Raw genomic sequence first — 230,686 nt, 5'->3', positions numbered from 1 at the left:
AATGGGGCTATTTTATACATCGTCAGCCCGGATGCACACCCGATCTCCAATACACGTGTATGTGTTTTATGGAGGTAAGGCATTAACCGCAGGCGGGCATTCTCTGCATACTCCTCCATTTCTTCCTTGCTGAAAGGCAAGCCGGTAAAACTGTTATACCAACCTCCCATAGCGATAGGATCGGCAGACCGCTCTCCCATATATTCCCAGAGGCTCCGGTCCATCGATTCATTTTGTTGTTCAGGCTCAGCATACACATCATCTGTATCAATACAATACAGTATTTCAAGCGAATTGCATTCCCATTGCAGACAATGTGCCTCTTTTATATATTTTTTTCCCGTGATCAGCAGAGAGATACCGGCACCATCAATCTGTCCTTTAAGTTTTTCATGCGGATGATCGGGGTGTAAGGGAAGATACACACCGCCGGCCTGCCAGATAGCCATAACAGCGATCAGCATACGGGGACTTCTATCGAGATGTACGCCTATCATCGTTCCTACCCGACATCCACAATTTGTCAGGAAAGTCGTCTGTTCTACTACCGAATCACAAAAAGCAGCATAACTCCAACGCTCTTCATTGTATACTATCGCAATAGCATCCGGCTGCCGTACAGCCATATCTTTTATATACTCGAATATCCGCTTTGTGGGAACGGTCAGTTCATTACGGCCTGCCAGTGTATGTAACAAGTCCAGTTCCGGATCACTCAGGTACTGTAATTGTCCCAATGGCTTTTCCAAATCGACCATCGCCAGTTCCAGCAAGCGGGCCGTATGACTGAAGAATTGCCGGATGAGAGCTGTTTCGTAGCCATGCTGTTGACATACAAATTCACCGACTAGTTGCTGTCCATCGCGATAATAGTAAAATCCAATATCGGCCGGGTAACCGATAACTTCCGGTTTTCCACTGAAAAAGCCCACATGTGCTGCTTGTATCAGATTTTCTTCCAGATCGTTCGCTTTTAGTTTTTCTCTCAGCAATGATTCGTCTACCGGCAGATATTCCTGTACTTCTTTTAATGCCTGCTGTAGCAGCAGCAACGATTGTCTAAACCCCGTATTCCTGTCCGGGGATAATGATAAATAGAAACACCGGTCACTGGTTTGGCCAGGAAGGGTCGTCATAACGATAAATCTGCTACATTGGCTATAGCGGGCAAAGACCTGCGAAAAAGCCGATAGCAGACAGATATATAAAAGCTGTTCTTTTTCATTGCACAGTTTCCATACCTGGGACGTCACCTGCTCGGGGAACACAGTTTTTTCTGCATAGTGCCCCGTTTCCCCTGTAGATCCGGGGAAATCTGGTTTTTCTGTCCCGGTGCTCAATCGCCGGAACCAATATTCATCACTCAGGCCTTTTTTAATATCCTCGTTCATGAACTATACAGCATTATTGGTACTCAAATCGAAAAATTAAACAACTCGTCCTCTGGCATGTCTCTGGTACTTGCAGCAGGTGTTGTTAGGGTACGGACACATTCATTTATACGTTCTGGTAAGTACTCCAGCAGCTGAATGAGCTGATAACCGATCAGTGCAGCAGCATCTTCCCGGTACAAACTTTTATTGTAGATAAGAAGAAGACAGAGTGCTTCTTCTTTGATCTCAAAATTGAATTCTATGTCGAATAAGGCGCGTACATGATGTTCACGTATCATTTCCGATTGCAGTCCCTCCAGCTGCCAGGGGAGCTCGGTCGACTGATTACGGTAGTTATGATATTCTACATACACATTGATCAGGTCTTTGATAGCATGGTTACCTGCTGCATCAATATCCTCAAGCATCAGCAGGAACGGATACTCCTGCGCCTCAAAGGCCGCAAGTATATTACGGCTGATCTGTGACAGATTTTCTTTCAGGGACAGATCCGCATTTATCGTATTGAGTAAAGGCAATGTATTTACATAGAAACCTATTTGCTCTTCCAGCACACTGAGGTTCCGTCCGGATGCTGAGGTGCCGATCAGCAGTGTTCCGGCACCGGTGTATTGGTATAATATGAGGTTGACTGCGGCTATGGTAAGGTGAAACAATGTGATCCCTTCTTTAATACAACAGTCCTGCAACTGCTTTGTCAGCCCTGCAGATATAGAGAACTCCAGCGTCTCTCCTTCATATCTTCTATGTGACGGTCTTTTGAAATCCGGGGAAAATGTAGTGACAGGTAAAGTGCCACCAAGTGTGCACCGCCAATATTGTTGCTGTGCCTGTAATCGGTCTGAGGTGAGCTGCTGCCTTTGCCAGTAACAATAATCTTTGTATTGTAATGGCAATGCTGAAAGCGGCGTATGATCACCCGCTATCGCCTTATTATATAATCTGGCCAGGTCGATTCCGATAATATTTTTTGACCACCCGTCAGTCAGCAAGTGATGGACAGCATACAGGAAAACAAAAACCTCATCCTCCAGCTGTAACAAGGTTCCTCTGAATAACGGGGGCTGGTGTAGCTGAAATGGTGTGTCGGCTTCGCAGGCGGCTAACGTCAGCATAGTTGCTTCAGGATCTGCTTCAAGACGGAGATCGCGGAAAGATAAAGTATGGTCTGCAGCAGGATAAAATACCTGACGCAGCTGCCCCTCATGTTCGGTAAAGCATACACGTAGGATTTCATGACGGCTGATCAGCTGATCAGTTGCCCATTCAAAGGCGGCACGATCCAAAACACCCGTAAACCGGACAGCTGCTACCATTACATAGGCAGCACCTGTATCACTAAGTTTCTCTGTCAGCAGCAAACGTTGTTGTCCGAAGGATAATGCATAGTCGCTCGCAGGAGGAATAACCGGGATAGATAAGATAGCTCCACTATCTTCGAGGTGCTGGCTTCCTGATACGGCCTGTTGCAGGTATTGCAGATCGGGGTGACGAAACAGACCGGTAACGGGTAGTTCTACTTTTAATTCCTTACGGATCCGGTTTATCAGTTTTAATGCCCTTATGCTATCTCCTCCTTTTTCAAAAAAATTATCTGTCAGGGTATAATTATTTACCTGTAGTACTTCACACCATATCCGGCAAACCAGGTCGGTATCTGCTGTTAGTGGCAGAGCGTTAGCATCAGGTATAGTGGTCTGTATTTCTCTGGGGAGCGGAAGTGTTTTCCGGTTGATCTTTCCATGTGCCGTCAAGGGAAAGACTGGTAATTGCAGCAAATGTGCAGGAACCATATAAACCGGCAGCCGTGCCTTCAGAAATGCATAAAGGGCGGCTTCCGTTACCGTAGCAGTGGCGGTATAATAGCAACAGAGAGAGGGCATCCCGTTGGTATCTTTTATCACGGTGGCGACAGCCCGGGTGACAGCAGGATATTGTTCTGTCACCTGCTCGATCTCAGCCAGTTCTATACGGTAGCCTTTCAGTTTTATCTGATTATCGCGACGACCGATAAAATCAATCGTACCATCCGGTAACCAACGACCGGTATCTCCCGTTCTGTACATCGGCAGACCAGGTTGCCAGGGGTCAGGGGTAAATACTTTCAGGGTCGCGATCTGATCATTCATGTACCCTTTTCCTACACCTGCTCCTGCCACACATATTTCTCCTTTCATATAGATACCGCAACGCTGGTCGTGCCCGTTGACGATGTAGATACTCATATTGGGAATGGGTCTGCCAATCGGTATACTCTCCATCTGCACCGGCCCCGTTATCACATGGTGGGTAATATCATCAGCAGCTTCTGTAGGCCCATAGGCATTAATGACCGGAATATGCGGAAAGTGACCGAACCACCTGTTGACCAGCCGGGGTTTTAATTCTTCGCCTGTGACTACCAGGTATCTTACATCAGATAAAAGGGACGTCTGTACACCTGACAGATTTTCCAGCAACAGTTCCAGGTAACTAGGTACTACTTCCAACAAGGTGATCCCATCATTTGTAACACGCGACAGGAACAGCCCCATTTCCAGTATCGTTTCCTCGGTATAAATAATGGTCCTCCCTCCGTCCAGCAGTGCATTAAAGAGCTGCCACACAGAGATATCGAAAGAAGCGGAAGCATTCTGTGCGATCCTGTCGGCTGTGCCCAGGTTCAACAACTCTTTTTTTGCCAGCAGGTGATTCATCATACCATCATGTGTAACACATGCTCCTTTAGGTGTGCCTGTGGACCCAGAAGTGAATATGATGTACGCAGGATGCCCTGCTGTCAATGATACAGGAATATGGCTGCCATTTGCTCCTTCTTCAATAGCCGACAGTGGCCAAATGTTCACACCAGGCAGCGTCTCCCGACGAGCTGTCAGCCAAACATCATCCGCCAGTAAGAGACTTAACCCGGCAGTGCGTGCGATAGTGACTATCCTATCGGTAGGCAGCTGATCACTGAAGGGTAAATATATTGCCCCTATTTTCCAGATACCCAGTATCAGCGAGAGCGTATGTATGGATCGTGGCAACAGCAAGCCAACGATATCTCCCGGCTTTATCCCCTGCTTATGTTGCAGCCAGGCCGCCACATGATCACTATTGCTATCTAATGCAGTATAAGATATTGACATGCTCCCGCAGGTAGCAGCTGTCCTCTCGGGATATTGCCTTACGGCCTCCTCCCACGCGGTTGTGATCAATGCCTGAGAGGAAGGTAACATGCGGCCGGTATTCAATCCCGAAAACAATGCCTCTTCCTGCGGCAGCAGGTATGTTATAGCTGCTATATTACAAGCTTCACCGACCAGCTGCGTGGATACCAGTAATATCCGTTCCAGAAAATTATAGCCGTTAAAGTACCGGGTATTATAATCCAGGTGAAGTTCCAGCTGATCATGTGTGAATGCGATGCGGAACTCTATCTGATCTCCCATCTCATGATAGTGCTCTTCAAAATAGCTTTTATGACCGTCTATTGCGATCTCCCAGAATGGCTGATAATTATAGTATAAAGTGAGTGACTCCCCTGCCAGCAGACTATTCTGCGCCTTCATCGAGATAAAGCGATGACTACCCAGGCCGGATACCTGTGCGGCCAAGCCTGATATGATCTCTGCTGCTGCCGACTGTCCGTCGAACAGCTGGCCGGGAAAGATGACAGGAAAGATGTGATAGAAGCAACCTAAGGTCTGTTCATATGTCAGTGTACTACCCTCATGATGTACACGTCGCCCGCCAGCAAACGTACGGAGCGTAAAGTCGCCTGTGATATCAAACTGGTAACGGTATACGATGGCCAGCACAAGCATCCAGTAGTAGCTCTCCTTGATATTATGTTGCAGGCAATATGCCGCTACAGCTGCATGATGCGCAGCTGGTACGACAATCAGCTCGGATACAACCTGATCCTGCTGGGTGTTGCCATATTGCCCATCTGCAATATTGATTTCTGCTAATGCCTTTTTCCAGTAGTCAAGTGTAGCCGGTTTATCAAACAGATCCAAATGTACTGGTACATAGTTAAAGAAAGCATAGTCGATAGCTCCGTCCATCGGTATGTTCCGCAGGAGCTGGTAGTACCTGTTGCAGATCTTTTCCACGTATATCTTGCCACAGGAGCCATCTATCAATACATGGTGTATCCTGAACAGGACCACATAGCAATGCTGATTTATCTTTAAAAGGTAGTGATGTACGAGGGGGTGAGTCAGGTCCTGATCGGGAAATTGCATTTTTTGCACCAGGTCCCGGATATCTTCCCTGGCGGGAGATGAGGAGCTGTAGTCTACCAGTGTATATAAGGGTTGTGTATCCTTTACAGCGATCTGGTATACCTGGTCTTCTACAAATAGCAGTTTCGTACGCAATATGGGATTTTCATCCACGAATCCACGTAGGTTTTCCTGCCATAGCACCAGGTCGATTTCATCATCGATGATACCATACAATACCACCTGATGTCCTTTACCTCTGGGATTTTTTAACGCATCCAGATAGAGATCGCGTTGCGTAGTTGTCAGTGGTTCCACTGCGTCTATCGCTACATGATCTCCTAAAGTCGCCATGATAGCCCTCTTTTGGGCATCATCCACATACAGGGAGGTATGACAATCTATGAAATGCTCCATAGGTAGTTGGCTTAGGTTATTATTAAAAAGCAGTCTCCGACAAAAAAATATTCCTCAAAACTGAAAATCTGCGGTGAACATCGTGGAATTCGAATTACCGGCGCTATCTGTATTTGCAGCCGCCGCATCAGGATTTACCTCATTCAGTGATATCTGGCCATTATTTGATAGTAGCTGCCGGAGCAGGCTTAGCAGCCGGTATTGCAGCAGCTGTATGGTAGCCTGCCTGAACAACGATACATTGTAATTGACCGCGACAGTGATAGTACCATTGTATTCTATAAAATCAAAACGCAGATCGCAGTCCGTCTTATCATCAAACATTCTTTCCAGATAAGGGTATACCTGCAGTCCGCAAGGCATTGGACCAAGATCTACTGCCTGATGCATGACCATTACATCATACAGTCCGGTACGGCCCGGGCGCGACAGTTGTAACTGTTCCGTATAGTGGTCGTAGGAACAGGGATGATCCATTATACGGATCATATCTGATTGTATCACATCTGCCAGCTGGCGGAAAGACATATCACCCGCCATGGCGACACGCAGCAGCAATAACTTGAAATAAAGCCCAACCTGATCCTGCAACTGTGGATGATCTCTGTCAGCCACGGGGATTGCTATCATATATGATTCATGGCTACTATACTTATATAACAGTACATGCACACCAGCGAGTAACAACATAAATGGCGTTACGCCTATATTAGTAGCCATTACCTTTACATCCTGTATCAAAGCTGGTTCCAGGTTAAAAACGAGGCTGGCTGCCGGGTGCAGTCTTTCATTATTGCGAGGTAAATCGACTGGCAATGATGTGACAGGCAGCGGCATTGCCAGATAATTCTTCCAAAAAGTATTCCTCGTATGCACATCCTGCTGTTCTTCATGCCATGCTACATAATCCTTGTACTGTATGCGGGTACGCAGTAAAACCGGATCTTCTTCCGGTGACTGATATAGCTGTAGTACATCTTTTAATAATACAACCAGGGACCCTCCATCGGCAATAACGTGATGTAGCGTCACGAGTAATACATAAGAAGCGTGGCCTTTCTTTACCAGGTGCCAGCGTATCAGCGGTAAACTGCTGACATCGAAAACATGTGTAGCTTCCTTCCGTGCTATATCTGCCAGTACTTCGTCTATAGCAGCATTGTTACTGATGTCTGTATACTGTATATCCGTTGCTTCTTCCGTAGATGGTTGTATATAAAAACGATATTCAAATCCTTTTTTTCTTATTACAGACCGTAGTATCTCGTGTCGTTCCGGCAGCAACCGGGCGGCTTTCTTAAAGCGCTCTATATTTAAATGCCCTTCAATACAGATACCTCCAACCGCATTATTGGTATAATTACCCTGATCCAGCTCATTGGTAATAAGGAAGCGCGTTTGTTCGGTGGCGACTGCATAATCTTCCTGTTCAGGTAAGAGTGGGATATCAGCAGCAGCCTGTTGGCGTGCATTCCTTATTCCATTCGCCATTGCCTCCAGTGTCTGCTGTCTGAATACTATACTCAGACTAAGTTGTACATTCCATTCTTTTCTGATACGCTGGATAAGTTGCATAGCTGATAAAGAATGTCCCCCCAGTACAAAAAAGTTGCTGTACATCGATATTTCGGCCGGTACACTTAGCACGGCAGACCAGAGAGCCGCCAGTCGATGCTCCAGTGGTCCCATATCGCTGGCAGCCGTATCAACAGTAACTGTAATATTGCCTGCTAACGCAAGCAACGCCTTACGATCTGTTTTACCATTATTATTCAATGGCCATTCCTGCGGATGAATAAAACATACCGGCATCATATACGCAGGCAAAGCTGCTGCTACAGCACTTTTCAGTCTGGCAGTATCCTGCTCGGCAGTACCTGCAGTGAATGCAATAAGCGACATCCCGGTGTCCTGTGCATTTTTTGCCAGGACGACCGCCTCTGTTACGCCGGCTACCGTCATCAGCACTTTTTCTATCTCTCCCAGTTCAATACGGTATCCTCTTACCTTTACCTGGTTATCTCTGCGCCAGAGAAAGTAATAATGCCCATCCCGGTCCATATAACCAATGTCACCGGTATGGTATAATATGGTGCCTGGTTCATGAGGATCGGTGGTAAAGACAGCCTGTGTCAGCGTTTCATTATTAATATAACCTCTTCCTACTCCTGTACCGGAGACAGCTATTTCGCCCCGGACATAGGGTGCGCATAAATTACCAGCTCTATCTATCACATATACATTGTTATTCGGCATAGGTTTGCCGATAGGTACTTCCGAAGCAATATTAGCGGCAGTAATATGATGCAACGTCACATCGTCAGAAGCCTCTGCGGGACCATATGCATTAATCAACCGGATAGTATCAGGTAATAGTGCTAATGCTCTTAGTGCCAGTCCCGGTCTGATCTCTTCTCCCGTTACTAACAAACTCTCTAATGCGACATCCGTAGTGTCAGATAACCAGCCTTCATCCAGCAACAGCTTCAAATAGGAAGGGACAACTTCCAGTACGCTTATACGATCTTCGGCCAGACGCTGCGCAAAAGAACCCGGTTGGTAGACTAGTTGCTGGTCATAAATATATACGGTCCCGCCTGTCAGCAACGTCGTAAAGAACTGCCAGACAGATATATCGAATGACTGTGAAGCGTTCTGTGCTATCCGGCTGTCCTCATCTATCTGTAAGTATTCTATAAAACCAAACATATGATTGAGCATACCCCGATGAGTGATCATCACTCCTTTGGGAGCGCCCGTAGAGCCGGAGGTGAACAATACATATGCCAGAGCTACCGGATTGTCTGCTGCTGGCTGTAAGAAAGGATGTTGCTGTAATGTATCCTGCACAGCAGTGATGTTCACGGACTTATCTGTCAGGGAGGAGCCCGCGATATCAGGATGACGTAAAAGTTCATCATCTGTTATCAACAGGCAACGGGCTTCTGAACAGTCCAGCATATAGCGTATACGCGCAACAGGTAACGCGGGGTCCACAGGTACATAGGCACCTCCCGCTTTCCATATACCCAATACCCACCACAGGAACTCGGGTGACCTGTTCAGTAATATTGCCACACAAACATCCTCAGTTACGTTCCATTGTGTACGTAAGTAGGAGGCTATCCTTCCGGATATTTCATCTACCTCCGCAAATGTATAGGTGGTACCATTATAGGCAACTGCCACCCGATCCTTCCAGGCCGGCAGATGGCGTTCGAAATAACTGATATAACTACCGGAGAGATCATAATTACGTACGGGCCCTTTACAATACTGAAGCAATTGCGCCTGTTCATCAACGGAAATATAACTGAATGTATAAAGTGGTTTTTCCGGCTGCCTGTGTACAGCTGTAAGTAATGTAAAGAAATGTGACAAGAGCTGCGATACCAGTGGCTCATCAAAGATGTCCGTATTATAGTGCAGCTTTAATACAAGTCCATCTGGTTGCTGATCGAATTCGAAACTAAGATCATACAAGCTGTGTTTAATTATCCGTGGCTGCATGGTAACAGCAGCTCCCTCCCACAGTAAAAGTTGATCAGCCAGCAACTGGGTGTGATTGTATTCCACCATAATGTCGAACAGCGGAGAACGGCTGCTATCTCTGGCTAATCGCAGGTCCTGCAAAATGAGTTCAAAGGGATACTGCTGGTATTCGTATGCTTCCAGACAGGTATGACGGATATCTTTCAGCAATACAAAAAATGAATCATTGGCAGACAGTTGCGTACGCAATGGGAGCATGTTTATAAAAAGCCCTGGCTGATCCTGGAATCCTGCACGTCCATATGCGGGCGTACCTATAACCAGATCTTCCTCCCCGGTGTATTTGTACAATAATAATTTGACCGTAGCCAGCAACAACATGAAGGGGCTTACCTGGTGTGCTTTACAGAATGCCTGTATCTGTGTGTGCTGGTTCACATCGAGCTGCCGGGAGATCATAGCACCATCATAGGTTTTAAATTCCGGCCGCGCCTTTGTACCGGTTATATTCCATCCCGATGCGGCATATGCCAGTTTTTGCTGCCAGTATTCGGCTGCCTGCTGCCCTTCTATATCGGCCAACCATTGCTGCTGCCATGCTACATAATCTTTGTATTGCGGGAAAAAGCATGTCTGCCCTACCTGTTCTCCGCGCATAACAGCATTATAGTGGATGGTGAGCTCATTCAGCAACAGTTTCACCGACCAGGCATCTGTGATTATATGATGGATATTGAGGATTAGGTAATGTATTGTACCGCTTTTACTCAACAGATGCGTACGCATGAGCGCATCTTTTCCGAGATCAAAACCATAATCATTCTCTTGCCTGATCAATGAATCAGCAATATGCCTGATATCCGTTTCATCCGGCAACACCCTGTGTTCAAAAAAGAACGGACTATCAGCTACATCCATGATTTCCTGCACCGGCCCGACATCTGTCACTGCAAACCGGGTACGGAGTATCTCATACCGTGTGATCAGCTGGCGCTGAGCTGTTACCAGCGCTGCCACATTTAGCGTCCCTTTTATACCAAATGCAAGTACATTATTGTAGGCAGTATTATGGTGTTCTCTTTCATGATGAATATACCACAGTCCTTTTTGGGCATGCGATAAAGGCCAGCTACCTGAAGAAGCCGATGTAAGCACCGATACTTTTTCCCGGCGAGGTATTGCGGTTGTGATCTTGGCTGCAATAGCCGCTATGGTAAGATCTCCGAAAAAGTCCTGTACAGGCAAACGCACTTCATATATCGCCTGTATAAACCCGGCCAGCTGCATGATAAGCAAACTATTGATGCCACCGGAGAACAGCAGGTCATCAGCAGTAAGGGTATCATCAGCGAGCATATGGCGTACTTTTTTCAGCAATGTAGTTTGTATGTCCCCCTTATCTTCTTTCGTACCGGATGATAGTAACATATCATCAAAAGCACCTGATAAAAAGCTTTCCCTCAGCCGGAAGTACTGCACTTTTCCACTGGTAGTCTTGGGTACTTTTTTTAATGGTATTACATGCAGTACATTCAGCCCGGCCTGCTCCCATATGGCTTTTTTGATGGCAGCTGCTACGGGGATGAATTCGGACAACGCCCCCCGGAACACGACAAATATCAGCAGTTGTTCCAGCAGGTCCTCCGCTGGCGTCACACCGCATGCGATTACCACCGGTCTATCAAGCTGCGAAGCTCCTTCTGCTATGGCCTCAATATCACTGGGGTAATAGTTACGCCCATTGATAATAATAATATTTTTAGCACGCCCTGTTACCACTAGCCGGCCATTTCGTATAAAGCCCACGTCACCGGTACGTAACCATTCCTGTTCGAGGAAAGCAGATACTGTTGCTGCTTCATTCCGATAGTACCCTTTGGTAACATTCGGTCCTTTCATACAGATATAGCCGATGTGCTCATCCGGCAGTTCCTGGTCTTTATCGTCGATGATGCGTAATTGTAAGTTGTCCAGTACAGCGCCTACTTCTACCAATGTACTGCCAGCAGCATCTGTTGGCTGCAGGAACTGCACTTTATCGCCTGTATTAAGATAATTGCGGTCCATACGGTGATAGGTCATACCCGTACCCGGCTCGCAAAAAGTAGCACCTACAGAAGCTTCTGCCATTCCATAACAGGGAAGCATGGTCCCTCGCTGCAGCCCGAAAGGTGCCAGTTTTTCCAGGAATATATTTGCGACTTCTGCTGATACAGGTTCTCCTCCATTAAAAATGATCCTTATGCAGGACAAGTCCCAGTCATATAAATGCGCATCATCGAAGAGGGAAATAAAATATTTGAGCCCAAAATTATTGGTATAAAGTATGGAAGCCCGGTACCGGCTTACTTTCTGCATCCATTGCAGGGGCCTGCGCCGGAAAGCGTCAGTGGGCACGATATACTGATCAATGCCCGCCATAGTGCTCATCAGGTGAGCCAGTATTAATCCCATATCGTGCGTCAGCGGTACCCAACTGAGCATACGGTCGGCTACCGTGATCTTCATCCGCCGTAGCATGGCTGCAATGTTATGCAGTACATTACAATGGGTCAGGGATATTCCTTTCGGATTACCGGTAGACCCCGAGGAGAATTGTATAAATGCCAGCTGATCCTGTATTCCTTCCGTAGCGATATCGTTCAGTGGCACCGGCGTAACAGCATCAAATGTCTCTGGCTGCAGGCCCGTGAATGCTCTTCCCTGAAAGGCCGCTGTCATCGCCGGCTCCTGTTCTGCGAGATAGTTTTCCAGGTATTCCTGCTGACGAGGACTGCAAATAATATAGGGATTGGCCAGCTGTTTCCATACCTGCCATACTTTATGCTTATAGTCTTCCTGGGTACCTACAGCCAGCGGGACAGGTATGATCCCTTTTATCAGGCAGGCCCAGAAAATACAGATAAACAGTTTGCTGTCCTCTACCTGCATCACGAGCTCATCACCCGGGCACATACCTCCGGAAGTCAATACTTCGCCCATACGGAAACTGATCCGAATGAGAGCGGCATACGACAGATAGTCGGGAGTATCCCCCCCACGGTCGAAATATATACCTGCATCCTCTTTCGCATGGTATTCCATCAGTACAGCAGTCAAGCTACCTCTATTCTCCAATGTATACATACCGTCTTTTATAGGTAGTTAATCGAGCTGAACACCTATTCCCTGCGCTATGGCAGTTTCATAATATAGTTTACCCACAGCAATATCGAAGATCGCCATCCCCATCGGGTTAAACATGCTGACACTATCCGGTGCAAGCGTAGTGAAAGGTCTGTTGAGAACAAATTCAGCAATAGAACAAGTTTCTGACTTCTGCAATCCTTTCTGCTGGTGCATATGCTCAATGTTGGTATTTTCCCTGCATACTTCTTCCCAATTGTCCACAATCATCAGCTGTACATGGTCCCTGAAGTCTGCGTGATAATCACGAAGGGATACGTTCAGATGAATGGATCCCGGAAGAGGAACCGCCTGTATGTAAGGAGAGGATGCTACCGTACAGGTGATCACAATGTCGCATCCGGCAACGATTGGTTCCCAGCTATCTTCGATCTTTGTCAACGGACGTATGGCTGCTGGTATGATATCTGAATCGATCCCTTTCAGGTCATGCAGGTGATAGGCTGCTACCCGGTCGCCCGCTAACCACTGCGCCATTTCCAGGTGCAGCTGGCCTATGGGTCCCATACCGAGGATACCCACACGGAGATCTGTCCGTTGCGGATAGGCGTCGAGGTAATCAGCCAATATAAGCCCGGTAACGCCAGCAGTACGAATACCACTGATCAGCGGGCTATTAATTATACAAACCGGCACCCCGTTATCCGCATTATTGAGAATACTTACAGAATGGGCCCTGGGCAACTGTTGCTCTATATTACCTGGAAAGCTGGCTATCCATTTGATGCCTGCCACATCCATTTTGCCCCCGACATATGCCGGCATGGAGATAATACGGTTTCTTGGATCTTTGTAACGTACATATGATTTTATAGGCTGATGATAATCCTGATTACCCGCAGCAATCGATGCATTACGTATCGTATTGATCACTTCCGGCCACAAAGGTGTAATATCTTTCAGGTGAGAGGTATTGAGATAAAGCATATACAGGTTTAAAGATGAGAAGATCAATTACAGTACGGCAGCCAGCAGCGGGAGCTAGCGCCATGTTGGCATAGCAAAGGTGTTGATAGCGGTGATAAAGCTGACAGATGTATATTTATTCTGCACGCAGGAACTTCACAACTTTCTGGCGTGCGATCCTACCGGCATGATAACTCGTAGTTCCGATGACAATAAAAACAGATAACAGGATGGTTCCGGCAAAATATATCCAGCTGAATCCGATCCTGTAAGTATACTCTCTTAACCACAAGCTGATAAGATAAGCAGCCAGGGGTAAGGCAATAATATTAGCAATCAGGCACAGGCGTAGAAAACGTTTCACATACAAGTAGAATATTTCCGGTGAGGAGCATCCCAGTGCTTTCCGTATTCCCATCTCTTTTTCCATACGAGAGGAGAACATAGCGGATAATCCGAAGATGCCGAGACAAGTAATCAGCAATACAGCGGCTGTACCTTGCATGAGGATAGCGACCAGTTTACGGTCATTTTTATACAACTGATCATATTTATCTTCCAGGAACTCGTACCGGAAGGGAGCACTTCGAAAATGTGTCTTATAGATATCTTCTACTTTTTTGATCGTACCGCCGGCGTTATTACCTACCAGCTTAATGTGCATGTACTTACAACGACCATTTTTGGGAGACAACATCAATACCAGCGGCTCTATCGGATTATGCAGGGAGTTGATATAAAAATCCTTTACGACCCCTACAATAGCAGCATCACGATCACTGGTACCACCTGCTTCCAGCGGCCCTTTTAATCTTTCCTGCAATGGATCTCTCCAGCCCATCTGTTTTACCAGTGTTTCATTCACCAGTACAGCACCGTTGTAATCAGAAGGAAAATCAGGATTAAAGTTCCTACCTGCTGTCAGGGTACATCCCATGGTCGGAATGTAAGATTCATCCACATAATAGCTGGTGATCACTTTATCCTTGGCTTTTCCTTGCATATTTACCCGGAAGATATTTTTGATATCTTTCTCTGCCGGTGCAAAATCATCGCTGCTGACAGCCATGATGCCAGGCTGTTTAAGCAGCGACTGTTTAAATACAGATGCTTTACCAGCCTCGCCTACAGGCACTTCTACCGATAGTATATTTTTATTATTAAGTCCAAGATCTATCGTAGAGATGTAATGAACCTGTCCTCTTATTACAAATATCATCAGGAGCATAATGATCGACACGCCGAACTGAAAAAGCACGACCAGCTGCATGGCAGAGAACTTCACCCTTCCGGCCACCAGCCTTTTCTGCAGCATTTGCTGCGGGCTGTATTTGAGTAGTCCGAACAAGAGATACAATACGGATACGACACCTGCCAGCAATATGACGAGCAAGTACATTACCAGAATGCGTGCATCATACAGGATGCCTGCACCGATACGTTTATCCACAAATGCAGATACTACTGGCAACAGGATCAGCACCAGACCTATTGCGAGTAACAGTACGACCAGGGTGATAGTCATAAACTCTGTAACGAACTGCCCTGCAATATCCCGTGGGGTAGCACCCAGCACCCTTTTCATACCTACCTCTTTGACCCTTCTTATAGAATTGGCGATATTTATATTGATGTAACTGCAACAGCCGATCAGCAGGAAGAAGAATGCTATGCTGAATAACATGTAGATATATCCCATACTACCAGCTGGTGAAAGCTCATCTTCCAGGTCTGTGGTCAGATGGATATCCGGTAGCGGTATCAGGCGAAGGGCCATCGTTGCATTATATTCTTTTACAGCCTCTTCAATATGCGTTTTCGAAAAAACATCCAGTTTTCTGCTAAGCGTGCTTTCATCCGTTTTCTCATTCCGCATGATGTAGGTATATACGTCAATTTCATCCCATGCATCCTGCAGGTTAAACGTATTGTAAGCGATCAGCACATTGAATTGCAGATGGCTGTTACCGGGAATGTTACGTACGACGCCGGTGACAATCAGCGGGAATTTGTCCAGGAAGTTGAGTGTCTTTCCGATTGGATCCGCCTCTCCGAATACTCTACGGGCAAAATCTTCTGTAACGACCACACTACCCGGATTTTCCAATGCAGTGGTATCACCTTTGACCAAGGGGAAAGAGAAGAACCGGAAGAAATTAGGCTCCGCAAGCAATACTTTCTTCTCCATGAGTTTCTTACCCTGGAAATCGAATATACCGCTTTCATATTGCCGGATCCTGGTGAAATCGGTCACGTCTGACAGATCGGAGACGATAGCATGGCCCAGCTGACGGGGACTTACCGCCAATCTGTTGCTATTGCCTTCTATGGTGACTGCTGTAGATACCCGGTATATCCGGTCCTTGTACTGATGAAAATCGTCATATCGTAACTCATACACAGCGAGAATAAATGTTATCAGCGCACAGGTGATACCCGTGAGCAGGCTCAGAAATCCTATGAAATATGTAATCTTATTATGAAGTACATTTCTCCATAACAACTTGATATTATTTGCTATCATACGAGCTCGTAATTATATAGAAGTTCTTTTTCTCCATATAGTCGTTCTGCTACAATACCCTTTGATTCACATTCCCGGATCAGTTTATTCGACTGTACGATGGGATTGGACTCATCGGTGTATTTAATACTACTGATAAATTCCAGCCAGGGTTCCTGTCCCATTGCGTATACATATATCTCTTTCGGATGGAAGATATCTACCAGGTGCATGCCTCTCTCATAATCAGAACCGCTCAGGCGACGGGAAGCGTCTTTGTCCCGTGCCAGGTCTTGCTGTAACAACGGACCATACAGCCAGGACAACGGGGCTCCATCGCACTCCATACCCAGGAATATCACATCTACATCACCCGTCTGTCTATAAATATGATGATATAGTTCAGGCGTAACAATACGGGAGTCTGCTACAAATAGTATAGAAAACTGTCCCGCTTTCACATGGTAACACAACTTAGAACGAATATCCAGGTCACTATGTTCACCGGTAAATGGAATGCCGGTAAGTACGAGGTTATCCTCCAGCTGAATGTTTTCCATTTCTCCCACACTGATCACCTGGTCAAAGCCGGTATGCCGGAACATTAGTTCCAGGCTTGGGTCCTGTAGGGAGCCTCCGCCAGAGCGGGGTACGACCAGTTTGCCGATCTTATGTCTCAGCGGCAATAAAGTCTCAAACAGGATATGGTCCTGGTGATTATGGGTGATCAGCACATAGTCTATTTTTTCGGGCAGGTCATAATCTGAATAGTGGGATATGCTGTGTTCATAACCATAGTAGCTGATCAATGGGTCCAGCAGGATGCTCACTTCATTGGTTTCGATCAGGATGCAGGCATGACCAAAATAACGCATACGGATCTTATCGCCGGTATAGCGATTATAGGGAGTAGGAGGTGTTGATACAAAAAGATCCCGGAACAATGGCTCTTGTGCAGGTGTAATACCAAAGATGTCGGCCAGGTGTTTGTAAGACGCCGGCTTCCGTTTGGCGCTGGCAAGTTCATCGATCTCTTTGGCCCTGAAAGGCATAGGCAGATGCAGTACATGTGGTTCATCCAGCCTGGGAGTGCTCAGGCAGAAAGGCCGTTCATCATTATTGGTGATCCACAACGCAATAGACTGCGCCGATTCATCATAGTATTCACTCTGATATAACAATGGTTCGAACAAGCGGAACGATGGATTATTTTCCAGGTCATACACCAGTTCCACATAACCTTTCAGCGATGCCGGTACTTTATCGTATAATGCTTCCATGCCATAACCGGTGGCTTCCCGCTTCAGCAAGGCATTTAATTCCCGGATAGCAGCCACCAATTTGATCTGTGCAGCCTGGTCCATTTGCGTCGCTTCGCGCAGCCGTTTGATGTCTTCCACCCTATTTTCCTGGTAATCCATAAAAGGGCCACCTTTCATCTTCGCATTACGTGCAGCTGCAGCGTGAATAGCAGGCGCCTGAATGTAACTGTCCATGATCTTCATATGCCGCCCTACTACATTCATAGCAGCAGTGGCAGGAGAGATCAGGTGAGACCACGCATACCACCGCTTGAAAAGTGGTTCTATCACGGTGTTGGGCTTGAGATACACTTCATCCATTGTCATAGGTAAAACTTTTATGATTTATCTGCCGTCACTGGCCGGGCTATTATACTAAGTCTTGATAGTATCATGGATAACAATCCGTTCACTGTAAACTGCTGCTGATACTGCTGTACCCCTTGTTGCAGACGGGCAGTTACCTGCGGACGCATGCGAAGCAGTATGTCATCAATATCAGACAACATTGACTCTGGCAATGTAATACTGAACATGTCCCAGGGAAGATATTCTGGAAAAGGTTTGACATATCCATCCGCCATTACAACCGGGATAGCTCCTTTCACCACAGACTCAAACAAGCGGAAAGACCAGGCCGCAATCCCTCTGGGACAAAGGCTGAACACACTTTGCTGAGGTATAGTCAGGAATTTGTTTTCTGCGCCAGGATGTGCAGATACCCCTTTCCCGATAAATGCATGTGCCTGGTTACGGGCTGCCATTGCTTCCCAGATGGGCTTTCTGGACGGGCTTCTCACGAAGCCTTCGGGCCATCCGGATTTATAATATTCTCCTGCAAAGGAAAAATGGTAAGGACGGTTGCCGGCATCCGGCGTCACAATATCGACGGGTATGAGCGGAAAAATGGCGATATCTCCCAGCAGATCAACCGTGGATTCAAAATGTATGATCACGTCATCAGGCCGTACGAATGCAGGGAAATATTCGTCTGCTGCGGCCTGATATTCCTCCAGGCAAACTCTTTCAAATGGTAGCGAGCGTCGTACAGGGCGCATGCAGAAATCGCTGATACAGCAAAACAACAACCGCTTATGTCGATATTGTGGCAGGATCGTACTCATCACCTCATCGATCTCTTCCTTGCATTGCGGATAAAAGAAGAGATTAAACGGTAATACCAGGAAATCCGCCGTTGCAGGGTCTGCGACCACTGCCGCCTGTTGTAGGCAATGCAGGACTACCGTAAAAGTGGCATAGTCTTCCGGGTAGAACTCCGGATTAAGCAGCGCATAATGTTCCTGAAAAGCAGCGACGTCTTCCGGCAATGGGATAAAGTACAATCCGATATCTTGCCGGGGCTGAGCTGTAAATCGTTCCAGGTGGAATTGCACCTGACTGATGCAGGCTGCTTTCTTATCTGCCAGGTATTGACTGGTCGCTATACTCATACCGCTGCTGAACTTATAAGACGTTCCCATTGTGCGATATCTGCACTATAAGAACCACTGAAACGGCCGGCCTGGTAGTTACTCAGGCATACCATAAAATTCCGTTTGTCATTCTCTTCTTTCGTATTACTCTTGAAGAAACGTTTGGTATCATCGTGCGTAAGATGTGTACCACTACCGAGTTTCTTACATTGCAATCCCAGTTCGAGTTGCAATCTTACCAACAGATCCAGGTCTTCCCATCCCCATCCTTGTAGCCGGGAGTTCATACCATTCACACGAATGAAATGTTCTTTTGATACGAATACTAAACCAGGTCCTGTCCTGGCTTCTGCATCGAATCTTACCAGGTCGGTTTCCACCAGTGCTTTACGCCCGTCTTTAGTGGATATCTCCAGGTAATACAGCAGATGCGCCAGGCCGCCGGTGTCATCAAATTCATCAGGATCACTTTCTGACTCCAGCACTTCATCAATCGTCAGGAAACAATGTTGTTCGCTAATAGCAGCTATCATATCTGTAAAGGAGTCTTTATTGAGCATCATATCTGCATCCCAGAAGAAAAGATAGGGGAAGCGTGCCAGGTGTGCACCTACATTCATGCATAGCGATTTATTGAATTCTTTCAACGGCAGATGGCAAGTCGTTACGTTGCTATAACCTGCGACAATGCTATCCAGCTGTGCTTCATCACCGCCACCATTGACAACGATCACCTCTGCATTGGGATATTTACTAAAAACACTCTGATTAACCTTTAGTGTATGGGAAAGTTCCTGGCGATTATACCAGGGAATAATTACAGAGAAAGTAACATCATGCATTATTCAGGAGTATATAGTTAACAATAACACAGGGTAACGTCTGGTGCTGACGGCGTTAAAACGATATCAGCACCAGGATGGGGCACGGGCTCGACCAGCTGCTGCTCAGCGCAGTAACAGGTATGGCAGGGTCCTACTTACCGGAACGGGTAAACTGTGTTTCCAGCGGCGTTTTAGCATTCATATCCGGAATCAGTTTTTTGTCACGTGGAATCTGTTCTGTATAACGGTATCCTTTCCAGAATGCAGGATCATATTTCATTTTCACCTGCTCTATATATCTGGACCTGGACGGAGGTTTTGAGGAAAAAGATAGCTGGCGGTTATACACCGTCAGTTCAGAGTTTTCATAATACTCATTCAGCTTGTCACCACTGACACGATCATAAAATTCATAGCTGATCTGCACCTGCAGATACTTCATAAATACCTTTTCATTCTCTTCATCAAATACGTAAGTGCCCTTCAGGCTTTCCAGGCGCAGCCCCATTCTACCACCACCAGACATAGACGCGGGGAATTTGTCCAGTTTTTTATCACCATCGTAGTCAATACGAACGATCTTATTATTCGGTGGCTGTATATAGAATACCGCATCCAGTGCGAAATCGTTGACCTCTGGCTTTACGTTTGCATTGACAACATATATCATCTTGCCATCCTGGGAAGTGACCTTTTTGAGTTCATAATCCCAGTAGTCTTTACTGATATAGTCCATGATCCGTTTCTTATCCCGGATGAGATTATAGCTGTGAAAAAGCTCCGTAGGTGGTACGATAGGATTGGGTTTGATCGCACGGGGATCGTCACTTTTACGTAGTTGCCGGTAATCCAGTACTACCCCCCTGGTCTGATTAAAACCCGGGTCGTAGGCCTTAATATCTGCCTCGTTGAGTTTCACATAGGCGCCATCTTCTTTTATAGAAAAACGATAAAAGCAATCCATTTCACAGGGAGCATTATAGAAATTATCTGCCACTTTACTCATTGCGCTGACGATCATTTCCTTGGGAGAACGGTTACCTACCAATACTTCATTCAGTACATATACGGTATCCTCCAGGGTAATGCGATTGAAAGCGGAGAAGTCGATTTTTTTAACTGGCAGCAGGTAATTGCGGAAACCTACTGAAGTGATAACGATTGTATCGCTCATTTGGGATGCGTCCAGGTGCAGTTCAAACAATCCTTCGTTATTGGATACTGCGCCTGCGCTGGAATGTTGTCTGAGGTTAAGGCTGGCGTATGGCACAGGAGTTTTGGCGTGTGCCGCCTGCAGCTGCCCTTTAAAGACAAGCGTGGAAGCGGACTGGCTCCTGGCTACTGTTACTGATAGCAGCAATAACAATGAACAAAAAAGTGCCTTCATAGCTGATAGTGTTTATTTTGGGTTATAGGTCAATTGACTTTCTCATGGGGTCTTACTACCGGTAGTTCCTGCAGGATACCAACATCCATTTTAACCATCCGGTCGGCCAGATAAAAATAGCGGTCGTCATGGGTCACCAGCAGCATTGTCTTTCCGTGGTTTTTAAAAGTAGGTAAAAGATCCTGATAAAAATAGGCCCTGAATTGCGGATCTTGTTCAGCCGCCCATTCATCCAGTACCAGCAGGGGTTTGTTCTCCATCAATGTATGGATCAATGCGAGACGCTTTTGTTGTCCTTTTGACAAATCGGTATATATGAACTCTTCTTTTTCGTCAATTTTCACAATATCGGCTAATCCCATCAAGGCAATGTATTCATTCATCTCCTGGCGTTGCGAAACAAAATCATAACCTGCATAGTTATTACGAAACAGGTAGCTATCACTGAAAACAGTTGCGATACAATCCCGATAGGATTGTATATTATCTTCCGTTACAGGAATGCCATCCATCAGTAGCTGGCCCTCTGCCGGTAAGGTCAGGCCAGTGAGAATGTTGATCAGGGTGCTCTTTCCGCTGCCATTTCCGCCTGTAATAAATACCGTTTCTCCCTTTTTAAAGGTCACACTGACAGGGCCCAGCCGGAAGGTCTTCTCCTGACGCGCATCATAATACTCATAGGTTACGTCTACCAGCTCCAGTTGTTGAAATGTCTCCGGCTTGAATACCTCATTACCGTGACCGATCAGTGTCATTTTATCAGCAGACAACTCTGTCTCAAATTGCTTCAGTCTTTCCAGTGATATAGCCATTCGCGTTACATTGGGAAGTAATCCTAGTAACGAGTTAAGCGGTGTCAGTAAAAAGAGTATCGTGACGATATAATTGGATAAATTTTCAGGCGCGATCACAACAAACAGCGGCAGTGCGAATATGATAAATCCAATGATGATATACCAGCTGTAGGTGCCGAACAGTTCATTATTAAAGTACTGCTCCGATGTCGATATGCTCAATTCCTTTACTGTAGTACGGTTCACACCCAGGAAGCGATGATAGATATTATCATTTTTAACACGGCTCATTTTAATTTTAGTAAAGCCATTCAGCAGGTCGTGTATATTCTGATGATATCCTTCACTCAGGTCCCTGAGCTGGTTCATGCTTTTACTGATGTGTTCATTTCTGAAATAGAATATCAGCGCCAGCGATGTTATTACCCCTAATACCAGCAAACCTCCTGGTACAGAGATGAAAAAAAAGTATATAACGACAATAGTCAGTATAATGGTAGCATTGAATACTTCGATAAAAGATTGTGGGAAAGTGCTAACGGCGTAAGCATCTGAAATGGAAGAATACACTCTTTGATTGCCTATTTTCCTGAACTTGTTAAAGTCAGCAAAGCGAAGACTATTGAAAATAGACATGTTGACATCGTAAGACAGTTCATTGGTGATCCGTATCATATAGCGCTGAAAGATTCTGCTGGCCAAAAAAGACAGCAGGATCAGGGCGACGAATACGATCCAATCGTAGCCATTTGCATAGGGAAGCGGTTTTCGGTTAATTGTATTATTGATCAGTATCAGTAACAGGCTGGACCAGACGGAATTGATACCAGCCAAGAGGGCCAGGAATACGAAAAAGGCCTTTGACCTGCGTTGCAGCCATTTAAAAATGATCATTTGATTGACAATCTTTTGGGTATAAGAATACGTCTAACAACTATTACAGGTATCTAGTTGGCTCGGGGCGGTAGGGTAGATCTGATCAAGGCCGGGCTTCGCCGTTTCAAGTCACAGTCACTTGATCAATTAATCTCAGGAGCATTACTAAATAGTAAAGTATATATAAAACTAAAAAAGTATGTCTTTCTTAACGGTTCGGGAACATTCAATTATATAACGCTAGTGCTGGCAAATTTGCTGTCTTGATAAATACATGTACAGCTCTCTAAATTCCTGTTGGTTAAGGTTTGTACAATATACAATGATTTTTGATTTTTACAAATTCAGGATGCACTTGTCACAGCAGTAATACATCTTCCCGATCTACCTCTACGGAGATCGCCTGGTTAAGGAGAGGCATACGTACTAATAAACGGGTTTTCCCCAGCTTTTTCAGGACCATTCCCTCCACACCGGAGAATACCCCGCCTACCACCCTGATCCGGTCGCCATAGGCCGTCTGAGACTCATATTCGAGCGTATGCTGGTGATTGACCAGCAGGGCTATACTCGCAATCTCCTGCTCATCAACAGGCACAGGTTTCCCATCAATCGAAACAAACCGTATTACACCTGCCAGTTCCAGGAATAATGCCTTGTTGGACAATGCCGTCCGTACAAAAATGTAATTCTTAAAAAGTGGTTCGCAAACTTTTTTTACCCGGTCACTCCATTTCCGGGCTACCGTGATAGTGGGTAAATAATACTGACAATTTAGCGCCTCCATGTTATCCGCTATCTTCCTTTCATACTTTGGGCGGGTGTACAAAACATACCATTTGTGCTCCATAGGTTCGCAGTTTTTGCCTTTTCATAACAATCTGATAGCGAATCCTGTATAAGTCGTACATAGATCAACATTCACATAGGACCAGGATCTTATTAACGTACATATTGGGTGTACTCTTGTGCTCTTAACTGAACTAAATTTATAAACAAAATTTTTATTTTCCTATCCCCGGACCTCCTTTCCGGACATTTTTATAGGAAAACAGGGGTCGCTACAGCACACTCATCCATTATAAACACGGAGGGTGACCAGCAGCAATAAAATGCTTTTGGTCACCCTCGGTTATGATGAGATCGTATCCGATCTTTTATACTATAAACATTGTAACAGCAGGCCCGGGAAGATACCTAACAGTATCACGATCACGGCAGTTATTACCAGTGCGAATTTGAAACCGCTGCTGATAGGTGCGATCTCCGCTTCTCCTTGCTTGAAGTACATAGCGATGATCACGCGGAAGTAGTAATATACACTGATAGCTGCGCATATCACCGCCAGTATTACCAGCCATAACAGTTGCCCTTGTTTGATAGCAGCTGCCAGTACGAAGTATTTGGCAAAGAAACCGGCTGTCAGCGGAATACCTGCCAGGGAAAACAGGAAGATAGTTGTTACTACGGCTATCAGCGGCTCGCGTTTGGCCAGGCCGTTAAATCCTTCCAGGGTGTAGTCCTTCAGTTTCAGCAGCACGGCAAAGATACCGATGGTAGCTATGCTATAGGCAGCGGCATAGAGGATGATACCCTGCAGGGCCAGCTGGTTCAGCGCGATCACGGCCAGCAGCATGAAACCCGCTTGTGCAATACTGGAATAGGCCAGCATACGCTTTACACTTTGCTGGAATACAGCGGTGAAGTTACCAACGATCAGGGTCAGCGCAGTAATTACCGCCAATACCCAGGTCCAGTGAGCAGTGATCGTTTCCCCGGAAAAACCGGTATGGAACAACCGCAGGAAAGCAATGAAACCACCCGCCTTTACCACTGTCGCCATAAAAGAAGTGAATACGGTAGGAGAACCATCGTATACATCCGGTGTCCAGAAATGGAAAGGAGCAGCAGATACTTTAAAGGCGAGGGAGAAAGCCAGTAATATTACACCACACAGGGTAAGCGGGTTAATAGCGCCCGTTCCCAATGCCAGTTCATGAATGTTGAAAGTACCGGCGGCACCATAGATCAGGGTGATACCCATCAGCAGGATGCCGGTAGAGAAAGAACCCATCAGGAAGTACTTCAGGGCAGACTCGTTACTTTTGAGGTTCCTGCGATCACTACCTGCCAGTACATACTGGGGGATGGAAATGATCTCGATCGCGATGAACAGGATCAGTAGCGAGTTAAAGGTGGACGCCAGCGTGATACCTGCCAGTATAAAGAATTGCAGCGCAAAATAATCGGCTACATGTTCTCCTACTTTTTCAAATGCACTGCCTGACAGCACAAAGTATAAAAAGGTAGCGCCCAGGGCTACTGCGTTAAACAGAATGCTGAACCTGCTCACTTCGATCATACCAAAATATACCCGCGAAGGATCGCTTCCCAGCGCAGGCAATTCGGCCAGATTAGCTCCAAACGCTATCAGCACCAGCGCCATGGCAAAATACTTAACGTGCTGCTTATTGCTTACGAACAGCCCCACAAACATCAGCACAACGCCAGATAAAGCAGTAGAAATTAATGCATTCATATTCTTGTGTTACAAAACCTTTAATTGGGTATCCGGTCGCTTTCCGTTTCCTGCCACACTATCGCTGGTACACTACGGTCGGACCGTACATCATTCTGTTTGACTTTAAAACGCCTTATTCACCAGTTCAGTAGTGCCGCTCACCAGCTCCAGCATAGGCTTGGGATATATCCCCAATGCGAAGATGATCACCACCACTATGCCGATAGCCAGCATCTCACCAGGCTGCAGGTCTTTTACGGACTCGGTCAGCGTCTTACGCTCACCGAAGATCACCCGCTGGATCATCGTCAGCATATATACCGCGGAGAGGATAATACCCAGACCGGCCACCGCCATGAACCATACATTGTATTGGAATAAGCCACTGAACATCAGGAACTCGCCGATGAAACCATTCGTCAACGGTAACGCCACATTCGCCAGGGAAATGATCACCAGCGCGATCGCCATACGCGGCGCCGTCTGGGCAATACCTCCCATTTCGTTCATATTCCGCACATTGAGACGCTGCTGGATGATCTCTACAATGATCCACAACCCGATGATGTTAACACCGTGGTTGAACATCTGTACCTGTACACCCTGCAGGCTCTGCTCATTGTTAGCGAATATAGCCGCGGCCATCAGACCGATGTGTGCAATAGAAGAATAAGCGATCAGGCGTTTGATATCCTGCTGTACGATCGCAATGCAGGAAGCATAGATGATACCGATAATAGACAGTACGATCGCTACCTCCGCCCACATATTCGCTCCTTGAGGCAATACCGGCAACAGCCAGCGCATTACACCAAAAAGACCCATCTTCACCATTACACCAGACAGGATCATGGTCACCGCTGTAGGAGACTGCTCGTAAGTATCCGGCTGCCAGGTGTGAAAAGGAAATATCGGCATCTTGATCGCAAAGGCCACAAAGAACAACCAGAATAACCAGGACTGCTCATTGGCAGACAATTGCAGGCTGGTAAAGGTAGTATAGCTGAAAGAACCATCCGGTGTCTGTATGTACAGGTAGATGATACCTACCAGCATCAACAGCGAACCGGCAAAAGTGTATACAAAGAATTTAAAGGTAACAGGGATGCGTTTCTCACCTCCCCACATAGAACAGAGAAAGTAAACAGGAATAAGGGCCAGCTCCCAGAATACATAGAACAACAAAGCGTCATAAGCGGTAAACACCCCTATCAGCCCTGCCTGTGTCAGCAGCATCAACCCGTAGAAGCTACCCGGACGCTCATAGTCCCGGCTGTAAATGGTGACAAACACCAGTACAAAAGAAATAGCTGTCAGCAATACCAGCATCATAGCCATTCCATCCAGCCCTACATTAAACTGGCTTCCCAATTGAGGTATCCATCCCGTAACGACATGCAGGCTCTCCGGAGCGTTCCGGAACTGTACCCATGCTCCAATCGTTACTGCCAGGGATGCCAGGGAAGAAATTATACCCAGCGTTTTAGGCCCCGATCCTTTCAGGCCGAACGAAAGGCAGCCTGCTATCAAAGGAATCAATATTAGTAAAACTGTCAACATAACTTTTATCTATTGTACTCGTACCTTATACCCGATACACTGTGCTTAATATCTTTTAGAACAACAACCCTATTATCAGCAACACGATCATACCCAATACCATGGCAAAAATGTAGAAACCTACCTGACCATTCTGCACTAGTCTTATCTGCTGGCTGCTCCATTGTACGCCGCGACCTACGCCATTCACCAGGCGGTCGATACCCGCACGCTCTATCACATCCTGGAAGAAGTTGGACAACAACATCAGCGGTTTTACAATGATCGCATCGTACAGCTCATCCACATACCATTTGTTCTCCAGTACCTTGGCCAGGCCAGTATTCTCCTTGCCATTGTCCTGGTAGTTGCTGAACTGCTTACGCGCCAGCAGGATGAAGATGATCACCAATGCGGTACTGATACCCATCAGCATCCATTCTGTGCTGTGGGAAAGGTGATGTTCGCTCACAAAAGGAGCAGAAGGGGCAAATACCGGCTCCAGGTAAGCAGCCAGCGCATGTTTCACCCCGAATACTTCCGGCAGACCTACATAACCACCGATCACAGAGAACACCGCCAGGATGATCAGCGGCAGCGTAATAGCCGCCGGGCTTTCATGCAGGTGATGCTCCTGTTCGTGCGTACCCCGGAACTTACCGGAGAAAGTGATGTAGTATAAGCGGAACATATAAAAAGCAGTCATCAGTGCACCAGCCAAAGCCAGTACATACATGATCTTGCTGGCGCCAAAAGCATGCGCCAGGATCTCATCTTTAGAGAAGAAACCAGACAGACCAGGGATACCCGCGATGGCCAGACAGCCTATCAGGAAGGTAAAGTTGGTCACCGGCATATATTTCTTCAATCCTCCCATCTTACGGATATCCTGCTCACCACCCATTGCGTGGATCACAGAACCGGAACCCAGGAACAACAACGCTTTGAAGAAAGCGTGTGTCATCACGTGAAATACCGCTGCGGTATAAGCACCTACTCCCAGCGCGAGGAACATATAACCGAGCTGGCTCACTGTAGAATAAGCCAGTACTTTTTTGATATCATTTTGTTTCAGCGCGATAGAAGCAGCCAGCAACGCCGTCGCCAAGCCAATCACCGCGATAAACGTCTGCACACAAGGTACCAGCGTATACAGGATATTACTGCGGGCAATCATATAGATACCAGCCGTTACCATCGTAGCCGCATGGATCAGGGCAGATACCGGAGTAGGACCCGCCATCGCATCCGGCAGCCAGGTGTACAACGGCAGCTGGGCAGATTTACCCATTGCACCTACAAAGAGCAATGCCGCAATCGCCATAATGGTCGTATTATTCATGCCCAGGCCCGCCGCTTTCTCAAATACTTCGGGGAAGGTGACACTGCCAAACTGTGCAATCATAAAGAAGATACCCAGCAGAAAACCCAGGTCACCGATACGGTTCATCACAAAGGCCTTCTTGGCTGCATTGGTATAGTTGTTATTCTTAAACCAGAAACCGATCAGCAGGTAAGAACAGAGACCTACGCCCTCCCATCCGATGAACATCATCACATAGTTGGCGCCCAGTACCAGTATCAGCATGGAGAAAACGAACAGGTTCAGGTACGCAAAGTAACGCGCAAAACCCTCTCTGCTCTCATCATGCATATAAGAAGTAGAGTAGATGTGGATCAGAGCACCTACACCGGTAATGATCAGCAGGAACAAAGCGCTCAGCTGGTCTACCTGGAAGGCAAAAGGTATCTGTAAAGTACCTACAGATATAAAGTCGAACAGGTGTACGGTCTGCGCCTGGAATCCCGGACGTAATACCTCCAGGAATATCAGCACGCTCACTACAAAGGCAGCCAATACTGCCCCGCTTCCAATAATGCCCGCTAAGGATTTGGATACAGATCTCCTTCCTATTCCATTAATCAGGAATCCTAATAATGGTAAAAATGGTACCAGCCAGACGAGATTAATCATTTATATACTTCGATTTACGACGATCAAATAATAACAGTACAAAGGACACCGGCAGGCATACATCCCGCCTGCATCATTTAATTCTTCAATCTGTTCAGGATATTAATATCTACAGAATGGGTGTTGCGATATACCATCACGATGATGGCCAGGCCTACTGCTACTTCAGCGGCTGCCACTACCATGATAAAGAATACAAAGATCTGTGCGGCAGCAGCGTCAATACGTCCGGCATCCGCCCACATTTTTGAAAAAGCCACCATCAGTAAGTTCACTGCATTCAGCATGAGCTCTATACACATGAAAATGATAATGGCATTCCTGCGCATTAACACGCCCATAACACCAATGCAGAACAGGGCAATGCTGAGGAAGATATAATATTGAACCGGCATAAAAGATTACGTTTCAGATTTGGAATGTATTTGCTCACTATTTCTTACCTATTACCACAGCACCTATCATCGCGCTGAGGAACAGGATACTGCTCACTTCAAAGGGAAGTACGTAGTGATTGAACAGCGTCTTACCCAAGTTCTGGATCAAACCGATATCAGTAGATCCGGACTGCAAACCAGGCATAGTAGCATCGCGCATTGCAGCTACCAGCACCACCAGTAAAGCACCTCCACTGATAGCGCCCGCATATTTCAACCAGTTACGTTTCTGGGGTTCTACTTCTGCATTGAGGTTCATCAGCATGATCACAAACAGGAACAATACCATGATGGCGCCCGCATATACAATAATATGTACCACTGCCAGGAACTGCGCATTCAGCATCACATAGTGAGCCGCTATGGTAAAGAAGGTGAGTATCAGGCACAATACGCTGCTTACAGGGTTCCTGGCCAATATCACACCCAATGCACATATCAGCGATATAGTGGATAACACCAGGAAAATAATTTGTTGTGGACTCATTCCCATCTCTGCTGTATTTGAACTATAATATTTTGATGTAGTAAAATGAATGTACAGGATCATTACGCCTTAGGCGCGGGCAATTGCTGCTCTGGTATCAACAGGTCATCTTTACCATAGATAAAGCCCTTACGCTGATAGTTGGAGGGAGCAAAGGTCTCCGTCAGATAGATCGCATCTTTAGGACAGGCCTCTTCACAGAAACCGCAGAATATACAACGCAGCATGTTGATCTCATACCTCGCCGCATATTTCTCTTCCCGGTACAGGTGCTCTTCTCCAGGTTTCCTTTCCGCCGCTTCCATCGTAATGGCTTCCGCCGGGCAGGATACCGCACACAATCCACAGGCAGTACAACGCTCCCGTCCTTCCTCATCACGGTTCAGGATATGCAATCCGCGGAACACCGGGCTGAATGGACGCGTTTGTTCCGGGTAGTTCACTGTCGCCTTACGCTGGAATATATGCTTGAACGTAATAAACATGCCTTTCAGGATAGCCGGCAGGTATATTCTCTCCCAAAATGTCAGCGGACTGCGGTCTACCGGTTTAGCTCTGTTTGTTAATGCTTGCATAATAAATGCTTTATGATCAAAAACTTCTGATTCTAACTAATATAATGCCTCCGGAGAGGTCTTTATTATCTGCTTATGCTCCTTGTCTCCACAATACCAACGCACCCGTTACCAGCATATTCACGATCGCCAGCGGGATCAGTACATTCCATCCCAGGCGCATCAGCTGATCGTAACGGAACCTCGGGATCGTCCACCGTACCCACATGAACAGGAACAGGAAGAATATGATCTTGAGGAACAGGGCGAAGAAGCCCAGCAGGGTTACAATGTTCTGGTCCAGCCCCAGGCTGTCCATGCCGGGGAAGCTGTAACCACCGAAATACAGGCTGGCCATCAGTGCAGAGCTAATGAACATGTTGATATACTCGGCAAACAGGTAGAAACCCAGTTTCATGGAAGAATACTCCAGGTGGTAACCACCATTCAGCTCATTCTCCGCTTCAGGAAGGTCAAACGGAGTACGGTTACACTCCGCAAAAGCACAGATCAGGAAGATCAGGAAACCCAGTGGCTGATATACCACGTTCCACCATCCATGACGTTGTTGCTCTACAATATCTTTCAGGCTCAGAGAACCGGTCAGCATCAATAACGCGATCAGCGACAATCCGAAGGCCAGCTCATAAGAGATGATCTGGGAAGCCGCACGGATAGCTGCCAGCAGGGAGAACTTGTTGTTGGAAGCCCAGCCACCCAGCATGATACCGTATACACCCAGGCTCACTACGCCGAATATATACAGTACGCCGATGTTGATATCCGCTACCTGCAGGGAAAAGGTATGGCCGCCAATGGTCAGCACATCCCCCCAGGGTATTACGGCACTGGTCATACAAGCTACCAGCATCGCCAGGGAAGGCCCCAGGATGAACAGGAATTTGTTAGAGAGATGCGGGATGATCTCCTCTTTGAAGAACAGTTTACCACCATCTGCCAGCGGCTGCAGCAGACCAATAGGACCGGCCCTGTTAGGTCCGCGACGATCCTGGATCCAGGCCGCCACTTTCCGCTCGCCCCAGGTAGAGTACATGGCTACCACCAGCGATAACGTCAGTACCCCGGAGATCAAGAGTATCTTCTCAATAATAAAAGCCCATTCAATTGCTAATAGCGTCATACGTTTATGTGTCTTTACACTTTACACTAACAAGTTCCAAAATGACCGGCGGGCCGGTACTTATTTCCTGATGTTGAAATCGTCCGAATGCGCAGGACCTTCAATCTTCGACAGGTCGATCTCCGGCCGGTTCACCTCACTCACCGTGTGAATATCCATCAGCAGTTTAGGCTGACGGCCATCCAGTACATCCGGCAGCGGATCTTTCGGTTTCACAGTATCTACATAGTGCCCCTGGGAGATCACACTATGACGGTCTATCTTACGCGGCCCTTCAATGGTCCAGTCTTTGGCTTCTTTCTTATCAAAGCGGCAGGTATTACAGATGAACTCCTCTACCTCCCCGTATTTGTCCTTACGGGCAGTCACCCGGTATACTTCATTACCACGCATCCACAATACGGTCTTACCACAGCACTTGTCGCAGTTACGGTGTGCATCTACCGGCTTTAGGAACCATACCCGGTTTTTGAAACGGAAGGTCTTGTCGGTCAGCGCACCTACCGGACATACGTCGATCACGTTACCGATAAAGTCGTTGTCCAGCGCTTTGTGTATATAAGTGCCGATCTCTGCTGCTTCCCCCCGGCCCAATACGCCATGCTCTCTTTTATTGGTAAGCTGATCGGCGGTAAATACGCAACGGTAGCACAGGATACAGCGTGTCATGTGCAGTTTTATCTGGTCCCCGATATCTACCTGCTCAAAGGTCCTTCTCTTGAACTCATAACGGGTACCATCAGCACCATGTTCATAACCCAGGTCCTGCAGGTGACACTCACCCGCCTGATCGCATACCGGGCAGTCCAGCGGATGGTTCAGCAGCAGGAACTCCACTACCCCCTTACGGGCATCGAGCACCTCCGGAGAGGTGATGTTACCTACTTCCATACCATCCATCACCGTGGTACGGCAGCTGGCTACCAGTTTAGGCATCGGCCGCGGATCAGCATCCGAACCTTTTGACACCTTCACCAGGCAGGTACGGCACTTACCACCGCTGCCCTGCAGTTTAGAGTAATAACACATAGCCGGAGGTACTACATCGCCACCGATCTTACGGGCGGCGTTGAGAATGGTCGTACCAGGCTCCACTTCCACGGTGATATTATCGATCTTGACCTTAAATAGTTTCTTTTCTTCAGCCATTGCTTTTGCTTAAGCCCCCGCTCCGCTCATCTGCAGCAGATACCTGGAGAAGGGATTGTTTATGATCGGCTGTGATGGACACAGCTGCTATACAGTTCCTTGATTGCCGTCCTCCTTACACTGCAGCCGGTGCCGGCTCCGGTTTAGGTAATGGATCGGCATAATGTGCCAGACCATAGTTACGACGCTGACTCTCTTCCGGGTGGTTCACATGCCACTCGAATTCATCCCTGAAGTGGCGGATAGCAGCCGCTACCGGCCAGGCAGCAGCATCACCCAGCGGACAGATGGTGTTACCCTCTATCTTACGCTGGATATCCCACAGCAGGTCTATATCACTCATCTTTCCTTTTCCGTTCTCAATGTTCATCAACACCCGCTTCATCCAGCCGGTACCTTCACGGCAAGGGCTACACTGTCCGCAGCTCTCGTGATGATAGAAACGTGCCAGCGAAAGAGTATGCCTTACTACACACTGGTCCTCATCCAGTACGATGAAACCACCGGAACCCATCATGGTACCGGAAGCAAAACCACCGTCGTTCAGACTCTCATAGGTCATCATACGGGGTTCCCCTTTCGCAGTGGTCAACAGCATGTTGGCCGGCAGGATAGGTACGGAAGAACCACCAGGGATACACGCTTTCAGGCGTTTGCCATTAGGGATACCACCACAGTATTCATCCGAAAAGATGAACTCCTCTACGGAAATGTTCATTTCGATCTCATAAACGCCGGGTTTGTTGATGTTACCACAAGCGGATATCAGTTTGGTACCGGTAGATTTGCCGGTGCCGTATTTCACATATTCGTCTCCTCCTATGTTGATAATGGGTACTACTGCCGCTAACGTCTCTACGTTGTTTACCACTGTAGGACATTCCCACAGCCCTTTGATCGCCGGGAATGGTGGTTTGATACGGGGATTACCACGTTTACCCTCCAGGGATTCTATCAGGGCCGTTTCCTCTCCACAGATATAAGCACCAGCACCACGCTGTACATAGATCTCCAGGTCATAACCGGTACCCAGGATGTTCTGTCCCAGCCAGCCATTCTTTTTCGCTTCTGCGATCGCCTCTTCCAGGATGTCCGGTATCCAGGCATATTCCCCACGGATATAAATGTAAGTACGGTGTGTGCCCAGCGCAAAACTGGAGATCAGCAAACCTTCTATTAACAGGTGAGGGAGGAACTCCATCAGGTAACGGTCTTTGAAAGTGCCCGGCTCTGATTCGTCGGCATTACACACCAGGTAGCGGGGTACGCCTTCCGGTTTAGCCAGGAAGCTCCATTTCATCCCACTGGGGAAGCCAGCGCCACCACGTCCGCGCAGTCCGCTCTTCTTCACTTCTTCTACCACCAGCTCAGGTGTCATGCTCTTCAGCGCTTTCTCCGCCGCTGCATATCCACCATGCTTACGGTATACATCATAGTACCGTATTCCCTCGATATGTGCCTTGTCTAATAGTAGTTTACGTCCCATTACTAAATTATATGGTCTGTGAGTGTACAACTGTCGCCAGCTGTACCAATTCTGCTAATTTCAATTACGCCTTACGTATCCTCCCCTGTGAGAAGCGCTCCCCGATACGGTACAACATCAGGCCTGCACCGGTGCCGCAAAGCAGGGAAGACAACCAGTTATCTGTACCCCATACTACGCTGAGCATAGCGAGCAACAGTATGATATCCAGTGCCAGTATACGGTAGCGATAGTAAAATGCCATGATACGCATGCGTTATCCTTATTTTATTGTGACAGTTAGTTGGCAGTAGCCCTGCATGCTGCAATGATCTCATCCACCTTTTGTGGTGTAAGATGCTCGCGGTAATGTTTGCCCAGCTGCATCATCGGTGCATAGCCGCAGGCGCCCAGGCACTCTACCGTCTTCAGCGTGAAAAGACCATCTGTGGTCGTCTCACCTACCCCGATATTCAACTGCTGTTTGATATAATCAATGATCTGGTCCGAGCCATTCAGCATACAAGGACCGGTCTGGCACACCTCAAACACGTATTTTCCTACGGGCTTCAGGTTGAACATGCTGTAAAAAGTAGCCACCTCGTACACCTCTATAGCGCTGATCTGTAACAACGAAGCCACATAATCCATTACTTCTGCACTCAGCCAGCCGTCAAACTCTTGCTGCGCCAGGTGCAACAGAGGTATCAATGCACTCTTCTGCTTCCCGTCCGGATAGCGTGCAATGATCTCTTTTACTTTATTCAGTTTCTCTTCAGAAAATTGAGCCATACTCTGATATGTGTTAGGTACTAGGTACCTGGTATTGATATTATGCTGTATGAATTGTGCAGCGATCGCCCCTGTTAGGCATCCAGCTCCCCTGCGATCAGGTTCAGACTACTCAGGCAGATGATTGCATCACTGAGCATCGCACCTTTCACCAGTTCAGGATAAGCCTGGTAGTAAATGAAACAAGGACGGCGGAAGTGCAGTCGGTAAGGGCTGCGGCCACCATCGCTGATCAGGTAGAACCCCAGCTCTCCGTTCGCCCCTTCCACTGCATGATACAGTTCACCAGGCAGGATATCGGATTCTCCCATTACAATTTTGAAGTGGTAGATCAATGCCTCCATCTTCGTATATACATCAGATTTATCAGGCAGGTAGTACGCAGGTACATCCGCATGGTAAACATCTGCAGGTTCGTTCTTCAGTTTCTCCAGCACCTGGCGGATGATGCTCAGGCTCTCCCACATTTCCGCGTTACGCACCATGAAACGGTCATAACAGTCGCCGGTAGAACCTACCGGTACAGAAAACTCAAACTCTTCATAAGAGCAATACGGATGTGCCACCCGCACATCGTAGTCCACGCCGGCAGCACGCAGGTTAGGCCCGGTAAAACCATAGCTCATCGCTCTTTCGGCGCTGATGCCACCTACTCCCTGGGTACGCTCCATGAAGATGCGGTTACGCGTCATCAGGGTCTCAAACTCTTTCAATGCTTTGGGATATTCTTCCAGGAAACGGTGCAGTTTCTCAAAAGCAGCAGGGGTGAAGTTGCGCTCAAATCCACCTACACGGCCGATATTGGTCGTCAAGCGGGAACCGCAGATCTCCTCATATATTTCATATACTAGTTCCCGGTACTTCATCAGGTAAAGGAAGCCGGTGAATGCGCCGGTATCCACTCCCATTACCCCGTTACAGATCAGGTGGTCGGTGATACGGGCCAGTTCCATAATGATGATACGCAGGTAATCTACCCGCTTAGGCACTTGTATGCCCAGCAGTTTCTCTACAGTCAGGTGCCATCCCAGGTTATTGATAGGTGCAGAACAGTAGTTCAGACGGTCCGTGAGCGGCGTGATCTGGTAATACGGTCTGCGCTCAGCGATCTTTTCAAAGGCACGGTGTATATACCCTACAGTAGATACAGTACTGACGATACGTTCCCCATCCATCTCCAGGATATTTTGAAACACCCCGTGGGTAGCCGGGTGCGTAGGACCCAGGTTCAGCGTCGTCGTTTGCCTTTCTATAGAGCCTTCCGGCAGTTGTATATTTTGCTGCTCTGACATAAGTCGTTGAATAATGATAGTTAAATTTACCGGCCGAACATCTCGTCGTCCTTGTCCACACGCAACGGATCTTCCAGCGGAAATTCCTTACGCATCGGGAAATAGGTCATTTCATCCACGTTGAGGATACGCTTCAGGTTAGGGTGGCCTACGAAGTCCACACCAAAGAAGTCGTATGTCTCCCGCTCCATCCAGTTGGCAGACTCATACAGGGCGGTGGCCGTAAATACCTGCGGCGCTGCCGTAGCGGTATATACTTTAAAACGCAAACGCACCCGGTCCTGGAAGTTGTACAGATGATATACCACCGCCAGCTCTTCGCCACTGCGATCCGGGTAATGTACCGCTGTCAGGTCCGTCAGAAAGCGAAAACGCAGCTCCTCGTCATCAAAAAGGAACTGCATCACTTTCAGGTTCAATTCTTTTGGCGCGATAAAGGACAGCACCCCAAACGATTCTTCAAAGCCAGAGACCTGGTCTCCAAACTTATCTGCCAATCGTTGTTTAATATGCTCGTTTGTCAAAGACATGTACGATGAAGGATTTTTGTTCTTGAATGCTTGCAGGTGAAGGAACTACTCAATGCCGTAAGAGGTCATCAGCTCCTTGTAACGGTCCGTATGACGGCGACGCAGACTCTCATTATGTACCAGTTGCTGGATGTTCATAAAGCCGTCTATGATCGCTTCCGGACGAGGAGGACAACCCGGTACATACACATCCACCGGGATCACCTGGTCAATACCCTGCAATACAGAGTAAGTATCGAAAATACCTCCACTGGATGCACAGGCACCTACTGCCATCACCCAACGAGGCTCGGCCATCTGCAGGTACACCTGCCGCAATACAGGCCCCATCTTCTTGGCAATAGTCCCCATTACCATCAACAGGTCGCACTGACGCGGCGTAAATGCCATACGTTCGGCACCAAACCTCGCCATGTCATAATTGGAAGCCATCGTAGCCATAAACTCGATCCCACAACAGGAGGTCGCAAAAGGCAAAGGCCAGATAGAGTTCTTACGCGCCAGACCTATCACCCTGTCGAATGAAGTGGCAAAAAAACCCTCTCCGGAATATCCTTCCGGTATCTCCACCGTTTTCACCTTGGTATTATACTGAACCGGACGAGCCATTGGATTTCAGATTTAATAGATTTAGAATTTTAATTGCAGCTGCCTGTAACGCAGCAAAAACCGGGTCAACCCTACCCTACTACACCTTAATCTTCCCATTTAAGCGCTCCCTTCTTATAGATATAGAAGAAACCACCCAAAAAGAACGCAACGAACATGACCATCGCCATGAAACCATCCCATCCCAACTCCCGGAAATTGACCGCATACGGATAGAAGAAGATTACCTCCACATCAAATAAAACGAACAAAATGGCAGTCAGGAAATATTTGATAGCAACAGGTTGGCGAGCGTTCCCTTTCTGTTCAATACCGCTCTCAAAGTTGATCAACTTGTCGTTGGTCTTACGTTTCGGCCCCAAAAAATGGGTACCGATCATCGTAATGGCTACAAACCCCAGTGCAGCGATTAACTGCAATACAATAGGAAAATAACTGAATGGAGTATTAGTTGCTGACAATAATTCAGTGACTGTATACATAAGCTTCCCGATAAAAACGTTCTCCGAATTCGCAAAAATACTGCAACTAAAGCCAAAATACAAATCTGCGAAGGTTTAAAATATTATCTTTTTTCACCAATCACCAATAAAAAAACCCCCTGCCAGGCAGGGGGTTTCCTCAGTTTATCAAATTCGTGTATTTATTTCTTGTTCTGACCCTGGGTAGTCTTACCGGCAGGGGCCTTGGAAGCAGCTTTATTAGAACTGTTCATATTCTCCTGAATCTGCTTCGCAGTAGGATCGTTCGGATTCGCACTCAACACTTTGTCCATCCAGATCTTCATATTTTCTTTATCATCCTTGTTGTAGTAGTAGATCATCAGGTACTGATAAGGATAGACCAGCTGCGCTGGCTTCATCTTAGACTCACCCCCTACTTCAAAGAATTTCTGATATACCGGCTGCGCCAAACCTTGTTTCGCATCAGCATCTTTCGCCATCAGCGCACGGCCTTTCCAATACAGACCCAACGCTTCCTGCTGGGGATATTTCTGGATAAAGGCATCAAAAGTGGCACTGGCAGAATCCTGCAGCTGCGCATAGTACTCCATAGTACCTTTCCAGAAGAAATCCTGGATCTTACCGGCATTCTGCTCATCGCTGAAATCACGGGTCAGACGGCCATACCATTCAGCAGAACGTTTGTAGTCACGCAGTCCTTTGAAAGACTCCGCTACAGTACGGTATCTGTCTGCATCTTTGGATGTATCCGCCGTAGCATATTTCTCCAGGTACAAAGAAGCCAGTGAATCATTCACCGCCGCCTGAACACTATCCTGTACTTTTACCCGACCGTAGATCTCACTCAGCAGTTTGTAATCCAAAGGACCCAGTTTGCTGTCGCCTACGCTCTTTACATACTCGTCCATTACCTGCTTAGCTTGCAGGGAATCACCTTTCTGCAGGTAAGAGTCGCCGATCAGCAGGGTCAGCTTATCTTTATAAACTTCATTTGCCTGCTGGATGATGGTTTTAGCTTTGTTGATAGCACCATCGTAATCTTTCTTCAGGAAAGAGATAGAAGCCAGGTAGTACTCATTCTTCAGTTTGTCGTTCGGGTCAGCTACCTCGATATATTTCTGCAGGTATTGCGCTGCATTCTCCAGAGAGAACTGGTTCTTTTTAGGTGTGATGTAGAACTGGTACAGCTCCAGGTAAGCAGGACCATATTTAGGGTCCATATTGGTCGCTTTGCTCCAGTCAGCTACTGCCTGTTCCAGCAGTTTAGCATTGTAGTTCACCAGACCTTGTTTCATTACCGCTTCTGCATTGTTAGCATCTACTTCCAATGCTTTCTCATAAGTGGAAATGGCTTTACCACCATTTTCACCACCCAGGGAGCGGTAAGCGTCGCCCAGTTCGATATAGTCAGCAGCAGTAGCTGTGTATTGTTCTTTTTTCTTGCGGCCTTCATTGTTAAGCAGTCGCTCCATGATGCTGGCTGCATATCCGCGGTCGCCACCTTTTACCTCAGTATTAGCGTCTGCGATAGCACGAGCTACGTCACCGTTACGGCCACCAGTAGCACCGTTAGATGCTTCAAATTTTTGCTTGGCTGCAGCAGCATTACCACTCAGTAGATCGATACGTCCCATACCTGCCTGCAGCAGCGGAGAGTTTGGAACTGCTTGCAATCCTTTCTGGAAAGCGGCAGCAGCACCGTTTTGATTTTCCAATCCCAGCTCAGCTAACCCCAGATAGTAATATCCTCTGTCATCAGTAGGCTTAGCAGCTATCGCTTTTTCTAAATTCTGCTTGGCTGACTGATATTTACCGTAATAAAGGTCCTTCAATCCATCCTCAACAGATTGGGCCATGACGCCATTCGCGACGCACAGCATTGCAACAATTAAACTTTTCCGTCTGTTCATGAGCAATCTGGTTTTAGTTTTAGTTGTGTTAATGATTATTTGATGTTTGCTTCCCTGAACACCACATTCAGTCTGGCTGGGAAGAGCCTGAATTTACTGATCACTAATTGCCCTTCATAACTGCCTAAGAAAGTGGCAAATCCCGTGCCTAACCCATGGTATGGCTCCTTCAGGCCAAAGTAGAATCCTCTCTTCAAAGGATAAGATCCCAAAGCGATATATGCCTGATAAGGCTTCACAAAATCAGACCCATTATCCGCTCTCACCTTCACTACATTCACCCGGTTGGTGAATGCCATCGTCGTCGAATCATTCGGATCTGATATCCAACTTACCCCAATAACACCTATCGCATCTTTATTCTTTGATACATAGTCTACTACCTCTTCGTTGGTCTTAGCCGCCATCGCATCCTTCGGTAAAGGCTTACCTGCATTGATCGAATCACGGATAAAACGTACGGTACTCGAATGCTGATTATCAAACACCACCTGCCACTTACGCCCTTCTGCCGTACCGTCCATGATCTTCCGCACCTGGTCCATCGTAAGGATAGAATCCGCATTAGCCCTGTTCGTAATTAAGGCTACCGCATCCCACGCTAACAATAAACTCTGTGGAGCAATCTTGATCTCTTTAAAGTAATTCTTCTCCTGCTCGTTGAAGTCGCGCGTTACGATCACCAGCCTGGCACTGTCGTTCAAAAGGTCTTTGAAACATTCAGATTCAGGCTTGTAAGATGCAACAATATGCGTTTTGGGATACAACGATTGGAATACTTTGATCTCTGATTCTATGAGCGGCTTATAGGTCTCGTCGACAGAAATTTTTATGGTCCCATTAGTGGCCGTATCCTCCATCCCCTTAGGCTGATCGCTGTTGCATGATATCAGAAGGGTAGCCGCCAGGGCGATCATTCCCCCTATCTGTTTCTTAAGTGTGCAAAACATAGTTATCCGGTGTGTTATCCCCTGTTAAAAAATAAATGTTTAATACCCCTGTACACACGAAATAAACCATATACTATCAGCACCGCACCAAAGATGTTCATCACGAGTGGAGAAACCTGAAACTCACCAATACCGAGCTTCTCCGCTAAAAAAGCAAAAAGTCCAAAGAGCAAAAAGATAATCCCTCTTATCAATTCCCCTAATGGCCGGTATGCGGCCTGAATACGTCTGTTACTTGAATTGTCCTGATGCATTGGCATGTTAGCAAGTTACAATTATACAAAAAATATATTTCTAATCTAGCAAACCGCCCTGCCTGAAAATGTTAAAATCTTTCCCACAGAACGGCTTAAACTCCCTGTTAACAGGCATCTGGAGACAATTTTAATTTTTGAACAACCTAACATTCAGTAGGTTACCGACTATATATACACCCCAGATGACTTTTACTATGTTAAAGGAGTGTTAAGGATTTCCAGTCTTCTAATAGCATATGTTCTTCTTTGTATAAAAGATGGCATTTGTGCCAACATTCCATAACAGTTTATTCCACATTTCTCACCGCCTATCTACTTACAATTATCGCACCTACCCTCCTTACCTTTCCCTCCCCCTATACCGACTATCTACCCGCTCCCTCCTCCACGTCCAGCCGCCTCATTACACTTTTCCCTCAAAATCTTGTAGGTTTGCGGTGATTTTTAAGACCGTTAGTCCCCTTCCGGAGGGAACACACAGCTGATCCGGAAACCGCTCATTATGAAGATATTAATGGTCTGCCTGGGCAACATTTGCCGCTCACCACTGGCAGAAGGCATCATGAGACACCTCGCACAACAAAACGGGCTGGACTGGGAAATAGACTCCGCCGGCACCGGCGACTGGCATGTAGGCGATCCGCCCGATCACAGAGCTATCAAAGTAGGCCATCGCCATGGGGTGGATATTGCCCACCTGCGGGGCAGACAATTCACAGCCGATGACTTCGACCACTTCGACGCCATCTTCACCATGGACCTCAATAACTACCGCGATGTCATCCGCAAAGCCCGCAACGAAGCCGACCGCAATAAAGTCGCTATGCTGCGCGATAACCAACAGCCGGTACCCGATCCCTGGTTCGACGACGCCCTCTTCGAACCCGTGTACGACATGATCCTGCACTCCTGCGAACAGCAATTGCAACAATTGCTGCAACACAAAGGATAACAGCGCAAACCGGCATAAACCTTCTTATTTCATACTAATCACTGCAATAATAAATGATCAAACCTTCCATTCCCAAAGGTACCCGCGACTTCGGCCCCGCCGTAGTAAGAAAACGCAATTATATCTTCCAGGCCATCCGGGAAACATTCGAATGCTTCGGATTCCAGCCACTGGAAACCCCCACCATGGAAAATCTCTCCACCCTCACCGGCAAATACGGTGAGGAAGGCGATCAACTGATATTTAAGATCCTCAATAACGGCGAGATACTGGAAGAGGCACAGAAGGCCCAGAACAGCAAAGAACTGGCCCACCTCCTCTGTGAAAAAGCATTACGCTACGACCTCACCATCCCATTCGCCCGCTACGTAGTCATGAACCAGCACGAACTGGCCCTGCCGTTCAAACGCTACCAAATGCAACCCGTATGGCGCGCCGACAGACCACAACGGGGCCGCTACCGCGAATTCTACCAGTGCGATGCCGACGTCGTAGGCAGCAACTCCCTACTCAATGAAGTAGAACTCCTGCTTATATACGATAGCGTATTTACCAAACTAGGCATGCAGGGCTACGAACTGAGAGTCAACAATCGCAAGATACTGAGCGGACTGGCAGAAGTCATCGGCCGCCCCGACCTGCTCACCGACATCACCGTAGCCATCGACAAACTCGATAAGATCGGCCTCGATGGCGTACACAAAGAACTGAGCACCCGCGGCCTCTCCGACGAACATATCCAGTCCATCACCCGCTTCCTCGATATCAACGGCAGCAACGACGAAAAACTGCAACAGCTGCAAAGCCTGCTGGCCGCCTCCGAAACCGGCCTCAAAGGCATTGCCGAACTGTCATATGTCCTCAACTCCGGTATGGCCACCTTCCACACCACCCCCATCATCGATGTCACCCTCGCCCGTGGCCTCAACTACTACACCGGCATGATCGTAGAAGTGAAAGCCCCGGCTACCGTAAAAATGGGCAGCATCGGCGGTGGCGGTCGCTATGACGACCTCACCGGCTTGTTCGGCCTACCCGGCATCTCCGGCGTAGGCATCTCCTTCGGCGTAGACCGTATCTACGACGTACTGGAAGATCTCCAGCTATTCCCCGAAGCCACCCAGCAATCCACCAAAATACTGTTCTTCCACCTGAGCGAAGCAGCAGGCAAAGCCGCTTTCCAACTGGTCATGCAGCTCCGCCAGCAAGGCATCGCCGCAGAACTGTTCCACGAAGTCACCAAGCTGGATAAACAGATGAAATATGCCAACAAACGGGGTATCCCCTACGTAGGCATCATCGCCGAAAGCGAACTGCAAGACAATATGGTCAGTATCAAAAACATGCAGACCGGCGAACAACAAAAGATCGCCATGAACGCACTGGACAGCTTTACCTTTGCATAATCCTCCCCTCAAAAGGGCCTAAAATACCGAAAGGCTGACCGCTATGGTCAGCCTTTCCTATATCATTCCTATAACATTCCTGTATCATTCGTATAGTCATCCTATAAGCTACCCCTATCCAATCTTATACAAAACCTATACAATGACTATACCCCGGGTATACCTCCGCTATAGAATGCCTATACCATGACTATAGGTTGCTTATACAACGCTTATACAATAACTATAGGATGCTTATACAACCCCATTGTAATTAACTAATTACCATTGGATTATGTTGCGCTGAAAATAAGACGGCCGGTATACACACGTATACCGGCCGTCGCTTGTATGCAGGAATAACTTATTATTTTCCTCTCTTGGCAAATGCTGCCTTGGCTTGCTCCAGGTACTGGATGAAAGCATTCACATCCTCCCTCGGGTCATATCCGTATCCTTTATTCACCAGCGGCTTACCGTTAGTGTCCACCGGGATGTAATACGGCTGCGAGTTACGGTTGAAGGTAGATGCCTGGAAATCCAGGTTCTGCTGACCGATATTTTTGATCTTGGAACCATCGAACGTAGACACATACTGCTCATTATCCGGCAGTGCCGTCTTATCATCCGTATACAGGGATGCTACCACGAAGTCATTACGTAAGATCTTCATCACACCAGGATCAGATAATACGGACTTTTCAAACTTACGGCAGTTCGTACAGGAGTGACCGGTAAAGTCGATCATCAACGGCTTGTTGGCCGCCTTTGCCGCTTCTACCGCCTCTTTATAGTCGAAGAACACATTCTCTACACCTGGTATTTCAGAGTGCAGGATATCAGTGTACTTTTTAGCGCGTACTACCTGGCCTTTATCACCTGTACTGACTCCTCCATCCAGGGCCGCTTCCAGGTTGGTCAGGGAGCGGTGCAGGTTAAAGTCCTGGGAGCCCTCATGCGGCAGAAATCCGCTAATCCCCTTCAAGGGAGCGCCCCATAGCCCGGGTACCATATATACCGTAAAAGTGAGCGCCACAATAGCAAAACACAAACGGGTCACCGAAATATACGGCACATCGCTGTCGTGGCTGAATTTAAGCTTACCCAGCAGGTAGAAGCCTGTCAATGCGAACAGCACGATCCACAGGGCCAGGAACACATCGCGGTTCAGCAGGTTCCAGTGATACGCCATATCCACATTGGAAAGGAACTTCAATGCCAGTGCCAGCTCCAGGAAACCCAGGGTTACCTTCACCGCATTCAGCCAGCCACCGGATTTACCGATCTTGTTCAGCCAGCTGGGGAACAAGGCAAACAGCGAGAACGGAATAGCCAATGCCAGCGAAAAGCCAAACATGCCCACCAGCGGACCAGAGTTACCTCCCTTAGCCGCTAATACCAGCAAATTACCAATGATAGGACCAGTGCAGGAGAAAGATACGATGGCCAATGTCAGCGCCATAAAGAAAATACCGGTCAGGCTGCTCATCCCCGCCTGAGAATCACTCTTACTGGCCCAGGAGCTGGGCAGACTGATCTCAAAAGCACCCAGGAAAGAAAACCCGAACAATATGAAAATGATAAAAAAGATCATATTGGCAATACCATTACTCGCCAGGTTATTCAGCGCGCTGGCGCCGAATATCTTGGTGATGGCAAAACCAAGTAAAGTGTAGATGATAATGATAGACAAGGAATAGGTAAAAGCATTCCGTATACCCTCCGCCCTTGTCTTACTCCGCTTGGTAAAAAAACCTACCGTAATCGGGATCATGGAGAATACACAAGGGGTGATCAATGCCAGGAAGCCACCGCCGAAACAGGCCAGGAAGATCCAGATCAATGATTTATTGGAAGCATCGTCTTCTGCGACCGGTTCAGTGGTAGCTACTGCGCCGGTAGGCGGTTGGGTAGCTGCCTCATTGGCCACAACAGGCTTCAGGTCAAATTTGTGCTCTTCCGGATTCACTTCCTCTCCTTTCTGAACCATAGAGGTGATGGTGCCCGCAATGCTAGTCACCGATTTGGCAGCCTTCACCGTCACCTGCAACTCGACACTTGTCGTGAAGAACTTCACGTTGATATTGTCAAACAGCGGCTCCTTGCGGGTCTGCAACTGCCCTTCTTCCTTGATACCGGTGATCTGGAGTTGGTTACCGCCAGTGCTGTCCAGGACAACGCGGGTATTCGGTTCATCATCTCCCATGGTAGTGGAGTACAGGGACCATCCCGGTTGAACGGTGCCCTTGAAATGTAATATATAGATGCCTTCTCCTTGCTGAGTGATGCTGTTCTCCCACTTCACCACTTCCTGCGCCCGTAAACCGGTCGCCGCCAGCAGGAACATCATAAAGGCCAGTAAATGCTTCATAAATGTAATGGACTTTAGAGACTATAGACAGGTGAATATAAGAAACGAGTTCCGTGGAGGAACTCGTCTCAATGATGTATATGTACTAATGTAAATGTACGGGATGGTATAGCACTTATTTTCCTCCTACTGCTATCGCAAACTCCACCTCTTTCGGCGGCAGACACTGATGGTCATCGCACACCATATACTCCACCGCCCCTTTTACTTTGGTCGCTGCCTTTCCTTTAACGGTTACTTTCTGAATGAAGCTCACCTGGTTCTCAAAGTATTTGAGCTCAGAGTCAAAGTTCTTGTCGAAAGACTTCTGCAGTTTGCCCTGCTCCTGAGGTTTACCGCTTACTGCCACCAGCGGGTTCTTGGCAAACTTAAAGGTAGTAGGTACCGGCCCCTCCCCTGCTTCCTGGGCATACAGGTGCCAGCCCCCATCAATAGTGGCTGTCATGTGCAGTTCGTAGGTGTTGGCATTGATCTTTTTGGAAGTAAAACTCCATTTCACTGGATTCTCAATCTGCGCGCTGGCTAGTACCGGCAACGCAAAGAAGAGTAGTGCAGTTAACAGTTGTTTCATGTGTTGATTTTTTATTAAATGGTTGGTTGGTAAAATACTAAATGCACTTCCGGCACCATTTATTATATTAATTATTGCTGATCAGGCTTTGGAAGATCAGCTGCCCGTCGCGATTGCCAAGTGCCAGGCTGGTAGCGCGCTCAGGATGCGGCATCATGCCAAATACATTTCTGTTCTTATTGCAGATACCGGCTATATTACGGATAGCGCCATTCGGATTAGCACTATCTACATAGTTACCAAATTCATCGCAGTAGCGGAATAACACCTGGTTGTTGACAAACAGCTCATCCAGGGTAGCCTCATCTGCATGGTAGCGACCCTCACCATGTGCTACCGGGATCATCAACGGACGGCCGGTTACATCCTTGGTAATGGAGGTGCTGGTGTTTTCGCTCTTCAGGTAGATATTCTTACATACAAACTGCTGGTTCTCATTTCTTAACAGCGCTCCCGGTAGCAGGCCCGCTTCGCAGAGGATCTGGAAACCATTACAGATACCGATAACACGGCCACCTTTATTCGCGAATTCGATCACACTCTGCATCATCGGGCTAAAACGTGCAATAGCACCGCAACGCAGGTAATCCCCATAAGAAAAGCCCCCGGGCAGCAAAATGCAATCCTCTGTAGAGAACATGCTCAGGTCTTTATCTTTATGCCAGAGTTCAATCACTTCCTGACCCAGGTCATGACGTAAAGAATCTATCATATCCTGATCACAGTTAGAACCGGGGAAGGTGACAACGCCAAATTTCATTCGTATATATTTTTGAATAATAATAATCTGCTAATCAATACTTTCCGAAGGAATTTTCCGCACGTGTCTGGCGGATACGAAACTACCGGAAAAACTGCAAAATTAGTTAGCCGCCTGCACATTTCCATAGCCGTTCATCCCGTTTTAACAAAATGTTGGTTGTCAACAAAATACAAATACCAATCTCCGTATGATCCCACCTGGATCACCCCGGTACCAACTAACAGGCAGACTAATGGGAAAATACTAGCTAAAGTATTGCATCACAATAACATAGGCCAGCAATATAAAATGGATGACATTGGCCATCGTTTCATTGGTAATGTTCCAGAACACATTGCCGGCAAAAAGCGAAAGCGGCAGTATAGCCAATAACCAGTAATCTGGTGAGAAATGAAAGGTAAAGAAAGGGATCAGCATTCCCACAAACACATACACGATCAATACCGCCCAGGTCTTACGCCCCTGGATCAGCATCTTCTTCAGGCTGCGTTGCAGCAGTAACCAGCCAATTATAAAGAACAGTACGCTGGCAACGATCGCCCCCCAGGCTTTATAATCCCTGATGATCGGCAGCTCCAATCCCACTTTGGGAATATGGGTGATCAGGGTCCATTGATCCGTAAGGAACAGGTAAGTACTGAGCAGGTATATGGGGCAGATCAGGCCCAACAAGGCAATGATCCACTCCGCCAGCCGGAAGGACCGCATGATGAGCAGACTAAGTAATAAGAGCAGACAGAAGATAGTGGCCGGAAAATACAACAAACCGCATACCCCCATAGCAAAACCAATATTAAATACCACGTCCCTGGCGGAAGTACGGGTGTACAGCTCTGTCACGCTGTTGATCACCCACAGCATGATCAGGTTGACCAGCAACGCCGGGGAAAACACGTTCCAGCCATGCCACAGGGAAGTGAATAGCAGGTAACTCATCGCCGGCAAATAGGTCGGCTTGGAGAATAACCGGTGATTGTTGACAATACGGGTGAGTAACAAAGACTGTAACAGCAGCAGTAACACCGCAAGCGCCGTATACAGCACAGGGCTGTTGCCGGTAAAAGACTTCAGCCATTTTATCAGCAGCTCATACAGCAGCCCCTGCGACACCTCATCTACAGGAGGAGATGGGTGTAACAGGTAAAAAGACTTAACCAGTAAAGTATATATTAACAGCAGCAATACCGTTAATGGATTGCCGGAGCGAAAAAATCGTATCACAGTGCAAAGGTGTAATTTTTTTGTAAATAGTCCACCTCCTAGAAGTCGATCTTTCCGAAGCAGATATAATTACGGTAGATACAAGGTATCAATACCGATCTGCCACTGATCTGTTTACCATACCGCGGCATCCAGGTGAACCCTTTATCCAGGTTACGTAAAGTAGGCAGGCGGCTGATCTTACCGTCCGGCGCAATGGCATTGTCCACGATCATATAGTTCCGGCGATCCAGCTCGTTATACAGGAAACGCAGTTCGCTGCCTACATTCACCGTCATGTAAGACAGGTAAAGGTCGGCCCCGTCGTCGTACTGGCTCTTGGGAATGAAATTATTCCATTGCAGGTCGCCCTGCCCATCGAAGGACAGGATAGCAATATTATCGTAATGATACCTGTTGCCCTGGCTGTTATTCCAGCCCCAGGGGTTGTAATACCAGGGGGAGTAAGGAGAATAAGAATACGGGGAATAATAACCGCCATAAGGACCACCACCATACATATAGTTCCAGCGGTTCCAGGGCTGGTAACGGGAAGTCGTATAGAAGGCTTCTGCCGTGAGGATAAAGCCACCATCCTTGGTATTGATGATCTTCCTGACGAAATAGTCGTTGAAGGCCGCCGCCGTAGAAGATTCCCCTTTTGCATTGGCTTTTACCTCGTTGCTGAATACCGCCGTCTTTTCATAGAGCACGCTCTTGTTGCGCAGGTCATATTTCGAGAGATACAGACCTTCTACGTTCCCCCGTTTCTGCTTATAGTAGAAGGCGGTGATCAGGGCACGATCGGTACTGTTGTCCAGTTTAAGTTTCAGTTCGTCCAGCAGGCGGCTCTCCAGTTTGAGCGGGGTGACATCAAAAGTATCGGTCACCACCCTTTTTATGATCAGGCTACCATTGACGATATAGTCGCGGTTGCTAGTACGCTCCAGTTTGGTAAACAGCAGGTCGCCGGTATTACTGAGCGTAAAATTGCTCAGGAAGGTACGTTTCTCCATGGGTAATGACAGCCGGCTGTTGTTCATGAACGTAAAAGTACTGTCGTAGAGGTAAGTATAGAATACGTTGTTATCTTCCCTATCCTGGTTGATCTTGTAGATCATGATCTTGCTCTTATCCTCGGAATACTCCATAGAGTATACTTTGTTTTCCTTGGTATAATTGCCGATGCGGGTAGAGTCGATCATCACCGGTTCTCCTTCGAAGTGTCCGTCACCGTTCATACGGGCGCAGAAGCTGAATACCGCATCTTTATGCTGGAACTGGTATATCATAAATACCTTGTTCGGGTAGGCGATAAAGTCTACGCTGATCATCTTTTTAGGCGGGAAATCCACCTTCACCCGTTCTTTCAGCTGCATGGCATTATCGTACACGGAAATAGCATAATCACCCCGGTTGCTTTTATATACCAGGATATTACCGGATACCCTGCCAATGATCTCAAATTCAGTGCTCTTGTAATCGTCCCGTTCCGGCTCTGAGTACACAATCTTTTGAGCCATCAATGAACTACTCCCGAAAAGCAGGCAGACAATCAGACAAAAACGATATAGGACGTGCATTGGTATGATGTTTATAATATCTCGGATATAATCAAATGTAACAGTGTATCGGTTATTCAGCTACCTGACCACCGGACGGCAGCTAATTTAACCAAACCTACACGAAAAAATGCGTATCGCAAAAGGTTTGGTATCAACAATCTCCTCTCCTTACTGTTTAATTCCAAAGACAGTATTTTATTGTGTACTTTTAAGAAATTATTTTTTACACTCATCTGAACTAGATCATATCTTAATGGAGACAGTGCTCATAACCGGCGGAACCGGGCTGATAGGTACAGAACTGACCAGGCTCCTGTTGGAAAGAGGTTATAAAGTGATCATACTGAGCCGTAACCCATCCCGCAGCAGGGACAACGAACAGGTAACCTATGCCCACTGGGATGTCAACAAGCAGGCTATCGATATCAACGCCTTACAACAGGCCGACTATATAGTACACCTGGCAGGCGCCAATGTAGCCGGCAAACGCTGGACCGCCGCCCGTAAAAAGGAAATACTGGAGAGCCGCACCCGCAGCAGCGAGTTGCTATACCAGTCATTGAAGGATCATCCACATAAAGTTAAAAAATTCATCAGCGCCTCTGCTACCGGCTATTACGGCGAAAGCGAAGAAGATCAACCGGCCTTCCGGGAAAACGATCCACCGGCCAGCGACTACCTGGGTACTACCTGCGTAGCCTGGGAGAACAGTGTGCTGAAAGTAGAAAGCCTGGGTATCCCCATCGTCCTGTTCCGTACAGGCATCGCACTCAGTACCAAGGGAGGAGCCCTGAAAGAGTTCTACAAACCCCTTCGTTTCGGCTTTGCCACCATTATGGGCAGCGGCGAGCAGTGGGTCAGCTGGATACACCTGCACGACCTGGTACGGCTGTATTTCAATGCCATCGTCAACAACCAGCTGCAAGGCGCCTACAATGCCGTCGCCCCCAACCCGGTAAAACACCGGGAGCTGATCATGGCAATGGCCAAAGCCGCCAAAGGCAGCAGCTTCATCACCATCCATGTACCCGCTGCGGGCCTCAAACTGGCATTGGGAGAAATGAGTGTAGAGATATTGAAGAGCGTACGGGTGTCCAGCAACAAGATACAAGACCTGGGATTCGTCTTCTCCCACCCGACGATCACCGCCGCTATGGAACAATTGTATCCGAAGTAAACTCCTACCAAACATACCAACAGGCCGTCCGCTGTCGTTTGACATCGCGGACGGCCTGTTTTTTACCTGCTTTTATAATGCCCCCCGCCTTTACATTGTACGGACCGTTGTGAATGCCGTTATCAAAATGCAGGAAGTGAGGCCCGGTCTCGCCTGTAAAAACGGCGCCGCAGTGAGCTTCCGGACCCGTGCTGAAATGGCCGGCCAGGGTATCTAAGCTACTTCGACGTGTATATCATGCAAAAAGGGCTGTCTCTTTATCCGAGACAGCCCTTTGCTATTATACAGGATATGATCATTTAACGATCCATCTGTTCACGCTGTTGGCGGGTCCTTCCAATACGATCTTATAGAATCCGGAAGGCAGCTCTTTTACGTTGACAGTAGCCTGCTGCTGTTGCAGTGGCACTTCTCCCATCAGGCGGTATTCATCCTTTCCTCCTGTTTTAAACTGATTGGTAGTGGCCACCCATATCTTCACTTTTCCTTTCTTGTCCATCGCTTCCCATCCCAATTTAAGCTGGTCGTTGTCCAGTGTAGCCGTTGGCTTTACGAGCGACAGTTTACCGGTCAGTGGTACACCATCCATTTCACGTGCATGCTCCAACGGTATCTTCACATCCAGGAAACGGGCGATACTGGGAGCGATATCCACAATACCTGGTTGTCCGTTCTTGAAGTAGGTATTCAGTCCTTTGGCGTTGGTAACGATCCAGGTGGTACGTTCGCGATCGCTTTGTCCGCCGTGGCCCCTGCCTGTTTTGCTATCGCGGCCATGATCGGTGGTGATATAGATCTGCCAGTCTTCGCCAAACTGTTTACGTCTGTATTCGAGTGCCTGCCAGATACGGCCCACCTGGTCATCGACCATTTTCACGGCTTCATACATCTTGTCACTGTCACCATGCCGGTGTCCCATATCATCGCTGTATTCCAGGTATACCCAGTTCAGGTCGGGCGCCTGTGTACGGATATATTGTGCAGCTTCGTTTACCACTACTTCATCGATCTGATGAATGTACCAGCTTTGTTTGTCGTGTGGGAACCGGGCGGTATCTTTTTCCAGGCCATCTACATGGTGATCGATTTTCAGGTAGCCGGTTTGCGGCAGGCTATCACCCAGCAATTTGGTCCTGTTGTCCAGCCAGGTAGAGAAAACGGCTGTTTGCTTTTGCGGATAGGCCTGTTTGAAATAGCGGAAGATACTCCAGTAGTTGTAGTTCTGCGCCGCGATGTCATTGTCCCACACGTTATGTTTGTTCACCCAGGTGCTGGTAAGCAGGCTATTGTATCCAACGGCGGAGATGGTGGGTGTCTGGGAGTATCCCCCTTTTTCGCCACCTACATAAGCGCGAGTATAGCCTCCTACTGCTGAGATACTGTCCAGATGAGGAGTAGGTTGCTTCTCGATGACATCGGCAGGGATGCCGTCGACGATGATAAATACGGCCTTACGTGCCCCTCGCTGTGCCTGTACAGATAATCCACACAGCAGCAATACACAGGCGGTCATCCAAGTGATGTTGATCCTTTTCATATCGTTAAATAGCAGTTTTTATCGTTCCAAAAAATCAGGATGGGATAAAGATACGCTCCTAATCCTTTTTCAGCAGCCACATGGTGCCATTGATATTGTCACCTTCCGGATACTGGCGGTTGATCGCGTCCTGGACATTGTTACGGTTGCGGTCGAATTCGCTCTCCGGATACATCCAGCGTTTAGGGATGCGTTTGTTATTAAGCACTCCCCCACCGGAAACGTCCAGTTCAGGCAGTCCTGTACGGCGCTGCTCATAGAAAGATTGCCATCCGGAGTTCATGAAAAAGCTGATATGTTTCTGCGTCAGGATCATCTCCAGTTCTTTTCCGGCCACCAGCTGTATAGCTGGTTGTGCCAGGTAAGCGGTGATATCGGCGGCAGGTACTTTAAAGAACTCCATAGACGACTGGATGCCTTTCTTGTAGTAAGCAGCGGCATCGCCGCTTATCCAGCCTCTTACCACTGCTTCTGCCAGTATGAACTGTAGCTCGGGATAACCGAACGCAATACCTGGTTCATTGACAGGGTCGTTATAATAACGTTTCGCTATTTTGGACGCTTCACCGGAGGATACCTTGATAGAGTTCTCACTGATGGTAGCGCTACCCCTTACCCCTCCATATGCATTGAAATCCGTTGCCGGGAGCGAAGCGTATTTATTGGCCTTATCTGCGAACCGGAACAGACGGGGATCTTTCAGCGTCTGCAGTCGCTGTACGAAAGTCTCTTCCAGGTAGTAAGCGGTTTGCAGATTGTTATTATTGAAATAAGGATAACGGTTGTCTTTCAGGTCATAAAACGTGAGCTGTGCCTGATCTGACAGTCCGGTGAACAGCGGATATTTAGCCGGATCTTCCACGATCTCGCGGAAGCGCTGCCTTATATTCAGTTTGCTGTTATTTTCCTTCATCGACAGAGACATCAATATCCGCAGGCTGAAGCTGTTGATCAGTTGTTTCCAGCGTTGTATTTTCCCACTGTATACTACATCTCCCTGTATGTCTGCACCAGCAGGGTCAAGGGCAGCATTCGCTGCTTTCAGGTCGTCAAGTATCGCGGTAAATATGCTTTCCTGGCTATCGTATACCGGTGACAGCTCGCCTTCGGCTCCCTGTAATGCTGTTTTATAAGGAATATCGCCAAATGTAAGGGTCATACGCATGAAGTACCAGGCGCGGAAGAACTTAGCGACAGCCAGGTAAACCGGCTTACCAATACGCTGTGCTTCCTGTTCCATTTTCACTACCTGACGCAGGTTGCCGTAGTCGCCAAACCCGGAGCGTTGCCAGCCATAATACTGGTTATCATCTACTCCATCCGTGTATGCCAGCTGCCGGGTAGACAGCGGAGCGGAGAGGCTGATCTCGCTGAACGCTCTTGTTTCGATAGCGGTGAGTACTAACTCCGGTGAAGCCACCGTAGGTTTATTTGGATCCTGCTGGAAGTCTTCAAATTTCTTACAGGAGATCATACTGCTTATTAACAGCGGGCTCATGGCCCATAATATCTTTCGCATAATCATTCAGTTGGGTGGATCAGAATTTCAGGTTTACGTTAAAGCCCATGCTACGCATAGAAGGCGTCTGCAGGTTATCGGAACCCGGGTCCGGATCGACGTTAGGCAGTTTGGAGAACAGTAACAGGTTACGGCCTACCAATGCCACGGAGGCAGATCTGAAGAAGGTCTTGCCGATCCACTTGGAAGGCACCTGCCACGTGAGGTTCACCTCTCTCAGCTTCAGGAATGTCTCCGAGTAGTAGTTATAGTTATTGTTTGCACTGTTGCTGGTATTGATCATGTAGTCGATGTAGTTCACCGCTTTTTCATTCTTCGCGAAGGTGCGGGTATCAGCAACTACATTGCCATTACCATCGTATTTGATCTCACCGCCAGTTACTACAACACCGGCACCTACATAGGTCGCTTTACCGGCGTTGGCATCATCGCGGAACGAATTGACGGTACCGGGATGTGTACCACCCCACCACATTTTCTGGTTGGTGCTGCTGTAGATCAATCCGCCAATACGACCATCTACGAGGAAACGTAAAGAGAAGTCTCCGAGGCGGAACGTGTTTTCCACACCATATATCCAGTCCGGATCATCATTGCCGATGAAGCGGGAGAAAGGATCTGTTTTAGGGAAACCGTTGCTTTGGTATACGATATTACCTTGCGGATCTTTTTCATATACACTGGTGAAGATGCGGTCCATCCTTTCATTCACACGGATCTTGTTCAACTGGTCCTTACCGCCGAATATAGCATGCAGATATCTGCGGTAGCTACTGAAGTTGGCAGATACATCCCAGCGGAAATTACCGGTTTTTACAGGTGTTCCGTTTACTACTATTTCAATCCCCTTACGCAGGTACTCATGGCCATTTTCGCGGCGGGAGCCATATCCGCTTGCTTCGGACAAGGGTACGTCCACAATATTGTTGAAGTCTCTGGCACGGAAGTAGGTTACATCAAAGCCTAAACGATTATCAAACAACTTAAGCTCCAGACCTGTTTCCCAGGACTGTGTTGTTTGCGGTTTCAGGTTGGGGTTCATGATCGTACTACCGAAAGTAAGCGACGGGATGTTATTCCATTTTACGCCACGATCGTATGCCGGCAGATAGTTGTAGGTGTAATTATCCAATTCCAGACGACCGGCAGACACTTCAGCCCATGAGCCTCTTAGCTTCAGGTAATTAAGCCAGCGTGGCATTTTCACCAGTTCAGATACGACTAATGAACCTGCTACAGAAGGATAGAAGAAGCTGTTGTTTGCCACGGGTAATGTGGATATTTTATCATTACGGCCTGTAACCGACAGGTAGAAAGCACCATAAAATTCCATGTCTACGAAACCGTAGAAACTGTTGGTACGTCTTTCTTCCAATGCGTTAGTACCTTGCAGCGGGTTAGTAGAATTGCTGAGTGTATACAGGCCGGGGATGCTCAGACCGTCCGTACTGCTGGTCTGGTATTTCTGGTTACGATAGTAGTTGGACATACCACCTTCTGCGTGTATGCTGAAGTTTTTGCTGAAGGTATGTTCGTATTTCAGTATGAGGTCGCTGACAATATCGAAGTATTGATCGCTGCCGGTACTGAAGTTACCTCTTGACTTGTCGCTATAACGGATATAGCTATACGGTTCTTTCGAAGTGGTGGTCAGTCCATAAGTATTGACACCGGTGCGGAATTTGGCACTCAGGTCTTTATTGAATTTATAATCCAGGGAGAGTGATCCGAAGGTATTGTCTTTGTAATAACCGCGGAGGTATTCATACGCCTGGAAGTATGGGTTGTTATACCAGGACAGGTTGTAGTGGCGTTGTTGCAGGCCTTCTTTGCCAGGTAGCCAGTAGTTACGCAGGTCGCGGATATCTACATCGGCACCGGTCCAGAGTACGAGATTGTAGAGGTAGTTGGACGGGCCGTAGCCTGTTTCCGGGTAGTTGTTGGTATACTGTCTGTTGTAGCTGATACGGGCATCTGCGCGGAGGCGATCGGTGAGATCGTAATTGCCGGCGAGGCTGAAAGAGCTGTTGTTAAGATCCGTATTAGGTACTACGCCTTTTTGGTAGATGTGGGAGGCAGAAGCTCTGAAACTACCTTTGTCATTGCTTTTGGTGATGCTCAGGTTGTTGGTAGTGATCATGCCGGTGCGGAAGAAGTTGTGTACGTTGTCTTTCCCTCTGGAAAGCCAAGGTAAGGGCACCAGTTTGCCGGTAGCGGGATCTATGGGGCTATTGTACTGAGGAGTTTCCCAATAGCCGCTGGGGGTAGCAGGATCGCGTTGATCCAGTTTAGGGCCCCATATCCAGCCAGAACCTTCGGTGCCGCCGCCGGAGCCGTCTACGTAGGCGTATTTGCCTTTGTTACCGCTGCCGTACACCGATTGTACTTTAGGTATACGGATATAGGAAGGCTGAAACATGGTGGAGGAGTTGAACTCTACAGACAGTTCTTTTCCTTTTCCACGTTTGGTGGTGATCATGATGGCACCATCTTTACCAATGGAACCGTAGAGTGCGGAGGCGGACTGGCCTTTCAGTACGCTGATGCTTTCTACGTCATCCGGGTTTATTTTCCACATATCTGCCAGTTGATCGGGGATACCATCTATTACGATGAGTGGTTTGGCGCCACGTAGTGATATGCCTGCATTCTGGAACAGATCGGTGGAAGTACGTATGGTAAGACCCGCTACGCGGCCGGTCAATGAGTTAACGAGGTTAGGTTCACGTGCCTGGGTCATGGTGTTCCCTTTCACTTCCTGTACGGCGTAGCCCAGGGATTTCTTTTCTTTCTGAATGCCGAGGGCCGTTACTACTACTTCGCTGAGGCCGGAAACATCCTGTTGTAATACGACATTTATTTCGCCGGCGCCGTTGACTGGCTGGGTCACTGTTTTATACCCGATGAGGGTAAATACCAGTTGGTCGTTGGTTTGGAGACCCTGCAAGGTATAACGACCTTCGGCGTCGGTAGCGGTACCTTTTGTTTTGCCTTTAACAGCAATGGTTACACCCGGAAGTGGAGCGCCATTGCTGCCATCGGTCACTGTTCCTTTAACTGTGAATTGTTGTTGTTGCTGTTGTACGGTATTGAATGATTTAACGGCGTAATAGTTGCCATATATCCATTCGCATGTCAGTCCTATCTGCTGCAACATGGCGGGAACGGCAGTCTGCAGGTCGGCCTGTTCGAGGCGACGCATTTGTTGCTCACTGATGGTTTTACCAGCCAGTACATGGCTGTTATAGTTGAATTTGACCTTGTGAAGCTGTTCCAGCCGGCTAAATACTTCTTCCATCTGGTATGTTGACCGGGGAGCTGTTCTTACGGTCCTTGCCATCATATCCTGCGCTATGGTGGGCGCGCTGACAGCGGCATTGAGACATAATGCTATACCTACTCCCCTGAGGATAAGTAGCTTTTTTTGCATAGAGGATGCTTTTAGAATCAGTAAAACGTTGTTGTGTGTGGCGAGGGTCAATGAGCCGGCCGGATCATCATTTGCCTGCCTGATTTATCTATCCTGATATCAAGTGATTGTTCCAAGATCGGGAGGATACTTTCGAGCTTGTCTGAAGGAATGGTACCGCTGAACGGTAGCTGCTTCAGTGCCGGGTTGCTGAACCGGAACTCTATCCCGAATTGTGTTGTTATCCAGCCGGTTACTTCGGACAGGCTGGCCTGTTGGAAGGTTTGTTGTCCTACTTTCCAGCTGGAGGTAAGTGTGGTGTCGGCGGTCTGTTGTTGCAGTTGCATGGTCTGCGGATCATAGAGGACCATTTGTCCTGGTGTCAATATGATCTCTGCGTTATTGTCCCTGGTGATAGCCGCTACTTTAACTTTTCCACTATTTAAGGTGACAGCAGCTTTATTGTTGGTATATCTTACATTGAACTGAGTGCCCAGTACGCTGACCTGGAGGCTATCGCCGGCATGTACGACGAAGGTCCCTGCATTTTTGGTGGCCGGAGCGATTTCGAAGAAGGCTTCCCCATTGAGCCATACTTCCCGTTTGTTGCCATAGATCGCGACGCTATCATACCGTAATTCGGAGCGGGCATTGAGGGTGATGACGCTGCCATCTGCCAGGGTCAGTTTCCGCAGCTGTCCGTAGTCGGTGCTGATCTTTGTCCACACTGGTTGTGTAGCGGGTTGGCGCCAGAACCAGGCGATACAGATGATGATACCGATGGTAACGGCGGCAGCCATCCAGCGTAGCAGCGGGAGCGTACGGGAGCGTGGCGCCGTGGTGGCGGTAGACAGTATATGCCCAAGGATGCGTTCGGAGGCAGCCGCTTCCAGGCTGGCTGGTGCAGCGGTGTGCATCATAGCATCAATATCCGGCAGGGCGGATGCGTCGCCCTCGGAGAGGTAGGCTATCAGTTGCGCTTCTTCTGCTGGTGAAGTGCGGCCTTCGGCGTGTTTTACAAATAATTGTCTGATATATGACAGTCCCTGATGGGAATCCTCCATGTAATTGTTTTATGATCTTATACAATGCCGGATAAAAAGAGGACGACGCTTAACAGAAATTTTTTTTGAGCGGATCGCCCTTTGATGATCTGTTATAAAATGTTCACTGCTAGCGATATACCGGTAGCTTAAAAATGGAGCTCTCTCAATAGCGGGCTGGTGGTGATGATCAGCAGCGGAATAATGATGTCATGGTGGCCCTGTAGTTTCTGGCGCAGGAAGCTGTTGGCTTTTACGATCTGGTCTTTGACTGTGCTTTTGGACAATTGCAGCCGGGTGGCGATCTCTTCGTGAGAGAGCCCTTCGATACGGCTCATGTAGAAGATCAGCCGGCGTTGTGGAGGCAGCTGCTCCATGATGGCGGATTTGAGGCGTTGCAATTCTCCCAGTGAGATATGTTCTTCGGTGATATTAGAGCTAAGCGGTTGGTGGTAGAAAACGGTTCTTTTTAATGTTTCGTCCCGGGCGGATTTTTTCATCCAGTTGAACACACAGTTTTGCGTGGCCGTGTAGAGGTAGGCTTTAATGGACTGTGCGGGGTCCAGGTGCTGGCGATTGATCCAGACTTTCATAAAGACTTCCTGTACTATTTCTTCGGCCAGCATGTCAGAGCGGCACATTTTGCGTGCATAGCCATACAGCGGGTCCTTGAACGCATAGAAGAGGTCACGGAACGCGGTAGCGTCCCCTTCTCTGATCTTGGATACGTATTGCTGTACGAGTGGATCCATCTTAAGAGCGCAAAGTTGAAAAATTCTTCCGAAGGGGCCCTTGTTTGCCCTATTAAATAATGGTAAAGTATTGGACGATGCCGTTGGTTGATTGATGCTCAATATAAGCAAATAACTATCAGACCGTCAAATTTAGTGTGTTAAGCGGGAGATGACCTGGTGCATGGCTTCGGCTTTGAGGAGGCATTCTTCCCATTCTTTTTCGGGATCGCTGTAGAAGGTGATGGCGGAGCCGGTTTGGTAGGACAGGTATTGGTTGGCGGCGTTGTAGAGGATGCTGCGGATCACGACGTTAAAGTCGAAGCGGCCATCGGGGGTGATATAACCCAATGCGCCGGAGTAGAGGCCGCGGCGGCTTTTTTCGTACTGTTCGATGAGTTGCAGTACCCGGATCTTGGGGGCGCCTGTCATGGAACCCATGGGGAAGGTGGTGGCCAGCAGGTCAGTAACGGCGGTTCCTGGTCTGGGGGTGGCTGCTACGGTGGAAACCATATGATGTACCTGCGCAAAGGAGTGGATGCCGCATAGCTCTGTTACGTGTACGCTGCCTTTTTGGGCGGTATGGGAGAGGTCGTTGCGAACGAGGTCGACTATCATGATATTTTCGGCTCTTTCCTTGCCGCTGTCGTGCAGCTGCCGGGCGGCATCCTTATCAGCCTGTGGGTCTTTATGGCGGCGGGAGGTGCCTTTAATAGGCTGGGAGATCACGTTATCGCCGGTATGTTGCAGGAAGCGTTCGGGACTGGAGCAGATGAGGTAACGGTCGCCGGTACGGTAGTAGGCGGCAAATGGTGCCGGTGATAAGGCATTGAGCTGACGGAACAGGGCCAGGGGGTCGGCGGTATAGTTAGTGATAAAGTTTTCGCGGCAGAAGTTGACCTCATAGCAGTCGCCCAGGTGTATATGGTGTTGTAACTGCTGCACGGCATGGAGGTATTGTGTACGGTTCAGGTGTGCAGCGGGTGCGGGTGCATGGGTGTTGCCGGCAGTTATTGGCGGCGGAGTGGTATGGCATTGCAGGCAGGCGTTGTAGATGGCGGCGGCCGCGCTTGGTTTGGGATCGTGTATACCGATATGTACCTGTCCGGCTTCCAGCAGGATGATGGTAGCGGGCTGGAAGAAGTAGAGGTCGGGGAATCCGATGCTATCGGGGTGGCTGGAGGTGAGGCCTGGTTGTGTTTCGTTTTTGAGATCGTAGGCCAGGTGTCCGAACAGCCAGTCGCCGGTGGTATTGAAATATTGCTGTAATGCGGGGAGTGCTTTTCCTGCGGGCATTTGCAGGGATGACAGGGATTCGGTGGCGAGGATAGCTTCGTAGCGATGATACGGGGACGGGTAATCGTTATTATCCAAAAAACAGCAAATATTGAATTGGTTGGCCCAGTTCAACATTTGCTGTTTAAAAACTTTTTGGTCTAGAACGGGAAAAGTGTGAAATATCCTGATGTTAGCACGCTTTAGAGCTTAGAAATCGTCGTCGTCGTCGTCAAATCTATCGTTGAACATATCCATATCCTTGAACTCATCGTCGAAGCCCAGGTCATCATCGTCATCGCCGGTTTTTTTGCTACCGCCAGCAGGGCGACCACGTTTGCCTTTAGATTTAGGCATGTCGAATTCCTCGAAGTCAGGGTCATAATTTTCGTCATCTTCACCTTTCTCCCACGCGTCATCTGCATCATCCAGATCATCATCATTGTCGTCATCATCGTCGTCATCTTTGCTTTTGGACTTAGAAGCTGACTTATCTGATTTTTTTGAAGCAGCAGACTTACGGGGAGTTTCCTCCTCATCCTCTTCCTCATCGTCCTCTACTTCCTCCTTTTGGGGCTTGCTGGCAGCCTTGGCAGTACCTTTGGACTGCTTGGGAGTAGTTTTTTTGGTCTCTTTTTCGTTATCAGATTTTGATTTCATAATAGGTCTACTTATTTCTTTAGCGTAAAGTTTTAACAGTTTTTTTTATTCGCCAAATTTTTTTTGCGCTATTTTTTTTGTACTTTTTTTGGTCCTATTTTTCGAGAATCTGATCTCTGCCGGGTCCATTGGACACGTATGCCACGGGCACTTCCAGGTATTTCTCCACAGCGCTAACGAACGTTTTCATTTCCAATGGTAATTCATCGTACTGCTTACAATTTGCAGTTGGTTCTGACCAGCCATTGAATTGTTCCCAAACGGGTTTTATGTCTGCTTCGTTGATCTGATAAGGCACGTTTTCTGTCTTCACGCCATTGATTTCGTAGGCGGTGCAGGCGTATAGTTCGTCGAATGCGTCGAGTACGTCGCTTTTGGTCATTACGAGTTTGGTAACGCCGCTGAGCATGGAGGTATAACGGAGGGCGACGAGGTCTATCCAACCGCAGCGGCGGGGTCGTGCGGTTACGGCGCCGAATTCGTTGCCGGCAGCGCGGAGTTTGTCACCGGTTTCGTCATAGAGTTCGGTGGGGAACGGGCCGCTACCTACGCGGGTACAGTAGGCTTTGGTAACCCCGATTACATCCCGGATCCAGCGGGGGGCGATGCCCAGGCCTGTACAGGCACCGGCGGATACAGTGTTGGAGGAAGTTACGAAGGGGTAAGTACCGAAGTCGACATCGAGCATGCTACCCTGTGCGCCTTCTGCCAGTACCTGTTGGCCGGCTTTCAGCTTTTCGTTGAGGAAGTATTCACCGTTTACGATGTTCATGCTTTTGAGGAACTCTACGGCGTCGAAGAATTCGGTTTCCCATTCGGAGATATCTTCATTGAAGTTATATCCATCCAGCAGGTGTTGGTGTTTGAGTTTCAGTTTTTCGTAGCGGGCCTGGAAGTCGGCAGCCAGTACGTCGCCTACGCGGAGGCCGTTACGGCCGGTTTTATCCATATAAGCGGGGCCGATACCTTTGAGGGTAGAGCCGATCTTATCGTTTCCTTTGGACAGTTCGGATGCTTTGTCGAGTGCACGGTGAGAAGGTACGATGATATGGGTACGATCTGCGATGAAGAGGTTCTTTTTGAGATCGATGCCCAGTGCGGCGATCTGTTCGCATTCCTGTTTGAATGCTACGGGATCCAGCACTACGCCGCTTCCGATAAGGTTAATGGTCTTATCATGAAATACACCGGAAGGGATGGTACGCAGTACTACCTTTTTCCCATTTACATACAATGTGTGTCCTGCATTGGGACCGCCCTGGAAACGGGCTATCACATCATATTTACCTGCAAAATAGTCCACGATCTTTCCTTTGCCCTCATCGCCCCATTGCAGGCCTAACAAAACATCTACCATAACTGATGATATTAATTTTAAAAAGAAGTCGCAAAATTAAGGTGAAATAGGAAGAAATGCACAAATTTCTCTAGCAACAATCTTTATCGTCCACAAATGCCCGTAAATGGCTGTTCGGGCCATTTACGGGGGTATTTATTATCTGTGGGGAATATAATGTCTTTTTTACTCTTCTTCCAGGCGATTTACGGATTGGATACCATCCAGTTTTTTGAGTCTTTCCACCAGTTCGTCGAGTTCTTCTTTATCATGTACGTATACTTTGATAAGCCCTTCGAAGAGACCTTCTTTTGATTCGATGGAGAGGGCGGAGATATTGACCCTTAGTTCGCCGGAGATGATATTGGTGATTTTGTGGATCACGCCTACATCGTCCATACCGATGATACGGAGGCCGGTGAGGAAGGATATTTCCCTGTTCTTCACCCATTTGGTCTTTACGACGCGGTGCCCATAGTTAGCCAGCAGTTGTGCGGCATTGGGGCAATTGGTGCGATGTATTTTGAGGCCTTCGCTGGCGGTGATGAAGCCGAATACGTCATCGCCGGGGATGGGGCGGCAGCAGTTAGCCAGCTTATAGGCGATCTTATCGGAGCTTTCGCCAAATATGATCAGCTCGGCATCTTTCTTAGAAGGTATCTGGTGTCTGACATGCTCTTCGGGGATGTGTTCCGGCTGTTGTTGTTTGACGGGTTTGGGTGGTTCCAGTTTATCTCCCAGGACATTGAATTCTTTGAGTTCTTTCAGGTCGATGTTTTTGACTGCGATCTGGTAGTAGAGGTCGAGGGGGGATGGTTGTTTATAGAACTGGACCAGTTCGTTGATATTATATTGGCTATTGGAGATCTTCATGTGATCGAGTTTGCGTTCGAGGGCCGCTTTCCCGTCCATGGCGATCTTTCTTTTTTCTTCTTTGAGGGCGTCTTTGATCTTGGATTTGGCTTTGGCGGTAAGCACAAAGTTGAGCCAGTCTTCAGACGGTCGTTGTTTGTTGGAGGTGATGATCTCTACCTGGTCTCCGCTGCGCAGTTTATGGCTGAGGGGGACTAGTTTGTAGTTTACTTTGGCGCCGATACATTTGTTACCTACGGCGCTGTGGATCGCATAGGCGAAATCCAGTGCGGTAGAGCTTACCGGCAGTATTTTAAGGTCACCTTTAGGGGTGTATACATAGATCTCTTCGGTGAAGAGGTTGCTTTTAAAGTCGGCGAGGAAGTCGAGGGTATTGGAATCCGGGCTGTTGAGTATTTCGCGGATCTGGGAGAACCAGAGGTCGAACTTGGATTCCTGGTTACTATTCTGATTACCCTCTTTATAGCGCCAGTGGGCAGCGAGGCCTTTTTCGGCATAGTCGTTCATCCGTTTGGAGCGGATCTGGACTTCGACCCATTTACCCTGGGGGCCCATTACGGTAACGTGGAGGGCTTCGTAACCATTGGATTTGGGGTTACTGAGCCAGTCGCGGGTACGTTCGGGGCTGGGGTGATAGAAGTCGGTGATGATGGAGTATACTTTCCAGCAATCTGACTTTTCCTTATCTATAGGAGCATCGAGGATGATACGGATGGCGAAGAGGTCGTATACTTCTTCGAAGGCGACGTTTTTGGTTTTGATCTTATTATATATGGAATGGATGGATTTGGGGCGGCCATATATTTCGAAGTTAAACCCTTCTTCCTGCAGTACTTCCTTGATAGGTTTGATGAACTCGTTGATGTAGCGGGTACGTTCGCGTTTGGTCTCTTTGAGTTTCCGGGCGATGTCCTTATAGGTTTGTTGCTCGGTGTACTTCATGGCCAGGTCTTCCATCTCGGATTTGATGTTATACAAGCCGAGGCGGTGTGCGAGCGGGGCGTAGATGAATACGGTCTCTGACGCTATTTTGAGTTGTTTTTCCCGGCTCATGCTGTCGAGGGTACGCATGTTGTGCATACGGTCGGCCAGTTTGATGAGGATGACACGGGGGTCATCGGCCAGGGTAAGCAGTATCTTTTTAAAGTTTTCTGCCTGTGCGGTGCTGGTGCTGGAGTCTATGACGGTGGATATTTTGGTGAGGCCGTCGACGATGTGGGCGATCTCTATCCCGAATTCCCGTTCTACATCTTCCAGGGTGATCTCGGTATCTTCTACGGTATCGTGTAGCAGGGCGCAGATGGCGGAGCGGACACCAAGGCCTATTTCTTCTACACATATTTGTGCTACTGCCAGGGGGTGAAGGATATACGGTTCCCCTGACTTGCGACGCATGTCTTTATGTGCATCTGCTGCCATTTCGAAAGCAGTACGGACCAGTTCGCGGTCTCCTTTTTTCAGACGGGGTTTTAAGGCCCTCAGTAAGGCGCGATAATGGCGGACGATCTCTTTTTTCTCCTGCTCTTCGTCAAGATTATATTTTTGAACAACCACTGTTTCCATTGGGACTAAAGTTACGAATTTGCCGGATTTTAATGTATAAGGGGGAAATGCGCCGTCTTATATCTGCTATAAGATACTGATAATATGTGTATTAGTGAAACAATACTGCGGCCAATCGAAGGGGGAGGTGCGGCTGGCGGGAGAGTGATGGGTATAGGACGGCTATAGGAATGATACAGGAGGACTATGGGAGAGGTGGACGGGAGTGCTGGCATCCTGGTCAGGAAGGTGGGTATTGGGGGGGGCCGGAGCGGCTGGTCATCACCGCTCCGTCAGTGAGTGAATGGAAAGGGAATTTGGGGATGATCAGTGAGGAGTATTGGCGCCAAGGGGGCATTTTTGCAATACTTCCCAGCTGAGGCCATTGTGCCGGAGGAGGTACATATTGTTAACGCGGAAGGCGGCGTTGAAGGGTCTGCTTTCATAGTCGGGCCAGGCATCTGCAAACTGGTCTTCGTCGAGGTCTTTGAAGGCCAGGGTGATATGGGGGGTAAATCGTTTTCTGGCTAACATTTCGCTGAAGCCGAACTCTTTGCGGAGGAAATATATGAGTTGCAGGTGGAGGTTGACGATGGGTGGTGTTTTTTCTACCTGTATATAAATGACTCTTTTATCGGGTTGGGGTTGGAATCCGAATCCGTTGAGGAAAACTTCGAAAGGCTGCTGGGAGGCGGCGAATTCGGTGAGCGCGAGGCTTAATTCTCTTTCGAGGCCGGGGTGGGCGGTGAACGGGACTTGTATGGAGATATGCGGCATTGCTTTCAATGCGGCGACGGGGCCATAGAGCTGGGCGAATTCCTGTTTGAGGCGGATCACTTCTTTGCCGACGGCGGCATTGGGCAGGAGGGCGATGAAATATATTTTGTTGAGTTTTCTTTCGGTGTTTTTATCGGGGCGGGTGTTACGGCGGAAGTTATTTTGTTTGCCATAGTTTTTGCGCTTACGCTGGTCAGGCTGTGAATGGTCTTGCCAGTTGCGTTGCGGGGCATTGCGCCGATCGTTATTATATGAACCATCGTTATGACGATCCTGGCGGTCATGGTATGGCTCTTCCTTTCTGTATCTTTCGCGGGGGTCGTTATAGTAAGGCCTTTCATTCATTTGCTGACGGGGTTGGTTGCTCGGGGAATAAGTCATGGTGAACGTTTTTAATGATCTGATGAGGGCGTTTGCATAGTTGGGGTTGATGGCGTTAGGGGGTTGGGGTGCTATTATCAGGGTACATTGAGCCGGAAGCCTACGTTGTGTAGTGTTTCGAGGTGAATGTTGGGATCAGCGCGTAAGTGTTTTCGTAGTTTGGTAATGAATACGTCCATGCTTCTGCGGGAGAAGAAGTCTTCTTTTCCCCAGATATTGAGGAGTATATCGGATCGTTTGAGAATTTTATTGGCATTTTCTACCAGGTATTTGAGCAGCATTGTTTCTCTTGGGGTGAGTACGCCGATCTTTTGTTGTTGGTCGTCGACTACTTCCAGGAGTTCGTATTTGAATGTGAGTTTGCCGACGGTGTGGGAGGTGACGTTATCGGATCGCCAGGTGACGTTACGGCGGAGGAACACTTTCATGCGCAGGAGTAGTTCTCTCATGCTGAAAGGTTTGGTGATATAATCGTCGCCGCCTATTCTAAATCCTTCGAGGCGGTCTTCTTCCAGTGTCCGGGAGGTAAGGAACAGGATGGGGATGATCATGTTTCTTCGTCTTATTTCCTGGGTGAGTGCGAGTCCATCTTTTTTAGGCATTGCGATATCGAGCAGGCAAATGTCGAATGTCTCCCGTTGGAATTTTCTCCAGGCCATTTCGCCATCGCAGCAGTATACTACTTTATAGCCTTCGTCTTCCAGATTCTTTTTTATAACCCAGGCTAATTGCACGTCGTCATCCACCAGCAGTACACGTACTTTGTGCTGCACCATAGTGTATAGAATTTTAAGTGATTGGAAAAAGGAACTATCGGCCATCTGGTGGCCATTGAGGTTACACAGCTGACTCCCCTATCGTTTGTACCTGCAATTTTGGGAATTAAAATCTTCGATTCGTTAACAAGACGTTAATAAGTAAAAAATGATTAGGTATTTTAGCGTGCGGAGTCCTTATCAGTGGCGGAAACAGACCGAAATGATAAGTAGATAACCGATATGATAAGTAGTATATCCATTCTAAAAAAGGGCCACCCTTTTTACGCGGCCGGATGGCAGGTAAAAAGGGTGGTGTGATGGCGATACTTCGGCCGTTGTTGTTTATTATTTTTCGATCGCGGAAATATGTATGGCGATCGCGTGTTGCGGTTTTATTCGTGGTGTGCTGGGAGGTAAGGTGACCATCACTTTATTTCCCTCTTTTTTCCATTTCAGGCGGGTGTTGTTGCCTAGGAGGGACAACCGGGCATTTTGTGCCGGCAGGAGGCCGTTGAAGCTGATCTGTGCTGGTAGTTGTTCGCCTTCATCCAGGAGATAGATGGCATATACGCTTCCATCTTTCTTACGGGTGAAGCAGACCTTTCCATCTTTATAGGGGGCGATGGAGCGGGTGCCGTATATGGCATCTCCGTTGGTATTCATCCAGCTGCCGATCTCTTTCATGGTGGTATAGGCAGCTTCGTGCCAGGTACCGTCGGGGCCGGGTCCGATATTGAGGAGGTAGTTACCTCCTTTGGCTACGATATCCACGAGGTTGTGGACGAGCTGTGTAACGGATTTGTATTTATCATCCGGGGAGTATGACCAGGAGCCACCCATTGTCATGCAGGTTTCCCAGGGGTAGTCCAGTGGCTTATCGGGTATTTGTTGTTCGGGCGTGCGATAGTTCTCATAAGGGCCATGCACGCTGCGATCTACCACGATGAGGCCCGGCTGATGTTTGCGAGCCATGGCGGTGATAGCTGGCATATTGATATCCTGGTCCTGGGGTGGGAGTTTGCTCCAGCTCAGTGATTCTTTGGTTTGTTGTTTCAGTGGGCGTACCCAGCCACCATCGAGCCAGAGTATTTCTACTTTACCATAGCCGGTCATCAGTTCTTCGATCTGGTTGTAGGTGAACTGTCTGAATTGTTCCCAGCGTTGGGGATATGTTTTGATATCGTAGTTAACATTCCTGTCTTTGGGTGGGAAGTAGGGCCACCAGTAGTATTCGGTATGCCAGTCGGGTTTGGAGAAATAGGCCCCGGTGTGGATACCTTCTTTGCGGAAGGCTTCGAATACGGCTTTGGTGACATCTGCGCGTGGATCTTTACTGAATGGGTTACTGGGAGCGGTGATCTTATAATCTGTTTGTTTGGTATCGAACATGCAATAGCCATCGTGATGTTTGGTGGTGAACACGAGGTACTTCATGCCTGCTTCTTTAGCGGCTTTGGCCCAGCGGGCAGGATCAAAGTTGGTGGGGTTGAAGGTACGGCCCAATGCTTCGTATTTCTGTACGTATTCGTAGTAGGGAATGCCCGCGGGTTTACGCTGTGTCCAGCCCTCATCTTCGGGGCAGAGGCTCCAGGACTCTACTACGCCCCATTGTGAGTAGGGCCCCCAGTGCATGATGAGCCCGAACTTCCAGTCCTGCCATTCTTCCAGCTTTTGTAAAACGGCCGGATCTTTCTCGGGTACATAAGGGATTTCTGCTTCCTGGGCGCAGGCGACACTGATTGTCAGGACGGTGGCAGCCAGCGTGGACCATAGTTTCTTCATGTTCAATGTTTATAAGTGTCAATCAAACTCATTACCTGTAATTGCTGTTGCGCTGCTTGTGTGGACAGTCCGGCGTGCAGGCGGATCGTTACGGGCATACCAGGCAGCAGATCGAAGTAGTTGTCGCTGAAACGGGCATCCGGATCGTCTTTCAGGGAAAGATATACGTGGCGGGCCAGTTTGTCAGTACGTAACGTTATGTATAATTCTTCCTGTTGCCGGGTGATACTAATTGCGATAGCCGGTCTTTCCAGTTGTAATGCTTTTGTACTCGCAAAGTAATGTACATTATCGCTCAGCACCTTATTGTCTTTTACCAGTTTCATATAGCATATTACCCGTGAGGTATCCGCTTTCCCCAGTAATTGGGTAGTGGGGGCGGCGTATACTTTGCTGCTGGTATTGGCGGGGATGTGCACTTGTTGTTTGTGGGTATTGATGATATGTCCCTGTATATCCATGACCGTTATTTCGAGCATGGCGGTCAGCGGTTGCAGTTCGTCTGATACGATCCAGGTATGCAGGGAGTCCTGTTGTTGTACGGCGGAGATCATTACCGGCGCGAAGGCTTTTCGTACGTAATAGTGCAGTGCCTTCCACCGTCCGAAGTAGTCGATACCGGACCAGGAGGGGCCGGGCCAGCAATCGTTGAGTTGCCAGTAGAGGGAACCCATACAATAGGGTTTGGCTTGCCGGTGTGCTTCCATGGCGATCTTCATCCCTTCTGCCTGTAGTACCTGCGACAGGTACAGGAAGGAGGGGAAGTCTTTAGGAGCGCGGTAGTCGCGTAACATATAGGTATTGATCGCCTGGTTGCCGCGGGTGGTGCTCTTTTGGTGGGAGAGCATGGACGGGGAGTAGCTGTCATTTTCGTGTTCGCCGGCAAAATGGCGAACGGTGGCTAGTTGAGGGAAGGATTGAAATCCGTATTCACTCATGAACCGGGGTATATGAGAGCGGAATGCATCGAAGGGCTCCATGCCATGCCAGACGCCCCAGTAGTGATTATCTCCTTTGGTAAAGTCTTCTTTCTTCCCCCAGTTGCTGATGGGGGAGGAATGGAAATAAAAACGGCCGGAGTCCAGAGTGGCGACCTGTTGTGGCAGTAATTCCCTGAACAGCTGTTCGTATCCTTTCAGCATACGCTCCCATTGCTGGTTGGTATATCCGTATCCCTCTTTCCAGCCCCAGTTGTTGATAGCGACACCGACCTCGTTATTGCCACACCACAAAGCGAGGCTGGGGTGGTTGCGGAGGCGGGTGATGTTATATGCTGCTTCTTCTTTTACATTTGCCAGGAATGTTTTACCGGAGGGATATAGGGTGCAGGCGAACATAAAATCCTGCCAGACGAGCATACCTTGTTCATCGGCCAGTTCGTAGAAGCGATCGTTTTCATAGCTGCCGCCCCCCCATACACGTACCATATTGAAGTTGGCAGCTTTCATATCGGCGAACAGCTGCTGGTATTTTTTGTCGCTGACGCGTGGCAGGAAGTTATCCTGGGGGATGTAGTTAGCCCCTTTCGCAAAGAGGGGGCGGCCATTTACTTCCAGGTAAAAACTTTCGCCCAGGCTGTCGGGGCGGTTGATGACCTGTATGGTACGTAATCCTATTTTCACTTCTTTTCGCGCCAGTATGCCTTTGTCATCAGATATGGTGACTTGTATTGTGTAAAGATGAGGGGTACCCCATCCGTTGGGCCACCAACGTTTGGGTTGGTTGATGGTAAACGGCAGTTGCAAAATGCCTTCGCCTTTTGAGAGGAATGTTTTCTGCTGTATGGGCCGGAAGCTATTGTCTTTGCTGGTGATCTCCACTTTGTATTTTCCTGCATCTGCGGTAAATACGGTGATGGCGGCCTGTATCTGTGCCTGTTCATCGGTGATTGACCGTTGTTGCATCCATGCATCGCGGATGGTGACTTTATCCCAGGCCCTCAGTTTTACGGGGCGCCATATGCCGCTGGTGACGAGGCGCGGGCCCCAGTCCCAGCCGTAGTGATAAGGAGCTTTGCGGGCATATACGCTGAGGGGTATATCGCTGGCATCGTTGCCAGCGGGATATATGAGTCCATCTTGCAGGAAGTTGGGCATATCGTGTTTGATCGGGCTGTAGAAGACGATGCGTAATTCATTGCGCCCTGTTCTTATGACCTCTTTCACATCGACGGTACGGCCGACGAACATGTTATTGCTTTTGAGTATATGCTGCCCATTAAGGTAGATGGCAGCGTAGGTATCAAGGCCCTGGAGTTCGAGTTCGAGGGCATCGTGTGCGGTCCAGTCTGCCGGCACATCGAAGGCGGTGCGGTATTGCCAGTCTTCTTTATCTATCCATTGTACGGCTTTCTCGTTCATGCCGACGTGTGGATCAGGAATAAGATGATGCTGCAGCAGGTCGGTGTGGATGGTGCCGGGGACGGAGGCTTTTCTCCAGCGTGTATCATCTGTACGGGAGAATTCCCAGCTATCGAGTATTTTTTCTTCGGATCGCTGCGCGGTGGCGATATGCGTCAGCATGCATAATAACAAGGAAGTGAGCCCAATTTTCCTCCAACATAACACATTGTTCATCTGTCAAAAATATATAGAAAAGGGGATTCTGCTAATATCGTTGAGGGTGTTTACGGATATGTGTGGGGTAAGGCATGTATATTTGCACTATGAAAAGTATCTGGAAACAAATACTCCGTTACCTCTATATAGGCAAGAAGGATCCGTCTGCACCCAAGACGACTTATGTAGCCATGATGCACGGGATGAACAGGATATCTATCCTGTTGTTCCTGATAGCGTTGATCATTATGATCATTAAGCTGATCCGCCGGTAGTTATTATTCAGCTATGCTGACGATGGCTTCTGCTGCGAGGCGGGAGGCTTTTTTCTCTCCCAGTTTATTCCATAGTTCGGCGTAGTCTGTTTTTATGCGCCGGCGGGTGGTTTCATCATTGAGCAGCAGTGATAGTTCTTTCAGCAGGTTTGCTTCTGTGAGGTCATGTTGTATCAATTCTTTCACTACCAGTTTGTCCATGACGAGATTAACGAGGGATATGTATTTTACTTTGATCAGTCTTTTGGCGAAGAAGTAAGATACGCTGCTGCCTTTGTAGCATACTACTTCGGGTACGCCGAAGAGGGCTGTTTCGAGGGTGGCGGTGCCGGATGTAACGAGGGCTGCTGTTGCCTGGCGCAGCAGTGGATATGTTTTGCCTTTGACGGTGGAGACGTTGGGATGGATACCGGTGAGGCTTTGCATGAAGCTATCTTCGAGGCTAGGTGCTTGTGCTACTACGAACTGGTAGTCTGGAAAATGTTTGGCCATTGTAAGCATGATAGGTAGTTTCACGCTTACTTCCTGTTTACGGCTACCGGGCAGGACGGCGATGATCTGTTTATTGGCCAATGGCGGGTCGGCTGGTTTTTCCTGTTCTGTTTTGATGACTTCCACGAGCGGGTGTCCTATGTAGTCTACTTCGAAATTCCATTTATGATAGAATTCCTGTTCGAATGGCAGGATACATAACATTTTGTCGACGCATTCGCGGATCTTTTTGACGCGGCTTTCTTTCCAGGCCCATACCTGTGGGGAGATGTAGTATACGATCTTATATCCCTGGGGGCGGGCCCATTCTGCTATGCGCAGGTTAAAGCCCGGATAGTCTATGAGGACGAGTACATCAGGCTGAAAGGCGGCGATATCCTGTTTGCACCAATCCATATTACGGAGGATGGTGCGGAGGTTGAGTACTACTTCGAGGAAGCCCATAAATGCGAGGTCGCGATAGTGTTTTACGACGTTACCGCCGGCTTGTTGCATCATATCTCCTCCCCAGCAGCGGATATCTGCGGTGGGGTCGAGTTGAATGATCTGTTTGATCAGGTTACTGCCATGAAGGTCTCCGGACGCTTCCCCTGCTATGATATAGTACTTCATCTTGCGGTCAATAATAGCTAATTAATTCTGCAAATTAATGATATATGCTGGTTGTTATAAATAAAAGCGGGCGCAGCTATCCGCATGCGCCCGCTGGTGTATGTTTTTATGCTGTGCGTTTGTTTACAGCAGTTTAAGCAGGAGTATGGTGATGGCATACAGCATGGTGACCAGGAAGATACCTTTGGCGGTGATATCTTTACGGCGTTGTGTGTACAGGTAGAATACGACGCCATTCAATACCAGGCAGATGCTGATGATCTTGGGTATCATTTGTTTGTTGGTTCTGACCGCCATCATGAAGTCGGCCCATACTACGTGGTTTGGTACGAATACCAGCAGGTAGTAGAGGAAGAAGCCTATGATGGGAGTGATAAGGCCCAAAATGATTCCTAATATGAGATTATCTTTCTTTAGCATGAGCAATACAGATAAGCGGCGATTGGATGGCGTGAAGAGAGAATTCGTTTTATTGCTGACCATAGTGATGTATTAAATGGATTATTTCCACTCTTTCTCCAGGTGTTCTTTCATTTTATAGTGGGTGAGATCGAACTGTACGGGAACGAGGGAGGCATAGTTATTCTCCAGTGCCCATACGTCGGTATCTTGACCGTTATCGCGGTTTCTGAACTCTCCTGTGAGCCAGTAGTATTTTTTGCCATGCGGATCTCTTCTTTCGTCGAACTCTTCGACCCATTTGGCGTCTGCCTGCCTGCATATTTTGATGCCTTTAAATTCTTCGGCGGAGGCCATGGGGATGTTGACATTAAACAAGGTGCCGGGAGGGTAGTTATTTTCCAGCATGCGGGAAGTGACTGAAGCGGCTACTTGTTTGGGTATGGAGAAGTCGGCATCGAAGCTATAGTCGAGGAAGCTGAAGCCTACGGAGGGGATGCCTTCTATAGCTGCTTCCATGGCGGCGGACATGGTACCGGAGTAGATGATATTGATGGAATGATTAGCTCCATGATTGATACCACTTACGCAGATATCGGGCAGGCGATGGAGTATTTTATCGCGGGCTAGTTTTACGCAATCTACGGGAGTACCGGAGCATTGCCATGCTTCTATGCCTTCGAATATATCTACCTGATTCAACCTGAGGGGAACGCCGATGGTGATGGCATGTCCTTTTCCTGATTGGGGGCTATCGGGAGCTACTACTACGACTTTGCCCAGGGGGCTTACTGCTTCGATCAATGCACGTATACCCGGCGCCGTTACTCCATCATCGTTTGTTACCAGTATGATCCTTTCTTTATCTGTCACTTGTATTCTTTTTCTTTCTATAACAAATTTAACATCTATCCAATAGAATCCCGTTTAAAAGTATGTTAAGGGCAGCAGATATCGGGCCAAGTATGCTATCTGCTGGGGCTCAGAGGTCTGCACGTTGCATCCTGCGAAAAGCGATCCAGAGGAAGACGGCCAGGTAGATGATGAGGGCGGCCATGTATACTCCATCCTGGTAACGGGGGGTGGGGATGAACTTGTCGATGACCGGGAAGGGTAGCAGTTCGTCGCCGGCTTGCAGGGGGAGTAGTCCACCAGGTTGTCCGACTATTCTTTTAACGATGACCACCAAAATCTGTTCGATGACAAAGCAGTATGCCAGGTAGAGGACGATGGCCAGGCCTGCTCTTTTGATGAGTAATGCGATGAGCAGGGCGATACTGAGTGATACCAGCAGCTGTAGGGTATAGAAAGCCATGTATTGCATGGATTCCAGGCTCAGTGGGTGAGTGCCATAAGCCAGGCCGAAGCCTGCGGCGGTGGCGAGGGCTATGAGGAGTGCTATAGCGGTGAGTATTCCGATCCAGTATACTTTGCCCCATACGAAATCCCGGCGTTCCATGCCATCGATGATATGCTGACGGTGTGTGCGATAGGTAAATTCGTTGGTAATGAGGATGACGAGGAGCAGGCCGAACAGTATATTCACGAAGCTGCTGACGTTGGCGACGGTTTGCCATACCAGCGGGAAGTCGTAGGGGTTCTGCAGGATGAGGCCCTGGGCTTTTTGGAGCATTTGGTCGGTGACGTTATGCACAACGTAGTTGGTGGCGGGTATGATGGCGCAGCTGAGGAATAACAGTATCCAGAAGGTGCGATAATGCTTTACTTTCTGCCATTCTATGCTGAGGAGATTTTTCATTACGACTGGGTATTAGTGAGTTCGAGGAATGCGGTTTCCAGGCTTTTGCGGCGTATCTGGAGGTGGGAGAGCCAGATACCCTGTTCTGCGCAATATTGATTGAGGGCGGCCGCGGAGAGTGTCTGTTTAAAATTGACCTGCAGGACGGCACCATTTATTCTGACGGCGGTGACGGCCGGATGTTGAAGTAAGGTGGTCTGTAGTGCGGACAGATCGGCGGCGGCTATTTCTGCGAAGTCTTCCCTGGCCATGACCTCGTTTACGGCGCCGGACAGCAGTAGTTGTCCTTTGCGGAGGATGGCGACATGTGAGCAGACTTTTTCTACTTCATCGAGGAGGTGGCTGGCCATGATGATGGTCTTGCCGCTTTCAGCGAGGCGTTGTATCAGTTCTCTGACTTCGGCGATCCCTACGGGGTCGAGGCCGTTGGTGGGTTCGTCGAGGATGAGTACCTGGGGATCTCCGAGCAGGGCGGCGGCGATGGCGAGGCGTTGTTTCATCCCGAGGGAGTACGTTTTGAATGCAGACTGCTGGCGGGCGGTGAGGCCAGCCAGTTCGAGTACTCTGGGGATGTCAGTTTCGTTTCTTTGTTTTACGAGCGCGGCGATGCGGAGGTTCTGGTATCCGGAGAGGTAGTGATAGAAGTTGGCTGTTTCCAGCAGGGTACCGATCTGGCGGCGTTGGGTGGCGGAGCCCTGCTGGCCGAACAAGGTGAAAGAGCCCTGGTCTGCTTTCAGTACGTCGGTGATGATACCCAGCAGGGTGGTCTTACCACTGCCGTTGGGCCCCAGTATGCCGAATACGGCACCTGACGGGACTTCAAACGATACGTCTGACAGTGCCTGTACGGGACCGTATCGTTTGGAGATGTTGTGGAGGGATAAAATTGACAATCTTGTAAGTTTTAGTTTATCAGGAATTTAGTTGCGTATGGGTTTGCCATTGGTCAGCACGCTTTGCATCCGTTCCAGGGATTTAGGTTCGGTGCATAAGCTGAGTACGGCTTCTCTTTCGAGATCGAGGAGGTACTGTTCGCTGACGCGGGATGGTTCGCTGAGGTCGCCGCCGCACATGACATAGGCGAGTTTGCCTGCTACTTTAGCATCATGTTCGGAGATATACCTGCCGGTGAGCATGCCGTTGATCCCTGCCAGCAGGGCGCCCAGGGCGCTACGGCCTAATACTTTGATATCTTTTCTTTCCAGCGGGCGGGTATATCCCTCGTTGGCCAGTGCGATGGCGCTGTTTTTGGCTTCGGCGATGAGGCGATGTTGGTTCATGGTGATCTCATCGCGGCCTTTGCGCAGTATGTTCATGCCGAACCCTTCGTGTGCGGAGGTGCTGACTTTGGCGGTGGCGATGGTCATGAAGTAGTCTTTAAGCGGTTCTTCTTCGATGCGGCCCTCTTTAAATTCGTCGCTGGCGCGCAGTGTCAGTTCTTTGCTACCGCCACCACCGGGGATGATGCCGATACCCATTTCTACCAGCCCGATGTAAGTTTCTGCGGCTGCCTGGACTTTATCGGCATGCAAGCTCATTTCGCAGCCACCACCGATGGTGAGGCCATGGGCGGCGAGTACGACGGGGATGTCGGAATAGCGGATGCGCATGGTGGTTTGCTGGAACCAGCGGATGGCTTTGTCCAGGTCTTCGTATTGCTGGCCGGAGGCCAGTGAGAACATCATGTTTACGTCGGCGCCGGCGCTGAAGTTGGCGCCATCATTGCCGATAACGAGGCCACGGAAATCGCGTTCTGCTATATCTATGGCTTTGTTGACCCCTTCAAGTACGGCTGCGCCGATGGTGTTCATCTTTGTTTTCCAGTCTATGCAGGCGGTGCCATCGCCCAGGTCGTATAGGCGGCAGGCGTTATTTTGCCATACGGTATTTGCTGCGCGGTTTTCGAGTATGATGAAAGACGCTGTGCCCGGTATTGTTTTATAAGTGGCCGTGGCCGGATCGTAGTATTGTTTGCTCCCATTTTCGATCTTGTAGAAGGTATTATGTCCTTTTTCCAGCATGGTTTTGACCCAGGGGGCTACTCCCCTACCCGATTCGTCGGCGGCCCGGATACCGGTATCTATCCCGATGAGATCCCAAGTTTCGAAAGGGCCTATTTCCCATCCGAAACCTGCTTTCATGGCATCATCCACCTTGTAGATATCATCTGCGGTAGCAGGGATACGGAAAGATATATACGAAAACAGGTAAGCGTGGAATAAGCGGTAGAACTCACCGGCTTTATCTGTGGCTGCGGACAGCAGGCGGATGCGTTCTTTAAGATCTTCGATGGCTTTGGCAGCGCTGATGGATTCGAAGCGGGCCTTTTGTTTAGGCCCGTATTCCATGGTCTGCAGGTTGAGTGTTAGTATCTCTTTACCGGTATTTCCTTTGACCTTTTTATAAAATCCCTGTCCTGTTTTGTCGCCCAGCCAGTTGTTGGTTACTACCTGTTGCAGGAAGGCAGGGATGTTAAAGATATCTCTGGCTTCGTCTTCGGGACTATTTTCCGAGACGCCTTTGGCCACTCTTACGAGGGTATCGATGCCTACTACGTCGGCGGTGCGGAAGGTGGCTGATTTGGGTCTGCCGATGATGGGTCCTGTGAGCAGGTCGATCTCATCGATAGCCAGTGCCATTTCTTCCATGATGTGGAAGATGGCCATGATAGAAAATACGCCGATCCTATTGGCGATGAAGGCTGGTGTATCTTTACAGAGAACTGTGGTTTTGCCTAGGAACAGGTCGCCGTATTCCATGAGGAAGTTGACTATTTCCGGGTCGGTATATGTTGTGGGAATGATTTCCAGCAGGCGGAGATATCTGGGTGGATTGAAGAAATGGGTGCCGCAGAAATGTTTTTTAAAGTCTTCGCTGCGGCCGTCGGTCATCAGGTGGATGGGGATACCGGAGGTATTGGAAGTGATGAGGGTACCCGGGCGGCGATGTTGTTCTACCTGTTCGAACACTTTGCTTTTGATCTCGAGGTTTTCCACTACCACTTCTATGATCCAGTCGCATCCGGCGATGCGGTGCATATCGTCTGTGAAGTTGCCGGTATGTATCTGCCTGATGGCCTCTTTGCTGAATACGGGGGAAGGGTTGGCTTTCAAGGTCGCTTGCAGGGCGTCGTTGACGATGCGGTTCTTTACGGCGGGGTTGTCTAGTGTGGCACCTTTAGCCTGTTCTGCCGGGGTTAATTCTTTTGGCTGGATATCGAGGAGGAGGACTTGTACACCGATGCCTGCGAAATGGCAGGCGATGCGGGAGCCCATTACTCCGGAACCCAATACGGCCACTTTGTTGATATGTCTCTTCATAGCATAGCCAGTTGATAGGTGTAAATGAAGCTTGAATTTAAGGTTTTTTGGCGGTGATCTGTTATAGATGGATTAAAAGAATGTAAAATATAAAAATATCTACCGGACAAGGTAAGTATGTGGAATTCAAGATGGATTTTGAAATATGTAGTCAACTACGTAGTTTTGAACCTAAATAAAGCAGACGGCACATTATATGGAAGAAAATGTAATTACGAGTTCGGGGGTATTGGCGATATCGACGCGGTTGCAGCGGTTGAGTGATCAGTTGCGGAAGGACGGTCAGCTGATCTACCAGCATTTCGGGGTAGATTTTGAGCCGAAGTGGTTTCCGGTGATTTATACGTTGATGCACCGGTCGCCGTTGAGTGTATTGGAGTTGGCGAATGAGATTGGTTATGCGCATCCGTCGACGATCAGTTTGCTGAAAGAGCTGGAGAAGCAGAAGCTGATCCGGTCGGTGGCTGACAAGACGGATTCGAGGAAGCGGCTGGTGAAGCTGACGCCGAAGGCGCAGGAATTAGTAGAGCGGATGAAGCCGGTATGGGACAAGATCGTTACTGCTTTACAAACGATTACTGACACTAATAATAATCTTATGAAAGCGATTGCGGAGACAGAGCAGGAGCTGGCGAAGAAGAGTTTTTTCAGCCGGGCTACCGAGGTGGATCAATTGCCCACCCATCAGCAGGTATCTATTGTGGATTATTCGGATCGTTACCGGGAGGCCTTTAAGGCGTTGAACCTGGCGTGGATTTCGAAGGCATTTACGGTCGAGCAGACGGATATGGATGTGTTGAGTGATCCGGAGCAGCTGATATTGCAGGATGGCGGAGCGATCTTGCTGGCGGTGTATGCGGATGAGGTGGTAGGTACCTGTGCGCTGAAATATGCGGGGCCGGGGGTGTATGAGATGACGAAGATGACGGTAGATGAGCGTATGCGTGGGCGTAATATCGGGTTGAAGCTGGGGATGGCGATTATTGACAAGGGTAAGCAGCTGAAAGCTAAAAAGATCATTTTGTATTCCAATACGCAGGGCTCTGCGGTGGCGGTGAACCTGTACAAGAAGTTAGGATTCATTACGATACCGCTGGACGGGGGCGTGTATGCGCGCGCGGATATTAAGATGGAGTTGGAGTTGTGACCGGCAGCGGTTTTATTAAAAAAGCAGGGGGGATACGACTGGTCGTATCCCCCCTGCTTTTTATGTTTGTTGTATACGTTATCAGCTTACGCCGCTCCCCGGTGTTACTGCGGTGGCGGGGTTAACAAATATGAGTTTACCATTGTCTTCTGCCATGAGGATCATGCCTTGGCTTTCGATGCCTCTCATTTTGCGCGGGGCGAGGTTGGCGACGAGTGTTACCTGTTGGCCGATGATCTCTTCCGGTTTGAAGTGCATGGCGATACCGGATACGACGGTTCGTTTTTCGGTGCCGATGTCGACCAGTAGTTTAAGCAGTTTATCTGCTTTTTCCACTTTGGTTGCTTCGAGGATGGTACCTACGCGGAGGTCGAGTTTGGCGAAGTCGTCGTATTGTATTTCCGGTTTGGGCGGTGCTGGTTCTGCTGCTGCGGGTGTTGCTAGCGCCGGAGCGGCTGCTTCTGTTGCTTTTTTGAGGCCGGCATGCAGTTTTTCCACCTGTGCTTTTACCTGGTCGTCTTCGATCTTTTTGAAGAGGAGTTCAGGTGGGCGGAGGGAGTATCCTACGCTAAGGAGTTTGAGGCTGCCGGCATTTTCCCAATCCAGTACGCGGTCTACCACTTTGAGCATGTGGCAGATCTTCTGTGCGGTGAAGGGGAAGAACGGGTTGCAGAAGATGGCCAGGTTGGCGGTAAGTTGCAGGCAGAGATGCAGGCAGTTATCTATCTGCTGTTGATTTTCGGCCTGGGACTCTGGTGTTTTGGCCAGTATCCACGGTTGTTTTTCCTGGAGATATTTGTTGCCTTCGCGGGCGACGTTCATCATTTCTGAGAGGGCGTCGCGGAAGCGGAAGTTTTCGAGGGCTTCTTCGATTTTCGTTTTACCGTTCCGGAGGGCATTGAGCAGTTGGTCGTCCTTGTCATCTTTGATATCGATGTGGAAGGGCGGTACTTTGCCCCCGCAGAGTTTGTGCATGAGCACCATGGTACGGTTGACGAAGTTGCCGAATATGGCTACCAGTTCGTTGTTATTACGATCCTGGAAATCTTTCCAGGTGAAGTCGTTGTCTTTTGTTTCGGGGGCGGTGCTACAGAGTACGTACCGAAGGACATCCTGTTGATCGGGGAAGTCTTTTACGTATTCGTGTACCCATACGGCCCAATTGCGGGAGGTGGATACTTTTTCGCCTTCGATATTGAGGAATTCGTTGGCGGGTACGTTTTCCGGCAGTACGAATCCGCCATGGGCCTTTAGCATGGCTGGGAATATCACACAGTGGAATACGATATTGTCTTTACCGATGAAGTGTACGAGTTTGGTATCATCTTTACACCAGTAGTCGGCCCAGTCGGGTGTCAGTTCTTTGGTAGCGGAGATATATCCGATGGGGGCATCGAACCATACGTAGAGTACTTTACCCTCGGCGTCGGGGAGTGGAACTTTAACACCCCATGAGCTGTCGCGGGTCATGGCGCGGCTTTGGAGGCCGTTGTCGATCCAGCTTTTACACTGACCGTACACGTTATTTTTCCATTCTTTATGGCCTTCCAGCAGCCATTCTTTGAGCCAGGGCTCATAGTTCTGGAGGGGCATGTACCAATGTTTGGTTTTGCGTTTGACGGGGGTGGCATCGCTGAGAGCGGAGCGTGGGTTGATCAGTTCGTCGGGGCTGAGGGAGCTACCGCAGCGTTCGCACTGGTCGCCATAGGCGCGATCGTTACCACATTTAGGGCAGGTACCGATGATATAGCGATCGGCGAGGAATACATTTTTCACTTCGTCGTAGTATTGTTCGCTTTCTTTTACATCGAAGCGGCCATCGTCGTACATCTTTTTGAAGAAGGCGGCGGCGGTTTCGTGGTGTATCTGCCTGGAGGTACGGGAGAATATATCAAAGGAGATCCCCATATCGGAGAAGCTCTCGTTGATGATCTTGTAATACTTGTCTACGATGTCCTGGGGGGATACGTTTTCCTGCATGGCTTTGATGGTGATGGGAACGCCATGTTCGTCGGTACCACCGATAAATTTCACATCGGCCTTGCGGGCGCGTAAATACCGCACGTAAATGTCCGCAGGCAGGTAGCAGCCAGCCAGATGGCCTATATGAACGGGTCCATTGGCGTATGGTAATGCTGCCGTAATTAAATATCTATTAAATTTTGCCATGCTATCTTAAAGAATGCTTAAATAAAATTATTTACTAGTACAGGTGTTGGAATGTATAAAACTATTTATCAACTTAGCCCTGTAAACTCCTGGTTATAAATGAACGGTATCTGTTTGTCATACCATTTCTTCACTGCCAGTGGCTTAATAATCAGCAAAGGTAACTAAAGCAACGTATAATGAAAATTCCACCATACCTCAAAAAAGGGGATCTGATAGGCGTGACGTGTTCCAGCAGTAAAATGGAGTTGCAGGCAGCGGAGTATGCTGCTGAGGTGTTGAGTTCCTGGGGGTTCCAGGTGCATCTGGGGATTACGGTAGGGACAAGCTTTCACAATTTTTCCGCGCCGGATGAGTTGCGGCTGGAGGAGTTGCAGGACATGCTGGATGATCCGAGTATCAAAGCGATCGTATTTGGTCGTGGCGGGTATGGTCTGGTTTGCCTGCTGGACAAGCTGGACTTTACGAAGTTCCGGAAGCATCCTAAATGGCTTTGTGGCTACAGTGATGTGACTACTTTACACGCTCATATTCAGCAGCGGTATGGCATTCCTACTTTACACTCGGTGATGTGTAGTGGTATTAAGCCGGAGACTGCGGAGAACAAATATGTGGACAGTCTGCGGCTGGCCTTGAAAGGGAATGCATATAAATACAGTTTTGCGCCACATGAGCTGAACCGGACGGGTGAAGCCAGCGGTATCCTTACCGGAGGCAATTTGTGTTTGTTGGCGAACCTGTCTGGTACGCGTTCGCAGGTGGATACTAAGGGTAAGATATTATTACTGGAGGATATCGGTGAGTACCGGTACAATGTGGACCGGATGATGTATAATCTGAAGCGGGCCGGATGGCTGGATAAGCTGGCGGGGTTGGTGGTAGGAACATTTACGGATGGCCAGGAGACGGTGACACCTTTTGGTCAGACGGAGTATGAGATCATTCATAATATTGTAAAGGACTATAAATATCCTGTGTGTTACGGATTCCCTTCCGGTCACCAGGTAGAGAATTATACGCTGATGCTTGGCGCCCGCCATCATCTGAAGGTAGGTGAGCGTACCGGTGTGTTACAGCTGCACAAATCGTAGTGCGGTGGTTACACGCCGGTACACCGGCTATTGTTACTGTAGTATTTCCTTTATGCGCTGCTGATACTGCGGCGTTGTTGCCAGGTCGTTATGATGGCCATGCTGAATGGTAACGAATGTATCTCCCTTTTTAAAGAATTGTTCCAATTGTTTTCCTGAGGAGTAGGGAACGGTGTGATCGTCTGTGCCATGGAAAATGGTGACGGGCGCCGTTACCTTGGGCAGGTATTGGTAGGTGGGGAACCGGTATTGCAGCAGGAGGCTATATGGGTAGAAGGGAGCGAAGTGTCCGGCTACGTCATCTACGCTATAGTAGGGAGCTTCGAGTACGAGGGATCTACAATCTCTGACGGCGGCCAGCTGGGCGGCGACGCCGGTGCCGAGGGAGCGGCCGTAGAGGATGATCTTACCCGGTTCGAAGCGTTTGCGAGCGATATCATACATGAGCAGGGCATCGGTATATATTCCCTCTTCTGTGAGGGTACCGGTGCTTTTGCCGAAGGTGCGGTAGTCCATCATGAGCACATCGTATCCGGCTTTGGTGAAGTCGGTGGTACGATCGGCGTACCAGTTGATATTGCGGGCATTGCCATGGAAGTAGAGTAATATTCCTTTGGGCTGTGCGGCTTTGAAGAGGACGGCGCTGAGTTGTTCTTTTTTATTGACCGGGATGCGAATTTCTTCGAACGGCTCTTTGAACCGGAAGGTATAGTTGGCCGGCAGGCCTTCCGGGTGGAAGATCAATGTTTCCTGGAAGGCATAGATACCTATTCCTACCAGTATATAAAAGGCGATCATCCAATATAACAGTACACGGAATCTGCGCATTGGAGCAGGATAAAAGGTGAAATTGATTGGTTATTTAGTCTTCCGGATCGGGTACGATATCCAGCTGGTATTCATCGGCGGACAATACGCCCTGCGCTTTTGTGGCGGTGATGACGGCTGGATCTGCGACCAGGTTATGTTCTTCAAAACGATTGTGCAGGAAGTCGCGGCTATGGAACTTGTTGGCAAGACCACCTGGTACATCGATGAGGTATTTGAGTACTTCATTGACGATCATGAGGGCGGTGGTAGCATGTGTGGAGCCGAGGGCGCCGGCGTCGAAGTTGCGGTATTCGTCGGCGAGGGCGATGCTGCAGCGATAAGAAGCAGGAGCTTCGCCGGATGCGGGAGCTATGTTAAAGCCGGCGTACCAGGCGACCCAGTTGTGTACTTCCCCGATGATAAAAGGTTTGTTGTTGACGATGCAGGCATCGTTGACCATGAGGTGAGTGGGGCCGTGCTGGGAGCAGTCGATGACGAAGTCGATGCCTTGCAGCAGTTTTTCCACATTTTCGGGTTTTACCTGGCGGACGATATCAAAATATTTGGTGAATGGATTGGTGGCCCACAGTCTGCTGGCGGCCATTTTGGCTTTATGTTTTCCCCGGTCCTGCATCTGGTATATTTGTTGGCGATGCATGTCTTGTGCGGTGATGACGGCGTAATCGGCTATTACGACTACCCCTACGCCCATGGCGCCCAAGTATTGGAGGATGGGGGCACCGAGGCCACCTGCGCCTATTACGAGTATACGTGAATTCCTTATTTTCTCCTGCATATCCACTCCTATACCGGGAACGGCTATAGGATATTTGAATTGATCCAGTTCTCTTTCTGATAAAGCCATGATTCGATGATTTCCGATGTAACGTAACTATTCCTGTGGGAATTCGAGTGTGAATTTACTACCTTTTCCTACGGTGCTATCTACTTTTATTTTCCCTTTGTGAGCGTCCACGATGGCTTTTACGTATGCGAGGCCGAGGCCGAAACCTTTTACGTTGTGTACATTGCCGGTGTGAGCGCGATAGAATTTTTCAAAGATACGTGAAATGGTATCGCGCGTCATGCCGATGCCGTTGTCGGTGACGGTGATAACGAGGTGTTTGCGTGTATTATAGGTGCCGATAACGACTTCCAGGTTTTCCCGGGAGTATTTGATGGCATTGTCGAGCAAGTTGAATATCAGGTTGGAGAAGTGTACGTCGTCGGCTTTGATGATCGGGTTGATAGCATCGAGCCGTAGTTCTGCTTTTCCACCTTTGGCTGCCAGCTGTAGCTGGAGGTTATCTACGGTATTTTGGATTACCTGGTGAGCGTCGATGACCTGGAGGTTGAGGGTGATCTCATTTTTTTCCAGGAGGGCGGATTGCAGGATGCTTTCCACCTGTTTGTTCATGCGTTTATTTTCTTCTTTGATGATACCGGAGAAGTATCGGATTTTATCGCGGTTGTCCATGACTTTTTCGTTGCCGATGGCATCGATGGCCAGTGATATGGTGGCTAGCGGTGTTTTCAGTTCGTGGGTCATGTTATTGATAAAGTCGGATTTGATCTCAGACAGTTTTTTCTGATTGAGCATGGTCCGGATGGTGAGGGCGAATGCGGTGATGATAATGACGGTAAAGAGGATGCCGCCGATGATCATCCAGCTGAGGGATGCGAGCAGGTTTCTGTTGCTGTTGGACAATACGATAACGAGTGTTTCGGATTGTTCGTTCAAGCTTTCGTAGCTGGAGATGAGCGGGATATATTGTGCGACATATCCGGCGCTGTCGTAGCGGGCCTGTTCGACGATATTGGCGAAGTTGGCGGATTGCATGCGTATTTCGCTACCGAAGGCGATTTTGCCGAAGACGGCAAATCCGAAGGTGGTGTCGAGTTTGCGTTCGCGTAATTTATCGGCGATGAGGCGGCGTACTTCGGATATTTCCCAGCGGCTGCTAACGGGTGGGATGTATGCAGGTTTGAATTCGTATCTATCAAATGTGAGTCCTTTTTCGGTATGTTCCACACGATCCATTTTGAGGCGTAGGGCGGTACCCTGGCGGTTGACCATGGCTTCGCGAACGAGGTCGGTGGCTTCTGTGATATGCTGGTCCATCTGTTCCTTGCGGAGGATGGCGGTACTACGTATCCAGCTGACCTGGATGTAGATAATGCCCAGCAAGGACAATGTGATCAAAACAACGATGACAGGAAATATTTTCTTTAGCGGTATCATGTATAAATGGCAGTAAACTTTAAAGATACTCACAACAATGCTACGGGCGGTCAGTTATTTTGTTAAATCACGACTTTTTTTCACGTCAATGTGACGTGTATATGATGAGCAAAAAACCGCACTGCGAAAAATAAATTTCTCACCTGTATTTTTCATTGCTGCTGCAACTATTGATACAAAATTATAATGCTCAAACTGCTTACCAGCTTGCGTTTCACAAAACAGCATCACTTTAACGTAATTTTAACGGGCACTGTCTGATTTTTTTATGTGATTCTTACGTAAATTTGCCCTACAATCTGGTACTAAATTTGATAGTATTCAGTTACAAATAAGCAAATAAAGTTTCTACATACATCGATATGGATTCGATCCATAAGCGATTTAGATTTTGGTTGATAAAATGGTAAGGAGGCTCTCTAGCCTCCTTTTATTTTTCCCTTACTTTTTCTTTCTCTCTGATTATATGATTGGTGTGGGTTTATTTCACATCAGAAAGGGCAAGCCTGCAGTCCCCCCTTTTCTATGCGTTTTCATTTTATTTTTCAGGAATTGGACGAGGTCCATTTGTCATTGTATGGGATCGGTAAACGTCCAGAAGGTGTGCATGGCCAAAGTAATGGGAACCAGGAAGCTGATAAATCGCAGGCTGGCCAGGCGGGTGTGGTCGCAGTATGAGGAAAACGGCGGCTACTAGTTTGAGTATACTAGTCCGTTATGGTCGCCAAGCAAATGGGTTTATTATGAAAATCGATCCGGGGTGTAGGTATAGGATCGCTATAGGAATGTTATAGGAATGATACGGGAAAGGTGGACCTGTAGTTGCTCAACCGGGGAGGGCGGATGGTGTTATAAACAATTATTAGTCAAATATAAACGTTAAAAAATAACTGTAAATCTTGCATTCAAATCATTAAATTTGGTATAGGCAAAAAATGTACGCTTATGGTTTCTCTCGCTCCTGGAATTTTACTCATTGCCGATCCTTTTCTCAAAGACCCTAATTTTGCCCGTTCTGTGATCCTGTTGTGTGAGCATCAGGACAAGGGTAGTTTTGGTTTTGTATTAAACAAGTCGTTTGATCAGCGGCTGGATGAGCTTATCCCGGAGGTATTGATTGCGAATATTCCTGTGTATCTGGGAGGTCCGGTGCAGATGGATACGATCCATTTTGTGCACCGGGAGCCGGAGTTGATCCAGGGAGGATTTGAGATTATACCGGGGATCTATTGGGGAGGTAATTTTGAGCATGTAGTGGAGCTGATCAATAGTGGTCAGCTGGATATGAGCCGGATCAAGTTTTTCATTGGTTATTCCGGATGGAGTACCGGTCAGCTGGAGCATGAGTTTAATGAGAAGTCGTGGATATTATCGGAGAGTAAGGCGGATATTATCTTTGACGAGCAGGAGCAGCAGATCTGGCCGCAGTCGTTGCGTAATCTGGGGGCGAATTTTGCGATCATGGCTAATTTCCCGATTGATCCATCTTTGAATTAGGGGGGTATTTTTTGCGTATATTTTTCCCCAATCTGTATCTGTCTGCTGGTATTTTTGAGACTTATCCACTGTTGAAAAGTCAAGCGAACTGAACTTCAGGACATTAGTATCTGTGCGTGTAGAAATAAGTAAAAGATATGAGGATTATTCAAACAATTTAGATATCTTGCTCATATTATTGGATACAATAAATCGTATAAAAATATTAACCGAATACAGTAAGAATTAACCCAAGTTTACGAATAGCGCCAGAAGCACCTATGAATTGCCTATGAGACAGATGTTTTGCTTCTTTCGGTACTGCACGAACCACATTTCCGGGTTACAAAGAATGAGATAAGATCCTGCGGGCTGCGTTTTGATATGCGGTTTGATCAGGGTATGCTATATATGACACTAATTTGGCTGCTGCCGTATGACTGATTGGTTATAGCGGGGGTATTGCTTTATCAAGGTGTGTGGATCAGGGTACATTATTAAGAGATCTTCAGAAGGATATTGACAGCATTGGCTTTAAGTGGCTGGTGTTGTTGTGACAGCCTATTTATTTTCATAGGAATAAGGGTCTGCCTGTTCCTGTTAGGGGTGGTCATGTAAGTGGCTATCCTGAGAGGGAGCGGACCTGTTTTTATACGGAACCCCGGCCGGCATTCCTGTTGGCGACAACTGGGTTACTTAGATTGGAATAGTTAGGACAAAACAAAGGCCGGGTAATCGTACCCGGCCTTCTTTTTATTTTGCTAACAGCGGAATTGGGATCTGCTGTATGGAGCTGATTTATTTTTCTGCGGCGGCGCCTTCTACCAGAACGGTAGCTTTGTTACGCAGCACTTCGACGAATCCGCCTTCGATGGTATAAAATTCAAAATGCGTTTTATCCTTCAGCACTTTCATTTTACCCTTACCCAGGGCTGCGATCAACGGAGCGTGTTTATCGAGCACTTCGAAAGAACCGTCAATACCTGGCAGTTGTACGCCGTACACTTCGCCGGTATATATTTTTCTTTCTGGTGTTAATACTTCTAGTAACATAAAAGTGATTGATGAGTAGTGAACGTGATGAATTATTTAACGGACTCGAGGAGTTTTTTACCTTTCTCGATTGCGTCGTCGATGGTACCTACGAGGTTGAAAGAAGCCTCTGGGTATTCGTCCACTTCACCATCCATGATCATATTAAAGCCACGGATTGTTTCTTCTATTGGAACGAGTACACCTTTGAGACCGGTGAACTGTTCTGCCACGTGGAATGGCTGGGAGAGGAAACGTTGTACACGGCGGGCGCGGGAAACGGTGAGTTTGTCTTCATCGCTAAGTTCGTCCATACCGAGGATGGCGATGATATCCTGTAATTCTTTATAGCGTTGCAGGATCATTTTCACGCGTTGTGCGCAGTTATAGTGAGCTTCACCTACGATAGCAGGGGACAGGATACGGGAAGTAGATTCGAGCGGGCTTACTGCGGGATAGATACCAAGGTCGGAGATCTTACGATCGAGTACGGTGGTAGCATCCAAGTGAGAGAAGGTAGTAGCCGGCGCAGGGTCGGTCAAGTCATCCGCAGGTACGTAAACGGCCTGTACGGAGGTGATGGAACCATTTTTTGTGGAGGTGATACGTTCCTGCATCAGCCCCATTTCGGTAGCGAGGGTTGGTTGGTAACCTACTGCGGAAGGCATACGGCCCAGCAGCGCGGATACTTCGGAACCTGCCTGGGTGAAGCGGAAGATGTTATCCACGAAGAAGAGGATGTCGCGGCCACCGGAAGCGGAGCCATCGCCATCGCGGAAGTATTCGGCGATTGTGAGACCGGAGAGGGCTACGCGGGCACGTGCTCCGGGGGGTTCGTTCATCTGACCGAATATGAAGGTAGCCTGAGAGTTTTTGAGGCTATCCATATCAACAGCGGACAGTTCCCAGCCACCATGTTCCATGGATTCCTGGAACTTTTCGCCATATTTAACGATACCAGCTTCGATCATTTCACGCATCAGGTCATTTCCTTCACGAGTACGCTCACCTACCCCTGCGAATACGGAGAGACCTTCGTATCCTTTTGCGATGTTGTTGATCAATTCCTGGATCAATACTGTTTTACCTACACCCGCACCACCAAACAAACCAATTTTACCACCTTTCGCATAGGGTTCGATCAGGTCGATCACTTTGATACCGGTGTACAGTACTTCTGTATCGGTAGCCAGGTCTTCGAACCTGGGGGGTTGACGGTGAATGGGATAACCATTAGCACTGTCGATATCACCCAGACCATCGATCGCTTCACCTACCACATTGAACAAACGCCCCTTAATCTGATCACCGATTGGCATTTTGATGGGTGCACCTTTATCCAGTACAGCCATGCCACGCACGAGGCCGTCGGTAGAGTCCATTGCTACGCAACGAACGCTATCTTCTCCCAGGTGCTGTTGCACTTCCAATACTACTTTCTGGCCATTGTCACGGGTTAATTCCAGCGCGTTGTAGATTTCGGGCAAATTTCCTTCAAAATGCACGTCCACAACGGGACCGATAATTTGTTTAATCTTACCTGCGTTAGGCATATTTTAAAGAGGTTTATAAATACTTAAATGAGCGGATTATTAAATTTGGCGCAAAGGTAATAGTTAATAGGAGAAATCCCAAATTACAATTACTCCTATAAATGCATGGCTATTGCGGCTCCTTTGCCGGTATCAGGCGGAGCTTATGGTTGGGCGTGGGGTAATTTTAACCAGTTGCAGGGCTTAAAATGGGGGGATGACCGGCGCGGGGCGCCACTTACAAAATATTTCTAATATATATCATTATGACCAATCGTCCCCATCTTCGGGAGAGTAGCAATCCCAGTCGATATCTAGCTGGACGCTGATATCTTCCAGGCGGCGTTCGGTTTTGGCGGCGACGAACACATCTACCTGTTCGGGGCTTTTCATGACGGCGATGATTTCTTCGAGGTCATTCTGGAAGAAAGACACCTGCCAGATGGACAGGGTTTGGCCTACGGGCTTCCAGCCATCGTAGACGCGGGCGGCCTCTTCTTCGGTCACGCCTGCTTTGTTGGCGTTGAAGGGGAAGGCGAACAGTCCCTGGAGGTAGGCCATCGCGAGGAGGAATCCGGACAGGGTATTACTTTCCTGATGCCATTCCTGGTCGTCATGGGTAATATATACGGGGGGGTCTTCTTTGTCGAGGTCGGCGGTATTGATACCCCACATGGACACGAACTGGTTTTCGGTATAGATAACGAGGTATCCGCTATCGTGTATTTCCAGTTGTTCGGGCAGGACGAGGTTGTCCTGGGTATGGTTAAGGGCTTCATGTTTGCCTAACTGCAGGTAGTATTCCCTGAGGGTTGTGGGCAAACGAGACTGTAGTCTTTGTTCTTCTTTTGCGATCTCTTCTCCTGTAAATCCGTAGCTATTGTCTGTAATATCATACAGTGCGCGTATAGTACTAAATGACATTGAGTTGGTTTTTAGTCTTGATGATGGACCCTTATTACCGGCCTTAATGACCAGACTGGCAATATTCGATAAAAATAGGAGATATTCCATCCATTGCAAAGGAAGTGTCAAGACAAGTACTGTTAATTTTAACAAATAGTATACATAAAGGGTGATAATCCGGCTTAATCTTTTCTTTATCTAAAGTGTCTAACTAACAGCGAGAGCAAACGTGCGGTATGCGACTAAAAACAACAGCTATGAAAAAGATACTTTTATACGGATCATTTGTGTTACTGGCAGCTTCCATCTCTGCCTGCGCGAGTACCAACCCCGGTTATTACGGGGGTTATCATCAGCCTCAGGCACAAATATCTGTGAACACATTTTACAACGAACTGGATCCTTACGGACGTTGGATGGATTATGGTAATTACGGACGGGTATGGATACCGAACGTAGGCGGTGATTTCCGGCCTTATTATACCAACGGAAACTGGGTGTATAGTGATTATGGCTGGACCTGGAACTCCAATTACAACTGGGGGTGGGCGCCTTTCCACTATGGGCGCTGGGTGATGGATAACGCTTACGGCTGGATGTGGATACCAGGTACGGAATGGGCACCTGCGTGGGTGAACTGGCGTAGTGGTGCTGACTATTATGGTTGGGCGCCGATGGGCCCCGGGGTGAATATTGGTGTCAACATCAATATACCGATGAACCAGTGGGCGTTTATTCCCAGCCGTTATATGGGTGATCCGTACATGAACCGTTATTATGTGCCCTATGGCAGCTATAATAATTTCTTCGGTAGGACGACGGTCATTAACAACACTTATGTGATCAACAACCGGCGGTATTACCGGGGTCCGGATGTGCGGGAGGTAGAGAACATTACCCGTCGTCGTATAGAGCCGGTGCGGGTGGTTAACAATGGCCGTCCGGGGGCAAGTTTGACCCGTGATGAGTATCGTACTTACCGTCCGGAGCTGAATAACGGGCCCGTGAGGTCGAGTGCGGGTAATACCCGTGGTGACGGTACTTCACAGCCGGTAGATAATAACAGGATAGGCCCTCGCCGGAGCTGGGACCGTGGTAATGTGGATAATAGTCGACCGATGCCTACGGCACCTGAAGGCAGCCGGCCGAGGAGGATACTGGAGCAACCTGGTAATGGTACGGTCTCTCCTACTCCGGCACCTAACAACAATAATAACAATGGGGAGTTCAGGCCACGCAGGATCTATGAGGACAGGCCTACAGCGCCGGAGCGTCCGACGCCAGCGCCTACACCATCGGCGCCTGTGCCTAGAAGAGTGTTTGAGCAGCAGCCCTCCCAGCCAAGGCCACAGCCTCAAGCACAGCCACAGCCGCGTATGGAGACGAGGCCGGCACCTGCACCATCTTCTCCTGTCCCTGCCCCTGCGCCTAGCCGGAGAGCGGGTGCTACGAGAGGATAGTTCATCCGATCATCAGATAAAGCCAATGTGGCGGTAACATATTCGTTATGTTACCGCCTTTTTTATGCTTCGGGAGCGACACCATATACGACCTGGTAGATCTCGCGATGCAGCTGGTGGAAGGTATGCGGCGTATGTGGCCAACCTTTCTGCAGCAGGTACATATCGATGGGGGCTCCACCTGGTATATAAGGCGGTTGTTTGTAGGTGAAGGGGAATATTTCGAAACCTGCTCTTTCGTAGAAGGCGATGCGTCGTGTGGCGATGGGCGTGAGTGGCAGTTCTGTTTCGAGTACTATTTTATGGAAGGTCTGTTCGAGCAGGTTAAGTACTTGTGAGCCGATGCCGGTGCCACGCATTTGTTCCTCTACAGCGAAGTATTCGATGAAGTAGCCTTCGCTGAGGGGCCAGTAGAATACGAAACCGGCGAAGGCTTCTGCTGCGGTAAGCAGGCTGAGCTTCAGCTGGCCATTACGGAAGTAGTGCAGGTGCAGGTCCCAGTTGCGGCGTTCTTCCGGCGGGAAGGCTGCCATGAATAGGGTATGCACTGATTCGGGGATGTTATCATCCAGGTGTTCGTGTATGGTCAGCTTGGTCGTCATTAGTTCATCATTCGGTAGTGCAAGGTTACGACAATTTATTGCGACACGCACTGATAGGGGTCAGGATTGCCGGGGGCGGCGGATTTGTCGTATGACCAGCAGAAGTTCATGGCCTGGCTGGTCAGTGCGCGTAGTTTGAGTTGTACTTTCATTCCCCGCCGGCTGCCGGCGGCGTTGACGGACTGGCTGCTTTTTGGGGGGATGTTATTGACGGTATATTCTTCCGTTTTAAAGACCTCTCCGTTGGTACGCAGGTATTGTACATTTACGACTGCATTATCCAGCGAGTATTCTGTGAGGTTTTTTACGATGATCTTCAGGTCTTTGATACCACCGAGGAATCCGGTTTTGTAGTCGCTGGTGGTGACGGAGATGAATTGTTTCCAGTTACGGCGGTAATAGGCTCTGCGTTCTACGAAGGTGCCTTGTACGCGTTGTTGTATGTCGCTACGATCGGCGATCTGCTGGGAGGTGTTATTGGCGAGGGCCAGGCTACGTTTGAGGTCGCGGTTTTCGTTGACCAGCCGTTCATTTTCGGCCAGTATGCGACGCGAGCGTTTTTGTTCGCCGTAGTAGGCGATGATAAATATAACGATCAGGGCGAGGAGTACGCCGGTATAGACAAAGTTTCTACTCATAGGGATGAGCACAGAAAAAATAATGCCGGAAAGATGGTTGGGAGGAGGAGACGTATAAGTTCTCTTGGTGATTTTGCAGGGAAACTTATTTTTGCCCTTCAAAATATTCTCATGGAATTGGAATTGGTTGACAATACAATAAGGGAAAAGCAGTTTTTGGAGGTGCATATAGCGATCAACAGGCATGTCCCTGGATGGATACGGCCTTTGGACAAAGACATCCTGCAGGTGTTTGACCCGGCGACCAACAAATTTTTGCGTGAGGGTGGCAGTTGTGTGCGCTGGTTACTGAAGGATGCTAGCGGCGGGTATATCGGGCGTATTGCGGCTTTTGTGAATCCGATGTACAAGACGAAGGGTGACAAGTGGCCTGTTGGCGGGGTAGGTTTTTTCGATTGTATTGATGATCAGGCGGCGGCGAACCTGTTGTTTGACGCGTCGCGGCGGTGGTTGGAGGAGAGAGGGATGGGAGCGATGGACGGTCCTATTAACCTGGGGGACCGGGAGCGCTGGTGGGGTTTGCTGGTGGAGGGTTTTTCGGAGCCTTTGTACGGTATGAATTTTAATCCGCCATACTACCAGCGGTTGCTGGAGACCTATGGTTTTCAGCCTTTCTTTCATCAGCTATGTTTTAGTATGAAAGTGAGGACTGTGCTGGATCCTCGTTTTGCCCGCCGTCATGCCCGGATTGCGAAGGACCCGGATTATCATGCGGAGCATGTAAAACGTAGCAACCTGGAAAAATATGCCCGGGATTTTACGACTATTTACAACAAGGCATGGGCGGGGCATGGTAGTAATAAGGAGATGGCGCCGGAGCAGGCGATCAAGTTGTTCAACGCTATGAAAGCGGTGATGGATGAGCAGCTGACCTGGTTTGTGTATTACAAGAGCGAGCCTATTGCGTGCTGGCTCAATCTGCCGGATCTGAACCAGTATTTCAAACATATGAACGGTCAATTCGGTTGGTTTGAGCAATTGCGTTTTTTGTGGTTGAAGATGACGCGTACGGGTAAGAAGTTTGTGGGATTGGTATTTGGTGTGGTACCTGAGTTCCAGGCGAAGGGGGTAGATGCTTATATGATCATGGAGGGGGCTAAGCTGATACAGCATGAGTTGTCCTACGAGGACTATGAGATGCAGTGGATCGGGGATTTCAACCCTAAGATGGTCAATATTGCGGAGCGGTTGGGTGCTATGTGCAGCCGGCGGTTGACGACTTACCGGTATCAGTTTGACCGGACGGTTCCTTTCGAGCGGCATCCGATATTGTCTTAAGGATATCTTGTATAGTCCCGGTGGTGCGATTTGTTATTGACCACCGGGGGTCGTTTGCGGCCTATCTGAAAAACCTGTTGTTGCCCCTTTGTTTTCGTGTTATATGTGGCTGTTTTGCGTCAGCAGGCATTAATTAAAAAAATAATATACAATTGATCCATCTTTGGGGATGGTACGTATATATTAAGCGGAGGGCGTGCCCATACACACGTTTTTTTCCGGTTAGATATTTGCTGGTAAACGCAGTAAAATATCGATATTCGTTCAATATATTTTCTAACACCCCTGATCTGTATCCGACCTAACTATACTATATGGCCGACTTTAAATCTGCTCGTCCGCAGGCGGCAGTTCCTATGTTTGCTCCACCCTCCGAATATTTCAGGCAACAAGGCCGGAGGGTATTGATTTGTCTGTTGATGTTCCTGATTGCCTATTTTCTTTTGTTGGTGATTGTTACAGGTCTTGCGGCAGTATTTCTGACAGGAGGCGTGTTGTTGTTACTACACTTTTCGACGGCTGGGGCTACAATCGCGGGGATTGTGGCGATGTTGGTGGGGATGATGGTGTTGTTATTTGTTTGTCTTTTTCTATTCAGCCGGCGGACGCCGGAGAATCTTTGCCGGGTTCCTTTACAGGCGGGGCATCATCCGCGGTTGTTTGCTTTTGTGCGTCAGTTGACGACGGCAGCGAGGGTAAGTTTTCCCCGAGTGATTGCGGTGGTTCCGGAGGTGCATGTGCATATGCGATTTCCGCTGCGGTTGTCACAGTTGTTGTTGCAACGGGGTTGGCAGCTGGAGATCGGGTTGGGATTGGTGAACAGTACGAGTACGTCGGAATTCAGGATGGTGCTGGCGCATGGGTTGACTTATCTTTCTCCTTATCTGACGGGGGCGGGCAGTTATGCGCATCGTCTGAACCGTATCATTTATCATTTACTGTATGAGAATGAAAGCTGGCAGCGGAGTTTTCGCCGTTATGGCCGGCGTTACCGGCTGGCGATGTTTTTTACGCAGCCGATGATCAAGCTGGACCAGGTGGTACAGTTCGTGTTGCGCAGGTTGTACCAGGTGGCGAGCCGTAGTTACCGTATGTTTAGCCGGGAGCTTACTTTCCGGGCGGATATGGCGGCGGTGACGATATCGGGGAGTGGGGCGGCGGTATCTGCGATACGGCGTATGGAGATGAGTAGTTTTTGCCTGGAGCATTGTTTGCATAAGTTGTCAATGCTGGCGGCGGAGCAGCTGAAGTTTGCCAATATTTTCCAGGCGCACGGTTCTCTTTTCCGGTATTATGCTTCCCGTAACCGGTTGCCGGTGGATGATGCCGGGTTGCCGCGTATTACGGATGCTTATTACGAGAATATGGTGCGGAGCCGGATTCGTTTTCTGGATCAATATACCTCGCAGCCATCGCGGGAGGAGCGGGAAGCGCGTTTCCGGGCGTTGGGGATAGTGGGGGATATGACTGCTGACAGCAGCTGGTCGCTTTTTGACGGGGCGGAGGAGTTGCAGGAGCATATGACGCGGTTGTTGTATTACCAGGAGGCGCCGGATATGGCGGTGAGTGCGCGATGGTATAGTCCGCGGGATTTTATCCGGGAGATGAAGGAGCGGCACCGGCAGTATGAGCTACCGCGGGCATTTAACGGTTATTATGATGATCAGCCTTTTCTGCCATTAACGGAGTTCAGCTTTTTACAGATGACACCCGGTGAATTTGCGCAGTATTCTTTTGAGCAGCTATACAATGCGGAGGCGGTGTTCCGTATCCGGCGGCTGCTTGGTGACCGCCAGGATATAGATACTTTGCGGGCGCTGGCTGATGGCAGGGCGGCGGTGTCTTTTGAATTTGACGGACAGATCTATCATACGGGTCAGGCGCCGATACTGCTGGAGCGGCTGACGGCAGAGGTTAGTCAGCTGGAGGAGATGTTGCAGGATCATCAGCTGACGGCTTTCCGATATCATCATACGCAGGCGTTGCAAGCCGGTGAGCTGGCGGTACATTCGCTGATCAGCCAGTACAATACGGTGATCTGGCAGCAGGACCTTGCCAACCAGCTGAATGACTGTATGTCCCAGATCATTCATTACATCGGGCATATTTACAGTTCTTCGGATATTACGATGGAGGAGGCATTACCTTACTTTGAGATGCTGCGGCTGGAGGATGCGCAGTTGCGGATATTGCTGGAGACATTGCCGGCGCAGGATGACCTGTTTGGTGAGGTAAAGCCGTTGCCGGATAAGGTACAACAGTTCATGAAGCAGGACTATACTTACCTGAAAGATAATACGCCGCTGATGGATGAGTTGCGTCAGTTACACGAAGCGGCTTCTGCTGCACAGGAGTATGCGGGTAACCAGGTGATACTGGCGAAAAAAAGCTGTCTGGAATTCGTTTTGGCGCTGCAATAAGCGAGGGGGGTACCGGGAACGGGCGTGCCGGCAAATGCGGTACTGTAGCGGGTTAGCCAGCTTACTGCGACATATAATATTCACGGCATCCTGAAATTGCGTATTTTCGGCCCGAGTATGGAGAATTTTATAGTTTCTGCGCGTAAGTACCGCCCCCAGAATTTCTCGACAGTGGTAGGGCAGGCCCATATTACCACTACTTTAAAGAATGCCATCCGGAACAATCAGCTGGCGCATGCCTTTCTGTTCTGTGGACCGAGGGGGGTGGGTAAAACGACCTGTGCCCGTATATTGGCCAAGACCATTAACTGTGAGCATTTGCAGCCGGATGGGGAGGCTTGTAATCAATGTCATTCCTGTACTTCCTTCAATGAGGGGAGTTCATTCAATATTCACGAGCTGGATGCTGCGTCTAACAACTCGGTAGATGATATCCGCACCCTGGTAGAGCAGGTACGGTTCTCTCCGCAGGCGGGCAAGTACAAGATCTATATCATCGATGAGGTACACATGCTCAGTTCTTCGGCATTCAATGCTTTCCTGAAGACGCTGGAGGAGCCTCCTTCCTATGCTATTTTCATTTTAGCGACTACTGAAAAGCACAAGATATTACCTACGATCCTGAGTCGTTGTCAGATATTTGATTTCAAACGTATCACGATACAGGATACCGTAGATCATCTGCAGGAGATCTGCCAGAAAGAGCATATACAGGCGGAGCCTGATGCGTTGCACCTGGTGGCTCAGAAGACGGATGGTTGTATGCGTGACTCTCTGAGTACGTTGGATAAGATCGTGAGTTTTACGGCGGGACATCTTACGTACCAGAATACCCTGGAGCATCTGAACATACTGGATTATGATTATTTCTTCCGGGTGATGGACAGTGTATTGCAACAGGATGTGGCGGGTGCGTTGTTGTTGTTTGACGAGATATTACAGAAAGGTTTTGAAGGTGATAACTTCCTGAATGGTTGGGCGGAGTTTCTGCGTAACCTGTTGTTGTGTAAGGAAGACCGGGTGCATCACCTGGTGGAGGTATCTGGTAATCTGAAGGACCGGTACAAGCAGTTGTCGGGGAAGGTGAGTCCGGCTTACCTGGTTACGGCGTTGCATTTGCTGAATGAGACGGAGATCAACTACCGTCAGGCGCGTAATAAGCGACTGCATGTGGAGATGGCGTTGATCAAACTTTGTTATCTGCAGCAGGCGGTGACGTTGGTGGCAGATGATCAGAGCGGAGAGGTGGTAAAAAAAAAACTGGTAGCTGACGGTGCTGCTCCTCAGAAATTAAGAACCTCTTTTTCACAGCCGGCGGCGGCCAAGCCGACTACCGGTGCTCCGGCTACTACGGAGACGATCGCTCAGCAGGAAGCCCGGCTGACGATAGAAACGACTACTACGCAGGCTACTACTCCCCCTGCGGCGGCGGCTCCGGCAGTTCCTGCTACACCGGCAGTTACGGCCCCTGCCCCTGCTGCTAACAATCCGGCCCCTCCTCCCCCACCCAAAGCGACTCCTGTTACTCCTGTTGCTGCACCTGCTGTGGTGCCGGCTGCGCCTGTGTCTGCACCAGCGACGGCAATGCCTAGTCCAGTATCGACCCCGGTGGCATCGACTGCTGCTACTGCGGCGGCGAAGACAGCGGCACCTGCTGCGGGTAAGATGACCGGGCTGGCGGCGATGAAAGAAGCGATGGCGGCAAAACAGCAGGTATCGGAAGCGGTACAGCGGGTGGCATTGACGTTGGGGGCATTGCATGTATACTGGGAGGAGTTCATCGATACTTTCCGGCAGGCCAACAAGATGACGGTGGTAAGTAACTTGCAACTGGCGACGTTAAAGCTGCTGGGGGCAGAAGAGATCGGTATTGTAAGCCGTAATATTGTGCAGTTCCGTTTTATGGAAGAGGAGAAGCTGGCCATTTCTGATTTCTTTAAGAAGAAGTTTCACAATCACTCACTCATATTAACCCTGCAGTTGGATGAGAGCCAACAGGTACAGGATATAGGTCCTGCGCCGTTGTCCAGCAGGGAGCAGTTCCAGCAGATGGCGGAGAAATACCCCCTGGTGAAGGAGCTAAAGGACAAGCTGAATATGGAACTAGATTTCTAATCTGACCGAGCTTTTCATGCATCTTGTTGAGGGCGTTTGGAGCTGGCTGTAAGGCTGTCTTTACCTATAGCAGGTTTGGGCCTTGTAGCTTTTATAATGCTTGCGTTTTTCGGCAAAAACATGTAGGTTTGGGCAAAATTTTGAATAAACACTATGGCAGAAGTTATCAGAATGCCCCTTTTAAGTGATACGATGACAGAAGGGGTGATCGCGGAATGGCATAAAAAGGTAGGAGATACCGTTAAGGCAGACGACGTAATTGCTGAAGTGGAGACTGATAAGGCTACGATGGAGGTGATGGGTTATGTGGAAGGGACCTTATTATATATAGGTGTAGAGAAGGGCAAAGCTGCCAAGGTAAATGAGATCATAGCGATTGTAGGCAAGGCCGGCGAAGATTATAAATCCTTATTAGAAGGTCAAGGTGGTGCTGCTGCTCCCAAGGCTGCAGAACCTGCCAAAGCGGAAAGTGCTCCTGCTCCTAAAGCGGAAGCTGCTCCTGCGAAGCCTGCTGATGATGCAGCTGCTGCTGAAGCGCTGAAAAACGCCACTGTGATCCGTATGCCGCTGCTGAGCGACACGATGACGGAGGGTAAGATAGTAGCCTGGAACAAGAAGGTAGGTGATACGGTGAAGAGTGATGATGTGCTGGCAGAGGTAGAGACGGATAAAGCTACCATGGAAGTGATCGGTTATGCGGATGGTGAGCTGTTGTATGTTGGTGTTCCTGAAGGGGAAGCGGCCAAAGTAAATGGTATCATTGCCATAGTGGGTAAAAAAGGTACTAATGTAGACGCTATACTGGCGGCTGAGAAAGGCGGAGGCGCTCCTGCTGCCGCGGCTCCTGCTGCTACGGAGACTGCTGCTGCTCCTGCCACTGCGGCGGCGAGTGCACCGGTTGCCGAAGAAGCTCCTGCTTCCAAAGACGGTGGTCGTGTGAAAGCATCTCCGCTGGCTAAGAAACTGGCTGAGGAAAAAGGTATTGACATCAACCAGGTATCCGGCTCCGGCGACGGTGGCAGGATTGTGAAGCGTGATGTTGACAACTATGTACCTGCTGCTGCTCCGGCGAAAGCTGCTGCTGCCAGCACTAAACCGGCCGCTGCTGCTGCCCCTGCCGGACAAGAAAGTTATACCGACACGCCGCTGTCCCAGATGCGTAAGGTGATTGCCCGCCGCCTGAGCGAGAGCAAGTTCACAGCGCCTCACTTCTACCTAAAAGTAGATGTGAACATGGACAAGGCGATGGATGCCCGCAAAGCCATCAACGAACTGTCTCCTGTAAAAGTTTCCTTCAACGATATTGTGATCAAAGCCTGTGCGTTGGCCTTGCGTCAGCATCCTGATGTGAATGCCAGCTGGATGGGTGACTTTATCCGTCACAACCACCACGTACATATTGGTTCTGCTGTGGCTATCGAAGACGGTCTGATCGTGCCAGTGATCCGTTTTGCTGATCAAAAGAGCCTGAGCCAGATCGCCACTGAAGCAAAAGAGCTGTATGACAAAGCGAAAAACAAGAAACTGCAACCACAGGACTTCAGCGGTAATACCTTTACCGTATCTAACCTGGGTATGATGGGTATCGACGAATTCACCGCTATCATCAATCCTCCGGATTCTGCTATCCTGGCGATAGGTGGTATCAAAGAAACCGTTATTTCAGAGAAAGGCCAGTTCAAAGCAGTAAATATCATGAAGCTGACCCTGAGCTGCGACCATCGCAGTGTAGACGGAGCAGTAGGCGCCCGCTTCCTGGCGACGCTGAAAGCTTACCTGGAGAACCCGGTAACTATGCTCGTATAAACTACTTACGACTATATTAAAAGGCTGACCATTACGGTCAGCCTTTTTTATTTACCCCTGACGAAAGGTGGTTCCGGAGTGTACAGCCAACGTAATCCTGTTTATCAGGGACTGCTGTGGAGATAGGTTATCTATAGAAATGATACAGGAGGACTATGAGAAAGGTGGACCGGAGATATAGAAATGATACAGGAGGACTATGGGAAAGGTGGACCGGAGATATAGGAATGATACAGGAGGACTATGGGAAAGGTGGGGGATATTATAGAAAAGCTATGTTTCAATACATTTTGAAAGTTCGGAAACTTGGTATATCTTTGTATCCGTTAAATGATCTGATATGAAGCTGACCGAAGCAAAAGCACAATTTGTACAAACCTGGGGGTCCCTGGGGGCGCAATGGGGTATTAACCGCACCATGGCACAGATACATGCGTTGTTGCTGATCATGCCGGATCCATTGAGTGCAGAGGATATCATGCAGGAGTTGAACATTTCCCGGGGTAATACGAATATGAATGTGCGGGAGTTGATCAACTGGGGCTTGGTGGAGCGGGTATTGATCCCTGGGGAGCGCCGGGAGTATTTTTCTGCAGAGAAGGATATCTGGAAGGTGGCGACCTGCATTGCCCGTGAGCGGAAGAAGCGGGAGTTAGATCCTATTATGAAGGTACTGAACCAACTGCAGGATGTGGAGGGAGACCAGAAGGATAAACATGTAAAGGCGTTCCGGGATTCTATTCAACAGATCAACAAATTTGCCCAGCATACCGATAATACCATCAGCACTTTTATTAAGTCCGAGGAGAATTGGTTTTATGGTGCATTGCTGAAACTCATCAAATAAGTTTTTTTTGCCTACATGTTTCAATATTTACTGAAACATATGAAACATATCCATTTACAACTATCTCTTTAAACAAGGTAACATGCGAAATAAAAAGATCGTGATTGCCGGTGGCACCGGCTTTATAGGGAAAGGTCTGTGTGCGTATTTTGGTACGGATAATGATGTGGTGGTATTGACCCGTCATCCGGCAGCGGCGGAGGGAAGGGTGCAATATATATATTGGGATGGGCGGACGCTTGGAGGCTGGGAGGGGTATCTGGATGGGGCGGATCTGTTGATCAACCTGACGGGTAAGAGTGTGAATTGCCGGTATACAGCGGCCAACAGGCAGGAGATATTTGATAGCCGGACCCAAGCTACTGCTATTCTTGGTGAGGCAGTGCGGCTTTGCGGGCAGGCACCGCGGGTGTGGATCAACGCTGGCAGTGCTACTATTTACCGGCATGCGGAAGACCGGGCGATGGATGAATATAATGGGGAGATCGAGGATGATTTCAGCGTGCAGGTGTGCAAGCGGTGGGAAGGTACTTTTAATGCGCTGGTGTTGCCAGGTACGCGTAAGATCATATTACGTATAGCGGTGACGTTAGGGGCGCAGGGAGGGGTGATCTTTCCTTATCTGAACCTGGTAAAGTTTGGCTTGGGCGGCTACCAGGGTACCGGGCGGCAAATGTATAGCTGGGTGCATATTACGGATATATGCCGGATGATGGAATGGTTGTATGAGCGGGACGATCAGGAAGGAACTTACAATTGCAGTGCGCCGCAGCCAGTGACCAACCGGGTGTTTATGCAGACTTTACGAAAGGCAACAGGATATTGGTTTGGGTTGCCTGCTCCTACTTGGATATTACGAATAGGGGCAAAGCTGATCGGTACGGAGACAGAATTATTATTAAAGAGCCGGTGGGTATTACCAACCCGTATTACGCAGGCTGGGTTTAGGTTTCGTTATCCGCAATTGCGGGGTGCTATGGACGCGATCGTGGCGGAGTTGCCCAGGCGGCGGTATTGGTTGGTGTAACTGGTATGAGTATGGAATAGCGTAAATTAGTATTATGGAAAAGACTAACGGCAATAAGAAATTGACAGTGGTATTAGGCGCTTCTCCTAATCCGGAAAGGTATAGTTACCTGGCAACGAACCGGCTGAAGGCCTATGGGCATCCGGTGGTAGCTATAGGGGCGCAAGCTGGCGAGATCAACGGCACACCGATTACGAAGGAGCATCCGGCGATTGTGGATGTAGATACTGTAACGTTGTATCTGAATGCCTATCGTCAGCGGGAGTACTATGATTACATTGTGCAATTACATCCGAAACGTATCATATTCAATCCTGGTGCGGAGAATGATGAGCTGGCGGCATTAGCGCGGGAGCATGGTATTGCACCCGTTGAAGCTTGTACATTGGTGTTGTTGAGTACCGGGCAGTATTAGGCCTACCTATCTTCTACATGCTATTCCACCTCTTTACTGATGCTGGTAAAGGGAGTGGAGGCATTTGTTTCCCTGATATATATGCGGCGAGGAGGTAACAATTACTTCATCCGGCTGGCAGGTGCTGGTCGTCTACCTCGTGTAAAAATTTCGTATATTCGATTGATATTGTTTGTTTTCCCTCTCAGCTTACTACTACCGACAGACTGGAATATTAACATCAGCGCGTATTTACACTCTAAACCGATTATATATGAAATGGAGAAGATTTAATGGCGATGCCATTCATCTGCCTATCAAAGAAGCGGTGCGCGAGGCCATCATACGGGAAACCAACCGTGGCTTTCATCTCAAGGTGTGTATTGGTACGGATTCGCAGGTAAAGGGAGCAGACACGGAGTTTGCGACTGTTATTGTATTCTTGCGTGAGGGGCACGGGGGTTTTATGTTCATTCAGAATGACAAGACCCGTACGGCTTACTCTATCAAGGAGCGTATGCTTGTGGAAGTAGCCAAGAGCATTGAGATCGCGTATGAGTTGTGTGACCTGTTCACGGAGTATGATGTGGACATGGAAGTACATGCGGACATTAACACGAATCCTCAGTTCAAGAGTAACCTGGCTTTGCGTGAAGCGATGGGTTATATCCTTGGAATGGGCTTTGCGTTCAAAGCCAAGCCGGAAGCGTTTGCCAGCAGCAGCTGTGCGAACAAGATCGTGAACTGAGTGAGTTAACCCGCCTCAGGACTACTATACCTCCCTATTTGCAGGATGTGATCGCTCACCTCCCTTGGCTTTTTCTCCCCTAAACTTTCTTGATTGTATTATAGTTTGTTTTGCGCTCTGTTGAAGAGTTGTACTGTATTGTATTATTTTCTAACCCGAATGACTGTATGCGTAGCATTAGAGATTTCTTCCAGGGGAATAAAATGCGCTGGTATGCCAATGATCTATTAAAGCAACAGAACACATTCGAGTTACTGACCCTGGATGTCGGTGCTACGGAAAAGCAGATCCGTATACGAGTATATGATGATGCTGGTGAGTTAAAAGGGGAATATACTGTCAGGCTGGACCGCAATAAACTACTTTTATCGGTTTATGGTTCTAGATTTTCGACTGTCTATAGCTATATTCGCTATACCGGAAGTCTAAACCATCCGGATGAGTAATGAATTGGGGTAAATTAATTGTTCCTGTATGTGCTATGTTATCGATCATAGCCTGCAAAAGTACACCAGCCGTACAAAACGGTTATTCAGCCCGTTTACAGGGGAGTTGGCAACTGATCCGTGCCAGTGGCGGTTATGCCGGCAAGGACCAGCCTATTAAGGAGTTGCGGAACCTTTGTATCCATGAGAACAAGTACCAGGTGTGGCAGCGGGATTCGATGGCTGCCAGCGGGACATTTACGGTGAAAGATGCGAAGTGGATCACGAATGGGCAGCAGGGCCCTGCATTGTTCTTGGAGCGGTTTCCTTTCGGGCAGCAGTTGTCGTTGCGGAACGATACGTTACAACTGACGGACTTGGTATATGACGGCTACACTTACATTTATGTAAAGCAAGGCGGTAGTTGTTTCCGATAAAAGAGCAGGTCCCCGGCCGGCTTCAACCGCTTCGGGGACCTGTATATGATTGTTTGTGATATGCGTGTTATGCGATAGCCCTGAACTGGATGTTCATTTCTTCTATCAGGCTTAATATTTCTTCTCTGCCTGATTTTTTCACGGTTGATGTTACGAAGTGGGCTGGCAGGAATTGCCAGGTTTCCCTCATTTTATTGAGGAAGTTTTTGACGTTACGGCTGGTTTCGGCCTGTGTATTTTTATCTGCTTTGGTAAATACGATATTGAACGGGATGTTCCATTTACCCAGCTGGTTGATGAAGTCGAGGTCGATCTTTTGGGGGGTATGGCGGCTGTCGATGAGTACGAATACGTTTACGAGGTTTTCGCGTTTACGCAGGTAGTTTTCGATCATTTGTTCCCAGGAGCGGCGTTGAGACTGGCTGACTTTGGCGAAGCCATAACCGGGCAGATCAACGATATACCAGGCATTGTTGATGAGGAAATGGTTGATCAGCTGCGTTTTGCCGGGGGTACCGGAGGTTTTGGCCAGTTTTTCGCGGTTGGCCAGCATATTGATCAGGGATGATTTCCCTACATTAGATCGGCCGATGAAGGCATATTCCGGCATGTCCGGTTTGGGACATTTTTGCCAGTCGACGTTGCTGATAAGATATTCTGCTGATTTGATCACCATAACTTACATCCTCTTACGGGGAGGCGGCTCCCCTGGTTTAACGGATTTAAAAGAGAGGGATTGTTTTTCCTTGTTGTTGCTTGTCTGACTGTGCAGTTATCAACCAATATTGTGCTAACTTTGCGACCTATGTCAGATAAAGCGAACGTTCAGAAGGTAGTTCCCTATGTGGGATCAAAATTAAGCAAGAAGGAGCAAATAGCGGGCATGTTCGATAATATCGCCCACCGATATGACTTTCTCAACCATTTTATGTCCATGGGTATCGATATTACCTGGCGTAAGAAGGGCTTAAAACAACTGAAGTCGTTGCGGCCGAAAAAGATACTGGATGTGGCTACGGGCACGGGAGATCTGGCTATTATGGCGGAGCGGATGTTACATCCGGATCAGATCATAGGTATTGATATTTCGGCGGGGATGTTAGCGTTGGGGCGGCAGAAGATCGAGAAGCAGGGGCTTTCGGACAAAATAACCCTGCAGCTGGGAGACAGCGAGACAATAAGTTTTCCCGACCAGACGTTTGATGCGATAACGGTTGCTTTTGGTGTACGTAATTTTGAGAACCTGGAAAAGGGGTTATCGGAGATGCACCGAGTGCTTCAACCCGGGGGTAAGCTGATTATATTGGAATTTTCGAATCCGACAGTTTTTCCCATTAAACAATTATATAATTTGTATTTTAGCTACGTCACTCCCCGTTTAGGGAAATGGATCGCTAAGAGTCAGGAGGCGTATAGTTACTTACCGGATTCAGTGAAGGCGTTTCCCCAGGGTCAGGCGATGATAGACATCTTAACTAATACTGGTTTTAAGGCCGTTACATGCAAAACGCTCACATTCGGCATATGCTCTCTTTATTGCGCTTCGCGCTAATCCTGTGCCTATTTCTATGGAACACCCTTCCTGCCTGGTCACAGCAGGTACTCCATATGGAGGAACATGATATCAAGCCCTACTATTTTGGTATCACGCTGGCCGTTAACCAATCCAATTTCAAGCTATATCATGATCAGATCTTTCTGAAACAGGATTCTATCATGGTAGCGGAGCCGTTGAAGACCATTGGTTTTAACCTGGGGTTGCTGGCCAACCTGCGTTTAAACCATCGTTTTGACCTTCGTTTCAACCCTCAGCTGGTATTTGCATCCAAGAACCTTTATTACCGGGAGAACTATCCCCAGCGGGAGACGGAGAAAAAGATCGAGTCTATCCTGTTGATGTTCCCTTTGCAGATCAAGTTTAAGTCGGACCGTATCGGCAATATGCGGGTGTATACGATCGCGGGGATGAAGTTTGACTATGACCTGGCTTCGAATGCGCGTAACCGGCGGGCAGAGGACCTGGTAAAAGTAAGCCGTAACGACTATGGTTATGAGATCGGCGCTGGTTTTGAGTTTTACTTCCCTAGTTTCATCTTTTCACCGGAGTTCAAGATCAGCAATGGTATTGGGAATGTGCATGTAAAGGACCCCAATCTCCGTTATTCCAATGTGGTGGATCAGCTTAAATCGCGTATGATCGTGTTCTCTATTCACCTGGAAGGATAATTCCCTTTTATTTTATTGACTTGAAATTGACGGGCTTCTCTTAGTAATTGATGCTGGAATGGCTACTTTTGTGCTATGCAAAATTATCTCATCAGGAATATCTCCGTAGTGAATGAAGGCCGCACTACGGTACAGGACGTATGGATAAAAAATGACCGTATTGAGCGTATTGCACCGCAATTGGATGTACCAGGCCAGTACATTGAGATTAACGGGGAAGGCAAACATTTGTTGCCCGGTGTGATCGATGACCAGGTGCATTTCCGGGAGCCGGGGTTGACCCATAAGGCGACTATTTATACGGAGGCCCGTGCGGCGGTGGCTGGTGGTACGACCAGTTTTATGGAGATGCCCAACACTAAACCGGCGGCGCTGACTCAGGAATTGCTGGAGGATAAGTATAAGATTGGCGCGCAGCATTCGCTGGCCAACTATTCTTTCTTCATGGGTGTATCTAACGACAATGTGGAGGAGGTATTACGCAGTAATGAGAAGAAGGACCGGATCGCGGGGGTGAAGATATTTATGGGTTCTTCTACCGGTAATATGCTGGTGGATAATTTCATCACTCTGGAGCAGATCTTTTCCCGGACTGAGTTGCTGATTGCTACGCACTGTGAGGATGAAAAGATCATCCGGGAGAATATGGATAAGTACACGAAGGAGATCGGTGCGGAACATCTGACGGCGGCGGAGCACCCGCTGATCCGTAATGCGGAGGCTTGTTTTGAGTCTTCACTGGTGGCGATACAGTTTGCCAAGAAGCACAACTCCCGTTTGCATATTCTGCATATCTCCACGGAGAAAGAGTTGCAGCTGTTCAGCAATATGCTGCCGCTGGCGGAGAAACGTATTACGGCGGAGGTATGTGTGCATCACCTGTACTTTACTGCTGATGATTATGCGCGCTACGGCAATCTCATCAAATGTAATCCTGCTATTAAGGCACCGCATAATAAACATGCTTTATGGCAGGCATTGCTGGATGACCGGCTGGACATTATCGCGACGGACCATGCGCCTCATACCTGGGAGGAGAAGGCACAGCCTTATTTGCAGGCGCCATCCGGAGTGCCATTGGTACAGCACAGCCTGCTGATGATGCTGGAGCATGTGAACCTCGGCAATATCACGCTGGAGAAAGTGGTAGAAAAGATGAGTCATGCGCCGGCTACCTGTTTCCGTATCCGGGAGCGGGGTTATCTGCGGGAAGGGTATTATGCGGACTGTGTGATTGTAGATCTGCAGCAGGCTTCTACAGTAACGAAGGAGAGCCTGTATTACAAATGTGGCTGGAGTCCGTTTGAGGAGCATACATTCCCGGCGGCGGTGACCCATACTTTTGTGAATGGGCACCTGGCCTGGCACAACGGGCAGTTCAACGAGGAACGGCAAGGTCAGCGTTTGTTATTCGACCGGGATTAACAAAGTACAGTCAATATAATGTGAGGGAAGGTATTGCCGATGGCAATACCTTCCTGGTTTATGGAAAAGGGGGGAGGTGTGCGTCTATACAGGAACGGAGTTTGTACGGCATCATATGTACACTCGCTTTTTTTTATTTACTTAGCATCAGTGGTGTTGCGGTATTGCTTTCTGCGAAGAGGTCATATTGTCTTCCCTTAAAAATCATCAACAGCATGGAGTTGGATATCACGACTTACTACGATCTATCTATCTTCAACCGGGAAGAGGAGTTTTCTTTGTTCCACCGGCTGGACTTTACTACTACTGCCGGCGGGCGTGAATATCTCCGTCGTCTTTTTTCGGCTCCGCTGAAGGACATTACTGCCATTCAAAACCGGCAGCGTGCGTTGCAGTACCTGATGGCGCATGAAGACAGCTGGCCATCCATCATTTCCAACGGTACTATTGTAGTATTGGAAAATTACATGGATGCTCAGATCGAACCGATCTCCAATACGGAAGGGGTACCACTGCTGATGAATGCGGCACTGATCAAAACCATCTATGCACCGGACTATGGGTTTATTAAATTCTCTTTTCCCCAGCTGCTGAACCTATTGAAGGGATTCCGTGGATTTGTGGAAGCCTTGAATCATGATGATTGTCCGAAGATATTGAAGAGTATATTGGACCGGGCGCAGCACCTGTTGTTACAAAGGGATTTCAGCGATATACTGGAAGCGGAAGGTCGTGGGAAGTTGTCGTTCATACAGGTATTACGCTTTGATAGTTTCGTACGTCGCCGGCATAAGAAGGTGGTACTGGAGTTGCTGGAGCTGTATAAGCAGCTGGATGCTTATAATGCCATGACGAAAGCGATCCGCCGGTACAATCTGCAGTTCCCATCATTCAATACGCAGCAAGCTCCTTTCGTGCAGGCTACGCAGTTATACCATATCATATTACAACAGCCGGTTGCTTATGATGTAACGCTCAACCCGCAAGCCAACTTTCTGTTCCTCACCGGGGCGAATATGGCGGGTAAAACTACTTTTATCAAAGCGGTAGGGGTAGCGGTGTTCCTGGCGCATATAGGCATGGGCGTACCGGCGCAGCAGATGGAGTTGAGTTTCTTCCATGGCATCTTTAGTAACATACAGGTGCAGGATAATATATTCCGCGGGGAGAGTTACTTCTACAGCGAGGTACAACGTATCAAAAATACGATCATCAAGATCAGCAATGGTAATAACTGGTTGGTATTGATCGATGAGATGTTCAAGGGTACCAATGTAGAGGATGCGAAAAACTGTTCGCTGGCGGTAATACGCGGTCTGTTGCAGAGCAGCAACTGCCTGTTCATGCTATCGACCCACCTGTATGAGATTGCGGATGAATTACAGCAAGAGCCCAAGATCCGTTTTAAATATTTTGAGTCTACCGTAATGGATGACAACCTTTACTTTACCTATCAATTGAAAGACGGTATTGCGAAAGAGAAGATCGGATACCTGATACTGAAGCGGGAGAAGGTGCTGGACCTGTTACGGGAGATCCGCTAAGGGGTAGTTAAATGTAAGGAAATTGCCTTACATTTAGTTACTCAACCCCATATCCCCATGATTGTCAAAACGTACGGTAGCGCTGTGCAAGGCGTAGAAGCCATTTCCATTGTAATAGAAGTGAATGTTTCCGATAAAGGGTCCAAGTTTTATATGGTTGGATTACCTGATAATGCGGTCAAGGAGAGTGAGCGGCGTATAGAGTCGTCCATCCTTCACCTGGGTTATCGTATGCCCCGTTTGCGCACGGTGGTGAATATGGCGCCTGCTGATATCCGTAAGGCAGGGTCTGCGTATGACCTGCCTATTGCGTTGGGTATACTGGCGGCATCGGGGCAGGTGCCTGCGGAGCTGTTAGGTCATTATACCATTATGGGTGAGTTGTCGCTGGATGGTACGGTACAGCCGGTGCGGGGGGCTTTGCCTATTGCATTGCAAGCGAAGCGGGAGGGTTTCAAAGGGCTGATACTACCGTTGTCCAACGCCAAGGAAGCCGCGATGGTGGATCAGCTGGAGGTGTACGGGGTATCGCATATGCGGGAGGTGATCGACTTTTTGAAAGATACGACGAAGCTCTCTCCTATCCGTGTAGATGCGGCGGATGCTTTTGCGGCGGCGCAGCAGGACTTCGAGATTGACTTTTCGGATGTGCGGGGGCAACGTAATATCAAACGCGCCCTGGAGATAGCTGCTGCCGGTGGACACAATGCGGTGCTGGTAGGTCCTCCGGGAGCGGGTAAGACCATGCTGGCACAGCGGTTGCCTACGATATTGCCGCCATTGAGCCTGCAGGAAGCACTGGAGACGACAAAGATTCATTCGGTAGCAGGTAAGTTACCGGCGCATAGTTCGCTTATTGCGAGACGGCCTTTCCGCTCTCCTCATCATACGATCAGCGATGCGGCCCTGGTAGGTGGTGGTGCTCATCCTCAGCCCGGGGAGATATCGCTGGCGCATAATGGGGTATTATTCATGGATGAGTTGCCGGAGTTCAAACGTAAGGTGCTGGAGGTGATGCGGCAGCCCATAGAGGAACGGCGGGTGACGATCTCCCGTACGCGGATGGCCATAGACTTCCCTGCCAGCTTCATGCTGCTGGCCTCTATGAACCCTTGCCCCTGTGGTTATTTCAACCATCCGGAGAAGTCGTGCAGTTGTCCACCTGGTGCGGTACAGAAGTATCTCAACAGGGTATCTGGTCCGTTACTGGACCGGATAGACCTGCATGTAGAGGTCACTCCTGTTCCTTTTTCGGCATTGTCATCGCAGCAGGCAGCAGAATCCAGCAAGGATATACGTGTGCGGGTGATGGCGGCGCGGAAGGTACAGGCACAACGATTCCAGGGCCAGGACGGCCTTTATTGCAATGCGCAGATGAGCAGCAAGCAGCTCAAACGGATATGCCTCACGGACAATGCGGGGGATGCGCTACTAAAGAAGGCGATGCAGCAACTCAAGTTGTCGGCAAGGGCTTATGACCGCATACTGAAGGTCAGCAGGACGATCGCTGATCTGGAAGGCAGTGAGCAAATACAGCCTACTCACCTGGCGGAGGCAATACAATACCGGACGCTGGATCGGGAAAGCTGGGGCAGTTCTTTCTAAAAGGCGCCGGCTGATCAGCTGGCCACTTCTACCTCTTTGTTCTTATACTCCTCGCTGAGTTTCTTTTGTATGTCTGCGGGTACTGGTGCAAACTCAGCGAACATAGTTTTGATTTTGGCTTTGCCCTGAGTGACATTACGCAAGGCGGCGAACAGTTTATCCAGTTCGGCCTGTGGGGTGCGGGCTTTTATCACCTGGTAGCCATTTTCGGCATCCATACCGGTGATGATACTACGCCGGCTTTGCAGTTCCCCCATGATATCGCCCATCATCACATCGGGAGCGGTTGTTTCGATATCAAATACGGGTTCCAGCAGTTGTGGTGCCGCCTGGTGGAAAGCATCTTTGAAGGCCATCATGCCTGCTATTTTAAAGGAGATATCGTTGCTATCTACCGGGTGCATTTTGCCATCATATACACTGACGCGGATATCGCGCACATAGGAGCCGGTGAGAGGACCTTCCTGCATTTTCTCCATGACGCCTTTGAGGATGGAAGGCAGGAAGCGGGTTTCAATAGCGCCGCCGACGATACAATTGTTGAATACCAGTTTCCCTCCCCAGGTCAGCTCTATCTCTTCCGTATCTCTTACCGGGTAGTCTTTCAGTGGGGGCATGCCTTCGTAATAAGGTTCTATTTTCATAAACACCTCTCCGAACTGTCCGGCACCTCCTGATTGTTTCTTATGCCGATAGGAAGCCAGGGCTGGCTTCTGGATGGTTTCGCGATACGGTATTTTGGCTGCGTGGTAGGCGACATGCATCTTATAGGTGTTTTCCAATCTCCATTTGGTGACCAGGAGATGCAGGTCGCCTTGTCCGTGCAGGATGACCTGTTTGAGTTCCCGGTTGTATTCCACTTCGAGGGTGGGGTCTTCCGTATGCAGTTCGGCCAGTACCTCTCCCAGTTTTTCTTCATCGGATTTGCTGGTCGCTTCGATGGCTATTCTGACTTTGGGTGTGGGGAAGTGGATGGGATCTATCTGAGCGGTGAACTGTTTTTCGGCCAGGGTATGATTGGTAAAGGTGTTCTTCAGTTTGAGGGTGCAGCCGATATCGCCCGTGCGGAGGCGGTCGACGGGATTCCTGTTTTTGCCATCGGCGATGAAGAGCTGGTTGAGTCTTTCGGTGGTATCGCCATTTTGATTAACCAGTTCTGTGCCTGTTCTCACTTCTCCGGAGAGTACCTTAAAAAAAGAAAGGCGTCCTATGTGTGGCTCCTGGAGTGTTTTGAACACGAAAAGGCAGGTGGGGGCTGCGGGGTCGCAGGGTACCGCTTTGCCATCGGTGGTTTGTTCGGGAGGCATTTCGGTAGCGGAAGGGGCGACATTGTCGATGAATCCCATGAGGCGGCCGCTGCCCATATTTTGTTTGGCGGAGAGGCAGAAGACAGGGAATACCTGGTGTTTGAGCATACCAATTTTAAGGCCCTGGCGGAGTTCATCTTCGTCGAGGTTTCCTTTTTCGAAGTATTGCTCCATGAGGGTATCGTCGTTTTCGGCTGCTTTTTCGACCAATTCGTTATGCAATTGATCGGCTTTTTCACGTTCACTATCGGGTATGGGGAGTTTTTCGGGTTTTCCACCCCCATCGGGGAAGCGGTACATGGTCATTTTGAGCAGGTCGATGATCGCGTTGAATCCGAGGCCCTGGTTAACGGGGTATTGCATGACGGTAACGGCAGGGCCGAGGATGTTACGGGCGTCTTCGACGGTCTTGTTGAAGTTGGCTTGTTCGGTATCCAGCTGGTTGATGGCCAGCAGGGTCGGTTTGCGGTATTTGTCTACATAGTCCCATATCAGTTCGGTACCTATTTCGACACCATATTGGGCATTGAGTAGCAGCAAGGCGGTGTCGCAGACCCTGATGGCGGAAATGACTTCACCGATGAAGTCTTCCAGGCCGGGGGTATCAATGATATTGATCTTGTAGTCTCTCCATTCGGTATGCAGGCAGGTAGCGTATACGGAGTTGCCTCTTTCATGTTCTATTTCATGATAATCGGAGACGGTATTGTTCTCTTCTACAGAACCACGTTTGTTGATGATACCGGCTTCAAATAACATGGTTTCGCTGAGGGTGGTTTTACCGCTTTTGGCGGCGCCCAGCAGTACAATATTTTTGATGTGTTTTTCATCATACGTATTCATAAGATGGAATTTATGCGTGAATGGATGTGGGATAAACAGCGGGTACCTGCAGAGAAGTAAAGAACATTACTATTAAGTTAACGTATTTTTTACTAGGAGACAACCTGTAAATGGTTATTTTGAGGCACTTTCAGCGGTTTTCTGGCTGCAGTCCCTTGCTGGCCGGGGGCCTGAATATGGATGTCCTTGCTAGGACTGGGCCTGCTGCCATGGGATGCCGCAGGCAGCTATATACCTGCAGAAGGTGTTGATAAAAGTTCCCTGCTCCGAAATATGTTGCAACACACATGAATAAATTTAGCTGTATCTTTGCAGCCGTTGCTAACCGGCAAACTTAGCATAACGCCCAACTTTTGCAGGGAGACGGAAACCTCTGCGTATTTATTGAAAAAAGAAGATCAACTTAAACAGTCACTCCACATGAAAATATTATTAAGGTATCTCAAAAGCTATAAATGGCTGATCCTGCTGGCATTGCTATTTGCCACCATCAACCAGGTTTTTTCTTTACTGGATCCGTTCATCTTCGGTAAGATCATCGACCAGTTTGCATCACATCCGAAGACAGTGACAAGCGGGGGTGTACAGGTACCCCGTTCACAATCGGATTATGTGAATGGTGTATTACTATTATTGCTGGGTGCTGTTGGCGTGGCGATGATATCGCGTATTGCCAAAGGGTTCCAGGATTATTTTGTGAATGTGATCATTCAGAAATTCGGCGCTCGGGTATATACGGACGGGTTGCGTCATTCTTTGAGACTGCCTTATCAGCAGTTTGAGGATCAGCGAAGCGGGGAAACGCTGGCTGTATTGCAGAAGGTAAGAACGGATTGTGAGAAGTTTATAACTTCTTTTATCAATGTGCTGTTTATCTCGCTGGTGGGTGTTGTATTTGTGATGATCTATGCTTTCCAGGTAGAATGGAGCTTGGTACTGGTCTACTTTTGTGGCAGCATCTTACTGGGAGTGTTAATGAACCTGCTCAGTAAAAAGATCAAGGTGATCCAGAAGAGGATCGTTAAAGAGACTACTGCGCTGGCGGGTTCTACAACGGAATCGCTGCGTAATATTGAGCTGGTGAAAAGCCTTGGCCTGACACAACAAGAGATACGCCGCCTGAACTCCACCACGATCAAGATATTAACAATGGAGTTAAAGAAGGTGCGGGATATCCGGAGCATCAGTTTTGTGCAAGGTACTTTTGTCAATTTTTTAAGACAAGGTATTTTATTCCTGCTGTTATTCTTCCTATATCGTGATCGTGTAACTGTGGGTGAGTTGTTTACGCTGCAGCTTTATTCCTTCTTCATTTTCGGGCCATTACAGGAGTTGGGCAACATTATACTGGCATACCGGGAAGCGCAGGTTTCTTTACTGAACTTCCAGAATATCATGAACACGCCGGTAGAGTCGATGCCTGCGCATCCGGTAACTGTAGGAGCAATCGAGCAGCTTACTTTTGAGCATGTAGGTTTCCAACACCTGACTGCCAATATCAAGGCATTAGAGGATATCTCTTTTGAGGCGCAAACGGGAGAAACGATTGCCTTTGTAGGGCCATCCGGTTCAGGTAAGACGACACTAGTGAAACTATTGGTAGGGCTGTATAAGCCCAAGGACGGCAGTATAAGATACAATGGTGTGGATGGTAATACGGTAGACATGGAGACGATGCGTCATCAGATCGGTTTTGTGACCCAGGATACGCAGTTATTCTCTGGTACCATCAAAGAGAACCTGCTATTTGTGAATTCCCGTGCTACTGATGAAGAGATCCTGGATGTATTGCACAAGGCGGCGGCACAGACGTTGCTAGCAAGAGCGGACAATGGGATTGATACGATGATCGGCGAAGCCGGTATCAAGATATCAGGCGGTGAGAAGCAGCGGCTTTCTATTGCCCGGGCGTTGTTACGCAAACCACGTTTGCTGGTATTTGACGAAGCTACATCTGCGCTGGATTCCATTACCGAGGAAGCTATCACCCAGACGGTACGTAAGATCACTGCCAGCCGTGAGCACATTACAGTGATGATCGCTCACCGTTTGTCGACTATTATGCATGCGGACCGTATCTATGTGCTGGAACGCGGCAAGATCGTAGAAACGGGTTCCCACCATGCGCTATTGGAAGAGAAGGGATTGTACTATGCGATGTGGCGTCAGCAGATTGGAGAGCGTAAAATAGAGGAGGTTGCTCCACAGGCTTAAACGGATGCTTATCGCATTTTCTGTCGGCAGCCCGGGTTAATAAATGTACCTTTGCGGGACATTGAGTTGACTAAACGATGAGCAAATGAAAAAAAAACGCCCTAATTACTTTCTAAGCCTGCTCTCCATGAAGTGTCCGCGTTGCCGGAGGGGAGATATGTTCAAAGACAAGAATCCATTTCACTGGCGGTTATCCCGTATCTTCAACATGTATGAACGTTGTCCGGTATGTGATCAAAAGTATGAGTTGGAAACGGGGTTCTGGTTTGGTACTGGTTATGTAAGTTATGCGTTAGGCGTTGCTTTATCGGTGTTCAACCTGATCTGGTTCTGGTTATTTGTGGGACTTTCCTGGCGGGATAACAGTGTATTGGTATGGTTAGGTGTAAACGGGGTGATACTGGTATTGGTGCAGCCGTGGCTAATGCGGATATCCAGAGCGATCTACCTGTATTTCTTTGTGTATTATGATGAAGATACGGCTGACTTGCCTGATGCTCATGAACATCACTAACTGATCATTAGCATATCTATATAAAAATAACTAAGGGCTGTAAAGACAGCCCTTTTCTGTTTCAACCAAAATCTAAACCTTTTGAGTTTAGACAAAATCTTTCTCAATGGGCTAAAAAAATGAATGTATTATATAGTAGGATAGAATTGAAGTATTGCAAGCAGTGGTAGAGCCTAAAGACCTTTTACAGGCCTTAACAAATTTTGCGATCTGGTTCCGTTTTTATTTACGAAAGCAAGTTACAAAACCTATATATAATAATTACGGAAATTATATCTATTGTTTTCTTGATACCTAAAAAGCACTGATAATCATAAAATTACTCCCCAAAAACAGGGATTTATCTGTGATAAGCGGTTATACTGTGTCGAAATGTGAGTAACTGGTCCAGGTAACTGAGCCGGTAATGCAAGGCATTTACGCTATAAAAACGGAAGGGCCGTATCAGAAGATACAGCCCTTTTTAGATAAAAAGTAAACCCTGAAAGAAGGTTATTCTATTTGAAATCTATCGGAACAGCCACTTTTACACTGAAGTTGCGTCCCATACCGAATACACCGGAGCGACCGGTCAATTCGTTCAGCGGGGCATATTTCAGGCGGCTGAGGTGATTCTGATAAGCTACATCTCCCAGGTTATTCACCGCGAAATGTAAGGAGAACAACGTTTTGTCTTTTCTGCCTACAATATCAGCACCCAATCCGGCATTGAACAAGGTGTAACCTTTTGTCGTGGTTTCTGTCTGATAGGCGGAGAATACATTGTTCTGATCGAAGTTCATATCCATTTGTACGCCGATATAGGCATTCCGGAAGGGACCCCCTACTTTTTTGAATTTGCCTTTCAGTTCAGACAGCCAGCGGCCGGCAGGAATATTAGGCAGGTATTTGGTAGAGTCTGTTGCATTGCTGACAGTAGCGCTTACGTAGGAAAGTGTATTTTCGAAATGCAGCCAGTCTATCGGATGCGGGTGGATATCCAGCAAGAGTTCGCCCCCATAGAGGTTAGCAGTGTTTTGCTGGTATTTGAAAGCGGCATATCCTTCTGCATTATCATTTCCGGGGATAGAGTCCGTACCGGCTGCATTCAGCAGTTTACGAGAGTAGATGAAGTTACTGATATGATTGTAGAATACGTTGGCGGTCAGTGACACGTGTTGGGAGTTGAATTCAACGCCTGCATCGATCTGTGTGCTGGTTTCCGGTTTGAGATCGGCGTTACCATATTCATATTTGATAGTGCCTTCGTGGACGCCGTTGGCCGCCAGTTCTGCGATATTGGGTGCACGGAAGCCTCTGGCGACGTTCAGTTTAAGCGTCACCTGATTGCTGGCGGCATAGCTAAGGCCTACACTACCGGACACGTTGGAGAAATTGCGTTCGAAAGCTGCAAATTTCTCTTCTGTATCGGGGCCTGCGGGTGCTGGTTTTTCATCGGCATTGAGGAAGAGTGGATCTGCCTTCATTTTACGATAGTCGTAACGGAGGCCACCGCTTAATGTCAGTTTATCGAAAGTTTTGCTGGTCACTGCGAATACGCCTGCATCGAACAGGTTATATGCCGGAATGAGGAATTCTTTACCGGATATCTTGTTCTGTTGCTGCATCCCATTTACCCCAACAGTTGTTTGCCAGCCTTTCATTTCCGGCAGGAAGTAGCGCAGGTTATAGTTGAAGGTGTGCAATTTGAGATATAGTGCTGGTTCATCCGGTGTAAGCGGGCTTTCGTATTCGCGGCGGCGGTTCTGTTGATAGCCTAATGTGAGAGCAAGGCGACCACCATTGTTCAGGTAGATGTTGTTATCCCATACCAGTTTATCGTGATTGATACGTTGTCCGGGGACGCCGATGCTGTAGTCTTTGTTGTCGCTGCTGGTTACGGGTTCTTCTTCTGCCTGGCCGTTCTTATTAACCGGTTTGACGAAACGGCCTTGCCCATCACGTTCGCCTTCTACCAGGCCAAGGTGCTGATTGAAGGAAGTGTAGCTGAGGCGGGAATATCCCCATTGTTTATTGATACCGATAGAAGCGCCATAGTTAGTATTTCTGAAGCGGGAATTGAATACGTAGTTATCGTATTTGTTCTTATAGTCATGTGCGAACTTCTGGGTACCGAATACGCTCCAGCTGAAGCCATTATGGTTGCCGGCGAGATCGGCGTGGTAGGCTATCAGGCCGTTGTTAGTCTGATAGTTGGCTTCTACATTCCCTTTGACAGTACCTACGGGTACTACGGATGGCGGCACGATGTTTACTACTCCGGCCAATGCATCAGACCCATATACCAGTGAGGCGGGGCCTTTCAGTATTTCTATTTTGCCGACGTTATAATCGTCGATCTCGATACCATGTTCATCTCCCCATTGCTGGCCTTCCTGGCGGATATCATCTCCTACAACCACTACCCGGTTAGCGCCGAGGCCGCGGATGAACGGTTTAGAGATAGCAGGTCCGGTAGTCAGCTGACTTACGCCCGGCACTTTGCTGATCGCGTCTATGATGTTGGTAGATATTTCTTCGTTGAGGGCTCCTTTGCGAATGACGCTGATAGGAGCCGGATTCTTTTTCAATGAAGTTGCCAAGTTGACACCAGTTACTACTACTTCATTTTTTTCGATCAGTGTTTCGGACAAGGTGAAGTTGACTGTTGTCTCCCCTTCAATGGTTACGACTTCGCTTTGAGCCGCGTAGCCTACGTAATGGATTTCCACTACGAAACGGCCTTTGGGCAAGTGTTTGATGGAATAGTTACCCTGGGCATCGGAGGAAGCGCCAACATGAAGGTCCGGCAGATATACGGTCGCTCCCGGCAAAGCGTTACCGCTTGTCTTGTCAGTTATCTTTCCACTCAGTGAGTTAGCAGCATTATCAGTGGAGTTGGCCCAAAGCGGGCTTTGCAACAGCAAAGCCATTATCAATAATAAGAAGGTACGCAATTGATGCATATGAATAGACATAAATACAGGGAGAAATGATAAGTTACTCCGCGCCTGTTCCGGTTCCCTGTATCAGGAACATGGCATACGGTGACGACTCCACATCAGTGAATACAGGTCGTCAGATAATAAGTGTGATAAAATAGAGAGTGGTGTTATTATTAGCAGAACGGAGGGGCACGCAGGCCTGCTGCATGATGGGGGGTGATCGTGCATACCGGTATGAATGGCTGGAGGTAAGTCCATACTATTTGCTGTACCGGCGAAGTATATACAGAGCGGATATGCTCATAGGGTTCTATACCTATTTGCAGGAAACCGCAGTGCTGGTGTGCAGTGGAAATGGTCAGGCCATCGGGGGCGTGACTGGCATCTATCTGGTCGATAGTATCCTGGTGACCGGCAAACAGATGCAGGAACTCCCTGGGGGTGGTATGTAGCATAAAAACACCCAGGAGTATGATTGCCAATATTTTATGTAGCTCTCTTTTTGCCAATGGTCGCGGATATGCAGCAAAGGTAGGGGAAAAACACCTATTTGCAACAAAGTTGCGGACGGACGGCATTGGAAAGCAACAAATGGCGGCAGGTTACCTCACCTTCATCATGGCATGTACTTGTTGGAGGCTACCGTTCTGGAGGCGTACATAATAGATACCATTGGAAAGTCCGGCCCCATTGAAGGTGATGGTATATTCTCCCGGGGTATGTACCCTGTTGACAGGCACCTGGATGAGACGACCCATGGTATCGAAGATCTGGAGCAGGGTATGTCCTCCTTTGGTCTTATATTTTATGACGGTATTATTATCGAAGGGATTGGGATAGTTCGTCAAGGTTAGCTTAGCACCATCCTGGTTTACATCATCGATGCCGGTAATAAGTCCGCAAGCAATACCATTTACGATAGGCAGGCGTTGATAGTCTTCCAGCAGGATACGTTCCAGATCGGCTTGTTTAAGACAGAACCATTGTTCCAGCAAGGAGGCGTATACAGAGCGGAAGTCGTATTGCATGGGTATATTATCGACCACGGAGGCGGCATCGGGCATGGTGGGGGTATTCCCCAGTACGCCCTGCATGACATAATCGCCGAAAATGATCATAGGTGCGGCGGCGCCATGGTCAGTACCCATGCTGAAGTTAGACTTGATACGACGGCCGAATTCGGAGAAGGTCATTCCTACTACCCTTTTGGATGCTTTCAGTTGGGTCAGGTCATCCATAAAGGCCTTGATGGCAGTAGAGAGTTCTTCCAGCAGCTTAGCATGTGTACCGGTAGATGTATCTCCTCCGTTGGTCTGACTGGCATGCGTATCGAAACCGCCCATGCTCACCATGTACAATCTGGTCTTAAGGCCACCTGCTACCAGGCGGGCAACTATCTTGAGTTGCTGTGCTAGGTTGGTATTAGGATAAGGGCTTTGTTGGGTCACTTTACCCGCAGCCAGTTTAATACTATCAGCAAATTTATTACTCTGCTGTGCTATCAGCCGGATGTATTTCAGCTCCTTACCGGCATGGGTATTGGGTACCGGATCGGCGGTGCCGTTGATCAGGTCGTAAAAGTTGGTAGCGCTGGTGATAGCCATTCCCATATTGGCATTGTTGCCCTGGAAAGCAGGCGATACAATGGAACCTATCTGTATGGCCAGGGGATCCGGCATATCGCTGTTGGGGAAGCCATTAGGATATCCGGGATAGGCATCTGACAGATATCTGCCCGCCCAACCGGTAGTCAATATCTGGTTGGAATCTGATCCGGTGAGCCATATGTCTGTAGCCCGGAAGTGGGAATAATTTGGAGAAGGATACCCTACGCCCTGGATCACACACACCTTTCCTTTATCATACAGTTCCTGTACTCCTTTCATGGACGGGTGAAGGCCTGCCTTCTCGTAGTTGGCCAACCTCAATACCTTTCCCTGTTGAATAGCGATATTGGAGCGGGCTGCCTGGTATTTATCGTATTTATCGATAGGTATGACCATGTTCAAGCCATCATTTCCACCTGTCATCTGTATCATCACCAGCACATGATCATTCTGTTCACCAGCGCCTTGCAGTGCTTCCAGTAAAGGAGAAGCGCCAAAAGCCTTGATAGAAAAGCCATTCAGAAAGGCAGGTAATACCGTAGCAGGTACGGTGTGTTTGAGAAAGTCTCTTCTTTTCATAGTTAGGCCAGTTGGTATTCAGACAGGTTCATGATGTATTTATACAGAGATTGCAGCAGTTTATGTACGATATCTCTTTTACCGGTATCTCCCGGATTGTTGATATGGTCGTTCCAGGCGTCGGTCCAATAATAGTTGCTATTAGGGCTCTGGCCGAACAGCAGGGTATTATTTTTCAGAAATGCTTTTGTAGTATCAGATACGTCCATGCGGTAGAGCAGGTCAAGGGAATCGTTTACCAGGGCTACCGGATCTGAGGGGTCTGGCATTTGTTTGGCAAAAGCGATGGGATCGATATGCAGTCCAGCATAGCCGTTATCACTGATCAATGTATCACTCAGCTGGTTGCGTTTGGGTAAAGTATCGGTGTTTATCCACAGCTCATGGTATTGCGGTTCTTGATGATAGGCATCCCATCCTGCTACCAGTGGTGGATCGCCGATGTCCTGTAACATACTGGCAGCCCGATCGCGCATACGATGTAAAGCATCGTAGCGGGCTGTATAATCGGAGACCGGCGGGAATTGTATCGCGTATTCCCGGCACATGCCCACGCAAAAGTCTATTGGACTTTTGATAAGACAGGCCATATTGAGGGGATCGAAGAAGTGCTCACTCAGGAAGAGCGTTCGTAATACCGGCAGGATATTATATTGATTATTGCGGAATACGTCGGCCAGGGGCGCGATGACATTCTGTTCGGTGGCGGCGTCTATTTCGTAGTAAACGAAGAACCGGTATATCTTACGGCAGATGAATTTAGCGACTTCCGGCTGAACAAATATGATATCTAGCAGTTCGTTGAGTTCAGTAGCACCATCCGGGCCAGCAGTTCCTGATATTTTACGGTTGTTATAGAAAGAAGAAAATTCTTTGATCGCCACATCGTGTTTGGAGCTATCAAAATAAGAAGTGATGGTGGTGTCGTTGATGCGATATCCTGTGAGTACCCTGGCGGTTGCTCTTACATCATCTTCTGTATAATGAGAGTCCGGGCCTTTACCAACGGTGAACAATTCATGCAGTTCGCGGGCATAGTTTTCATCGGCGGCCTCTTTGGAGTTCAGATTACCATTGAGGTATACCAGCATGGCCGGATCGATGGATACTGCTTTTGTCAAAGCTTTGAAATTGCCCAATGCCAACTGGCGGAGCATCGTATTGTACTTATAGGTATAGCGCGCATTGTTGACCATATCCATTTCCGTTACGAAGTGGTTGTGCCAGAACAATACCATTTTCTCCTGGATACTGCGAGACTGATTGATCATCACATCTAACCACCAGGCCTTGTAGGAATTCGTACGTGCTCTGTCGAGGTCATCATCTCCACGGGAAGAGCTGACCCAGGTAGCACCAGGTGCTATGCCGGTAGCGTCTACGCCGTAGTTATTGATGGGAGGAGCAGGAACAGTGCCTGTTGTAAGCAAGGCATCTACTGCCTGTTCGATAGTCAGGCCGCGGCACCAATTAAGGTCTGCTGGTGTGGCGCCGAAGAGACAGCGTTTGAGCAGGTGCACCATTTGCGCTGTACCCCAGTTGCCTGTATAGGGAGCAATGCCACTAAGGGTACGTGCAGGCTGTACTTTGGCTGTTTTACTATTTGTGGTGGATAGTGTCAGAAATTGTCTGCGATCCATAAATTGATATGGTTATGCGGTTGAGAGACGTTGGCCCTTTTGGAGCACCAAATTAGTAAAATTCTTAATTTGTCAAAGATAATTTTTTATCGCTATTGGTCCATTTATGCGGTGTATTAGACAATAGCCTGATCTTCTATCAGATACGATGCGGAGAAATGCATGTTGACAGTTGCAGGTATTTAGTAAGGGATAAGTGGAGGTATACGATTGTGACCTGCTAATGTATACTTTCAATGATGCCGGCGATACCTTGTCCACCGCCGACACAGGCAGTGACCATGCCATATCGTTTGTTAAGGCGCTTCAGGTCACCCAACAACTGTACCGTGAGTTTTGCGCCTGTACATCCCAATGGATGCCCCAATGCGATGCCTCCACCATTAATATTTACCGTCTCCGGATTCAGATCCAGCTCACGGATGACAGCTACTGCCTGAGAGGCAAAGGCTTCATTCAGCTCTACCAGGTCTATATCTTGCTGGGACATGCCTGCGTGTTTGAGCACTTTAGGAATGGCTGCTACCGGGCCTATCCCCATAATACGCGGATGTACTCCTGCCGACATGCAAGCCACAAGTCGTCCGATAGGTTGCAGCCCCAGCTCTTTCATGCGGGTTTCGCTCATTACTAACAGGAAAGCCGCGCCGTCTGAGGTCTGCGAGGAATTACCAGCTGTCACGGTACCGTCCGCAGCAAATACCGGCTTCAGTTTCGCCAGTGCATCTGCGGTAGTATCCGCACGAGGTCCCTCGTCTGTATCTACTGTAAATGTACGTGTTTGTCTTTTGCCTTCTTTATCCACATATATTTCCTGCACATCTATCGGTAAGATACCGTCTTTAAAATGTCCGTTTTTGATTGCATACAATGCACGTTGATGGGATTGCAAAGAGAAAGCATCCTGGTCCTGCCGGGTGATATTGAACTCACGTGCCACCGCTTCCGCAGTGAGTCCCATGCCCAGGTAATAATCAGGATTAGTACTGGCTACCGTATAATTCGGTACAGCCTTCCATCCCATTGTAGGTACCAGACTCATACTCTCCGTACCACCTGCTATAATGCAATGTGCCATACCGGCTTGTATCTTGGCGGTCGCGATCGCCAGCGTCTCCAGGCCAGAAGCGCAGTAACGATTCACTGTCATCCCTGGTACATCAATACCTAAAGCCCTTACCGCTATCAGTCTTCCGATCTGTAATCCTTGCTCTGCCTCCGGAACAGCGTTACCAACGATCAAGTCGTCGACTTGTGCCGGATCTACTTGAGGGATGGAACGTAACAATCCTGTGATGAGGTCAACAGCGAGATCATCAGGGCGATAGAAACGGAATCCGCCTCGTTTGGCTTTACCTACCGCCGTTCTGTATCCGGCTACGATATATGCTGTTTCCATAGTTGTGCGTATTATACCGTAAGAATTTCTGATTTTTAAATTAAATTAATTAACTTTTTGTAATTTTTATTGAAAGGCAGTACATTTGCCACCCACCAACAGCAACATAAGACTCTGTAGCTCAGTTGGTAGAGCAGCTGACTCTTAATCAGCGGGTCTAGGGTTCGAGTCCCTACAGGGTCACCATATGGGACAAGTCAAAATTCAAACGACTTGTCCCATTTTTTTTGGGCTTCAATTCCTTGTCTATTAAGGATATAATGTTGATGATTTCATTCAATCTTTTGGTTCGATGTTGGCAACCGTCGAATACGAGATTTTCAGGGAACATCGAACCAACTATCTTTCGCTTTACTTCTACTGTACCTTCTCTATACAATGTTTCAAGCTGTGCGATGTTGCTAAACGCCTTGTTCCATAAAGGCTCTACCGTTGTTTGGAAATTTACAGCGGCCTTTAATTTTGCTTCCAGCCGATTGATCTTTTCCTCACATTCAGATTTGATAGCCCGATAATCATCGCCTTCAATATCGCCGCACAAAAGCAGTTCTCTTGCTTTTACAACCCGGTTGTTTACCTCCTGCAATTGTACCTTTAAATCTTTTTGTTCATCTCTTTCTCCCCGTTCTTTTGATTTATATGTTGACGTAATTACGTCTTTGCATATTTCAAGTCTTGAAAGCGGCCAAACATATTTTTTGATCTCGTCATACATTTTATCGTTCGTGTCTTTTGCTTTGTAACGAACACCACAAGCAGAACTGCAATGATAGTAATGGTAATATTGTGTTCTCCCTTTTGATGCACTGGCTGTCAACATCCTTCCGCATTTTGGACAGATCAGGAAGCCTCTCAATGGAATGCTGTCATCGGCTGTAACTTTTGTTCCCAAAATCCGTTTGCGTCCATCCAATACATCCTGAACATCATAGAATAGGGCTTCAGAGATCAAAGGTTCATGTTGCCCCTTTGCCAAGAGACTTTCTTCTTCTTTGTATTTGGGAACAAATATCAATCCGCAGTATATCGGGTTTCGTATGGCAACCCAAAAGTTATTCTTGCTGCACTTTAATCCTTTTTCTTTTGCTTTTTTCCATACCTGTTCAGTATTGAGCTTACCGCGAGATAGTTCTTCAAACGCCCACTTCATTATATCACCCTGAATTTCTTTCGGGGCAATATATTTCTTACCGTTCTCATTAACCTTGTTGGCATAACCAATGGGGGCAGTTCCCATCCAGCGTCCTTCTTTCTTAGCCCTGCGCATCCCATGAAACACATTTAACGCTCTCCGATCATTCTCTACCTCCGGTGCAGCGAGGTAAAACGCCAGCATCATTTTGTTTTCCGGAATGGAGAGGTCAAGCGGTTGTTCTACCGCCTGTGGCTCGATACCTAACCGCCGAAGGGTACTGATCATTTGGTACGCATCTCCTGCATTACGGCTAAACCTGTCCCATTTCGTAAACAGGATAAGGTCGGTATGTCCTTTGTGTTTCCTCAAATCACCCAGTAGCCCTGTCCAAGCCGGTCGTTTGAAAGTCTTAGCCGAATGGTCTTCCAAGATCACTTTCCTAACCCGGATATTGTTGATTTCACAGTATTTCCGCAAACGTTCCTCCTGGTCACGTTGCGAATAGCCTTTATCGGCCTGTTCATCCGTACTTACCCGTACATAAAGGTCTGCTATTTTCATAACTAAAAAATTGAGTGTGGTACTATGTAAAGATAAAAAGAAAAAATGAAAAGGAGCAATATTTAATAGTATTATCACGTCAAAATTTACTAAATTTGCTACATCTTTGTTTAATATTAGAAAACCGACAAGGTTTAATAGGAATTGAACGCCCCTGTTTAATAACATAAAAGGCACACAATAGCCTATTAACCGCATAAATTCAAATTATTCGATATGGCCACACCCCGCGAAAGATTGGTAGAATCGCTTAAATTCCTGAAAGAATTACAGGATAACGGTGTAGTCGGTATCCATACCGATGAAATGCCCAACAGGAAATACAGGGAGATACTGCTTAAAAACGGCTTTATCCGTGAGGTGACAAAGGGATGGTACATAACTACCGATCCTGCTGAAAAGGAAGGTGAAACCACGTCCTGGTACAGTTCCTATTGGGAATTTATTGTAAAGTTCCTGAATCACAAATTTGGCGATGACTGGTGCTTGTCAGCAGACCAGTCGCTGCTTATCCATGCGGGAAACAGCGCAGTACCTCAACAGTTGATGATACGTTCGCCACAAGGAAATAATAACCCTACGCCCTTACCGCATAACACGTCTCTGTTCAATTTAAGGACTGGTATTCCCCCAGCGGATCAAACCATCGTAACCAATGGAATCAGGATGTACAATCTGCCGGCTGCTTTGGTTTACAGTTCACCGAGCATTTATACAAGGAATGCCATAGATGCCCGCACAGCCCTTACGTTGATAAGAGATGCTTCGGAGGTACTACCTATCCTTTTGGAAAACGGTCACACCACATTTGCGGGAAGATTGGCAGGCGCTTTTAGAAATATTAACAGGGATAAAATAGCTGACCAGATTGTTGATACTGTTAAGCAGGCAGATTACGATATACGGGAAGAAGATCCTTTTGAAACCAAACTGAACCTTAATCTATCCTCCCGTGAACGCTCTCCCTACGCCAATCGCATCAGGCTCATGTGGCAGCAGATGCGTGAGATTATTATTTCCAGCTTTCCAAAAGCTCCCGGCATACCCGATGATTCACAAGCCTACCTGAAGGACGTTGACGACATTTACATAACAGATGCCTATCACTCCCTCTCGATAGAACGGTATCGGGTGACACCGGAACTTATCGAAAGAGTAAGCAGCGGTCAGTGGAACAGTAAGGCGCATGAGGAAGATCGCAAGCAAAGGGATGCTATGGCTGCCAGAGGCTACTACCAAGCCTTTCTGCAGGTGAAGGAAACCATCACAGCAATACTGAAGGGAGCCAATTCAGGAAAGCAGGTGGATAAAGATCACTCAAAATGGTACAGGCAACTATTCGACCCAAGCGTTACCGCCGGGCTATTAAAAGCGGCGGACCTTGCAGGGTATCGAAACCATCAGGTATATATCGGGAACTCCAAACACGTTCCTCTGAACGTGGATGCTATGAGAGATGCCATGCCCGTTCTGTTTGAACTATTGGAAGAAGAACCGGAGCCATCGGTCAGGGCAGTATTGGGTCATTTCATTTTTGTTTTTATCCATCCGTACATGGATGGTAACGGACGAATAGGACGGTTTCTGATGAATGCAATGTTGGCTTCCGGTGGATATCCGTGGACGGTTATACCTGTGGAAAGGAGAACTGAATATATGCAGGCATTGGAGCAGGCAAGTGTAGGACAGGATATAACTTCGTTTGCCACTTTCCTTGCTTATCTGGTCAACGAGCGGTTAAAAGGAAAAATAGTTGCTAAGTTGCCCGACGCTAAGTAGAACGGCTACATCCTATTTCGTAGTACGGCTACAGCATGTTTGCGGTGCAGATGGACACTTTCAGCCTGATAGTTCTCATTACTTTTTGCCTCTATTTCCTGTGGAGATTTTCTGCTTTTAGTCAATAAGCTGATAGCTGTACTCACTGTTGTGCGATGAAGTTTTTCACCGTTGAACGTCAGGTTATCGGGAAACAGTGTACTTACGATTTTTCTTTTTTGTATAACAGTTCCATTTTGAAACAACTCTTCTAAATGCGACAATTTGGAAATAGGAAGATCCCATAGTAATTCCATATTGTCTGAAAATGAAATGGATGTTTGTAGCTTTACTTCAATATCAGTCATTCTTTCATTGGCTTCTGACTTAATGGTACGATAGTCTTCGCCTTCAATTTCTCCACGCAGCAATAATTCACGAGCCTTTGAGAGCCGGTGCTTTATCTGATCCAGTTGAGCCACCAAACGTTTCTGATCTACCTTCTCAACACGGTTTACATCCATGAAAGTAGCTGTAATAATTTCCTGAAACAGTTTAAGTTGCGGAACATTGTGGACTTCATTCCCGATGGCTTCTATCATTAACTTGTTTGCGTCATCTGCTTTATAACGTACACCGCATTCGGAACTGCAATGATAGTAGTGATAGTATTTGTTTCTTCCTTTTGAAGCACTGCCGGTCAAAAACCTTCCACAGTTAGGGCAAATCAAATAACCTCTTAATGGAATGTCATCCTGTGCAATTACCTTTTTACTTACTGCTTTTCTCTTTCTGCCGTCCAGCACATCCTGCACATCAAAGAATAGTGAAGCGGTAATAATTGGTTCATGTTGCCCCTGTACAAGTTGGCTTTGTTCATCTTTGTGCTGAGGAACGAAAATTAATCCGCAATAAATAGGGTTCCTTATCGCTACCCAAAAATTATTCTTGCTACATTTCAATCCTCTTTCCCTGGCTTGTTTCCAGATTTGTTCTGTGTTCAGTTTGTTGCGAAAGATTTCTTCAAATGCCCATTTCATGATTTTAGCATCCTGATCTTTCGGCGCAATATATTTCTTGCCATCTTCAGTAATTCTGTTTACATAACCAATCGGAGCCGTGCCCATCCAGCGCCCTTCCTTTTTAGCACGGCGCATTCCATTAAATACATTTAATGCCCTGCGGTCATTCTCTACCTCTGGTGCTGCGAGGTAAAAAGCCAGCATCATTTTATTTTCAGGGATAGATAAATCCAATGGCTGTTCTACTGCCTGCGGCTCTACTCCGAGATGCCTTAGAAGGCTGATCATTTGATAAGCATCCCCGGCATTCCGGCTAAACCTATCCCACTTTGTAAAAAGAATTAGGTCTGAATTTCCCCTTTGCTTACGCAAATCTATCAGCAGGTTCTGCCAGGCAGGTCGCCTGAAGGTCTTTGCGGAATGGTCTTCAAAAATGACCTTGCGTATTTGAATGTTGTTGATATTACAATACCTACGCAGCCTTTCTTCCTGATCCCGTTGGGAATAGCCTTTATCTGCCTGCTCGTCTGTACTCACCCTGATATAAAGGTCTGCAATTTTCATAGCTGCTTTTTTACTTTACAGTCTTAGTTACGATTTCGGCATTGCAATGCCGCATACTTATGTATTGTTCAACTACTATGTTCGCCATACTATATAAAAAGTCGAGTATAATCTGTGCTTCTTCGATATTGACATCAATTCCATCTTTACGCAAAATTTCTATCGCCTTGTCTGGAGTGATCCTCATCAACACTTCATCTTCCATCTCACACCTCCTTTTTAGATAACAAAAGCCCATTGCGGGCTTTTGCAAAACTTTCCAAATCACTTGTCTATTTTAATCGCTTCTTTCAGCAAAATAGATTTTGCTTCCCTTCATACGATTAAAAGACGGCTCATACCTTATATAACCATATTCACTTAGTTCTCTAACGCATTTGTGGTAGGTGATAGCAGAGGACAATTTTGCAATGCTTAATATCTCATGACTAAAAACCTGGATAGGGTTGGCAAAGCCATTCTGTATGCGATACTGTAACAAAGCCGCATAAATGCCTATATGAGTAATGCTGATGCGGGCATCAGTTCCTATGGCTTCAAAAAAATCCGACAAATAATACAGCCTATCCATTGCCCACCCCTTTTATTACCCTAATCTCATTCCGTTCTTTTTTGCATGATTTTGTTGCTGCTGCTCATTGGCCTTATGCGTTACTTTCATAGCATCCATTGTTTTATTGCCTAATGCTGTATGAAGCGTTATTTTCCTGGAATGCTCATCGTAAATATTTACTGATTTAAACTGCGGATTAGCTTCAATATAGAAGCGTTGTTCATTTCCATCCTTCACAAAGCTCACCGACACACGGTTTCCATTTTTTAATTCCGATTGCAGCTTATCTGCTTCACCTTTATTGAGCAATTCCTTTAACGGAAGCTGCTGCAAAGCCTTTTCAAGATCGTAGCCGTAGTCTGAGTGGAATTGCTTGATTCGAAAATTGCCGTTTGGGTCTTTGTCGTTAAAATCAAGTTGCATCCAAGTTCCACCGCTCTGGATGCAGCGACCGGATAAAAGATTATAGCACTCCGTGGCATTTACATTATTACCGTTACGCATGGTAAAGTATTGCTGGCGTTTTTCCTCCGGTTTGGATTCATTATACAGGGTTGTTTTATACCCTTCAAGCTGGTATGCACCGGATTGATCTTTAGCGAACGATAACTGATGATCTAACCTTTCTTTATCATTGAGGTAATAGGAAACAGGAATGGAAAATTGTTGCTGCCCAAGTTTCATCTGCTCATCAATTTTTGCAGATAGGTCAGGAAAGCCAGCACGCTGCACCTGATGGTGCAACGCCTGGCTGTTTTGCTCTGTTTTCCTGTTATCCTGCCTTATTACGATTTGTTCCTTAACGGGTGCAACTAATAACCTGCGCAGCAGCCTTATCAGTAGATTAGGATAAAGCTGCTTTTCAATACGATTGCGCTCTTGCCTTAGCACCCTGAGTGCAAACCGCTCGTCCAGATCCTGCGTGCCTTTATACTTTGCAGCAATACGGTCGTAGTAATCCAGCTTTTCTTTTAGCAGTGCCCTATTATTTGAAAGGCTGAAAGAAAACAGCTTGCTAAACCGTTCCTCCCTTGAACGCCATTGGTTCAGCTCTGCTTCCACTCTGTTTACAAGACTGTTATTCATAACCTGATTTTTGAGGATCAACTAAGGCATACTGTACGTCACCAGATCATAGGCATAGGTGCTGCAATCGGCGGCGTATTCCACACTGCCGCTCACGATAGCGCCGCCTATATCACTCGTGACGGCGGCAATCCACTTAACTATGTTTTTAAACTTAAAGGCCGCCGCCGGAGCCGGGGGCTGGAGCGTATTCATCCAATAATAAATGGAGTAACGTGCTACCGATGCCGCTTTAAGGGCAATTTCACGACCTTCAGGACTGAGCAGGTTATTTTTCATTACCCTCCTCTCAAAGTTCACAATCATGGCTTTAATCACCGGATAGGGACTATCCCTATCCGAAAGTCGTTTGATCAATTGCACCAGCGAATCCAGGGCGGCCTTTACTGGCTCTTCATAAGGACAATTAGCTATAAGCGTTTGGATGCTTTCGTTGCTTTGCCTTACCGTCTGGTTTACTGTTGAGAAAAATGATAGAGGCATGTCAATACGTTCCATTTCCCTGCAAAAGCGAAGTACACATCGCGTTGACATCTCTACATTAGGTGTGTCTGTAACTGGCTTACAGTTCTGCACGTATGCCACGATCTGATTATGCCAATAGCCTATGCTATCGTAGGCATTTTCCGGGTTTTCAGGACCTGCTTCGCCAAGTGGTGATCTTAACTGCGCAATTTTATTTTCGCCTTCTGATATTACAGCTTCATTATCTTTCGTACATGCTGAAAGGCTTATTATAAATATTAGCAGCATTAATATTTGACTTCTCATTTTTCAATCTGTTTTTACGTTATAAATAGTTTCCTTTTCACCATTTCAACTTCACGACTATTTATAATAGACGGGGCTACTTAGTGGTTAGCTGATGCTTTGGTTCTTTCTCCTTTTCTTAGATGCCTTCGGTATCTCAGGGCCATCATCTTCAGCAGGTGTCTGCCTTTCCTTTTTACCGTCTTGTTTAGCTGACTGGCTTTCACCTTCAGACTGCTGTTCTTTTTTCGCCTGTCTGTTATCAACCCTTTGCATACTGCTATCATATATGTTGATTGTCTTGAATTGAGGGTTAGCTTCGATGTATTGTTTTTGCTCCGCACCGTTGATCTGAAACGTGGCAGATTGCAGGTTCCCTTTTTTAAGGGAATCCATCAGATTGGATTTGTATTCCTCGTTACCTAATTCCCTGATCGGATGCTTGGATAAAACCGCTTCCAAATCGTAGCCGTAGTTTTCATGATAGTGCTTCAGCTTGAAATTGCCGTTATTATCACTTTGTTTAAAGTCCATCTGTACCCAGGCGTTGTACACCTGTCCTTCTTTATTGGTGAGGTCTTTATTCACTGACCTTCCTTCCATCAGGTTATAGCCTTCCTTCAGGGTAATGTTGTTGCCTTTGTTGATGTAGAAGGTTTGCTCCATTGTTTCAGAGCTATTTTCCTTTTGCACTTTCACCTGATAGGAATTAAAGAAATACATATCGCTTTGCTTCGATTGGCTGAAATTCAATGTGGCGTTTACAGTATCGTTGCCATACTTCGTTTCATAGGCCAATTTAAACTCCGGGGTTCCTTCCTGAATTTTTTGCTTCAGGTCGTTTTCCAACCCTTCACCGAACCCGGTGTACTTTACCTGGTCACGCAGGTATTCAAAATTTTTCTGATTCATAACTTCTGAATTTTGATTGTTATTTAATTGTTCTCTTTCTAATCTTTCGTAACGAACCGCTACCATCAGGGACACGTCAATAATGCCCTCCCTTTCAATCATTAGTTTGCTGTTCTCGGCAGCTTCCTGCATAGTCTTATATGCCGACCGTATTGCCAGAAAGTTGTAAAAGTCAATGTCGGTTGACATTTCGTAGCAGAACTCCCTAACATCGTATTCTGTGGGGAATGTGAATAGATCTTCTTTAGTTACTGGAGAAACATCATCGAGAAAGGCGACAAATTCCTCACCTTCCCAACGCTTTTTAGTCAGGTATTCAAGAATATCCTTGTAGTCGTCTTTCCTTATTTTCATAACATATATTTTAGTGAAAACGAATAATTGAAATAGAATGGAACAGTTTCAATGGAGCGTTCAGGTTTAATTAATCGGAGCTGCCTTTACAATTTTCTTGTTCTTTATATGCAGTTCCAGGTGCCTGCCTCCGTTCTTCTCCATCATTTGAACTGCGAGGTATTTCTTATCAGGAATAGTAAATTTGGGTACAATAAAAACGATGGTAGTATCTGACTGCCCGATTACTTGGGTCGTATTGTTATGTACAAGTACGGGTACTATTTCTATCTCCTGCGTAGCAGTTCTTTTGCTTTTCTTTTGGTCACGGATGTAAAGCCTGAGCTGGTCAATATCATAGTTGATATTTGTTTCATTGGCAATATTGAAGCGCATCAGCATAATGTCATCATGGATAAACAGGCCGTTCAGTTTAAGACGAATGCCGAAAGTTTCATCCTTTATACCCCGTATCTTTTTCTTCGATTCAAAAGCCATTGAAGCGTAATTCTCCATTTGTTCCTGGTTGATACTTTCTGAAGGAATAGAGATGGTGTTTTGCTTTGTCAGACCCACTAATGAAATATTGAGTATAGTAGGCTGTTCGGCGTAATCAACCAGAAAGGATGTGAGCTTTCCGTCAGCAGTAATGATGCTGATATTGGTTTGAGGAAAGCTATCTTTTGCGGCTTTTATCTGCAAGATATTTTCTACTCCCTTCGCTTTTTGAGCCAACACATCCCTGCTTCCTATATCTACACTGACAATAGAATAGGGAAAGATAATGTTGGTTGTTTTGGAGAAAGCAATTGCCACATGATATGATTCAATTGCTTTTGTTTGCCAGGCTGTATTTGTTTGCGCCTGCGCTTTGAAAGTTGTAATAAGCAGGAAAATTCCCATTACCATTACTGCACTGATCTTTTTCATCTTTTGGAATTTTTAAGTGATTCAAATATTTAATTGGATTGTTTTTGCTTTTCGTCACGTAAAAGCACTTGGTAGCCTGCTTTTACAGTTACTTTAATCAGCTTGACTTTTTTGCTGAACAAAGTCTTTGCAGCTTCTATACCTGCGCTTGCAGCCTGCGCTCCCCACGAAGGGTCAAGTGAAGTCAAGCCGATGGTTTGCATAGACCGGTCTGCGGACTGCTTTGCAACATCCCTGGTAATTGCACCGGGAATGTATATGCCATCCAGTCCGTCCATATCGTACACCGCTAATTCAACTGGAAACAATGAATTATTATACCGCACACTGGTAATCTTGATACTTAATCTTTCACCACGGAGCGAAGCGATACCATATATAAAGTTGTCTTTAGGAATACGAACCCCGTTAATGAATACATCATTTACCAATCGCAATTTGACGGTGGAACCATCAACGATAGTCTGCGTTTCGTGTATGACCGCTTGTATGGCGTTCTGTGAATCTTCGATAGCTGTTGCACCAGTGAACGAATAGAAGCCATTTGTTGAACCACCCGCAGGCAGGTCGGCGTTGAGCAATGTGATGTTGTTTTCTTTTGTTTTTGACGATACTGCGAATACCTGCCCTTTGTTTGCCTGGGAGGTCTGCTTCAATTTTTCCTGTACACGTTCAGGATATTGCACATCAAGTATCTTATCCAGCATTCCATTCAGTTGCTTCATTTCCGGATCTTCGCCAGAAGGTTGATTCATCATGTTCATCATTTGCTCCAGCCTGTCCACGTCTGATGAATTAACGGTTGCACTATTATTACCTCTGCCGGGAGTGCGTTGATACATATCATAAGGATCATCTTCCATAGAAGCAGGTACAGGCTTGCTCATCTCCCTGTCAAGCTCTGCCAGCTTTCGATATATCTTGTCCGTATGGGGATCATTACCCCCACGTCTACCGTAAAGAGAAGTGTTCAGCCCTCTTTCATCGGCAGGTAGTTGAAATGTGTCTTCTTTCCCTGACAGGTATTCATCCGTATCTGCTAATCCAATGTTCTTGTAGTTGGGATCATTCTTAACCAGTTCAAGAAATTTGATTGAATCCAGTTGCGCCTGATCGTAGTAACTCATTTTATCCATCGGCTTGTCATCTTTCAGGTTAGCATCCGGCAGATTAATGTTGAAGCCTTTTTTTACTGCTGCCTGCGCTTCTACTTTTTCAATCTTGCCACCGCCAAGCGCCCAGAATATCATGGTCATAAAAGGCAATGCGAGCAGCGGTAATACCAGTAAGAACCTGCGCTGCCTGATCATTTTCGGAGTTTTCACTTGCTTTTCCATTTCTATTTTTGTTTTAATTGTTGATAATAATTTTCAATAAACCTCACACTATCCATCAGCCCCGGACGATGGCTATTGATGCTGTCGTACAGGGCTTTTCCAGAAGGACTTCGCGCCAGGCTATCCATATACACCCTGAACTTTTTGATGCGGCTGTATTCCGCCTCCGATACCTCGGCAGCTTCTGTTTTTGTTTCTCCTGTTTCAGTAGCGTGCTTCGGCTTTTTAATAGGCGTTATTGTGATTGAATTACCTTTCTTGCCCGTAAAAGCGTTGACTGCCAGATAAACACTGTAGGTACTGGTGGACAGCACAAAGAGCGCAAGCAGTACAAGCCATGTGCGCCGCGAGAATTTTTCCGTGCGCTTCATCATCCAGTTTGCCCAACCACCCTGCAAACGCTTATAGCCTGCTGCCATGCCTTTGCTAATAGCATTGGGCTTAGCTTCGGTATTGCTTTCTCTTCTTTTAGGAAATAGTTTCATGACCGTTGTTTTTATTGTCGTCTGCTTACTGTTTTTAAATCCCTGTTGTCAATCGTATTCCATCGTTCGATGAGAAAGCCATGCGGGTTATTGTCACTGCGTGATACATTTCGCAACGCCCCATCGGTTACCAGGCTGCGGGTTGTAATGCTGGTAGGGCGTACAATGCTTTGTGTAGCGTAACACCGGAATTTGTAGGGATATTCGTTTATATCTACTGCCACGCTATCCACCACAATAGTCTGATTGACGTTGCCGGAAATAAGCCCGGCGTAGTAGCCGTTCTCTTTCAGATCATCGTAAGCACGTTTCGCACTTCCATCGGCCAGATACAATGCTTTGGTAATATTTGCAGTAATGGCTTTGTCGTCAGGGTCAAGTGTGAAGAACAGCTTGTGAAATGTTTTGACGTGATCCTTTGCCTCAACAGGTATATTATCTTTTCGTTCCGATGCGTAGGCTTCCAGTGCTTTGCCGTTGGCAAGAATGTATATTTTGCTTTGCATCTGCGATACCAGACTGAAACTTTTGTACAATGCAAAACAGCAGATCAATACACAGCCGATGATCACCACCAGCGTAAAGCTCCTGATGTGCCGGAATGCTGTATCAATATTTTTCATCTTTTTGAACATATATCCTCCTTTAGATTGTTATGAATTGCCCTTTAATTTGTCGTTCATGTAACCGGAGTTGCCGCTACTGCTATCGCCGAAATAGGGATTAGATGAACCGCTGCTTGCCATGCTTTGAGACATACGGTTTGCTGCACTGCCCATAGCATCCACCGCCATGCCTGCGCCCGCAGATGCAGTGTTCACCACGGTTCTGGAAGAGCTGCCGAATAAACTGGTGACCTTATGACCTAATGCGCCACCGCCGCCAGCGTGAACGATATAATTAGCTACAGAGGGGACTGTAAAGTATCCAATGATGCCAATAATCATGAATACCAGGTAGGCCATATCCGTTCTGCTGAAGAATGTATCGCCATAATCCTGTACCTGCGATATATCCAGCTCCAGCATCTTTTCCTGTATTTTGCCGATAATGCTGCCGAAGATGTTTGCTACGGGCAACCATAAAAAGATGTTGATATATCTTGCTATCCAGACCGTGAGCGTATGCTGAAAACCGTCGAATACTGCAATGCCAAACACCAGAGGCCCTAAGATGGCCAGCACGATTAGCTGAAACGTTCGTAGCGTATCAATACACAAGGATGCCGCTTCAAAGAGTACCCTCAGCACTTCGCTCATCCATTCTTTTACAGAGTTGCGGAAATTGTAAGAGGCTTTGGACATGGCAAACTTGATGTCATTACCAATGCTCTCGAAGAAGCCTTCGTCTGAAGGATCTTCGTTATCGTGCGTGTACTTATACCATTTATCCCTGTCGCCACTGCCACTTTCCCCAACATACATTTGCCATACATCGGTTTTCTTGATGGCTTCTTCTTTTTTCTGCAAGAGAACTGCAATAGCCTTATCGGAACCTTCCACCATAGCTGCGGTTGCAGTTACCGTAGGTTTCATCACACCGTTGATCACCCCAAGAACGACTGTTGGAAAAAATAACACGCAGAAGCCAATCACGAAAGGACGAAAGAGCGGATAGAAGTCAATAGGCTCTGCTCTTGACAGGTGGCCCCATACACGGGAGGCGATATACCACATAGCTGCAAAGCCTGCTAATCCTTGTCCTACGCCGATTAACTGACTGCACAAGGGCATCATTTCATCATACAGTTGCTCCAGCACGCCATGCAAGCCCTTCATTTCATCGGCTATTCCCTGCGCATGGCTTATAAAAGGCAATATCAAGCCCACTGCCGCCAGCCAGGCGGCCTTTCTACACTTTGCCATATTTATCTGTTTAATTGTTTAACCCATAGATTTTTCGGATGGTCTGTGCATCGTTGCGCTCCTTCGCCCTTTGCACTGCCAGTATTGTAGTATTGTTATTGAAATGCCGCAGGAACGTCAGTTTATCCTGCATGTCTGCATATATCCGGTCAATGGCCTGCAAGCGTTCATCATCGCTCATACGAGCTTTGCCTGTCGTGATTACTGTAAGCAGCTCATCGAGGTTGCGCAGACTTTCTTTAAACAGATTATCATATACACGACCCAAATAAGCCAGCTCATCTGCATTGAAATTGTTGTCCTGCCGGAAGCGTTCATAAGCCTTCCGGTATTCTTTAACCAGGATGATCTGGTAATTGGTAATGTCTGCCACACGCCGGTAATTGCGTACCGCCGGGCTTACCTCCATCAAGCCATCAAGAAAAGCCTTATGCAAGCTGAAGTTGCCTTCTGAAATATTCTTAATGGTGTTATATCCTCCGCTAAGAATTTCGTAGCCTTTCTTCATGTCGCTGAGGATTTGCTTGAATTGCGCCAGCTTCTCAATATTGAGTATGAACTGCGCTATCTCATCTGCCTGCGCAGATGCACGAAAGGCAGGCAATATGCCCAGGAAGGATAGCGATATCATTATGATCAGCTTTTTCATAGTTACTCGTTTTTAATGCCCTGTAATACACGGCTGGTTTGTACATCTGTTTTTTCTTTAATTCTGGATGCCGCAAGCGATTTTGCATCGTTGGAAAAACTTTGCGAGAAAGTGTATTTGTCCTGCATGTCCAGATACAACTTATCAATCCTTGCTATGCGCTCATCGTCCTTCATTTCCAGTTTGCTATCTGTTGTAATCATAATCAGCTCGTCCAGACTTTTATCGCAATCGTCCAGCAACCGACCAAAGATCCTTCTGATGTAGGCCAGCTCATCATTGCTAAAGGCATCGCTGCTGTTAAGCCTGCCGGAAGTGCGGTTGTAGTTTTGTACAATTTTCACCTGCAAGGCGATTATATCCGCAACCTTTGCGTACCGCCTGATCTCCGGGTTGACGGACTTCAAAGAATTGAGGTAATCTGTGTGCAGGTTAAATTCTCCCCTGGTGAAGCCGCCGATAGTGTTCAACCCTTCTTTGGCTATGTTGTAGCCCTTTTTAGCATAGCCGATATATACCTGAAGAGCTGCAATCTGCTGAAGCAGGTATTTACGCTGTGTCTGTTTTTGATTAAACCACTCTGCAAATGTTTGTGCTTGCAGGCTGCTCATTGCCGACACCAACAGCAATAGAAATAAGAGTATCTTTTTCATACGTACTGATTTAAGGAAGCCCATATAATTTTTTTACTGCCTGCACTTCGGTTTCAGTTTTAGCACGTTGAAGGCTTAGTAAAGTATTTTGCCTGTTGAACTGCACCAGATCCGAATAATTGGCATCTACCTGGTCGGTTGCATTGTTAATCAGTTCCAGCCTTTTGGCATCACTCATTTTCGTGGTGAAGGATTTTATAATGAGGTTGATCTGGTCAATGTTCCTCAGGCTTTCGTCAAGAATGCCGGAATACACTTTTTCCATGTAAAAAATTTCCTCTACTGTAAAATGACTGTCCTGCCGGATGAGCGACCATGAGCGTTTGTATTCATCTACAAGGCGTAATTGTTTCTTTGTAATATCCCGGATGCGCTGGTAGTAGGATATAATGGATTTGACCTTAGCCAGTTCCTCATAGTATTTCCGGTATTGCTCCTTCTGCTTTTCCGTCCAGTCTGAAATCTCATCCAGTTTTAATTTGGATAAAGTGTTCTCTAAGGTTTTTTGAGCATTTTGCAGCCAGATCGTTTTATTCTGCAATCGCTGAATTTGCAAATCAATTGCCTTGATCACTTTTTTGACGGCAGCTTTTACTACAACCCAAACCACTGCGTGGCTTTGTTGCGTAGGTGCTACCACCAGTAACATGGTAGCTAACATTGTAATGAACCATATCTTTTTCATGCCTTATAGATTTTTAATAAATAATTCAATCGTTGTCTTTCCCTGCTCCGTCAGTGCTTCGAGGTACAGTGATTTTGAAACTGTCTCGAAAACGCAATACCGATTTCCGCCTATTTCAATCAGGTGGCCGTTGGAATGCCAACCATAGGTAGCCAACCATGTTTCTTCAGATTCAGGAGTGTTGCTGACATATTCTGTTCGGGTAACCCGGTAGAAGCTGCCATGCGGCTTTATAGTAAGCATGCTATCTACGCCTGCAATCTTTTCATTGTGTGGTGGCTGTCTTACATATACGCCTTCTATCATAGAGAGCGTAGCATGGTGCTGCCTCCCGAAGTGCAGGATAATTTTAATGGCTAAGCGCAGGTCATACATCAGTTTATTCAGTTTCATTGGGTAGATGTTTAGCTTTTATTTCTTATATCTTCTGCCATTGCTGCAATGCCTTTGCGGATGTCGCCATCAAATTTTGCAGCATATTCCATCAGTTTTACCTTTTCTGTTTGCTCAGTAGTATAGGCGAGGTATTCCTCCAGGCTTACTTCTGTCCGGTACACTTTGCTAAGCATACCGCCGAGGCTGATGAATACTTCTTTGTATTTTTTAGTAGGGTCGTTGGATTTGTTAACGGATAGCACCAATGCCTTTTCCTTTTCTGTTAGTCCCAACAATTCCTGTATCTGGTCGAACTTGTTCTGATATTTACTTTGGTCAAGCAGTATCTTGCAATCGCTGTTGTTGATGATGGCCTGCTTTACCACCGGAGAAGAAATAATATCTTCCACTTCCTGCGTTACCACTATCGCTTCGCCGAAAAATTTTCTGACGGTCTTAAATAAGTATTTTATGTATTCGGCAAAGCCTTCTTTCATGAGAGCTTTCCAGGCCTCTTCAATCAATATCATTTTCCGGATGCCCTTCATCTTCCTCATTTTGTTGATGAAGACTTCCATGATGATGATCGTTACCACGGGAAATAAAATCGGGTGATCCTTGATGTTGTCCAGCTCGAATACGATAAACCGTTCCTGTAATAAATTCAGGTTTTCGGTAGCGTTGAGGAGATAATCAAATTCGCCGCCTTCATAGTAAGGGCGAAGCACGTAGAGGAAGTTGTCTATATCAAAATCCTTTTCTTTCACCCGGTCGCCTTCCAGCACCTGCGTGTATTCGTCCCGCAGAAAAGCATAGAAGCTGTTGAAGCAGGGAAATACTTTGGTATTCTTTTCCAGGTAGCTGTAATAACCTCCGATAGCATTGGACAGGGCTACATACTCACTGCGCTTAAATTCCTCATCATCTTTTTTCCATAATGCAAGGAGCAGGGTTTTAATGCTTTCCTTTTTTTCGGTATCAAGGCTGTCGCCTTCGCCTATATAAAAGGGATTGAAGCGGATAGGATTGTCTTCGCTATAGGTGAAATAGTAGCCATTCACCATATCGCACAATCCTTTGTAGCTGTGCCCTACGTCCACCAGGACTATATGCGTGCCCTGCTCATAATAGCTGCGTACCATGTGGTTCGTAAAAAAACTCTTGCCCGAACCACTGGGGCCAAGTATGAATTTATTCCTGTTGGTACAGATGCCCATTTTCATAGGCTCATCGCTGATGTCCACATGAACAGGTTTTCCGGTGAGCCTGTCACCCATGCGAATACCTACGGGGCTTACTGAAGAACGATACCCGGTTTCCAGATTCAGAAAACACGTAGCCTGTTCCGCAAATGTGTCGAAGGTGTCGTTCATGGGAAAATCTGCCGCGTTACCAGGAATGCCCGCCCAGAATATCTGCGGTGCGCCAACGGTTTCCTGTTTGGCTACTGCGTCCATCTGCGCCAATGCAGAGGACACCATATTCTTCAGGTCCTTCAGTTCTTCCTTGTTATCCGTCCATACCAGTACATTGAAATGCGATTTAACCGGAAGCCGTTGCTGGCTGATTGCTTCGTTCAGGAAATCATTGGTAGCATCCCTTGCAATCAAATTCTCCCGGCTGTATGCCGAAAGGGATTGCAGGCGTAATCTTTTGCTCTCCAGCTTTTGAATAGTCTTTTGCGCATCTTCAATAAAGAGGTACTGATTGTAGATGTGATTGCAGGGTAGAAGTTGTCCTAACGTAGAAGCAAAGCCAACGCTGAACTTTGTTTTATCGGTACTGTATTTGTCGTAATTGATACGGCTACCGCACAGTGCAGGAAGATCTGCGGCATCTCCCAGCGTATATAGCTGGCAATACTTGTCACCCACACGCATTCCTTCATCAAAACTGATGTCAGCCATCAGAAAACTATCGTTTCGCTCGGACAGATAGCAATACTGCTCTATCAAACCCATCTTACGGCTATGGCTCCGCAGCTCTTTTTCTCTAAGCCTGGTCAGCTTCACGAAGCCGCTGTCTTCCATAATGCGCCTGAACTGACCCGCACTGTCCAGAAAGTCCTGCAACAATTGCGGCTTTAAAGTTTCTTCCGGCACTATGGATTTACGCAGGAGGCTTGAAAACATGGAGCTGGCTGTTTTACGTCCTTCAGGCTTTTTGGTGAGCATGATATAACAGCTATGCGCCAGGAAGGGACGCTCGTTGAAGAACCGCTCGCTGGCCCGGCTGAGAAAGCTGGTATCTTCCCTGGTAAAGTCCGGCTTATGGCTGCTATCCAAAAACCAATCCTGCTTGTGGAAGACGCTGTATTTGGGCAGTAGCTTGACTGCCTTTATCCATGCCTGATGAAAGGCTTCGTATTCCTGATCGGAAAGCGAAAAAATTTCCGGCAGATCGGCTTTAAATACAACCGTCATGTCGCCCTGCTTGCTCAGGATGCAGTCATGCTCTACATCCATTATTGGTAAAATATCATCCAACACTTTTTCCATCTCACTTTTTTTACCTGTTATCACTTCAATGCACTCATGGCATTGTTACCTCATAGCTTTGGCCCTTTGCGATGCCGATTGCCGGTCTTCCGGCTTTGATCGCCTTGTTTCGATTGCTGCTGTTTTTTTATATTCTCCTTTATGGTTTGTTCTATGCCGGTTTCCTTCCAGTCAATAATCTTTGCCTCAAAATGAGATTTGATGTTCTTTAGCTTCAACCCGTCTGTTTCGTCCCAACCTCCTTTTCTATTGAAGCCCACCGGGTCTAATGCTATTTCGTGCGGGAAGGAAATAACAATAAGGTCTTTAGGAATGGCGGTGATGTTTTCATAGTCCAGTTCCTGAAACTCATGTTTCTTTGGATTGTACGGTATCACATAAGCCTCTTTGTCATCATCGTAGTAATGGTCAATCTGTTTGAAGACGATGCCGTTGGAAACGAAATCATCTTTAGGACGCAGCATATCCATTGTTATATCTACATAGAAAGTGTGACCGGCTATGTCCACGGTAGGCAATTGCCCCATGAGCCTCCTGCCAAGCACCTGCTGATCTACCATTAAAGCGAAATCTGTTTTTCCTTGCACCTCGTGAACGGAATAACCGTATTTCTCTGCCATCCCCACGGGATCAAGCTGTACCAGCTCCGGTATCTTTACAGTGGTAACATCCGTATCATCGCTGAACAATCTCGGTATGTTTTTCTCTTTAGGACTGTAATCAAATACATATCCATCACCAACATCCTGCATGTCAAACAGGGGGATTACGTTCTCCGGGTTTGCCTTCTCACAGAGTTGCAAACTGGCAACGTCCACGATAAAATCGGTTCCTTCGATGTTGTACACCGGCAATTCTCTTTTCATGATTGTTTGTCTTTAATGCCCATAAAGATTTTTCTGCTCCTTGACTTGATCAGCTTAGGAACCTGCTTCCGGGCAAGGGCTTTCATCAAACCATGTTCACCATATTTGTTGCTCATGCCGTAAATCTTCATAACCAGTAATGTTCCTGCGGTCAGAATGACACCGATGCACAAGTAAGTAGGAAGCCCGATGATATACATTGCGGCAAATACAATGAGCAGCGCCACGACACCACCGCCTAAATACCAGATATATTGCGCCTTCAAGCCTTTAAACTCGATGCTCTGGTTAATTCCTTTGTTGATTTGATAAACACTATTTGCCATAATATTTCCTTTTAATTATTTCATAATCGCATCCTGCTACGGGAGCGTTCTGCTACCTGCTGTGAAGCGAGTATCACTTCTTTTGGAACAGTATGCCCGTTCACTTTTTCGGACAGGTGAATGACAGGTGTATCAATAACTTCTTCCGGTTCTGTTTCCCCTACCTGTTGCTGCTTCAACTGGTTTTCCTGTATCCTGAGGGCTATCTGCCTTTCCAGATTAGCCAATTCATTTTTCATTTGTTGTAATTCTGGTTCCTGTAAAAATGGTTTGGTAGTAAGCTGCTCCAGTTTGGGTATCTCTGTTTTCAGTTCGTTTAAAGTATGCTCATACTTTTCTTTCAGGCTTTCCACCCGGTCAATCGCGTTAAGGAAATGCCTTGCCGCCAGCTTAGGATTATCTGTATTCGGAAGCCCGTTGTTGTAGGTGTATTTAATACCGTCACTGCTTCGCTGCGCATAAAAGCTATTGGAATAGCGGTATTCAAAAACTCCGTTTTCCTCATAGGCTTCCTGCTGCCTGCGGATATACAGGCTGAAACCATAGAGTGTCCCTATCTGCGCTGTATGCTCATCTGCAACAGCAGGCTTCCAGTCCTGGTACAGCTTGATGATGTGTTTGCCAATCACTTCACTGTCCGTTGAACTGATAGTATCCAGTTTGATAGGGTTAACTTTTACACCGTCCTTATCCAGTTGAAGGCCGTCCTTATACACTTTTTCATCTGCTGCAAGTTTATCGAGCGTTTTAACGGTAGATGCCTGTTCGTTTTGCAGATTTTCCAATTGGTATTTATTGCGTGCGATTTCCCGGAAGTGAGATACTTTCAGGCTTTCCATTAGAGCTATCTTCTTTTCCAGTTTCGATTTTTCCAATAATGAAGTGTCACCGGAAAGAATGGCTATGTATTCAGAAAAATTCATCCCGCTCTTTTCATCAATCGCACCCTCATCAATGGTGCGCACGTTCAACTCACAATTTTTCATTTGCGAAATGAACGTCTGCTTATTTTTCAGGAGGTTGAATTTGTAATTATCGAGTGACTGCTCTACTGCGTATATATAGTTCTGCACTTTGTTGCCGTAATATTCTTTGGCAATAAGATTGCCCTGGCGTGCGCCACGGCCATTGCGTTGCTCCAGCTCTGACGGTTTCCAGGGAATATCAAGGTGGTGCATTGCCACTACACGTTGCTGCACATTCAGGCCGGTTCCGGCTTTCTCTGTGCTGCCAAATAAAATGCGTATCTCACCTCTGTTCATCTTACGGAACAGTTCGGGCTTTTTTGTATCTGTCCAGTCATGAATAAAAGTGATTTCCCGTTCGGGAATATTAAAATCCCTGATCAGTTTTTCTTTAACTGCATCGTAGATATTAAATTCAACAGGTTTGGGTGTACCAATGTCTGAGAAGACTATCTGCGTACCCTTATGCTCAGCAGTTTCTTTATAGATCTCGGCAATCTTCCGGGCACTGACATTTACTTTGTTATCGGGATGATCACTATACTTCCACTCATTGATCAACCGCATATCCGCCGACATTTTCTTAGCGTAGTTGGTTGCGATCAGCATTCTGCCTTTGTCTTCCTCTGGCGTCAACCTGCCACGACCAATCAATTCACCATTCCCTGTTTTAGCGAATTGCATCAGGTTTTTAATGAACTCACTTTGTTCAGGTGTTGGCTTTATGTTCACCAGCGTTTCACTCAACTCCGGTTTGTCAAGGTTTATATGTTTTGCTGTTTTGTAATCGGTGATCTCGTTATAGAACAAAGCCAGCTCCGGTACTTTAATAAAATGCCTGAAGCGTTCTTTGGCAATGATCTCATTGGTGACTGAAAATTCAAAGTCAGTTGTTTTACGTGCAAATACAGCAGCCCAACCATCAAAATTTTCAATGTGCTGGCGTTCCATTTCTTTCGGACGCAGGTATTTAAACAACAAATACATTTCTGTAAGGCTGTTGGATATGGGCGTACCGGAAAGGAAGGTTACACATAGATCACTGTTAAACCGGCTTTGCAGCTCACGTACTGCGAACAGCATATTGAGTGCTTTCTGGCTACCTTCTGTATTGCCCAAACCAGCGACCCTGTTATGACGGGTAGTGAAAGTGAGATTTTTGTACTTATGCGATTCGTCCACAAACAGGTGATCAATACCCATTTCTTTGAAATTGATACCTGTGTCTTTCTTTTCCTCGATGTCTTTCAGGATTGATTTTAGTTTTCCCTCAAGGTTGTTTTTCCGTATCTCCAACCCTTTGAGCATCTTCTTAGAGATGTCGCCTCCAAGATCTTTGACAGTTTCCAGGTCACGTTCTACATTGTCCAGTTCCGTTTGAAATATCTCTCTTTGTATCTCCGGTGACTGTGGTATTTTTCCGAATTGGTCATGGGTAAGTATGATGCAATCCCAATTGTTGTTCTTTATTTCATGGAAAAGTCGCAACCGTTGGGCGGGTGTAAAATCATTTTGTCCCGGAAAAAGTATGCGTGCTTTAGGATAGGCTTTTTTATAGGTTTCTGCTATCTGATTGACGTTAGCCTTCAGTGCAACAATCATAGGCTTATGCACGATACCTAATCTTTTCATCTCCTGTGCGGAGACGATCATGGTAAGTGTTTTGCCCAATCCTACTTCATGATCAACCAATGCTCCCCGGTTCTGTATGATTCGCCAGGCTGCATTCTTTTGTGAGCTGTATAAATCCTCAATACCTAATGCTTTTTTATCTAAGCCGGGAAAATTGAGGTGGTTGCCGTTGAACTCCCGTAATACATAGCAGTTGAACGTATCATTGTACAGGTTTTCCAAGTTCTTTTTCTCATCATCGGGTATTTCATTCAGCCAGTTGATGAAACCACTCCTTATCTGCTCAATCTTTTGGTGAGCCAGTTGTATGGCTTCATTGTCGGGGACCCTGATGGTTGTATTGTTAGGCCCTTTCACTTCATATGTAAAGAAAGGAGTTGTATTCTCCAGTGCATGTTCCAGCAAAGTGTATCCGTAAGTGGTGCGTCCGCCTTTAGGTGTAACAGCGAACTCCCTCGACACTTTGATATTCATTCCTGTGTTTACCTTGAAGGCATCCAGCGACGGAAAATAATTGATGGTAGTGTCCAGCTCGAACAGCGATGTAGCAAATCGCTCGTAGTATGAATTAGGTATCCAGCGTTCTCCTAAATTAAAATCCAGTAATTCAAACGGAATACGCTCCGGCTGCACCTTTGCGATGGCTTCCGCACTTCTTTTATAGTGCAGGTTATCCGGGAACTGACCGTACAGGTGTTCTGCCTGCCGCAGCTTTTCAACTACATTACCGCTCAAATACTGGTCTGCTGTTTCCCACTCATTGCTGACAGGATTCATGTACACATGATTACCGAGGCGATTGATGACTTCGTTTTCATCTAACCCCATTGCTGCACTAATGAAGCCTGTATCTACCTTTCCTGTATCGTTGAGGCTATGAGCAAGGGCTTCAATGGGATCATCGGTTATGAACCGCTCCTTAACCTGATGAATGGAATGAGTTAATATATCTGCTTTGACAAACCGTTCGCCCTCTCTGCGTTCGAGCGAGGACAATGCAATAACCCCGAAGGCGGTATCTTCCAGAATACGCCTGCGGTTATCAGGGCTGTTTAAAAGGCCATACTCAACAACAAAATGTTCGTACTTGCTGTTGAGCTGATCCCTGTCTGCATTGCTGATTGTTTCACCTGATACTTCTTTGGCTGCTAATTCGAGATAAGCATCACGAAGTGCCGCATAGTTTTCATAGAAATGAATATTTCCCTGAAGACCCAGAGGCTGGAATACGGCTTGCTTGTATTCGGGATCGGGATTGCCAATTGTGCCGACACTACCCATGTGTACCACCAGCGTCCCTTCCTGGTAGTAAGGCTTTAGCCCGATAAAAGGAAGCGGCACTTTTTGTTCAAACCGGAAAAAGCCTTCCAGCGTTTGGTCGCCCTCGTACCTGAAACTGTGGTCAAACTGTTTAAGATAATTGGAAATACCCGTCAGCTCATGACCCAATAAACGGGCATCCATCCAGTTTGCGGACAGATGGTCTACTTCTTTGACATTAGAATACAGCTTATATAGAAAACGATTGCTTTTGTGCTGCTTTGCTGTAAGCAATACAACATTCTCATGACTGGGCTTATCGGTGGTGCGTATCGTGCTGATGATGCGTGCTGATGCTTTTTGCACAACCGTTTCATCGAGCGGATTGATATATGCCATTGCCCGGTTGATCTGCTCTGCCGGGGCTGTATCAAACAATCCCAATTGTACCGAAGTGCTTTCCGTTGTGTTTTCCGGCATCGGCAGGTAGGTGAGCTTTTTACCCTCATTTTCAGGAACAGGTAATAGTACCGTTTGCGCCTTCTGATATAATTCAGTGTTAAAGCGATTTTGAAATTGATTGATTAGACTGGCATGAAGGCTTTCCCTGATCTGGTTGATGTCACCATCCTGCCAAACCACTTCTGAAGCTCTGCCGTATTGGTTTTTGCCTGGCTTACGCACATTGCCCATGACCACATCGTGATCGTGAGTGGAGATAAAATAATTATAGGGAAAGCGACCAAATTCATTTTCCCTTTCCCTTACTTCATTCAGCCAATCTTCTTCCCAGCTTATCTTTTCCTTTCCTGTATTTTTTTGAACAATCAACAGATGGTTTGGCGCTTCGGTATTGCCGGTATCTTTCATAAGGTTATCAGGCATCACTGCAAGGCTCAAAAAATCTGCCCTCTGAAACAGGTATTCTCTTGCCGTATGATTAGATGGACTGTTCAGGAAAGCATCTGTTGTAATGAAAGCCATCAACCCACCTTCAGCCAGTTTGTCCAGACCTTTAGCGAAAAAGTAATTGTGTATTTTACCCGATATTTCTTTATCGGGAAAGGCTTCATCATATACTGAAAAATTCCCGAAAGGGATGTTGCTCACCACCAGGTCATAAGTGCCATTGTCTTTTACAGGTGCTTCTTCAAAGCCCGTAATATGCGTTGCTGTTTTTACCGGAAGTGTACTGTTGATGGCAGACAACACTAATCCGGTTAGCCTGTCCTTTTCCACTGCGGTAATCTGTTCCAGTTGAGGGAATGATGTAACCGCTTCGCTGATGAACACACCTGAACCGGCTGAAGGCTCATACAATCTTTTAGGCTGAATGCCCTGTGCTGCGAGGACGCTATACAGGGTTTGAGGTACTACTTCCGGTGTATAAAATGCGGTGAGAACACTATTGCGTAATGAAGCAATGATTTCCTTGTAAGCTGTTTCCGGGTAGTTTTCTTTGAGCAGGTCGTGTAATTGCATCATTTCCGCGTGATGCTTCAAATCCTCTTTTGTAGCACCATTAGCCTGCCAATCTTCCGGTGATCCATAAGGATATAAAACGGCCTTGATGCCGCCAAAACCTGCATATTTTTTCAGGCTGGCGACATCTTCCGCAGTAAGCGGACGACCGTTCTGATAATCCAACGCTGTACGGATAGCACGAAGGTTATCATGCAGCTTTTGGGAAATATTGTAAGCCATAATCACACATTTTCTTTCTTCACTTTTCTATTGGCTCAGGCCAGGTAATCATGCACCTGTCCTATAATGGCATATCTCAAATGCCTGTTCGTTTCGTTTTCACTGTTAAAATCAAAATCACTAAAAATACCTTTGCATGTTTCGATGAGATTTACCACTTCGTAGGTGAGTGTTCCGTTTTCCTTCATCCGCTCGTAGTCCCCATTAAATTCTTCTTCTATAACCGAGCGTATGTACTGGTAGCGGGATGGCTGTAATTTCACCGTCATTGCATTGAGGCATAGTTCTTCGATGATATAGGGTGGCTTTCCTTCAACAAGAAGCTGCTCAACCATCGGCATCACTGCATTCACCTTTTCTTCCAGATAACGGGTGACTGAATAGTCTTCCTGCAAGCTGATCATGAGGTCAGGATTGTTGTAGACGATATACGCCCACAACTTTTCTGTTAGCACACTTTGCATACTTCCTGATTTTTAAACACCGAAGAAGGATTGAATAACGGTTGCAACCACTACCAGAAAAATGCAGCTACCAAACCAGGCGGCTGCGACTTTTCCAGTGTCCTGATCACCGGCATTCCATTTCTGGTAAACCTTCACTGCGCCAATCAGACCCAGCAATGCACCCACCGCGTACATAAGGTTCGTTCCTGCGGAGAAGTAGCTGCGTACTTTAGTATTGGCTTCGTTGATACCCTGAATGCCATCCTGAGCGAATGCCCCGTAGTGGATAGCCAATAGTGCCAGAGCGACACAGATCATGATAACCCTTTTGCGGTTATTTCCTTTTGTTTTCCTGCTGCACATTTCCATAACACACGTTTATTAAAATTTGAAATCAACTCTTTTAAAAAAACGGAGCGGCTTCGCCGTCACACAACCTGTTATTCCTACCACACTTTGCCCTTACGCACCAGGAGGGACAGGGAAACACGCTCCGCTGATGGGCTGCTACACTGCTTCTTTCCACAACAGTTCCACCTCATCCTCTTTGAGTGTAACAGCACCATATTTTTGACACTCGGATACAATCAGTTCGTTGACTGACGACCGAATAGGCGAGTATCGCACGGAAGGATATTCCTTCAGTACCATACTCAGATATTGTTTAAATTCCTGCGGGATTAGCTTTCTGCGGGAAGCGTCAGCAACAACAGCTTTCAGACGTTCAATGAGATGTTCCACTTCTGTAAACTCATCGTCCGTTGTTTTTTCAAAGCCGACCATTTCTTGCTGGTCTGGGTCCTCACCAGGATCAGACATGCCGTTGTTATCAGAAGATACTGTTCTGAGCTTCGGTTTGCGTTTCCCCGACAGCAGATCTTTGATTTCAGCAGAAAAATACTTTACACCCACAAACAGGTAGTAAATGGCTAATAGTATGGCAACTGCAATAATGTAGTCACTCCATGAAATGTTCTTTAACATACGCTTACTTTTTTCGTTTAACACTTTTCAATCCGAATCTTTAAGAACCAGTTGTTTCCATTGGTTTCGTTAGCAAAAGAACAAACACCGGGAAGGCATTTCAAGTCCAACTTTATTTTGTACTCTAAGTTGTACCCCTTGTACCCCTTGATAATCAGGCATACAGACTTCTGTAAACCGATTATTTTTTTTAAATTAGTATTCGGAAATTTTGAATGACTATTGTGAAAAACTAAAAGAGAATCGTTATGAAAACTGTAAGTGTATTAGGAATTGCCATCTTTCTCCTGGCCTCCTGTAGTCAAACCAAGTTAGAAAAGGAAGAAGCTGCATCAGTTATACGTGCAGCCAAGAATTACCCAAAAGTGTACGAGTATGAAATTAATATGACCGACCCGGCAAGTGCTAAAAAACTGCTCGATGCAGGGCTGGAGGGAGAAGGATGGGTAACTGTAGATAAAACGCAAAAGTTAAAAGATGCAGGACAACCCATCGTCCATTTTACAGAGAAAGCAAAACCTTATCTCATTCGCATAGACAAGAAATACGATAATGTGCAGGTGGTAAAAGTTGCTGATATGGACTTAGGGGAAATTACAGGCGTTCAATTGCAGGAGGATAACAAGAGTGCAACGGTGGAATATACTGTCGTTTATAAAAACGTGACACCTTTTGCCAAACTTATGAAGCGTGACCTTTCCAAAACAGAAACACAACGTGCCCGCCTCGATCATTTTGATACAGGCTGGAAACTGGATAATCAGCGTTAAATATTCCGTTTTCCTGTATTCTTTGATCAAGCCGGTATTATCAATATTCATTGATCTTCTTAATCATTTGTTGCAAAGTTTCCGTTACTATTTCCTTATCCCTTGATTCTGCTGAATAGGATTTGCTTCTCATGCTGTCGTAAGAAATATTTTCCTGATAAGGTGTTGACAAAAATGGAACGATATTTTTAAATACACTATTCAGAGAGCGGGCCATTACGATTCTTAAATCATCTGCTGCCCTCAATATCAGCGCCATTTGATCAACTGACAGTATTGAAAGTAATTTCTCTTTTTCCTTATCTTTCGGCGCTGCCTTCTGTTCACCACCCTTCAATGGAACAATGGCATAATGTATTCTTTTTTCGAGGTAAAATATTTCCTGAGAAAACCAATTGTCCACCTGCTTGTGCAGAACGGCATTTTGTGTTAGAAAAATCGTCCCCGGCTTTTTATGAAGCTGTTTAAATGATTTCAGGTCAAACAGCAAACGCTCCATTCGTTCAGAAGGTTGCTCCACGCTGTTAATGTGTGCTGCTATTCTTTGCGTAAGGTTATAGATGTACGTCTTGCTGTTAAAGTTCATACGGATCAACACTTCATCCAGTATTGTGTAAAGCGCTGCTTCATCACCATACTCCAGAAACTCCAGCTCCAGACAAAGGTCTTTCAGATAGAACATCTCCCTGAAAGTATGCTTGTGCTTGTCTGTAGGCAGGTTTAGTAATGCTTCCGCTTCCCGAACGATTAAATCCAGCACCGGAATTAATGAATGCTGTTCCCTGTGTTTTTTTACTACCCGTGGTAACCTTTTTAGCAACTCTTTTTTTAATAGGTCAAAATAGGTAGATGGTACTCGTTCATCAATGCCCAGATAGCTGATAAAACGCCTTTCTATCAGAAAAAGCAATTCCTCCACACATAAAATAACATTATCCAGTACCGGTTTGGATATTGCATTTTCCGTAACCTGAACTTTGTTTTCCAACGCCTGGTCAAGCAAACTGACAAGGCTGGAATGATAGTTTTTTATGGCGCACTTTATTGCTGTTTCGTCATTCAGATTGAACACCGTGAATTTGATAGTGGATTGAACCTTGTCTTTTTCCTTTATTATCAAATTCTGTAATTTGTTGATGTCTTCTGGCAGCATTGAACCAACTTCCGATTTTACGGGATTCAGAGTGACGGAAATCAAAGTGTCCAGCCATTCAAGTACATAACCTTCGCACATAAGCCCTCCTTTTATATGGCAAACATTTGTCCCCACAAATGTAGGCTTGTACCTTCCCCTGAACTATACGTAATTCCTACTATTTCCCTACTCAAATAGTAGTAAATCAATGCCTTGCAGCTACTTATTCAGCTTATTGCTGAGTTGAATCTTGTTCCTGACCTCTGCTTTCTCAAACAGATTCTGGATGTGTTTGGTAACCGTTTTTTCAGAGATGAACAGATCCTTGGCAATCATTTTATAGGTTCTCCCTTTAACGATCAGCCGGGCAATCTCGATTTCCCTGGCGGTAAACTGGAATAGCTTACAATTTTCCTCAAATTTTGATGGACTGGAAACAGGTGGCCCATCAGTTTCCAGGTTCTTTAACGTTTGCAGGTGTGCAATAGAGGTGCTTAAAATAGCTTTTTGCTGCTTACTGATGTTATCCAAAAGAGTTTCAATCTTTTGGCTCAATTCTTCAAAGGAGAAAGGTTTTGAAATAAAATCCATTGCACCCAATTTCAGGCCCTTAAGTTTGTCAACCTGCGTGGATTTTGCCGTTAGGAAAATAAGGGGAATATGGGAATACCGTTCCTGTTCAGCCAGTTTCCTGGCGAAAGCAAAACCATCCATTTTGTCCATCATCACATCAGAAAGAATGAGATCGGGAATGACCGTTATCTCATGGAGCTTTTTCAAAGCCTCTGCACCGTTTCTTGCGCAAAATACATTGTAAAAGATGCTCAATTTCTGAAGCAGGAAATTGATCATCGTAATATTATCTTCAATTAAAAGCAAAGTACGCCTGCCTGTCTTAAATTCACTGTCTGTAATGCTATCATAACTGTATTCGTAATTGAGCTTACTGATGCCTGTACCTGATTTAGCAATTTCCTCATTGCCGCCTAATATATATTGAGGCAGCGTGATAGTAACGGTTGTCCCCGCAACCGTTTCCGGCTGGCTCTGGATGGTAATAGTTCCACCAAGTCCATCCACTACCTTTTTTACAATAGGTAAACCTAAGCCCATGCCCTGAAGCCCCGTATTTTTATGCCCGATCTGGTAATAAGGCTCGAATATTCTTTTTTGTAAGTCGGTTGGTATCCCTTCGCCGGTATCCTTAACAGCAAATACAATTTTATCTTCCTGCTTCGTCAGGGATATAACTATCTGACCACCTTCATCTGTAAACTTTATGGCGTTTTCAATGATGTTGTTTACAATACGGTTGATCGCATTAGGGTCAGCTTTTATCAGTAGTTCATCCTCTATGTCAACGAAGCAGGTAATCTGCTGCATGTAACAATAGTGCTGGAACAGAGGAAGGCTATTGCTCAATATAGCACTGAAATCCGAAATACGGTTGTGTTTATAGGTATCAATTCCCTTTGTAAACCGCTCAATGTCGAACAGGTTAATTACATCAGCAGTCAGTTTATCTACACCACCTTTTATAACATCTAATTCTTGAACAGTACCATATTTGCTGATATACTCATCCAGGTAATTTTTTATAAGTGTCAGAGGTGTTTTGGTTTCATGAACAAGGTTGATAAAGTTATTTGTTCTTTGTTCATTGAGCTTTTCCAGTTCCTTAGTGCGCTTACTAACTTCATCTTTAAGATCAGCATTCCAGCTCTTTAATCGCTGCTCTGATTCAATGAGTTTTTCATGCTCAGTTCTTAATTCCCTTATGTGCCTTATTACCTGTAATCCGAACAACAACAGAAACCCTATATTGGTGATTAGTGCCTCAACTGCCTGACCGAAATTAAAATAAGTGATAATTGGCAATCCTATCCAGGGTGTCAAGCTAAACAGCAACACAACCATCTCCTGCCGGGCTGTGATACTTGAGAAATCATAGTTGTATTTATGACGAATAGCCCTGGCTAAAGAAATAATTACCCAAATTGCATAGAGCACAGGAATGATAAGCAGATTTTGTGTCTCCTTTAAATCCCTGGTTAACCAAAAAACAAAGACAAAAATGCAGTAGGGCAAGATCAAGAATAGATAAACACCTCTGTAAGCATGAAATTTCAACTTTGTTAAACTGAATGCTTTATACACATAATATGGGAAGTAACACGGCGTGATGAAGCCGGTCGCATACGCGATTACATTTTGCGAGAAAAATGAGCCTGGCAGTTTTGGATCAGGAAGCAAGCCTCCTGTAATGTTATAGGTGAGCAGTAGAAAAATAAGGATCAGGTTAAGTGTAGTAGTCCTATCATCTGGCCGAGCTAAGCGAATTATTGCCAGATAGAAAAAGATGACTATTTCTATACTCACAAAAAAAAATGTGACAATGTGCATTTGTGTTCCAAATACCAGCATTGTCGTACTATTTTACATCCCTCTTGAAGAAATACAAATGGTATGTCAAATCCTGTTCGTTGTAAACTTCAAATCCAAATTTTTCATACCAGGGTAAATTCTTGACCGTCGAAGTTTCCAAGTAAATAGGGCGGTTATTGCTGTTACTGTAATCAATAATTTCCTGAAGTAGTGCACTGCCAATTCTCCGACCTTGTGCAGTAGGATCAACACCGATAAACCATAAGTAAGACATTGGTATTTTAGGTTGTATGCTATTTATCATCTTTTCCCTTTTTAAAGTCTTGCTTATATTACCGATGCCGACGGCTTGAAGAATGAGCTTCAAATCCAATAATGTTGATTTTGGTGTAGACTTCTTTTTGTCAGGATAAACAATGAGCGCACATGCCTTGTTATCATCAGAAAGAAACACATCACCGAATGCTGAACACATTTCAAAGGAATAATCCATTAAAGAGCGAATTCGTGCTACTCTTTTTTGATCTTGCTTTATTATGTAATTGACACTTTGGTTAGCATCAAATGATTTGGTTAGTATATCTACCACCAAGTTTTTGTCATTATACTCTGCTCTTTTCATCATTAAATAGTTTTAACAGCCTTTTGAATTTATTATATAGCTACTTTACGCTCATTAAAGCATAAAGTCACTCACACACGAAATGCAGATAGTGAGTAGATAGTGTACCGCGACACCTCGGTATCCAATCAAAACGAGGGAATAAAAAAAATTAAGAAAAGATACTACCTAACTTAGCTGTGGCGGTTGCCAGAAATCAGAGGTGAATTTTGAAGATAACTTATCTTGCTTTGTTGAGGTAATCGTATCCGAATACTGTACTGAAACAAAAGCTGAATAAGATTGCACAACACAAATTGTACAACCGAGGCAATTACTACAAGTTTTGAATGGATTACAGTTGCCATTACAATCATCTCCACAACCGTCATCGCTATTTTCCGATGATTCGTGAGCTACAGAATAATCGTGGCTATCACCTGAAAAAACTATTTGCTTGACTCCAAAGTAAATGCTTTTTATTCCTGGGCCTATGGACAGAAACAATACGTAAAGTGCTATTGTGCAAGCAATGGTTTTCATAGTTTTCGCTCTGCAAAAATAACTATTTTTAAAATCAAGCCTTCCTACCAGATAGATAAGCTGAAATCTTATTGATACATAATAGATTAGCTCAAATATTGGGCCACTATTGGTATTCTCCTTCCCACACCAAATGCCTTCCGGCTCATTCTTAGAATAGGACAAAATTGATTTCTTTTGTATTCTGCTGTGTTTACCAATTTTAGTATTCTTGCTACAAGCTGCTCATCATACCCTAATGCAATAATTTCTTTCGGTCCGTTTCTTCGTTCAATGTACTCGTAAAGCACTCTGTCTAAAATCTCGTATTCAGGTAAGCTATCCGAATCTTTTTGGCCTGGGTGCAACTCTGCTGAAGGTGGCTTAGAGAGAATGTTTGCGGGTATAATTTCGCTTTCCCTATTGATGTACTTCGCTAAAGAAAAAATCTGCATCTTGTATATATCACCTAAAACGGATAAACCACCTGCCATATCACCGTAAAGCGTACCGTATCCTACCGCCAATTCACTCTTATTGGATGTATTGAGCAAAATGTACTTGAATTTATTTGCAAGTGCCATCAATAAATTTCCCCTAATGCGGCTCTGAATGTTTTCTTCAGCAATGTTAAATGGCAAATCCTGAAAAATTGGATGTAACGTAGTTAGAAATTGATTGTAAATAGCTGCTATGGGAACAATATCATACGTGTTCCCTAAATTCTTATTTAACTGCTCTGCATCGGCAATAGAGTGAGAAGAAGAAAAATCAGACGGCATAAGCAGTACATGTACATTTTCTTTGCCCAATGCTTCAACCGCTACAGATTGTACCACAGCACTGTCAATACCGCCGCTGGCTCCCAAAATAGCCTTTGAAAATCCCATTTTAGAAAAATAATCTCTTACACCAAGTATGAGAGCCTTATGAATTTGAGAAATGTTCTTTTGGGTGGTAAGGTATTGAATTACCTTATCGCTATTTTTCAAGGTTACCACCCTTTCATCAATAAACTCGAAATTTCTGACTTCATCTAATTTCCTTTGCTCCAAATCCTCTGTATTAAAGATGCAAAAGTCTTCCTCAAAATATTTTAACTCTTTACACACTCTGCCATCTCTATCGAACACTAAGCTACCGCCATCAAAAATAATTTCGGTTTGTACGCCAACCGTATTGCAATAAATCATAGGCAAATGATAATGACGGATGTTTGCAAGAATAATTTCTTTTCTGTCATCGTCGTGGTCATAATCAAACGGCGAAGCGGTGATATTAATTAAGAGGGTTGGTTTTTGTTCAATTAATAAATCCATTGGCGAAATGCGATACAATGGGTTCTTCGTAAGATTCCAAATGTCCTCGCAAATGGTAAGGGCAATGCGTTCACCTTTAAATTCTATGATGTTCCACTCGTTGGTAGGTTCAAAATAGCGGTATTCATCAAATACATCGTAAGTAGGTAAAAGAGATTTATGAGCTATGCCAATAATTTCTTTGTTGTATAAGAAAAGAGCAGAATTGAATAGATCTTTTCCTTCGGCAACAGGGTTTTTCTGTGGTGCACCAATAATGACACCAATGCCTTCTGTATGGCTTTTGATGTGTTCAATGCTTTCATAGCATTTGCCGATAAAATCATCAAACTCTAAAAAATCTCTCGGTGGATAGCCGCAGACAGATAGTTCAGAAAATACGATCAAATCAACATTGTCCTCTTTCGCCCGCTCAATGGCATTGATAATTTTATTTATATTGTATTCAAAATTGCCTATATGGTAATTCTGCTGGGCGATTGCAATTTTCATGTTATCTTCTTTTATAACGACTGTCAAATATGAATAGCTCCTTTCCCTGTTGCATTTAAACAGGCTTCTTTCAGACTTTCATAAAAAGTGGGATGACCATGAACTACATTGGAAACTCCCAAAGCAGAAATACCATGTTGCATGGCAAGTGCCGCTTCGCCAATGATATCGGCAATTCGGGGACCTATCATGTGTATGCCCAGAATTTCACCAGTCTGGCTATGCGCCAAGACTTTTATGAATCCTTCAGTATCTGCATTCATGCGGGCACGGGCATTAGCCATTAACGGAAATGAGCCGGATTTATAATCTACGCCATTTGCAATCAATTCTTCTTCTGTATGCCCTACGCTGGCAACTTCGGGCCAGGTGTAAACGATGTTTGGAATGGTCAGATAATTGATATGCGGACGCAAGTTTGCAATATACTCAGCTACATATACACCTTCTTCGGAAGCTTTGTGTGCAAGCATAGCACCCCTAATCACATCGCCGATTGCATAAACATTGGAAACATCTGTTCTGAAGTTTTCATCAACGTTAATTTTTCCTTTCTCCGTTGAAACACCGATTGCCTCCATGTTAAGTCCGGCAGTATAAGGTTTTCGTCCAATTGCCATTAAGCAATAATCACCTTCAAACTTCACCTGTTCTCCATTTTTGTTTTCGGCAGTTACTATAATATTCTGGCCTTGCATTTCAGCGCCGGTAACCTTGTGATTGAAATGAAATGTAAACCCCAGTTTTGAAAGTGATTTTTGTAGTTCCTTTCCGAGAGATTTGTCCATTGTCGCAAGAATTTGCTCATAATATTCAATCACTGTTACTTTTGAACCAATTCGAGCATACACCGAACCTAACTCCATCCCAATGACGCCACCACCAATAACAATCAAATGCTTGGGAACCTCTGCTAATACCAATGCTTCGGTAGAAGAGATAATATGTTGTTTGTCTATAGTTACATTAGGAAGGGATGCAGGTTTGGAACCGGTGGCAATGACGGTATGGACTGTCTCTAATTCTGTTTGATTACCGTCATTTGATTTCACTAAAATCTTTGTTGGATTGATAAATGATCCTGTACCATAAAACACATCCACTTTGTTTTTTTTCATTAAATATTTTACACCATCTCCTGTTTTCTTCACTACATCAGCCTTGTGGGCAATCATTTCCTGCAGGTTGATCTGAAGATTTTCCAAATGAATGCCGTGCATTACAAATTTGCTTTTGGCGTTGTAGTAATGCTCACTGCTTTCAAGTACAGCTTTCGATGGAATGCAGCCTACATTCAGGCACGTGCCACCAAGAGCGTCATATTTTTCAACTAAGGCTGTCTTTAAGCCTAATTGGGCACAGCGAATAGCGCAGACATAGCCTCCAGGTCCGGAGCCGATAATAGTCACATCATATTTTCCCATAGCAACTTTTTGAGATTGTTCAGAAATAATCTTTAAATGTGATTCTCCTACATAAATCAGTGAATTACTTTTTTACCTGTTATAAATCCATAAATCATAAATGCTCCTATTCCAAGAATTAAGACGAGAACAAGCTTTTTAAAAATAATTTCGGATATATTATTTAATAGCTTTTTGCCTAACCATGAACCTGAGTATGCCAATACCAGCATGACCGGAATAAACCAGATATATTTTTTATCAAGATAGCCATTGACTATATAGATAATTGACCGACCAATATCCCCTCCAATGTCAATCCCTGCTGATGTGCTGACAAAGACATTTTTTGATAAATTAAAAGCTGATAAAGTTGCTCCCCGAATTGCACCACCTGTCCCGATAAAGCCTGTAAAAAATCCTGATGCTATGCCGCCTCCGATTGCTTTAATACCATCAGCTTTTAACTTTAAATCCGGTTTGATAAGAAAAGCGATTGCAAATGCAATTAGAAAAATACCCATTGCCAACTCTGCAATTTTTAAATCCACTTTATTATTCAGGTATGCACCTAAGAGAGTGAATATGACACTTGGTATTCCTATCTTCAGGATAAGAGGGAAATTAATATGCTTTCTAAAAATAAAAAGCTTAGAAGAAGAACTAAAAATAAATACGATACCGGATAAGACAAGTGCGGTTTTAAAGTCGAAAAATACTCCTGCAAGAGGCACTAAAAAAACTGATGCGCCAAAACCACTGATAGTGCCAATGACTTCGCATATTAAAACGAGGAAAAGAAAAATGATCAGGCTTGCTTCCATGTTTTATTTTTTATGAGTTTCCAAATGATGCTGAAGCTGACCTTTTAATGTTTCAAGATATTTTTTCAAATCATCGGTGCAAACTGTCTTTTCCTTTGTATTGCAGATAGAAATTGGGGTTTCATCCAGATACGTATATAGTTCCGGATATTTTGTTTCTATTTCAGTTGTAAGCTGAATAATTTCCTGCATGAGTTGATTGAGTTGTTTCATTTTTCACCTTTTTTTAAAGCTTGTATTGTTATTGTTTTTCCAAGTTTGGTTTTCTTTAATTCTTTTATGTATTCCACTTTTACTGATGGCGGCTTTGCACCATGCTTTACAATTTCATCAACAATGTGCTTTAAAAAATCCGCTTCTTTAAAATCTTTATGTGGTCCTAAAATCAAAAATGATATTGTATCTTCTTTCTCCTGAACTATCTGCCAGCCGTCTATTGGCAATAAAACCATATTATCAAAAAATAGATCTGGTTCTATTGCTACCCTATTGCCCGCTTGACCTGGCAAATGAATCACATTTTCCTCTCGTCCTTGAATCTCCTTAATCAGAGTGAAAATTCTACCGCAGCTACAAGGTTTGGTATCGAGCTTTATGTGATCGCTAAGTTCATAGCGAATAATAGGAAGTGTTCGGTTCCACAATACCGTAACTAAAATTTTGTTTCCGTACTCACCGGGTGGAACAATCTTATTATCATTGTCAACCACTTCCACTACTACAAGGTCTTCATAAATATGCTGACCATTGTGGGCTTCACATTCGGAAGCTATAACCCCTGTTTCAGTAGCGCCATACTCCTCAAAGGGTTTAATGCCCCATGCTTCTTCAATAGCTTTTCTTGCTTCTTTTTTCAGCGTTTCTGCCGTTGAGGTTATGGTATCAGGTTTTATCCGAAGCCGACCGGCAAGCTGTTCTTTTGCAAGGGTATGAATGTTCTCTGCGAAGCCGCCCAAAAGATTGGGCTGAAAATCATTCAACTTTTTTACAATTTGTTCTAATGGCTCTGTTGTATCAAGAGCCAGCATATTTACAAACGGTATTTTAATAAAGGCTATTCCACCTGCAACATGCCAGGGGAGAGTTGATTGAACAATAGCCATTCTGGATTTTTTTCCAAAATGGAACGGTATATTTATCCATCCGCTTGACCGAATTGCTATAGAGAAGAATTTAAACCATTCCTTCTTGCTGTAAATAAATATTCCCTTCACTCCGGTAGTTCCGCCTGTAGCATAAGCGTAATATTTATCCCGATAAAGTTCTGCGCCTTTTAGATTGTTTAAAAAGTTCTCTACATCTTTTAAATGCAACGACCTGTCCGTGACAATTTCATCCCACGAAGACATCAATTCCTTTTTTGTAAGTACAGGCAACTCATGCAAAGGACTATTTTCAAGTCCCTTGTGAAATTTTTTGTAAAATGGTGAATTGCTATAAGCAAAATCACGCAGCTTACGAAGCTCTTTTTCCTGATGCTGCTTTATTTGCTCCCGGTTCCATTTTTCATGGGGACGTAATTTTCGTCCTTGCCAAAATATTTTCAGTAATTGGAAAATGCTGAGAGTTTTGAACTCAGGATGCGATTGTGGTTTTGTGTTTAGCATACTTTATTCATTTTAATTTCTTGGTCAATAAATATTAACAACAATATCAATAAGGTTACATTTCTTCCTTTATTAACTTCTCTTTAGTCGTTCTATTACTACTTTACGATGTCAAATCTTCATCCTTTGAATTCTCACAGCATTCATAATTGCAAGAAGTGCCACCCCAACATCAGCTATCACCGCCTCCCATAAGTTAGCTACCCCGCCAGCTCCTAAAGCCAAAACAATAATTTTCACCGTCATTGCAAGGAAAATATTTTGCCAGACAATTCGACGGGTTATTTTGCCTGCTTTAATCGCAGAAACAATACGGGAGGGTTCATCATTTTGTATCACTACATCAGCAGTTTCTATTGTGGCATCACTGCCTAAGCCACCCATTGCAATGCCTGCATCAGCTAATGCTACAACGGGTGCATCGTTTACACCATCACCAACAAATGCAATGTGTCTGCCTTCGTTTTTTATTTTTTGAACTAAATTCACTTTATCTTCAGGCAATAAATCACCATAGGCTTCATCAATACCTATTTGTTTTGCAACACTATCAACCACGGCCTGTTTATCTCCCGAAAGCATAACCGTTCTGATTCCCAATTTGTGCATATTCTCAACAGCTTCTTTCGCATCTTCCTTGATTTCATCTGCGATAGTGATATGGCCTGCATGCTGGCCATTTATTGCGATTAGAATAATTGTATCAGCAATCCTATCAATTCCTGCTGGATAGGATATGTGAAACTTTTTCATTAACTTCTGATTACCGGCTAATAGTTCTTTCCCATCAACCAAACCCTTTAACCCGTGTCCTGCGATTTCTTCAACATTTTCGACTTTGTAATTACCAGAACCATTTTCAGCATATTCAACTATTGCTTTGCCTACCGGATGTGTGGAGTTTCTTTCTAAGGCCGCGGTAAGTTGTACAAGTTGATCTTTATCTATGACATTGGGAACTATCTGCTGCACTTTAAAAACACCTTTTGTAAGTGTACCAGTTTTATCCATGACGACAGCATTGATCTTTGTCATAACATCCAAAAAATTTCCGCCTTTGAAAAGGATTCCGTTGCGAGACGCAAGCCCAATTCCTCCAAAATATCCTAAAGGAATTGAAACAACTAAAGCGCAAGGGCAACTTATCACCAAAAACACTAAGGCCCTGTAAAACCAAGTATAGAAGACATAATTGTCTACAACGAAATAGGGTATCACTACCAATGACAGAGCCAGGAAAAAAACAATAGGGGTATAAACCTTTGCAAAACGGGAAATAAATAATTGAGTTTGTGATTTACGTGCAGTAGCATCCTGAACCATTTCCAAAATACGGCTTAGCTTACTATCCTTAAATAGAGCATTGACCTTTACCTGCGCCACTGTATTCAGATTGACCATGCCTGCCAGGACTGTTTCACCTTTATATTTTGTATCAGGCTTGCTTTCGCCTGTCAACGCTGCTGTATTGAACGAAGCATTTTCCGAAATAAGTTCTCCATCTAAAGCTACTTTCTCACCTGGCTTCAGTTGGATAGTTTCACCTAATTCTACCTTGGAAGGATGCACTACAGTTGGTGTACCATCTCGCACAACTGCTACTTCTTCAGGACGAATGTCGAGCAATGCTTTAATATTTGCCTTTGCTCTTTTTACTGCAACGCTTTGAAACCACTCTCCAATCCCATAAAAGACCATCACTGCCACACCTTCATCGTATTCTCCAATTAAGAATGCTCCTAAAGTAGCAATGCTCATAAGCACAAACTCATTAAAGAAATCTCCACGAATGGATTTTCGAAAAGCCAGGTTTAGTACTTTGTATCCCGCAAATAAGTATGCTATAGCATTGATGATAAGAGCCGGAATCTTCGGAATCTGTACTTTGAAACCGTATTCCAAAAGCAGAACAATAATTAGAATAGCCAGACCTGCAATAAGATTCCAGTTTTCCTTCCAGCCCAGATCTACTGTAAGCGGCTTTTTAGGCGATACTACGCTTACTTCAGCTTTAAGGTCATAACCATCATTGTCAACTTCCTTTTTCGCTTCATTACTATCCATCTTTTTTGACAATTGATCTAATGTCACGTTTTTATTGTTTGCACTTTGCTCTTTCATAAAATAATATTTTACCGAATAAAAAATGATACAACGCCTGTTAGAATTAACGTTAACCCGGTTATAATTCCGGCATTGTGTTCCCATTTGTGCCAGTTAAGTTTTAGCAAGCCTTTATAAACAATCCTTACCCAAATAATCATCCCGGTTATTGTAATAACACTATACATTATAGCAATCATCGCCATCATGTACCATCCTTTTATACCGGCTAAAAGAAAATAAGCTTCTATTTCCATACAGGGCGACAGAAACATTGCAATCGCTAAGGCCGTGATGACTGACCTTTTTGTTTTCTTCTCAATTTCTTTCTTATTCAAATGGAAATGATAATGTTTATAGTGTTGCTTAATAAAATAAAAACCCAAAAGAATGAGAACAGCCGGAGCAATAACATGGGTAAAATTTTCAAGGTGCTCCGCCAACTCATTGCCTATTAAACCAAGCAGAACTCCAATAATAATGGTACTAATCACATGCGAAAAGCCTGAGATAAATGTGATTCTAATTGTTTCTGCTAAACCCCAGCCTTCTTTTTTGCCAATAGCCACGACAGGCAGCCAGTGATTTGGAATGACTGCATGAAGTAAACTGATAATTAAACTGCCTGTTAAGATGTTAAACATTAACGTTTTTAATTAATGTTTTATTCTTTTTTAATCCATAGTAAAGAAAAACTGTTGTAAGTATAATTGATACCATCAACATTATTTTGTGCGATGATGCAGTTATCTGAAAACCAAAAATCTCAATGGGATACTTATCTATCACCAAAAAGAAAATATTATCAATTATGTCTTTTGCAAAAAAACCTGCAAAAAATAACGCGATTACATTTGAAGTTTTTATTTTCATAAATATTTATTTTAGAGATTTAGAAATAATTTTTACATCATTTTATTTTCAAATATTTACTTTCGTCTGCGCTAATAATATTCACACAATTTCCTAACTAAGTTTGATTTTTTATATAACAGCTCAAATTTGTAATTACCTAAAACTTTAATAATTTTCTTTTTAGAAAATAGTTTCACATCACTGTATATAAACTCGCTGAAATAAAAAACTGGACGTCTGCTCCAAGTTTTGTAAATAATGACTACAGCGGTATCAACCAGCTCAAAAGTGTCGCCTTCGTAGAATCGGATTATTTCTTTGTTTGGCTTTTCAAAGCCCCAAATACTTCTTTTTTGAAAGTGGGCTTTAGTTCCATCTTTATAAATAACAAGAACATTTCTCGCCAGGCGGCCCCAAGGCATTTTTATTTTTTTAATGTTTTCATCTGCTAAAGTATCAGTCAAATTTGGAGCTTTAATAAAAACCCTATTTTGCGAATAGATCATGATTGCATTCAACATTAAAAAAATACAAAGAATGGTTTTCATTATTTTAATATTTATATAATTATTTCGGCTACTGCTGGTCTTTTATTTCAATTCCCCAAGTCATATATTTTAAATAAATTTTACTAAACACTATCTTAACTTGTCTTTCGTATCGCTCTTTACCCCGTAAAACCAAAGGGTCACGGAAATAACCAAAACAATAAATTGCGCCAGATAGGTTTCTATTGTTGGATAAATTCCAAGAATAGACGAATGGAAGTTCAATCTGACGCTGGTTACTGCAACCCATCCGCTTTCCTGAAAAGCATGTACACTTTGACCGGCAAGCACAACAGACAATATCATAATTATTATTGCAGAATATTGAAATAATTTTCTGATTGGAATTTTTGCTGAAAATCTGAGAAGCAAGTTTGCAATAAGTGTGATGATACAAATGGCCGCCAGAGAACCCACCCAAATTCCGGGTCTGCTTTTGTCATCTACCTGCAACTGCATTGAGGACAGAAAAAGAACTGATTCAAATGCCTCCCGAAATACAACAATGAATGACATAAAAGCAAGCGTAAATAATTTTCCCTGATCAAGCATTTTTACAATTTTCCCCTCAATAAACTCTTTCCATTTTTTTGCTTCTGTTTTTTTGTGAAGCCAAAAACCAACATAAACTAAAATTATCACGGCGACCATAGCGCCGAAGGCTTCCATTAGTTCACGATTTTGGGCACCGAAAGAAATAAGCCATCCTGTAAAGAACCAGCTTGCTATGCCAATGCCAACTGCCGCCATCCACCCTCCATGTACCCATCGAATGGCGCTGTTTGCCTGAAGTGATTTTAACAAGCTTAAAATAGTGATGATAATGAGAACTGCTTCCAGTCCTTCACGCAGCAAAATGGATAAAGAAACAAAAAACGAAAACCAAAATGAATAAGTTTGTTCTCCTAATAATATTTTTGCCTTGTTAATGGATACTTTTGCATCACTTATTTTTTGTTCCACTTCCCGTTCATCTTTTTTATTTTTAATCGCCGATCGAACATCATTCATCTTGTTTTCTAATTCAGAAACAATGGAGTTATCAACGGCATTAAGTTGCTGCTCGTAAGGTTCAATCCCTTCCAAATAGGCATATAGTGCTTTTTCTTCAGCGGCAGCGCTGTTACCATTCGTATAAAAAATAAGGGCATCATTCAGATAATTATTTGCTGCTTCAAAAGAATTGTTACCCATACCATTCTGATGCAATCGAATAGCAGCTATAGTAAGCTCGCTTTGACTTTGGACCTTTTGTTTTAACTCCTTATCAGAAAGATGGGCGATATCTGAAAGGCTGATAAATGATTTTATACGGTTATACTCTTTATTCAAAGAGTCTTGCTGAGCAGAAAGTTTATTTTGGAAACGTAATGATTTTATATAAAATGCGACATTCCAAAGCTCTTTATCACTAAGCTCATTAAAAGCACGCATCCCTGTTCCCCTAACTCCAAGCCGTGCTGTATTGAATACCTGAAGCGGTGAAATTAATTGCATAAGAGAATCGTTTTGAAAATTTACAGGGGGCGGATTGTAAGATTTAGAAAGGGGACCATCGGCAGCGCCATAAGTTCCGTGACAGGATTGGCAACTTGCAAGAAAAATTTGTTTACCCTGCGTAACATCAGGATATTGTTCGGGGCTAATGTCAATAAGATTGAGTTGAATTAACTGTATTTTGATTTGCTGTGCAGTGGTTGCAATTTCTTCTTTGCTTTTCTTGTGCCGGATTGATATCAGTAATGCAGAAAGTTGTTGATTAATCTGATTTTTATTATTGATGTTAACTTTGAGAGTTATAGAATCAAAAAGAGAAGCTGACTCTGTAGTAAAATCAATCATCTCGCTGTATTCATTAGCATTAATTACTTTACCATTAGCAACCGCACGGCCATAATCCTGCGATACATAATCGAGCAGGTTTATGAGTGTTCTTGCGTGAAATGTTAAGACATCTGTAGAATTATTTTTATCGGGTAAATTTTGAGAAAAAGTAATTGTACTGCATAGGCCAGATACAAAAAATGAAATAACTAAATTCCTGATAGTTTTATATGAGATAATACATGGCATTTGTTTGTTCAATTTTAGTTATGAAGTTTGCTTAGGGTTTATCAATTCACTTTATGATTCATCCTGAAATGAGAATGTTTTTGTTATTTATTGAGATATCTATTTACATAATTTTCACCTTTAAAAAAATTAAAACTGATATTGCAATCTTATTAGAAGAGTATTGCTATTCATGTAATACTTATCCTCAAGCTTAATGTTATGATTGAATAGGTGTTTGCTATAATTAAATACCAGTTTTATATCATCATTAACATACCAGTTAATGCCCAACGTAACAGCCTTTAGTTCACCCAAACTTTTTGCTAAATTGAACAGTAAAGGTGTGCTTGATAATTTTGCCTTTTCATATTGTCCGGCTAGTTCAAAAGCACCCCACTTCCCTTTTTTGGGATCAAATGGCCTATTGGGTTTTACTTTTTCATTTCTTGGTTTTACTTCTCCGGTAATGATAAAAGTGGCAGCTACGTAAAAACCGTTTGCAAAAAAATTAGACAAGATTAGATTGCTGGCAAGGCTTTCTGCCTTATAATGCAGATATTCACCTTTGAGTGAAAAACCTTTAACAAGCCACTCAAAGTCTAATCCGTAAACCGAAATGTTTCCATTTTGCCGGATGCTGTCATTAAATACAAACACAGGTACCTCCGTTGGTAACTTATACGTTGCATTGCTTATGTCATTTTTCTGTCTTCCAATGGCAAGAGATCCTCCAATGTGCAACTGCTTAAGAAAAGAATTTTTAGATGCGGAAAATGGCGAAATAACCAGTCGACTTATAAATGTTTTGCTGTTATTACTTTCCCGTTTATTGAGCCCGGCCCCGTTAAAAACACCAAATGCATAATCAATATATTTTGTCTTGTCTTCCCCAAATACCATGACACCAATATCATAATTTGGAGAAAAATTTTCAACTATAAAAGATCTGCTGACCAAATCAAGCTGTGAACTCGATTTAAGATTGGAAAGACTAAAAGGCACTTTAAACTGACCTGCTCTCAATCGTGCGAAAGATAAATGCCTTGCTTCTATAAATGCCTCATTCAACTCTACTTTTCCTTTGTCATACCTGCCATAAAGCATGTACCTGAATTGCTGATGAAAAAAGCCGGTTGCTGCAAATCGAGCCCTTCGTATCAAAAATTCGGAAAAGCCCGGGCTGCTATGAGAAGGAAAGTAACCATCAAATTGGACATAGCTTTTAAATTTCAAAACATCGCCTGTGCCTATAAAGAAGTATCCTTCATCAAAAACACCTGGCCTTGGAATCGTATCCTGTGCCCTTAGCTCAAGATGAAGCAATAGAATAAGAAACATATATGTACCTAAAGGTTTCACCAGTGATTTTCAATTATATAATGCTTGAACTAAAAAATGAATATTCTTTTTTCCTGGTCGCTTCCATGCATCCGTTTTTCAAATCTCCAATTGGTGGGTTCGGAAACCCTGCTGTTTAAGTTTTTTTCATTTAAACCGGACAACAATGCAGGGCTCCGACCCATGTAATATTTTATTCTTTTTTGACAATAAATCATAAATACCGAAAATCACTACCTTATTGCTCCCGTTAAATCCTTACGGTAAAATAATTTCTGTGTATCCATCTGCTCAGCTAACTGTCAATCATCTTTACCTGTTTAAAACGATAGCTTTTTGCCTTCCTTTTTATCTGAACTCCCTTATTCACTCCTTTGCTTTCTTATTCACTTTATTCAGATACTCTTGTGTTCTTTTTCCTTCTCATTAATTTTATTTTTCCAGCGGATATACCACTTCTGTCTTTCCAGCGATAACAGGAAATATAGCATCGATGAAGCTACGATTGCGATAATAAACATGTCCAGTCCCACTGTAATACCCACTGCAGCCGTACACCAGATAGTAGCTGCTGAGGTTAGACCTTGAGAATTATTGGAAGCATCATTTTTGCTAATAATTCCAGCTCCTAAAAAGCCGATACCTATAACAATATTTGCAATAACCCTTGAGGCAGATGCTATATCTTTAAATTCATCTGCTATTGCAGTAAATAGGGTTGAACCAAAGCAGATGGCTGCATAGGTTCTGATCCCTGCTTCTTTTCCCTGCTTTTCTCTATCATATCCTATAAATGCTCCCAAAGCAAATGCTACCAAAAGCTTCACCACCATAACTAATTCAAATCTTATTTCCATGGATAACATTTATGATTGATTAATGAATTATTTCATTAGGTTTTTTTGCCTGCCATTGCTTAATAACACTCATTAAACATTTTCTCTTGAAAATAATAACTGTAATTGTTAAGGCAAGGTAAATCCATGCAAGCCAGGTTAACGATACAATTGTTTTGGGTTCATCATTGCTGTAAATAAAGGCAATGATAATCTGCACCAAAAAAAGACCAAGCAAAGCAAGTGAACTTGTTAAGCTCAATCTTAAACACAACAAAAGCGATAAGGCAAAAAGTGATTGTGCGGCTGTTAAAAAAAACTCTTCGCCCTGCCGTGCATCAAGCGGTAAATGCCCCATATGACCAAGACCTATGGAATAAGCCAGGGGTATCATCCCAACTAATAATGTCCATTGATTAATTTTATCACTAATCAAGGCTGAAAGTGCAGAGGTGGGAAGTAAAGCCAAAGTCATAAGAATCATTACAATTACCGTTGGCGCTTCGCTTGCTAAAGGTGCCAGCCATTGTATAAGTAAGAATTTATTAAAGCCTAAACTTTCACCTGAAGAAATTAAAGATTCAGCAAAGGGTTCAGCCGACAGCAGAATTACAAAAGCAGCATAAACAGCCATACAAATTATTATGAGATATTGCTTTTGCTTAGGAAGCTTGGTAAGTGCAGCGCTGGGGCCAACTTCTGCTTCTTCAACAGCTTCTTCCCTGGTTCCTTTACTGACACGCCACAGGTAAAGAAAATAAATAGCTACCAGCACAATTGTATCAAAAATATCAATCCGGCTTTTGAGTACAATAACAAAGGAATAAAGACTGGAAAGGGCAAGAAATCCAATCTCTATTAAATTCTCCCTGTGCAGCTCAATACCCTTCTTTTTGCTGCGCCACCAGTACAGCAACACAATAAGAGGCCATGCCATACCAACGAGCAGCCGGTTGGCACCAGTCATGTTAGCAGCAGCAAAACCAACATATTCCGACCCGGGATGGTTACCCGCCTGATAGCTGTAATAGATATCAACAGCGTATTCTGGCAAAACAGTAATCAAGGCAAGAACGGCAATGGCTAATCCTTTTGCAACATGTTTTTCAGCGGCCTCTACTCCCCAGGACAAAAGAAGTCCTGCACTTAACAGAGCAATGAAAAAGATAATAGTGGTATTTAACGGGCCGAGACGAATACCAGCGAGCCGCACAAAAATGCCGGGAAGCGTAGCTGTGATTGCAAGTACAATATTTATGAAAAGCTTTTTCATTTTTTTTCTTTCAGAAGCCGCCTGGTTAAATTTATTTTATCACTTCAATTTTTGTTATTGGATGAATTTCTGACCAACCGTTGTGAGTGTCTATTACTAAACTACCTGTTACTTTTACATGCTCACCAAGTTTGGGAATTTGTATATTATTTATATAGCCTTCACAGGTAGTTCCCACTTTTTTTACTGTGGGCTTGTTGGCGCATATTGCTTCAATAACAAGATCTCCCTGTTTTTTCTTAATATTTTTTTTTGTTAGCAAATCTTCCTGTCCATTATCCAGTTTTAATAGCAGGTGCTGGTCACCGTCTTCTTCTACATTGCTTTCTTCTATCACTCCTGTAACGGTTTTACATTTATCAATTACCTGGAGCCTTTCAGGCTTATAAACATATCTCCAATAGGATGTATCGCAATCTATAGACACGTTACTATCTTTTACATTAAGGGTTTCAGAGGCAGCGACGGTTTTTTCCTGCTTGTCTTTCTTTTTGTGTTTTTTCTCTTGTTTATCTGCACAAGAAACCAGTACCAGAAAAGAAAGGATCGCAAGTATAAATCCGAATTGTGGTTTAATGTGTTTCATTTTTTATATTTTAAATAAGTGTTCAGGAGATGAAATAAATTAAAATGATTAAAACGATTACCATACCTAACAATAATATGTTCATACGCCAACCCCATTGTGTTACTTTACAATATTCGCAATACCTGCTATTCGAAAATATTTGCTTGTGACAATTCCAGCACTTTATATAATTGTGATTGGTGTCCGGCATTTATGATATATAATTTTTCAAGTAGTTATCTTATGGTTTAATGTTCACAATAAGTTGTGTTTTTTATTCTCCCTCTTCCCCAGCATTAGTCATTTTACCTAAGGCAAAAAAGGCTCCCTTTGTTATAACTTTTGCATTCGCAGGTATCTCTTCTAATAACCTTATTTCCGTATATCCCATATTAGCAGAACCCTTTGCTACTTTTACCCTTTTAAATGATATGCGTGGTTCCCTTGCTTTTTCTTTTTGTTCGCTTTCTTCATTTTTTTCTCTTTCTTTTGATGGTGCTTTTACACCGTTTACTATTTCAGTAGAATCGGTCCCTTTTTTCCCTTCTGCAGCTTCGGTTTCATTTTCCATTTGAACGAAAATGTAATCCTGTCCCTGAAATGATACAATCGCCTCATTAGGAACAGAAGGTACAGTTACACTTCCCATATTTACCATAGCATTTACACTCATTCCTTCAATCAATCCGGTTTTTGTGCCCTTAATAGCAGCCCGAACTGCCACAGTAGTAGTGCCTTCTTCAAAAGAGGTAGCTATTGAATTAACCACCGCTTGATATTCCTTAGCAGGGTTGTTAGTTAAAGTGAACTGAATTGTTTGGTTAAGATGTACTTTTGGCAAGTCCTTTTCATACATAAGCAACTTCACCTGCAATTGTTGATTATCTACAATCTCAGCAATAATAGTGTTGGCATCTGTGAAGGTTCCTATCTGAGCATTTACCCTACTTATAGTTCCACTTATTGGAGAAGGAACAGCCAAAGAAGAAGTAATATTTCCGCTTGCTACTCTTGCGGGAGATATTCCTAAAGTTGAAAGTTGTTTTTGTAAAGCTGTTTTTTCTGTATTTAAAGTTCTGAGTTCTGTTTCTGCCTGCTGCAGATTTTTTCTTGCACCAGCATTTCCAGCTACCAGCGTTTTTTGTCGTTCATATTCAAGCTGGGCTAAACTAATTTTTGTATTTACTGTTAAGTATTGCTGTTGCATATTCACCAAATCAGGATTGACAATGGTCGCAATAGTTTGCCCTTTACCGACAACGCTTCCAGGTCGTACATTTAAAGTGCGAACAGTACCATTAAATAAAGAAGAAACCTTTGCCTTGAACTGGTTGGGAACTTCAAGCACTCCATTGACCTTAATGGAAGAATTAATACCACGTTGTTCGATGATTCCGATTTGAATGCCTATAGCCTTCATTTGTTCATCTGTAAGTTCAACGTAGTCCGAATTTTCAGCCGCTTCAGCTTTTTCCGGTTTACTTTCTTTTGCCTGTGTTTTTGTTTCCTGTTTAGTTTCAGCAGCTGACCCGGATCCAGCACTACAAGCAGTTAAGAAAAAGGCTGTTGCTAAGAGAACAAAGCCTACAGATAATATTTTCATTTTGATTTTCATTTTTATATTTTACTGATTGATATAGTAGTTTACCTGGATAACAGCCTGGTTGTATTCGTTTAAAACATCTAAATAATTTCGCTGAATATCTATAGCCTGCGTTAAGAACTGCGATAACTCCGCAAAGCCTATTTCACCGGAACGATAAGCGAGTGTAGCAGCTTGCACAATGGCCTCAGCTTGCTTTAATCCCGTTTTTTCATAAAAATTTAAACTTGCCCTGGAGCGTTCTACCATTTGCACAGCCTGTAGGTAAGCGGTATTCAACGTCAATCGCTCAAGGTCTAATTGTCGTTGCTGAACGTTACGTTCAATTTCGGCAGCCTCTATTCGCTTTTTGTAGCCTTTTGTAAAAATGGGAATGCGTGCTGTTACCGAAAAGCCAGAATAAGGATTTTTAATCCCATACAACCGTTGAGAAAAAAAGCGGCCTTCAAAATCAGGATAACGGGATTGCCGTTGCAGACGAAGGTCTGCATCTGCAATGGCTACGTTTTGCTGTTGCAAACGCAATTGAGGATGGTTGTCAATTGCTGCTTGATAGTTTCCTATCTGTAATTTGGGAAGCTGCCCCTGCTCATTAAAAAAAACAATATCACTGCCCGTTAACTGCCGTAAAGCCTGTTGTTGAATACGGATGTCATTGGTAAACTGTTGAACCTGTGTTTGCAACTCCCGCATCCGGGCCTCTGCTGCAATACTGTCAAGGCCCGCAACTTCACCTGTTCTTACCCGCAACTTGGCCGCCTGGAACATGGCTGTATAGATGCTGTCCAGCCGTGTGTACAAATTGCGTCGCTCTTGCAAATACCAAAGTGTGTAGTACACCTGATTGATGTTTCTTTTAATTTCTAATTGAGAGCGACTGATGGTGAGTTGACTGTATCTGGATTGCTCTTCCAAAAGGTTACGTCTTGCCTTATACACACCAGGCCATTCCAGGGCTTGCGACAAGCCGATTTTTAATACGCCATTATTATTTTCACCGTTTGTTTTATTTGCCCGGAGGTCTTCATTTTCAACAAAGATGCCTGTCTTTGGGAATTGGTAGGCAGAACCTATTAATGTCTGTGACCTGGATAACTGCAATTGATTTACCTGCAATTGCAGGTTGTTGCGCATAGCCGTATCTACCGCACCTCTGACAGGAATTTGCTGAGCGAATAAAGTCTGGTTGCTTCCAAGCAGAAAAAGCAACACGGCTAAGGTTGTTTGCACCTTCCCCATTTTCTTCTTTTCGCTTGTTTTCTTAGTGAAGATGAGATACAATAAAGGAAGTACAACCAGTGTGAGGAAGGTAGCAGTAATCAATCCCCCAATCACGACTGTCGCCAGCGGCTTTTGCACTTCGCCTCCCGCACCTGTTGAAAGTGCCATGGGTAAGAATCCAAGGGATGCTACTGTTGCAGTCATGAGCACGGGTCGCAACCTCAAATGTGTTCCAACTAATATTCGCTTTAACACATCCTTCATGCCATCCTTTTCTAATTGATTGAATGTGCCAATTAATACGATCCCGTTCAACACAGCCACACCAAACAAAGCGATAAATCCGACGCCCGCAGAAATACTAAATGGCATCCCACGAAGTAATAAGGCCGCTACACCGCCAATAGCGGACATTGGAATAGCCGTGAAAATGAGCGTAGCTTGTTTAAAAGAACTGAATGCAAAATAAAGCAACATGTAAATAAGAAGTAGCGCAATAGGAACTGCAATTTTTAAACGGGCTGATGCTTTTTGCAGGTTTTCGAAGGCGCCGCCATAAGTAAAATAATAACCCTGCGGCAATTTCATTTGTGCGTTTAGCTTTGCCTGAATGTCTTTTACTACACTTTCTACATCTCTACCCATCACGTTAAAGCTGATAACTATCCTTCGTTTTCCGGATTCCCGGCTGATTTGTGACGGCCCTTCCTTAAAACTTATGGTTGATACCTGGCTTAAGGGTATTTGTGTTCCCGATGGAGTGGCAATAAATAAGTTACCGACATCTTCTATGGAGCTTCTGTAGGTTGTATCCAAACGTATCACGAGGTCAAACCTCCTTTCGTTTTCAAATACTGAGCCCGCAGTTTTGCCTGCAAATGCAGAACTGATTGCGGTGTTGACGTCTTCAATATTAAGACCGTAGTTGGCAATTCTGGCACGGTCGAGCTGAATAGAAATTTGGGGTAATCCTGCTGTACGTTCTATTTGTGGTGGTGAGGCACCTCGCACGGTACTAACAATCTGGCCTACCTGGGGTGCGAGTGCAGCTAAAGTATCCATATTTTCTCCAAATATTTTTATCGCAACATCCTGCTTTACTCCGGTCATCAGTTCATTAAATCGCATTTGAATAGGCTGACTGCCTTCTACAAAAACACCAGGTATCACATTCAGCTTTTCTTCAATTTTTTCCCTTAATTCGATAAAGTCAACTTTTGTTGTCCATTCTTTTTCTGGCTTCAGTCGAACAATCATATCTGTCATTTCTGGCGGCATGGGGTCAGTAGGAATTTCACTACTACCTGTTTTACCCACTATTGCTTCAACTTCAGGGAAACTTTTGATAATGCGTTCGGCTTGCATGGCGGTTTCAATACTTTGAGAAAGAGAGGCCCCCTGTGGCAGTAATACGTTAAAAGAATAATCCCCTTCTTTCAACTGCGGAATAAACTCACCTCCCATACGGCCGAACACTAAGAAAGCAATAACCATTAATGCTCCTGCAACAGACACAACAGCCCACTTTCTTTTAATAGCCCAGGTAAGCAGTGGGTCGTATTTTCTTTGAAGAAAACTCATCATTTTATCGGCAATAGTCTCTTTTTTCTTTGCTTTTTTTGACAAGAAAAGTGAAGACATCATTGGGATATAAGTGAGTGAAAGCAAGAGTGCACCTACTATTGCAAAACCTACTGTCATTGCCATTGGTCGGAACATTTTTCCTTCGATGCCTTGCAAGGACAGAATAGGCAGGTAAACAATTAAAATGATAATTTGTCCAAAGGCAGCCGAATTCATTAATTGTTTTGCGCTGCTTTCGACTGTTTTATCCATATTCTCTTGTGAGTACTTTTGTACATGCGAAGTGGCAGCATGGGCAGAAAGGCGGTGCAACACACTTTCTACAATAATAACCGCCCCATCTACAATTAAACCAAAATCTATGGCACCCAAGCTCATAAGGTTAGCCGATACGCCAAATACGTGCATTAATCCCAAGGCAAACAGCATGGAAAGCGGGATGGCAGAAGCCACAATCAAACCGGCCCGCAGGTTACCTAAAAAGAGTACCAATACTAAAATAACAATCAGCGCCCCCTCTATTAAATTATGTTCTACTGTAGAAATTGCTCTTTCTATCAGGCTTGTTCTATCGAGGAAAGGTTCAATTTCTATATCAGGGGGTAATGATTTTTTAATTACCTCCATTTTTTCCTTTACCTTATTTACTACATCAAAACTGTTAGCACCTTTCAACAACATAACAATGCCCACTACTGCTTCCTCTTCGCCATTATAGGTAGCTGCACCATAACGGATGGCATTGCCCAATCGTACATCTGCTACATCCTTAACGAATATGGGAACACCGGCATTCTTAACCACAATATTGCGTACATCTTCTAAGGAATTAACTAAACCTATACCTCTTATAAAATAAGCGTTCGGCTTTTTATCAATATAAGCGCCTCCCGTGTTTTGATTATTTTTTTGCAAGGCTGTAAAAAGCTCAGGGATACTCACATTTAAAGCCTTAAGGCGTGCCGGATCAATAGCTACTTCATACTGTTTTAGTAGCCCGCCAAAGCTGTTTACTTCTGCAATACCGGGAGTACCATACAACTGCCTCACCACAATCCAATCCTGCATTGTTCGAAGATCCATCGCAGTGTATTTATGTTCGCTACCTTTTTTAGGACGGATAATGTATTGATAAATTTCTCCAAGACCTGTACTTACTGGGGCTAATTCCGGACTGCCAACCCCTTCAGGAATTCTGCTTTCAGCTTCTTTGAGTTTCTCTGTAACTAACTGCCGGGCAAAATAGATGTTGACATCGTCATGAAATACTATTGTAACTAAAGACAGTCCAAAGCGGGAGATGGAACGCATTTCTTCTACATCCGGTAAGTTTGCGAGGCTCTGCTCAATAGGATATGTTACAAATTGCTCCACTTCCTGGGAAGCAAGAGTGGGAGTTACGGTAATAACTTGTACTTGATTATTGGTAATGTCGGGTACTGCATCCAATGGAAGTTGGGTAGCACTCCAAATACCCCAAAATATCAATGCTATGGTCATCAGACCTATAATAAATTTATTCTTAATTGAAAAATGAATAATCTTTCCTAACATGTCCTATATTTATTGTGTTACTAACCTATAGTATTTAATAACCATACCGGCAATAGCCAACAGCATTAAAATGGAAAGCAGGATGATGCTAATTACTTTTGTTATCCGCATCCATCTTGGCTTTACAGGGTTTTTTATTCTGCTGTAAACAGGCTTTTTGTGTGTTGATGACTTTTTTTTAGTCATACTCACATTTTTAAATAAAATAAAAAATGAAGTTAGTTTTGCATGTAAAGCAAAACTTAGAGAGAGAGACGTTAAGAAATTAATTGTGGCGGCTGCCATATAGGAAGTGCAATGCCAATTACATTACTGGAATGAAGCACGGAAAACTGAGGGCTTGTTTGAAAAACTATAAGCTCAGAAGAATTAATAGACTTAGATATGTAAAATCCTGGGCAGGAACTGCACTGACAAAAAGGTGAACAATTATCACTCTGATTATTTCTCGAATTATCTGATTTTTTAATCGCTACCTTTTGATTGTTCCCTTTCATAACAGAAGCTCCATCAGTACAATAAGTACAGCTGAGTGCTAATACAATACACGCCATTATGAAAGCGAAAATTTTCATTGCAGGCAAAGGTACAAAAAACATTATGCAATAGTATTGCAATGTTAATTATGACGAACATTTCTGACATAAACCCTTGATAACCATGTTTATTTCCTGAGTTGTGAACTTTTCAGGCAAGGTAACGAAAGGAATAGTAATCTCTGTTAAACAATAAGTCCTTCTGCACCTTGTACAATGGAAATGGACGTGCAAGTCTTTGAGATGGCATTCGCAACCATCAAGACAGAGGGCATACTTAAGAGCCCCCGTTCCGTCATCTATACGATGAATTAGATTGTGCGTTTCAAAGGTTTTGAGTGTCCTATATAGTGTTATTCTATCAGCTTTTGCGAATGAATTTTCCAACTCACTGAGACTAATGGCAGAATCCTGTTTGGACAAGACATCCAAAACTAAAAGACGCACAGCTGTCGGTTTTACCCCTTTAGCTGTTAATTTGTATTCAATTACATTTCCCATTTCCATACCTTTTAATTGTCAATTGTAGAGACAGAGTGTATAATATCACAAAGTTAATCATATTCGATGTTCCGCTCTGTATTTGAAGAGCTTATTTGCATAAATGCTGTGTCATTTTCCATCTGAAATTGTACCCTTACGCAAAACATTCTTGAAGCGTTTTTGCTTTAAGTCCTGCACTGAAACTTAGGAACTTTCAAAGGTAACGGGACATAAGTGGAAAACGCTCATGCTACGGCGTGGGCGCACTTATTCGTTACCAGGTTTCCTAAGACCTCAGTGCGGTAAGCTGTTGCCTGCGCTATTTTTTTGTACGGGCAATAAGTCAAACGAAACCATTAAAAGTAATGTACCATGACTTCAGCCGATCACTTCCCGAATTTTGATTACAATGCGGAACAATTATCTAAGTTTCTTGCTGCAAGTGATTTTTTCACCATTATGCTAAAAAACGGTGATATTATTCATTTTACTCCTAAAGATGTTCCAGCATTCATGCAATGGTTAGGAAAAAACAAAATACCGAACATTAGGTCAGAAGAGGGCTGGATAGTTTCGACAAAAAAGAAATAAAAGTCTCTTTGTAGGGTCTCGGTTATCTCCACACTTATACATCGCCCACCAAAACTCTTTTGTTCAAGATGTTAATCAACCCCCAACGTATTTATGAAAAACAAGTTCCACACTATGAAAGATTTTCATCGCATAATACTCATTTTGGCCGGCGTTATAGTAGTTTTTGGCGCTATCTTTTTATTTATAGACTATTCGGAAAAACGGGCCGATATGTATATCCTGCCGGATGGTTTCGACGGTACTGCAACTATATTCTTTTCTGATCCAGGTGGCGTACCTGAAAAGCAGAATGGGCAAAAACGCTTTTTTGAAATTCCTTCATCGGGAATTTTACACACGCAAAGTATTTACAAAAGGAAATGGAATAGCTACTATGTAAAATCGGATAGCAATTTGAAACGATTAATGTACGGCGATGCACGTATGGGAGGAATAGCAGCATACAACGATTTAGATAGTGTCTGGGTTCAAGAAATGAATGTAGGCCACCTTGATTCCAATGGTCGAAAATTAACTATTGTTACTATTATTGTAAAACGCAGACATTATCGGCTTTAAGTTTTTCAATACAATAATACATTAATAAGCCACTTGAAAGGATTAGTGTTATACCTGTAAACATTTCTTCCTAACAAGTGGCTTTGCTGCGCTACTGACTATTTAGGACTAAGCGCCTTCAGTTTTTCACTCAGTTCGGTCAAGCCTGTTTTGGTTAGGTAATCATCAGCAATTAGATGTAATTCGTCCAATGCTTCCTTTGGAATACTTTCCAGCAAAGCAGATGATTTGTCATCATCTTTAGCCATCAACCCACGCTTGAGGACACTATGCAACAACAATACGTTCTTGCGAGAAATCCTCATGTCAATCTTCACTGTTTCACTCATGCCAGGGATACTGAGAATAGTATCATACACTTTGGCTACATCACTCGTTGTTAGCATAATCACACGGTTTTAAATTTAAACAATACTCACTGCACAAAAGTAAATGACAAAGGTTTTTGCATCCTTATCAAAATATGATGAGGATAGGTTAATGCAATATCGCCTGTTTAACTTCGCATAGAAGAACTGAATGTGTTTGAAAATGTGTGGTTATGGATTTCAGGAATAAAAGGCTTTCCGTTAGTGAAGCCAAAAAAATAGACATAGTTCATTTCCTTGCTGACTTAGGGTATGAACCATCAAAAATCAGGAACAACGATTATTGGTATTTTTCACCACTTCGGGATGAAAAAACGCCTTCCTTCAAAGTTAATCGCAAGCTGAACCGTTGGTATGATCACGGCCTCGGCAAAGGTGGTAACCTGGTTGATTTTGCTATCCTTTATCACGGCTGCACCGTTTCCGAATTTCTACAGAATTTAAGCGGTAATCTTTCCCTTCAAAAGCCCTCGCTTCAGCAGTCTATTACCAGACCTGAACCTGAGAACCAAATAAAGATTTTGGGAGACTTCATACTTTCCTCTACCGCCCTTCTACGCTACTTGCAGCAACGCCGCATACCCGTTGATATAGCTGACCGCTATTGCCGTGAGGTTCAGTACGAACTCAATGGAAAAGTGTATTATGGTATCGGCTTCAAAAATGACCTGGGAGGCTTTGAAATACGCAATCCTTATTTCAAAGCCAGCAGCTCGCCAAAAGGCATCACCACCATTGATAACAGTGCCGGTGAGGTCATCGTTTTTGAAGGCTTTACCGACTTCCTTTCCTTCAAGGCTACCCACCAACAAGACCCCGAAGACCGCTTTGATTTTGTAGTACTGAACTCTGTATCCTTCTTTGAAACTGCACGCCCTTTTTTGGAAAAACATAATACCATTAGGCTCTATTTGGACAGAGATACTACCGGACAAAATTGCAGTCGGTATGCACTTTCCCTAAGCAGTAAATACAAGGACGAAAGCAGCCTGTATCAAAACCACAAGGACTTCAACGACTGGATAGTGAATTTCGGCAAGCCGCAAAGGAAACATCAAAAACAGAAGTTGAAATAAGTGATAACAGAACTATAAGAGCCGCTTTAGCTTCTTTAAAGTGCTTTAGCCTCTTATATGCTTTAGAGCCTTGTCAATGTCTGAAAGAGGTTCTAAAAGCTGAAAGATTGCAACTTTCCCGCAATCGGCCAGATGAACGGTTGTTAAACAACCGGATCTGGCTGCCCATCACTCGGAACTCGTGGGCAGGGCGTCTGAAAGGTGAAAATGAGTTTGAAAACGTGAAAATGATCAGTGATGAAAGAACAAAATTCAAACAGGACACGCATTATCGGGCTGCGTCTGACACCCGATGAGTATGCTAAAATTGAAAAGAAGTGGAAGGCTTCTACCTGTCGAAAGCTAAGCGATTATGTACGTCGAAGCCTGTTCGATAAACCCGTTGTAACAACCTACCGTAACAGCTCACAGGATGACTTAATGGCAGAGCTTACCCGGCTTCGCAGCGAGCTAAATGCAGTAGGAAACAACTTCAATCAAGCTGTTAAAAAGCTCCATACACTCAGCCAGATCGCTGAATTTAAAAGCTGGTTGATAGCGTATGAAGTGGAGAAAAATATCCTTAGCAATAAGGTAGATGAGGTCAGAATAAACGTAAAAAAAATACTGGAAATATGGTTGCAGTGATCAAGCCTGGCCACTCTATGCACCGTATTTTCAACTACAATGAGAACAAAGTTAAAGAAGGTGTAGCAGAGTGCATCGGAGCAGAAAATTTTCCGCTGAATGCTGATGAAATGAGCCTTAAGATTAAGTTAGGCTATCTGCTGAAAAGGACAGAACTGAGAGAGAATGTTAAACGAAACAGCGTACATATTTCCCTCAATTTTGACCCTTCGGAAACACATTTGAGCAAGGAAAAGTTGATGGGAATCGCCAACGTCTATATGCAGAAATTAGGCTTTGGAGAGCAGCCTTATCTTGTTTATCAGCACCATGACGCAGGTCACCCGCATATCCACATAGTCACCACTAACATCCAGCCTAACGGCAATCGTATTGACCTGCATCACCTCGGCATTCGCAAGTCAGAACCTGCAAGAAAAGAGATTGAAAAAATGTTTGGTCTTGTAGTGGCCGATGCCCATGCAAGAAAGCAGGCATTCAGGTTAAAACCTATTGATGCAAAGAAGGTACAATACGGGCGTACAGAAACAAAAAGAGCTATCACCAATGTACTCGATTCGGTATTGTTCAAATATCACTACACCAGTCTGCCGGAGCTAAATGCAGTATTGAAACAGTACAATGTACTGGCGGATCGGGGCAGCGAACATTCAAGAATTTTTCAAGGTGGAGGATTGGTTTACCGCATATTGGATGAGGATGGAAAGCCGGTAGGCGTACCAATAAAAGCCAGTGACTTTTATAATAAGCCCACACTGAAATTTCTGGAAGAAAAATTTACTCTCAATGATGCCAAACGACAACCATTTAAAAGCCGCGTAAAAAATGAAATAGACAGGTTGTTTATTGGTAAAACGCCAACACTGGACGAACTGGTAAATCAACTCGAAAGAAAGGGCATACACGTTGCCTTGCGTCAAAATGATGCCGGGTTGATATATGGCATAACCTACGTAGATCATCAGACCAAAACTGTCTTCAACGGAAGTGCATTGGGTAAGCAATACAGTGCCAAAGCCATACAGGAACGATGCGGCTTGAAAGAAGTGATGAAGTCAGAGTTATTACCACAGGTAGCTCAAAAAGCAGGCAAAGCTACACAGCCTACGCAAGTGACCGACCGCGACGTTAAAACGCTTCCCCAGGATCATATGCCAGCTCCAATTAGCATCCCTGTTGGCAATGCACTGGATGCCTTGATACAACCCGACCAGGTAGCTGATTATATACCCGGTCAGCTAAAGAAAAAAGGCAAGAAAAGAAAAAGAAACAAGAACATTTCCAATAACCAATAAAACGTAAAACAATGGCTGTACAGACAGGTGAGAACGAACAGGCGCTGAGGAAAATTCTGGACATGACCAGGTTGATCAGTATCGTTATTTTAGTGATACACTTCTATTATTATTGCTATGCTGCCTTTCAGGAATGGGAGTTGAGCAGTACTTTCAGCGACCGTATTTTAGGTAATATTTACCGAACAGGTATCTTCAGCAACTTTGTTAAAAGCAAGCTGATTGCTTTAGGCTTTCTGGTGATTTCGCTGCTCGGAGCAAAAGGCCGGAAGGATGAGAAACTGAATTATAAAACAGCTTTCGCCTACCTCATAACGGGGCTGTTGCTCTATTTTGCCAGCTATCTTTCCATGATGCTTCAATTGCCTGCACAGGAGAAGACAATTGTTTATATAAGCATTACCGCAATAGGTTTTTTACTGATACTTTCTGGAGGTACATTGCTTTCCCGGATCATTAAAAGCAAGTTCAACAACAAGGATATTTTTAACAAGGAAAACGAGACGTTTCCGCAGGAAGAACGTTTACTGGAAAATGAATTTTCCATCAACCTGCCGGCACGCTACCGCCTTAAAAACAAGGTTCGCAATAGCTGGATAAATATCATTAACCCTTTCAGGGCGATAATGGTATTAGGTACTCCCGGTGCAGGTAAATCCTATTTCGTAATCAGGCACGTCATTACCCAACATATCCGTAAGGGGTTTACAATGTTTGTGTACGACTTTAAGTTCGATGATCTTTCAAGGATTGCCTACAATTCCTGGTTGAAAAACAAGCACAGGTACGCCAAGCCTCCGCGATTTTTTGTGATCAATTTTGACGACTTAACAAGAAGCCATCGGTGCAATCCTTTGGAGCCATCAGCCATGACCGATATTACTGATGCTGCGGAATCAGCCCGCACCATTTTAATGGGATTAAATAGAGAGTGGATAAAGCGTCAGGGCGATTTTTTCGTGGAATCGCCAATTAATTTCCTGACGGCTGTGATATGGTATCTGAAGAAATATAAGGACGGAGAATTTTGCACGTTGCCACACGTCATAGAACTGATGCAGGCAGATTATGACAGCCTTTTTACATTGTTCAGAACCGAAGCTGCCAAAGAATGTGAGGTATTGATCAATCCGTTTTTGAATGCCTACCTGAATGATGTGATGGAACAATTAGAAGGACAGATAGCATCTGCTAAAGTGGCTATGGCAAGGCTTTCCTCACCGCAATTGTATTATGTTTTATCGGGCAATGACTTCAATCTCGATGTGAATAATCCTGATGATCCGAAGGTGGTTTGCATGGGTAATAATCCGCAAAAGATACAGATCTATGGGGCGGTGCTTTCGCTTTATGTAACACGCCTTGTAAAGCAGGTCAATAAGAAAGGAAAATTGAAAAGCAGTTTGGTTTTTGACGAGTTCCCAACTATCTATTTGAACAACATGGATAGCCTTATAGCCACAGCAAGGAGCAACAAGGTTTCCACTTGCTTAGGTATTCAGGATTTCAGCCAGCTTCGTAAAGATTATGGCAGGGAGCAGGCAGATGTAATTATGAATATCACGGGCAACATTGTAGCCGGGCAAGTTACAGGTGATACAGCCAAACAACTTTCCGAACGCTTCGGGAAAATCATGCAGGATAGGGAAAGTTATTCTATCAATAGCGGTGATACTTCTATCAGCCGCTCAAAGCAACTGGAAACCGCTATACCGCCTTCAAAAATATCTGCACTGAGTTCCGGTGAGTTCGTAGGCATGGTAGCTGACGATCCTGATAATAAAATAGACCTGAAAGCCTTCCATTGTGAAATTATCAATAACCACGATGCACTGAAAAGAGAGGAAGAAAGCTACAAGGAGATAGAGGTGATTCGCAAGCTGGATAACAGCATGGTACAGCGTAATTATTTCCAGATAAAAGAAGATATACAGGACATTATTCAATCGGAAATGGAAAGGTTGCTGAATGATCCGGGATTAAGCCACTTAGTAATAAAAAAGACATGACTACAATTCGTTGGATCAAATCTTAACTTCTACATTTTATATCCTTTTTTCTGTCAGCAGCATGAAGTTCCTAATTGTTTTGGAGGACATTTTACTGTTCCGTAACTGCAATAAACACAGCAGTCCCCCTGTTTCGGCTTTAATCTTGTCTTGCAGTTTTCGCATTCATAAAAAAACTGGCAAGCGTCTGTGGGCATTGTTTCTTCTTTTTGGTGTCTGCAATTAGGACAAATGATTACTGATTGAAGTATTGCTGTCTTGTTCATTTTTATTTGTTGATGATGGTGGATGAAATTACTTTATATCCGATGTTGTTTATAATATTTGAAAGACTGTCAACTGATGTTTTTGAATTGTCAAACTTTACGATTGCATTTGCATTTTTATAATAAGTGTTTGCTTCAATTACTCCATCCACCTTTGAAAGTGCGCCGTTAATGTGTGCTGTACAACCTTCACAGTCCATTCCATTAATGTTTAATTGAACCGTTGCTATATTGCTTTTGTCAACTACAATCACTTTTGCTTTTTGTGGCTTTGGATAAAATATTTTTGCATAGTATGGAAATGCCATTAGCAATCCAGAAACAACAGTAACGATAACTAAAAACGATTTTGATTGCCAAAATGATTTTTTATTGTCAGCCTCACAGTCGCAGCCAACTTGTTTTTGTGGTTTTATTTTTTGATACCACGCAAATGTAAAAACTGCAATTGTCAAACCGATTAAATATGGACGATACGGCTCAACCCACGAAAATGATGAAGCAAATCCGCTTGCACCACCTAAGAAAGCTAAAACAGGTGTGATGCAGCAAAGAGAAGCTGCAACTGCTGCCAACAGTCCAGCAATCCAGCCTTTACTATTTTTTATTGTCGTTGTCATACTGTCACCAAATTTTGTTGATTGATTATTTTAAAGAACGATCTTAATACTTTTAAATGTTTATTGTGTAGTGAATAGAAAATGGTTTGTCCTTGTTTTCTGGCTTCAATAATATTCCCGTCTTTTAGCTTTCGTAAATGTTGGGACACGGCAGGAATACTCATTCCCAAAATATCACTTAGGTCGCAAGGACAAAGTTCGTTTTCCTCTTCAAGCAGAAATAGTATCTTCAGTCGTACTTCATTTCCTGCCAAAGCAAGAACCTGTACTAATTGTAAAAATGATTTCGAGTTAGTCTTTAATTTTTCTCGGCAACTTTTAATTTGGTCTATGTCCGCCTGTAACCTGATGCAAGTATCGTTTGTCATTGTCAAATTTGTTTGCGAGGCAAAAGTAATAAATGTTACTTATTTAAGCAAATACTTAAATATTAATATTAACAATTTAACACTTTGTATCTTAAAGTGTAGCAAAAGATAACGTAATCCGCGTAGCCTACTACAAGTCACCTTTAAAAACATGTTTTTTTTAAAAAGGGCATGTCCCTTCGGGTCGGTCATTCCAGGGTACGCCTCGCTTCCGTCCCTTCTTTGTCGTGACCGGCTCGTTCCTCACCGCCTTACATCCCCCTCATGCTTTACTATACAAGAGAATAACAAGCCTGATTGGTTGAGATAGCAACCAACCTGCTTTGGCATTTTCCAACGAAACGGGTAAAAAGGCAGCTAAGATAGTTACGCCTTCGTTGCTACGAGCGCATAATGCTGCGCTGCGCTTGCACCCTTCGGGACTTATAGCTCTCCGCGCCTCCGGCTACACTCTGTCGCTGCTTTCTTTTTTACCGTTTTTTCTTTTGGAAAAATGCTTTTAGGGCAAGCGGGTGAAAAAAGAAGTAAACAAAATGGTTTCACAATTAAAATTAAAAATCATGAACATCATTGGCAGATTAACGAGGGACGCACAAATCAGCACCTTGCCGAGCGACAAACAGGTAGTGAATTTTTCCGTAGCAGTGAATGACAGCTACCGTAACAAACAGGGCGAACGAGTGGAACACACCGAGTATTTCAACTGTGCCTACTGGATTTCAACAAATGTAGCAAAGGTACTCACCAAAGGAACATTGGTAGAACTCAACGGCAGGGTGAGTGCAAGAGCATGGATTGGTGGAGATGGTGGGGCACATGCAGCACTCAATTTCCATACATCAAAAATCAAATTGTATGGAGGCGGTAAACGGTCTGAAACCGTAGCAGGTGGTAACAGAAACGACTCCGCAGTACCTGCAAACAATGGCACAGACGATTTGCCTTTCTAATCATTCATTTTCATTTATCAACTTTTAAAAATTACAATCATGGCACATAATCTTAATTATAACGAACGTACAGGCAAATACAGCTTCTTTAGCGTGCAGCAGAAAGCATGGCACAATTTGGGACAGATAGTAGAGCAATATCCCACCAGTGCCGAAGCTATCAAATACGCAGGGCTTGATTTCGAGGTTATCAAATCTCCCTTATATACTCGTGGCACAGGCATCAGTATAAGTGATGATGGTGAAATAAAAGAAGGTGGTAACATTTTGTTGCCCGACAATTTCGCAACTATGCGTACCGATACCAATACGGTTTTTGGCGTAGTAGGAAAAGATTACCAAATAGTACAAAATGCAGATGCCTTTGCCTTTTTCGATGCTATTGTAGGTGGTGGTGATGGTATCCTGTATCAAACAGCAGGTGCATTAGGAAACGGAGAGCGCATATTTATTACGGCTAAACTCCCTGACTATATCCGAGTAGGTAACGGTGATGATGTTACAGAAAAATACATCTTCCTGACCACCTCACATGATGGTACGGGAAGTATTACCGCAGCGTTTACACCTGTACGTATCGTTTGTCAAAACACTCTCAATGCAGCATTGGGAAATATGTCCAACGTGGTACGTATTCGCCACACGTCAGGTGCAAAACAACGTTTGGAAAATGCTCATAAAGTAATGGGACTGGCTAATCAGCTAAGTGTACAACTGGAGGGCATATTCAATCAATGGACAAAGGTGCGTATCTGTGATGAAGAAGTAAAGAAACTTATCCAACTGGCACTTTGCCCCAACAAGGAAACATTGGACGCACTCAAAAAAGGTGCAGAGGATGAACTGTCAACCGTTTTTAAAAATACGGTGGAAGATGCCTTTGCCTATGCAATGATGGCAGATACCCAACAGTTGAATACTACCAAAGGAACAGTGTTCGGGGCATACAATGCGGTAACAGGTTACTATCAGAATGTACGCAATTACAAGGACGATGAAAGCAAACTGCAATCCATTGTAATGGGAGGCACAGCACAGGCTAAAGCACAACGAGCATTTGAATTGTGCAGCCAGTTTGCAAAAGACGGAGCAGACGTGCTTGCACTGAGCTAAAGTAACAGGACAGGCAGCAATGCCTGTCCTTATTATCCACTTACAAAAACAAGTATATGAAACCGTTAGATAATTTGATAAACATAGAGAAGGCAAAATTGCTGCACGAACTATTTCCGCAGGAAATTCCTGCCTTACTGGAATACACCGACAATATGTGCCTTGCCATACAGGAGGACGAACAGTTGATACGCAGCCAGTGGGAAAACGGGTTGCTAACAGTAGAAGCCTGGCTATCCTTTGTTGAGGAAGTCAGGAACAAGATAAATAAGTATGGGAAACGTCTGCATACTCACAGCCGCTTATTTGCAGACCAACTTTTTGATGGCTATGTCGCATTGTATATGGTGCATTGTATGACCTTATATACTACTGTAAGGAAGCATAGCAATCCCAAGTTTACATTAGCCATAGACCTATTATTTAACCCATAAAATACAAGGTTATGGAAGCGTTGATAAAACTATTACAGGCAATGTCTTATCCGACTATGGTTTTTGTCGGTTTGGCAATCAGGCTCTTTGTCGGTATGCGACAATTCAACCGAAGGGGCTTAGGTGGATTGCAGCATTTCAATAACTATTTAGTGGGTTTAATCACACTTGCGATAGAATGGATGCTGAAGTGGGCAGCATTAGCCCTTTTGCTGTGGGGATTGTGGGGATGGCTGTTTAGATAACGCAGCACGGAATAAAACTATACAGGACTGTACAGAAATTCTTTTTAACAAAAAAACATTTGACAATGGAAACGACAAATTTTTTCAGCAGCATAGCTGCATTGAATATAACAGGCGACCTGCAAGTAACGATACGGAAAGGAGCAGAAAGTAACTGGATAGTATCGGTTATGCTCAACAATGAGCAGTGCGGGGACGATGCAAGGAAACTGATACCGCCCCTCAATCTAAGAGGAAGTGCCGAAGAACTGGACAACGGTTTCTTTGAACGAATAACAACACCCATACGGACCGTTTCAGGTTTAATGGTGGACATGGAAGGCTTCATGAAACAGTTGGAAGAAGTGAAAAAGCAATCTGCTATGGAAAAAGAAAAGACAGACAGGGAGCGAAAGGAAAAAGAAGCCAAAGAGAAGAAATACAGGGAGGCGATGCAAAAAGTAGATGAACTGGAAAAAGAAGGAAAGCACAGGGACGCATGGATGAAAGTACCTGACCCTTCAGAATATCCCGAACAGGCAGAAGCCATACGCAAACGAAAATCATCCTTATCCTCAAAGTTTGCCCCGGACCTGTTTGGTGCAACTGCAACACCCGTAACTGATGAACAGCCACAAAGCGTTGAAGCGAATGTTGAGGAAGAAGAAATAAATCAATAACCTGTAAAACGAGAAGTCATGTTAATAGCAAAGCATTTAGACAGGATTTTCCTGCTCAAAGAAAACGGAACGGATATAAGGCTTACAGACCCTGAACCTTCATGGAGCGTGGAAGCGGTGATGAACTTCTATGCCAATACCTATCCAGTACTCACCACCGCCAAAATATCCGCACCACGAATTGAAGATGATACGGTGCAGTATCGTTTTGAAAGCGTCATGGGAACAAAAGGTTAATCTTAAAATTTAAAGCAATGGAATATGCAACACAATATTATATCGGGCATCATTCAAATGCCCCAAAAGCAAAGGCAAAGAAAACTCTACAAGCAGTTGGGAGAGTTCACAGCATGGGTACAAAGGACAAAAGATGCACACGAAATAAGCAAGGACAAACGGAAGTCAGTACCACAACAGATGTTGCCAATGGTTTTTTAAGAACCACCTTCCTGCCTAAACTGGAGGCGATGAAAACGGTACAACCTGCTACGGAAGTGGAGAAAATAGAAACTGATTTTTATTGCTCCCTGTGTGCAGTTGCCAGGCATTACAACGGCTTCGAGCCTATGGATACAAGGACGTTTGGCTATCCCTACAATATCGCCCTTTCTGTATGGGAAGTGGATAACCATTTAAAACGGAACATTAGAAACTGGAATTGCTTGCGTTTGGTACAGGACGATAAGGGAAAGACCTTTTTTATAAGCGAGGAACAATACAATACTGGAACAACCTTGTTTTATATTCCCGTTATACCGTTATATAAAATGCTCAAAGACCCGAAGACAAAAAGAGCAGCCCGATTATTATTATCCGTATTTGCTTATCTGTATCATGTAGCTGATATACCTTATTACAGGCAGGAGGATGCTTACCTCTATTGGCAATACGAAATGATTGCCGATTGGATTGAACAGGACGATGAAGCAGAATTGGACAGCCGTAAAGAGGAATTAAAGGTTGCTCAATGGTGCGGTGAAAAGATGGAGCAGAAAATATTCAACCGTAAAAACCTTGATGTGTTTGCAGAACGGATAAAGGCATTTATACCTACAAACGATTTTGAACAGGAGTGCCTGAATGTAGCAAAGGGAATGTTTGCACTTTATACTGATTATCCTGCAACAACGGTTTTCCAAAACGCAAAATATGTACAGGATGAAGAAGAACAGGAGGACGAAGTAATTGCAATGAGGAAATATATCTCGTTTATAGCCGATGTAAAGGGATGGCTATATGAAACGGTTGCTGAAAGTGTAAACAATGAGTTCAATGAATGTGGTACAACAGAAGAACCTACCATATTAAAAAAGTTTAACGGTACAGCAATCACCGATTGCAGTCTTGAATTTGAAAACAGGTTATTCCCATTGATAGACGATTTATGTTACCTGCTGAATAACGATTAAAATAATTACTATGAAAGATGTAATGGAAAATATCGGCAAACTTTACCATCCTAAAACGGCTTTGGTATTTTATGAAGCAAAAGGAATGAATGTAGAAGTCTATGTAGAGTATTTTGATATGGATAAGAATGGTAGTCCCATTAATGCACATCCCCTAACCGTTAAGGAAGCACAGCGTTTATCAAAAGCACTGGACACAACGGGCGAAAGGAACAAGGCTTTTCTGAAACCTAAAAGCATTATCGCTGCAAATATCCTTTACACAGACCCATCTGAAAACGGCTTTGTGATGTGGTTTACAAAGGCGACCTGTAAAAATCTCTTTTTCGTTGAAGGGTTAGGCATTTCAAATGGTAATGCGAGCGTACCCGCATTACTTTGGATAGCCAACAAAGAAAAGCTGTATATCTATGCCCTGAAAAGTGACAGGAGGCCGACCGAAACCACACCACTTTATCATGCTCCGTTTTTCAATGTCTATGTAGAAGGAAATGTATGTATGGGTACGGTGGATGTCAATATCAGGAGGTCAGCGTCATTAGAGGAATTTACAGCCGCATGGGAAGCCTATTTCTTTAACAGCTATTTCAGTCACCTGATGCAAAATCATAACCCCATACACGGTAACTGTGTGAGCCTATGGAAGAAGCTGCGGAAGACTGGAGAGCCATTTCCGAAAGAGGTATTGAAAAAGACAGACAGGACAATAAAAAATATACTACGATGAAAACGGACAAAATAAAAGTGCATTTTACAGACAACGACCTGATTGCCCCAACCAACCCCATTGAGGTAAACCTGATAGGGGCTGGAGGCACAGGTTCAAAGGTGCTAACCGCATTGGTAGAAATGAATTACAGCCTGAATGAATTGGGACATGCAGGGATAGCGGTGAGGCTTTGGGATGATGATATAGTAACAGATTCCAATTTAGGCAGACAGCGGTTTGCTGAATGTGAGGTAGGACTATATAAGTCCGTTGCCCTGATAAACCGTTCCAACAGATGGGCTGGCACGAACTGGAAAGCTGAAACCACAAAGTTTGAAAGGGATAGTTTGGACAGGTTGCCCGAACATGCACAGGCAAGTATTTACATTTCCTGCGTTGATAGCGTAAAGGCACGATTTGAAATAGCTGAGATACTTAAAGGACTGAATAGTTACAGGGCATACCGCAATCAAGCCAAATATTGGATGGATTTCGGCAATAGCCAGTCCACAGGGCAGGTGCTACTATCCACTATCGGCAGTATCAAGCAACCAAAGTCTGAAAAATATCAGGCGGTGGCAAGCCTGCCATTTATTACAGATGAATATGGCGAACTGCTGAAACGGTCTGAAGAAACAGATAATACCCCAAGCTGTTCACTGGCTGAAGCATTGGAAAAGCAAGACTTGTACATTAATTCCTCCCTTGCCCAAATGGGTTGCTCCCTGCTATGGAACCTTTTCCGCAACGGAATGACCGAAAATAAGGGCTTCTTTCACAACCTTGCCAACTTTACCACCCAACCGATAAAGGTCGCCTAAAGCCCCTCCCAGGCGGCGCATCGGCATTCCTTTCCCCGTAGGCGGAACACCGCTGCGCGAAGAAGCGGTGCAGCCACTTATGCAAAACCGTCCTCACTACCTTTTAGTCCGTTCATCCGTTTCCGCATAACAGACTGCGGCATTATTAATCATCTATATTACTGGAGATGGTCTTTCTTATTTGAGGCTGCAATTATGTATTTGTAAATTCTTCAGTTCTTGCTTTCTATGAGCATCTAAGATTCCTCTTCTTCATCTGATTTTGTAGCCCATTCCAGATGTTTTATTATACCTTTTTGTAGGCTCAAAAGGAAAGGTATTCCTTCGCTTCTCACTATGCTATTGGGATTGCAAATCTCCAGAAGAGTGCTTAAAGAATTAGCAAACCAGGCATAATTTCCTCTAAGTGGAGGGATTGCCTGCACATTCAAATACCTGATAGCACCAATAAGTATCTCATCACCATCCGGCAAACCCTCCACTTGATAATAATTTTGATTTGCGATTTCAATAAACTTATTGGTCATTTCATTTAATTCAGAAATATCTTCTGGAAGCCTTTCAATAGGAGCCGAATCCTTATCCCACATCAAGTCTTCCGCTAACATAAAGCAAACCTCAAGTAATTTGTTCTCGTCCATGTTATACTTTTAAATCATTACGATTGTTAGAGATTATATTTATGCGTCTGGGAGCTTTATCTAAGCATTTACTCTGGCATACACCAGCGGTACTATTCCTCGTAATAATTGAATTGCTGGTGACAAAAGCATTTCCTGATATTGATGCAGTCCCTTTTCTCCGTGAACAATGTTACACCGGATTGAATAAAGCGTTTTCATTAAAGCAAGGATTTTTGTCGCAGGCACTGCTGATTGCAATCCATTGATAAGTTGTTGGTCGCGGTTGGGCTGCGGTGTTCCTCTATTCAGGTCAATATTGAAATGAGGCATCGCCTGATATAATGCCTGGATTTGGTTGTCAAGTCCTTGCTGTGTTAAATAATGGGCAATAGCAGCAGCTCCAAGAAAATCAATTGTAAAAGTAGTAGCTCCCGCTCTGTCACCAACTTGTTCTCTCGCATTACCAGTTTCCTGAGCTTTTTTTATCGGAACGATATTGTACAGGAAGTTATAGTTGATAAATAAGGTTACGTATTTATCAATAAGGCTGGCAACATCCTCATCTACTATATTATCGGCTTTCTGAAGCCACCTGTTATAAAAATCCTGTTGATCTGGTGATAGCATATTTTAGATTAATTTGATGCTTTCAAATCTACGGCAATTCACTCCAATGTTGTAAGATTCTGTTCTGTAAATCTTAGAATTGCGTCGGTACTTGGTAATGGTAGTGTGAATTAATTATTTAGAACAAAATATTATATTTTGCAACAGTCTATTCAAACCCTGTAAAGAAATTGTCTGATGAATGATATGTCACTTTTTGAAAAGAAAGAAAGAACATTAGATGGGCCTGCTAAATACAACGTAGATACCTATCAGTACTATAACGATAGTGCCAGGCAAGACATGGAAGTTATAAGACAGTTACTTGAAAAGTGGTTTTCGCATTATCCCGATGATGAAAAGCAAGACCTAAAGACACGATTTCAAGCCTCATTTGATGCCGCATTTTATGAGTTATATATCTATACACTATTCACGAAGCTGGGATTTTCATTATCAATACACCCTGATATTCCCGGCACATTAAAACGTCCGGATTATCTTGCTACAAAAGATGGGGAGTTTCTATTTATCGAGGTTAAACACATGACAATGCGATCCCAAGATGAGCGGTCGCTTGAAAGGAAAAAGAATACACTTCTCGATTCGTTGGATAAAATTGATGCATCGAATTTTTTGTTGAAACTGGATGAAATCGTTTTCAAAGATAACAGCCAGCCAAGTGGAAAAATGATCGTCCGTTATTTTAACCAAGCCATTTCATCGTATGATCCTGATATATATACAGACCTTTTAAGTCAACGTGGATTTCAGGCAATGCCTAAAATTGTATATGATGATGATAAAGTCAAAATAGAGTTGCAGTTAATTCCAAAATCGCCATTACATCGTGGAACTAATTCCCGTTCCATTGGCACTCATCCGATCGTTACCCAAATAGGTAATGATAGCGAGGATATAATTACTGCTTTGGAATCAAAAGCTACGCGCTATGGAGCATTAAATGCTCCGTACATTATTTGTCTAAATAAGCAGAGTATTTCTCTTGATATTATAGAAGTGCAGGAGGCGCTATACGGCTCATTGCAAATTTCTTGGCGTGATATTCCTGACAACCGGGATGAAAGATTAGAGCTTTCAGGAAATGGTTTTTTTGGTTCAAAAAATAATCCCAAGTTTACAAGAGTGTCAGGAGTATATATTACCAACGCCAATACGGCTAATTTAGCCACAACTGTAGATCACGCATTCCGACACAACCCATTTGCACAGTTTCCGACCTATATGGTAATTGACAAGCCGGTGCAAGACTTGTTGAGCATACCTCTTGATTACCCAATGCCATCTAAAATCTGATTCTATGACAGACGCCGAATTGATGGTTAGAGCATCCATTCAAGTTTTTCTGGCAAAAGCAGATTACCCCAAGCCAGAAGGTTTTGGTTCTTGCTGTGTAATCGTTTACCAAAACCGAAGGTTTTTTATTTCAGTTTCGCACGTTACTGATGCAGAAGGATACACCACTTTTTTAGAGACTAATCAACCATTTGATAAGAGGGGGCCAATCATTCAACCCATAGGAGGTATTTGTTACTTCGATCAGATAAAGGTAACGAAAGACATGTCTCTGGAGGACTTTGAATCGGTATTACAGCAAGGCAAAAGATTGGATATTGCGTTTGCTGAAATTAAACATAATATAGAGCTGCTGCAACCTGAAATGGATTTTAAAGCATTTAAGGTGGAAGCGTCAACAAAGTTGCCGTTGTTTATGGAGGATGCTGCTATGCCAACCAAAGACGAACGGTATGGTTTCTTTGGAAAAGTTAGGCATAGCTATAATGGAATACAACTTTCCATGATACCAACCTTGAAACATAGTTTAAAGTTCCATCGCACTAAAGGAGAATTTTATATGTTCTTGGCTCCCCAGATAATATCCGATAGCGAGGATTATGAAGGATGCAGTGGTGCGCCTATTTTAGATAGTCAATGCAGAATTGTGGCTCTTGCCTGCGCAGTACACACTGGTACCAGGATTATTTATGGGTTCCCGATTCAAAAGTGTAAGGAATTATTAGACTACGCACTGCAAACTGGTATGCTATAGTGTCGTATCTTAAATATTGAAAATCAGCATATTGTATTGTAGTATTTTGAGTGTATTTTTTATTTAAAGTTCGCACAACAGCTTTAAATCCGCTAAAAAGTGGTTCGAGTTTTGTACCACAGGGTTCACTAAGACAGTAAAGGCTTTCAGCGGTAAAATGCGGAAAGCCTTTTTTGTGCCTACCTAACAAATTACCTAACATCAGGCGTAATTGTTTTTCCCAACTTAACAGATATTGTAATGCTACAATTCGGTACAGATAATATCTCTTTAGAGCGGGTATTAGGAAGGAAATCACGGGGAGAACACTTAAATATTTTCGCCAGTTCAAATAGGAAGACTATCTTGGTGGTATTGCGGCGCATGCCCATGTTAACACGCCGCTGCCAACTAACTTGCAAGCGCAGCCGTTTAAATATGAGCACTCTATAGCTCCGTTAAAACATTGATAGTACCAGCAATCTGGATTTGATTTTTGTTTCCCTCCGCCCCTAACTTCCTTCATTTCGGAACGAGAGACTACAGAGAATTGTATTTTAGTCTTCATATTTGGTGGTTATATACCTAAGATAATGCAAGTGATTGAATCCTAACCGCAGCATGTATAACATACACATAGAAATCCCCCTACCTTATCATAAGGAATGGACCATTAATATTAGACAATATAGAATTGAAATATGCTCAAATGGGATGTATAAGTTTAGTCTTACGACGGGCACTTTACAATCAATCAACACTTGTCCTTCATGGAAAATTGATGGAAGCAATATCAAAAACTGTCCCACAATTCTAAAGCTTAACGATTAAAAAGGCAAATCGCCGCAACTTGATTTATTTATTCATCATTTTACTTTGAGTTTCTTTACAAACTGCAATCAAGGCTCGGCTGATACTTTTAACTTTGCGTAAAACTCCTAATATGAAATTCCTCAACAATTATCCTGTAGTATCGCGTGCTGAAATGAAGGACATTCTGGGTGGTGGTGTTTCAGTAGATGTAAGATCGATCTGCCAATTAAAGCTTTGTTCTAACTGGGACGAATGTGGCGAACGACTAAGTAGATGCGAATGTGTAGATGAAGTTTGCCAAACCGTTTTTTAAACTTCCTTTTCCGTGAACAGGCGTCATGCTGCTCTACAAAGGCATTGCAGTAATTACACGAGGCTACCATATTCTTTTCATCCAATAGGTTCTCGACACTTGTTTTGCCTCCGGATGATGTATTTTTTAGGCGCGGCCTAACACCCAAGCGTGCGGATCATGCACGGCTTATCTTATCAAAAAGGGAGGAGTTCTCTGCATACCCCCGATTATCCTGCTGTTCTTTCTTAATGACGGTTCGGATTTTCTCCGCTTTTTTTCGTTCTCTTTCTCAGCTTACAATTTCATTTGTCGTCGCTCTTTGCTATTTTTGCAAGTAAATACTTGCGTATCATGGAAGCACGAAGAGACGTATTTCAGGCTATTGCAGATCCGACGAGAAGAGCTATTATCGGTATGATTGCAAAGCAACCTGTCAATGTCAACACCATTGCGGAACAGTTTGATGTTAGTCGACAAGCCATATCACTACATTTAAAAATATTAACAGAGTGTGGTTTGCTGAATATGAAGCAACAAGGACGTGAACGTATTTGCGAAGCAAGATTGGAAAAGCTAAATGAAGTAAACGAATGGATAACACAGTACAAACAATTTTGGGAAACCAAATTTGACGCATTGAGTAAGTTTCTTAACAACATTAACAATAATAACGAATCAAAATAATAGCTAATAAAATACTGATTATCGAACGTAATTATACTAAGCATCATCAAGGAGCTCTCATTATTTTGCATAGAGGGACGTAGCCGACAACAGCAAAGTAGGCCGACGGTTATTCAAGGGTTTAGTTATTTAATTGTTTCTAATTGATTAATTAATGGTAAACCAAAATTCGAAAGACAAACGGAATATTTCCTTAATAGAAACCCGGAGAACAGTCTATCTTCACTACAAAAACGAATTTTTTAGTATTATCAAGCTCGCTTACGTTGCGTAGTAGAAACACTACCATCAAACAGTAGGTCAGGCTATCCGTTGCATCTTTTATATGCCAAAGTATTACAAAAGGATATCGCTGCTACGCTTTCTACTCCCGAGAATGATACATCAAAATGTCATTGCACTCATTTATCCATGCAAAAAAAGTCAAATTCGCCCGATGGTACACAAACGCACCTAATAGAAGGGCACGAGCCTAGGCGATCGCAATAAAAAAAATAGCACTGGGGAGCTAATATTTGTTTTCCTCCACCTTTTATGGTTTTCATCTCAGTACGTGATACCAGGGAGAATTGTTCCAAATTTTTCATTGGTTTTATTTTTAAGATTAAAGAATATTTATTGTACTGCACAATCTGTTCTATATTATAGAGGAAAAACTGCATTCAGTCGGTAATCTATCCTGAATGTAGCTTTCACTTCTGTATGTAATTCTACGTGGATTTCTCAAGTACTTTCATAACTAAATCTACCCTAAACTTCTATTTCTAAACACATTCACCGCTATCTTCGGGATGGTTTATGCAAATGCAGGCCAACGTTAATGGTTTTCATTTCATTACCAGATACTGCCGGAAACTTTTCCTGTACTTTCATATTTTTCGGGTTTGTACCTTACAAGATAAGGTATGCCGGTGCCCCTACATTGCAATATGTTTCGCATACACATACAAACCCGTCTGCGCTACACGGCATGTTTCTATCCGTCATGGGAGCGTGATGGTGATGATGTACATACTATAACCAGGTATGAAAACGTCTGATGAACCAAGTTTTTACCAGCTGAGTCAATATACAGTAAGACAGCAATATTCCGATTAGCCACGGAAAATACCCAATAGGTAATGGTTGCATTTTTAATGCTGCGGCAAAAGGAGAGAACGGAATAGCAATGCCTATCAGCATGATCAGCGTAGTCAGCGCTACTACGGGCATTGCCGCCCAACTTTGTACAAAGGGTATTTGGCGCGTGCGTATCATGTGTATGATAAGCGTTTGTGACAACAAGCCCTCAATAAACCAACCACTTTGAAAAAGTGTTTGATGCTCAGGTGAGTTCGCTTTAAAGATATAAAACATCACTGCAAACATTGCAAAATCAAAAATGGAACTTATGGGCCCTATGAACAACATGAATTTTGAAACATTTCTTGCATCCCACTTTTTGGGCTGTGTTAAGAAATCCTCATCCATTCTATCCCATGGAATAGATACCTGCGAAATATCGTACAGTAGGTTTTGTACCAGCAGGTGAATAGGTAACATAGGTAAAAAGGGTAGAAATATACTAGCCCCCAGCATACTAAACATATTGCCGAAATTGCTACTGGCTGTCATTTTTATGTATTTAATGATATTTCCGAATGTCCGACGTCCATAGATCACCCCCTTACGCAGTACCAACAGGTCCTTTTCTAGCAGGATGATATCGGCGCTCTCTTTAGTGATATCAACGGCAGTATCGACGCTGATACCTACATCAGCTTCCTTTAATGCTGCTGCATCATTTATACCATCCCCCATAAAGCCTACGGTATGGCCTTTGCTTCGCAACGCCTTTACCACCCTAACCTTCTGAAGCGGGCTTAACTTAGCAAATACAGACACACTATCAATTTGCTCCTGTAAATCCTTATCATCCATCTTTTCGAGATCGCTGCCATTGATAATATGTTGAACAGGAATACCTATATCGCTACATATTTTCTGCGTTACTGTTTCGTTATCTCCGGTAAGGACTTTTATACCGACACCTAATTTCTGCAAGGCTTCAATAGCAGGTTTTGAAGATGGTTTTGCGGGGTCAAGAAATCCGATAAAGCCTGTTAATGTCATATTTTTTTCGTCGCCTACAGAATATGTCAGTGGATGTGTACCATCAAATTCCCGGATAGCTACCAGTAATACCCTTAATCCCTCTTCATTCATTTTTTTAGATGTATGCAATACAACATCTCGCCAACTATCATCCATCGGCACAATTTTATCATTTTCAATGTGCAGACTCCTATCCTCACCGGGACTAAAGGCACTGCTACATAGTTCCAGCATCTCTTCTACAGCCCCCTTGCAAATAAGCAAGTGCTTTCCGTTTCGCATTTTCAGGATCACCGACATACGTCTGCGCTGAAAGTCAAAGGGAATTTCATCAACTTTTACAAAGTACTCTTCCACCTTCAAATAATCGTGAAGCTCAACATGTTCCAATACTGCTTTATCCAATAAGTTCTTAAGTCCCGTTTGGTGGAAGCTGTTGAGGTAAGCCCATTTTAGCACTTCATCATCTTCAATACCGAAAACATTCAGATGCTTTTCAAGCACGATCTTGTCAAGCGTTAATGTCCCTGTTTTGTCAGTACACAAAATATCCATAGCCCCGATATTTTGAATGGAATTAAGACGCTTTACGATCACCTTACGTTTGCTCATATTGACGGCACCTTTGGCCAGATTTGCCGTCACTATCATCGGAAGCATCTCAGGTGTTAATCCAACTGCTACTGCAATAGCAAACAGCAATGCCTCCGCCCAATTACCTTTTATCAGTCCATTTGCCAGGAAAATAACGGGCACCATCACTAACATAAAGCGGATAAGTAAAAAACTGATCTTATTAATCCCTTTATCAAAACTTGTTTCAGGACGTTCTCCTGTAATTGACTTACTGATACTGCCGAAATAGGTATAACTTCCTGTCGCTACAATTATAGCTGTAGCTGAACCGCTGACAACATTAGTTCCCATAAAGGCAAGGTTATTCAATTCAGTCGGTTGCTTTTTATCCGCGTCCCGTATAGCTAAGTTGCTTTTTTCCACAGGCAAGGCTTCACCGGTAAGCATACTTTCACTCACGAAAAGATCCTTGCTGCGTAGTATACGGCAATCTGCAGGCACCATATCTCCTGCTGACAAAAAAACTACATCTCCGGGAGCCAGTTCACTGATGGGCAACTCTATCTTTCGATCAAATTTCCGTAAAACGGTAGCGGTTGTTTTCACCATGCTTTTCAGCTTCTCTGCAGCCTTATTACTTCTATATTCCTGTATAAATCTTAGCAAAGCACTTACCACGACCATTATAGAAACTACCATCACGGTTTTAAAATCACGTTCCTTCTCTGGTGGCAGCCAAACATCTATAATAAATGATACAGCAGCAATACTAAGAAGTATGTATATAAATGGATTAAGAAATGCATGCAACAACTGCACATACCAGCGCAATGCCTTTTGATGTTGCACTTCATTATAGCCAAATTTTAACAAGCGTTCATCTGCTGTAACCTTTGTTATACCATCCTCACTGCTTTCGAGCATAGCATATACAAATTTCTCATCCTGTTTCGAAGCATTCTGTAGCTTTAATACAGTACCTACATGCATTCCACTCTCACTAATAGTAGAATGAAAAGAGGGCCTTAGTTTTTCTTGCCACTTCTTCATATCGTCCTTTTTTCTATTGAATAATAAATAGCACAATTCCTATAACCATCATTACCAGTAATACTTTTTTTACCCAAGGCAGTACTTTCAGCCGATTGCCTTTTCCGGCAGACCAACCAATTATCAATATTATAGCCTGGGCTGTCATGCTGAGGAGGAAAGCAGCGCAATCAGGTATTTCCAAAGCGGACAGAGAAAAGCCCGATACAAACACATAAACAGATGTAGCTAAAGCAATTTCTACAAAACCATTCAGCCCGAACGAGATGCCGATTTTCCCATTTCGCCATAATCTGAGTTCCTGATACATCCTGACTGCAGTAGCTGCCAGCAGTGAAAGCGCCATCCATTTGCCCACTTCGTGGGCTCTACTTAGCACAATTTTTGCCAGCCAGTTACCATACTTAAAAAAAACCATTTGCATGTTTAAGAGCATAAATAACAGGACAGGCAATTTCCCTGGCTTTATCGTGCCGGTAAGACGTCCGCTCATGGCAGAAAGCATGAGATTGTCCGACGCAATTCCGACAACAACAAGGATCGCCGGTATATAGCTGGCTGTAATCATTCACAGATCTGTTTGTGTTCCAGTAATTTCCCAGCTTACCTTTGTCACCTTATCTTCTATAGTTAACCGGCTGGCAACTTGTTCCATAAAGCTATCCCGTGGCGTACCCGATTTTATTTCAGCAGTGATGACCACGTCAGACAAGCCGATATTCTCATCACTTGACAGCGATTTAAGCAGTAACTTTTCGTCATTGCTGAGCATTTGCATCAGTAATACTCTAATGTGGTTTTCCACATCTGTTTTACATCTAATAGTGAAAAGATAATCTGTTTGTACAGCCATCAATTTGGTAAAGGTTGCCCGGCTTAGCCGCATATCTACCGGGCGTAGTATAATATGCGTGAGCATGACAGCAGCTGAAACAATCCCACCTTCCGAAATCATTCCTACTCCACACAATGCACCTACGGCAGCAGAACACCAGATTGTTGCCGCTGTATTAAGCCCCTGAACGTTTAGGCCATCCTTCATGATAACACCTGCACCCAGAAAACCAATACCACTCACCACATAGGAAGCTATTCTGCCAGTGGCATCTCCGCCGATTTTTATTGATAGCAGGACAAAAGCAGCCGACCCCATTGAAACCAGTGTGTTCGTTCTGAGCCCCGCACTTTTCTGCCGCCATTGACGTTCCACACCAATTGCAGCACCGAATGCCAGGGCAACAAGCAGCCTGGTAGAAAATTGTAAAACTTCCATTTTCCCGGATTAATTTGCTGAAACGGGAGCAAAATTCCGGATATAACGGCGTAAAAGCAGTTAGAAGTCCAACAGAAAAAAATTAGAATTTTATCAGAGCGCGTCTGGCAAGCGAAGGAAAACATAGATATGTGCCATTCTATAACGTGGCGTTGGTCAAGCCGCAAACAATGGTTACAAACAGGGTAAAGTAATATCAGTGTGACCTGTAGCAAGGAGAATATCGTCTTCCTTCATTTCATTATTCGGCTTTCAAAATAAACCCCATTCCTGAGCGGGTATGAATAAGTTTTCTGGTAAAGTCCCGGTCTATCTTTTTGCGGAGATAATTGATGTACACGTCAATAAAGTTTGTACCTGTATCAAAATGGGTTTCCCACACTTTATCAGCAATTTCTACACGTGATAACACCCTATCAGGATGCTGCATCATATATTCCAGCAACTTAAACTCCTTTGGTGTCAGTTTTATCTCTTTCCCCTCCCGTCTTACTATCTTTGTATTGAGGTTCATTTCCAGTTCATCATATCTTAAAACAAAAGCATAGCCGGCGGCTGATTTCTTCTTTCGTTTCAATAACGCCTGCACACGCGCAATAAGTTCCCGCATCTCAAATGGTTTTACCAAATAATCATCCGCTCCTGCATCGAAACCTTCTACCTTATCATCGGTAGTACCAAGGGCCGTAAGCATGATAATCGGCATATCCGGCATTGTTTGCCTGATCAGCTTACAAAGGTCTATACCATCTATTTTAGGCAATATTATATCGGTTATAATAAGATCAAAATCACCCTGCAACGATAACTTCTTCCCGGAAAGACCATCGTAGGCCACAGTTACGGCGAAATCCTGTTTATCCAATCCTCTTTTGATCAGACCGGCCACTCTTTGATCGTCCTCTATTATTAATATTTTCATTAATACAAATTTACACTTTAGATGACGATTTGCGATATAAGTACCAATAAAAATGGGCAGAATGCATATCATTCCACCATTCTCAAGCCAAGCTGCCATAGCGATTTTCTGAACGCCTAAAACTGGCGCGGTTTCTTTTTTTGCCCCGCATGCACAGCGATTTCTTCTATATGTTTTTGCCGGGTTTGCTGAAAAACTGATGTGCGATTTCTTCATCTATCTTCATCTTCGTACTATCTATCCATCCAAAACACAGGGCTACATCAACGGCATCGCTCCAGGATACAGAGGGTTTGCCTGATGCTTTAGTATAGGAGACAAGCCATACAGCTTGTTTCGAAAGATGGTTCTTTTCTAACCATTTTCGCCACGCTGCAAGGCTTGTCGGATAAAAAACTTCAGTTCCCTGCATATTACTTTACAACTGTTGCTTCAAGTTCTATGGTTAAAGTGGCAAATAACTCTTTAACACCAAGCAAGGTAGTGGCTTGCTGGATGTTGTATTTTTGGATAAAAGGCACATAAATGTCCATACAGGTTGTAAAAAAATCTTGTGTTGATGTTGTATAAACATTCAGCCTTACGATATTCTTACATTCGTAACCGGATTCTTTTATCAGCTCTTCGAGGTTCTGGATGGTTTGAATAAGCTGTGAGCGCATATCTGCACTGCTAGGAATACCATTGGCATCTATAGCCACCTGCCCGGAACAGTAGAGTGTTCCTGCTACGTTTTTCACTTCAACGGCTTGTGCCGAATTTGTGTTTCTACCCCATTCCCAAGGGTTAAAAATTTGCTTTTCCATTTTATTGACTATGTTTTTATTATTGATAGTGCAAAGCTAAAATGGGGTCGCGACAGCCTTATGTCAGGGGTATAAAAAATTAGTAGTACTTGTCAAAATACGCTTGTAAAGTCATTTTATGAGGCTCAAATTTCTCTGCAAGCACTTGCATCTTTTTAATTCTGTCCAGGCGAAAATACCTAAATGTCTTCCGTAATCGACACCAGGCAATGAGGAGCCAGTTTTCATTTGTGCTTATTAAAGCGAATGGTTCAATAATTCTACTTGTAATTTCATGCTGTTCGTTCGTGTATTGAATATCTATCAGGAAATAATTAGTCAGGGCACGTTGTAATTCTGAGATATTATTGCTATTCCGCTCTCTATTTTTATTTTGTTCAAAACGAGTACGATCAGCAAGTAAGTTAGCCTTGTCTTTCTCTGATTGCCTTAATACGGCCTTTATTTTGTCAATTGCTTCTGTATAATCTTTTATGAAAGACGCATCCTTGTTTTTCAGTACCAATTGCTCAGCAAGAATTAGTGCATTGGCCTGACTTTCAGAAAACATTACAGGCGGAATTTTATAACCTTCCATTAGTGTGTATCCTTTTCCTTCCTCCGTAAGAATTGGTACACCAGCTTGTTCCAAGGCTTTGATATCCCTGTAAATGGTACGTACACTCACTTCGAATCTCTCAGCAAGCCCTGGAGCTGTTAAAAGCCTTTTTGTCTGCAACTGGGTCAAAATTGCAGTCAATCTCGAAAGTCGTTTGGTGTCGTTTTCGTTCATGTTATGATCCCCGGTTGTAGTTAAGGCAAATTTCGAAGTTTTAGTATTAACCTTGCCGGCATCGTTGATTGTTTCTTGCGAAACAGGCTTTCCCGAACCATAATTAATCACCTTAAATGGATGCTTATTCACATTCAGTAAAACAATCAGGCGCCTACCTTCATTAATACTTTTACTTACCAAACGTGTGATATCAAAAGTAATATGTTCTTTCTTATTTGATTGTAATAATTGCCGTGTAGCGCTATTCTTTGAAAAACTAGCCCTGCCAGCGTAACGGGTGAGAAAGAAATATTTACTGTCCGGCAGCAGTTCGTATAATGCCAATGAGACGTCCATATCCCTATTGTTGATTGTCGCTACCAGGTCGCTGAGGTATTTCTACCTTACCTACATTCGACCATATTTTATTTTTGGTCGAATATTATTTATCTTTGCATTTATTAAAGATAGACGTGTCAAATAAACGAACTCAGATACTATTAACTGCGCAGAAGCTTTTCCAGGAAAAGGGGCTCGGCATGGCGACGATGGAAGATGTAGCCAGGGCGGCTGGCATGGGAAAGAGCTCTTTATATTATTACTTTAAAAGCAAAGAAGAAATATTTAACGCCGTATTGGAAACGGAAATCAATGAGATTTTGCTAGAGACCATGAAGCGGATCAGTAGCCAGACTCACCTACTTGGAAAGCTGGTAGCGTTTGCTACCGTTAAATTTGAGATGGCAAGAAAGCGTAAATCTCTATATAGTGCCATGGAGGCAGGTATGGATGCTGAAGCCTTATCCAGGTATAACGAGCTGAAGAAAAAAGTGCATTTGAAATACCTGGAAAGAGAAAAAATCATATTACAACAGTTGCTTATACACGGAAGTGATACTCGTGAAATCAGCGCATTAGGTGTCAAGGAATTGGAGCAAGCGATATTTATCTTCCTGTCTGCGCTCCGGGGAATGAACCGCGAAGTAAATCTGTATGGCACGATTGAGCAGGCAGATGAGCTGATGCCGGCGTTTTGCCAACTTTTCTATCAGGGACTACAGTAAAAAAATTTGCACAAAATTCGACCAAAAATAAAATTTGGTCCAAATAAATGAACTTTCAAAATACATTCAGGGTTTTTAAGTCCCGTAACTATAGCCTATTCTTCTACGGTCAATTGATATCCCGGATAGGGATGTGGATGCAGCGTACGGCGGTGATATGGGTTGTTTATTCGCTAACTCACTCCGTTTTCCTGGTAGGCCTGACGACCTTTGCAGAGCAATTTCCTTCTTTCTTATTATCACCAGCAGGAGGCATCGCCGCCGACCGTTACGATCGTTACAAGGTACTGATGGCTACACAGATCGTCTCGGCTCTACAGGCCGTTGCACTGACTTTGGTATACTACTATAGTGCGGATCCGGTATGGGGTATGTTAGGCTTGAGCGTACTCCTGGGCCTGGCCAATGCTTATGATGTACCGTCAAGACAAGCCATGGTAAACGATATTGTACCTACTACAGCAGATCTGGCAAGTGCTATCGCCATGAACTCATCTCTTAATAATCTGTCGAGGCTGGTAGGGCCTGCTTTGGCAGGTATAATACTAGCCAAATATGGAGCAACAGTCTGCTTTATCTCGAATGCAGTCAGTTTTGTGGGGGTCATCATTTGCCTGACGATGATGGATTTTCCTAACAAACAGTTTATTAAGCGGGGTAAAAACGCCTGGACAGATTTCAGAGAAGGGTTAGCATATACAAGATCGCAAAAAGAGATCAGCCGGATCTTGTTGTTATTAAGTGTGATATGTCTGTTTGTAGCCACCTATAACACGTTGCAAACCTATTATGCACGTGATGTATTCAACGGAGATGCCTCTACTTATGGCTTTATCAACGCGGCTACAGGAATAGGAGCACTTACGAGCACGCTCTTTCTGGCTTCGCAAAAAAGCAGTCGTCGGCTGAAAAGTATACTTTTTGTCAATCTAATCGTTTTAGGGGTAGGTTTAATACTAATGTCTTATATGAGTATACTGCCCTTATACCTGGTGTTATGTTTTGTCTGTGGATTTGGCACCATGTCGGTATTACCCATCTGTAATACGGTAATCCAAACGGTATCTTCTGAATCGATGCGAGGGCGGGTTGTTGGTTTTTTTGCAATGGCTGCTTTCGGCACATTGCCATTAGGCAGTCTGATAGTAGGTTGGCTGGCTAAAATTGTGCATCCTCAGCTGTGTACCTTCTTTCAGGGTGTCGTGTGTCTGTTGATCACCGTAATATTTACCGCTTCTTAAAAACCGAATATAAATCGCCAGTAGCGGCAACCCGGAGCAATTGTTCTGCTACGGCTTGAGCTTCAAGACAATTTTTTTGACTAGGCGGGTAAAATGGCAGAGGTTGGCCTAGCTAGTTTGCGCAGACAGACTGAGGTAACGTTGGCCTATAAAACAAACCCGGCAAGCAAACTGATATAATTTATATTAAATCGACTTCTAATTAGATAATTTCCAGGAATTATTTCATTAGTTTGTTATAATTTTAAAAATTATATGCGGTAAATTGTATTTGGTTAACGGAACAAATCATTTCACCACAACTTTTTATGCCATTGTTTGGGATTCCTGATGAATCATAAAAAATCATTGTCAACCATCGAAGCATACGGGAATTGGAGCTGATTCACTTATTTCAGCAGGGCGACCGCAAAGCATTGCATCAGGTATATGCTTTATACCAAAGGCCACTCTGTTTTTTCACAGAGCAGTTGATTACGGATACCATGGCCGCAGAAGACATCGTTTCCGAATGTTTTATTAATGCATTTCAGAGAAAAGAGGATTTTCCTTCACTGGGCCAACTAAAGTCTTTCCTGTTTACTGCTGCAAAAAACGCTGCGCTTAATTACCTGAAGGCGCAGAAGCGGCATGATGCCATCCATCATACCATAGAGAAAGCAGGAGAGCGGTTTTCTATAGATGTGGAGAATGCTTATATCAAAACCGAAGTGATGCAACTCATCTTCCGCGAAATAGAGCAGTTACCGCCGCAATGCCAACAGGTAGTACGTCTGTCTGTCCTGGAAGGCAAGAGCGCGCCTGAAATAGCTGAAGAGTTAAAAATGGCGTATCAAACCGTGCTTAATCAAAAAGCGAAGGGAGTGGCATTATTACGCACTGCCATCCTCCGAAACAAGTTACTATCCTTACCTATGCTGCTTTCTGCCTTAAAGATCCTTGACCGGCAAAAATTTTTTTAAGAATTTATAAATAGACCGGTATAAATAGACGGGTTAGTTGTTTTAGTAGTATAGCATGACGGATAACAATCACCACATTGCCGTATTAATCGGCAAATTCCTGGATAACAGCTTAAGTGCCGAACAGCTTGGCACTTTGGAAGAATGGATCAATGCGTCTGATAATAATCGGGATCTTTTTACAGAATTGACTGATCAGCAGCAACTGACCAACCATTTGCAGCGATTTTATGCCTACGACTCAGTAAGGATAACACACAAGATCGGTGAGGCCATTCCTCAATTCCTGGAGTCTCCTGTTATACCGATACGTACTACGCTCTTCAAGAAGAAATGGGGCTGGGCTGCTGCTATATTATTACTGCTAGCAGGCAACGCTTACTATTGGTCTACTCATCAGGCCAACACGCCAGCCCAATCAGTTGCCAGCCATATCGATATCCAGCCTGGCACACAGGGTGCCATCCTTACGCTCGCTGATGGAAAACAGGTTGTGCTTGATAGTATGAACAGTGGTGTGGTAGCCAATCAGAAAGGCGCTTCCATAGTATTGTCCAAAGGCGAGTTAATTTATGATCCTACCACTAACAACAACGCCGATCTTGAGTATAATACAATGACCACCCCCAAAGGACGACAATTCCAGGTAACGTTACCCGACGGTACAAGAGCATGGCTGAATGCAGCCAGCTCAATAAGATATCCTACCGCCTTCACCACAAATGAAAGAAGAGTCGAAGTAACGGGAGAAGTATATTTTGAAGTAGTAAAGAACGCGAATAAACCATTTTTTGTAAGCATAGGAGATAACGCTGTTATAGAAGTGATCGGCACTTCATTTAATATAAATGCTTACGACAACGAACAATTTATCCGCACTACATTGATAGATGGGAGTGTAAAGGTCGCCATTGCTTCGGCAACCAATGACAATAGTCTTGTACTGAAACCAGGACAACAGGCCAGGATCACTGATAAGAAAGTAAATCTGGCAGACAAGCAGGATATTGACAAAATAATGGCGTGGAAAAATGGCTTCTTCAATTTTGATGGAGCTGATCTGGAAGAAGTAATGCGACAACTAGAGCGATGGTATAATATAGAGGTAGTATATGAAAATGGTATACCACATACCCGGTTTATTGGAGAAATGAGTAGACAGATAGCCTTAACGGATCTGTTAGAAATCTTAAAAAGAACGGAAGTCGACTTTAGAGTTGAAGGTCGGAAATTAATTGTACTGAATAAATAACAACACTTAAGGATGAAAAATTTCAGCTGGTAAAACCGGCCAGGGAACGTATTGCCTGAAAATAACCAGAGAAAAAACCGTCACGGATTGCGGCCGCGACGGTAAACGACTCGGCTATTCAAATGGTCTATTGCTATTCGCATTTATTAACAACCAAATCTCATGCAAGTTATGCAAAAAAATCGCTATTGGCCACCGGACTACACGGGGAAACGGAGTGGCCCAACCAAAATCTTTCTCGCTATGCGTCTGACTGTCCTTCTATTAACAACTGCCATGCTGCAGGTATCAGCTGCAGGGCATGCACAAACCGTTACCATATCGGGTAAAACTATACCTATTAAGCAAGTATTTTCCACCATCAAACAACAAACAGGTTATGTAGTTTTTAGTAATACCAATACCATCAACGAGTCTGCAACGGTATCGCTTTCAGCCAGGGACATGCCATTGGAAGACTTACTGGATACCATGTTGAAAGATCTTCCTGTCAGCTATTTGATCAAAGATAAAACTATTGTATTGTCAAGAAAGACGATGGCAGCACCAGCTGTGGCACCACCCACTACCATCTCTGGTACTGTTCGCGCCACCAGTGGAGAACTACTTCCAGGGGTCTCTGTACGCATTAAAAATACCGTTACCGGAACGATAACATCCGGTGATGGGGCATTTTATTTTACGCACCTTCCGGAAAATGCCATTCTCCAGATCACTATGTTAGGTTTTGAGACACTGGAAGTCGGCATTCGCAAATCAGCCAACGGCTATACTGCTTATACTGTCAATAAGGCACAGACAGGCTCTCTTCTTGTAACAGACGGGAATAACCTGGTATTGAACATCACTTTGAACAGGAAGGATTATGAGATGAACAATGTGGTGGTGACCGGTTACATGAATGTAAACAAAGACAAGTATGTAGGTGCTGTATATTCGGTGAGGGCTGACTCTATCAAGATAGCCGGCGAAACTACTATTGACCAGATGTTACAAGGCGTGGTACCTGGCATGTCGGTGATAGTACAATCAGGGCAGGTGGGCGCTAATACCAAGATCCGCATCCGAGGCACTTCTACCCTGCTGGGTAACCAGGAACCACTATGGGTCGTAGATGGCGTGATACAACGTGACCCGCTCCCTATCCCTAGTGGCAGTGGCTCATTAGCCGGAGATCTTAAGGAATTACGTCTCCTGGCATCCAACGCTATTTCCTGGTTAAACCCTAATGACATTGAAACGATCACAGTACTGAAAGACGCATCAGCAACAGCGATCTACGGTTCTCAGGCCGCTAATGGCGTCATCGTACTGACTACCAAGAAAGCCCGTCCGGGCACTTTATCCGTATCCTATAACAATAGCCTTTCAATCGGCCAGCGTCCCAAATACAGCATGTACGACCTGATGAATTCGCAGGAGCTCATGCAGTTCTCAAAAGATATCTATGACGGGCGTGATAGCTATACCAATACCTTACTACCTATCGGATATGCTGCACTGATCCAGCAATTGCAGAATAAACAGATTGACTATGCTACCTATGTACAAAAATACCGGCAGCTGGAACAGCAGAACACCGACTGGTTCGCATTATTATTCCGCAATTCTTTTAACCAGAACCATAGTATCAGTATTTCAGGAGGCACGGAGAAGATCACTAACCGCACTTCACTGAATATGCAGCAACAGAGGGGTGAAGCTGAAGGCAATGACCTGAGTACGTTCTCCGCCTCTTCGAATACCACCCTCCATTTCGGTAAACGGTTGACAGTCAATTTCCTATTGGTAGGAACCATCCGCGAAACAGATGGGTTTGCATATGGTGTAAGCCCATTTGACTATGCCTATAAGACCTCCAGGACTATTCCTATGAGTAATGCGGACGGCACCTTTTTCTTTCATGAAAAACTGGGAGAAGGCAGCACGATATATCCCAACAAGTCCTCTTACCTGTACAATATCCAGAATGAGATAAACAATACCGGCAGTAAAAACACGTCTGCCACCTTGGGAGCTACGCTCGACGTACGTTACGAATTAGCCAAAGGGTTAGAGTACCAAGGATTATTAGCTTATACGACCGCTTCTTCCAATGTAAAATCCTATGCTACGGAGCTCTCCTATTATATCACTCAGACAAGGGGATATGAGTTTGGTACCGTGTTAGCTAATTCACCGGAAGAATTGAGCAGCCGTTTGCCTTTTGGAGGATTGGCACAAATAGAAAGTGCTTCCAATAAAGGTTATACTGTGAGAAACAGCCTGGTCTATAACCGCTACCTTGGCACCCGGCATAACATTACTTTACAAGGAGGGTTGGAGGCCAGATCGAACCTATTAGAAGGCAGCACTAACACCCGTTATGGTTACCTGCGTTATCGTGGCGAGAGCTTCGCTCCGGTGCCATTAAAGCCGCTATTAACGGTACGGGGCGATGCACCGGATCTACATGAAGCCATGCGTATAAACTCCCGCATTGTCAATCAACAAAGTAATTATCTGAGTGAGTATTTCACGGCTGTGTATAGCTATGACTCCCGATATATCTTCAACTTCAATGCCCGTCTGGATGCCTCTAACCGTTTCGGTCAGGATAAGAACAAACGTTTCCAGCCTACCTGGTCAGTAGGTGGGCGCTGGCGCGTCGCGAATGAAAAATTCCTACGCACCAGTAAGTGGCTGAATGCATTTGACCTTTCCGCCACTTATGGTTACCAGGGTAATGCCGTAGAAGCTGTATCTCCTTACCTGATCGCTACTGACGGAGGTCTGAGCAATATTTTCAAACAATACACACTTAACATCAAGTCTTTACCATACCCCGAACTTGGCTGGGAGAAGACAAAATCCTGGAACCTGGGTATGGACCTCTCTTTGTGGAATGGCCGTATCAATGCCACTGCCAATTATTTCAGAAAAGTAAGTGATGTGTTGGCCTCCAGGCAAGTGCCTGTTGAAAACGGTATGAATGCAGCTACCGTATTTGGTTCACGTATGGAGAACATAGGATACGACCTGATCGTCAGTGTGATCCCTATCCGCACCAAAAATTTCACCTGGCAATTTTCAGTTAATACAGGCAGGGCTGTCAACCGTCTGACTCAGAATCAGCGGGTGAATACAAGAGAAGACTTCCTGTCTGGCAATGCGATCGTCAATGGAGAAGCCTACTCAACGTTCTACTCTTATTCGTATGCGGGACTGAATCACAACACGGGCATCCCCATGTTTAACTATATGAACATTAAGCCAACGGGCAATGACCTGGACTTTCTGGTTAAATCAGGGAAGCTGGAACCTGACTTCTCGGGTGGTTTCAACTCGAGCATACGGTATAAAAACATCACACTGTATGCACAGTTCGCCATGGCATTTGGGGCAACAAAACGCCTGCCTGTTTATTATAACATGAGTGGCGCCCCTACGCCGGAACAGAATGTGCCACGTATTCTGAAGGATCGATGGAAAAATCCCGGCGACGAGCAGTATACCAATATACCGGCAATTCCTCCCGGTAATCCCCGTTATTTCGAGATCGAACTACCGATTTTGAACCCAACGATGGTCTCTCCTTATTCACTGTTCAATACATCAGACTATATGACGGCCAGTGCGGATTTTGTTCGTTGCCGTTCTATTTCTCTGAACTATGAATTTAATCCGTCTCTATTAAAAAGGGTTCACATAAAAAGGCTGAGTGCTGCATTTAGCCTCACCAATCCGTTCCTGATCACCTTTGATAAAAAGTGGAGAGGATATGATCCGGAAACAGCCGGGTGGCCTGCCCGTAGAATGACGTCCTTATCTTTTAACGTGACTCTTTAATATTGAAGCGCATGAAACTTACATCTTTGTTAGTCAGTGCTTTGGCTGGCATGCTGACATTAAGCAGTTGTTCCAAATTCCTGGAGGAAAAATCCCAGAGTGAGGTGATCCCTAAAACAGCTTCAGATTTCAGGGAGTTATTAATCGGATCAGGTTACATGAGTAATGAGGAGCCTATGCGGTTTGTCTATTTCATGGATGATGATGTAGACCTTTTTATTGAATATGCTAATGGGCAGGAATCTCCAGTGGGAAAATATGATGCAAAATATAACTACCTGTATTATACCTGGCAGCCAACAATGGCTGACCGAAATGGTGTTGGAGATCTGATCAGTGAAGACCCGGGGTCTACTGCCTACGCCAAGTACTATAAATGGATAATGGGGTGTAATGCAGTGTTGGACAACATTGATAAAGCCATCGGTACCCAGTGGGAAAAGGACCGGGTAAAAGGAGAGGCGTTAGCAGTAAGAGCCTTCTATTATTTCCGGCTAGCTAATCTATATGGTGAACCATACAACCAGCGTCCTCAATCGCTATGTGTACCGCTGAAGCTTAATTCCGGTATTACTGAGGCACCGATGCAACAGCAGACCGTAAAAGAGGTATATGACCAGGTGGTCAAGGACCTGAATGAAGCCGTACGCCTGATGGACCCCATACAAGTGGCTCGCAGGGACTTTCACATTAACCAGCCCGCTATCCATATCCTGTTGTCCAGGGTATACCTCTACATGGAGAAATATGCGGAAGCAGTATCGGAAGCCAATAAGGCATTCGAGCAGGGTAGTGTTATCGTTGATCTAACTGGTCTTGATCATCATAGCTGGCTTACTTACAATAACCCGGAAGTGGAGTGGGTATTTGGTGGTAATACACAACCTAATCAGTCCACTTATATTCCATCTGCCGCCTTCCGTGCTTCTTTTGATCCAAATGATGTGAGAATAACAAAAGGTATCCAGGTACAAACGCAAACCTTTGTACCATTGGTAACAAAATTACCCACCGGCGGAGACCTTGGCCAAACCATACGTGCACCGGAAGCCTTACTTAACCGGGCAGAAGCGAATGTACAGTTAGGCAAATTGCCCGAGGCACTCCGGGACCTGAATAATCTCCGTCGTTCACGTATTGTCGGTTACAACGATGTTTCCATAGCTGACAAAGCAGCATTGTTACTCGCAGTAAGAGAAGAACGAAGGAAAGAATTCTGTTTTGAAAACTTCCGTTGGTTTGACCTGCGCCGTTATGGTATGCCTGCGATCACACATCGTTATCAACATGAACTGGGAGCACCCATACTTCAATACAAACTGGGAGAGAAGGACCCTATATATACCCTCCCCTTCCCCAGCAGTTTACTACAAAGAAACCCAGCATTAAAACAAAATCCTTCCGGCCTGATGCCTGACAGGATAGGACAATAATCATCAACAGTAATATCATCATTATATGAAGCATATACTTATTGTCGGTTGTATCTGTGGTATTATGCTCTTCGCCTGTAAAAAGGATGAGAAGATCGGGCGTCCTGTGCCTATTGAACAGGATTATAAATTACCACAGGGTAGCGCTTCGAAAGAAGCGAATGATAAGATCCAGGAGTTTTATAACACCTACGGCTCTTATTTTCTGTATGTATATAAACAAAAGGATTTCGTGTGGGTGCCATCTACAGGCGGTTCTAACTCAAAAATAGATACCGCCGTTATGGGAAATCCTGTCTATGTTATGGACATGCTGAATTTCCTGAATGATGTATGGCTGAAATTCCTGCCAGAATCATTTAAGAAAGCTCAAGGTATACCTTACCGGGTGATATTGGCAGATACTATAAAACAATACCGGCCGGGATATCCACCAGGCAGGGAATACCTCTATTTTGACTATAAGATCATTGATAAGGCTATTGCCTTCTCCGGTATGAATCAGTCACTGCGTACGATGACAGCGGCAGATAAACTGAATAAGAAAAACATATTGACTGGAGTGATCTGGGGGTATTATGTTCAGAATAAGATCATAGAAATACCTGCCAGTTTTTACAAGGTCAGTAGCTATACGACGGCTCCGGCTTATCCGGTTAATGCGTTAAATCCTGCTAACGTCGAGGCATACCGGCAAAGAGGTTTTTTACCCGCCAGTTATTTACCCAATGGGACGCCTTCTGAATGGTATTATGGCCCCTACTACTGGAATACAGCTCAGTCAAGTGATCTTAGTGCTTATATCTTAAACATCACCACCTGTACAGATGCGCAGTTGATACCTTATCTGAAATACCCACTGATCAAAGAGAAGTATGACCTTTTGGTTGACTTTTTCAAGGTAAAGTATGGCATAGACGTTCGTGCTATCGCCAATGCGACCTATTGATCCTAACAACCCTTTTTGGCCCGGGGGTATAGGCCTCCGGTGCTGAGAAGCGGTGAAACGCTCATTTCCCGGCACCTTAATCCTGACATCATTCGTATAGGCGAGGCCTATACCAGCTATTTTATTTATTAAACAATCTGTAATGAATGGAAAACACCATTGTAAAAGTTGAAAACTTATCTCACCGTTATGCCTCTCAGTGGGCGGTCAGAGATATAAATTTTGAGATCGACAGTCAGGGCGTTGTAGGGCTCCTGGGATCCAACGGAGCAGGCAAGTCTACTACTATGAACATTATCTGCGGGGTACTAAGACAAACCAAAGGAGAAGTGTTTATCAATGGGGTCAATCTAAAAGACGATCCGGTAGCAGCCAAGCGTAATATCGGGTTTATGCCGCAAAAGTTACCATTATATCTGGATTTGACGGTAGAAGAATACCTTACCTACTGTGCAGACCTCCGCATGGTAGAAAAAACGCTGATAAAGAAATTCGTGCAGGACGTAATGGAACGTTGTGGTGTGGCTCATTTCAGAGAGCGTTTACTTCGTAACTTATCTGGTGGATACCAGCAACGCGTAGGCATTGCCCAGGCCATTGTACATAATCCAAGATTTGTGGTACTGGATGAGCCGACCAATGGATTAGACCCCAATCAGATCGTAGAGGTGCGTAACCTGATCAAACAGATCGCGACCGACCGGGCGGTATTGCTATCTACACATATCCTATCTGAGGTACAAGCCACCTGCCGGGAGATCAAAATGATCGAAGAAGGACAGATGGTGTTTTCCGGTACACTGGAAATGTTTAATAATTATATAGAACCTAATACCCTGATTGTAACCCTCGACTCTCCTCCGCCACATGATGTATTGCTTAACCTGGACGGTATCAGGTCTATAGAACAGCTCACGCCATATCGCTTCCGTTTAGGTTATGACGGTGAAAAGAAAACGGCACAGCTTCTTGCAGCTACGAGTGTCGGCAATCAATGGGACCTGATGGAACTGGTTATTGAAAAAAGCTCCCTGGATGCCGTATTCGCCAGGTTATCTAAAAAAAACAATAAGTAAATCTGATAATAAGACATTAAATGAGACGAATATATAAGATCGCCAAGGCAGAACTATTCACCTTGTTTTATTCGCCGATAGCCTGGATGATACTGGTGGTATTTGCTTTCCAGACAGGAATGGTGTTTACAGGACTGCTGCATGAAGTATTACGTGCACAAAATATTGGTTTTGGGAATGCTTTCATCACTGCAAATTTGTTTTCCGGCAACCTCGGCTTGTTCAAAGCGGTACAGAACTATCTGTATCTATACATGCCATTGTTGACGATGGGACTGATGAGCCGCGAATTAAGCAGTGGCTCTATCAAATTGTTGTACTCTTCTCCCGTCACCTCAGGCCAGATCATCAGGGGTAAGTTTCTCGCTATGATGATCTATAGCTTTTTGCTACTGACCATTATTCTGATCTATATAGTGATCGGGATGATCTACATAGATCATTTTGATCTACCGTCAGTATTATCGGGGTTATTGGCTATCTACCTTCTGATGTGTGCTTATTCAGCAATCGGCTTGTTTATGTCTTCGCTGACATCTTACCAGGTGGTAGCAGCGCTCGGTACATTAGTACTACTTGCTGCACTTAGCTATATGAATAAAGTATGGCAAGACATCAGCTTTGTTCGTGATATTACCTACTGGCTGTCTATTTCCGGGCGCTGTAATGAAATGATCAGTGGCCTGATCTGCAGTGAAGACGTATTGTACTTTATTATTGTTGTAGGGATGTTCCTTACACTAAGCATCCAGAAACTTCAGGCAGGTCGTACCCATCAGTCTTTCGGAGCTGTGTGGGGTAAATACAGTTTCGTCGTACTGGCGGCTATGATGTTAGGCTATGCTACCTCCCGGCCAATATTAATGGCATATTATGATACTACAGCCACCAAACGCAACACACTTACGCCCAACAGCCAGGCCATAATGGCTAAACTAACGGGTGACTTAACGATTACCACTTATGTTAACCTGCTGGATAGAGAATATTACAATGGTATCCCCAGCCAGGTGAATGAAGATAAGGAACGATTGAAACAATACATCCGCTTCAAACCTGAAACGAAGATCAGGTATGTATACTATTACGATGAGCCCAGCAACAACCCGAGATTGAATTTTGTTTACAAGGGCAAATCCCTTGCGGAAATGGCACAAAAGGAATCGGAGCTTCGGGATCTTGATTTTGATCTGTTTCTTTCCCCACAGGAGATCAAAAAACAGGTCAATCTTAAAGATGAAGGCAACACATTCGTTCGCCTGGTAGAAAGGGGAAACGGACAAAAAGCCTGGTTGAGGATCTATGATGACATGGAAAAATTCCCAGGAGAAACTGAGGTATCTGCCATGTTCAAACGTATGGTTATGAAATTACCCAGGATCGGCTTTCTGGATGGGCAAGGCGAAAGGAAGATCGAAGGCGAGCGCATCAAGGACTATACGCTTTTCTCTTCTGTAAAAACCTTCCGATATGCGCTTACCAATCAGGGTTGTGATGTAGAATCGCTGGACTTATCCGGAGACAAACAGATCCCCAAGGGTGTAGATATTATTGTAATTGCCGACATGAAAGAAGCGATGGATACCATCGTCAGGAGAAAGATAGACGCCTATATCGCTGCGGGGGGTAATCTTTTCATCACACTGAAGCCAGGGTCTCCGGTGATGGAATCCTTTATCTCTCAATTTGGCTTAAAGACGATTCCGGGGCAACTGGTACAACCTAAGCAGGATGTACCGGCAAACGTGGTGATGTGTATTCCCACACCTGCTGCCAAAAACATTGCCGAGATCTATGAAGGTATGATACGACGTCATCAGTATGTTGGTATGGTCAAATCAGCGGGGCTGGTTATGGCAGCAGACAAGGGCTTTAAAGCCACACCTGTGCTACAGACTATTGACTCCATGAAAACATGGAATGAATTGCAGACCATCGATTTTGTCAATGATTCGGCGACTGTCGATTTCTCTTCCGGTGAGAAAGTGGACAGCTTTGTTACGGCGATGGCGCTTAGCCGGAAAGTAGGTAATAAAGAACAACGTATCATGGTACTCGGCGATGCGGACTGTATCAGTAATGGCGGTATGATTCCTCCTATCAGGCGTTACGGAGCGGCCAACTTCTCTGTTATTCCAGGCACTTTCCATTGGCTATCTTATGGTACTGTGCCGGTAGACGTAAGCAGGCCCAGGTCTTTAGATAACGAGACTACACTGACAAAAACGAGTTTAAAGGTAGTGAAGTTTAGTTTACTGTATCTGATACCTGGTTTATTACTGGTAGGGAGTACTATTCTGTTAATCCGAAGGAAAAGAAAATAACAAGGAGGTATGAGTTTAATGACTGATAAACAAACGCTGACGGACCTGAACATATTCGGGAAGGGAGGAGCAGACGGCATATATGCGATCTATAACCACACCTTCACCAGGGGAGGCGCTGAGCTATTGGAAACCCTATTCGCCCATCCCCTATCAGATGTCCGCATGATCAATGCGCGTAGCCGTATTATCCAATCTTTCGCGACGAAGCCGTTACCCTTTCCGTACGAGATAACCTGGTTTGATGCGGCAGAGCAGTACCTGGAAAATACCGATGAGCGCAGCCGCCTGAATGACCAACAAGATAATCTGAGCAGAAAACTCAATCAGCTCATTGCGGGAGATAATGCTTACAGGACCATTGAGAAAGGAGTAGAAAGCCTGCTTAATATATTACAAACTACCAAGCGATTTGCCACAGACATTAAGCAGCAGTTAGCAGACATTCCTGACAATCAGGAGCTGACCACGATTGATCAGCTCCTGAAAATGGAGGAGCTACAGGCATTGTTGCGGGAGCCTGTCAAACAAAAATTACCTTTTGCCAAAGTTGCGGAATATGATAAAATACTGCGCTTCCGGCAGAGGGATGCTATAAAACAATTGCTGCAGCAACTTTACCTGGCGGATGTTTATTTATCTGTTGCCAAGGTCGCTTTAAACCGCAGGTTCTCCTTTCCGCTGGCACTGGAGCGGGAGTTACAAACAGTTATACTGGAAGATTTTTATCATCCCGGGTTAACGTCGCCTATACCGAATCACCTGAATATTTCGTTTTCCAGCAATGTGATCTTCCTTACAGGTGCTAACATGGCGGGGAAGTCTACACTGATGAAAGCATTGGGCATTGCGATGTACCTGGGTCAAATGGGATTTCCGGTGCCGGCATCCAGGATGGAATTTTCTGTGAGGGACGGTATTTATACCACGATTAATCTGCCAGACAATCTAAGTAAAGGCACCAGTCATTTTTATGCAGAAGTGCTGCGGATCAAAAATATTGCGAAAGCGTTAAGTCGTGACAAATACCTGTTTGTGATTTTTGATGAATTATTCCGGGGCACCAATGTAAAAGACGCCTATGAGGCGACCATAGCGGTCACCAGTGCTATTGCACGCCGGAAGAACTGTATGTTCGTCGTCTCTACGCACATTATTGAAGCCGGAGACGTACTGAAAGAGCAATGTAAGAATATCAACTTTGTATACCTGCCCACACTAATGGAAGGTAATAAACCCGTTTATACGCATAAGCTGACCTCCGGTATTACAGCCGACAGGCACGGTATGATAATTATTAAAAACGAAGGTATACTTGATATATTGAGCAGGAAAAAACCAATAAAGAAGACAACATGAGCTTTATTGCCGACAAGCAAACACTGGACGATCTGTCCCTGTTAGGAAAATATAACCCTCATTCTGTTTTCAGTCTTTTTAATAAGGTAAAAACAAGGGGTGGGGAAAAGTTACTGGACGAGATGTTTCAGCATCCGCTGACCGATGCCGGTGAGATCAACAGCCGTAGTGATATATTCCGCTATTTCAGCGAAAATCCGGTAGACTTCCCTTTTGATGACATCATGTTAGATCAGATGGAAGCCTATGTGGATGAGGAGAAAAAGAGGAATTTGCTGCTCACCTTTTTTCAGACAAGCAGAAAAAAAACAGCTGCCTTATTATTGAGAGATGAGGCTTTTGACCGTCAGCTGGCGGGAATTGATAGCACCATACAAGTGTTAAATACTTGTAAGGGATTGCTGGCCTTGTTAGAAAAAGATGGGAAGGATAGAAATACCCCCTGGGAAAAATGGGCATCTCTGGTACGGCCTATCGTTTATGATAAACGACTACAAGCACTAATTGGGGAAAAACGATCCTTTCAGACGATTGTAATGCTGCATGACCTATTGGCAGGGGGATTCAGTTGCCAATTGAAGGCCTTGATCACACTTATCTATGAAATAGATCTTTATACGGCGGTAGCAGGAGTTGCCACGGAAAGAGGATTTTCGTATGCGCGGGCGCTTCCCAAGGCAGCCCATATGATATCTATGACCGGAGTACGACATCCTGGGCTCGACAATGCGGTACCGAATGATCTTTCTTTCAATGGGGAAAGTAATATCTTATTCCTTACCGGGGCTAACATGGCGGGTAAATCCACGCTGATGAAGTCGACCGGCATCGTAATCTACCTGGCGCATATGGGATTCCCGGTAGGAGTCAAAGCGCTTCAATTCTCGGTATTAGATGGTATCTATTCTTCTGTGAATGTACCCGACGACATCAATAAAGGGTATAGTCACTTCTATGCAGAAGTATTAAGAGTAAAAAAAGTAGCAGAGGAAGTAGCGGCAGGAAAATCACTTTTTATCATTTTTGATGAACTTTTTAAAGGAACGAATGTTAAAGATGCTTACGATGCTACTTTAGTGGTAACGGAAGCATTCACTGATTTTGCTGACTGCTTCTTTATTATCTCTACACATATTTTTGAGGCGGGCCATGCATTAAATAAAGGAGGGGGTCAGATACAGTTCCAATTTCTGCCAACCGTCATGAAGGGCAATGTTCCTCAATATACCTATCAACTGCAGACAGGTATTACTACTGACCGACAAGGGATGATCATCATTGAAAATGAGGGAATACTGGACATGCTTTAGTCTTTTTAACTCCACGTTCTACTATACTGCTTATTTATTACAACAATAAAGAAACTAACTATGCACTACCGTCATTGGGCTACAGCCGGCCTGCTATTTCTGTCAGCAGGGATCCAAGCTGCAAAAGCCCAGCAACAAAATCAGCTTATTCCTTTGGATACTGCCGTAAGAACGGGTAAGCTACCGAATGGTTTTACTTATTATATCCGCAAGAATACGGAACCTTCAAAAAGAGCGCTTTTCTACCTGGTGAACAAGGTAGGTTCAATCCTGGAAGATGACGACCAGCTGGGATTGGCTCATTTCATGGAGCATATGAATTTCAACGGTACGCATCACTTCCCCAAAAATGAGCTGATTGATTACCTGCAAAAGGTAGGGGTAAGGTTCGGCGCTGATCTGAATGCCTACACCTCCTATGATGAAACTGTCTATCAGCTACCCATTCCGACGGACAATCCTGCTCTGGTAAGCCGTGGCCTGGATATCATGCGGGATTGGGCACAGGGAGCCTTATTGGAGACGGATGACATCAATAAAGAAAGGGGCGTAATACTGGAGGAGAAGAGATTAAGAGAAGGAGTAGGCAAAAGATTACAGGACAAAACAATGCCTGTAGTAATGAATAACTCCCGGTATACTTATCGTTTGCCAATAGGTACTGACAGTATACTTATAAATTTTCCGGCTGAGACGATACGCCGTTTCTACCGTGACTGGTACCGACCCAACCTCCAGGCCCTTATTGTAGTAGGAGATATAGACGTTAACCAAGTTGAAAAACAAATACTCAAACAATTTGCTGACCTGAAAAATCCTTCCAAGGAGCGGCCAAGGCCCGATTATAAGATAGCATTGACCGGGAAGAATCAATTCCTGTTGCTCACTGATCCTGAGGTGACTACCACGGAGTTGGAAATACTGGTCAAACATCCAGGTACTGAGATGAAGACCACTACGGACTATCTGAATGCTATTAAACGAGGTCTGTTTAACCAATTGCTTTCCTATCGCCTCAGTGAATTAAGCCAGCAATCTAACCCTCCGTTCCTGGGTGTGAAAGCTGGTATTGGGAATCTGATCGGAGGCCTGGAGCAATTCACCTTCTCCGTTTCCGCTAAGCCTGGTAAATTGCAGGAGGCATTTGCGATAGCATGGTCACAGATCGAACAGGTGAAACGTTATGGTTTTACACAGGCAGAACTCGAGCGGGCTAAAACAGCTCATATGAAGGGCCTGGATAATGCCCACCGGGAAGTTAGCAAAACACCTTCCAGCAGTTATGTTTCAGAATACCAGCAGTTATTCCTTCATGAATCTGCCTCACCGGGATTTGAGTGGGAATACAACTTTACAAAAGAGGTACTACCAGGTATTACAGCAGAGGATATTAAAACCTTCGCTAATCAGTACATCTGTGAAACCAACCGGGATATTTTCGTTGTTGCCCCGGAAAAGGAAAAAACCACACTTCCGGATGCCGGGACCATAGAAACATGGCTGGCGAAAGTTAAATCGGCACCTCTGGATCGGTATAAAGATACGACAGCCAATGATGTTTTATTGAAGCAGTTACCTGAGGGAGGTAAGATCGTTTCCCGTAAGCATATTCCTGCAATTGGTGTCCAAGCACTTACCCTCAGTAACGGTGTGAAGGTATGGTTAAAACCTACTACTTATAAAAATGATCAGATACAGTTTGTTTCATTTGCTCCGGGGGGTATCAATAAGTATTCTAATGAAGACTATCCTACTGCGTCTAATACAATAGGGATTATCGGGGGGAGTGGGCTTGCTGGCTTTTCTCCAGTGCAATTATCGAAGCTATTGAATGGGAAAGCTGCTGCGGTGGGCGCTTACATTGGCGGGCGTAGTCAGGGTATCAATGGCGGATGTAGCAGCGATGACCTGGAAACGGCCTTACAATTGATCTACCTCCGTTATACAGCTCCACGTAAAGATACTGTGTTGTTTGAAAATGCGGTTGCCCGTTCCCGCGAGCAGATCAGGAACAAATATGATGACCCGGGAAATGTGTTCCGGGATACTGTTAACAATGTCTTGAGCAATTATCACTACCGTCTCAGTCCTATAACCCAGGAAAGGCTGGATAGCGTGTACCTGGAAAAAGCATTTGATATCTATAAGGACCGGTTTGCGGATGCAGCAGATGCAAACTTTGTGTTTGTCGGCAACTTTCATACTGATAGTATTGCACCATTACTGGAACGTTATCTAGGGGCATTGCCGGCACTCAATCGCCACGAAAAACCTGTCATTATACATACCACTGTACCTAAAGGTAAGTTGATCAAAACTGTTGAAAAAGGACAGGATAATAAAGCAACGGTATTACTGGTCTACAATGGCGACTGTAGGTATAGTGAAGAAGAAGGGCTACAACTGGAAGCACTATCCGAGATACTGCAATACCGGTTATTAACAAGTCTGAGGGAGAAGGCTGGTGAAGTATATACCCCCTCCGTCCAGGGAGGTATGACCCGTGAACCGGATCAGCGTTTTTCTGTTAACGTTTCATTCGGCTGTGCCCCCGAACATGTGGAGCACCTGGTCGGGCTGGTACAAGAGGACATAGCGGATCTGCAGAAAAGTGGAGCTACCCAGGATGAATTACAGAAGTATAAAGCGGGATTGCGCCAACAATTTGACCTGCAGGTCGAGAGCAACGAATTCTGGCTACAATATATTGCAGGTAAGGTAGAACGAAAAGAGGCGTTGAAGCCTTTGCCGGATATTGAAAAGCGTTTAAGTAAGCTGACGGGTAACGCCATCAGTATTGCTGCTAAAAAATACCTGAGCGGAGAAAACTGCATACGATTTGTAGCACTGCCAGAGAAGAAATAAAACATTCATAAAAAAGCCCACCTGCCTGTATGGGCAGGTGGGCAAAGCGAAGGCCTGCACGCAGACCTCTACTGTAGGAATATCTTTCTTACCGCCTGGTTATCACTATCCAGTACATAAATACTACCATCTTTCCCTACTGCTATATCTTTTATTTCTTTAAACATTGCATTGGACAGCGTACCATCTGCATAGCCATTCGTAAATCTGGCCAACGTTGATACGGTAGCTGTATTGCTATCTACGATACGGATGGCCATGTTACCTGCATCGGCGACCAGCAGTTCCTTCGACTTATTCAATACGATACTCTTGATTGTATTGAATTGGGCATTCTGACCTACCCCATCCGTCATTCCTGCATTCGGCTGGCCGACAAAACTTCTTGCAAATCCGACGACTGGCAGTCTAATCAATCCGTTATTGGATTCATTGAACTGATCGGAATAATACAAATTACCATCGGCATCTAAAGCGGGGCGAGCCATCGGCCACGAGGGTCCAGACAATTTCAGGTAGCTGCCGTTGATGTCTACCTTATTTATTCCTCCGCTAAACGTTTCTACATTTGAATAAAGTATGCCTGTAGCGCTTATGGTCATTTGTCCCGGTGGGAAGCCGCTGACGTATGATATTTTTTGCCCGCTAGGCGTTATTTTCCATATCTGGCTGGTGCCCAGATCGCCTATGTAAATATTATCATTTCTGTCAATGGCAATACCTGTAGGATTTGCCAATACTACATCTGCACCATTTATCTGTAATGTATTTATAGTGCCATTTGGTGCGATCACTTTCACACGCTTGGCCCCTTTGTCAGTAACATAGATATTTCCGCGGCTATCAATTGCTAGCGCGAAAAGATTATTACTCAGCTCACTGCTGCCAGGCCCACCGGCCAAAGTGATCACGCCTGCCCGTCTGAAATGTATGGGACCTATTGCCTCTGCCCCATGTACTACCACTTTTATCGCACCGGTACTCAATGTTGCTGGTGCGGTTACTTCCAAGGTTGTAGTCGTTGCTGCGGTTACAGTAGCCGGTATGCCATTGAAATAGACCAGATTTTCTGCCGGTACGGCGCTGAATCCGACACCGGTAATAGTTACTGTGGTACCTTCGAGGCCATTATCAGGCGTGAAAGCAAGTATTCCTAGTGTCTGGTCTTTGAATTGTGGTCCTTCTGTGATCTGGTCGTTCACGGCTATTTTTACCAGTCCTGAGCCGGTGCCGCCCGGAAGTTTTAATGTCAATTTTGTTTTCGTAGCTGACTGCACAGGTACTTCCACGTTATTGATAAAGACTTTGTTTTCATCTAAGATAGTGCTGAAAATATCACCGCTGATGGTCATCAGGGTTCCCTGCGGTCCGCTCAATGGGGATACTACAGTAATTACTGGTTTCCCTACTACCGTGAATTCAGGTCCCTGTATTTTCTGCCCGTTGATACTAACGATTAGTGCTCCCGTAGCTACATTTGCGGGGGCCAATACTACCAGCTCGGCGTCCGTTGCGGCAACAACTGTCGCTGTTTTACCATTGATATCCACTACATTATTAGTAGCTACTGTTTCAAAGCCAATTCCTTTGATTGTGATCCGGGTGTTGGGTCCACCAGTTAAGGGTTTAATACTGGTGATCTGTTGGAATCTGAAGTCCTGCCCTCTTACTTCCATGTCGTTCACTTTTACCATCACAGCACCAGAGCTGGCATCACCTGGTACTTCGGCTACTATCAACGTATCCGTCGCGCTTACGATCAGTGCACTTTTGCTGTTGATCGTTACGGCTGCCGGTCCTTTAGTGCTGCTAAATCCGGTACCGATAATGCGGATCTGTGAACCGATGGTACCATTGTTGGGGAATATGCGGGTGATCGATAGTGCCTGATAGGTATATTGACCTATTTCATATTTCTTATCATGCACTGTAAGGGCAAGGGCACCTGTCTCCCCCTTTGCCGGCATTCTCAGAACGACCGACTTATCTGTAGCGCTTATTACTTCTGCCTCTACGTTACCTACCAAGGCTTTATATTGCCGGATATCTGGCACAAGGGCTTCTCCTTCAATGGTCACCAAGGTCCCTGCCTGACCACTATTCGGATAGTATGTTTTTATCTGCACAGGTACTTGCAGCTCTTTATCATTCTTTTTACACCCGCTAGTGGTCAATACAATCATTGATACCATCAAGATGTTGAATGATAGTAGCCATTTATTATATGCTTTCATATGTGTATTATATGCTCCGTTTAAATATTAGAATGTGTACCGAACCCCCAGCTGCATTTGTGTGCGTGAGCCGAAATAATCGATGCTATATGGATTACCCGGCTCTTTGAATGAATATACCGGATAGCCTCCCGCATTTTCCATTGGAGGGAACAGTGCGGGTGTTAGCCCTACGCTGGCGGTACTATTGAAAGTATTCGGTGAGAAATACTGGATACCCCACTTTTTATTCAACAGGTTGGTCAAGTTGATCACATTCACCGAAATGGTAATGAACCGATTCCTGGTGCCGCCCAGGAAGATATCATGTGAAAGCTGCAGATCGGCCTGTACATTCCAGGGGGTACGTCCCATATTACGCTCTGTGAAGTCTCCTCTTCTGCTACTGAGGTATTTATTATTGTCGATAAATTTATTGAAAGCGTCTGCCTGTTGCTGTGCCGTCAGGTTATCCACGTCTTTAAAGAAACGTATGGCTTCTTCGCGTTTGGGGATGTATGCCAGTGACACTTGTTGCGGCAGCCCCTGGATACTGTTGTTGACAACGCCATAAGTAAAAGGGCTCCCTGACTGTGCACTAAGGAATAAGGATACATTTGTTTTTCCCGCTTTAGACCAGCTGTGTGTATAAGCGATGTTGCTGACGATACGGTGCCGTACGTCAAAGTTGCTGTAAGCTAGGGAAGGGTTATTGGGTACCAGTGACTGGTTGAGCTGCCAGTTGCTTTCCATGGAGTTCCTTACCCCATTACTGATATCTTTTGATTCACCGAATGTATAGGCGAGGCTGGCGTTCAGTTTGCCGACGATCGTTTTACTGATGGACCCGGTGATACTATACCGGTATCCCTGGTTAGTATTGCTTAACAGATAGATGTTAGAAAACCGGCTATCGACGGTGCCACTGTATACTGGCTGCCGGTGATGCAGATCGTATCCATAATAACGCGGATCATCGCTGGTGTTCAATTGCTGGAACATCACGTCTCTAACCACTTTAGTATACAGTCCCTCCAAGGTGAATTTCCATCTATTAATGGTTTCATAGTCTACGCCAAGGCTGGTACGGAATACCTGAGGCATGACAAAGTTATTGGCTACCAGGTCGACTTGTGTTTTACCACTGTTAGGATCATTGATCACTGCGCCATTCTGGCGGATGAATTCACCTATCCCGTTGGGGTTAGGTTTGATGGCATCGCTGCCAGGTACAAACAGCTTATCATTTGCCCGCTGATCGAAGGCACCGTAGCTGTTGCCGGTATTATAATAAGCATAGGCCAGCCATGCGAATGGGATGCGTCCGGTGAACAGACCGGCCCCCCCACGCAGTATGAGGCTACCGTTGCCCCATACATCGTAGCGGAAGCCTATGCGAGGTGACAATTGCACTTTGTTGAGGAACTTATTGGAGATCCTGTTTAATGGCATATAGGTATAGGTATTACCGAAATTAGGGTCTGAGAATATGGTCTTTACCTTATCGCTCAGTAGGGGCATATCCGGGAGGTAGGTCAGGTCGGCACGTATACCCGGTGTAATACGTAATTTATCGCTGAGCCTGATCTCGTCCTGCATGTACAGGCTGTACATATGTACATTGAAAGTAGCTGTCGGGTGATCCAGTATGTAGTCCCGGGTGTTGTTGCTATAATTATAGCTACCTCTTACGCGGTAGGGGTTATTACCGAGGAAGTCTTCTATACTTTGGTAGTCGACGCGACCATTCCAGGCGTTTACAAATCCATAGCGGATATTGTATAATTCGTTGTGGGTACCCAGGAGCAATTTGTGTGCACCTTTTGTGTAGTTCAGGTTAGCGGTGAATTCCCAGGTACGTTGCCGCATGTTGAAGATACTGGCTTCCCGGTCGGTACCGATGTAAATAGTTGTACCCGGCGTACGGCCTATGATCTGTACCTGTGGCAGGCTGGGGTCGCTGAGGGGGTCACGGCGGTCGTTGACCTGCGTGAAACCTACCAGGAGGTTACCGGACAGCTGGTTGTTAAAGCGGCTTTTCAATTCCGCGACGGTGCTGGTCTGGTTGTTGGTTTGTTCGAATGCCATACTGCCGAAGCGGAAGTCTTGCTGATCGCGATCCATATGGGTAGCTTTACTGAGGATCGTATTGTTACGGATGGCGAGCTGGTGGTCATTATTGATATTCCAGTCGAGGCGATTGAAAAACTTCTTGGACTCGCTGTTGTTCACATAGAGGCCAGCGGTACCGGCATCAAATATATTTCCGTAGCGGTTTTTCACTGTTTCGCTGATTGCATTGGCATCTGTTACGGATAGTATATGAGCTGTTTCTGTTGTGCCTATTGTTAGTTGGGTGGGGTCCTGGCGGCGGGTGATCTCTTCATTGGAGAAGAAGAAGAGTTTATTCCGGATGATGGGGAATCCTAACCGGAAGCCTGCCTGGTAGTCGTGGAATTGTGTATTCATTTTCCCGAGAGTACCAACATTGTCCTTGCCGGTGAGGGCGGCGAAGCGGCCGAAGCCGTATACTGCTCCGCTGACATGGTTGGTACCGCTGCGGGTGACGGCGTTTATGGAGCCGCCGGTGAAGTTACCGATCTTGACATCAAAGGGAGCCAGGTATACCTGCATATCTTCGATAGCATCGAGGGAGATGGGATTGGTACGGGTGCTACTACCAGCCATACCGGAAGTACCGGTTTGTCCGCCGAGGGAAGGGCTAAATCCGATTGCGTCGTTGTTGATGGCGCCATCAATTGTCACGTTGTTATAGCGGAAGCTGGAGCCACCGAAGCTATTATCACGGCTACCCTGTGGTGTAAGACGGGTGATGTCAGTGATACTTCTGTTGGCACTGGGCATATTGCGTAGTTGATCAGCGGTTATATTCTTCCCTGCCCCATAAGTATCGGCACGCTGACCGGTTTTTCTGCTGCTAGCTGCTACTACTATTCCTCCTAATTGCCTGCTAGCCGGTGATAATATGATATCCAGCTGTTGTGTTCCACCCAGGCGGATGTCCACGTTTTCGCGGGTTTCGGTCTGCATTCCCATCATAGAAACGGTAATGGTATAACCGTTGCCGATACGCATATTGTTGAGGAAATACCATCCTTTATTGTCAGTGGCAATTGAATAGCGGGTGCCGGAGGCAGTATGTACGGCCACGATGCTGGCTCCAGGCAGGGCTGTCCCGGTGGAATCTTTTACTTTACCGTTGAGTGAGCCGGTCGTTTCCTGCCCTAAGCAGGTAACTGAGAGCAATATCGCCACGCAAAAAAGGCTCCAACCGGCGGTATGCAGTATTACTACTTTGCATAGTGCCGCCAGCTTTGTTGCTGATTTCTTCATGATCTTATGAGTTACTTTTTTCAGTCTTTTTGTTGAATCTATCGGGTCGTGCGCAGTGTACCATTGATCACATGCAGTACTCCATTACCTGTCAATATATCCCGTCTGCTTAATTGGGTTTCGTTGGTATTACCGATACCTTTCAGGGAAATGCTATTGAAGCTACCCGGCGCCTGAGGATCTGGCAGCAATTTGATATCCACGCTATTACCATTTAACATGGCTTGCCTGGTTGCATTGGAGGGACCGGTGCTGAGGATATAATCGTAGATGAATCTTCTGTCGCGAACGATATGGTAGCTGACCAGCTCTTTCAGTTCCTGTGGATCTGTTGCGAGTATCTGCTGTACGGTGGTGTACCCTCTTGCGATCATCGCGTCGTTATTAGGTGCGAAGATGGTAAAGGGACCTTCTCCGTTGATCGTCTCGAGTAGTCCGGATGTTTTGAGTGCCTGGGAGAACAAGGTAATATCATCTCCTGCGGCGACTGCATTTCCCAGGCGGTCATGCAGATAAGGCGTCAACACCTGGTCGACTACCTGTACCACTCCATTAGAAGCAGGGATGTTGGCTGCTATTACGCGTGCGCCGTT

Annotated in this window: 183 protein-coding genes and 1 tRNA gene (2 of these 184 only partly in view); 58 read left to right on the top strand and 126 right to left on the bottom strand. The window is 45.3% G+C overall.

Annotated features, from left to right (window positions below):
- The 28 genes from KTO58_RS28700 to KTO58_RS28565 form a co-directional block, all read right to left on the bottom strand.
- On the bottom strand, positions 1-1,391 hold the start of the coding sequence (locus KTO58_RS28700; RefSeq protein WP_095836111.1) for a non-ribosomal peptide synthetase. Its footprint begins 9,682 nt before the window's first position; the window shows 1,391 of its 11,073 coding nt (coding positions 1-1,391); the start codon lies at positions 1,389-1,391; its stop codon lies off the left edge, out of view.
- A gap of 23 nt (positions 1,392-1,414) precedes the next feature.
- Complete coding sequence (locus KTO58_RS28695; protein ID WP_095836112.1) at positions 1,415-6,022, bottom strand: non-ribosomal peptide synthetase; 4,608 nt, start codon at positions 6,020-6,022, stop codon at positions 1,415-1,417.
- Positions 6,023-6,076: 54 nt separating this feature from the next.
- On the bottom strand, positions 6,077-12,640 hold the full coding sequence (locus KTO58_RS28690) for a non-ribosomal peptide synthetase (RefSeq protein WP_095836113.1): 6,564 nt from the start codon (positions 12,638-12,640) through the stop codon (positions 6,077-6,079).
- Between the two features lie 18 nt (positions 12,641-12,658).
- The gene (locus KTO58_RS28685; RefSeq protein WP_095836114.1) at positions 12,659-13,627 is read right to left on the bottom strand and encodes a 2,3-diaminopropionate biosynthesis protein SbnB; all 969 of its coding nucleotides are present in this window, start codon (positions 13,625-13,627) and stop codon (positions 12,659-12,661) included.
- Between the two features lie 115 nt (positions 13,628-13,742).
- Positions 13,743-16,130: an ABC transporter permease gene (locus KTO58_RS28680; RefSeq protein ID WP_095836115.1), complete on the bottom strand. Its 2,388-nt coding sequence runs from the start codon at positions 16,128-16,130 to the stop codon at positions 13,743-13,745.
- Positions 16,127-17,737 carry an MBL fold metallo-hydrolase gene (locus KTO58_RS28675; protein WP_095836116.1) on the bottom strand — a complete coding sequence of 537 codons (1,611 nt, stop codon included), beginning with the start codon at positions 17,735-17,737 and terminating at the stop codon, positions 16,127-16,129. Before KTO58_RS28675 ends, KTO58_RS28680 begins: the two co-directional genes overlap by 4 nt.
- Positions 17,738-17,748: 11 nt before the next feature.
- On the bottom strand, positions 17,749-18,861 hold the full coding sequence (locus KTO58_RS28670; protein WP_157752686.1) for an exostosin domain-containing protein: 1,113 nt from the start codon (positions 18,859-18,861) through the stop codon (positions 17,749-17,751).
- Positions 18,858-19,685, bottom strand: coding sequence for a glycosyltransferase (locus KTO58_RS28665; RefSeq protein ID WP_095836118.1), 828 nt, complete (start codon positions 19,683-19,685; stop codon positions 18,858-18,860). The genes KTO58_RS28670 and KTO58_RS28665 overlap by 4 nt, the downstream gene beginning before the upstream one ends.
- A gap of 133 nt (positions 19,686-19,818) precedes the next feature.
- Entirely contained in the window at positions 19,819-21,054 is a 1,236-nt protein-coding gene (locus KTO58_RS28660) for a peptidase associated/transthyretin-like domain-containing protein (RefSeq protein WP_157752687.1), read from the bottom strand.
- A gap of 29 nt (positions 21,055-21,083) precedes the next feature.
- Positions 21,084-22,742 (bottom strand): cyclic peptide export ABC transporter, encoded by a 1,659-nt coding sequence (locus KTO58_RS28655; protein WP_095836120.1) that lies wholly within the window; start codon positions 22,740-22,742, stop codon positions 21,084-21,086.
- 340 nt (positions 22,743-23,082) lie between these two features.
- Positions 23,083-23,574, bottom strand: coding sequence for a UpxY family transcription antiterminator (locus KTO58_RS28650; RefSeq protein ID WP_095836121.1), 492 nt, complete (start codon positions 23,572-23,574; stop codon positions 23,083-23,085).
- 312 nt (positions 23,575-23,886) lie between these two features.
- The gene (locus KTO58_RS28645; protein WP_095836122.1) at positions 23,887-25,263 is read right to left on the bottom strand and encodes an NADH-quinone oxidoreductase subunit N; all 1,377 of its coding nucleotides are present in this window, start codon (positions 25,261-25,263) and stop codon (positions 23,887-23,889) included.
- 105 nt (positions 25,264-25,368) lie between these two features.
- Positions 25,369-26,805 carry a complex I subunit 4 family protein gene (locus tag KTO58_RS28640; RefSeq protein ID WP_095836123.1) on the bottom strand — a complete coding sequence of 479 codons (1,437 nt, stop codon included), beginning with the start codon at positions 26,803-26,805 and terminating at the stop codon, positions 25,369-25,371.
- A gap of 55 nt (positions 26,806-26,860) precedes the next feature.
- Positions 26,861-28,759 carry an NADH-quinone oxidoreductase subunit L gene (nuoL, locus tag KTO58_RS28635; protein WP_095836124.1) on the bottom strand — a complete coding sequence of 633 codons (1,899 nt, stop codon included), beginning with the start codon at positions 28,757-28,759 and terminating at the stop codon, positions 26,861-26,863.
- 77 nt (positions 28,760-28,836) lie between these two features.
- Positions 28,837-29,154, bottom strand: a complete 318-nt coding sequence (gene nuoK, locus KTO58_RS28630) for an NADH-quinone oxidoreductase subunit NuoK (RefSeq protein ID WP_095836125.1) — start codon at positions 29,152-29,154, stop codon at positions 28,837-28,839.
- A gap of 37 nt (positions 29,155-29,191) precedes the next feature.
- Entirely contained in the window at positions 29,192-29,683 is a 492-nt protein-coding gene (locus KTO58_RS28625; protein WP_095836126.1) for an NADH-quinone oxidoreductase subunit J family protein, read from the bottom strand.
- A 62-nt stretch (positions 29,684-29,745) separates the two neighbouring features.
- The gene (gene nuoI, locus KTO58_RS28620) at positions 29,746-30,258 is read right to left on the bottom strand and encodes an NADH-quinone oxidoreductase subunit NuoI (RefSeq protein ID WP_095836127.1); all 513 of its coding nucleotides are present in this window, start codon (positions 30,256-30,258) and stop codon (positions 29,746-29,748) included.
- Between the two features lie 73 nt (positions 30,259-30,331).
- Entirely contained in the window at positions 30,332-31,378 is a 1,047-nt protein-coding gene (gene nuoH / locus KTO58_RS28615; RefSeq protein WP_198315076.1) for an NADH-quinone oxidoreductase subunit NuoH, read from the bottom strand.
- A 60-nt stretch (positions 31,379-31,438) separates the two neighbouring features.
- Complete coding sequence (locus KTO58_RS28610) at positions 31,439-32,527, bottom strand: NADH-quinone oxidoreductase subunit G (RefSeq protein ID WP_095836128.1); 1,089 nt, start codon at positions 32,525-32,527, stop codon at positions 31,439-31,441.
- A gap of 115 nt (positions 32,528-32,642) precedes the next feature.
- Positions 32,643-34,013: an NADH-quinone oxidoreductase subunit NuoF gene (nuoF, locus tag KTO58_RS28605; RefSeq protein WP_225859973.1), complete on the bottom strand. Its 1,371-nt coding sequence runs from the start codon at positions 34,011-34,013 to the stop codon at positions 32,643-32,645.
- 64 nt (positions 34,014-34,077) lie between these two features.
- Positions 34,078-34,266: a hypothetical protein gene (locus tag KTO58_RS28600; RefSeq protein WP_095836129.1), complete on the bottom strand. Its 189-nt coding sequence runs from the start codon at positions 34,264-34,266 to the stop codon at positions 34,078-34,080.
- A 26-nt stretch (positions 34,267-34,292) separates the two neighbouring features.
- On the bottom strand, positions 34,293-34,784 hold the full coding sequence (gene nuoE / locus KTO58_RS28595) for an NADH-quinone oxidoreductase subunit NuoE (protein ID WP_095836130.1): 492 nt from the start codon (positions 34,782-34,784) through the stop codon (positions 34,293-34,295).
- A 74-nt stretch (positions 34,785-34,858) separates the two neighbouring features.
- The gene (locus KTO58_RS28590; RefSeq protein ID WP_225859972.1) at positions 34,859-36,076 is read right to left on the bottom strand and encodes an NADH-quinone oxidoreductase subunit D; all 1,218 of its coding nucleotides are present in this window, start codon (positions 36,074-36,076) and stop codon (positions 34,859-34,861) included.
- A 26-nt stretch (positions 36,077-36,102) separates the two neighbouring features.
- Positions 36,103-36,606 (bottom strand): NADH-quinone oxidoreductase subunit C, encoded by a 504-nt coding sequence (locus tag KTO58_RS28585; protein WP_095836131.1) that lies wholly within the window; start codon positions 36,604-36,606, stop codon positions 36,103-36,105.
- Between the two features lie 45 nt (positions 36,607-36,651).
- Positions 36,652-37,215, bottom strand: coding sequence for an NADH-quinone oxidoreductase subunit B (locus KTO58_RS28580; protein WP_095836132.1), 564 nt, complete (start codon positions 37,213-37,215; stop codon positions 36,652-36,654).
- Positions 37,216-37,301: 86 nt separating this feature from the next.
- Positions 37,302-37,697, bottom strand: a complete 396-nt coding sequence (locus KTO58_RS28575) for an NADH-quinone oxidoreductase subunit A (RefSeq protein ID WP_095836133.1) — start codon at positions 37,695-37,697, stop codon at positions 37,302-37,304.
- A 161-nt stretch (positions 37,698-37,858) separates the two neighbouring features.
- On the bottom strand, positions 37,859-39,589 hold the full coding sequence (locus KTO58_RS28570) for a tetratricopeptide repeat protein (RefSeq protein ID WP_157752688.1): 1,731 nt from the start codon (positions 39,587-39,589) through the stop codon (positions 37,859-37,861).
- Positions 39,590-39,624: 35 nt separating this feature from the next.
- Positions 39,625-40,539 carry a PstS family phosphate ABC transporter substrate-binding protein gene (locus tag KTO58_RS28565; RefSeq protein ID WP_095836135.1) on the bottom strand — a complete coding sequence of 305 codons (915 nt, stop codon included), beginning with the start codon at positions 40,537-40,539 and terminating at the stop codon, positions 39,625-39,627.
- A 759-nt stretch (positions 40,540-41,298) separates the two neighbouring features.
- Here KTO58_RS28565 and KTO58_RS28560 point away from each other — a divergent pair.
- A complete protein-coding gene (locus KTO58_RS28560) occupies positions 41,299-41,748 on the top strand; it encodes a low molecular weight protein-tyrosine-phosphatase (protein ID WP_095836137.1) in 450 nt (149 codons plus the stop codon).
- A 53-nt stretch (positions 41,749-41,801) separates the two neighbouring features.
- Entirely contained in the window at positions 41,802-43,154 is a 1,353-nt protein-coding gene (hisS, locus tag KTO58_RS28555) for a histidine--tRNA ligase (protein WP_095836138.1), read from the top strand.
- Between the two features lie 346 nt (positions 43,155-43,500).
- Here hisS and KTO58_RS28550 read toward each other — a convergent pair whose 3' ends face one another.
- From KTO58_RS28550 to KTO58_RS28530, 5 genes are all read right to left on the bottom strand, one after another.
- The gene (locus KTO58_RS28550) at positions 43,501-45,504 is read right to left on the bottom strand and encodes a protein-disulfide reductase DsbD family protein (protein ID WP_095836139.1); all 2,004 of its coding nucleotides are present in this window, start codon (positions 45,502-45,504) and stop codon (positions 43,501-43,503) included.
- 115 nt (positions 45,505-45,619) lie between these two features.
- The gene (locus tag KTO58_RS28545; protein ID WP_095836140.1) at positions 45,620-46,075 is read right to left on the bottom strand and encodes a protein-disulfide reductase DsbD domain-containing protein; all 456 of its coding nucleotides are present in this window, start codon (positions 46,073-46,075) and stop codon (positions 45,620-45,622) included.
- Between the two features lie 67 nt (positions 46,076-46,142).
- Entirely contained in the window at positions 46,143-46,835 is a 693-nt protein-coding gene (purQ, locus tag KTO58_RS28540; protein WP_095836141.1) for a phosphoribosylformylglycinamidine synthase subunit PurQ, read from the bottom strand.
- Positions 46,836-47,081: 246 nt separating this feature from the next.
- On the bottom strand, positions 47,082-48,059 hold the full coding sequence (locus KTO58_RS28535) for a hypothetical protein (RefSeq protein ID WP_157752689.1): 978 nt from the start codon (positions 48,057-48,059) through the stop codon (positions 47,082-47,084).
- 38 nt (positions 48,060-48,097) lie between these two features.
- Complete coding sequence (locus tag KTO58_RS28530; RefSeq protein ID WP_157752690.1) at positions 48,098-49,621, bottom strand: hypothetical protein; 1,524 nt, start codon at positions 49,619-49,621, stop codon at positions 48,098-48,100.
- A 235-nt stretch (positions 49,622-49,856) separates the two neighbouring features.
- On the opposite strand from KTO58_RS28530, the gene KTO58_RS28525 reads away from it, so the two are divergent.
- On the top strand, positions 49,857-50,780 hold the full coding sequence (locus KTO58_RS28525) for a TIGR01777 family oxidoreductase (protein ID WP_225859971.1): 924 nt from the start codon (positions 49,857-49,859) through the stop codon (positions 50,778-50,780).
- A 295-nt stretch (positions 50,781-51,075) separates the two neighbouring features.
- On the opposite strand, the gene KTO58_RS28520 is transcribed toward KTO58_RS28525, so the two are convergent.
- From KTO58_RS28520 to KTO58_RS28460, 13 genes are all read right to left on the bottom strand, one after another.
- On the bottom strand, positions 51,076-52,317 hold the full coding sequence (locus KTO58_RS28520) for an alkaline phosphatase family protein (RefSeq protein ID WP_198315077.1): 1,242 nt from the start codon (positions 52,315-52,317) through the stop codon (positions 51,076-51,078).
- Between the two features lie 58 nt (positions 52,318-52,375).
- Positions 52,376-53,836 (bottom strand): SusD/RagB family nutrient-binding outer membrane lipoprotein, encoded by a 1,461-nt coding sequence (locus KTO58_RS28515; RefSeq protein WP_095841356.1) that lies wholly within the window; start codon positions 53,834-53,836, stop codon positions 52,376-52,378.
- A gap of 19 nt (positions 53,837-53,855) precedes the next feature.
- On the bottom strand, positions 53,856-57,266 hold the full coding sequence (locus tag KTO58_RS28510) for a SusC/RagA family TonB-linked outer membrane protein (RefSeq protein WP_095836145.1): 3,411 nt from the start codon (positions 57,264-57,266) through the stop codon (positions 53,856-53,858).
- Between the two features lie 47 nt (positions 57,267-57,313).
- Positions 57,314-58,309 carry a FecR family protein gene (locus KTO58_RS28505; RefSeq protein WP_095836146.1) on the bottom strand — a complete coding sequence of 332 codons (996 nt, stop codon included), beginning with the start codon at positions 58,307-58,309 and terminating at the stop codon, positions 57,314-57,316.
- 128 nt (positions 58,310-58,437) lie between these two features.
- Positions 58,438-59,040 (bottom strand): RNA polymerase sigma factor, encoded by a 603-nt coding sequence (locus KTO58_RS28500; protein ID WP_225859970.1) that lies wholly within the window; start codon positions 59,038-59,040, stop codon positions 58,438-58,440.
- A gap of 132 nt (positions 59,041-59,172) precedes the next feature.
- Positions 59,173-60,393, bottom strand: a complete 1,221-nt coding sequence (locus KTO58_RS28495) for an anthranilate synthase component I family protein (RefSeq protein ID WP_225859969.1) — start codon at positions 60,391-60,393, stop codon at positions 59,173-59,175.
- A gap of 111 nt (positions 60,394-60,504) precedes the next feature.
- Complete coding sequence (locus tag KTO58_RS28490; protein WP_095836149.1) at positions 60,505-60,954, bottom strand: hypothetical protein; 450 nt, start codon at positions 60,952-60,954, stop codon at positions 60,505-60,507.
- A gap of 94 nt (positions 60,955-61,048) precedes the next feature.
- Complete coding sequence (locus KTO58_RS28485; RefSeq protein WP_225859968.1) at positions 61,049-62,311, bottom strand: adenylosuccinate synthase; 1,263 nt, start codon at positions 62,309-62,311, stop codon at positions 61,049-61,051.
- A gap of 165 nt (positions 62,312-62,476) precedes the next feature.
- A complete protein-coding gene (locus KTO58_RS28480) occupies positions 62,477-64,726 on the bottom strand; it encodes a RelA/SpoT family protein (protein WP_095836150.1) in 2,250 nt (749 codons plus the stop codon).
- A 306-nt stretch (positions 64,727-65,032) separates the two neighbouring features.
- Complete coding sequence (locus tag KTO58_RS28475; RefSeq protein ID WP_095836151.1) at positions 65,033-65,863, bottom strand: 2'-5' RNA ligase family protein; 831 nt, start codon at positions 65,861-65,863, stop codon at positions 65,033-65,035.
- A 77-nt stretch (positions 65,864-65,940) separates the two neighbouring features.
- Entirely contained in the window at positions 65,941-66,639 is a 699-nt protein-coding gene (locus tag KTO58_RS28470) for a response regulator transcription factor (protein WP_095836152.1), read from the bottom strand.
- Between the two features lie 327 nt (positions 66,640-66,966).
- A complete protein-coding gene (locus tag KTO58_RS28465) occupies positions 66,967-68,403 on the bottom strand; it encodes an alpha-L-fucosidase (RefSeq protein ID WP_095836153.1) in 1,437 nt (478 codons plus the stop codon).
- A 2-nt stretch (positions 68,404-68,405) separates the two neighbouring features.
- The gene (locus tag KTO58_RS28460) at positions 68,406-70,925 is read right to left on the bottom strand and encodes a beta-mannosidase (protein WP_225859967.1); all 2,520 of its coding nucleotides are present in this window, start codon (positions 70,923-70,925) and stop codon (positions 68,406-68,408) included.
- A 143-nt stretch (positions 70,926-71,068) separates the two neighbouring features.
- On the opposite strand from KTO58_RS28460, the gene KTO58_RS28455 reads away from it, so the two are divergent.
- On the top strand, positions 71,069-71,236 hold the full coding sequence (locus KTO58_RS28455) for a DUF6728 family protein (RefSeq protein ID WP_198315079.1): 168 nt from the start codon (positions 71,069-71,071) through the stop codon (positions 71,234-71,236).
- 3 nt (positions 71,237-71,239) lie between these two features.
- Here KTO58_RS28455 and lpxB read toward each other — a convergent pair whose 3' ends face one another.
- The 6 genes from lpxB to KTO58_RS28425 form a co-directional block, all read right to left on the bottom strand.
- A complete protein-coding gene (gene lpxB / locus KTO58_RS28450) occupies positions 71,240-72,340 on the bottom strand; it encodes a lipid-A-disaccharide synthase (protein ID WP_095836155.1) in 1,101 nt (366 codons plus the stop codon).
- 123 nt (positions 72,341-72,463) lie between these two features.
- Positions 72,464-72,823 carry a hypothetical protein gene (locus KTO58_RS28445; RefSeq protein ID WP_157752691.1) on the bottom strand — a complete coding sequence of 120 codons (360 nt, stop codon included), beginning with the start codon at positions 72,821-72,823 and terminating at the stop codon, positions 72,464-72,466.
- A gap of 18 nt (positions 72,824-72,841) precedes the next feature.
- Positions 72,842-73,612, bottom strand: a complete 771-nt coding sequence (gene surE, locus KTO58_RS28440) for a 5'/3'-nucleotidase SurE (protein ID WP_225859966.1) — start codon at positions 73,610-73,612, stop codon at positions 72,842-72,844.
- A gap of 109 nt (positions 73,613-73,721) precedes the next feature.
- Positions 73,722-74,498, bottom strand: coding sequence for a DUF2705 family protein (locus KTO58_RS28435; RefSeq protein WP_095836158.1), 777 nt, complete (start codon positions 74,496-74,498; stop codon positions 73,722-73,724).
- Entirely contained in the window at positions 74,498-75,391 is an 894-nt protein-coding gene (locus KTO58_RS28430; RefSeq protein ID WP_095836159.1) for an ABC transporter ATP-binding protein, read from the bottom strand. Before KTO58_RS28430 ends, KTO58_RS28435 begins: the two co-directional genes overlap by 1 nt.
- 27 nt (positions 75,392-75,418) lie before the next feature.
- Positions 75,419-77,818, bottom strand: a complete 2,400-nt coding sequence (locus tag KTO58_RS28425; RefSeq protein WP_095836160.1) for a 3-hydroxyacyl-CoA dehydrogenase/enoyl-CoA hydratase family protein — start codon at positions 77,816-77,818, stop codon at positions 75,419-75,421.
- A gap of 196 nt (positions 77,819-78,014) precedes the next feature.
- On the opposite strand from KTO58_RS28425, the gene KTO58_RS28420 reads away from it, so the two are divergent.
- Positions 78,015-78,965 carry a bifunctional helix-turn-helix transcriptional regulator/GNAT family N-acetyltransferase gene (locus KTO58_RS28420; RefSeq protein ID WP_095836161.1) on the top strand — a complete coding sequence of 317 codons (951 nt, stop codon included), beginning with the start codon at positions 78,015-78,017 and terminating at the stop codon, positions 78,963-78,965.
- 81 nt (positions 78,966-79,046) lie between these two features.
- On the opposite strand, the gene metG is transcribed toward KTO58_RS28420, so the two are convergent.
- Positions 79,047-81,134 carry a methionine--tRNA ligase gene (gene metG / locus KTO58_RS28415; RefSeq protein ID WP_095836162.1) on the bottom strand — a complete coding sequence of 696 codons (2,088 nt, stop codon included), beginning with the start codon at positions 81,132-81,134 and terminating at the stop codon, positions 79,047-79,049.
- A 179-nt stretch (positions 81,135-81,313) separates the two neighbouring features.
- Between metG and KTO58_RS28410 the strand changes: the two genes are divergently transcribed.
- On the top strand, positions 81,314-82,225 hold the full coding sequence (locus tag KTO58_RS28410) for a S66 peptidase family protein (protein WP_095836163.1): 912 nt from the start codon (positions 81,314-81,316) through the stop codon (positions 82,223-82,225).
- Positions 82,226-82,258: 33 nt separating this feature from the next.
- On the opposite strand, the gene KTO58_RS28405 is transcribed toward KTO58_RS28410, so the two are convergent.
- From KTO58_RS28405 to KTO58_RS28395, 3 genes are read right to left on the bottom strand one after another with little or no spacing between them, the layout of a single operon-like run.
- On the bottom strand, positions 82,259-83,053 hold the full coding sequence (locus KTO58_RS28405; RefSeq protein ID WP_095836164.1) for an alpha/beta hydrolase: 795 nt from the start codon (positions 83,051-83,053) through the stop codon (positions 82,259-82,261).
- A 34-nt stretch (positions 83,054-83,087) separates the two neighbouring features.
- Positions 83,088-83,900 carry a HesA/MoeB/ThiF family protein gene (locus tag KTO58_RS28400; protein ID WP_095836165.1) on the bottom strand — a complete coding sequence of 271 codons (813 nt, stop codon included), beginning with the start codon at positions 83,898-83,900 and terminating at the stop codon, positions 83,088-83,090.
- Positions 83,901-83,927: 27 nt separating this feature from the next.
- On the bottom strand, positions 83,928-85,277 hold the full coding sequence (locus tag KTO58_RS28395) for a sensor histidine kinase (RefSeq protein ID WP_225859965.1): 1,350 nt from the start codon (positions 85,275-85,277) through the stop codon (positions 83,928-83,930).
- Positions 85,278-86,222: 945 nt separating this feature from the next.
- Here KTO58_RS28395 and KTO58_RS28390 point away from each other — a divergent pair.
- Positions 86,223-86,774, top strand: a complete 552-nt coding sequence (locus KTO58_RS28390) for a YqgE/AlgH family protein (RefSeq protein ID WP_095836166.1) — start codon at positions 86,223-86,225, stop codon at positions 86,772-86,774.
- Between the two features lie 777 nt (positions 86,775-87,551).
- Here the strand turns inward: KTO58_RS28390 and atpC are convergent.
- From atpC to KTO58_RS28375, 3 genes are all read right to left on the bottom strand, one after another.
- Positions 87,552-87,806 carry an ATP synthase F1 subunit epsilon gene (atpC, locus tag KTO58_RS28385; RefSeq protein WP_095836167.1) on the bottom strand — a complete coding sequence of 85 codons (255 nt, stop codon included), beginning with the start codon at positions 87,804-87,806 and terminating at the stop codon, positions 87,552-87,554.
- A gap of 32 nt (positions 87,807-87,838) precedes the next feature.
- Positions 87,839-89,338 (bottom strand): F0F1 ATP synthase subunit beta, encoded by a 1,500-nt coding sequence (gene atpD / locus KTO58_RS28380; RefSeq protein WP_225859964.1) that lies wholly within the window; start codon positions 89,336-89,338, stop codon positions 87,839-87,841.
- Positions 89,339-89,581: 243 nt separating this feature from the next.
- A complete protein-coding gene (locus KTO58_RS28375) occupies positions 89,582-90,241 on the bottom strand; it encodes an SMI1/KNR4 family protein (RefSeq protein ID WP_157752692.1) in 660 nt (219 codons plus the stop codon).
- 239 nt (positions 90,242-90,480) lie between these two features.
- Between KTO58_RS28375 and KTO58_RS28370 the strand changes: the two genes are divergently transcribed.
- Positions 90,481-91,683: a DUF6600 domain-containing protein gene (locus KTO58_RS28370; RefSeq protein WP_157752693.1), complete on the top strand. Its 1,203-nt coding sequence runs from the start codon at positions 90,481-90,483 to the stop codon at positions 91,681-91,683.
- 62 nt (positions 91,684-91,745) lie between these two features.
- Here KTO58_RS28370 and KTO58_RS28365 read toward each other — a convergent pair whose 3' ends face one another.
- Both KTO58_RS28365 and KTO58_RS28360 read right to left on the bottom strand, forming a co-directional pair.
- Positions 91,746-92,285, bottom strand: coding sequence for a GNAT family N-acetyltransferase (locus KTO58_RS28365; RefSeq protein ID WP_095836171.1), 540 nt, complete (start codon positions 92,283-92,285; stop codon positions 91,746-91,748).
- 35 nt (positions 92,286-92,320) lie between these two features.
- Positions 92,321-92,923 (bottom strand): hypothetical protein, encoded by a 603-nt coding sequence (locus KTO58_RS28360; protein ID WP_095836172.1) that lies wholly within the window; start codon positions 92,921-92,923, stop codon positions 92,321-92,323.
- 111 nt (positions 92,924-93,034) lie between these two features.
- Between KTO58_RS28360 and KTO58_RS28355 the strand changes: the two genes are divergently transcribed.
- The 10 genes from KTO58_RS28355 to KTO58_RS28310 all read left to right on the top strand — a co-directional run bounded on the left by KTO58_RS28355 (position 93,035) and on the right by KTO58_RS28310 (position 104,420).
- Positions 93,035-94,201: a hypothetical protein gene (locus KTO58_RS28355; RefSeq protein ID WP_095836173.1), complete on the top strand. Its 1,167-nt coding sequence runs from the start codon at positions 93,035-93,037 to the stop codon at positions 94,199-94,201.
- Between the two features lie 314 nt (positions 94,202-94,515).
- A complete protein-coding gene (locus KTO58_RS28350; protein WP_225859963.1) occupies positions 94,516-96,621 on the top strand; it encodes a hypothetical protein in 2,106 nt (701 codons plus the stop codon).
- 117 nt (positions 96,622-96,738) lie between these two features.
- Positions 96,739-98,736, top strand: a complete 1,998-nt coding sequence (locus KTO58_RS28345) for a DNA polymerase III subunit gamma/tau (RefSeq protein ID WP_225859962.1) — start codon at positions 96,739-96,741, stop codon at positions 98,734-98,736.
- A 153-nt stretch (positions 98,737-98,889) separates the two neighbouring features.
- A complete protein-coding gene (locus KTO58_RS28340; RefSeq protein ID WP_095836175.1) occupies positions 98,890-100,542 on the top strand; it encodes a pyruvate dehydrogenase complex dihydrolipoamide acetyltransferase in 1,653 nt (550 codons plus the stop codon).
- Positions 100,543-100,882: 340 nt separating this feature from the next.
- The gene (locus KTO58_RS28335) at positions 100,883-101,389 is read left to right on the top strand and encodes a GbsR/MarR family transcriptional regulator (protein ID WP_095836177.1); all 507 of its coding nucleotides are present in this window, start codon (positions 100,883-100,885) and stop codon (positions 101,387-101,389) included.
- 82 nt (positions 101,390-101,471) lie between these two features.
- Positions 101,472-102,416, top strand: coding sequence for a TIGR01777 family oxidoreductase (locus KTO58_RS28330; protein ID WP_095836178.1), 945 nt, complete (start codon positions 101,472-101,474; stop codon positions 102,414-102,416).
- Positions 102,417-102,450: 34 nt separating this feature from the next.
- Positions 102,451-102,831, top strand: a complete 381-nt coding sequence (locus tag KTO58_RS28325; protein ID WP_095836179.1) for a CoA-binding protein — start codon at positions 102,451-102,453, stop codon at positions 102,829-102,831.
- Positions 102,832-103,084: 253 nt separating this feature from the next.
- Entirely contained in the window at positions 103,085-103,558 is a 474-nt protein-coding gene (locus KTO58_RS28320) for a ribonuclease H-like YkuK family protein (protein ID WP_095836181.1), read from the top strand.
- 167 nt (positions 103,559-103,725) lie between these two features.
- Complete coding sequence (locus KTO58_RS28315) at positions 103,726-104,004, top strand: hypothetical protein (protein WP_095836182.1); 279 nt, start codon at positions 103,726-103,728, stop codon at positions 104,002-104,004.
- Between the two features lie 35 nt (positions 104,005-104,039).
- Positions 104,040-104,420 carry a hypothetical protein gene (locus KTO58_RS28310; protein ID WP_095836183.1) on the top strand — a complete coding sequence of 127 codons (381 nt, stop codon included), beginning with the start codon at positions 104,040-104,042 and terminating at the stop codon, positions 104,418-104,420.
- 67 nt (positions 104,421-104,487) lie between these two features.
- Here the strand turns inward: KTO58_RS28310 and yihA are convergent, their stop codons facing one another.
- Entirely contained in the window at positions 104,488-105,096 is a 609-nt protein-coding gene (gene yihA, locus KTO58_RS28305; RefSeq protein ID WP_095836184.1) for a ribosome biogenesis GTP-binding protein YihA/YsxC, read from the bottom strand.
- A 129-nt stretch (positions 105,097-105,225) separates the two neighbouring features.
- On the opposite strand from yihA, the gene ubiE reads away from it, so the two are divergent.
- The 5 genes from ubiE to KTO58_RS28280 all read left to right on the top strand — a co-directional run bounded on the left by ubiE (position 105,226) and on the right by KTO58_RS28280 (position 111,220).
- The gene (gene ubiE, locus KTO58_RS28300; RefSeq protein WP_095836185.1) at positions 105,226-105,972 is read left to right on the top strand and encodes a bifunctional demethylmenaquinone methyltransferase/2-methoxy-6-polyprenyl-1,4-benzoquinol methylase UbiE; all 747 of its coding nucleotides are present in this window, start codon (positions 105,226-105,228) and stop codon (positions 105,970-105,972) included.
- Positions 105,921-106,646 carry a type IX secretion/gliding motility protein PorT/SprT gene (gene porT, locus KTO58_RS28295; protein WP_443092836.1) on the top strand — a complete coding sequence of 242 codons (726 nt, stop codon included), beginning with the start codon at positions 105,921-105,923 and terminating at the stop codon, positions 106,644-106,646. Before ubiE ends, porT begins: the two co-directional genes overlap by 52 nt.
- Before the next feature lie 75 nt (positions 106,647-106,721).
- Positions 106,722-108,071, top strand: coding sequence for a dihydroorotase (locus tag KTO58_RS28290; RefSeq protein ID WP_095836187.1), 1,350 nt, complete (start codon positions 106,722-106,724; stop codon positions 108,069-108,071).
- A 215-nt stretch (positions 108,072-108,286) separates the two neighbouring features.
- Positions 108,287-109,615, top strand: a complete 1,329-nt coding sequence (locus KTO58_RS28285; RefSeq protein ID WP_095836188.1) for a MutS-related protein — start codon at positions 108,287-108,289, stop codon at positions 109,613-109,615.
- Between the two features lie 57 nt (positions 109,616-109,672).
- Complete coding sequence (locus KTO58_RS28280; RefSeq protein ID WP_095836189.1) at positions 109,673-111,220, top strand: YifB family Mg chelatase-like AAA ATPase; 1,548 nt, start codon at positions 109,673-109,675, stop codon at positions 111,218-111,220.
- Positions 111,221-111,234: 14 nt separating this feature from the next.
- Here KTO58_RS28280 and fusA2 read toward each other — a convergent pair whose 3' ends face one another.
- Complete coding sequence (gene fusA2 / locus KTO58_RS28275) at positions 111,235-113,370, bottom strand: elongation factor G2 (protein ID WP_095836190.1); 2,136 nt, start codon at positions 113,368-113,370, stop codon at positions 111,235-111,237.
- 420 nt (positions 113,371-113,790) lie between these two features.
- Here fusA2 and KTO58_RS28270 point away from each other — a divergent pair, with 420 nt between their 5' ends.
- The gene (locus tag KTO58_RS28270; protein ID WP_095841357.1) at positions 113,791-115,584 is read left to right on the top strand and encodes an ABC transporter ATP-binding protein; all 1,794 of its coding nucleotides are present in this window, start codon (positions 113,791-113,793) and stop codon (positions 115,582-115,584) included.
- An 85-nt stretch (positions 115,585-115,669) separates the two neighbouring features.
- Positions 115,670-116,098 carry a DUF983 domain-containing protein gene (locus KTO58_RS28265; RefSeq protein WP_095836191.1) on the top strand — a complete coding sequence of 143 codons (429 nt, stop codon included), beginning with the start codon at positions 115,670-115,672 and terminating at the stop codon, positions 116,096-116,098.
- 497 nt (positions 116,099-116,595) lie between these two features.
- On the opposite strand, the gene KTO58_RS28260 is transcribed toward KTO58_RS28265, so the two are convergent.
- The 5 genes from KTO58_RS28260 to KTO58_RS28240 form a co-directional block, all read right to left on the bottom strand.
- Positions 116,596-119,043: a TonB-dependent receptor gene (locus KTO58_RS28260; protein WP_095836192.1), complete on the bottom strand. Its 2,448-nt coding sequence runs from the start codon at positions 119,041-119,043 to the stop codon at positions 116,596-116,598.
- A gap of 152 nt (positions 119,044-119,195) precedes the next feature.
- Positions 119,196-119,531, bottom strand: a complete 336-nt coding sequence (locus tag KTO58_RS28255) for a hypothetical protein (RefSeq protein ID WP_157752695.1) — start codon at positions 119,529-119,531, stop codon at positions 119,196-119,198.
- Between the two features lie 93 nt (positions 119,532-119,624).
- Positions 119,625-121,208 carry a DUF1501 domain-containing protein gene (locus KTO58_RS28250; protein WP_095836194.1) on the bottom strand — a complete coding sequence of 528 codons (1,584 nt, stop codon included), beginning with the start codon at positions 121,206-121,208 and terminating at the stop codon, positions 119,625-119,627.
- A 2-nt stretch (positions 121,209-121,210) separates the two neighbouring features.
- Positions 121,211-122,848 (bottom strand): DUF1800 domain-containing protein, encoded by a 1,638-nt coding sequence (locus KTO58_RS28245; RefSeq protein WP_095836195.1) that lies wholly within the window; start codon positions 122,846-122,848, stop codon positions 121,211-121,213.
- 220 nt (positions 122,849-123,068) lie between these two features.
- Positions 123,069-124,247 (bottom strand): acetyl-CoA C-acyltransferase, encoded by a 1,179-nt coding sequence (locus tag KTO58_RS28240; protein WP_095836196.1) that lies wholly within the window; start codon positions 124,245-124,247, stop codon positions 123,069-123,071.
- A 110-nt stretch (positions 124,248-124,357) separates the two neighbouring features.
- On the opposite strand from KTO58_RS28240, the gene KTO58_RS28235 reads away from it, so the two are divergent.
- Positions 124,358-124,433: transfer RNA gene (locus KTO58_RS28235), tRNA-Lys, on the top strand.
- On the opposite strand, the gene KTO58_RS28230 is transcribed toward KTO58_RS28235, so the two are convergent.
- Entirely contained in the window at positions 124,420-125,943 is a 1,524-nt protein-coding gene (locus KTO58_RS28230) for a recombinase family protein (RefSeq protein ID WP_095841358.1), read from the bottom strand. The two genes, KTO58_RS28235 and KTO58_RS28230, sit on opposite strands and share 14 nt — an antisense overlap.
- 216 nt (positions 125,944-126,159) lie before the next feature.
- Here KTO58_RS28230 and KTO58_RS28225 point away from each other — a divergent pair, with 216 nt between their 5' ends.
- The gene (locus KTO58_RS28225) at positions 126,160-127,722 is read left to right on the top strand and encodes a Fic family protein (protein ID WP_095836197.1); all 1,563 of its coding nucleotides are present in this window, start codon (positions 126,160-126,162) and stop codon (positions 127,720-127,722) included.
- 5 nt (positions 127,723-127,727) lie between these two features.
- Here KTO58_RS28225 and KTO58_RS28220 read toward each other — a convergent pair whose 3' ends face one another.
- The 20 genes from KTO58_RS28220 to KTO58_RS28125 form a co-directional block, all read right to left on the bottom strand.
- Positions 127,728-129,287, bottom strand: a complete 1,560-nt coding sequence (locus tag KTO58_RS28220; RefSeq protein WP_095836198.1) for a recombinase family protein — start codon at positions 129,285-129,287, stop codon at positions 127,728-127,730.
- Positions 129,288-129,873: 586 nt separating this feature from the next.
- Positions 129,874-130,926, bottom strand: coding sequence for a hypothetical protein (locus KTO58_RS28215; protein WP_157752696.1), 1,053 nt, complete (start codon positions 130,924-130,926; stop codon positions 129,874-129,876).
- Between the two features lie 21 nt (positions 130,927-130,947).
- Positions 130,948-131,697: a hypothetical protein gene (locus KTO58_RS28210; RefSeq protein ID WP_095836201.1), complete on the bottom strand. Its 750-nt coding sequence runs from the start codon at positions 131,695-131,697 to the stop codon at positions 130,948-130,950.
- Positions 131,698-131,784: 87 nt separating this feature from the next.
- Positions 131,785-132,942, bottom strand: coding sequence for a hypothetical protein (locus tag KTO58_RS28205; protein WP_225859960.1), 1,158 nt, complete (start codon positions 132,940-132,942; stop codon positions 131,785-131,787).
- Positions 132,943-133,008: 66 nt separating this feature from the next.
- Complete coding sequence (traN, locus tag KTO58_RS28200) at positions 133,009-133,851, bottom strand: conjugative transposon protein TraN (protein WP_095836202.1); 843 nt, start codon at positions 133,849-133,851, stop codon at positions 133,009-133,011.
- A 29-nt stretch (positions 133,852-133,880) separates the two neighbouring features.
- Entirely contained in the window at positions 133,881-135,188 is a 1,308-nt protein-coding gene (gene traM / locus KTO58_RS28195) for a conjugative transposon protein TraM (protein WP_095836203.1), read from the bottom strand.
- 2 nt (positions 135,189-135,190) lie between these two features.
- On the bottom strand, positions 135,191-135,673 hold the full coding sequence (locus KTO58_RS28190; RefSeq protein WP_095836204.1) for a hypothetical protein: 483 nt from the start codon (positions 135,671-135,673) through the stop codon (positions 135,191-135,193).
- Positions 135,674-135,684: 11 nt separating this feature from the next.
- Positions 135,685-136,296, bottom strand: a complete 612-nt coding sequence (traK, locus tag KTO58_RS28185; RefSeq protein ID WP_225859959.1) for a conjugative transposon protein TraK — start codon at positions 136,294-136,296, stop codon at positions 135,685-135,687.
- Positions 136,297-136,326: 30 nt separating this feature from the next.
- Positions 136,327-137,538, bottom strand: coding sequence for a conjugative transposon protein TraJ (gene traJ, locus KTO58_RS28180; protein WP_095836206.1), 1,212 nt, complete (start codon positions 137,536-137,538; stop codon positions 136,327-136,329).
- A gap of 10 nt (positions 137,539-137,548) precedes the next feature.
- The gene (locus tag KTO58_RS28175; protein ID WP_225859958.1) at positions 137,549-138,187 is read right to left on the bottom strand and encodes a TerB family tellurite resistance protein; all 639 of its coding nucleotides are present in this window, start codon (positions 138,185-138,187) and stop codon (positions 137,549-137,551) included.
- A gap of 2 nt (positions 138,188-138,189) precedes the next feature.
- Complete coding sequence (locus KTO58_RS28170) at positions 138,190-138,840, bottom strand: hypothetical protein (RefSeq protein WP_095841360.1); 651 nt, start codon at positions 138,838-138,840, stop codon at positions 138,190-138,192.
- A 10-nt stretch (positions 138,841-138,850) separates the two neighbouring features.
- Complete coding sequence (locus tag KTO58_RS28165; RefSeq protein WP_225859957.1) at positions 138,851-139,489, bottom strand: conjugal transfer protein TraI; 639 nt, start codon at positions 139,487-139,489, stop codon at positions 138,851-138,853.
- Positions 139,490-139,528: 39 nt separating this feature from the next.
- Positions 139,529-139,918 carry a hypothetical protein gene (locus KTO58_RS28160; protein ID WP_095836209.1) on the bottom strand — a complete coding sequence of 130 codons (390 nt, stop codon included), beginning with the start codon at positions 139,916-139,918 and terminating at the stop codon, positions 139,529-139,531.
- An 11-nt stretch (positions 139,919-139,929) separates the two neighbouring features.
- Entirely contained in the window at positions 139,930-142,398 is a 2,469-nt protein-coding gene (locus tag KTO58_RS28155) for a TraG family conjugative transposon ATPase (protein WP_095836210.1), read from the bottom strand.
- Positions 142,399-142,448: 50 nt separating this feature from the next.
- A complete protein-coding gene (locus KTO58_RS28150; RefSeq protein WP_095836211.1) occupies positions 142,449-143,264 on the bottom strand; it encodes a hypothetical protein in 816 nt (271 codons plus the stop codon).
- Entirely contained in the window at positions 143,261-143,590 is a 330-nt protein-coding gene (locus tag KTO58_RS28145; protein ID WP_095836212.1) for a DUF4133 domain-containing protein, read from the bottom strand. The genes KTO58_RS28150 and KTO58_RS28145 overlap by 4 nt, the downstream gene beginning before the upstream one ends.
- A gap of 20 nt (positions 143,591-143,610) precedes the next feature.
- Positions 143,611-149,151, bottom strand: coding sequence for a helicase-like domain-containing protein (locus KTO58_RS28140; protein WP_225859956.1), 5,541 nt, complete (start codon positions 149,149-149,151; stop codon positions 143,611-143,613).
- 35 nt (positions 149,152-149,186) lie between these two features.
- Complete coding sequence (locus tag KTO58_RS28135) at positions 149,187-149,615, bottom strand: DUF1896 family protein (protein ID WP_095836214.1); 429 nt, start codon at positions 149,613-149,615, stop codon at positions 149,187-149,189.
- 12 nt (positions 149,616-149,627) lie between these two features.
- Positions 149,628-149,915, bottom strand: coding sequence for a DUF4134 domain-containing protein (locus KTO58_RS28130; RefSeq protein WP_198315080.1), 288 nt, complete (start codon positions 149,913-149,915; stop codon positions 149,628-149,630).
- A 189-nt stretch (positions 149,916-150,104) separates the two neighbouring features.
- Positions 150,105-150,581, bottom strand: coding sequence for a hypothetical protein (locus tag KTO58_RS28125; protein WP_095836216.1), 477 nt, complete (start codon positions 150,579-150,581; stop codon positions 150,105-150,107).
- A gap of 248 nt (positions 150,582-150,829) precedes the next feature.
- On the opposite strand from KTO58_RS28125, the gene KTO58_RS28120 reads away from it, so the two are divergent.
- The gene (locus KTO58_RS28120; RefSeq protein ID WP_095836217.1) at positions 150,830-151,351 is read left to right on the top strand and encodes a hypothetical protein; all 522 of its coding nucleotides are present in this window, start codon (positions 150,830-150,832) and stop codon (positions 151,349-151,351) included.
- Between the two features lie 40 nt (positions 151,352-151,391).
- Here the strand turns inward: KTO58_RS28120 and KTO58_RS28115 are convergent, their stop codons facing one another.
- From KTO58_RS28115 to KTO58_RS28985, 21 genes are all read right to left on the bottom strand, one after another.
- Positions 151,392-152,585 carry a hypothetical protein gene (locus KTO58_RS28115; protein ID WP_225859955.1) on the bottom strand — a complete coding sequence of 398 codons (1,194 nt, stop codon included), beginning with the start codon at positions 152,583-152,585 and terminating at the stop codon, positions 151,392-151,394.
- Positions 152,586-152,705: 120 nt separating this feature from the next.
- A complete protein-coding gene (locus KTO58_RS28110) occupies positions 152,706-154,910 on the bottom strand; it encodes an ATP-binding response regulator (RefSeq protein ID WP_095836219.1) in 2,205 nt (734 codons plus the stop codon).
- 7 nt (positions 154,911-154,917) lie between these two features.
- Entirely contained in the window at positions 154,918-155,493 is a 576-nt protein-coding gene (locus KTO58_RS28105; RefSeq protein ID WP_095836220.1) for a GNAT family N-acetyltransferase, read from the bottom strand.
- 608 nt (positions 155,494-156,101) lie between these two features.
- Positions 156,102-157,805, bottom strand: a complete 1,704-nt coding sequence (locus KTO58_RS28100) for an NAD+ synthase (protein WP_095836221.1) — start codon at positions 157,803-157,805, stop codon at positions 156,102-156,104.
- Positions 157,806-157,828: 23 nt separating this feature from the next.
- Positions 157,829-159,229: a dihydrolipoyl dehydrogenase gene (gene lpdA / locus KTO58_RS28095; RefSeq protein ID WP_095836222.1), complete on the bottom strand. Its 1,401-nt coding sequence runs from the start codon at positions 159,227-159,229 to the stop codon at positions 157,829-157,831.
- A 56-nt stretch (positions 159,230-159,285) separates the two neighbouring features.
- Positions 159,286-160,032 (bottom strand): sulfite exporter TauE/SafE family protein, encoded by a 747-nt coding sequence (locus KTO58_RS28090; RefSeq protein ID WP_095836223.1) that lies wholly within the window; start codon positions 160,030-160,032, stop codon positions 159,286-159,288.
- Positions 160,033-160,035: 3 nt separating this feature from the next.
- Positions 160,036-160,245, bottom strand: coding sequence for a hypothetical protein (locus KTO58_RS28085; protein ID WP_095836224.1), 210 nt, complete (start codon positions 160,243-160,245; stop codon positions 160,036-160,038).
- Positions 160,242-161,639 carry a phenylacetate--CoA ligase family protein gene (locus KTO58_RS28080; protein ID WP_095836225.1) on the bottom strand — a complete coding sequence of 466 codons (1,398 nt, stop codon included), beginning with the start codon at positions 161,637-161,639 and terminating at the stop codon, positions 160,242-160,244. The genes KTO58_RS28085 and KTO58_RS28080 overlap by 4 nt, the downstream gene beginning before the upstream one ends.
- A 111-nt stretch (positions 161,640-161,750) precedes the next feature.
- Positions 161,751-163,760, bottom strand: a complete 2,010-nt coding sequence (locus KTO58_RS28075) for a heavy metal translocating P-type ATPase (protein WP_198315081.1) — start codon at positions 163,758-163,760, stop codon at positions 161,751-161,753.
- Positions 163,761-163,771: 11 nt separating this feature from the next.
- On the bottom strand, positions 163,772-164,386 hold the full coding sequence (locus KTO58_RS28070) for a manganese efflux pump (RefSeq protein WP_095836226.1): 615 nt from the start codon (positions 164,384-164,386) through the stop codon (positions 163,772-163,774).
- The gene (locus tag KTO58_RS28065) at positions 164,379-164,615 is read right to left on the bottom strand and encodes a hypothetical protein (RefSeq protein WP_095836227.1); all 237 of its coding nucleotides are present in this window, start codon (positions 164,613-164,615) and stop codon (positions 164,379-164,381) included. The genes KTO58_RS28070 and KTO58_RS28065 overlap by 8 nt, the downstream gene beginning before the upstream one ends.
- 71 nt (positions 164,616-164,686) lie before the next feature.
- The gene (locus KTO58_RS28060) at positions 164,687-165,145 is read right to left on the bottom strand and encodes a hypothetical protein (protein ID WP_095836228.1); all 459 of its coding nucleotides are present in this window, start codon (positions 165,143-165,145) and stop codon (positions 164,687-164,689) included.
- Between the two features lie 90 nt (positions 165,146-165,235).
- Positions 165,236-167,230 (bottom strand): FTR1 family protein, encoded by a 1,995-nt coding sequence (locus tag KTO58_RS28055; RefSeq protein WP_157752697.1) that lies wholly within the window; start codon positions 167,228-167,230, stop codon positions 165,236-165,238.
- Positions 167,231-167,347: 117 nt separating this feature from the next.
- A complete protein-coding gene (locus KTO58_RS28050; RefSeq protein ID WP_225859954.1) occupies positions 167,348-168,538 on the bottom strand; it encodes an OprO/OprP family phosphate-selective porin in 1,191 nt (396 codons plus the stop codon).
- 395 nt (positions 168,539-168,933) lie between these two features.
- Positions 168,934-169,395, bottom strand: a complete 462-nt coding sequence (locus KTO58_RS28045; protein ID WP_095836232.1) for an MgtC/SapB family protein — start codon at positions 169,393-169,395, stop codon at positions 168,934-168,936.
- A gap of 19 nt (positions 169,396-169,414) precedes the next feature.
- Entirely contained in the window at positions 169,415-170,647 is a 1,233-nt protein-coding gene (locus KTO58_RS28040) for a sodium/calcium exchanger protein (protein WP_095836233.1), read from the bottom strand.
- A 31-nt stretch (positions 170,648-170,678) separates the two neighbouring features.
- A complete protein-coding gene (locus KTO58_RS28035) occupies positions 170,679-171,233 on the bottom strand; it encodes a hypothetical protein (protein ID WP_225859953.1) in 555 nt (184 codons plus the stop codon).
- A gap of 256 nt (positions 171,234-171,489) precedes the next feature.
- Complete coding sequence (locus KTO58_RS28030) at positions 171,490-172,830, bottom strand: efflux RND transporter periplasmic adaptor subunit (RefSeq protein WP_095836235.1); 1,341 nt, start codon at positions 172,828-172,830, stop codon at positions 171,490-171,492.
- Positions 172,831-172,839: 9 nt separating this feature from the next.
- Complete coding sequence (locus tag KTO58_RS28025) at positions 172,840-177,177, bottom strand: CusA/CzcA family heavy metal efflux RND transporter (protein ID WP_095836236.1); 4,338 nt, start codon at positions 177,175-177,177, stop codon at positions 172,840-172,842.
- Between the two features lie 257 nt (positions 177,178-177,434).
- Positions 177,435-177,752 (bottom strand): DUF6660 family protein, encoded by a 318-nt coding sequence (locus tag KTO58_RS28990; protein ID WP_371878186.1) that lies wholly within the window; start codon positions 177,750-177,752, stop codon positions 177,435-177,437.
- Between the two features lie 48 nt (positions 177,753-177,800).
- On the bottom strand, positions 177,801-178,214 hold the full coding sequence (locus tag KTO58_RS28985; protein WP_095841362.1) for a Fur family transcriptional regulator: 414 nt from the start codon (positions 178,212-178,214) through the stop codon (positions 177,801-177,803).
- A 354-nt stretch (positions 178,215-178,568) separates the two neighbouring features.
- On the opposite strand from KTO58_RS28985, the gene KTO58_RS28015 reads away from it, so the two are divergent.
- Positions 178,569-178,787, top strand: a complete 219-nt coding sequence (locus KTO58_RS28015; protein ID WP_095836238.1) for a hypothetical protein — start codon at positions 178,569-178,571, stop codon at positions 178,785-178,787.
- A gap of 114 nt (positions 178,788-178,901) precedes the next feature.
- The gene (locus KTO58_RS28010) at positions 178,902-179,348 is read left to right on the top strand and encodes a DUF6843 domain-containing protein (protein WP_157752699.1); all 447 of its coding nucleotides are present in this window, start codon (positions 178,902-178,904) and stop codon (positions 179,346-179,348) included.
- Positions 179,349-179,446: 98 nt separating this feature from the next.
- Here the strand turns inward: KTO58_RS28010 and KTO58_RS28005 are convergent, their stop codons facing one another.
- Positions 179,447-179,734, bottom strand: a complete 288-nt coding sequence (locus tag KTO58_RS28005; protein ID WP_095836240.1) for a hypothetical protein — start codon at positions 179,732-179,734, stop codon at positions 179,447-179,449.
- A gap of 155 nt (positions 179,735-179,889) precedes the next feature.
- Here KTO58_RS28005 and KTO58_RS28000 point away from each other — a divergent pair, with 155 nt between their 5' ends.
- The 4 genes from KTO58_RS28000 to mobC all read left to right on the top strand — a co-directional run bounded on the left by KTO58_RS28000 (position 179,890) and on the right by mobC (position 184,723).
- The gene (locus KTO58_RS28000) at positions 179,890-180,792 is read left to right on the top strand and encodes a DUF8464 domain-containing protein (protein ID WP_095836241.1); all 903 of its coding nucleotides are present in this window, start codon (positions 179,890-179,892) and stop codon (positions 180,790-180,792) included.
- A gap of 237 nt (positions 180,793-181,029) precedes the next feature.
- Positions 181,030-181,419 carry a plasmid mobilization protein gene (locus tag KTO58_RS27995; protein WP_095836242.1) on the top strand — a complete coding sequence of 130 codons (390 nt, stop codon included), beginning with the start codon at positions 181,030-181,032 and terminating at the stop codon, positions 181,417-181,419.
- Positions 181,407-182,714 (top strand): relaxase/mobilization nuclease domain-containing protein, encoded by a 1,308-nt coding sequence (locus tag KTO58_RS27990; RefSeq protein WP_095836243.1) that lies wholly within the window; start codon positions 181,407-181,409, stop codon positions 182,712-182,714. Before KTO58_RS27995 ends, KTO58_RS27990 begins: the two co-directional genes overlap by 13 nt.
- Positions 182,715-182,725: 11 nt before the next feature.
- Positions 182,726-184,723 (top strand): conjugal transfer protein MobC, encoded by a 1,998-nt coding sequence (gene mobC, locus KTO58_RS27985; protein ID WP_095836244.1) that lies wholly within the window; start codon positions 182,726-182,728, stop codon positions 184,721-184,723.
- Positions 184,724-184,776: 53 nt separating this feature from the next.
- Here mobC and KTO58_RS28845 read toward each other — a convergent pair whose 3' ends face one another.
- From KTO58_RS28845 to KTO58_RS27975, 3 genes are read right to left on the bottom strand one after another with little or no spacing between them, the layout of a single operon-like run.
- Positions 184,777-184,989, bottom strand: coding sequence for a GDCCVxC domain-containing (seleno)protein (locus KTO58_RS28845; RefSeq protein ID WP_095836245.1), 213 nt, complete (start codon positions 184,987-184,989; stop codon positions 184,777-184,779).
- 2 nt (positions 184,990-184,991) lie between these two features.
- Positions 184,992-185,609 carry a mercuric transport protein MerTP gene (gene merTP / locus KTO58_RS27980; RefSeq protein WP_095836246.1) on the bottom strand — a complete coding sequence of 206 codons (618 nt, stop codon included), beginning with the start codon at positions 185,607-185,609 and terminating at the stop codon, positions 184,992-184,994.
- Positions 185,606-185,977, bottom strand: coding sequence for an ArsR/SmtB family transcription factor (locus KTO58_RS27975; protein WP_095836247.1), 372 nt, complete (start codon positions 185,975-185,977; stop codon positions 185,606-185,608). Before KTO58_RS27975 ends, merTP begins: the two co-directional genes overlap by 4 nt.
- Before the next feature lie 560 nt (positions 185,978-186,537).
- On the opposite strand from KTO58_RS27975, the gene KTO58_RS27970 reads away from it, so the two are divergent.
- The 9 genes from KTO58_RS27970 (at position 186,538) to KTO58_RS27930 (ending at position 192,317) form a co-directional block, all read left to right on the top strand.
- On the top strand, positions 186,538-186,927 hold the full coding sequence (locus KTO58_RS27970; RefSeq protein WP_095841363.1) for a single-stranded DNA-binding protein: 390 nt from the start codon (positions 186,538-186,540) through the stop codon (positions 186,925-186,927).
- 39 nt (positions 186,928-186,966) lie between these two features.
- Entirely contained in the window at positions 186,967-188,040 is a 1,074-nt protein-coding gene (locus KTO58_RS27965; RefSeq protein ID WP_095836248.1) for a DUF932 domain-containing protein, read from the top strand.
- 56 nt (positions 188,041-188,096) lie between these two features.
- Positions 188,097-188,474, top strand: a complete 378-nt coding sequence (locus KTO58_RS27960) for a hypothetical protein (protein WP_095836249.1) — start codon at positions 188,097-188,099, stop codon at positions 188,472-188,474.
- An 11-nt stretch (positions 188,475-188,485) separates the two neighbouring features.
- On the top strand, positions 188,486-188,719 hold the full coding sequence (locus KTO58_RS27955; RefSeq protein ID WP_095836250.1) for a hypothetical protein: 234 nt from the start codon (positions 188,486-188,488) through the stop codon (positions 188,717-188,719).
- 65 nt (positions 188,720-188,784) lie between these two features.
- Positions 188,785-189,378 carry a prtrc system protein e gene (locus KTO58_RS27950; RefSeq protein WP_225859952.1) on the top strand — a complete coding sequence of 198 codons (594 nt, stop codon included), beginning with the start codon at positions 188,785-188,787 and terminating at the stop codon, positions 189,376-189,378.
- Between the two features lie 18 nt (positions 189,379-189,396).
- Positions 189,397-189,615, top strand: coding sequence for a PRTRC system protein C (locus KTO58_RS27945; protein ID WP_095836251.1), 219 nt, complete (start codon positions 189,397-189,399; stop codon positions 189,613-189,615).
- A 17-nt stretch (positions 189,616-189,632) separates the two neighbouring features.
- On the top strand, positions 189,633-190,787 hold the full coding sequence (locus KTO58_RS27940) for a hypothetical protein (RefSeq protein WP_095836252.1): 1,155 nt from the start codon (positions 189,633-189,635) through the stop codon (positions 190,785-190,787).
- 10 nt (positions 190,788-190,797) lie between these two features.
- Positions 190,798-191,514 (top strand): PRTRC system protein B, encoded by a 717-nt coding sequence (locus tag KTO58_RS27935; RefSeq protein ID WP_095836253.1) that lies wholly within the window; start codon positions 190,798-190,800, stop codon positions 191,512-191,514.
- Positions 191,511-192,317 carry a PRTRC system ThiF family protein gene (locus KTO58_RS27930; RefSeq protein WP_095836254.1) on the top strand — a complete coding sequence of 269 codons (807 nt, stop codon included), beginning with the start codon at positions 191,511-191,513 and terminating at the stop codon, positions 192,315-192,317. Before KTO58_RS27935 ends, KTO58_RS27930 begins: the two co-directional genes overlap by 4 nt.
- Before the next feature lie 236 nt (positions 192,318-192,553).
- Here the strand turns inward: KTO58_RS27930 and KTO58_RS27925 are convergent, their stop codons facing one another.
- Together KTO58_RS27925 and KTO58_RS27920 are read right to left on the bottom strand one after the other, a co-directional pair.
- Positions 192,554-192,958 (bottom strand): hypothetical protein, encoded by a 405-nt coding sequence (locus tag KTO58_RS27925; RefSeq protein WP_095836255.1) that lies wholly within the window; start codon positions 192,956-192,958, stop codon positions 192,554-192,556.
- 60 nt (positions 192,959-193,018) lie between these two features.
- Complete coding sequence (locus tag KTO58_RS27920) at positions 193,019-193,567, bottom strand: hypothetical protein (RefSeq protein WP_095836256.1); 549 nt, start codon at positions 193,565-193,567, stop codon at positions 193,019-193,021.
- A gap of 177 nt (positions 193,568-193,744) precedes the next feature.
- Here KTO58_RS27920 and KTO58_RS27915 point away from each other — a divergent pair, with 177 nt between their 5' ends.
- The 3 genes from KTO58_RS27915 (at position 193,745) to KTO58_RS27905 (ending at position 197,388) form a co-directional block, all read left to right on the top strand.
- A complete protein-coding gene (locus tag KTO58_RS27915; protein WP_095836257.1) occupies positions 193,745-194,863 on the top strand; it encodes a hypothetical protein in 1,119 nt (372 codons plus the stop codon).
- A 4-nt stretch (positions 194,864-194,867) separates the two neighbouring features.
- Complete coding sequence (locus KTO58_RS27910) at positions 194,868-195,617, top strand: hypothetical protein (RefSeq protein ID WP_095836258.1); 750 nt, start codon at positions 194,868-194,870, stop codon at positions 195,615-195,617.
- A gap of 1,438 nt (positions 195,618-197,055) precedes the next feature.
- Positions 197,056-197,388 (top strand): ArsR/SmtB family transcription factor, encoded by a 333-nt coding sequence (locus tag KTO58_RS27905; protein ID WP_095836259.1) that lies wholly within the window; start codon positions 197,056-197,058, stop codon positions 197,386-197,388.
- A gap of 1,014 nt (positions 197,389-198,402) precedes the next feature.
- Here the strand turns inward: KTO58_RS27905 and mgtA are convergent.
- From mgtA to KTO58_RS27875, 7 genes are all read right to left on the bottom strand, one after another.
- The gene (gene mgtA / locus KTO58_RS27900) at positions 198,403-201,108 is read right to left on the bottom strand and encodes a magnesium-translocating P-type ATPase (RefSeq protein WP_095836261.1); all 2,706 of its coding nucleotides are present in this window, start codon (positions 201,106-201,108) and stop codon (positions 198,403-198,405) included.
- A gap of 13 nt (positions 201,109-201,121) precedes the next feature.
- Positions 201,122-201,676: a hypothetical protein gene (locus tag KTO58_RS27895; RefSeq protein ID WP_095836262.1), complete on the bottom strand. Its 555-nt coding sequence runs from the start codon at positions 201,674-201,676 to the stop codon at positions 201,122-201,124.
- Complete coding sequence (locus KTO58_RS27890) at positions 201,677-202,381, bottom strand: MgtC/SapB family protein (RefSeq protein WP_095836263.1); 705 nt, start codon at positions 202,379-202,381, stop codon at positions 201,677-201,679.
- 241 nt (positions 202,382-202,622) lie between these two features.
- Positions 202,623-203,519, bottom strand: coding sequence for a response regulator transcription factor (locus KTO58_RS27885; protein WP_225859951.1), 897 nt, complete (start codon positions 203,517-203,519; stop codon positions 202,623-202,625).
- On the bottom strand, positions 203,470-203,715 hold the full coding sequence (locus KTO58_RS29010) for a YdeI/OmpD-associated family protein (protein WP_503827220.1): 246 nt from the start codon (positions 203,713-203,715) through the stop codon (positions 203,470-203,472). Before KTO58_RS29010 ends, KTO58_RS27885 begins: the two co-directional genes overlap by 50 nt.
- Position 203,716: 1 nt before the next feature.
- Positions 203,717-204,109, bottom strand: coding sequence for a RidA family protein (locus KTO58_RS27880; RefSeq protein ID WP_095836264.1), 393 nt, complete (start codon positions 204,107-204,109; stop codon positions 203,717-203,719).
- A 79-nt stretch (positions 204,110-204,188) separates the two neighbouring features.
- Positions 204,189-205,220, bottom strand: a complete 1,032-nt coding sequence (locus KTO58_RS27875) for a helix-turn-helix transcriptional regulator (protein ID WP_225859950.1) — start codon at positions 205,218-205,220, stop codon at positions 204,189-204,191.
- A 116-nt stretch (positions 205,221-205,336) separates the two neighbouring features.
- On the opposite strand from KTO58_RS27875, the gene KTO58_RS27870 reads away from it, so the two are divergent.
- From KTO58_RS27870 to KTO58_RS27815, 12 genes are all read left to right on the top strand, one after another.
- A complete protein-coding gene (locus KTO58_RS27870) occupies positions 205,337-205,927 on the top strand; it encodes a TetR/AcrR family transcriptional regulator (RefSeq protein WP_225860281.1) in 591 nt (196 codons plus the stop codon).
- A 47-nt stretch (positions 205,928-205,974) separates the two neighbouring features.
- On the top strand, positions 205,975-207,168 hold the full coding sequence (locus KTO58_RS27865; RefSeq protein ID WP_095836266.1) for an MFS transporter: 1,194 nt from the start codon (positions 205,975-205,977) through the stop codon (positions 207,166-207,168).
- Positions 207,169-207,542: 374 nt separating this feature from the next.
- Positions 207,543-208,130, top strand: coding sequence for an RNA polymerase sigma factor (locus KTO58_RS27860; RefSeq protein ID WP_157752700.1), 588 nt, complete (start codon positions 207,543-207,545; stop codon positions 208,128-208,130).
- 55 nt (positions 208,131-208,185) lie between these two features.
- Positions 208,186-209,382, top strand: coding sequence for a FecR family protein (locus tag KTO58_RS27855; RefSeq protein WP_095836268.1), 1,197 nt, complete (start codon positions 208,186-208,188; stop codon positions 209,380-209,382).
- 243 nt (positions 209,383-209,625) lie between these two features.
- Positions 209,626-213,210 carry a SusC/RagA family TonB-linked outer membrane protein gene (locus KTO58_RS27850; RefSeq protein WP_198315083.1) on the top strand — a complete coding sequence of 1,195 codons (3,585 nt, stop codon included), beginning with the start codon at positions 209,626-209,628 and terminating at the stop codon, positions 213,208-213,210.
- A gap of 11 nt (positions 213,211-213,221) precedes the next feature.
- Positions 213,222-214,643 carry a RagB/SusD family nutrient uptake outer membrane protein gene (locus tag KTO58_RS27845; protein WP_095836270.1) on the top strand — a complete coding sequence of 474 codons (1,422 nt, stop codon included), beginning with the start codon at positions 213,222-213,224 and terminating at the stop codon, positions 214,641-214,643.
- 25 nt (positions 214,644-214,668) lie between these two features.
- Positions 214,669-215,592: a hypothetical protein gene (locus KTO58_RS27840; protein ID WP_157752701.1), complete on the top strand. Its 924-nt coding sequence runs from the start codon at positions 214,669-214,671 to the stop codon at positions 215,590-215,592.
- Positions 215,593-215,738: 146 nt separating this feature from the next.
- On the top strand, positions 215,739-216,668 hold the full coding sequence (locus KTO58_RS27835) for an ABC transporter ATP-binding protein (RefSeq protein ID WP_095836272.1): 930 nt from the start codon (positions 215,739-215,741) through the stop codon (positions 216,666-216,668).
- Between the two features lie 20 nt (positions 216,669-216,688).
- The gene (locus tag KTO58_RS27830) at positions 216,689-218,992 is read left to right on the top strand and encodes a Gldg family protein (protein ID WP_095836273.1); all 2,304 of its coding nucleotides are present in this window, start codon (positions 216,689-216,691) and stop codon (positions 218,990-218,992) included.
- A 9-nt stretch (positions 218,993-219,001) separates the two neighbouring features.
- Positions 219,002-220,351 (top strand): MutS-related protein, encoded by a 1,350-nt coding sequence (locus tag KTO58_RS27825; RefSeq protein WP_095836274.1) that lies wholly within the window; start codon positions 219,002-219,004, stop codon positions 220,349-220,351.
- On the top strand, positions 220,348-221,661 hold the full coding sequence (locus tag KTO58_RS27820) for a MutS-related protein (protein ID WP_095836275.1): 1,314 nt from the start codon (positions 220,348-220,350) through the stop codon (positions 221,659-221,661). The genes KTO58_RS27825 and KTO58_RS27820 overlap by 4 nt, the downstream gene beginning before the upstream one ends.
- Before the next feature lie 60 nt (positions 221,662-221,721).
- Positions 221,722-224,526 carry a M16 family metallopeptidase gene (locus KTO58_RS27815; protein ID WP_095836276.1) on the top strand — a complete coding sequence of 935 codons (2,805 nt, stop codon included), beginning with the start codon at positions 221,722-221,724 and terminating at the stop codon, positions 224,524-224,526.
- Positions 224,527-224,594: 68 nt separating this feature from the next.
- Here the strand turns inward: KTO58_RS27815 and KTO58_RS27810 are convergent, their stop codons facing one another.
- The 3 genes in view from KTO58_RS27810 to KTO58_RS27800 are tightly spaced (at most 38 nt apart) and all read right to left on the bottom strand, a layout consistent with a single transcriptional unit that may run on beyond the window.
- On the bottom strand, positions 224,595-226,760 hold the full coding sequence (locus KTO58_RS27810; protein WP_095836277.1) for an IPT/TIG domain-containing protein: 2,166 nt from the start codon (positions 226,758-226,760) through the stop codon (positions 224,595-224,597).
- A 27-nt stretch (positions 226,761-226,787) separates the two neighbouring features.
- Positions 226,788-230,093 (bottom strand): TonB-dependent receptor, encoded by a 3,306-nt coding sequence (locus KTO58_RS27805; RefSeq protein WP_095836278.1) that lies wholly within the window; start codon positions 230,091-230,093, stop codon positions 226,788-226,790.
- A gap of 38 nt (positions 230,094-230,131) precedes the next feature.
- Positions 230,132-230,686, bottom strand: the 3' portion of a protein-coding gene (locus KTO58_RS27800; RefSeq protein WP_198315084.1) for a fasciclin domain-containing protein. Its footprint extends 441 nt past the window's final position; only the last 555 of its 996 coding nucleotides appear in the window; its start codon lies beyond the right edge, outside the window; it ends in the stop codon at positions 230,132-230,134.

It is taken from the genome of Chitinophaga pendula (assembly GCF_020386615.1).
In the GTDB taxonomy this organism is placed as follows: Bacteria; Bacteroidota; Bacteroidia; order Chitinophagales; family Chitinophagaceae; genus Chitinophaga; species Chitinophaga pendula.
The sequence above is the reverse complement of the archived record's forward strand: the minus strand, read 5'-3'. Positions and strand labels throughout refer to the sequence as shown.

Excerpts from the sequence above, each read along its gene's own strand:
- KTO58_RS28695 (WP_095836112.1), bottom strand. The coding sequence starts at position 6,022 with ATGGAGCATTTCATAGATTGTCATACCTCCCTGTATGTGGATGATGCC.
- KTO58_RS28690 (WP_095836113.1), bottom strand. The coding sequence starts at position 12,640 with ATGTATACATTGGAGAATAGAGGTAGCTTGACTGCTGTACTGATGGAA.
- KTO58_RS28685 (WP_095836114.1), bottom strand. The coding sequence starts at position 13,627 with ATGCTTTATCTCAATACCTCTCACCTGAAAGATATTACACCTTTGTGG.
- KTO58_RS28680 (WP_095836115.1), bottom strand. The coding sequence starts at position 16,130 with ATGATAGCAAATAATATCAAGTTGTTATGGAGAAATGTACTTCATAAT.
- KTO58_RS28675 (WP_095836116.1), bottom strand. The coding sequence starts at position 17,737 with ATGACAATGGATGAAGTGTATCTCAAGCCCAACACCGTGATAGAACCA.
- KTO58_RS28670 (WP_157752686.1), bottom strand. The coding sequence starts at position 18,861 with ATGAGTATAGCGACCAGTCAATACCTGGCAGATAAGAAAGCAGCCTGC.
- KTO58_RS28665 (WP_095836118.1), bottom strand. The coding sequence starts at position 19,685 with ATGCATGATGTTACTTTCTCTGTAATTATTCCCTGGTATAATCGCCAG.
- KTO58_RS28660 (WP_157752687.1), bottom strand. The coding sequence starts at position 21,054 with ATGAAGGCACTTTTTTGTTCATTGTTATTGCTGCTATCAGTAACAGTA.
- KTO58_RS28655 (WP_095836120.1), bottom strand. The coding sequence starts at position 22,742 with ATGATCATTTTTAAATGGCTGCAACGCAGGTCAAAGGCCTTTTTCGTA.
- KTO58_RS28650 (WP_095836121.1), bottom strand. The coding sequence starts at position 23,574 with ATGGAGCACAAATGGTATGTTTTGTACACCCGCCCAAAGTATGAAAGG.
- KTO58_RS28645 (WP_095836122.1), bottom strand. The coding sequence starts at position 25,263 with ATGAATGCATTAATTTCTACTGCTTTATCTGGCGTTGTGCTGATGTTT.
- KTO58_RS28640 (WP_095836123.1), bottom strand. The coding sequence starts at position 26,805 with ATGTTGACAGTTTTACTAATATTGATTCCTTTGATAGCAGGCTGCCTT.
- nuoL (WP_095836124.1), bottom strand. The coding sequence starts at position 28,759 with ATGATTAATCTCGTCTGGCTGGTACCATTTTTACCATTATTAGGATTC.
- nuoK (WP_095836125.1), bottom strand. The coding sequence starts at position 29,154 with ATGCCGGTTCAATATTATATCTTCCTCAGCATTGCCCTGTTCTGCATT.
- KTO58_RS28625 (WP_095836126.1), bottom strand. The coding sequence starts at position 29,683 with ATGAGTCCACAACAAATTATTTTCCTGGTGTTATCCACTATATCGCTG.
- nuoI (WP_095836127.1), bottom strand. The coding sequence starts at position 30,258 with ATGCAAGCATTAACAAACAGAGCTAAACCGGTAGACCGCAGTCCGCTG.
- nuoH (WP_198315076.1), bottom strand. The coding sequence starts at position 31,378 with ATGACGCTATTAGCAATTGAATGGGCTTTTATTATTGAGAAGATACTC.
- KTO58_RS28610 (WP_095836128.1), bottom strand. The coding sequence starts at position 32,527 with ATGGCTGAAGAAAAGAAACTATTTAAGGTCAAGATCGATAATATCACC.
- nuoF (WP_225859973.1), bottom strand. The coding sequence starts at position 34,013 with ATGGGACGTAAACTACTATTAGACAAGGCACATATCGAGGGAATACGG.
- KTO58_RS28600 (WP_095836129.1), bottom strand. The coding sequence starts at position 34,266 with ATGCGTATCATGGCATTTTACTATCGCTACCGTATACTGGCACTGGAT.
- nuoE (WP_095836130.1), bottom strand. The coding sequence starts at position 34,784 with ATGGCTCAATTTTCTGAAGAGAAACTGAATAAAGTAAAAGAGATCATT.
- KTO58_RS28590 (WP_225859972.1), bottom strand. The coding sequence starts at position 36,076 with ATGTCAGAGCAGCAAAATATACAACTGCCGGAAGGCTCTATAGAAAGG.
- KTO58_RS28585 (WP_095836131.1), bottom strand. The coding sequence starts at position 36,606 with ATGTCTTTGACAAACGAGCATATTAAACAACGATTGGCAGATAAGTTT.
- KTO58_RS28580 (WP_095836132.1), bottom strand. The coding sequence starts at position 37,215 with ATGGCTCGTCCGGTTCAGTATAATACCAAGGTGAAAACGGTGGAGATA.
- KTO58_RS28575 (WP_095836133.1), bottom strand. The coding sequence starts at position 37,697 with ATGTATACAGTCACTGAATTATTGTCAGCAACTAATACTCCATTCAGT.
- KTO58_RS28570 (WP_157752688.1), bottom strand. The coding sequence starts at position 39,589 with ATGAACAGACGGAAAAGTTTAATTGTTGCAATGCTGTGCGTCGCGAAT.
- KTO58_RS28565 (WP_095836135.1), bottom strand. The coding sequence starts at position 40,539 with ATGTTTTGCACACTTAAGAAACAGATAGGGGGAATGATCGCCCTGGCG.
- KTO58_RS28560 (WP_095836137.1), top strand. The coding sequence starts at position 41,299 with ATGAAGATATTAATGGTCTGCCTGGGCAACATTTGCCGCTCACCACTG.
- hisS (WP_095836138.1), top strand. The coding sequence starts at position 41,802 with ATGATCAAACCTTCCATTCCCAAAGGTACCCGCGACTTCGGCCCCGCC.
- KTO58_RS28550 (WP_095836139.1), bottom strand. The coding sequence starts at position 45,504 with ATGAAGCATTTACTGGCCTTTATGATGTTCCTGCTGGCGGCGACCGGT.
- KTO58_RS28545 (WP_095836140.1), bottom strand. The coding sequence starts at position 46,075 with ATGAAACAACTGTTAACTGCACTACTCTTCTTTGCGTTGCCGGTACTA.
- purQ (WP_095836141.1), bottom strand. The coding sequence starts at position 46,835 with ATGAAATTTGGCGTTGTCACCTTCCCCGGTTCTAACTGTGATCAGGAT.
- KTO58_RS28530 (WP_157752690.1), bottom strand. The coding sequence starts at position 49,621 with ATGCACGTCCTATATCGTTTTTGTCTGATTGTCTGCCTGCTTTTCGGG.
- KTO58_RS28525 (WP_225859971.1), top strand. The coding sequence starts at position 49,857 with ATGGAGACAGTGCTCATAACCGGCGGAACCGGGCTGATAGGTACAGAA.
- KTO58_RS28520 (WP_198315077.1), bottom strand. The coding sequence starts at position 52,317 with ATGAAAAGGATCAACATCACTTGGATGACCGCCTGTGTATTGCTGCTG.
- KTO58_RS28515 (WP_095841356.1), bottom strand. The coding sequence starts at position 53,836 with ATGCGAAAGATATTATGGGCCATGAGCCCGCTGTTAATAAGCAGTATG.
- KTO58_RS28510 (WP_095836145.1), bottom strand. The coding sequence starts at position 57,266 with ATGCAAAAAAAGCTACTTATCCTCAGGGGAGTAGGTATAGCATTATGT.
- KTO58_RS28505 (WP_095836146.1), bottom strand. The coding sequence starts at position 58,309 with ATGGAGGATTCCCATCAGGGACTGTCATATATCAGACAATTATTTGTA.
- KTO58_RS28500 (WP_225859970.1), bottom strand. The coding sequence starts at position 59,040 with ATGGATCCACTCGTACAGCAATACGTATCCAAGATCAGAGAAGGGGAC.
- KTO58_RS28490 (WP_095836149.1), bottom strand. The coding sequence starts at position 60,954 with ATGAAATCAAAATCTGATAACGAAAAAGAGACCAAAAAAACTACTCCC.
- KTO58_RS28485 (WP_225859968.1), bottom strand. The coding sequence starts at position 62,311 with ATGGTAGATGTTTTGTTAGGCCTGCAATGGGGCGATGAGGGCAAAGGA.
- KTO58_RS28480 (WP_095836150.1), bottom strand. The coding sequence starts at position 64,726 with ATGGAAACAGTGGTTGTTCAAAAATATAATCTTGACGAAGAGCAGGAG.
- KTO58_RS28475 (WP_095836151.1), bottom strand. The coding sequence starts at position 65,863 with ATGACTTATTCCCCGAGCAACCAACCCCGTCAGCAAATGAATGAAAGG.
- KTO58_RS28470 (WP_095836152.1), bottom strand. The coding sequence starts at position 66,639 with ATGGTGCAGCACAAAGTACGTGTACTGCTGGTGGATGACGACGTGCAA.
- KTO58_RS28465 (WP_095836153.1), bottom strand. The coding sequence starts at position 68,403 with ATGAAGAAACTATGGTCCACGCTGGCTGCCACCGTCCTGACAATCAGT.
- KTO58_RS28460 (WP_225859967.1), bottom strand. The coding sequence starts at position 70,925 with ATGCTGACGCATATCGCCACCGCGCAGCGATCCGAAGAAAAAATACTC.
- KTO58_RS28455 (WP_198315079.1), top strand. The coding sequence starts at position 71,069 with ATGAAAAGTATCTGGAAACAAATACTCCGTTACCTCTATATAGGCAAG.
- lpxB (WP_095836155.1), bottom strand. The coding sequence starts at position 72,340 with ATGAAGTACTATATCATAGCAGGGGAAGCGTCCGGAGACCTTCATGGC.
- KTO58_RS28445 (WP_157752691.1), bottom strand. The coding sequence starts at position 72,823 with ATGGTCAGCAATAAAACGAATTCTCTCTTCACGCCATCCAATCGCCGC.
- KTO58_RS28435 (WP_095836158.1), bottom strand. The coding sequence starts at position 74,498 with ATGAAAAATCTCCTCAGCATAGAATGGCAGAAAGTAAAGCATTATCGC.
- KTO58_RS28425 (WP_095836160.1), bottom strand. The coding sequence starts at position 77,818 with ATGAAGAGACATATCAACAAAGTGGCCGTATTGGGTTCCGGAGTAATG.
- KTO58_RS28420 (WP_095836161.1), top strand. The coding sequence starts at position 78,015 with ATGGAAGAAAATGTAATTACGAGTTCGGGGGTATTGGCGATATCGACG.
- metG (WP_095836162.1), bottom strand. The coding sequence starts at position 81,134 with ATGGCAAAATTTAATAGATATTTAATTACGGCAGCATTACCATACGCC.
- KTO58_RS28410 (WP_095836163.1), top strand. The coding sequence starts at position 81,314 with ATGAAAATTCCACCATACCTCAAAAAAGGGGATCTGATAGGCGTGACG.
- KTO58_RS28405 (WP_095836164.1), bottom strand. The coding sequence starts at position 83,053 with ATGCGCAGATTCCGTGTACTGTTATATTGGATGATCGCCTTTTATATA.
- KTO58_RS28400 (WP_095836165.1), bottom strand. The coding sequence starts at position 83,900 with ATGGCTTTATCAGAAAGAGAACTGGATCAATTCAAATATCCTATAGCC.
- KTO58_RS28395 (WP_225859965.1), bottom strand. The coding sequence starts at position 85,277 with ATGATACCGCTAAAGAAAATATTTCCTGTCATCGTTGTTTTGATCACA.
- KTO58_RS28390 (WP_095836166.1), top strand. The coding sequence starts at position 86,223 with ATGGTTTCTCTCGCTCCTGGAATTTTACTCATTGCCGATCCTTTTCTC.
- atpC (WP_095836167.1), bottom strand. The coding sequence starts at position 87,806 with ATGTTACTAGAAGTATTAACACCAGAAAGAAAAATATATACCGGCGAA.
- atpD (WP_225859964.1), bottom strand. The coding sequence starts at position 89,338 with ATGCCTAACGCAGGTAAGATTAAACAAATTATCGGTCCCGTTGTGGAC.
- KTO58_RS28375 (WP_157752692.1), bottom strand. The coding sequence starts at position 90,241 with ATGTCATTTAGTACTATACGCGCACTGTATGATATTACAGACAATAGC.
- KTO58_RS28370 (WP_157752693.1), top strand. The coding sequence starts at position 90,481 with ATGAAAAAGATACTTTTATACGGATCATTTGTGTTACTGGCAGCTTCC.
- KTO58_RS28365 (WP_095836171.1), bottom strand. The coding sequence starts at position 92,285 with ATGACGACCAAGCTGACCATACACGAACACCTGGATGATAACATCCCC.
- KTO58_RS28360 (WP_095836172.1), bottom strand. The coding sequence starts at position 92,923 with ATGAGTAGAAACTTTGTCTATACCGGCGTACTCCTCGCCCTGATCGTT.
- KTO58_RS28355 (WP_095836173.1), top strand. The coding sequence starts at position 93,035 with ATGGAATTGGAATTGGTTGACAATACAATAAGGGAAAAGCAGTTTTTG.
- KTO58_RS28350 (WP_225859963.1), top strand. The coding sequence starts at position 94,516 with ATGGCCGACTTTAAATCTGCTCGTCCGCAGGCGGCAGTTCCTATGTTT.
- KTO58_RS28345 (WP_225859962.1), top strand. The coding sequence starts at position 96,739 with ATGGAGAATTTTATAGTTTCTGCGCGTAAGTACCGCCCCCAGAATTTC.
- KTO58_RS28340 (WP_095836175.1), top strand. The coding sequence starts at position 98,890 with ATGGCAGAAGTTATCAGAATGCCCCTTTTAAGTGATACGATGACAGAA.
- KTO58_RS28335 (WP_095836177.1), top strand. The coding sequence starts at position 100,883 with ATGAAGCTGACCGAAGCAAAAGCACAATTTGTACAAACCTGGGGGTCC.
- KTO58_RS28330 (WP_095836178.1), top strand. The coding sequence starts at position 101,472 with ATGCGAAATAAAAAGATCGTGATTGCCGGTGGCACCGGCTTTATAGGG.
- KTO58_RS28325 (WP_095836179.1), top strand. The coding sequence starts at position 102,451 with ATGGAAAAGACTAACGGCAATAAGAAATTGACAGTGGTATTAGGCGCT.
- KTO58_RS28320 (WP_095836181.1), top strand. The coding sequence starts at position 103,085 with ATGAAATGGAGAAGATTTAATGGCGATGCCATTCATCTGCCTATCAAA.
- KTO58_RS28315 (WP_095836182.1), top strand. The coding sequence starts at position 103,726 with ATGCGTAGCATTAGAGATTTCTTCCAGGGGAATAAAATGCGCTGGTAT.
- KTO58_RS28310 (WP_095836183.1), top strand. The coding sequence starts at position 104,040 with ATGTTATCGATCATAGCCTGCAAAAGTACACCAGCCGTACAAAACGGT.
- yihA (WP_095836184.1), bottom strand. The coding sequence starts at position 105,096 with ATGGTGATCAAATCAGCAGAATATCTTATCAGCAACGTCGACTGGCAA.
- ubiE (WP_095836185.1), top strand. The coding sequence starts at position 105,226 with ATGTCAGATAAAGCGAACGTTCAGAAGGTAGTTCCCTATGTGGGATCA.
- porT (WP_443092836.1), top strand. The coding sequence starts at position 105,921 with ATGCAAAACGCTCACATTCGGCATATGCTCTCTTTATTGCGCTTCGCG.
- KTO58_RS28290 (WP_095836187.1), top strand. The coding sequence starts at position 106,722 with ATGCAAAATTATCTCATCAGGAATATCTCCGTAGTGAATGAAGGCCGC.
- KTO58_RS28285 (WP_095836188.1), top strand. The coding sequence starts at position 108,287 with ATGGAGTTGGATATCACGACTTACTACGATCTATCTATCTTCAACCGG.
- KTO58_RS28280 (WP_095836189.1), top strand. The coding sequence starts at position 109,673 with ATGATTGTCAAAACGTACGGTAGCGCTGTGCAAGGCGTAGAAGCCATT.
- fusA2 (WP_095836190.1), bottom strand. The coding sequence starts at position 113,370 with ATGAATACGTATGATGAAAAACACATCAAAAATATTGTACTGCTGGGC.
- KTO58_RS28270 (WP_095841357.1), top strand. The coding sequence starts at position 113,791 with ATGAAAATATTATTAAGGTATCTCAAAAGCTATAAATGGCTGATCCTG.
- KTO58_RS28265 (WP_095836191.1), top strand. The coding sequence starts at position 115,670 with ATGAAAAAAAAACGCCCTAATTACTTTCTAAGCCTGCTCTCCATGAAG.
- KTO58_RS28260 (WP_095836192.1), bottom strand. The coding sequence starts at position 119,043 with ATGCATCAATTGCGTACCTTCTTATTATTGATAATGGCTTTGCTGTTG.
- KTO58_RS28250 (WP_095836194.1), bottom strand. The coding sequence starts at position 121,208 with ATGAAAAGAAGAGACTTTCTCAAACACACCGTACCTGCTACGGTATTA.
- KTO58_RS28245 (WP_095836195.1), bottom strand. The coding sequence starts at position 122,848 with ATGGATCGCAGACAATTTCTGACACTATCCACCACAAATAGTAAAACA.
- KTO58_RS28240 (WP_095836196.1), bottom strand. The coding sequence starts at position 124,247 with ATGGAAACAGCATATATCGTAGCCGGATACAGAACGGCGGTAGGTAAA.
- KTO58_RS28230 (WP_095841358.1), bottom strand. The coding sequence starts at position 125,943 with ATGAAAATAGCAGACCTTTATGTACGGGTAAGTACGGATGAACAGGCC.
- KTO58_RS28225 (WP_095836197.1), top strand. The coding sequence starts at position 126,160 with ATGGCCACACCCCGCGAAAGATTGGTAGAATCGCTTAAATTCCTGAAA.
- KTO58_RS28220 (WP_095836198.1), bottom strand. The coding sequence starts at position 129,287 with ATGAAAATTGCAGACCTTTATATCAGGGTGAGTACAGACGAGCAGGCA.
- KTO58_RS28215 (WP_157752696.1), bottom strand. The coding sequence starts at position 130,926 with ATGAATAACAGTCTTGTAAACAGAGTGGAAGCAGAGCTGAACCAATGG.
- KTO58_RS28210 (WP_095836201.1), bottom strand. The coding sequence starts at position 131,697 with ATGAGAAGTCAAATATTAATGCTGCTAATATTTATAATAAGCCTTTCA.
- KTO58_RS28205 (WP_225859960.1), bottom strand. The coding sequence starts at position 132,942 with ATGAAAATAAGGAAAGACGACTACAAGGATATTCTTGAATACCTGACT.
- traN (WP_095836202.1), bottom strand. The coding sequence starts at position 133,851 with ATGAAAAAGATCAGTGCAGTAATGGTAATGGGAATTTTCCTGCTTATT.
- traM (WP_095836203.1), bottom strand. The coding sequence starts at position 135,188 with ATGGAAAAGCAAGTGAAAACTCCGAAAATGATCAGGCAGCGCAGGTTC.
- KTO58_RS28190 (WP_095836204.1), bottom strand. The coding sequence starts at position 135,673 with ATGAAACTATTTCCTAAAAGAAGAGAAAGCAATACCGAAGCTAAGCCC.
- traK (WP_225859959.1), bottom strand. The coding sequence starts at position 136,296 with ATGAAAAATATTGATACAGCATTCCGGCACATCAGGAGCTTTACGCTG.
- traJ (WP_095836206.1), bottom strand. The coding sequence starts at position 137,538 with ATGGCAAAGTGTAGAAAGGCCGCCTGGCTGGCGGCAGTGGGCTTGATA.
- KTO58_RS28175 (WP_225859958.1), bottom strand. The coding sequence starts at position 138,187 with ATGAAAAAGCTGATCATAATGATATCGCTATCCTTCCTGGGCATATTG.
- KTO58_RS28170 (WP_095841360.1), bottom strand. The coding sequence starts at position 138,840 with ATGAAAAAGATACTCTTATTTCTATTGCTGTTGGTGTCGGCAATGAGC.
- KTO58_RS28165 (WP_225859957.1), bottom strand. The coding sequence starts at position 139,489 with ATGTTACTGGTGGTAGCACCTACGCAACAAAGCCACGCAGTGGTTTGG.
- KTO58_RS28160 (WP_095836209.1), bottom strand. The coding sequence starts at position 139,918 with ATGAAACTGAATAAACTGATGTATGACCTGCGCTTAGCCATTAAAATT.
- KTO58_RS28155 (WP_095836210.1), bottom strand. The coding sequence starts at position 142,398 with ATGGAAAAAGTGTTGGATGATATTTTACCAATAATGGATGTAGAGCAT.
- KTO58_RS28150 (WP_095836211.1), bottom strand. The coding sequence starts at position 143,264 with ATGAAAAGAGAATTGCCGGTGTACAACATCGAAGGAACCGATTTTATC.
- KTO58_RS28145 (WP_095836212.1), bottom strand. The coding sequence starts at position 143,590 with ATGGCAAATAGTGTTTATCAAATCAACAAAGGAATTAACCAGAGCATC.
- KTO58_RS28140 (WP_225859956.1), bottom strand. The coding sequence starts at position 149,151 with ATGGCTTACAATATTTCCCAAAAGCTGCATGATAACCTTCGTGCTATC.
- KTO58_RS28135 (WP_095836214.1), bottom strand. The coding sequence starts at position 149,615 with ATGCAAAGTGTGCTAACAGAAAAGTTGTGGGCGTATATCGTCTACAAC.
- KTO58_RS28130 (WP_198315080.1), bottom strand. The coding sequence starts at position 149,915 with ATGATCTGTGTCGCTCTGGCACTATTGGCTATCCACTACGGGGCATTC.
- KTO58_RS28125 (WP_095836216.1), bottom strand. The coding sequence starts at position 150,581 with ATGTTAAAGAACATTTCATGGAGTGACTACATTATTGCAGTTGCCATA.
- KTO58_RS28120 (WP_095836217.1), top strand. The coding sequence starts at position 150,830 with ATGAAAACTGTAAGTGTATTAGGAATTGCCATCTTTCTCCTGGCCTCC.
- KTO58_RS28115 (WP_225859955.1), bottom strand. The coding sequence starts at position 152,585 with ATGTGCGAAGGTTATGTACTTGAATGGCTGGACACTTTGATTTCCGTC.
- KTO58_RS28110 (WP_095836219.1), bottom strand. The coding sequence starts at position 154,910 with ATGCTGGTATTTGGAACACAAATGCACATTGTCACATTTTTTTTTGTG.
- KTO58_RS28105 (WP_095836220.1), bottom strand. The coding sequence starts at position 155,493 with ATGAAAAGAGCAGAGTATAATGACAAAAACTTGGTGGTAGATATACTA.
- KTO58_RS28100 (WP_095836221.1), bottom strand. The coding sequence starts at position 157,805 with ATGAAAATTGCAATCGCCCAGCAGAATTACCATATAGGCAATTTTGAA.
- lpdA (WP_095836222.1), bottom strand. The coding sequence starts at position 159,229 with ATGGGAAAATATGATGTGACTATTATCGGCTCCGGACCTGGAGGCTAT.
- KTO58_RS28090 (WP_095836223.1), bottom strand. The coding sequence starts at position 160,032 with ATGGAAGCAAGCCTGATCATTTTTCTTTTCCTCGTTTTAATATGCGAA.
- KTO58_RS28085 (WP_095836224.1), bottom strand. The coding sequence starts at position 160,245 with ATGAAACAACTCAATCAACTCATGCAGGAAATTATTCAGCTTACAACT.
- KTO58_RS28080 (WP_095836225.1), bottom strand. The coding sequence starts at position 161,639 with ATGCTAAACACAAAACCACAATCGCATCCTGAGTTCAAAACTCTCAGC.
- KTO58_RS28075 (WP_198315081.1), bottom strand. The coding sequence starts at position 163,760 with ATGAAAGAGCAAAGTGCAAACAATAAAAACGTGACATTAGATCAATTG.
- KTO58_RS28070 (WP_095836226.1), bottom strand. The coding sequence starts at position 164,386 with ATGTTTAACATCTTAACAGGCAGTTTAATTATCAGTTTACTTCATGCA.
- KTO58_RS28065 (WP_095836227.1), bottom strand. The coding sequence starts at position 164,615 with ATGAAAATAAAAACTTCAAATGTAATCGCGTTATTTTTTGCAGGTTTT.
- KTO58_RS28060 (WP_095836228.1), bottom strand. The coding sequence starts at position 165,145 with ATGAAAACCATTCTTTGTATTTTTTTAATGTTGAATGCAATCATGATC.
- KTO58_RS28050 (WP_225859954.1), bottom strand. The coding sequence starts at position 168,538 with ATGTTTCTTATTCTATTGCTTCATCTTGAGCTAAGGGCACAGGATACG.
- KTO58_RS28045 (WP_095836232.1), bottom strand. The coding sequence starts at position 169,395 with ATGGAAATAAGATTTGAATTAGTTATGGTGGTGAAGCTTTTGGTAGCA.
- KTO58_RS28040 (WP_095836233.1), bottom strand. The coding sequence starts at position 170,647 with ATGAAAAAGCTTTTCATAAATATTGTACTTGCAATCACAGCTACGCTT.
- KTO58_RS28035 (WP_225859953.1), bottom strand. The coding sequence starts at position 171,233 with ATGAAACACATTAAACCACAATTCGGATTTATACTTGCGATCCTTTCT.
- KTO58_RS28030 (WP_095836235.1), bottom strand. The coding sequence starts at position 172,830 with ATGAAAATCAAAATGAAAATATTATCTGTAGGCTTTGTTCTCTTAGCA.
- KTO58_RS28025 (WP_095836236.1), bottom strand. The coding sequence starts at position 177,177 with ATGTTAGGAAAGATTATTCATTTTTCAATTAAGAATAAATTTATTATA.
- KTO58_RS28990 (WP_371878186.1), bottom strand. The coding sequence starts at position 177,752 with ATGAAAATTTTCGCTTTCATAATGGCGTGTATTGTATTAGCACTCAGC.
- KTO58_RS28985 (WP_095841362.1), bottom strand. The coding sequence starts at position 178,214 with ATGGGAAATGTAATTGAATACAAATTAACAGCTAAAGGGGTAAAACCG.
- KTO58_RS28015 (WP_095836238.1), top strand. The coding sequence starts at position 178,569 with ATGACTTCAGCCGATCACTTCCCGAATTTTGATTACAATGCGGAACAA.
- KTO58_RS28010 (WP_157752699.1), top strand. The coding sequence starts at position 178,902 with ATGAAAGATTTTCATCGCATAATACTCATTTTGGCCGGCGTTATAGTA.
- KTO58_RS28005 (WP_095836240.1), bottom strand. The coding sequence starts at position 179,734 with ATGCTAACAACGAGTGATGTAGCCAAAGTGTATGATACTATTCTCAGT.
- KTO58_RS28000 (WP_095836241.1), top strand. The coding sequence starts at position 179,890 with ATGGATTTCAGGAATAAAAGGCTTTCCGTTAGTGAAGCCAAAAAAATA.
- KTO58_RS27995 (WP_095836242.1), top strand. The coding sequence starts at position 181,030 with ATGAAAGAACAAAATTCAAACAGGACACGCATTATCGGGCTGCGTCTG.
- KTO58_RS27990 (WP_095836243.1), top strand. The coding sequence starts at position 181,407 with ATGGTTGCAGTGATCAAGCCTGGCCACTCTATGCACCGTATTTTCAAC.
- mobC (WP_095836244.1), top strand. The coding sequence starts at position 182,726 with ATGGCTGTACAGACAGGTGAGAACGAACAGGCGCTGAGGAAAATTCTG.
- KTO58_RS28845 (WP_095836245.1), bottom strand. The coding sequence starts at position 184,989 with ATGAACAAGACAGCAATACTTCAATCAGTAATCATTTGTCCTAATTGC.
- merTP (WP_095836246.1), bottom strand. The coding sequence starts at position 185,609 with ATGACAACGACAATAAAAAATAGTAAAGGCTGGATTGCTGGACTGTTG.
- KTO58_RS27975 (WP_095836247.1), bottom strand. The coding sequence starts at position 185,977 with ATGACAAACGATACTTGCATCAGGTTACAGGCGGACATAGACCAAATT.
- KTO58_RS27970 (WP_095841363.1), top strand. The coding sequence starts at position 186,538 with ATGAACATCATTGGCAGATTAACGAGGGACGCACAAATCAGCACCTTG.
- KTO58_RS27965 (WP_095836248.1), top strand. The coding sequence starts at position 186,967 with ATGGCACATAATCTTAATTATAACGAACGTACAGGCAAATACAGCTTC.
- KTO58_RS27960 (WP_095836249.1), top strand. The coding sequence starts at position 188,097 with ATGAAACCGTTAGATAATTTGATAAACATAGAGAAGGCAAAATTGCTG.
- KTO58_RS27955 (WP_095836250.1), top strand. The coding sequence starts at position 188,486 with ATGGAAGCGTTGATAAAACTATTACAGGCAATGTCTTATCCGACTATG.
- KTO58_RS27950 (WP_225859952.1), top strand. The coding sequence starts at position 188,785 with ATGGAAACGACAAATTTTTTCAGCAGCATAGCTGCATTGAATATAACA.
- KTO58_RS27945 (WP_095836251.1), top strand. The coding sequence starts at position 189,397 with ATGTTAATAGCAAAGCATTTAGACAGGATTTTCCTGCTCAAAGAAAAC.
- KTO58_RS27940 (WP_095836252.1), top strand. The coding sequence starts at position 189,633 with ATGGAATATGCAACACAATATTATATCGGGCATCATTCAAATGCCCCA.
- KTO58_RS27935 (WP_095836253.1), top strand. The coding sequence starts at position 190,798 with ATGAAAGATGTAATGGAAAATATCGGCAAACTTTACCATCCTAAAACG.
- KTO58_RS27930 (WP_095836254.1), top strand. The coding sequence starts at position 191,511 with ATGAAAACGGACAAAATAAAAGTGCATTTTACAGACAACGACCTGATT.
- KTO58_RS27925 (WP_095836255.1), bottom strand. The coding sequence starts at position 192,958 with ATGGACGAGAACAAATTACTTGAGGTTTGCTTTATGTTAGCGGAAGAC.
- KTO58_RS27920 (WP_095836256.1), bottom strand. The coding sequence starts at position 193,567 with ATGCTATCACCAGATCAACAGGATTTTTATAACAGGTGGCTTCAGAAA.
- KTO58_RS27915 (WP_095836257.1), top strand. The coding sequence starts at position 193,745 with ATGAATGATATGTCACTTTTTGAAAAGAAAGAAAGAACATTAGATGGG.
- KTO58_RS27910 (WP_095836258.1), top strand. The coding sequence starts at position 194,868 with ATGACAGACGCCGAATTGATGGTTAGAGCATCCATTCAAGTTTTTCTG.
- KTO58_RS27905 (WP_095836259.1), top strand. The coding sequence starts at position 197,056 with ATGGAAGCACGAAGAGACGTATTTCAGGCTATTGCAGATCCGACGAGA.
- mgtA (WP_095836261.1), bottom strand. The coding sequence starts at position 201,108 with ATGAAGAAGTGGCAAGAAAAACTAAGGCCCTCTTTTCATTCTACTATT.
- KTO58_RS27895 (WP_095836262.1), bottom strand. The coding sequence starts at position 201,676 with ATGATTACAGCCAGCTATATACCGGCGATCCTTGTTGTTGTCGGAATT.
- KTO58_RS27890 (WP_095836263.1), bottom strand. The coding sequence starts at position 202,381 with ATGGAAGTTTTACAATTTTCTACCAGGCTGCTTGTTGCCCTGGCATTC.
- KTO58_RS27885 (WP_225859951.1), bottom strand. The coding sequence starts at position 203,519 with ATGAAGAAATCGCACATCAGTTTTTCAGCAAACCCGGCAAAAACATAT.
- KTO58_RS29010 (WP_503827220.1), bottom strand. The coding sequence starts at position 203,715 with ATGCAGGGAACTGAAGTTTTTTATCCGACAAGCCTTGCAGCGTGGCGA.
- KTO58_RS27880 (WP_095836264.1), bottom strand. The coding sequence starts at position 204,109 with ATGGAAAAGCAAATTTTTAACCCTTGGGAATGGGGTAGAAACACAAAT.
- KTO58_RS27875 (WP_225859950.1), bottom strand. The coding sequence starts at position 205,220 with ATGGACGTCTCATTGGCATTATACGAACTGCTGCCGGACAGTAAATAT.
- KTO58_RS27865 (WP_095836266.1), top strand. The coding sequence starts at position 205,975 with ATGAACTTTCAAAATACATTCAGGGTTTTTAAGTCCCGTAACTATAGC.
- KTO58_RS27855 (WP_095836268.1), top strand. The coding sequence starts at position 208,186 with ATGACGGATAACAATCACCACATTGCCGTATTAATCGGCAAATTCCTG.
- KTO58_RS27850 (WP_198315083.1), top strand. The coding sequence starts at position 209,626 with ATGCGTCTGACTGTCCTTCTATTAACAACTGCCATGCTGCAGGTATCA.
- KTO58_RS27845 (WP_095836270.1), top strand. The coding sequence starts at position 213,222 with ATGAAACTTACATCTTTGTTAGTCAGTGCTTTGGCTGGCATGCTGACA.
- KTO58_RS27840 (WP_157752701.1), top strand. The coding sequence starts at position 214,669 with ATGAAGCATATACTTATTGTCGGTTGTATCTGTGGTATTATGCTCTTC.
- KTO58_RS27835 (WP_095836272.1), top strand. The coding sequence starts at position 215,739 with ATGGAAAACACCATTGTAAAAGTTGAAAACTTATCTCACCGTTATGCC.
- KTO58_RS27830 (WP_095836273.1), top strand. The coding sequence starts at position 216,689 with ATGAGACGAATATATAAGATCGCCAAGGCAGAACTATTCACCTTGTTT.
- KTO58_RS27825 (WP_095836274.1), top strand. The coding sequence starts at position 219,002 with ATGAGTTTAATGACTGATAAACAAACGCTGACGGACCTGAACATATTC.
- KTO58_RS27820 (WP_095836275.1), top strand. The coding sequence starts at position 220,348 with ATGAGCTTTATTGCCGACAAGCAAACACTGGACGATCTGTCCCTGTTA.
- KTO58_RS27815 (WP_095836276.1), top strand. The coding sequence starts at position 221,722 with ATGCACTACCGTCATTGGGCTACAGCCGGCCTGCTATTTCTGTCAGCA.
- KTO58_RS27810 (WP_095836277.1), bottom strand. The coding sequence starts at position 226,760 with ATGAAAGCATATAATAAATGGCTACTATCATTCAACATCTTGATGGTA.
- KTO58_RS27805 (WP_095836278.1), bottom strand. The coding sequence starts at position 230,093 with ATGAAGAAATCAGCAACAAAGCTGGCGGCACTATGCAAAGTAGTAATA.